General features: G+C 44.8%; 210 protein-coding genes and 5 tRNA genes (1 of these 215 running past the window's edge). 119 read left to right on the forward strand and 96 right to left on the reverse strand.

Translation table 11 applies throughout. The features are described from left to right. On the reverse strand, nucleotides 1-340 hold the 5' portion of the coding sequence (locus EHO57_RS09555; protein ID WP_135645314.1) for a glucose-6-phosphate isomerase. The gene continues 1,001 nt to the left of window position 1, outside the view; only the first 340 of its 1,341 coding nucleotides appear in the window; it begins with the start codon at nucleotides 338-340; its stop codon lies off the left edge, out of view. 135 nt (nucleotides 341-475) lie between these two features. Here EHO57_RS09555 and galK point away from each other — a divergent pair, with 135 nt between their 5' ends. The 3 genes from galK (at nucleotide 476) to EHO57_RS09570 (ending at nucleotide 2,794) form a co-directional block, all read left to right on the forward strand. Next, entirely contained in the window at nucleotides 476-1,639 is a 1,164-nt protein-coding gene (galK, locus tag EHO57_RS09560) for a galactokinase (protein ID WP_135645313.1), read from the forward strand. Nucleotides 1,640-1,737: 98 nt separating this feature from the next. Then, entirely contained in the window at nucleotides 1,738-2,157 is a 420-nt protein-coding gene (locus EHO57_RS09565; protein WP_135645311.1) for an STAS domain-containing protein, read from the forward strand. 10 nt (nucleotides 2,158-2,167) lie between these two features. Continuing rightward, entirely contained in the window at nucleotides 2,168-2,794 is a 627-nt protein-coding gene (locus EHO57_RS09570; RefSeq protein WP_135645309.1) for a uracil-DNA glycosylase family protein, read from the forward strand. Nucleotides 2,795-2,876: 82 nt separating this feature from the next. Here the strand turns inward: EHO57_RS09570 and EHO57_RS09575 are convergent, their stop codons facing one another. From EHO57_RS09575 to EHO57_RS09610, 8 genes are all read right to left on the reverse strand, one after another. Further along, the gene (locus EHO57_RS09575) at nucleotides 2,877-3,611 is read right to left on the reverse strand and encodes a helix-turn-helix domain-containing protein (RefSeq protein ID WP_135645307.1); all 735 of its coding nucleotides are present in this window, start codon (nucleotides 3,609-3,611) and stop codon (nucleotides 2,877-2,879) included. Between the two features lie 25 nt (nucleotides 3,612-3,636). Continuing rightward, nucleotides 3,637-3,918: a helix-hairpin-helix domain-containing protein gene (locus tag EHO57_RS09580; protein ID WP_135645496.1), complete on the reverse strand. Its 282-nt coding sequence runs from the start codon at nucleotides 3,916-3,918 to the stop codon at nucleotides 3,637-3,639. A gap of 63 nt (nucleotides 3,919-3,981) precedes the next feature. Next, entirely contained in the window at nucleotides 3,982-4,569 is a 588-nt protein-coding gene (locus EHO57_RS09585) for a hemerythrin domain-containing protein (RefSeq protein ID WP_135645305.1), read from the reverse strand. Nucleotides 4,570-4,644: 75 nt separating this feature from the next. Continuing rightward, nucleotides 4,645-5,160 carry a methyltransferase family protein gene (locus EHO57_RS09590; protein WP_135645303.1) on the reverse strand — a complete coding sequence of 172 codons (516 nt, stop codon included), beginning with the start codon at nucleotides 5,158-5,160 and terminating at the stop codon, nucleotides 4,645-4,647. 1 nt (nucleotide 5,161) lies between these two features. Further along, nucleotides 5,162-5,377 carry a putative signal transducing protein gene (locus tag EHO57_RS09595; RefSeq protein WP_135645301.1) on the reverse strand — a complete coding sequence of 72 codons (216 nt, stop codon included), beginning with the start codon at nucleotides 5,375-5,377 and terminating at the stop codon, nucleotides 5,162-5,164. A gap of 5 nt (nucleotides 5,378-5,382) precedes the next feature. Further along, complete coding sequence (locus EHO57_RS09600; protein ID WP_135645299.1) at nucleotides 5,383-7,296, reverse strand: B12-binding domain-containing radical SAM protein; 1,914 nt, start codon at nucleotides 7,294-7,296, stop codon at nucleotides 5,383-5,385. A gap of 44 nt (nucleotides 7,297-7,340) precedes the next feature. Then, nucleotides 7,341-7,745 (reverse strand): LipL41-expression chaperone Lep, encoded by a 405-nt coding sequence (gene lep / locus EHO57_RS09605; protein WP_135645297.1) that lies wholly within the window; start codon nucleotides 7,743-7,745, stop codon nucleotides 7,341-7,343. Then, the gene (locus EHO57_RS09610) at nucleotides 7,723-8,790 is read right to left on the reverse strand and encodes a lipoprotein LipL41 (protein ID WP_135645295.1); all 1,068 of its coding nucleotides are present in this window, start codon (nucleotides 8,788-8,790) and stop codon (nucleotides 7,723-7,725) included. The genes lep and EHO57_RS09610 overlap by 23 nt, the downstream gene beginning before the upstream one ends. Before the next feature lie 285 nt (nucleotides 8,791-9,075). Between EHO57_RS09610 and nadA the strand changes: the two genes are divergently transcribed. The 3 genes from nadA to EHO57_RS09625 are packed head-to-tail and all read left to right on the forward strand — an operon-like array spanning nucleotide 9,076 to nucleotide 10,989. Further along, nucleotides 9,076-10,047 carry a quinolinate synthase NadA gene (gene nadA, locus EHO57_RS09615; RefSeq protein ID WP_135645293.1) on the forward strand — a complete coding sequence of 324 codons (972 nt, stop codon included), beginning with the start codon at nucleotides 9,076-9,078 and terminating at the stop codon, nucleotides 10,045-10,047. A 4-nt stretch (nucleotides 10,048-10,051) separates the two neighbouring features. Beyond that, a complete protein-coding gene (ispF, locus tag EHO57_RS09620) occupies nucleotides 10,052-10,534 on the forward strand; it encodes a 2-C-methyl-D-erythritol 2,4-cyclodiphosphate synthase (RefSeq protein ID WP_135645291.1) in 483 nt (160 codons plus the stop codon). Next, a complete protein-coding gene (locus EHO57_RS09625; protein WP_135645289.1) occupies nucleotides 10,531-10,989 on the forward strand; it encodes a hypothetical protein in 459 nt (152 codons plus the stop codon). Before ispF ends, EHO57_RS09625 begins: the two co-directional genes overlap by 4 nt. Nucleotides 10,990-11,038: 49 nt before the next feature. Here the strand turns inward: EHO57_RS09625 and EHO57_RS09630 are convergent, their stop codons facing one another. Further along, a complete protein-coding gene (locus EHO57_RS09630; RefSeq protein ID WP_135645287.1) occupies nucleotides 11,039-11,476 on the reverse strand; it encodes a GNAT family N-acetyltransferase in 438 nt (145 codons plus the stop codon). Nucleotides 11,477-11,550: 74 nt separating this feature from the next. Between EHO57_RS09630 and EHO57_RS09635 the strand changes: the two genes are divergently transcribed. The 8 genes from EHO57_RS09635 (at nucleotide 11,551) to EHO57_RS09670 (ending at nucleotide 23,105) form a co-directional block, all read left to right on the forward strand. After that, nucleotides 11,551-11,904, forward strand: coding sequence for a DoxX family protein (locus EHO57_RS09635; protein WP_135645285.1), 354 nt, complete (start codon nucleotides 11,551-11,553; stop codon nucleotides 11,902-11,904). Nucleotides 11,905-12,059: 155 nt separating this feature from the next. Beyond that, the gene (locus EHO57_RS09640; protein ID WP_135645283.1) at nucleotides 12,060-12,923 is read left to right on the forward strand and encodes a tetratricopeptide repeat protein; all 864 of its coding nucleotides are present in this window, start codon (nucleotides 12,060-12,062) and stop codon (nucleotides 12,921-12,923) included. A gap of 19 nt (nucleotides 12,924-12,942) precedes the next feature. Then, the gene (locus EHO57_RS09645; RefSeq protein ID WP_135645281.1) at nucleotides 12,943-13,908 is read left to right on the forward strand and encodes a DNA-processing protein DprA; all 966 of its coding nucleotides are present in this window, start codon (nucleotides 12,943-12,945) and stop codon (nucleotides 13,906-13,908) included. 2 nt (nucleotides 13,909-13,910) lie between these two features. Beyond that, nucleotides 13,911-15,413 (forward strand): HTTM domain-containing protein, encoded by a 1,503-nt coding sequence (locus EHO57_RS09650; protein WP_135645279.1) that lies wholly within the window; start codon nucleotides 13,911-13,913, stop codon nucleotides 15,411-15,413. A 531-nt stretch (nucleotides 15,414-15,944) separates the two neighbouring features. After that, nucleotides 15,945-21,737, forward strand: a complete 5,793-nt coding sequence (locus EHO57_RS09655; RefSeq protein WP_135645277.1) for a beta strand repeat-containing protein — start codon at nucleotides 15,945-15,947, stop codon at nucleotides 21,735-21,737. Beyond that, nucleotides 21,737-22,165: a Bor/Iss family lipoprotein gene (locus tag EHO57_RS09660; protein ID WP_167882274.1), complete on the forward strand. Its 429-nt coding sequence runs from the start codon at nucleotides 21,737-21,739 to the stop codon at nucleotides 22,163-22,165. Before EHO57_RS09655 ends, EHO57_RS09660 begins: the two co-directional genes overlap by 1 nt. Continuing rightward, entirely contained in the window at nucleotides 22,153-22,467 is a 315-nt protein-coding gene (locus EHO57_RS09665; RefSeq protein WP_135645275.1) for an LIC_10461 domain-containing protein, read from the forward strand. Before EHO57_RS09660 ends, EHO57_RS09665 begins: the two co-directional genes overlap by 13 nt. Nucleotides 22,468-22,514: 47 nt before the next feature. Continuing rightward, on the forward strand, nucleotides 22,515-23,105 hold the full coding sequence (locus EHO57_RS09670; RefSeq protein ID WP_135645273.1) for a DUF2179 domain-containing protein: 591 nt from the start codon (nucleotides 22,515-22,517) through the stop codon (nucleotides 23,103-23,105). Between the two features lie 29 nt (nucleotides 23,106-23,134). Here the strand turns inward: EHO57_RS09670 and EHO57_RS09675 are convergent, their stop codons facing one another. Both EHO57_RS09675 and EHO57_RS09680 read right to left on the reverse strand, forming a co-directional pair. Then, nucleotides 23,135-23,665: an SET domain-containing protein gene (locus tag EHO57_RS09675; protein WP_135645271.1), complete on the reverse strand. Its 531-nt coding sequence runs from the start codon at nucleotides 23,663-23,665 to the stop codon at nucleotides 23,135-23,137. 292 nt (nucleotides 23,666-23,957) lie between these two features. Beyond that, nucleotides 23,958-24,533: a hypothetical protein gene (locus EHO57_RS09680; RefSeq protein ID WP_135645269.1), complete on the reverse strand. Its 576-nt coding sequence runs from the start codon at nucleotides 24,531-24,533 to the stop codon at nucleotides 23,958-23,960. 181 nt (nucleotides 24,534-24,714) lie between these two features. On the opposite strand from EHO57_RS09680, the gene EHO57_RS09685 reads away from it, so the two are divergent. Beyond that, nucleotides 24,715-25,122, forward strand: a complete 408-nt coding sequence (locus EHO57_RS09685; RefSeq protein ID WP_135645267.1) for a GreA/GreB family elongation factor — start codon at nucleotides 24,715-24,717, stop codon at nucleotides 25,120-25,122. 5 nt (nucleotides 25,123-25,127) lie between these two features. On the opposite strand, the gene EHO57_RS09690 is transcribed toward EHO57_RS09685, so the two are convergent. Next, nucleotides 25,128-27,356: a carbonic anhydrase gene (locus tag EHO57_RS09690; RefSeq protein WP_135645265.1), complete on the reverse strand. Its 2,229-nt coding sequence runs from the start codon at nucleotides 27,354-27,356 to the stop codon at nucleotides 25,128-25,130. 205 nt (nucleotides 27,357-27,561) lie between these two features. Between EHO57_RS09690 and msrA the strand changes: the two genes are divergently transcribed. After that, nucleotides 27,562-28,191: a peptide-methionine (S)-S-oxide reductase MsrA gene (gene msrA, locus EHO57_RS09695; RefSeq protein ID WP_135645263.1), complete on the forward strand. Its 630-nt coding sequence runs from the start codon at nucleotides 27,562-27,564 to the stop codon at nucleotides 28,189-28,191. A 52-nt stretch (nucleotides 28,192-28,243) separates the two neighbouring features. Here msrA and EHO57_RS09700 read toward each other — a convergent pair whose 3' ends face one another. Continuing rightward, nucleotides 28,244-29,914, reverse strand: a complete 1,671-nt coding sequence (locus tag EHO57_RS09700) for a helix-turn-helix domain-containing protein (protein WP_135645261.1) — start codon at nucleotides 29,912-29,914, stop codon at nucleotides 28,244-28,246. 648 nt (nucleotides 29,915-30,562) lie between these two features. Between EHO57_RS09700 and EHO57_RS09705 the strand changes: the two genes are divergently transcribed. Beyond that, complete coding sequence (locus EHO57_RS09705) at nucleotides 30,563-32,329, forward strand: hypothetical protein (RefSeq protein ID WP_135645259.1); 1,767 nt, start codon at nucleotides 30,563-30,565, stop codon at nucleotides 32,327-32,329. Between the two features lie 17 nt (nucleotides 32,330-32,346). Further along, nucleotides 32,347-32,790 carry an LA_3150 family lipoprotein gene (locus tag EHO57_RS09710; RefSeq protein ID WP_135645257.1) on the forward strand — a complete coding sequence of 148 codons (444 nt, stop codon included), beginning with the start codon at nucleotides 32,347-32,349 and terminating at the stop codon, nucleotides 32,788-32,790. A 90-nt stretch (nucleotides 32,791-32,880) separates the two neighbouring features. On the opposite strand, the gene EHO57_RS09715 is transcribed toward EHO57_RS09710, so the two are convergent. Then, on the reverse strand, nucleotides 32,881-33,888 hold the full coding sequence (locus EHO57_RS09715) for a PAS domain S-box protein (RefSeq protein WP_135645255.1): 1,008 nt from the start codon (nucleotides 33,886-33,888) through the stop codon (nucleotides 32,881-32,883). A 446-nt stretch (nucleotides 33,889-34,334) separates the two neighbouring features. Between EHO57_RS09715 and EHO57_RS09720 the strand changes: the two genes are divergently transcribed. The 3 genes from EHO57_RS09720 to EHO57_RS09730 all read left to right on the forward strand — a co-directional run bounded on the left by EHO57_RS09720 (nucleotide 34,335) and on the right by EHO57_RS09730 (nucleotide 37,132). Then, nucleotides 34,335-34,961 (forward strand): glutathione S-transferase family protein, encoded by a 627-nt coding sequence (locus EHO57_RS09720; RefSeq protein WP_135645253.1) that lies wholly within the window; start codon nucleotides 34,335-34,337, stop codon nucleotides 34,959-34,961. Nucleotides 34,962-35,056: 95 nt separating this feature from the next. Next, nucleotides 35,057-36,157 (forward strand): PA0069 family radical SAM protein, encoded by a 1,101-nt coding sequence (locus EHO57_RS09725; protein WP_135645251.1) that lies wholly within the window; start codon nucleotides 35,057-35,059, stop codon nucleotides 36,155-36,157. 108 nt (nucleotides 36,158-36,265) lie between these two features. Further along, nucleotides 36,266-37,132, forward strand: a complete 867-nt coding sequence (locus EHO57_RS09730) for an alpha/beta hydrolase (protein WP_135645249.1) — start codon at nucleotides 36,266-36,268, stop codon at nucleotides 37,130-37,132. Nucleotides 37,133-37,288: 156 nt separating this feature from the next. Here EHO57_RS09730 and EHO57_RS09735 read toward each other — a convergent pair whose 3' ends face one another. Further along, nucleotides 37,289-38,494 (reverse strand): hypothetical protein, encoded by a 1,206-nt coding sequence (locus EHO57_RS09735; RefSeq protein WP_135645247.1) that lies wholly within the window; start codon nucleotides 38,492-38,494, stop codon nucleotides 37,289-37,291. Between the two features lie 424 nt (nucleotides 38,495-38,918). Here EHO57_RS09735 and EHO57_RS09740 point away from each other — a divergent pair, with 424 nt between their 5' ends. Further along, nucleotides 38,919-39,737, forward strand: a complete 819-nt coding sequence (locus EHO57_RS09740) for a hypothetical protein (RefSeq protein ID WP_135645245.1) — start codon at nucleotides 38,919-38,921, stop codon at nucleotides 39,735-39,737. 211 nt (nucleotides 39,738-39,948) lie between these two features. After that, nucleotides 39,949-40,845, forward strand: coding sequence for a hypothetical protein (locus EHO57_RS09745; RefSeq protein WP_135645243.1), 897 nt, complete (start codon nucleotides 39,949-39,951; stop codon nucleotides 40,843-40,845). Nucleotides 40,846-40,848: 3 nt separating this feature from the next. On the opposite strand, the gene EHO57_RS09750 is transcribed toward EHO57_RS09745, so the two are convergent. Further along, a complete protein-coding gene (locus EHO57_RS09750) occupies nucleotides 40,849-41,505 on the reverse strand; it encodes a DedA family protein (RefSeq protein WP_135645241.1) in 657 nt (218 codons plus the stop codon). 51 nt (nucleotides 41,506-41,556) lie between these two features. Then, nucleotides 41,557-41,901, reverse strand: coding sequence for a hypothetical protein (locus EHO57_RS09755; protein ID WP_135645492.1), 345 nt, complete (start codon nucleotides 41,899-41,901; stop codon nucleotides 41,557-41,559). 134 nt (nucleotides 41,902-42,035) lie between these two features. Here EHO57_RS09755 and EHO57_RS09760 point away from each other — a divergent pair, with 134 nt between their 5' ends. The 3 genes from EHO57_RS09760 (at nucleotide 42,036) to EHO57_RS09770 (ending at nucleotide 44,829) form a co-directional block, all read left to right on the forward strand. Next, complete coding sequence (locus EHO57_RS09760) at nucleotides 42,036-42,941, forward strand: prohibitin family protein (RefSeq protein WP_135645239.1); 906 nt, start codon at nucleotides 42,036-42,038, stop codon at nucleotides 42,939-42,941. Nucleotides 42,942-43,151: 210 nt separating this feature from the next. Then, nucleotides 43,152-44,432, forward strand: a complete 1,281-nt coding sequence (locus EHO57_RS09765) for a DEAD/DEAH box helicase (RefSeq protein WP_135645490.1) — start codon at nucleotides 43,152-43,154, stop codon at nucleotides 44,430-44,432. 100 nt (nucleotides 44,433-44,532) lie between these two features. After that, nucleotides 44,533-44,829, forward strand: a complete 297-nt coding sequence (locus EHO57_RS09770) for a YciI family protein (RefSeq protein WP_135645237.1) — start codon at nucleotides 44,533-44,535, stop codon at nucleotides 44,827-44,829. 68 nt (nucleotides 44,830-44,897) lie between these two features. Here EHO57_RS09770 and EHO57_RS09775 read toward each other — a convergent pair whose 3' ends face one another. Together EHO57_RS09775 and EHO57_RS09780 are read right to left on the reverse strand one after the other, a co-directional pair. After that, nucleotides 44,898-45,749: a metal-dependent hydrolase gene (locus EHO57_RS09775; RefSeq protein ID WP_135645235.1), complete on the reverse strand. Its 852-nt coding sequence runs from the start codon at nucleotides 45,747-45,749 to the stop codon at nucleotides 44,898-44,900. 18 nt (nucleotides 45,750-45,767) lie between these two features. Beyond that, the gene (locus EHO57_RS09780; protein ID WP_135645233.1) at nucleotides 45,768-46,619 is read right to left on the reverse strand and encodes a metal-dependent hydrolase; all 852 of its coding nucleotides are present in this window, start codon (nucleotides 46,617-46,619) and stop codon (nucleotides 45,768-45,770) included. Between the two features lie 435 nt (nucleotides 46,620-47,054). Here EHO57_RS09780 and EHO57_RS09785 point away from each other — a divergent pair. Then, nucleotides 47,055-47,128: transfer RNA gene (locus EHO57_RS09785), tRNA-Val, on the forward strand. Between the two features lie 122 nt (nucleotides 47,129-47,250). Here EHO57_RS09785 and EHO57_RS09790 read toward each other — a convergent pair. Both EHO57_RS09790 and EHO57_RS09795 read right to left on the reverse strand, forming a co-directional pair. Next, nucleotides 47,251-48,123 (reverse strand): HEAT repeat domain-containing protein, encoded by an 873-nt coding sequence (locus tag EHO57_RS09790; protein ID WP_425460782.1) that lies wholly within the window; start codon nucleotides 48,121-48,123, stop codon nucleotides 47,251-47,253. A 72-nt stretch (nucleotides 48,124-48,195) separates the two neighbouring features. Further along, nucleotides 48,196-48,759, reverse strand: a complete 564-nt coding sequence (locus EHO57_RS09795; RefSeq protein ID WP_135585592.1) for a polyhydroxyalkanoate synthesis regulator DNA-binding domain-containing protein — start codon at nucleotides 48,757-48,759, stop codon at nucleotides 48,196-48,198. Between the two features lie 181 nt (nucleotides 48,760-48,940). On the opposite strand from EHO57_RS09795, the gene EHO57_RS09800 reads away from it, so the two are divergent. Further along, nucleotides 48,941-49,828, forward strand: a complete 888-nt coding sequence (locus EHO57_RS09800) for a hypothetical protein (RefSeq protein WP_135645229.1) — start codon at nucleotides 48,941-48,943, stop codon at nucleotides 49,826-49,828. Here EHO57_RS09800 and EHO57_RS09805 read toward each other — a convergent pair. The 4 genes from EHO57_RS09805 to EHO57_RS09820 all read right to left on the reverse strand — a co-directional run bounded on the left by EHO57_RS09805 (nucleotide 49,825) and on the right by EHO57_RS09820 (nucleotide 52,810). Next, nucleotides 49,825-50,478, reverse strand: coding sequence for a DsbA family oxidoreductase (locus EHO57_RS09805; protein WP_135645227.1), 654 nt, complete (start codon nucleotides 50,476-50,478; stop codon nucleotides 49,825-49,827). The two genes, EHO57_RS09800 and EHO57_RS09805, sit on opposite strands and share 4 nt — an antisense overlap. Nucleotides 50,479-50,533: 55 nt before the next feature. Continuing rightward, nucleotides 50,534-51,304 (reverse strand): hypothetical protein, encoded by a 771-nt coding sequence (locus tag EHO57_RS09810; RefSeq protein ID WP_135645225.1) that lies wholly within the window; start codon nucleotides 51,302-51,304, stop codon nucleotides 50,534-50,536. Nucleotides 51,305-51,375: 71 nt separating this feature from the next. Next, entirely contained in the window at nucleotides 51,376-51,891 is a 516-nt protein-coding gene (locus tag EHO57_RS09815; protein WP_135645223.1) for a TlpA family protein disulfide reductase, read from the reverse strand. Nucleotides 51,892-51,910: 19 nt separating this feature from the next. Continuing rightward, nucleotides 51,911-52,810, reverse strand: a complete 900-nt coding sequence (locus EHO57_RS09820; protein ID WP_135645488.1) for a decaprenyl-phosphate phosphoribosyltransferase — start codon at nucleotides 52,808-52,810, stop codon at nucleotides 51,911-51,913. 300 nt (nucleotides 52,811-53,110) lie between these two features. Here EHO57_RS09820 and EHO57_RS18780 point away from each other — a divergent pair, with 300 nt between their 5' ends. Further along, on the forward strand, nucleotides 53,111-53,275 hold the full coding sequence (locus tag EHO57_RS18780) for a hypothetical protein (RefSeq protein ID WP_167882253.1): 165 nt from the start codon (nucleotides 53,111-53,113) through the stop codon (nucleotides 53,273-53,275). A 36-nt stretch (nucleotides 53,276-53,311) separates the two neighbouring features. Here EHO57_RS18780 and EHO57_RS09825 read toward each other — a convergent pair whose 3' ends face one another. Further along, on the reverse strand, nucleotides 53,312-54,880 hold the full coding sequence (locus tag EHO57_RS09825) for a TrkH family potassium uptake protein (RefSeq protein ID WP_135645221.1): 1,569 nt from the start codon (nucleotides 54,878-54,880) through the stop codon (nucleotides 53,312-53,314). Nucleotides 54,881-55,176: 296 nt separating this feature from the next. Here EHO57_RS09825 and fusA point away from each other — a divergent pair, with 296 nt between their 5' ends. From fusA to prmC, 7 genes are all read left to right on the forward strand, one after another. Next, nucleotides 55,177-57,297 (forward strand): elongation factor G, encoded by a 2,121-nt coding sequence (gene fusA, locus EHO57_RS09830; protein WP_135645219.1) that lies wholly within the window; start codon nucleotides 55,177-55,179, stop codon nucleotides 57,295-57,297. Between the two features lie 91 nt (nucleotides 57,298-57,388). Beyond that, on the forward strand, nucleotides 57,389-58,045 hold the full coding sequence (locus EHO57_RS09835; RefSeq protein ID WP_135645217.1) for an LIC_10271 family cell wall hydrolase: 657 nt from the start codon (nucleotides 57,389-57,391) through the stop codon (nucleotides 58,043-58,045). A gap of 35 nt (nucleotides 58,046-58,080) precedes the next feature. Next, a complete protein-coding gene (locus EHO57_RS09840; RefSeq protein WP_135645215.1) occupies nucleotides 58,081-59,310 on the forward strand; it encodes an amidohydrolase family protein in 1,230 nt (409 codons plus the stop codon). A 24-nt stretch (nucleotides 59,311-59,334) separates the two neighbouring features. Continuing rightward, nucleotides 59,335-60,393 carry a tetratricopeptide repeat protein gene (locus tag EHO57_RS09845; RefSeq protein ID WP_135645213.1) on the forward strand — a complete coding sequence of 353 codons (1,059 nt, stop codon included), beginning with the start codon at nucleotides 59,335-59,337 and terminating at the stop codon, nucleotides 60,391-60,393. Then, nucleotides 60,393-61,034, forward strand: coding sequence for a Crp/Fnr family transcriptional regulator (locus tag EHO57_RS09850; protein ID WP_135585570.1), 642 nt, complete (start codon nucleotides 60,393-60,395; stop codon nucleotides 61,032-61,034). Before EHO57_RS09845 ends, EHO57_RS09850 begins: the two co-directional genes overlap by 1 nt. A gap of 26 nt (nucleotides 61,035-61,060) precedes the next feature. Beyond that, nucleotides 61,061-61,137 (forward strand) — tRNA-Arg (locus EHO57_RS09855). An 8-nt stretch (nucleotides 61,138-61,145) separates the two neighbouring features. Further along, complete coding sequence (gene prmC, locus EHO57_RS09860; RefSeq protein ID WP_135645211.1) at nucleotides 61,146-62,012, forward strand: peptide chain release factor N(5)-glutamine methyltransferase; 867 nt, start codon at nucleotides 61,146-61,148, stop codon at nucleotides 62,010-62,012. Nucleotides 62,013-62,144: 132 nt separating this feature from the next. Here prmC and EHO57_RS09865 read toward each other — a convergent pair whose 3' ends face one another. From EHO57_RS09865 to rpsT, 8 genes are all read right to left on the reverse strand, one after another. Continuing rightward, nucleotides 62,145-62,489, reverse strand: coding sequence for a P-II family nitrogen regulator (locus tag EHO57_RS09865; protein WP_008595143.1), 345 nt, complete (start codon nucleotides 62,487-62,489; stop codon nucleotides 62,145-62,147). Between the two features lie 38 nt (nucleotides 62,490-62,527). Continuing rightward, nucleotides 62,528-63,820 carry an ammonium transporter gene (locus tag EHO57_RS09870; protein ID WP_135645209.1) on the reverse strand — a complete coding sequence of 431 codons (1,293 nt, stop codon included), beginning with the start codon at nucleotides 63,818-63,820 and terminating at the stop codon, nucleotides 62,528-62,530. A gap of 321 nt (nucleotides 63,821-64,141) precedes the next feature. Beyond that, nucleotides 64,142-65,749 (reverse strand): carboxyl transferase domain-containing protein, encoded by a 1,608-nt coding sequence (locus tag EHO57_RS18935; RefSeq protein ID WP_135645207.1) that lies wholly within the window; start codon nucleotides 65,747-65,749, stop codon nucleotides 64,142-64,144. 18 nt (nucleotides 65,750-65,767) lie between these two features. Next, the gene (locus EHO57_RS18940) at nucleotides 65,768-66,811 is read right to left on the reverse strand and encodes a GlmU family protein (protein WP_135645205.1); all 1,044 of its coding nucleotides are present in this window, start codon (nucleotides 66,809-66,811) and stop codon (nucleotides 65,768-65,770) included. A 6-nt stretch (nucleotides 66,812-66,817) separates the two neighbouring features. Continuing rightward, nucleotides 66,818-68,650 carry a glutamine--fructose-6-phosphate transaminase (isomerizing) gene (gene glmS / locus EHO57_RS09880; protein WP_135645203.1) on the reverse strand — a complete coding sequence of 611 codons (1,833 nt, stop codon included), beginning with the start codon at nucleotides 68,648-68,650 and terminating at the stop codon, nucleotides 66,818-66,820. Nucleotides 68,651-68,653: 3 nt separating this feature from the next. Continuing rightward, nucleotides 68,654-70,045, reverse strand: coding sequence for a phosphoglucosamine mutase (gene glmM, locus EHO57_RS09885; RefSeq protein WP_135645201.1), 1,392 nt, complete (start codon nucleotides 70,043-70,045; stop codon nucleotides 68,654-68,656). A 37-nt stretch (nucleotides 70,046-70,082) separates the two neighbouring features. Further along, nucleotides 70,083-70,155: transfer RNA gene (locus tag EHO57_RS09890), tRNA-Val, on the reverse strand. A gap of 16 nt (nucleotides 70,156-70,171) precedes the next feature. After that, nucleotides 70,172-70,444, reverse strand: a complete 273-nt coding sequence (gene rpsT / locus EHO57_RS09895; RefSeq protein WP_135585556.1) for a 30S ribosomal protein S20 — start codon at nucleotides 70,442-70,444, stop codon at nucleotides 70,172-70,174. A 454-nt stretch (nucleotides 70,445-70,898) separates the two neighbouring features. Between rpsT and EHO57_RS09900 the strand changes: the two genes are divergently transcribed. From EHO57_RS09900 to bufA2, 5 genes are all read left to right on the forward strand, one after another. After that, on the forward strand, nucleotides 70,899-72,020 hold the full coding sequence (locus EHO57_RS09900) for an LIC_10450 family protein (protein ID WP_135645198.1): 1,122 nt from the start codon (nucleotides 70,899-70,901) through the stop codon (nucleotides 72,018-72,020). Nucleotides 72,021-72,030: 10 nt separating this feature from the next. After that, the gene (locus EHO57_RS09905) at nucleotides 72,031-72,825 is read left to right on the forward strand and encodes a hypothetical protein (protein ID WP_135645196.1); all 795 of its coding nucleotides are present in this window, start codon (nucleotides 72,031-72,033) and stop codon (nucleotides 72,823-72,825) included. Next, nucleotides 72,822-73,517 (forward strand): glycosyltransferase family 2 protein, encoded by a 696-nt coding sequence (locus EHO57_RS09910; protein WP_135645194.1) that lies wholly within the window; start codon nucleotides 72,822-72,824, stop codon nucleotides 73,515-73,517. The genes EHO57_RS09905 and EHO57_RS09910 overlap by 4 nt, the downstream gene beginning before the upstream one ends. A gap of 130 nt (nucleotides 73,518-73,647) precedes the next feature. Further along, nucleotides 73,648-74,238, forward strand: a complete 591-nt coding sequence (locus EHO57_RS09915; protein WP_135645192.1) for a YceI family protein — start codon at nucleotides 73,648-73,650, stop codon at nucleotides 74,236-74,238. A gap of 249 nt (nucleotides 74,239-74,487) precedes the next feature. Beyond that, entirely contained in the window at nucleotides 74,488-74,745 is a 258-nt protein-coding gene (gene bufA2 / locus EHO57_RS09920) for a BufA2 family periplasmic bufferin-type metallophore (RefSeq protein ID WP_135645190.1), read from the forward strand. On the opposite strand, the gene EHO57_RS09925 is transcribed toward bufA2, so the two are convergent. Continuing rightward, entirely contained in the window at nucleotides 74,732-75,547 is an 816-nt protein-coding gene (locus EHO57_RS09925) for an HvfC/BufC N-terminal domain-containing protein (protein ID WP_135645188.1), read from the reverse strand. The two genes, bufA2 and EHO57_RS09925, sit on opposite strands and share 14 nt — an antisense overlap. A gap of 67 nt (nucleotides 75,548-75,614) precedes the next feature. Further along, nucleotides 75,615-76,430: an MNIO family bufferin maturase gene (gene bufB, locus EHO57_RS09930; RefSeq protein ID WP_135645186.1), complete on the reverse strand. Its 816-nt coding sequence runs from the start codon at nucleotides 76,428-76,430 to the stop codon at nucleotides 75,615-75,617. 27 nt (nucleotides 76,431-76,457) lie between these two features. Here bufB and EHO57_RS09935 point away from each other — a divergent pair, with 27 nt between their 5' ends. Continuing rightward, nucleotides 76,458-76,943, forward strand: coding sequence for a YHS domain-containing (seleno)protein (locus tag EHO57_RS09935; RefSeq protein ID WP_246050631.1), 486 nt, complete (start codon nucleotides 76,458-76,460; stop codon nucleotides 76,941-76,943). On the opposite strand, the gene EHO57_RS09940 is transcribed toward EHO57_RS09935, so the two are convergent. Next, a complete protein-coding gene (locus tag EHO57_RS09940; RefSeq protein ID WP_135645182.1) occupies nucleotides 76,940-77,845 on the reverse strand; it encodes a DnaJ domain-containing protein in 906 nt (301 codons plus the stop codon). The genes EHO57_RS09935 and EHO57_RS09940 overlap by 4 nt on opposite strands. Nucleotides 77,846-77,955: 110 nt before the next feature. Between EHO57_RS09940 and EHO57_RS09945 the strand changes: the two genes are divergently transcribed. Genes EHO57_RS09945 through EHO57_RS09965 form a run of 5 tightly spaced genes read left to right on the forward strand, consistent with a single transcriptional unit; the run spans nucleotide 77,956 to nucleotide 83,329 of the window. Continuing rightward, complete coding sequence (locus EHO57_RS09945; RefSeq protein ID WP_135645180.1) at nucleotides 77,956-79,818, forward strand: carbon starvation CstA family protein; 1,863 nt, start codon at nucleotides 77,956-77,958, stop codon at nucleotides 79,816-79,818. Beyond that, entirely contained in the window at nucleotides 79,815-80,366 is a 552-nt protein-coding gene (locus EHO57_RS09950; protein WP_135645178.1) for an NUDIX hydrolase, read from the forward strand. Before EHO57_RS09945 ends, EHO57_RS09950 begins: the two co-directional genes overlap by 4 nt. 47 nt (nucleotides 80,367-80,413) lie before the next feature. Continuing rightward, on the forward strand, nucleotides 80,414-82,186 hold the full coding sequence (lsa66, locus tag EHO57_RS09955) for a fibronectin-binding adhesin Lsa66 (protein WP_135645176.1): 1,773 nt from the start codon (nucleotides 80,414-80,416) through the stop codon (nucleotides 82,184-82,186). A gap of 2 nt (nucleotides 82,187-82,188) precedes the next feature. Beyond that, the gene (locus EHO57_RS09960; RefSeq protein WP_135645174.1) at nucleotides 82,189-82,938 is read left to right on the forward strand and encodes an NRDE family protein; all 750 of its coding nucleotides are present in this window, start codon (nucleotides 82,189-82,191) and stop codon (nucleotides 82,936-82,938) included. 7 nt (nucleotides 82,939-82,945) lie between these two features. Then, the gene (locus tag EHO57_RS09965; protein ID WP_135645172.1) at nucleotides 82,946-83,329 is read left to right on the forward strand and encodes a PilZ domain-containing protein; all 384 of its coding nucleotides are present in this window, start codon (nucleotides 82,946-82,948) and stop codon (nucleotides 83,327-83,329) included. A gap of 22 nt (nucleotides 83,330-83,351) precedes the next feature. Here EHO57_RS09965 and EHO57_RS09970 read toward each other — a convergent pair whose 3' ends face one another. Beyond that, nucleotides 83,352-84,464: a hypothetical protein gene (locus EHO57_RS09970; RefSeq protein ID WP_135645170.1), complete on the reverse strand. Its 1,113-nt coding sequence runs from the start codon at nucleotides 84,462-84,464 to the stop codon at nucleotides 83,352-83,354. Between the two features lie 181 nt (nucleotides 84,465-84,645). Continuing rightward, on the reverse strand, nucleotides 84,646-85,035 hold the full coding sequence (gene cueR / locus EHO57_RS09975) for a Cu(I)-responsive transcriptional regulator (RefSeq protein ID WP_135645168.1): 390 nt from the start codon (nucleotides 85,033-85,035) through the stop codon (nucleotides 84,646-84,648). Nucleotides 85,036-85,176: 141 nt separating this feature from the next. Here cueR and EHO57_RS09980 point away from each other — a divergent pair, with 141 nt between their 5' ends. From EHO57_RS09980 to EHO57_RS10010, 7 genes are all read left to right on the forward strand, one after another. Then, the gene (locus EHO57_RS09980; protein ID WP_135645165.1) at nucleotides 85,177-85,383 is read left to right on the forward strand and encodes a heavy-metal-associated domain-containing protein; all 207 of its coding nucleotides are present in this window, start codon (nucleotides 85,177-85,179) and stop codon (nucleotides 85,381-85,383) included. An 86-nt stretch (nucleotides 85,384-85,469) separates the two neighbouring features. Further along, nucleotides 85,470-87,761: a heavy metal translocating P-type ATPase gene (locus EHO57_RS09985; protein WP_135645163.1), complete on the forward strand. Its 2,292-nt coding sequence runs from the start codon at nucleotides 85,470-85,472 to the stop codon at nucleotides 87,759-87,761. A gap of 76 nt (nucleotides 87,762-87,837) precedes the next feature. Further along, nucleotides 87,838-88,680 carry an adhesin OmpL37 family surface protein gene (locus tag EHO57_RS09990; RefSeq protein WP_135645161.1) on the forward strand — a complete coding sequence of 281 codons (843 nt, stop codon included), beginning with the start codon at nucleotides 87,838-87,840 and terminating at the stop codon, nucleotides 88,678-88,680. Between the two features lie 75 nt (nucleotides 88,681-88,755). Next, nucleotides 88,756-90,738, forward strand: coding sequence for a DUF4178 domain-containing protein (locus EHO57_RS09995; RefSeq protein WP_135645159.1), 1,983 nt, complete (start codon nucleotides 88,756-88,758; stop codon nucleotides 90,736-90,738). An 11-nt stretch (nucleotides 90,739-90,749) separates the two neighbouring features. After that, nucleotides 90,750-90,947: a hypothetical protein gene (locus tag EHO57_RS10000; protein WP_135645157.1), complete on the forward strand. Its 198-nt coding sequence runs from the start codon at nucleotides 90,750-90,752 to the stop codon at nucleotides 90,945-90,947. A 1-nt stretch (nucleotide 90,948) separates the two neighbouring features. Then, the gene (locus tag EHO57_RS10005) at nucleotides 90,949-92,448 is read left to right on the forward strand and encodes a polyamine aminopropyltransferase (protein WP_135645486.1); all 1,500 of its coding nucleotides are present in this window, start codon (nucleotides 90,949-90,951) and stop codon (nucleotides 92,446-92,448) included. Between the two features lie 297 nt (nucleotides 92,449-92,745). Continuing rightward, nucleotides 92,746-93,132, forward strand: a complete 387-nt coding sequence (locus EHO57_RS10010; protein ID WP_135645155.1) for a hypothetical protein — start codon at nucleotides 92,746-92,748, stop codon at nucleotides 93,130-93,132. On the opposite strand, the gene EHO57_RS10015 is transcribed toward EHO57_RS10010, so the two are convergent. The 10 genes from EHO57_RS10015 to EHO57_RS10060 all read right to left on the reverse strand — a co-directional run bounded on the left by EHO57_RS10015 (nucleotide 93,107) and on the right by EHO57_RS10060 (nucleotide 102,924). Then, on the reverse strand, nucleotides 93,107-95,017 hold the full coding sequence (locus tag EHO57_RS10015; RefSeq protein ID WP_246050632.1) for a SpoIIE family protein phosphatase: 1,911 nt from the start codon (nucleotides 95,015-95,017) through the stop codon (nucleotides 93,107-93,109). The two genes, EHO57_RS10010 and EHO57_RS10015, sit on opposite strands and share 26 nt — an antisense overlap. 125 nt (nucleotides 95,018-95,142) lie before the next feature. Then, nucleotides 95,143-95,622 carry an EVE domain-containing protein gene (locus tag EHO57_RS10020; protein WP_135645151.1) on the reverse strand — a complete coding sequence of 160 codons (480 nt, stop codon included), beginning with the start codon at nucleotides 95,620-95,622 and terminating at the stop codon, nucleotides 95,143-95,145. Further along, nucleotides 95,619-97,595 (reverse strand): ATP-dependent zinc metalloprotease FtsH, encoded by a 1,977-nt coding sequence (gene ftsH, locus EHO57_RS10025; RefSeq protein ID WP_135645149.1) that lies wholly within the window; start codon nucleotides 97,593-97,595, stop codon nucleotides 95,619-95,621. The genes EHO57_RS10020 and ftsH overlap by 4 nt, the downstream gene beginning before the upstream one ends. Nucleotides 97,596-97,886: 291 nt before the next feature. Then, nucleotides 97,887-98,450 carry an aminoacyl-tRNA hydrolase gene (gene pth / locus EHO57_RS10030; protein ID WP_135645147.1) on the reverse strand — a complete coding sequence of 188 codons (564 nt, stop codon included), beginning with the start codon at nucleotides 98,448-98,450 and terminating at the stop codon, nucleotides 97,887-97,889. Nucleotides 98,451-98,490: 40 nt separating this feature from the next. Next, a complete protein-coding gene (locus EHO57_RS10035) occupies nucleotides 98,491-99,114 on the reverse strand; it encodes a 50S ribosomal protein L25/general stress protein Ctc (protein WP_135645145.1) in 624 nt (207 codons plus the stop codon). A 17-nt stretch (nucleotides 99,115-99,131) separates the two neighbouring features. Then, nucleotides 99,132-100,070: a ribose-phosphate diphosphokinase gene (locus EHO57_RS10040; RefSeq protein ID WP_135645143.1), complete on the reverse strand. Its 939-nt coding sequence runs from the start codon at nucleotides 100,068-100,070 to the stop codon at nucleotides 99,132-99,134. After that, complete coding sequence (locus EHO57_RS10045) at nucleotides 100,067-100,825, reverse strand: sugar phosphate nucleotidyltransferase (RefSeq protein ID WP_135645141.1); 759 nt, start codon at nucleotides 100,823-100,825, stop codon at nucleotides 100,067-100,069. Before EHO57_RS10045 ends, EHO57_RS10040 begins: the two co-directional genes overlap by 4 nt. A gap of 22 nt (nucleotides 100,826-100,847) precedes the next feature. Further along, a tRNA-Gln gene (locus EHO57_RS10050) sits at nucleotides 100,848-100,923 on the reverse strand. A gap of 12 nt (nucleotides 100,924-100,935) precedes the next feature. Beyond that, complete coding sequence (locus tag EHO57_RS10055; protein ID WP_135645139.1) at nucleotides 100,936-101,829, reverse strand: 4-(cytidine 5'-diphospho)-2-C-methyl-D-erythritol kinase; 894 nt, start codon at nucleotides 101,827-101,829, stop codon at nucleotides 100,936-100,938. Nucleotides 101,830-101,973: 144 nt separating this feature from the next. Beyond that, nucleotides 101,974-102,924, reverse strand: a complete 951-nt coding sequence (locus EHO57_RS10060; RefSeq protein ID WP_135645484.1) for a helix-turn-helix transcriptional regulator — start codon at nucleotides 102,922-102,924, stop codon at nucleotides 101,974-101,976. A 181-nt stretch (nucleotides 102,925-103,105) separates the two neighbouring features. On the opposite strand from EHO57_RS10060, the gene EHO57_RS10065 reads away from it, so the two are divergent. Beyond that, nucleotides 103,106-103,411 carry a hypothetical protein gene (locus tag EHO57_RS10065; RefSeq protein WP_135645137.1) on the forward strand — a complete coding sequence of 102 codons (306 nt, stop codon included), beginning with the start codon at nucleotides 103,106-103,108 and terminating at the stop codon, nucleotides 103,409-103,411. A gap of 125 nt (nucleotides 103,412-103,536) precedes the next feature. Here EHO57_RS10065 and EHO57_RS10070 read toward each other — a convergent pair whose 3' ends face one another. After that, the gene (locus EHO57_RS10070; RefSeq protein WP_135645135.1) at nucleotides 103,537-105,117 is read right to left on the reverse strand and encodes an LA_3751/LA_3752 family putative glycosyltransferase; all 1,581 of its coding nucleotides are present in this window, start codon (nucleotides 105,115-105,117) and stop codon (nucleotides 103,537-103,539) included. 131 nt (nucleotides 105,118-105,248) lie between these two features. Between EHO57_RS10070 and EHO57_RS10075 the strand changes: the two genes are divergently transcribed. Further along, nucleotides 105,249-105,494, forward strand: a complete 246-nt coding sequence (locus EHO57_RS10075; protein ID WP_135645133.1) for a hypothetical protein — start codon at nucleotides 105,249-105,251, stop codon at nucleotides 105,492-105,494. 58 nt (nucleotides 105,495-105,552) lie between these two features. On the opposite strand, the gene EHO57_RS10080 is transcribed toward EHO57_RS10075, so the two are convergent. Next, nucleotides 105,553-105,888: an LIC10421/LIC12816 family protein gene (locus tag EHO57_RS10080; protein WP_135645131.1), complete on the reverse strand. Its 336-nt coding sequence runs from the start codon at nucleotides 105,886-105,888 to the stop codon at nucleotides 105,553-105,555. 565 nt (nucleotides 105,889-106,453) lie between these two features. Here EHO57_RS10080 and EHO57_RS10085 point away from each other — a divergent pair. Continuing rightward, nucleotides 106,454-106,876 carry a VOC family protein gene (locus EHO57_RS10085; protein WP_135645129.1) on the forward strand — a complete coding sequence of 141 codons (423 nt, stop codon included), beginning with the start codon at nucleotides 106,454-106,456 and terminating at the stop codon, nucleotides 106,874-106,876. Between the two features lie 16 nt (nucleotides 106,877-106,892). Here the strand turns inward: EHO57_RS10085 and EHO57_RS10090 are convergent, their stop codons facing one another. After that, nucleotides 106,893-108,020 carry a helix-turn-helix domain-containing protein gene (locus EHO57_RS10090; protein WP_135645127.1) on the reverse strand — a complete coding sequence of 376 codons (1,128 nt, stop codon included), beginning with the start codon at nucleotides 108,018-108,020 and terminating at the stop codon, nucleotides 106,893-106,895. Between the two features lie 118 nt (nucleotides 108,021-108,138). Between EHO57_RS10090 and EHO57_RS10095 the strand changes: the two genes are divergently transcribed. Further along, entirely contained in the window at nucleotides 108,139-109,314 is a 1,176-nt protein-coding gene (locus EHO57_RS10095) for a DJ-1/PfpI family protein (RefSeq protein WP_135645125.1), read from the forward strand. Between the two features lie 51 nt (nucleotides 109,315-109,365). On the opposite strand, the gene EHO57_RS10100 is transcribed toward EHO57_RS10095, so the two are convergent. Beyond that, nucleotides 109,366-110,601, reverse strand: a complete 1,236-nt coding sequence (locus EHO57_RS10100; RefSeq protein WP_135645123.1) for a M48 family metallopeptidase — start codon at nucleotides 110,599-110,601, stop codon at nucleotides 109,366-109,368. A 7-nt stretch (nucleotides 110,602-110,608) separates the two neighbouring features. Continuing rightward, nucleotides 110,609-111,637 (reverse strand): helix-turn-helix transcriptional regulator, encoded by a 1,029-nt coding sequence (locus EHO57_RS10105; protein WP_135645121.1) that lies wholly within the window; start codon nucleotides 111,635-111,637, stop codon nucleotides 110,609-110,611. A gap of 190 nt (nucleotides 111,638-111,827) precedes the next feature. Here EHO57_RS10105 and EHO57_RS10110 point away from each other — a divergent pair, with 190 nt between their 5' ends. The 3 genes from EHO57_RS10110 (at nucleotide 111,828) to EHO57_RS10120 (ending at nucleotide 116,894) form a co-directional block, all read left to right on the forward strand. After that, nucleotides 111,828-112,049, forward strand: coding sequence for a hypothetical protein (locus EHO57_RS10110; protein ID WP_135645119.1), 222 nt, complete (start codon nucleotides 111,828-111,830; stop codon nucleotides 112,047-112,049). A 174-nt stretch (nucleotides 112,050-112,223) separates the two neighbouring features. After that, nucleotides 112,224-113,324 carry a DegT/DnrJ/EryC1/StrS family aminotransferase gene (locus EHO57_RS10115; RefSeq protein ID WP_135645117.1) on the forward strand — a complete coding sequence of 367 codons (1,101 nt, stop codon included), beginning with the start codon at nucleotides 112,224-112,226 and terminating at the stop codon, nucleotides 113,322-113,324. A 204-nt stretch (nucleotides 113,325-113,528) separates the two neighbouring features. Next, entirely contained in the window at nucleotides 113,529-116,894 is a 3,366-nt protein-coding gene (locus tag EHO57_RS10120) for an efflux RND transporter permease subunit (RefSeq protein ID WP_135645482.1), read from the forward strand. 151 nt (nucleotides 116,895-117,045) lie between these two features. On the opposite strand, the gene EHO57_RS10125 is transcribed toward EHO57_RS10120, so the two are convergent. From EHO57_RS10125 to EHO57_RS10165, 9 genes are all read right to left on the reverse strand, one after another. Continuing rightward, on the reverse strand, nucleotides 117,046-118,077 hold the full coding sequence (locus tag EHO57_RS10125) for a DsbA family protein (RefSeq protein ID WP_135645115.1): 1,032 nt from the start codon (nucleotides 118,075-118,077) through the stop codon (nucleotides 117,046-117,048). 116 nt (nucleotides 118,078-118,193) lie between these two features. Then, nucleotides 118,194-119,288: a hypothetical protein gene (locus EHO57_RS10130; RefSeq protein ID WP_135645113.1), complete on the reverse strand. Its 1,095-nt coding sequence runs from the start codon at nucleotides 119,286-119,288 to the stop codon at nucleotides 118,194-118,196. 171 nt (nucleotides 119,289-119,459) lie between these two features. Further along, the gene (locus EHO57_RS10135) at nucleotides 119,460-120,245 is read right to left on the reverse strand and encodes a GNAT family N-acetyltransferase (RefSeq protein ID WP_135645111.1); all 786 of its coding nucleotides are present in this window, start codon (nucleotides 120,243-120,245) and stop codon (nucleotides 119,460-119,462) included. Between the two features lie 107 nt (nucleotides 120,246-120,352). Next, entirely contained in the window at nucleotides 120,353-120,709 is a 357-nt protein-coding gene (locus EHO57_RS10140; protein ID WP_135645109.1) for a PilZ domain-containing protein, read from the reverse strand. Between the two features lie 117 nt (nucleotides 120,710-120,826). Further along, nucleotides 120,827-121,651, reverse strand: a complete 825-nt coding sequence (locus tag EHO57_RS10145; RefSeq protein ID WP_135645107.1) for a histone deacetylase — start codon at nucleotides 121,649-121,651, stop codon at nucleotides 120,827-120,829. A 78-nt stretch (nucleotides 121,652-121,729) separates the two neighbouring features. Then, nucleotides 121,730-122,626 carry an alpha/beta fold hydrolase gene (locus EHO57_RS10150; RefSeq protein ID WP_135645105.1) on the reverse strand — a complete coding sequence of 299 codons (897 nt, stop codon included), beginning with the start codon at nucleotides 122,624-122,626 and terminating at the stop codon, nucleotides 121,730-121,732. A 75-nt stretch (nucleotides 122,627-122,701) separates the two neighbouring features. Further along, nucleotides 122,702-123,658: an aldo/keto reductase gene (locus EHO57_RS10155; RefSeq protein WP_135645103.1), complete on the reverse strand. Its 957-nt coding sequence runs from the start codon at nucleotides 123,656-123,658 to the stop codon at nucleotides 122,702-122,704. 93 nt (nucleotides 123,659-123,751) lie between these two features. Continuing rightward, entirely contained in the window at nucleotides 123,752-126,496 is a 2,745-nt protein-coding gene (polA, locus tag EHO57_RS10160) for a DNA polymerase I (RefSeq protein WP_135645101.1), read from the reverse strand. Beyond that, entirely contained in the window at nucleotides 126,493-127,614 is a 1,122-nt protein-coding gene (locus EHO57_RS10165) for a glycosyltransferase (RefSeq protein ID WP_135645099.1), read from the reverse strand. The genes polA and EHO57_RS10165 overlap by 4 nt, the downstream gene beginning before the upstream one ends. 126 nt (nucleotides 127,615-127,740) lie before the next feature. Here EHO57_RS10165 and EHO57_RS10170 point away from each other — a divergent pair, with 126 nt between their 5' ends. After that, a complete protein-coding gene (locus tag EHO57_RS10170) occupies nucleotides 127,741-128,511 on the forward strand; it encodes a class II glutamine amidotransferase (protein ID WP_135645097.1) in 771 nt (256 codons plus the stop codon). A 7-nt stretch (nucleotides 128,512-128,518) separates the two neighbouring features. Here the strand turns inward: EHO57_RS10170 and EHO57_RS10175 are convergent, their stop codons facing one another. Then, the gene (locus tag EHO57_RS10175; RefSeq protein WP_135645095.1) at nucleotides 128,519-129,103 is read right to left on the reverse strand and encodes a hypothetical protein; all 585 of its coding nucleotides are present in this window, start codon (nucleotides 129,101-129,103) and stop codon (nucleotides 128,519-128,521) included. A gap of 180 nt (nucleotides 129,104-129,283) precedes the next feature. Between EHO57_RS10175 and EHO57_RS10180 the strand changes: the two genes are divergently transcribed. The 3 genes from EHO57_RS10180 (at nucleotide 129,284) to EHO57_RS10190 (ending at nucleotide 132,277) form a co-directional block, all read left to right on the forward strand. Then, nucleotides 129,284-129,673: a DUF5329 family protein gene (locus EHO57_RS10180; protein ID WP_135645093.1), complete on the forward strand. Its 390-nt coding sequence runs from the start codon at nucleotides 129,284-129,286 to the stop codon at nucleotides 129,671-129,673. A gap of 205 nt (nucleotides 129,674-129,878) precedes the next feature. Further along, the gene (locus tag EHO57_RS10185) at nucleotides 129,879-130,952 is read left to right on the forward strand and encodes a hypothetical protein (protein WP_135645091.1); all 1,074 of its coding nucleotides are present in this window, start codon (nucleotides 129,879-129,881) and stop codon (nucleotides 130,950-130,952) included. A 146-nt stretch (nucleotides 130,953-131,098) separates the two neighbouring features. Continuing rightward, nucleotides 131,099-132,277, forward strand: coding sequence for a glycosyltransferase family 4 protein (locus EHO57_RS10190; RefSeq protein ID WP_476737814.1), 1,179 nt, complete (start codon nucleotides 131,099-131,101; stop codon nucleotides 132,275-132,277). A gap of 157 nt (nucleotides 132,278-132,434) precedes the next feature. Here EHO57_RS10190 and EHO57_RS10195 read toward each other — a convergent pair whose 3' ends face one another. Further along, nucleotides 132,435-132,977, reverse strand: a complete 543-nt coding sequence (locus EHO57_RS10195; RefSeq protein WP_135645087.1) for an SRPBCC family protein — start codon at nucleotides 132,975-132,977, stop codon at nucleotides 132,435-132,437. Nucleotides 132,978-133,318: 341 nt separating this feature from the next. Between EHO57_RS10195 and EHO57_RS10200 the strand changes: the two genes are divergently transcribed. The 13 genes from EHO57_RS10200 (at nucleotide 133,319) to EHO57_RS10260 (ending at nucleotide 154,570) form a co-directional block, all read left to right on the forward strand. After that, nucleotides 133,319-140,308, forward strand: a complete 6,990-nt coding sequence (locus tag EHO57_RS10200; RefSeq protein WP_210410028.1) for an RHS repeat-associated core domain-containing protein — start codon at nucleotides 133,319-133,321, stop codon at nucleotides 140,306-140,308. Then, nucleotides 140,305-141,006: a hypothetical protein gene (locus tag EHO57_RS10205; RefSeq protein ID WP_135645085.1), complete on the forward strand. Its 702-nt coding sequence runs from the start codon at nucleotides 140,305-140,307 to the stop codon at nucleotides 141,004-141,006. The genes EHO57_RS10200 and EHO57_RS10205 overlap by 4 nt, the downstream gene beginning before the upstream one ends. Before the next feature lie 157 nt (nucleotides 141,007-141,163). Next, nucleotides 141,164-143,800 carry an RHS repeat-associated core domain-containing protein gene (locus EHO57_RS10210; protein ID WP_135645083.1) on the forward strand — a complete coding sequence of 879 codons (2,637 nt, stop codon included), beginning with the start codon at nucleotides 141,164-141,166 and terminating at the stop codon, nucleotides 143,798-143,800. Nucleotides 143,801-143,828: 28 nt separating this feature from the next. Next, the gene (locus EHO57_RS10215; protein ID WP_135645081.1) at nucleotides 143,829-144,446 is read left to right on the forward strand and encodes a hypothetical protein; all 618 of its coding nucleotides are present in this window, start codon (nucleotides 143,829-143,831) and stop codon (nucleotides 144,444-144,446) included. A 313-nt stretch (nucleotides 144,447-144,759) separates the two neighbouring features. After that, the gene (locus tag EHO57_RS10220; RefSeq protein WP_476737815.1) at nucleotides 144,760-146,238 is read left to right on the forward strand and encodes an RHS repeat-associated core domain-containing protein; all 1,479 of its coding nucleotides are present in this window, start codon (nucleotides 144,760-144,762) and stop codon (nucleotides 146,236-146,238) included. Then, nucleotides 146,235-146,828, forward strand: a complete 594-nt coding sequence (locus EHO57_RS10225) for a hypothetical protein (RefSeq protein ID WP_135645077.1) — start codon at nucleotides 146,235-146,237, stop codon at nucleotides 146,826-146,828. Before EHO57_RS10220 ends, EHO57_RS10225 begins: the two co-directional genes overlap by 4 nt. A gap of 200 nt (nucleotides 146,829-147,028) precedes the next feature. After that, complete coding sequence (locus tag EHO57_RS10230; RefSeq protein WP_135645075.1) at nucleotides 147,029-147,490, forward strand: TIGR04452 family lipoprotein; 462 nt, start codon at nucleotides 147,029-147,031, stop codon at nucleotides 147,488-147,490. A gap of 101 nt (nucleotides 147,491-147,591) precedes the next feature. After that, the gene (locus EHO57_RS10235; RefSeq protein WP_135645073.1) at nucleotides 147,592-148,185 is read left to right on the forward strand and encodes a hypothetical protein; all 594 of its coding nucleotides are present in this window, start codon (nucleotides 147,592-147,594) and stop codon (nucleotides 148,183-148,185) included. Between the two features lie 278 nt (nucleotides 148,186-148,463). After that, nucleotides 148,464-149,078, forward strand: a complete 615-nt coding sequence (locus EHO57_RS10240) for a hypothetical protein (protein ID WP_135645071.1) — start codon at nucleotides 148,464-148,466, stop codon at nucleotides 149,076-149,078. A gap of 598 nt (nucleotides 149,079-149,676) precedes the next feature. Beyond that, entirely contained in the window at nucleotides 149,677-150,639 is a 963-nt protein-coding gene (locus EHO57_RS10245) for a phosphatidylinositol-specific phospholipase C domain-containing protein (RefSeq protein WP_135645067.1), read from the forward strand. 337 nt (nucleotides 150,640-150,976) lie between these two features. After that, nucleotides 150,977-151,342, forward strand: coding sequence for a DoxX family protein (locus EHO57_RS10250; RefSeq protein ID WP_135645065.1), 366 nt, complete (start codon nucleotides 150,977-150,979; stop codon nucleotides 151,340-151,342). Between the two features lie 59 nt (nucleotides 151,343-151,401). Continuing rightward, a complete protein-coding gene (locus EHO57_RS10255; protein WP_135645063.1) occupies nucleotides 151,402-153,237 on the forward strand; it encodes an OmpA family protein in 1,836 nt (611 codons plus the stop codon). An 88-nt stretch (nucleotides 153,238-153,325) separates the two neighbouring features. After that, nucleotides 153,326-154,570: an FAD-dependent oxidoreductase gene (locus tag EHO57_RS10260; RefSeq protein WP_135645061.1), complete on the forward strand. Its 1,245-nt coding sequence runs from the start codon at nucleotides 153,326-153,328 to the stop codon at nucleotides 154,568-154,570. On the opposite strand, the gene EHO57_RS10265 is transcribed toward EHO57_RS10260, so the two are convergent. Continuing rightward, entirely contained in the window at nucleotides 154,567-155,406 is an 840-nt protein-coding gene (locus EHO57_RS10265; protein WP_246050636.1) for a class I SAM-dependent methyltransferase, read from the reverse strand. The genes EHO57_RS10260 and EHO57_RS10265 overlap by 4 nt on opposite strands. Before the next feature lie 314 nt (nucleotides 155,407-155,720). Between EHO57_RS10265 and EHO57_RS10270 the strand changes: the two genes are divergently transcribed. Beyond that, nucleotides 155,721-158,108 carry a transglycosylase domain-containing protein gene (locus EHO57_RS10270; RefSeq protein ID WP_135645057.1) on the forward strand — a complete coding sequence of 796 codons (2,388 nt, stop codon included), beginning with the start codon at nucleotides 155,721-155,723 and terminating at the stop codon, nucleotides 158,106-158,108. Here EHO57_RS10270 and EHO57_RS10275 read toward each other — a convergent pair. After that, on the reverse strand, nucleotides 158,083-159,585 hold the full coding sequence (locus EHO57_RS10275) for an ABC transporter substrate-binding protein (RefSeq protein ID WP_135645055.1): 1,503 nt from the start codon (nucleotides 159,583-159,585) through the stop codon (nucleotides 158,083-158,085). The genes EHO57_RS10270 and EHO57_RS10275 overlap by 26 nt on opposite strands. Nucleotides 159,586-159,594: 9 nt before the next feature. Between EHO57_RS10275 and EHO57_RS10280 the strand changes: the two genes are divergently transcribed. The 5 genes from EHO57_RS10280 (at nucleotide 159,595) to EHO57_RS10300 (ending at nucleotide 167,055) form a co-directional block, all read left to right on the forward strand. Next, nucleotides 159,595-161,478 carry an ABC transporter ATP-binding protein gene (locus EHO57_RS10280; RefSeq protein ID WP_135645053.1) on the forward strand — a complete coding sequence of 628 codons (1,884 nt, stop codon included), beginning with the start codon at nucleotides 159,595-159,597 and terminating at the stop codon, nucleotides 161,476-161,478. 11 nt (nucleotides 161,479-161,489) lie between these two features. Continuing rightward, nucleotides 161,490-162,539 carry a tetraacyldisaccharide 4'-kinase gene (lpxK, locus tag EHO57_RS10285; protein WP_135645051.1) on the forward strand — a complete coding sequence of 350 codons (1,050 nt, stop codon included), beginning with the start codon at nucleotides 161,490-161,492 and terminating at the stop codon, nucleotides 162,537-162,539. A 55-nt stretch (nucleotides 162,540-162,594) separates the two neighbouring features. Next, the gene (locus tag EHO57_RS10290) at nucleotides 162,595-163,872 is read left to right on the forward strand and encodes an LA_0442/LA_0875 N-terminal domain-containing protein (protein ID WP_135645049.1); all 1,278 of its coding nucleotides are present in this window, start codon (nucleotides 162,595-162,597) and stop codon (nucleotides 163,870-163,872) included. A gap of 156 nt (nucleotides 163,873-164,028) precedes the next feature. Then, a complete protein-coding gene (locus EHO57_RS10295) occupies nucleotides 164,029-165,381 on the forward strand; it encodes an LA_0442/LA_0875 N-terminal domain-containing protein (RefSeq protein WP_135645047.1) in 1,353 nt (450 codons plus the stop codon). Between the two features lie 102 nt (nucleotides 165,382-165,483). Further along, nucleotides 165,484-167,055, forward strand: a complete 1,572-nt coding sequence (locus EHO57_RS10300; protein WP_135645045.1) for an LA_0442/LA_0875 N-terminal domain-containing protein — start codon at nucleotides 165,484-165,486, stop codon at nucleotides 167,053-167,055. Nucleotides 167,056-167,121: 66 nt separating this feature from the next. On the opposite strand, the gene EHO57_RS10305 is transcribed toward EHO57_RS10300, so the two are convergent. Continuing rightward, complete coding sequence (locus EHO57_RS10305) at nucleotides 167,122-167,595, reverse strand: HEAT repeat domain-containing protein (RefSeq protein WP_135645043.1); 474 nt, start codon at nucleotides 167,593-167,595, stop codon at nucleotides 167,122-167,124. Nucleotides 167,596-167,752: 157 nt separating this feature from the next. On the opposite strand from EHO57_RS10305, the gene EHO57_RS10310 reads away from it, so the two are divergent. Further along, nucleotides 167,753-168,910 (forward strand): LptF/LptG family permease, encoded by a 1,158-nt coding sequence (locus tag EHO57_RS10310; protein WP_135645041.1) that lies wholly within the window; start codon nucleotides 167,753-167,755, stop codon nucleotides 168,908-168,910. Between the two features lie 70 nt (nucleotides 168,911-168,980). On the opposite strand, the gene EHO57_RS10315 is transcribed toward EHO57_RS10310, so the two are convergent. Beyond that, nucleotides 168,981-169,508 carry a hypothetical protein gene (locus EHO57_RS10315; RefSeq protein WP_135645039.1) on the reverse strand — a complete coding sequence of 176 codons (528 nt, stop codon included), beginning with the start codon at nucleotides 169,506-169,508 and terminating at the stop codon, nucleotides 168,981-168,983. Nucleotides 169,509-169,734: 226 nt separating this feature from the next. Here EHO57_RS10315 and EHO57_RS10320 point away from each other — a divergent pair, with 226 nt between their 5' ends. The 7 genes from EHO57_RS10320 to EHO57_RS10350 all read left to right on the forward strand — a co-directional run bounded on the left by EHO57_RS10320 (nucleotide 169,735) and on the right by EHO57_RS10350 (nucleotide 176,626). Beyond that, on the forward strand, nucleotides 169,735-170,493 hold the full coding sequence (locus EHO57_RS10320; RefSeq protein WP_135645036.1) for an ABC transporter ATP-binding protein: 759 nt from the start codon (nucleotides 169,735-169,737) through the stop codon (nucleotides 170,491-170,493). Further along, a complete protein-coding gene (locus EHO57_RS10325) occupies nucleotides 170,487-172,829 on the forward strand; it encodes an ABC transporter permease (RefSeq protein ID WP_135645034.1) in 2,343 nt (780 codons plus the stop codon). The genes EHO57_RS10320 and EHO57_RS10325 overlap by 7 nt, the downstream gene beginning before the upstream one ends. Nucleotides 172,830-172,831: 2 nt before the next feature. Then, entirely contained in the window at nucleotides 172,832-173,704 is an 873-nt protein-coding gene (locus EHO57_RS10330) for an efflux RND transporter periplasmic adaptor subunit (protein WP_135645032.1), read from the forward strand. Between the two features lie 233 nt (nucleotides 173,705-173,937). After that, nucleotides 173,938-174,462, forward strand: a complete 525-nt coding sequence (locus EHO57_RS10335) for an LIC10415 family protein (RefSeq protein ID WP_135645030.1) — start codon at nucleotides 173,938-173,940, stop codon at nucleotides 174,460-174,462. Between the two features lie 122 nt (nucleotides 174,463-174,584). Beyond that, nucleotides 174,585-175,661: an SH3 domain-containing protein gene (locus EHO57_RS10340; RefSeq protein ID WP_135645028.1), complete on the forward strand. Its 1,077-nt coding sequence runs from the start codon at nucleotides 174,585-174,587 to the stop codon at nucleotides 175,659-175,661. 82 nt (nucleotides 175,662-175,743) lie between these two features. Further along, on the forward strand, nucleotides 175,744-176,259 hold the full coding sequence (locus tag EHO57_RS10345; RefSeq protein ID WP_135645026.1) for a Panacea domain-containing protein: 516 nt from the start codon (nucleotides 175,744-175,746) through the stop codon (nucleotides 176,257-176,259). Nucleotides 176,260-176,269: 10 nt separating this feature from the next. After that, a complete protein-coding gene (locus EHO57_RS10350; protein ID WP_135645024.1) occupies nucleotides 176,270-176,626 on the forward strand; it encodes a hypothetical protein in 357 nt (118 codons plus the stop codon). A 58-nt stretch (nucleotides 176,627-176,684) separates the two neighbouring features. On the opposite strand, the gene EHO57_RS10355 is transcribed toward EHO57_RS10350, so the two are convergent. Further along, nucleotides 176,685-177,788 (reverse strand): alkene reductase, encoded by a 1,104-nt coding sequence (locus EHO57_RS10355; RefSeq protein WP_135645022.1) that lies wholly within the window; start codon nucleotides 177,786-177,788, stop codon nucleotides 176,685-176,687. A gap of 976 nt (nucleotides 177,789-178,764) precedes the next feature. On the opposite strand from EHO57_RS10355, the gene EHO57_RS10360 reads away from it, so the two are divergent. Next, entirely contained in the window at nucleotides 178,765-179,193 is a 429-nt protein-coding gene (locus tag EHO57_RS10360) for a hypothetical protein (protein ID WP_135645020.1), read from the forward strand. A gap of 28 nt (nucleotides 179,194-179,221) precedes the next feature. Here the strand turns inward: EHO57_RS10360 and EHO57_RS10365 are convergent, their stop codons facing one another. The 3 genes from EHO57_RS10365 to EHO57_RS10375 all read right to left on the reverse strand — a co-directional run bounded on the left by EHO57_RS10365 (nucleotide 179,222) and on the right by EHO57_RS10375 (nucleotide 182,886). After that, nucleotides 179,222-180,361: a CapA family protein gene (locus tag EHO57_RS10365; protein ID WP_246050640.1), complete on the reverse strand. Its 1,140-nt coding sequence runs from the start codon at nucleotides 180,359-180,361 to the stop codon at nucleotides 179,222-179,224. A 98-nt stretch (nucleotides 180,362-180,459) separates the two neighbouring features. Continuing rightward, on the reverse strand, nucleotides 180,460-181,611 hold the full coding sequence (locus tag EHO57_RS10370; protein WP_476737816.1) for an LIC_10091 family lipoprotein: 1,152 nt from the start codon (nucleotides 181,609-181,611) through the stop codon (nucleotides 180,460-180,462). 87 nt (nucleotides 181,612-181,698) lie between these two features. Continuing rightward, nucleotides 181,699-182,886 carry an acyl-CoA dehydrogenase family protein gene (locus EHO57_RS10375; protein WP_135645018.1) on the reverse strand — a complete coding sequence of 396 codons (1,188 nt, stop codon included), beginning with the start codon at nucleotides 182,884-182,886 and terminating at the stop codon, nucleotides 181,699-181,701. 236 nt (nucleotides 182,887-183,122) lie between these two features. Between EHO57_RS10375 and EHO57_RS10380 the strand changes: the two genes are divergently transcribed. The 11 genes from EHO57_RS10380 (at nucleotide 183,123) to EHO57_RS10430 (ending at nucleotide 195,557) form a co-directional block, all read left to right on the forward strand. Next, nucleotides 183,123-185,555 carry a hypothetical protein gene (locus EHO57_RS10380; RefSeq protein WP_135645016.1) on the forward strand — a complete coding sequence of 811 codons (2,433 nt, stop codon included), beginning with the start codon at nucleotides 183,123-183,125 and terminating at the stop codon, nucleotides 185,553-185,555. A gap of 46 nt (nucleotides 185,556-185,601) precedes the next feature. Further along, entirely contained in the window at nucleotides 185,602-185,898 is a 297-nt protein-coding gene (locus EHO57_RS10385; RefSeq protein ID WP_135645014.1) for an LIC10362 family protein, read from the forward strand. Nucleotides 185,899-185,995: 97 nt separating this feature from the next. Beyond that, a complete protein-coding gene (locus tag EHO57_RS10390) occupies nucleotides 185,996-186,757 on the forward strand; it encodes an electron transfer flavoprotein subunit beta/FixA family protein (protein ID WP_135645012.1) in 762 nt (253 codons plus the stop codon). 11 nt (nucleotides 186,758-186,768) lie between these two features. Continuing rightward, a complete protein-coding gene (locus EHO57_RS10395; RefSeq protein ID WP_135645010.1) occupies nucleotides 186,769-187,728 on the forward strand; it encodes an electron transfer flavoprotein subunit alpha/FixB family protein in 960 nt (319 codons plus the stop codon). A 32-nt stretch (nucleotides 187,729-187,760) separates the two neighbouring features. Further along, nucleotides 187,761-188,351 (forward strand): LolA family protein, encoded by a 591-nt coding sequence (locus tag EHO57_RS10400; RefSeq protein WP_135645009.1) that lies wholly within the window; start codon nucleotides 187,761-187,763, stop codon nucleotides 188,349-188,351. A 3-nt stretch (nucleotides 188,352-188,354) separates the two neighbouring features. After that, nucleotides 188,355-190,193: a hypothetical protein gene (locus EHO57_RS10405; protein WP_135645007.1), complete on the forward strand. Its 1,839-nt coding sequence runs from the start codon at nucleotides 188,355-188,357 to the stop codon at nucleotides 190,191-190,193. Continuing rightward, nucleotides 190,190-191,164 carry a tryptophan--tRNA ligase gene (trpS, locus tag EHO57_RS10410; protein ID WP_135645006.1) on the forward strand — a complete coding sequence of 325 codons (975 nt, stop codon included), beginning with the start codon at nucleotides 190,190-190,192 and terminating at the stop codon, nucleotides 191,162-191,164. Before EHO57_RS10405 ends, trpS begins: the two co-directional genes overlap by 4 nt. A 70-nt stretch (nucleotides 191,165-191,234) precedes the next feature. Beyond that, nucleotides 191,235-193,223, forward strand: coding sequence for a ComEC/Rec2 family competence protein (locus tag EHO57_RS10415; RefSeq protein WP_135645004.1), 1,989 nt, complete (start codon nucleotides 191,235-191,237; stop codon nucleotides 193,221-193,223). After that, entirely contained in the window at nucleotides 193,195-194,073 is an 879-nt protein-coding gene (rsmA, locus tag EHO57_RS10420; protein ID WP_167882273.1) for a 16S rRNA (adenine(1518)-N(6)/adenine(1519)-N(6))-dimethyltransferase RsmA, read from the forward strand. The genes EHO57_RS10415 and rsmA overlap by 29 nt, the downstream gene beginning before the upstream one ends. Before the next feature lie 130 nt (nucleotides 194,074-194,203). After that, entirely contained in the window at nucleotides 194,204-194,788 is a 585-nt protein-coding gene (locus EHO57_RS10425) for a TetR/AcrR family transcriptional regulator (protein ID WP_281283385.1), read from the forward strand. 55 nt (nucleotides 194,789-194,843) lie between these two features. Next, the gene (locus EHO57_RS10430; protein WP_135645000.1) at nucleotides 194,844-195,557 is read left to right on the forward strand and encodes an alpha/beta fold hydrolase; all 714 of its coding nucleotides are present in this window, start codon (nucleotides 194,844-194,846) and stop codon (nucleotides 195,555-195,557) included. Nucleotides 195,558-195,664: 107 nt separating this feature from the next. On the opposite strand, the gene rsgA is transcribed toward EHO57_RS10430, so the two are convergent. Continuing rightward, complete coding sequence (rsgA, locus tag EHO57_RS10435; RefSeq protein ID WP_135644998.1) at nucleotides 195,665-196,786, reverse strand: ribosome small subunit-dependent GTPase A; 1,122 nt, start codon at nucleotides 196,784-196,786, stop codon at nucleotides 195,665-195,667. 262 nt (nucleotides 196,787-197,048) lie between these two features. Here rsgA and EHO57_RS10440 point away from each other — a divergent pair, with 262 nt between their 5' ends. Then, nucleotides 197,049-197,528 carry a MarR family winged helix-turn-helix transcriptional regulator gene (locus EHO57_RS10440; protein ID WP_135644996.1) on the forward strand — a complete coding sequence of 160 codons (480 nt, stop codon included), beginning with the start codon at nucleotides 197,049-197,051 and terminating at the stop codon, nucleotides 197,526-197,528. 105 nt (nucleotides 197,529-197,633) lie between these two features. Further along, nucleotides 197,634-198,182: a peroxiredoxin family protein gene (locus tag EHO57_RS10445; RefSeq protein WP_135644994.1), complete on the forward strand. Its 549-nt coding sequence runs from the start codon at nucleotides 197,634-197,636 to the stop codon at nucleotides 198,180-198,182. Between the two features lie 83 nt (nucleotides 198,183-198,265). On the opposite strand, the gene EHO57_RS10450 is transcribed toward EHO57_RS10445, so the two are convergent. The 3 genes from EHO57_RS10450 to EHO57_RS10460 all read right to left on the reverse strand — a co-directional run bounded on the left by EHO57_RS10450 (nucleotide 198,266) and on the right by EHO57_RS10460 (nucleotide 201,612). After that, nucleotides 198,266-199,786 carry an HDOD domain-containing protein gene (locus tag EHO57_RS10450; protein WP_135644992.1) on the reverse strand — a complete coding sequence of 507 codons (1,521 nt, stop codon included), beginning with the start codon at nucleotides 199,784-199,786 and terminating at the stop codon, nucleotides 198,266-198,268. Between the two features lie 84 nt (nucleotides 199,787-199,870). After that, nucleotides 199,871-200,680: an ABC transporter permease gene (locus tag EHO57_RS10455; protein WP_135644989.1), complete on the reverse strand. Its 810-nt coding sequence runs from the start codon at nucleotides 200,678-200,680 to the stop codon at nucleotides 199,871-199,873. Then, the gene (locus EHO57_RS10460) at nucleotides 200,677-201,612 is read right to left on the reverse strand and encodes an ABC transporter ATP-binding protein (protein WP_135644987.1); all 936 of its coding nucleotides are present in this window, start codon (nucleotides 201,610-201,612) and stop codon (nucleotides 200,677-200,679) included. The genes EHO57_RS10455 and EHO57_RS10460 overlap by 4 nt, the downstream gene beginning before the upstream one ends. Nucleotides 201,613-201,711: 99 nt before the next feature. Between EHO57_RS10460 and sixA the strand changes: the two genes are divergently transcribed. Then, nucleotides 201,712-202,194: a phosphohistidine phosphatase SixA gene (sixA, locus tag EHO57_RS10465; protein WP_135644986.1), complete on the forward strand. Its 483-nt coding sequence runs from the start codon at nucleotides 201,712-201,714 to the stop codon at nucleotides 202,192-202,194. Nucleotides 202,195-202,249: 55 nt separating this feature from the next. Beyond that, nucleotides 202,250-202,321: transfer RNA gene (locus EHO57_RS10470), tRNA-Pro, on the forward strand. A 31-nt stretch (nucleotides 202,322-202,352) separates the two neighbouring features. Here the strand turns inward: EHO57_RS10470 and EHO57_RS10475 are convergent. Beyond that, nucleotides 202,353-203,222 carry a penicillin-binding transpeptidase domain-containing protein gene (locus tag EHO57_RS10475; protein WP_342776475.1) on the reverse strand — a complete coding sequence of 290 codons (870 nt, stop codon included), beginning with the start codon at nucleotides 203,220-203,222 and terminating at the stop codon, nucleotides 202,353-202,355. Continuing rightward, the gene (locus EHO57_RS10480) at nucleotides 203,219-203,476 is read right to left on the reverse strand and encodes an LIMLP_16025 family protein (protein WP_135644982.1); all 258 of its coding nucleotides are present in this window, start codon (nucleotides 203,474-203,476) and stop codon (nucleotides 203,219-203,221) included. Before EHO57_RS10480 ends, EHO57_RS10475 begins: the two co-directional genes overlap by 4 nt. A gap of 120 nt (nucleotides 203,477-203,596) precedes the next feature. On the opposite strand from EHO57_RS10480, the gene EHO57_RS10485 reads away from it, so the two are divergent. Both EHO57_RS10485 and EHO57_RS10490 read left to right on the forward strand, forming a co-directional pair. Beyond that, nucleotides 203,597-204,637, forward strand: a complete 1,041-nt coding sequence (locus EHO57_RS10485; protein WP_135644980.1) for an SMP-30/gluconolactonase/LRE family protein — start codon at nucleotides 203,597-203,599, stop codon at nucleotides 204,635-204,637. A gap of 7 nt (nucleotides 204,638-204,644) precedes the next feature. Next, nucleotides 204,645-205,148, forward strand: a complete 504-nt coding sequence (locus EHO57_RS10490) for an acyl-CoA thioesterase (RefSeq protein WP_135644978.1) — start codon at nucleotides 204,645-204,647, stop codon at nucleotides 205,146-205,148. Here EHO57_RS10490 and EHO57_RS10495 read toward each other — a convergent pair. The 4 genes from EHO57_RS10495 to EHO57_RS10510 form a co-directional block, all read right to left on the reverse strand. Beyond that, entirely contained in the window at nucleotides 205,145-205,768 is a 624-nt protein-coding gene (locus EHO57_RS10495) for an SGNH/GDSL hydrolase family protein (protein WP_135644976.1), read from the reverse strand. The two genes, EHO57_RS10490 and EHO57_RS10495, sit on opposite strands and share 4 nt — an antisense overlap. A gap of 3 nt (nucleotides 205,769-205,771) precedes the next feature. Continuing rightward, complete coding sequence (locus EHO57_RS10500; RefSeq protein ID WP_135644974.1) at nucleotides 205,772-207,274, reverse strand: ArnT family glycosyltransferase; 1,503 nt, start codon at nucleotides 207,272-207,274, stop codon at nucleotides 205,772-205,774. A 22-nt stretch (nucleotides 207,275-207,296) separates the two neighbouring features. Continuing rightward, complete coding sequence (locus EHO57_RS10505; RefSeq protein WP_135645476.1) at nucleotides 207,297-207,632, reverse strand: STAS domain-containing protein; 336 nt, start codon at nucleotides 207,630-207,632, stop codon at nucleotides 207,297-207,299. A 168-nt stretch (nucleotides 207,633-207,800) separates the two neighbouring features. Beyond that, nucleotides 207,801-208,379: a tyrosine-type recombinase/integrase gene (locus EHO57_RS10510; protein WP_135644972.1), complete on the reverse strand. Its 579-nt coding sequence runs from the start codon at nucleotides 208,377-208,379 to the stop codon at nucleotides 207,801-207,803. Nucleotides 208,380-208,664: 285 nt separating this feature from the next. Here EHO57_RS10510 and EHO57_RS10515 point away from each other — a divergent pair, with 285 nt between their 5' ends. Continuing rightward, nucleotides 208,665-209,696: an alpha/beta fold hydrolase gene (locus EHO57_RS10515; RefSeq protein ID WP_135644970.1), complete on the forward strand. Its 1,032-nt coding sequence runs from the start codon at nucleotides 208,665-208,667 to the stop codon at nucleotides 209,694-209,696. On the opposite strand, the gene EHO57_RS10520 is transcribed toward EHO57_RS10515, so the two are convergent. Beyond that, a complete protein-coding gene (locus tag EHO57_RS10520) occupies nucleotides 209,668-211,791 on the reverse strand; it encodes an ATP-binding protein (protein ID WP_135644968.1) in 2,124 nt (707 codons plus the stop codon). The two genes, EHO57_RS10515 and EHO57_RS10520, sit on opposite strands and share 29 nt — an antisense overlap. Nucleotides 211,792-211,953: 162 nt before the next feature. Then, nucleotides 211,954-212,385, reverse strand: a complete 432-nt coding sequence (locus EHO57_RS10525) for an SET domain-containing protein-lysine N-methyltransferase (RefSeq protein WP_135644965.1) — start codon at nucleotides 212,383-212,385, stop codon at nucleotides 211,954-211,956. Between the two features lie 157 nt (nucleotides 212,386-212,542). On the opposite strand from EHO57_RS10525, the gene EHO57_RS10530 reads away from it, so the two are divergent. The 4 genes from EHO57_RS10530 to EHO57_RS10545 are packed head-to-tail and all read left to right on the forward strand — an operon-like array spanning nucleotide 212,543 to nucleotide 214,938. Continuing rightward, nucleotides 212,543-213,019 (forward strand): RNA pyrophosphohydrolase, encoded by a 477-nt coding sequence (locus EHO57_RS10530; RefSeq protein ID WP_135644963.1) that lies wholly within the window; start codon nucleotides 212,543-212,545, stop codon nucleotides 213,017-213,019. Nucleotides 213,020-213,022: 3 nt separating this feature from the next. Beyond that, nucleotides 213,023-213,454 (forward strand): globin domain-containing protein, encoded by a 432-nt coding sequence (locus tag EHO57_RS10535; protein ID WP_135644961.1) that lies wholly within the window; start codon nucleotides 213,023-213,025, stop codon nucleotides 213,452-213,454. 36 nt (nucleotides 213,455-213,490) lie between these two features. Next, complete coding sequence (locus EHO57_RS10540; RefSeq protein WP_135644959.1) at nucleotides 213,491-213,778, forward strand: acylphosphatase; 288 nt, start codon at nucleotides 213,491-213,493, stop codon at nucleotides 213,776-213,778. A 41-nt stretch (nucleotides 213,779-213,819) separates the two neighbouring features. Continuing rightward, complete coding sequence (locus tag EHO57_RS10545; RefSeq protein ID WP_135644957.1) at nucleotides 213,820-214,938, forward strand: TolB-like translocation protein; 1,119 nt, start codon at nucleotides 213,820-213,822, stop codon at nucleotides 214,936-214,938. A 27-nt stretch (nucleotides 214,939-214,965) separates the two neighbouring features. On the opposite strand, the gene EHO57_RS10550 is transcribed toward EHO57_RS10545, so the two are convergent. Beyond that, nucleotides 214,966-216,243 carry an MFS transporter gene (locus EHO57_RS10550; RefSeq protein ID WP_135644955.1) on the reverse strand — a complete coding sequence of 426 codons (1,278 nt, stop codon included), beginning with the start codon at nucleotides 216,241-216,243 and terminating at the stop codon, nucleotides 214,966-214,968. A 174-nt stretch (nucleotides 216,244-216,417) separates the two neighbouring features. On the opposite strand from EHO57_RS10550, the gene EHO57_RS10555 reads away from it, so the two are divergent. Further along, nucleotides 216,418-218,403, forward strand: a complete 1,986-nt coding sequence (locus EHO57_RS10555) for a gamma-glutamyltransferase family protein (protein WP_135644953.1) — start codon at nucleotides 216,418-216,420, stop codon at nucleotides 218,401-218,403. 112 nt (nucleotides 218,404-218,515) lie between these two features. Beyond that, entirely contained in the window at nucleotides 218,516-219,535 is a 1,020-nt protein-coding gene (locus EHO57_RS10560; protein WP_135644951.1) for an aldo/keto reductase, read from the forward strand. Nucleotides 219,536-219,592: 57 nt separating this feature from the next. Here EHO57_RS10560 and EHO57_RS10565 read toward each other — a convergent pair whose 3' ends face one another. Genes EHO57_RS10565 through EHO57_RS10585 form a run of 5 tightly spaced genes read right to left on the reverse strand, consistent with a single transcriptional unit; the run spans nucleotide 219,593 to nucleotide 224,944 of the window. Next, nucleotides 219,593-220,273 carry a DUF4136 domain-containing protein gene (locus EHO57_RS10565; RefSeq protein ID WP_135644949.1) on the reverse strand — a complete coding sequence of 227 codons (681 nt, stop codon included), beginning with the start codon at nucleotides 220,271-220,273 and terminating at the stop codon, nucleotides 219,593-219,595. Nucleotides 220,274-220,312: 39 nt separating this feature from the next. Beyond that, nucleotides 220,313-220,999: a potassium channel family protein gene (locus EHO57_RS10570; RefSeq protein WP_135644947.1), complete on the reverse strand. Its 687-nt coding sequence runs from the start codon at nucleotides 220,997-220,999 to the stop codon at nucleotides 220,313-220,315. 12 nt (nucleotides 221,000-221,011) lie between these two features. Next, nucleotides 221,012-222,817, reverse strand: a complete 1,806-nt coding sequence (locus EHO57_RS10575; RefSeq protein ID WP_135644945.1) for a TrkH family potassium uptake protein — start codon at nucleotides 222,815-222,817, stop codon at nucleotides 221,012-221,014. Between the two features lie 7 nt (nucleotides 222,818-222,824). Further along, nucleotides 222,825-223,586 carry a hypothetical protein gene (locus EHO57_RS10580; protein ID WP_246050647.1) on the reverse strand — a complete coding sequence of 254 codons (762 nt, stop codon included), beginning with the start codon at nucleotides 223,584-223,586 and terminating at the stop codon, nucleotides 222,825-222,827. Between the two features lie 14 nt (nucleotides 223,587-223,600). Further along, nucleotides 223,601-224,944, reverse strand: a complete 1,344-nt coding sequence (locus EHO57_RS10585) for an amidohydrolase family protein (protein ID WP_135644943.1) — start codon at nucleotides 224,942-224,944, stop codon at nucleotides 223,601-223,603. Nucleotides 224,945-225,042: 98 nt separating this feature from the next. Here EHO57_RS10585 and EHO57_RS10590 point away from each other — a divergent pair, with 98 nt between their 5' ends. Continuing rightward, nucleotides 225,043-226,407 (forward strand): MATE family efflux transporter, encoded by a 1,365-nt coding sequence (locus EHO57_RS10590; protein ID WP_425460779.1) that lies wholly within the window; start codon nucleotides 225,043-225,045, stop codon nucleotides 226,405-226,407. Nucleotides 226,408-226,458: 51 nt separating this feature from the next. Further along, the gene (gene gmd, locus EHO57_RS10595) at nucleotides 226,459-227,481 is read left to right on the forward strand and encodes a GDP-mannose 4,6-dehydratase (protein ID WP_135644941.1); all 1,023 of its coding nucleotides are present in this window, start codon (nucleotides 226,459-226,461) and stop codon (nucleotides 227,479-227,481) included. Between the two features lie 242 nt (nucleotides 227,482-227,723). Here the strand turns inward: gmd and EHO57_RS10600 are convergent, their stop codons facing one another. The 4 genes from EHO57_RS10600 to EHO57_RS10615 all read right to left on the reverse strand — a co-directional run bounded on the left by EHO57_RS10600 (nucleotide 227,724) and on the right by EHO57_RS10615 (nucleotide 230,591). Then, the gene (locus tag EHO57_RS10600; RefSeq protein ID WP_135644939.1) at nucleotides 227,724-228,344 is read right to left on the reverse strand and encodes a DNA-3-methyladenine glycosylase family protein; all 621 of its coding nucleotides are present in this window, start codon (nucleotides 228,342-228,344) and stop codon (nucleotides 227,724-227,726) included. 4 nt (nucleotides 228,345-228,348) lie between these two features. Further along, on the reverse strand, nucleotides 228,349-229,566 hold the full coding sequence (locus EHO57_RS10605; RefSeq protein WP_135644936.1) for a Crp/Fnr family transcriptional regulator: 1,218 nt from the start codon (nucleotides 229,564-229,566) through the stop codon (nucleotides 228,349-228,351). Nucleotides 229,567-229,663: 97 nt separating this feature from the next. Continuing rightward, nucleotides 229,664-230,248 carry a tetratricopeptide repeat protein gene (locus tag EHO57_RS10610; protein WP_246050648.1) on the reverse strand — a complete coding sequence of 195 codons (585 nt, stop codon included), beginning with the start codon at nucleotides 230,246-230,248 and terminating at the stop codon, nucleotides 229,664-229,666. A 58-nt stretch (nucleotides 230,249-230,306) separates the two neighbouring features. After that, complete coding sequence (locus EHO57_RS10615) at nucleotides 230,307-230,591, reverse strand: LIC10235 family protein (RefSeq protein WP_010513869.1); 285 nt, start codon at nucleotides 230,589-230,591, stop codon at nucleotides 230,307-230,309. Nucleotides 230,592-230,686 lie beyond the last annotated feature (95 nt).

Raw genomic sequence — 230,686 nt, forward strand, 5'->3', positions numbered from 1 at the left:
CCGCATAAATGATCTCGGGAGCGCCGAGTTTAGGACTGGAGAAATAAGATCTAGCCGAATCGATGACTGCTCTTGCGCCTAGATACGATCCTCCGATACCGACAACCACTACAGTTTCGGATTGGGCCCTGATCTTTGCCGCAACGGATTGGATCTTTTGGAGTTCTTCTTGCTTCTTGTTTTGGGGAAGACGGACCCATCCCAAAAATTCGGATCCTGGCGATGTTCCATTCAATAGTTTTTGCAAGGCAAGGGCGGACTCTTTTCCGACTGCCTCTTTTTGTTTCGGATCTATAAACTCAGCAGCAAATCGATCCTTTAATTCTAAAGCGAAGGCCATCGACTTTCTCCAATCCCGGACATCCGCGACAGATTACGGAGATTAGCCGGAATAGCAAGGAAAAACGTTGCTTTCAGAAAGTTACATTTTCCCAAAATCCTTGTAAGTTTGGATCGGAAGTTTTTATCTTCCAGAATGGTTCTGTCAGTGAAAGAGATCCTGGCTCAAAGTTTAAAAGCGGCCTTTCCCGATTTTTCCGATCCATTCCCTCTTCGTTTCTTTTCCGCACCCGGTAGGATCAATCTGATCGGGGAACATGTGGATTATGCAGGAGGAACAGTCTTTCCCGCTGCCATAGATTTCAGAGTGTTTCTGGCAGTACGAAAGAATGGAAGGGAGGATTTTAGGATCTATTCCCAAGACTTTCAATCGGAGCTGATCACGAACTCTCTAGCTTATTCGGAAACGAAGACCTGGGCCAATTATATATTGGGTGTGATCTCGGAAGCCCGTAAAAAGGGACTGTCCGTGCAAGGGTTCGATCTAGCGTTCACGGGAAATATTCCCCAGGGAGCGGGACTCTCTTCTTCTGCAGCGGTAGAAGTTGGGACCGCCTTCGCACTTTCTCAGATCTTCTCTTGGGGAATTTCGAGAGAAGAGATCGCTCTTCTTTCTCAATCCGCAGAAAATCATTTTGTCGGAGTCAATTGCGGCATCATGGACCAATTCGTGATCGCGACCGCTAAGCCTTCTTCCTGCATTTCCTTGGATACGGAAAGTCTGGAATATTCCTATCATTCTTTGGATCTGCCGGGCTTCGAATTTTATCTCATCGATTCCAAAGTGAAACATAATCTTAAAGAAAGTGAATATAACGATAGAAGAAGAGAAGTCGAGTCTGCCACGGAAAAATTACGGAAGTTCGATCCAGGATTGAAAAACTTAAACGAGGCGGATCCGGAAAACCTGAATTCAGTAGGACTGACCGAAACGGAAAAGAAAAGGGCCGAGCATATCCTGGGAGAAAGATCCAGGGTTCGTAACGTTATCCGCTATTTGAAAGAAAAAGACCCTGTAGGCTTAGGCAAGGAATTATATCTCTGCCACCAATCCTTAGCCGAAAAGTTCCAAGTTTCCTGTGAAGAAACCGATTTTATCGTAAACAATCTGCATGCAAGGAACGTTTTGGGAGCTAGGATGATCGGAGGCGGTTTCGGAGGTTGCATTCTAGTCTTGGATAAGGAAGGTAGATCCGAGTCGGTATTCTCCGAGCTACAAAAAGAATATTTAAGAACATTCGGTTTAGAAGCGAAGATCTATCGTTTTCGTATTTCGGAAGGTGTAAGAGAAGACACTTAAGAGATACAACAATCGAAGAAAAAACGGATAAAATCCTTGCATAAACCGGAAGACATTCGATAGTCTTCGCATTCGGTCCGAACCGATCCAATGAAACTATGTCTGAAAGTCCCTGGAATTTGGATAGCAATGAATTCGATCACGATGCTCCAGAACTAGGAGTCTTTTTAGATCAAGACAATATCCCCGATGGACTTCCTCAGGAAGCAGTCGTTGTCAAGATCACCGGAGAGATCAATTTATACTCCGCTCAGATCATGAAGGAACGATTCTTTCATCTACTGGACCGAGGCTTCATTTATTTATTAGTCAATATGGAGAATGTTAAGTACATAGACTCTTCCGGTTTGGGAGTGTTTATGGCGACCCACTCCAGATTGGTCAAAAGCGGCAAGGGAGGGATCGCGGTATTCTCTCCTTCTTCTCAAGTGAACAAGATCCTGGAACTTACCAAACTCAAAAGCCTGATCCGAGTCGGAACTACCTCCTTGGAAGCTTGGAGACTTTTGGCTCCTTGATCCGTTTGGGATGCGATCTAACAAAGAATTCTCACAACATCTAGATACACTGATCCATTGCAGGCTTTGCCCGAATATGAAAGGCAATCCTGTTCATGGCGGGATCCCCGGCGCAAAGATCATGAGTATAGGACAGGCTCCCGGTATTCACGAAGAAAGATTCGGAAGACCCTTCGCATATACTGCAGGCAAGACCTTATTCAAATGGTTTGCCTCCATAGGAATAGAAGAAGAACTTTATCGCTCCAAAGTAAATATGTCCGCGGTCTGTAGATGCTTTCCAGGCAAGGCAAAGAGCGGAGACAGAAAACCGGATGCAAGCGAAGTTGAGAATTGTTCTAGATATCTTCGCTTTGAAGTAAATTACAATCGTCCGGAGCTTTTGATCCCCATCGGTAAATTGGCGATCGACCAACTGATGGACAATAAGAAGTACAAACTAGACGAAGTGATCGGCAAGAAGTTCAAAAAAGAATATTACGGAGTGGAATTGGACTGGATCCCGCTCCCTCATCCTTCGGGTTTGAATGTTTGGAATCATACTACCGAAGGAAAGATCCTAATCGCTAAATCCCTGGATCTGATCCGCAAACATCCTGCGGTGAAGAGAGAACTTTTAGGTAAAAGTCTAAAATAGAATAACCGTATTTCCTATTCTCAGTAACTTAAAATTTAAGCTGAATCGGTTCTATCGGTTTTCTATTAACAATCGACTCTGTTTAAATATTTAAGGAATTCCATTTCTTAGGACTAGTGCCTGTTTTCTTCTTAAATTCTCTTATAAAGTGAGCCTGGTCATAATATCCGGATCCGTAAGCTAGCTCTGTGAGACTTTCTGTCTTTCCCAAGCCTTCCAATGCTTTTCTGAATCGAACGAGACTCGCAAATTCCTTCGGATTGATCCCTACTCTGGCCTTAAACCCTCGCTCCAATGTGCTCTGGCTGACTCCCAAGTCTTCTGCGAGTGAACGAATTCCTAACTCTCCGGCACTAGAACGGATCCTTTGCATTGCTTCGATTAGATAAGTATCACTGTCTTCTTTCAGTTCTTTGTTCTTCCAGAATTTCTGGAAAACAAGAGAGGCGTCCCAGCTGGATACGCTCACATTTTCGTTTGCTTCTTCACAATCCTCGAGTAGTTGGGAAACTTCCGATTTAGTAAAAAGATCTTCGAGAGAAAGGCTAGCATCCTTGATCTCGTTCATGGGTACGGAGATCCTTCTGGAAAGCAACAAGGGAGGGATTTGGATGAGCAGTGATTTTGTATTGGCTTGGGAATAAAAGGTTCGAGGACCTGTTAGCACTCCTGTAATTCCCGCGATTCGAAGCGCCTCCGTCCTTTCTCCTTCTACTCTGGAGATCCGGCCACGAACCTGAACCCCGATCACGCAGTTCTCCCCTGGAACAACAGTATACGTTTCGGATCTATCCCTTGCGTCCCAGAATATGTTCATAATATTTTTAGAATATAAGAAGGGTCTAAAATCGAAGCGGGTCCTTCCAAGACCACCATTTCATTTTTTCTGGATCCGGATCCTTGGTGCCTGAAACATAGATGGCACATCGGAACACATAAAGCATGCAACGATCCACCTTGCCTCCTTGGTAAACGCAGATCTGCTCGTATAATTTCTCGGGATCGAGGCCAGACAATTCTTCCTTACTTCTGATCCCCAAATTCCAAAGATCCTGAGAGATTGTTTTGCCTACCCCCGGCAGGGTTTGGAATTCTTTTAAGACTAAGGATTTGTCCCGACTCATGGACCTTAGAATACGAAAGTAAGCGGGAAAAAGCAAGCTCATCCCGCTTTTCGGTCCGGAATTTCAGGCAAAAGCGGCAAGCATTCCTTCGAACTGTTTTCTTCTTTCGGCCGGTAAATTTGGCAGAATGAATTTGGCCCAAAGACGGATATCTTCCTTCTCTAAAGAGGACATGATCTCTTTTTGATGAGCCTGCAACTCTTCGTCCGTAAAATATTCGTGGATCTTTGCCTGGGTCTCCATCTCTTCTTCTCTCATGTGAAGAAAATACCGTGCCTGAAAGTCAATTAGCTTTTCGTAAAATTCCTCTCCCATCCGGATCTCTTTTCCTTCACCTAGATGAGCGCTGGTCTTTATATTTGCTGCCAGGACGGAGAGCTCTTGCAGTTTCTTCTCCAATCTTATATGAGCTTCCTTATCCTTCAAAGAAGCATTCGGAAGTTTTAAATCCAAATGACGTAGACTGACTGCCTCTTCGTCCCTGGCGTGGATCTCCAAGATCCGAAATACTTCCAAACTGAGTCGAAAGAACTCGTCCACTTCGTTCCGATCCTTAAAGTCCGTATTTCCGGTTTCCTGTACCAATATAGAGAGCGCATAACGTATGGCCCTATGTGGGATATCATATACTTTCCAACGGTTCGTTTGCATGGTTCACCTCTGCTTTTTCAGAGAAGTGTAGAGGAAAAAAGAACGGAAAAATTGTATAAAATCGTCAGAAGGACTTTATTTCGAAAATCCGGGATACGGTTTCCAATTCGGGATCCATCTCGGAACATTTTCTTTATAGTGAGTGTATTCCTGTCCGAATCTCAAAACTAATCCGGGTTCTTCCCTGTAGATGAAATAGATCGTATTCGTGAGAAAGAAAATAACTGCCAACGCAAGAAGATGCGGAGAAAGCAAAAAGAAAGTCTCTCCGAGCAAAATGAAAAGGACGCCAGTGATCATAGGATTCCTGCAATAGCGATAGGGGCCTACAACGATCAATCTTTGGGTAGGTTCCCAAGGAGCGATGGTACCTTCTCCTTGTTTGCGAAAGAGAGAAACCGTTCTGTATAAAAGAGCGATCCCGAATATGGACAGAAGAACTCCAACGACTCGGATCGGTAGATCGTTGGAGAGGTAGATCGGGTACGGGCGATATATAAAATACGGCAAGATGACTGTAACCGTAAACGGTAGGACCAAAATATCCCGGATATGCGCAAGAGTAGAAATTGTTTTTGTAGGACGTACCATATCAAGGATCCGTCCTTAAATTTTGAATTAAGATCTCCGCTCCCTCATAATCCTCTTCTCCCACATAAAAAGCGATCAACGTATCATTGGGAGGAAGAACCCCTCTCAATACATTTGCTTCGTCTCCTTTCTTGATATAAGCGATCTCTTCCGAAGACAATAAGGATTCCATAAGTCCTGCTTCGATCGGGTCGTTGGTTTCAAATAACTTCTTCAATGGACTTACTTCTCGCTATAACCTAGCACTTCCCAACACCAGCGCTTTTCTAACTCTCTGTCTGCAAAGGTGACCGATTCCGGATCCGCATTCTCTTGCAGAATTTTCCAAGCGGCACGATTTTCATTTTTGGAAACAATCCTCGCTCCCGGAAAATCTCCGCCAAGTTCTTCCGATTTTTTGGAAGCTTCTTCCCAATCCATTTCTTGGAAAACAGGAATATATTCTCGGATCTCGGAAACCCATTCTAACGGAAACGAAACTCCCAGAGGAAGCACGAGCACGATCCTATGCATCATATTCTCGCCTCTATGGGCTAAGGTCCTAGAAAGATAGGAGGCCGGTACTTTTTCGAATTCATCCATAATCTCCGTGATTAGTTCCGGATCGAAAGGTGTTTGCGGATATAATACGAGATCCGTGACTGCAAAAGGGTCTCTGGAAAAACGGCTTCTCAGTTTCGTGAAGAAATCTTGTTTAGAATTTTCTAATGCTTCCCCTCTCCACCAAACGGAAACATGTCTGGCACCCGCTAAATGGAATTCTTGCGATCCGAATTGCTCCAATCGTCCCGGAGAGAAGGAGAAAACATCCAAGACTTTTGGATCGGGATCAGAGAGAAGACTACGTGGAGTTTCATCCAACCTTCTATCCAATCGATCCTCCGATCGGAATAAAGTGGAACTCAAACTCTCTGCGGTAAAATTAGGAGTACGGATCACTCTATAAGGAGGCTTAGGAAGATAGATCAAGCCCTCCGTATCTGCGTCCTTTCTCATCGCAGTCCCAGGCAATACGGAAAGTGGAAATACCTGCACCCATTCCCCCAAACCGTGTCCGTAAAAGAATTCGATCCCTTCCATCACGTCGTCAGGAGTATCTCCAGGCAATCCGATGATCAGGTCCAGAAGAAGTTCGATCCCTCTGTCGGCCAGCATTCTCGCGGCCTCGGCCACCTTTTCCGGACTCCCGAAACGTTTTACTCGCTTCAAGGTTTCCTTATTGATGGATTGCATTCCTAATTCGATCCGATTGAAGCCAGCTAACGCTAGCTTGTCGGCGATCTTTTCTGTGATCCCTTCGGATCTTAGTTCTCCGAACATGGTCATCGTTCTATCGCCATTCACACGGATAATCGCGTCCAGAAAATCCTCGAAGCCCGGTCTATGATTGAAGGTAGGGTCCAAGAAGACCAGCTCCTTTGCGCCCCTATTCTTTAGATCGGAAAGAAGACGAACTGTTTCAGGAATATCTAATGTTCTTAATACATTGCTGCTTTTAGGATAAAAACAGTACGTGCACTGAGACCTACAACCTCTCACTGTTTCCAAATAAGTAGAACGAGTAGGATCCACAGGCACAAACCCTTCCAAATAAGGAGAAGGATAATTCGTCAGAGGAAAGGAAGCGTTCTCTTCCGGAGAGAATGGTCCCATCTTTCCGTCAGCACCGCGGACCGCGAGATTCGGTAGTTTTCTTGGATCTTCTTTTTTAAGTAAGGTCTCGATCAGAGCGGCAAAGGTATGCTCCGCTTCTCCGGAGACTGCGATATCGTATCCTTCTTCCGAAAGAACGAATGGATTGTCCGGATTCACTTCCGGACCACCGATCAGTATTTTAGTATGAGGAGAGCGTTGTTTGACTTCCCTAGCAAGGTGAAGACTTCTTTCGGTATTCCAAAGATAGAGGGAAAAGCCCACGAACTCAGGTTCTTCCTTTGCGATCCGATCCGCGAGCTGGCTATCTCCTTCTCGGTCGGTGATATCCGGATCTAGAACTTCTAGATCCAGTCCCTTCTTCTCCAAACCGTTGACCCTTGCAGAAACAGCCAAGCATCCCGCCGCCAAGGGGACATTGCCTGTAGCCGCAAACGCGGTCGGAGGCGGAACAGGAAGCTGGACTAGTTTCAACTTAGCCATGGGATCTAGATCTACAAAACCTTAGACGTTTCAGGATACCATACTTATTTGGCTAAGGGTTGGCTCTTTTCCGCAGAAGTTTCTACAGGTTCCGGGATCCCAAGCTTCTTGCATTCCTGCAATTCGGAGAACTTCTGCTTGGAAAGCTCGCACTGCACTTGGAGTAAGGTCTTATTCTCCACACAACTGCGTATGATCGCCTCACTAGTTTCTGGTTTAAGTACGGATCTAAGCATCAAGGCCTGTACATGCTTGGACATAGATTCGTCGTTTGCGATCAGTTTGGAAATATGGATATGAGCGTCGGAACATTCTTCTAGGCTCGGCTTAGTCCGTTTGCAGTTCGAAACGAAGAATAAAGCACATAAAAGAAAAGCGGACGTCAGACGTCCGCTTCTCCTAATTCTAAAAGAATTTCCGAATCGCTTACTTGTCAGCGTTGTCGTCAACGGCAGCTACCGCTTCCGCACGCTTACGCAATTCTCTAACGTAGTTCTTGTCTACGCCGGAGATCTTCATAGCATCTTCGTAGTATTTGATCGCCTTATCGAAATCGCCTGCTTGGAAGTAGTAAGTTCCGATATTGGTTTTTGCTCCCCAAGATTTTCCGCCAGCTTTCTTGTCGGCTTTTTCCCAGTTCTCTTTCGCTTTTTTGAAGCTTGGAGTTTCACCGGTGATCTCTTGGTATCCGTCGTTCAGAAGGTCAGCGACATCCGGATCTTCGTCTTTAACGAATACACGGATCTTCTCAGTATTCACTTTTGGAGAAAGTCTGTCTTTGATATAAAGAGCTGCTTCGTCTAGAGCTTTTCCGAAAGAGTCAAGAACGGAAGGACATACGGAACCGCCCACTCCTCCATCGACTTTCGCAGGGTTAGAAACAACCGCTTTACGAACTTCTCCAGTCTCTACTTTGATCAAAGTAGCATCGAGAGGGATAAGCATATAACGTACTGCAGTTTGTTTAGAAACGGAACCGCCGCCAGTATTTACTTGTCTACCGGTTGCAACAGAAGCCAAAGCTCCTCCGATTTGCATAGCAGCCGCGCCGTAATCGGTCATCATCTCGCTTCCGCACTCGGTATAAGGTTTTTGGTATCCGATGTGAAGGATCGCTTCGGCTCCCAATTGATTTCCGAGTTTTACACGGCTTTTAGTGATACCGGTAAGAGTAAGAGTTGCTTCGTTCAGAGCGTCAGCTCTTTTGCTCAAGTCGATTAACTTATAGTATGTTTCTTTATCGAATGCTTCGAATACTTTAGAAGGCATTTGGTCGATGAAGCTGGATCCTGCGCCAAACACAGTTTCCCAGAGACTTTTTTGAGGTTTCTCAACGGCAAGACCTACAACACGAATGGTTCCGAGGAATTGCTTCAGTTGGCGACCTTCTTTCGATTTAGGGAAAACTGGATATTCTACGTCTACGGTTTCTCCGCAGTTGGAAACCGAGAAAGCCAGAGCCCCTGCGAAAAGCAGAGCAGCGATTTTTTTCATTGGGTTAATACCAATCCTTTATGGATGATTTTAAGAATAACTTCGTATTGATCCGAAGAATTCTTTTTCTGTCAATTTATTTTAAGATACGAAGGGTTTGGGAGGGATTCGCAAATTTCTTCGGAGTCCCTTCCCCGCCTTTTCGGGAAAGAAAAGGAATATAAACACTTGCAAAACCTAGTTTCTTACTGGGACTCTACAATTCTGTTCAAAATCGGTTTCTATTCCGCCAAGAATCGTCAAAATAGAAAGGGAATACCGCCAAAAACCGATTAGGGGGGCCTCATGAAAACCGTAGAAGAGATCCGAAAAGCCCTGGGATCCACCTATATGGAACACGAGATAGAGGAGAAACTTCCTCTGATCCAAGAGATCAACCGGCTGAAAAAAGAGAAGAATGCCGTTCTTTTGGGACATAATTACATGACTCCGGACGTTTTCCACGGAGTTTCCGATATTTTGGGGGATTCCCTCTATTTGAGTAAGGCCGCTGCGGAAACAAATGCGGATATTATCCTGTTCAACGGGGTGCATTTCATGGCCGAAACCGCCAAGCTCATGTCCCCCGAAAAAAAGGTATTGATCGCGGACCTAAAAGCAGGCTGCTCTCTGGCAGAAAGCATCACTCGGGAAGATGTGAAAAAACTGAAGGCCCAGTATCCCGGGGCTCCCGTGGTCACCTACGTGAATTGCACTGCGGATGTGAAGGCGGAGACTGATATTTGTTGTACTTCCGCCAATGCTGCTCAGATCGTAAACTCCCTGGAGAGCGACACCGTAATCTTCCTTCCGGATGAATATTTAGCGGGGAATGTGCAAAAACAGACCAGCAAGAAGATCATCTCTTTTCCAGGCAGATGCATGGTGCACGAGATGTATACCGCAGAAGACATTCATAACGTGAGAAGGCAATGGCCAGGGGTTACTGTCATTTCCCATCCGGAATGCAATACGGACGTGGTTGCTGCTTCCGATTTTGCGGGTTCCACTTCTCAGATGTCCAAATTCATCCGGGATTCAGGAGCTAAGGATGTATTCTTAGTTACCGAATGTTCCATGGGAGACAATCTCAGATCCGAATTCCCGGAGAGACAATTCGTCTCCTCCTGTCGGACCTGCCCTCACATGAAGAAGATCACATTAGAAAAAATTAAAGATGCTCTGTTGTACGAGCGCTACGAGATCCAGTTGGACCCGGAGATCATTGAAAAGGGAAGATTGGCAGTCCAAAGAATGTTGGATGTGAGTTACAGATAACTGAATGTACAGGATCGGACAAGGGTTAGATTTTCATAGATTAGAGATCAACCAGGATCGCCCTCTCATCTTAGGTGGAGCCTTGATCGATTCCGAATACGCTCTTGTAGGACATTCGGATGCGGATATCGTAATACACGCGTTAGCCGATGCGATCCTGGGAGCCATGGGCTTGGGGGATATAGGACAACATTTTCCGGATACGGATCCTTCTCTCAAGAATATGGACTCTCGTTTGATCCTAAAGAAAACCTTGGATCTTAGCAAAGAGAAGGGTTTTCATCTGGTAAATCTGGACTGCACTATTATGGGAGAAAGGCCCAAGATCGCTCCTCATAGGGCCAAGATACAATCCTCTCTCTCTTCGCTCTTGGATCTACCAGAAGATTGCGTCTCGATCAAAGCGACTACTACGGAGAAAATGGGAGCCCTAGGAAGAACGGAAGGATTGGGAGCAAGCTGCGTGGTCTTAATGGAGAAGAGATGAGCCGAGAAAGAATACTCGCTCTACAAACTGCCTCCTGCTTTCTGATCCTACTCTCTCTATTCTTCTTTTATATGAGAGATCCTTTCTTGGAAGAGTCCGCCTATTCGATCCGTCAATCCGTGTTGGAAGAAACTCCGATCCGCTCCTCCAAGTCCAGAGTAATGAGATACTTGAAATCCAAAGGGATCACCAGGATCTTCGAAGAAGATAAGCCTTATATTGCGGATCCTTCCTACGTAGCGGATATATTACTATTTAATAAAAAAGGAATTATCCAATCCAATCCGTATTTTATCTTCCGCCAGGACAATAATCATATAAGAGCGGAACTAGGATCTTATATCGATCTTACCGATTCCAGATTTTGGCTAAGGCCATATCCAGTTCGGGTCTTTTTATATTTTCAATTTTGGAATAACGAGCTAGTCCAAGTCAGAGCAATCAAAGCTTTCTGAAAGTTCCTTTTTGAAGAAGACATTTTGAGAGACTTGATCTGAAAGAATCTCAGTCCGTCTTTGCCCATTCCATAAGGATTGCGTCTTCGCCTGGACCATAGTACGATTTTCGAATTCCTAGTTCTTTGAATCCTAGTTTATGGTACAAATTCAAAGCCGGAGGATTTCTGCTTGAAACTTCCAATAGTACCTTCGAAGAAAATTCGCAAAGAGTCCTGAGGATCGTTTCTCCTTCTCCCGATTTTCTTTTCGAGGGAAGGATCCCTATCCTCAATAGCTCGAGCGAATCTCCCAAGTCTACGTAGAATAAATATCCGACTCCTTCTTTCAACCAAGCGAAGTGATGTTCTAGATGACTTTGTATGGAAAATCTTGCCCAAGCGGAGCGCTCGAATACGATCTTTTCCATTTCTTCCAAGAGACTGAGGTCTTGGATCTCGGCCAGTTTCCAACCGTTAGGAAGAATCTTTTTTTTTCCAAAATCCAATCCATTTTCTCCTTGCGCAGTTCCTAAAGATTCATACTAATTAACGGTCGCTTTGCGGAGGAGAAAAATTTTTTATGAAGAACATAGGGAAATATATCTATGCCCTTCCCATCCTGATCTCCGGAATTTTTCATTTATTGAAAGGACCGGATATGGCAGGAGTCGTTCCCAGCTATATCCCGTTCCCGGTTGTTTGGGTTTATGTAACCGGCGTCGCATTGATCGCTGCTGCCTTGAGCATTTACATTAACAAGAAAACCAAATTGGCCACTACATTACTCGCAGTGCTTTTGGGAATTTTTATCGTACTCGTTCACTTTCCAGGCGCAAGCGCAGGCAACCAGATGTCGATCGGCATGCTTCTGAAAGACCTTGGTCTTTTGGGTGGAGCCTTAGTCATCGCGGGTATTTCCAAAGACAATACCTGATCATTCTCAGGGAGGACTTTCGTCCTCCCTCTCACTTCTTAGTTTCCCTTCTTCCTTCTTCTAAAAAAAATCAAATTCCAGGGATTTTCCGTCGACCATACCTTCGGTTTTCCGACATGGTACTCATCATAGGCCAACCTTTGCAGAGGAACAAAATGGGAATTCGACTTCTCCTTTTTACGTTTTTATTATTCGCGATCTTAGATTGTAAGAATCTGAGCAAATTCTCTTCCAAGGCGGCAAAGCCTCCTACGGTGGAGGATTTGGATGCGTGGAAGCGTCGATTGAATATGGACGAATCCGAGATCGTAGAACTGGAAAAGAAGATCAGAGAAATGGCTTCTAAGACTAGATCCGCGGGAGCTCTTAGCTGGAAGATCGCCCAAGGTTACATGAAGATAGGCGATTACGACCTAGCATCAAAATATTATAATAAAGCAATCCAGGAAGAAGGTTCCGGCAAAAAGGCGGAAGTGATCGGCGCGGACGTTCACTTCTTTGAGTCTGCACTTCCCTATTTCGATCGGGCCCTTTTACAAATGCCTGTAGAGCAACAGTTGCTCTTTGAGACCGGACTTTCCTATGCAAATGCATCCAAGGATAGAGGATGGGAACCTAAACGGAGAGAGATCGCGATCGATATCTTCCAATCCTTGACGAGACAGGATCCCAGGGACTCCAGGTTTCCATATCAACTCGCCTTGATCTATTTCGATTCCTCCATGGCGGACTCTTCTTGGGAAGGAGTGAACGCGGGCTTTCACGATCAGGACAAGGCATTCGTTCTCTTGGATTCTGTCCTGAAGAAGGAGCCAAGGAATGTTCCTGTTCTATTCGCTAAGGCAAATTTCCTATTTAGATCCGGCAAGGCCGAAGAATCCAAAGAGATCTATTTGCACCTGAAATCCACGATAGAATCCCTCAAGAAAGACGGCTTCATTAAGGAAAAACTGGAAGAGAACGAATCTTATAAAAACGTAATGAACAATCTTAAGAAAATAGATGTAAAGGAAAACTAGGTTCGAATCTAGGAGACTCGTGGATTTTTTAGCTCTTACTTCTCCTAACATTTACAGGATACTGACTCGATCTAGGATACTTGCATCCTCTTCTTCTAAACAAGAAGTCTTAGAGAAGATCGGAGCTATCCTGCCCAAAGATCTGAAAGAAAGAGCCAATTTCGATTCCAAGACATACTCGGAGTCCGCTCGAACCTTGGGAGTCTCCATACTAGATTATTTCGATCCTCATTACCCCGCTCTTCTTAAGGAAATCTACGATCCTCCTCCCAATCTATTCTGCATCGGGAATCTCTCCGTTCTAGACAAGGCTTACGTGTCCGTGGTCGGAACAAGAAAGATCTCTGCGATCACATTCGCTTATTCTAAAGCCATCCCTTCTTTCATTCGTTCGTTGGGATGCGATGGTTTGGTTTCCGGCCTGGCCTTAGGAGTGGACGCGATCGCAATGCATCATGCGCTGGCACAAGGATTGTTCGTGATCGGGGTCATGGGAACAGGGCCTGAAACGGAATACCCTTATGCAAACAAAGATCTGTACAGAAAAATGAAACGCTCTGCGAACGCACTCATCCTAACGGAATGTCCTCCCGGATTCCAAGTGCGCAAGTATGCATTCCCGAAGCGGAACAGGATCATCACCGGGATATCCTCCTCTCTGTTGATCATGGAAGCTCCGAATAAAAGCGGAGCCTTGTCTTCTGCATCCAGCGCGATCTCTCAGAACAGAGAGATCTATGTATTCGATCATCCTTACCAATTCTCGAACGAAGGAGGAAGAAAATTAATTTCAGAAGGAGCGAATCGAGTCCTCTTTCCGGAAGACCAAGGAGAAGAGACCAAGATCTTTCATACCAATGAAATTATCCCGGATCGTTTCGAAGAAGTCCCGGGAATGCTTGCTCAATTGGGAAAACAAAGATTGAATGGTAATTGGATCGATCTTGGGAACGGATTCATACGATCCATCGGAAATGGGAATTGAGAATGGATTCTATCTTTGTTTTTTATAAAAATCTAAGATACAAATCTCATGCAAACTCCCCCGCCTGGTCTCTCGGAGCCTTCCGCTTCGGATTCGGCATCCTATTATTCGTAACTGCGACCCGGTATTTGTATTATGGCTGGGTAAGAAAATATTTTTTAGAACCTTCCTTTCATTTTAAGTATTACGGCTTCTCTTGGGTCCCTGTCTTACCCGCCTGGTTATTATATCCTATTTTTATTATATTATGTATTTCTGCCATAGGGATCTCTCTCGGAGTCCTATATCGCACTTGCATAGCGATCTATTTGATCGGATTTCTGTATTTTAATCTTTTAGACGTCTCGACATATCTAAATCACTATTACCTCATTACGCTTTTATTATTCCTTTTATTCTGGATCCCTGCGGATCGTTGTTTTTCCTTACAACATTTCTTGGACGCGTATCGAAACGGTAGGTGGTCGATCCCGAGAGTCCCGAATTGGTCTTTATGGATCTTGAAATTCCAAATAGGCTGCGTATATTTTTTCGGAGGACTGGCCAAACTAGTTCCGGATTGGCTTTTCCAAGCGCAGCCACTTCGCATTTGGCTAGTACGAAATACGGATTTTCCCGTACTTGGCGGATTCTTTACCTATCCGATCGCAGGATATGTATTCAGTTATGCGGGATTATTCTTCGACCTATTCGTTCCCTTCTTCCTATTAAAACCGAAGTTTCGTCCTTGGGCTTACGGAGCAGTACTGATCTTTCATTTACTGACCTGGAGATTATTCCCGATCGGAATGTTCCCTTGGATCATGATCTTTTCTGCCTTGCTTTTCTTTTCTCCGAGTTGGCCATTGCAAGCTCGAAGGTTCCTTAAGAAACGAGGACTCTTCCCTTACGGCGAATTTAGGAATTTACTCAAGACGATTTGGCTGAAATTTCCTGTCACACTTCGTTTCCTTTTGGCGGAATATTTTTTCAAACTGCTACATATATTAGAAAAGCCGAATGCGTGGGGAAGAAGATCCGAATCCGCGATCTCCGCCTTTACGTCCAAATTTGCGCTTAGGTTCGGAACTTGGGCATTGGGGATCTATGTCTTCCTTCAGATCTTTTTGCCTCTTCGTCATTTCTTGTATCCTGGAAATCATCTCTGGACGGAACAGGGATTTAGGTTCGCTTGGCATATCATGCTGATCCAAAAGAATGGGATCGCATCCTTTCGGGTCACCAACCTAAGGACAGGAGAGACCCAATATGTGTTGCCGGAGTCCTATTTGACCGAGCTACAGAAGACCATGATGAGTACCCAACCGGACTTGATCCTGCAATTTGCCCATTTCTTAGGGGAAAAGGAAAAGAGTCGCACCGGAGATGAAATATCGGTTAACGCCGACGTACGAGTCTCGTTGAACGGTAAAAAAAGCCGAGTATTCATCGACCCGAATCGCGACCTCATGAAAGTGAAAGACGATTTTTCCTACAAGGACTGGGTCCTTACCGATTCCAAATAAATCTTCTAATATACCAAAACCCTGATCCTGTATTGCGGACCCTAGCTCACCCAGTCTGAAAAACCAATTGGTACGACTAATAAGACATAAACGGAAATCCGGATCTATTAGTTATGTGTTAAAATGGGGTCATTTCCGACCTATAAATACCCTGGATCCGAAACATTGATGTTATAACGTTATTCGCCATTACCGGATTTCGAAATTCCTACTACATTATATTCGAATTTTCGAATATTTAGATTTTGTGGTGGGCTTTTTCCGATTTTAGGAGTAAACATTCTTAGGGATTGAAAATACAAATTCGCTTCACTTCCGGAATTCACCCACTCAAGTAATGATTTTTTAGGAAGAGAAGCCGTTTCAATCTCATCTTCCTCTCCGAAGATCCCTCTTCGAGCTAAGTAATCATATACTTACTCCACTAATCCTTTTTCTTTATTTTAATTTGAAATAGTGCGTAGTTTTTAGGCGTCCATTAGTTTAGGTCGATGCTAAAAAATTCGATCTATGATATACAGAAGTAGCGCAATGTCAGGAACCACGAACAAAAAGCGAATCTTGCTCGCATTTACACTTTTCTTTCTTCTTTTCCAAGGATGTATCGCTTGGCCGGCCCTCACAGGTGTAGTCGGTCTCGCCGCCGGAAAAAAAGGAGGAGGTCTATTCTTCCCTGGATTTGGTTCCAAAACAGAGCTTAGCAGTGTACAGATCAGTTCTCCTTATTCCAGTTTCGCAAAAACCACGAGCATGTCCCTGACCGCTACTGCTCTATATTCGAACGGAACTCATAACGATATCACTTCCGATGCGGTTTGGAGTTCTAGCGATTCTTCCATCATTCAGATGGGAGGCGGAGGACAGGCCACAGGAATGGCGGTAGGATCTGCAAGCATCAGCATTAGCTACCAAGGAATGACCGCTCAGATCTCTTTAGGTGTGACTTCCGCTCCTCTGTCTACGATCACGATCTCTTGTATCAATCAAAATGTTAGCTTACCAAAAGGAACTACTAGACAATGTAGTTTGACCGGTAATTTTGCGGACGGCTCCTCTCAAGATCTTACGAATGATCCGAACACTTCTTGGAATACGGGAAGCTCTTCCATTGCGAATATCGATGCGACAGGCTTAGTGACTGCAATCGCAGCAGGAAGCACTTCTATCCAAGCCAGTTATAAGGGAGTCAACGCAAGTAATTTAAATCTGACAGTAAGCACTGCTACTCTCGTTTCCATCGCAGTCACTCCTACGAACCAATCTTTGGCTCTAGGAAAGAAGCTACAATACACTGCGACAGGAACTTATACGGATAATTCTACCCAGGACATTACCAGTTCCGTTACCTGGACTTCTTCCGATACGAGCATTGCGATTATCGGAGATACTTCCGGATCCAAGGGATATCTCTCTACGGAAGCGCAAGGGACCGCGACAATCACCGCATCATCCGGTTCTATCAGCGATCATACCGATATTACCGTTACTGCCGCTATTCTAGAGAGTATTTCAATCACTCCTTCTAATCCAAGTACTCCGAAAGGAAGGACTACAAACTTAACTGCTACTGGAATTTTCTCCGATGGCACTTCTTCTGATATAACCGATCAAGTAACTTGGTCGAGCTCCGATCCGAATCTGGCAACCGTGGATAACGGTTCCGGACTAGAAGGTAGGGTCTCCGGAATCGCAGTGGGAAGCGTGGACATCAGCGCAGGAATTGGCGGAGTCAGCGAAACGATTACTTTCAATGTTACTGCGGCGGTTCTAGATAGCATCCAAGTCGTCGCTGACGATACCTCCATCGCAAGAGGAACAAGCACTTATGTTACCGCAACCGGTGTGTATTCGGACGGGACCTCTCAAAATATCAGCGCTAGTGTTTCTTGGAGCACTTCCAGTTCTTCTACTCTGCAACTGGGTTCCTTGAATAGCGTTCCTGAGAAGAATGTTCTCTCTCCGAATAGCGGCAATATCTCTTCTGCAAGGATCACCGCAACTTCAGGAAGCGTCAGCGGTTATGTGGATATCACCGTGACTGCCGCAAAATTGGTCTCGATCGCAGTTACTCCTACGAATCCAAGCGTAGCGAAGGGTCTTACGAAATCCTTTACCGCTACCGGAACCTATACGGATGCGACCACACAGGATCTGACCACTCAGGTGACCTGGACTTCTTCCGATACAAGCAAGGCTACGATCAGCAATGTAAGCGGAAGCGAAGGGATTGCGACGGGCGCTGCGGTGGGAACCTCGAATATCACAGCTACTCTGGGAACTATTTCTTCTGCTGCGAGCACTCTGACAGTGACCGCCGCGGTATTGCAATCTATCACGATCACTCCTTCTAGCCCAAGCGTCGCGAAAGGAAAAAGCCAGGACCTCACCGCTACCGGAACCTATTCGGATGCGAGCACCCAGGACCTGACCACCCAAGTAACTTGGAGTAGTTCCGATACAAATACTGTAGGTGTGAGTAACGCGTCTGGAACGCAAGGAAAAGCGAGTGGGGTGAATGTAGGGACTGCCAGCATCACTGCCACTCTGGGTTCCGTATCGAGCTCTATTACATTCACAGTAACTTCTGCGGTCTTGGTCTCAATCGAAGTACATATCCACGACTCTTCTATCGCCAAAGGAACCTCTACTTGGGCAGAAGCTACCGGAACGTATTCGGATAATTCCACTCAGGATATCAGCAACCAAGTGGTTTGGGGTAGTTCTCAAACCACTGTGATCCAATTAGGAGGACTAAACTCTTCCTCCAAAGAAATATTAAGCTCTCCTAATGGAGGAAGCCAAGGCACCTCCACTATTTCGGCGACATCGGGAAGCATAACCGGATCGGCTACTATAACCGTAGGCGCTCCGACCTTGGTTTCCATCCAAGTGGACCCTACGAATCCGAGTGTGGCAAAAGGCTTAACCAAAAGTTTTACCGCTACAGGAACATATACGGACGCAAGTACACAGGATCTGACCACTCAGGTCACCTGGACTTCTTCCAGTACGAGCACGGCAACCATCAGCAATGCCAGCGGAAGTAACGGTGTGGCAACTACCTTGCAAACCGGTACTACGAATATCAAGGCCCAGTTAGGAAGCATTGTTTCTCCTACTAGCACACTTACGATCACTGCGGCTACCTTGACTAGCATTACGATCGCACCTTCTCCTACCTTGAGTATCGCTAAGGGAAGGACCCAGAATTTCACGGCAACGGGTTTGTATACTGACAGTTCTACTCAGGATATCACCACTCAGGTGACCTGGAGTTCTTTTGATCAGACAAAAGCTACCGTCAGCAATGCAAGCGGCACCCAAGGAAAACTGACCGCTTTACAAGAAGGAAGCACACAGATCTCCGCCACCTTAAATTCGATCACGAGCACGGATACTGCAGTAACTGTTACTTCTGCGGTCTTGGATAGTATCTCGATCACCCCGACTAATTCTAGTTTAGCAAAAGGTTATACTACCAACTTCACTGCAAATGGAGTGTATTCGGATTCCACTACTCTGGATATTACCGCGCAAGTCACCTGGGCCTCTTCGAATACTGCATCTTCTACCATTAGCAATTCGAGCGGGAACCAAGGTCTCGCGACTGCGGTGGCCACTGGAGCGAGTACGATCTCCGCAACTCTAGGCTCCATCTCTAGCTCTACCAACTTTACGGTAACTGCTGCGGTCTTAGTCTCTATCTCCGTTTCTCCTACAAACACTACGGTTTATACGACTAAGACCAAGAATTATACTGCGACAGGAACCTATTCGGATTCAAGCACTCTGGATCTGACTAACACAGTCACCTGGGCTTCTTCCGATACGAGCATCGCTACGATCAGCAATGCAAGCGGTAGTAACGGGCTTGCGACAGGGGTAGCTGCCGGAACGATCACGATTTCCGCAACCAACGGCACTATCAGCGGAAATACGCAACTAACGGTACTGTATCTTGATACGACTCCTCCTACCGTTTCCAGTGTAGTTTCCTTAAGTGCCACCACGGTTCGGATCACCTTCTCCGAATCCGTGAATGCGACCCAAGCGACTACTGCATCCAATTACAAATTGGCTCTGACTTCTGCGGTAAGTGGGAGCTGTTCCGATAATAGCAATTTCTCCTCTTCTTCCTCTATCTCCGTGTCTTCTGTGAGCGGAAGCGGCTCCGTGTATACGGTTACCCTTTCTTCTTCACAGACTTCGGGAACAGGCTATACGCTGATCGTGAATAAGAACGGAATTCAGGATCTTTCGGGGATCCCGAACAATCTGGGTTGCGCGAACTATGGGGACTTTGTAGGACAAGAACAGCTGAAGGTAAGCTCCGCGACTTGCGCGAGCACAAGCACCATCATTATCAATTTCTCCAAGCCGATCAAATCGGGAAATAACGTAAGCGGTTCGGGGGAATGTAGCAGCACTTCCGAATGCGCAAATCGTTATGCCTTGTCCGGGCCTACGAGCTTAGGCAATATCACTTCGGCGAAGATCCTGGACGGAACAGTCTGCGGTGGAGCCTCTGCCGATTCTGCAAAAGTTTGCGTGACCCATAGCTCATTGCAGACAGGAGCTCAATTTACGATCATTGCCGCAAATAATGTGGATGGGGACGATTTCAATAACTCTTCTTGGGGATCTATCCGCAACTCCGGCGATACGGAGAATGTTCAGTCTTCTCCGAGAGATAGGGCTACCTTCTTAGGTTGCGGGACTTCTCCGATCAATTTCGGAGATGGACCGATCTCCATCGACCAGAACGGATCTACTTTTGGATATCTGGCGGACTTCAACAGCAAGATCTATACCGGTCCGAATAATCTAGGAAACGGCGCATTACGTTTTGCTTATGATGGTTCTTCTCCTGAGTCGGTTCAATTCTCTTTTGCTCAGGACACCACTGCACAGGCGAGTGATTCCACGAATGTAAGTTCGAATACCGCAACCAGCAGAGAGAATAGCATTGCAGTTCCTCCTTACGTGACTTTAGGACATACAGGCTGTACTGCAAACGATGCGACTCTTGCAAACGGTTGTGGACCGGACAATGAGAACGGAAGAGGGATCTTTACCACAGGATCCCTAACTAGCAATCCGTATATCTTCATCGCGGCAGCAAGGACTACTCCGGACGGCAGCGGAAATTATCTCTTCGATTATATTTATTATTCGAACGATACTTCCACCAACCTGAACTATAAGTACATAGATATGGGAACCATCACAGGAACGGTCACTGCAGGAACTTCGTCTATCACCGTTCTGAACGATCGGGTCTTCCCTGGATTCGCAAAACCGAGCAATAGTGGTGACTTAACGAAAGGATTGAACGCTCCTGACTTCGGTTATATTTCCTTCAACTCAGCGGATACAAGCATCGGGAATTGCACCGCAGGTTCCAACTGCGACGCCACCGATGGTACAAACGGAAGAAGGATCCGGATCGACTATATGCCGTACTTCGGCGGACCTTCCAATGGAGGGGCAAGCTCCGTAAATAGTAGTCCAAACTGGGCATACTATATCGGAGTGGATTCTTCCTTTGTGTTTAAGAATAGGATCTATGCAGCAAACGGAGGCTTGCATGCAGTAGGTCATAACGGTTCCATCATCCGCTCCAATTCGGCCAATCCTACGACTGCATGTTCCAACAAGAACAATTGCTCCGACTGGACAGAGATCGGCCCAAGATCCAATAGCAAATGGCATAAGAGCGATAACACTTGGTTCTCTCTGGAACTTTCTAAGTTCTACGATCTGATCCCTGCGGATAGAGCCTTTGCTCAGTTTGCAGAATTCAATAATAATCTCTATGTGACCCGTACGATCTGCGTCCAAAGCAGCCAGGCCTCCGGGCTTAGAAGTTCTGCAGGAACAGTGGCAGGATGTACCGACGGAACCGATACGAACCGTAGGGCACAGTTATGGAAATGCGATCCTACGAACGGAGGCTCCGATAGTACAAATCCTACTACCTGCGAATCGGGAGAATGGTCCGTTGTGGGAGACGATGGAACAGGGATCACAAACTTTGGGGATTCCACCAACAAGACCATCACCATGGTGGCCAAAAACGGATCGTATCTCTATGTAGGATTCGATAATTCTGCGGGGATCCGGATCTATCGTACCAACACCGCAAATCCAGGCTCTACTTCTAGCGTATGGACCCAAGTTGCGGGAGCAGGCTTGACCGATCCTACCAATGTGCAGCAGATCTTCTCTGCGGTATCCGTATCCGTGAACAGTACCAATTACTTGTATGTAAGCGTGGGTAAGAACGGAACACCGGTACGAGTATATAGACAGTGGAACAACTAATGATCGGAACGGAAAATCGATCCATCGACTCGATCCACAAAAGAACGATCCGGAAAGCCAGACTCATTTTGGCTTTCGGACTCTTCTTCTTAATATTTGTAGTAGGAGAGTCTTGTCGTCACGCGATGGTCCGTTATCCTCAGGCTCCTCCGGAGGCTTGCCGGATCTACCCTACTTCCAAGGAATGCAAGAAGGCAATGGAACAGAGAGCTGCCCACCAAGAGCAAGGGGGAGAAGTATATAAGGTGCACCAAACCTATTACCTCTTCGGGTTGTATCCTGGAAATCTGGTCTTGGACACTTCTACCTATTGCCCGGAAGGTCCTAGATCGGTGCATCAATACACTTCCTTCTGGAACGCTTTCTGGGAGCAGTTGACCTTCAGTATTTATTCGCCTCAAACAGTGGAGATAGAATGTTACAGATGATCCGGATCCTTCTTCCCCTCTTACTCATTTTAGGAATGAGCGCCTGTCATTCCACTACGGTGGTCCATAAGCTGAACGGCACTCCATACTCTCTTACGAGCGAGTCCCCTGCGCCGGACCAGAAATTCAAACAAGGAAGCATGGTATTCGGGATCTATCCAGTCTCTCATACTCCGGATGTGGTCTGCCCGAATTCCATTCCGGAAGTAAAACTGGTGACCAAGTTCACGGACCTTCTCATTCATTTCTTTATCGGACCCTTCTACACGACCAAGACTGTAGAGATCTATTGTAAGAAATAAACGTAAATTGCTGGCCAAGCTAGAACCTTCCCCCACAAACTAAGAGCATGCCTAGTTGGGCCTTTGATTATCTAGTTTTACCCTTAGGGATCTATCTTGCCAGAATGACGGACGTAAGCATAGGGACTCTGCGTATCATTCTGATCTCCAGAGAAAGAAAGATGATAGCAGCCATGCTTGGTTTCTTCGAGGTGCTTCTCTGGTTGATCGTGATCACTCAGATCATGAGAAATCTGAGCAACGCTCTCTGTTATATCGCCTATGCCGGAGGATTTGCCACTGGTACCTTTCTAGGCATGTTCATAGAAGAAAAGCTGGCCATAGGCCATTCCTTGATCCGGATCATCGTCCCTGAAAAGGGAGAAGAGATCTCCGAGAACCTGATCCAGGCAGGGTATAGAACCACCAGTTTGGAAGCCCAAGGAGCCAGGGGGCCGGTCAAGGTCATACTTTCGGTTTTGAGAAGAAGGGACATTCCGATCGTTCTAGGCATCCTAAAGCAGACCGCACCAGGTGCCTTCTATACCATCGAGAACGCTCGTAAGACCAGCGACCCGGAGCTTTGGAAAGGAGGAGAGGGAGAAGCGGAGAGTTTTGCCCGCATCCTCTGGAGAAGGCAATCCAGGATCAGGAAATAAGCCCGGGCGAACCCGGGCCAATAAAGATCTTAAGCTGGTACTTTGACCAGGATCTTTTTGATTTCCTTATGCATAAAGGTAGGGAAGTTCAGATTGTACTGAGGCAGTAGGAGTTTCCAGTCGTCCTTACGGATGAATTTACGGCAATTGGAAGATCCGCAAGCACACTCGAAGGTCTGGTCGAAGTTCACTACGAAGTTTCCGTAGTCGATATTGAGCTCCTCTCCCGCTTCGATGTCCCTCTTGGCTATTATATTGTCCAATTGATCATACCACATGTTCGGATCGCAGGAGTGGTTCATAAAATTGGAGCTATTAATAACATACTCAGGTCCGGAAGGTCCGGTTACGAGGCCGAAATCGACATCATATCCGTATTTCATGAAGATTTCCTTCTCCTCTTCCGGAAGTTCGTCGGCTTCGGACACGGAAAGTACCTTCCAGCCGAACTCCTCGTCCTCAATCCACTCGCTATAGCTGAATAGAAGCGTTCCTTTAGCGATTGGTTGAGAGGCGAAGATCCCGTTTTCCCCGAATTTGTTTATTCGTCTTTCGATCATGCAAGATCAACCTGCTCTTCCCCATTGGGGCAAAATTTTTATCAGTCAAGTCCGAGATCGAAAAAACTTCAATTAAAAATATGAAATACCCCCTAGCTTAGCCCCTAAAAAAGAATCGGGGGCCCAAACATGTTCTTGTGAGAGGGAAGAAAAAAATTTCCTTTAGATCGACCGTATCGACTTGGACCGAAGGGCGACTCGTCCTAGTTCCGTATTAAATTTTTTTTGAGAACCCTTTGGCTCCTAGAAGAAGGGTCACTTAACGGCGAGGCCTCGTCCTGAGAGTCCGGGCCTAGTTCTTTTCAGGCAAGAGGGTGTAGATCAAGTCCTCAGTCCAGTCTTCGGACAAGGAAGGACCCGGTTCTTCTTTCAGTCTCTTCCACATTCCCCCCTTTCTTTCGAGGACCAGAGAAGAAATTTGGAAGAGGCTAGTGCGGCCACTTGCCTCTCCGAGTCTGGAGCTATCTCTTCCGATCTCTAGGAAACAAGTCAGGGGGAATAAGCTTGTCCATTTTTCTCCCAAGCCTTGGATCATCTCTCCCAGGTCCCGGTCTTGCCTTGAGTCTTGCAAGTGAGTGACATCCAAAAAGACGGGCAGGTCTCTTCCGGAAGATCCCAATTTACCAGAGCCAAGTTCCGTGCAGAAACTCACTGCTTGCGTGAAGCTTTCCGCAAAAGTAAGGACCACCTGTGTCTCTTCGTTGGAGATCTTAGAGACCATTCTTCCTAGAGCTAAGCCGTCTTCCATGCTAACACTTGTTTTAGGTACGATGAGTATAGGCCGGATGCCTTTGCGGACCAAGCGATACAGATACTTTACTAATACGAAAGACTTACTTCGAGAAGGATGAAACAGAGTAAGATACATCTCTACTCGAGATATCGAACCAAACTAATCTTTCGTTTAGTATAATTTTCAGACTTCTATGTCACATAAAAGCATGCAAAGTTTGTAAAATGTATAATTCAGAAAAACGCTTGAGTACAATTCGCGTATATGTAAGTTTCGGAATTACTTTTTGGGCCCGATGCAAAGGAGGCATGATGTTATGAGTGGGAAACGTTTTCTTTCCAAGTATGATCACCTAGGAATTCTTTCCGCTCTACAAGGTTCCGCGAACTCAGAAGAAGTTCAACCTAGCATCCTTGAAACGATACGTAGGACTCTTTCCAAAGCAAAGAAACTGGATCCGGCCCAAGTCCCGCAAGATCTGATCACTATGAACTCTAAGTTCGTATTAAAAGACCTAGGAAATGCGGAAGCCTTCCAATTTACCTTGGTGTATCCGGAGGATTGCCCGGTTCCTTCTCAAGGAAAGCTTTCCGTTCTGTCTCATAGAGGTTCTGCAGTACTCGGAGCCAGAGTTGGTGAGGTGGTTCGCTGGGATGTCAATGGCAGCGAAAAATATCTAAGAGTGCAAGAGCTCTTATACCAACCTCAACCCGCTGCCATCTGATCTTCTTACTTGGAATATCCGTACAGACCACCTAGCTCTTTCGCCAGTCGGTCTTTGTAATCTACCTCACTGATCTGTCCCGTCCGGATATCGTACACCCAACCGTGGATCTCCGGAAATCCATATTTCGCCAATGCGTTCTGGATCATACCTGTCTTGTATAGATTTACGACCTGCTCGGCTACGTTGAGCTGGATCATCCTGTCTTCTCGTTTCTCTTCCGGAAGAGCGTCCAATTCTTCCCTGTGCTTCAGATACACATCCTTAATATGAGTGATCCAATTGTCGATGAGGCCTGTAGCCTGGCCTTTCAAGGCGGCCCTTACCCCACCACAGCCGGTATGTCCGCAAACGACGATATGCTTTACGTTCAAAACCTCGATCGCATATTGCACTACGCTGAATAGGGACATGTCATCCACAGAGACCACATTGGCAATATTTCGGGTCACGAAGATCTCTCCCGGATTCGTCTTGGTGATCACATTCACAGGGACCCGCGAATCACTACATCCAATGAACAGAACCTGAGGGGTCTGGCCTTCCGCATGTCTTGCAAAGAATTCCGGATCCACATCCGTCATCTCTTTTACCCAGGTCTCGTTATTGGAGAGAAGTTTCTGATAAGACTCGCTCATTTCCTTTTTCAAAGATTCTATATCGTTTTGCATATTCGGTATCCCTCCCAAGATAACCTTGATCCCCTTTCTATATGCGCTGTTCCGGAATTCATGGATGAGCTCTCTGATATCCAGGTCCAGATGCAAAGTCCTAGTACCATCGATCTCCAATGTGATCCCGCTAGGCTGACTTTCTAGAACACTCTTGATCTTGGCCTTATGAAAGAATCCTAGGTTCTCTCCTAAGACGATCCTTCTGAACTTTCCGTAGTTTTCTACCCGGACCACGGCAGTTCTATGATCCTCATAAAGCATAAAGACCAAAGAAGCCAATATCCCACAAAAAGTCCCGATCAGAACATTCGTGAAGATCGTAGTCAACACCGTCACCAGGAAGGGAAGAAAATGAGAATAGCCCTTATGCAACATCGTCTTGAATAAAGCAGGCTTGCAAAGCTTGAAGCCGGTCACGACGAGAATGGCAGCAAGAGAAGCTAAAGGAATAGTGTTCATAAATTTAGGAAAAAGTAATACACTTGTCCCGATCCAAACCCCATGCAACACTGCTGAAGTCTTAGATCTCGCTCCGGAGGCCGCATTCACGGAACCTCGAACAACCACGCTAGTGACAGGTATCCCTCCCAAGAGTCCGCAGGCCATATTCCCGAAACCCTGTGCCACCAACTCTCTGGACATGGGGGTCTTGCGATTCTCTCCATCCAATTTATCCACCACCTCTATGGACAGAAGAGATTCCAAAGAAGAAGCAAAGGCAATAGTCAAAGCCAGGGTCCAGACCCCGGCGAGATCCCAAGCGGAAAAGTTCGGGAAATCCAATTGCCCAAATAGATCGGAAGAATTCTGGAACACAGGAAGTGTCACCAAGTGATCCTGGCTCAAGGTTCCCCCCGGAAGAAGGTCTCCCAAGAATAAATTGGCCGAAGTCCCAACAGCGATCGCGATCAAGGATGCAGGTAAGAATTGGAACTTCTTCGCAAAGAATCTGTCCCAAACAAAGAACGAAACCAAGGAGAAGGCTCCGATCAAAAAAACATTCATCCTAAGATTCGGGATGGAATGTAGTAATACGGTGAATGAGTTGGTTTCCCTTCCTTCATGAGGATCATGATAGGTCTCATTGATATCCTCTCTCGTTAGATCGAATTCCTCGACACCAAATTCCTCGATATCGTAACCGATCAAGTGAGGCAATTGCTTGATGATCAGGATTAGACCGATTGCCACCGACATTCCCATTACGGTTGCCGAAGGAAGATATGCGGATAGGGCTCCTGCTTTCAAGATCCCAAGAAGGACTTGGACCATTCCCGCGATCAGTAGCGCAAGAAGGAAGATCTCGAAACTCCCCAGATCTCGGATACCGGAAAGTACGATCGCAGTCAAGCTCGCAGTAGGTCCCGAAACGCTCAAAGGAGACTTACTTAAGGCTCCTACTAGGATCCCTCCTATAAAACCGCCAATAATTCCGGAAAATAAAGGTGCTCCGGATGCGTGTGCAATTCCCAAACATAAAGGTATCGCTACCAAGAAGACGGAGATACTTGCAGGAAGATCGTATGTAAATTTCTCGCTTAGGTTTTTTATTTTTTTCATTTTAATACTCACTTAGTTCTATTTTTTTTTCGGTTCTCTCAATAAATCCCTCCCGAATAGCTATGGATCGTCCCGTAACTATTTCCAGACTCCTACGAAGATATTCATATACAATTGAATCGAATTCTTCTTTCGTTACCAGGACTTTTTTATGCAATTGCGAAGTCGATTTCGAAGAAGATCGAAGATACCAAGGACAGAAAAGATGATTAGCAGTAAGACCTTTGCAAAACGGTTTCGTTTCGCACTTTTGATTTTTATAATATCCTTTTATTCCAATTCTCATTTCGCAAAAGAAGCGAATAAGACCGAGACTGCAATATTTGCAGGAGGATGCTTCTGGTGTATGGAAGGCCCCTTCGAAAAACTTCCCGGAGTCATCTCCGCAGTTTCAGGCTATACCGGTGGAAAAGAAAAAAATCCCACGTATGAGGATGTTGGCTACGGAAGAACAGGACATAGAGAATCCGTAATGATCACATACGATCCCAAGAAGATCACCTACGAAGCATTATTGGATACATACTGGAGACAGATCGACCCTACCGATGCGGGAGGACAATTTGCAGACAGAGGAAATCAATATAGAACCGCGATCTATTATAAGAACGAGAGTCAAAGAAAATTGGCGCAAGAATATAAAGATAAGATAGGAGCCTCCAAAAAATTCTCCTCTCCTATCGTAGTAGAGATCCTTCCAGCAAGTGAATTCTATCCTGCGGAAGATTATCACCAAGACTATTATAAAAAGAATCCGGACCATTATCACAGCTATCGCAAAGGTTCCGGAAGAGAAGAATACGTAAATCGGGTCTGGGGAGTTCCTAAGAAATAAGAATCCAAAGACCGTTTCTCTAATTCAAAAAGAGAAGAGATTTTTGCGAGTCTTATTCGGTCGGTGCAAACGCTTCGCCCTGAGCATTGACGGGCGAGGTTTCCTTTCTTAAGAGTAGATCCTTTCGATACGCATTTGGATTTTGGCCGGTGATCTTCTTGAACTCCAAATGGAAAGCGGACTTGGAACTATAGCCCGCTCTCACTCGCACCTCGTTCGTAGTCATACTAGGAAATTCCAAAAGAAGCTTCTTAGCCTCTTCCACTCGATAGAGATTGATCAATCCTGGAAATGTATTCTTAAATTCGGTCTTTATGATCTCGGAGACCTGATGATTCCCGATCCCCAGATCCTTTGCTAGATGTTCCTCTTTCAACTCATGACGAAGATATACCTTATCCACTTCTAACAATTGCTTCATTTTGGAAACGGCACCTTCGACATCGATAGAGGCGACCTTGCTTTTGCGCACGATCGACTTGTTCTCGCCTTGCCCTTCCCAGATCCGCGCTTGTATCATCTTTCTTAAACAAGCGGTAACGATCACCGCATGAACCGGGAGATACGCAGGCGCCAGAAAGATCGCAATCCAATTGAATGGATTATAATCGAAATGATAAGTCGCCTTTAAGAAGAAGGCTCCTAGAAAAATACACCAGGATGCAAGATACGCCCTGGCATAGGGATCCGAACTTTTGAATAAGAAAGAATGAACATAATAGAAATACAGAACTAAAACGGACATTCCTCCCAGTAAAAGAAAGAATCTTTCCTCCGCCCAAGGGGTAAACAAGGGAACCAAAAGAAAGGAAAGTGCAAAGAAACAACCTAACACGAAGAACCAAACGGATCTGATCCTGATCTTAAAGAGTCCCGCTAAATGATATAAATGAGAATAGAAGAAAAAGTAAGAAGTGGTTAAGAACAAATAATAGAAATAATAGCCTAACTTGTTTTCCCAGCCGATCAGGGAATGTACAGTCCTGGAATGCAGTAAATAAAACCCGGAAAGTTGAACGAGTACCATTCCCGCAAAAGACAAAAATGCCGATTGCCTGAACCCGTACCAATAGACAAAGGAAAGTAGAACGCCTAGAACGGAAGACAGAATACAACCAATAATAAGCGAATTCCTAAGAACGGAAACACCTCCGAAAAAGGACTCGTCCATGAGATAGAGCGGAAAATTGATATAGGTAATCTCTTCATACGCATCTAAATGAATATAGTAAGTCTTGGTCGTATGAGCCGGGATCCGTATGATAAAGTTAGGATAAGGAGAAATTAAACCTCTCAGGCTCAGGGAAGAATGGTCCGAAAGCTCCATCTTTTCCAAGACACCTTTCGAATCATAAGAGCAGAGTTCCGCGTTCGGGACATTCACCGAAAGAAAAACGAGGCGTTTCGTCAAATCCAGACCTGAATCGTTACTTAAGGTAGATCGCAGCCAAGCACCTTTCGCGGTCTTTCTTACCCGTAAGACGTTTTCCATCGGGTTTAAATGCCACTCCCGGCTTTTCAGATCCTGCAAAGCCTCTTCCGAGCATAGACGAATCTCCTGATCCCTATGACGGTATTCGATATTGGTGCTTATATTTAAAGAAGGACCGGATCCTCCGATGGAGATCGGAGTCTCAGAGGAAAGAGGATAGACAGAAAGAAGGAACGCAAATGCTAAAAGCCCTTTCCACCCAGAGAACAGGAATGATAAACGGCATTTCATTCTTTTTCTAAGGAAAAGATAAGTTTTCAATCAGACACCCAAAAACCCTTTTTTGCAAATTTATTCCCACTAAACAGGTAAAACGTCAAACAAAATGCCGGAAATGAACCGGATATTTGGCTCAGATCGCGAATTCTAAACGGATCTTGAAGCCTCAAAAGGAACAAATGAAAAAGAATTTTCTTTCAAGCGTTCCGGTCTTTTTTTAAATCTCCGCCTTTCTCTCTTTTAGAAACTTTCTAAATAAGATTCCAAAATTTAAATCTTGGAATCTATAGAAAAATATTTAGGCAACACTCTCTCAACTCCCTCGACACAATCATTACTATATTCAAAATTCGGAATACTATTTTCGGCCGTTTTCTCCTCTTTCCAGGATTCTCATCGACCATTATCCCCCACACAGGGACCATGCCCAACAATAGGTCATCCAGAAACCAAAAATTTCCTCACAATCCTCACCTCAAGGCGTCCCTTTGTATATTTTTTAAAAAATATACCGACCTCCCATTGCTTTATATTTTTATAATATTATAAAAATATAATATTTAATAGTAACAATCCCGTAAAGAGATCGTAACATATCGATGAAATACTCCTGGGAACGCGGAGAAACTGCTTCGCGCAAGCATATTCCAGGAAAAAAGAATGAAAAAGTGGATTGGACGCGTTATGCTTATTGTGGCATTCGCATCTACAACAGGGAGCGTTTTTGCTCAGGATCTTTATATGGATCAAACGACCGGTCAGGTCTTCGCAGCTCCGGGACCGAATCGGGTTAAGTTAAAAGACGAAGATAACGGTAACGACAAGAAGGATAAACCTTCTGCTACAGATGCAAAAGGAAACACTGCAAATGGAGATAAGCATGAGAGCGGCCTTATCCAAGATCATAATTTCTTAAAAGGTTATGAATTTACCGATGTTCCTAATCAATCTGCACATAGACCCGCCGATCCGCAGAAAGAAAAACTTACTATCTATGGTCGCTTGCAATTCAGAGGTATCTCAGGATCCCAAGACACTAACTTTAGTAACGGCAATAGTGATTTCCAAGCGATAGACTGGAACGTTCGCCGACTCCGATTGGGAGCCATGTACGAAGGCGCCGACTGGTGGGGAGGCGTTATCAATATTCGTCTGGAGAACCTGGTCGCTCGTCCCGAACTTTCTCCCGCAAAGACCACAAACGTTTGTACGAATGCAGGTTGTACAACAACTGCGGCTGCAGTAACTACACCAAGCACACTTTCTAATAATAGAGGAGCGATCCAAGAGGCGGTGGGATGGCTACAGTCCAAATTTGCGAATACTCGTCTTACATTCGGACAGATCAATGTTCCCTTCAATAGGGAGTATATAGGATCTTCTCAAAACATGGTGAACGTAGAACGTTCCATGATCACCGCAGCACTTCCGCAGTTCGATATGGGGGTCATGTTAACCGTACACCCTTTAAAAGAGATCTTCGGACCTAAATATACTCAGTACTTAGCATTGAACGGTTACGTCGGAAACGGACGAGGCGCCGGTGGGGACTACGGTACTGGAAGAAAAACGGATCTTTACAATACTCGGAATGGTAACGCAACGAATGTTCTTACCTCACCTACTTATGTTTGGAGGGTAACATTCAACCCTCTCGGCGGTCTTGTAAACCAAGTCGGTAAAGAAGTCGGCTGGCATGAAGGAGAGGAGATCTTCCAAAAGGAAACTAAATGGTCCATCGGTGCTTCCGGATGGCAAACCGAGAATTTCGCTACGATCAATAACTCTACATTGAACAATATAGTAGACGCTTATCCTCGTGGAATGCCGAACATCGCAATGGTTACTCCTCAATCCACACCGGATGGAGGAACCTCCGCATTGTATGGGATCCCTTTCTCTTATCCTGGATCTTCCTCGACGAGCTTGGTACAAAACAATTCCACCACTCCCGGGACTCCAAGGTTCGGGCTCATCGCTCATAACTATGATACTACCTTTACATCAAACGGATTCTATCTGAACGGTGCATTCACCAAAATGAGCGGCCCTGCATCCAATAATACTACTGGATATCATGTAACTGTCGGATATAATATCCCGATCCTTTCGAAGTACTATATCATGCCTGTACTTCGTTATGATTATCTGCAAGGAGATTACAATCGGAACGGCAAGATCGATCCTCAAGATACGTTTAAGTCTTATTGGGCAGGTGTGAATATCTTCTTGGATAAACATCTAATGAAGATCCAAGTCTTTTATAATAACTTCCACACTATGTTAGGACAGGACGCTATTACGGGAGCTGCTAAGCCTTTGGACAATCAGGTAATCATCGTCCAGGCCCAGTTCAGCTTCCAAACAGGGGTCACCACAAAGGAAAAATACTACTCCGCAGCCGAAGGCCGCTATAGAGCGGAATAATGCGTAAGGGAAAGAACATGAAACATATCAGATCTATAACGATTTTCTTAAGTATCGCGATCTTCGCAGTATCCTGCGCGAAATCCAACGAAGTAGACAGCGGAGGACTCTTCGCATCCGTACTCGCCAATCCTGTAAACGACGGAACCCTTTCCGTTGTGAACATGAAAACAAACGATGGGATCTCGTACCAAGGAACTTGTTACGATAGCTTCAAGCAGATCTTTAGCGGCACCAGTGTTTCCGGGACGACATTCTATAATGCGACCCTAGGATTCCTACACATCGCTCCTCCTCTGGAAAGCGAGAAGTCTTCTAAAAGCACCTGTTCTTCTTTAGGATTTTCCGGATCGGGGATCTTGGAAAAGGACGCAAACGATAATTTCGAGTATAAGCTCTATTACTGTAACACAGACATAGGAGCTTGTTCGTACAAGGGGATCCAAGCCTCAGGGTTGTAAGCCAAATTTTTACAGAGTTACTGACTATGCGGGGGAGACCCCGCATTTTTTTTGCCTTAGGGCAACGCGATGAGGGAAGATCTTAAAGGATCATGCTCCCAATAAGCGGAATAAATAAATGGTAAGCCTTTGGAGTTTATCCCTTTCCGGACCGGGAATCTCCTTCTCCAGATCTATTGTCTTTCTATAGATGGATTTCAAGTGATTCTTCATGGTCCCAGGATGGATCCCTAGATCTTCACTGATCTTGCTCTTATCCCTTCCGGAAGCGATTCCTGCACAGATCTCGGTTTCCTTCTTAGTCAACTTTGTCTTTTCTCTTAGGGTCAGGATCAAAGCGTCTCTATCCATACCTTCTTGCTTTTTGATAGCGTCGGTAGAAAGTCTATTGAGATCGTTCGCAACGGAATTGCTTCTCGCTTCGGAAGAAGATTCCGAATTCGCGGAAATAGTGCTTAAAAAACTGGAAACCTCTCCGTTCTTATCTCGGATCGGGAATACATTCTGTTTCCAATCGGAGACTTTTACAAAACCGTTCTTCGAGTTGCCGATCACAACGGAGCCTTGTAGTACATTCTCCCAAAACTCATCGTAAAAAAGTTTGGCGGAGCTTCCTGACTGGAATGCTTTTGGGGTCTTGCCGATGAGTTCATTCTCTTTCAAACCGGAGATCGCTTCGAATTGTTTATTTACTGCGAGTATCACCCCTGCTCTGTCAGTAAGGAACATTCCGTTCTGGGATTGTTGAAAGGCCTTATAGAGTGCGTCTTTCTTCTCAGCTTCCGACTCTACTTCTTCCTTAAATACGAACAGGAAGGAAAGATCCTCTTTAGAATCCGGCATTAGATAAACATGTTGTTTCGTTGGAAGAAAGCTTCCATCTCTCTTTTTCAAGCGAAGAGCTCTTCCCGCAAAATCACCGGACTTAGATACATTAGGAATGATTACAGTCTCTAGATACTTGAGATCGGTTTCGGACAGAAAATCCGAAAAGCTCTTTGCAGAGTCCGCCGAGGCTATGCCAAGAATCTCTCTGCCATTTTCGTTTACATGAAGGATGCGCCCTTCCGAATTGCAAATGAACAAAATATCAGGCATACTTTCTTGCCTTTGGATTATTTCTTTAATATTTTCCAAAACTAAGATCCATCCGATTCTTACGAATCATAAGTTTCGATCCGCATCATCTTCATCAAAGAGAAATGGAAGCATCCAAAACTCTGAGAGACAAGGATCGATCTTATAGTTTTCTAAGACTTACATTTTCGAAAAAATCCCACAGCCCATAAGGAATTATAAAATAAGAGAAGAAGATAACGAAGATCGATCGAACATAAGGTACACACAGGCTTGACATACTTCTTTAAATACAAAAGACACAATTTCCCGCGAACGAATGCTCCAATCCTAAAGGATATCCTAAGATCATTTAGCAAGTTGCGTGATGTACAATAGACGTACATTTTATACAAACTCCTTCTTAGAAACTAAATACAAAGGATTAGTTTCTTGCTCTATAACGACCTTCTTAGAAATTCAAAGTTATGAGCGAGCTAACACTTGTAATAGGGAATAAAAACATCTCTTCTTGGTCCTTCCGACCTTGGATCCTTTTGAAACAATCCGGGATCTCTTTCCAAGAAATCCCGATGAAACTTTTCACAGCAGAATACGCTGCCTCCATAGATAAGCATTCTCCTTCCGGCAAGGTCCCGGTGTTAAACGACAACGGATTACAGATCTGGGACTCCTTAAGCATTTCTGAATATTTGGCAGAGAAGTTTCCGGAAAAGGAGCTTTGGCCCAAGGACACTGCCACAAGAGCACAAGCCAGATCGGTAGTAGCCGAAATGCATTCCGGCTTCTCCGCAATGAGAACTCATTTAGGTATGAATTTCTGCGGAAGAATAAGCAAGGACATCCCAGCAGACGCACTCAAGGACATTACGAGAGTGCAAGCTATCTGGAGTGAATGTCTGCAAACTTTCGGGGGTCCATTCCTATTCGGAAAGAAATTCGGGATCGCCGACGCATTCTACGCGCCTGTAGTAGCTCGTTTCCAGACCTACGGTGTGGAATTAAGTCCTAAGGCTTCCGAATATGCGAACACGATCTCAGGACTCCCAGCGTACCTGTCCTGGGGAGAAGGAGCTAAGGCAGAGCTCCAGTAAATCTCTTACCTAGGGCGAAGAAAAATCGACCTTGGGTATTTTTATCTAAATATATTTTTGCTTTACTTATGTTTAGTATTTGATCTCATCTATGTATGAGATCAAAGAAGCGAGGCACAGAAAAGCGCCCACCAAGTCGGTTCGATCCGATCCAAAGAGAGGCTTGGTGGGAGGATCGCAATGTGGATCCGGAGGAGGATCCTGCCCCTTCTACCCATTTCTATTGGGAAGATTCTAAAAGTATTCTGACCAAGAACAAATCCCCTGATATTCCGTTCGAGGCTAGCATCAATCCCTATCGCGGCTGCGAACACGGATGTATCTATTGTTTTGCGAGACCCAACCATTCTTACGTGGATCTTTCTCCGGGTTTGGATTTCGAGACTAAGATCTTCGTAAAAAAGAATCCTGCGGAGCTTCTCATCGAAGAACTTAGAAAAAAGAAAGGAGCCGTGAGCCCAATCACCATCGGGACTGCAACAGATCCTTACCAACCGGGAGAAAGAGTGTATAAAAACACTCGCAGCATACTCGAAGTGCTCTTGGAATTCAAACAACCGGCAGCAATCATTACTAAGTCTTCTTTGATCCAAAGAGATCTGGATCTACTTTCCAAACTCGGAACGCTCGGATTGATCAAGGTACTCTTCTCGATCACAACCTTGGACAAAGAACTTTGGTCCAAACTGGAACCGAGAGCCCCGGCTCCCGGAAAGAGAATGGAGACCGTAAAGGCGCTTACGGATGTAGGAGTTCCTACAGGAGTATTATTCGCACCGGTGATCCCATTCATCAACGACTCGGAGATGGAAACTGTTTTAGGGACAGCCGCACAATTAGGAGCAGAATCCGCAGGCATGGTGTTCTTACGATTGCCCTTAGAAGTGGCTCCCTTATTCGAAGACTGGCTTTCCCGCCACTACCCTCTTAAGAAAGAAAAGGTGTTACGGGTCATCTCCGAAGCCAGAGGAGGGAAACTCTATGATGCAAAATGGGGAGAAAGAATGAGAGGAACAGGCAGCTATGCGGATCTATTACAAAAACGGTTTTCTCTTTCCATCCGGAAATTTGGATTAAATCGAAGAAGCCAGCTCAGAACGGATCTTTTCACTATTCCCAATCAATATAAGAAAAAGAAGAAGGGACAAGAAGATCTGCTACCCGGTTTATTTACCGATGAGCAAAGTCCTACCTGATCTATTTCGCATCATAAAGGAATCATCACGTTCGTTCAAAATAGAGAAAGAATCGAATTAAAAAGAAATTTCCTTCCATAATTTTTAGATTTCCTAGATCCTTGCCCAATGACTTGGGAACAAAACTATCATCTAGAAGACGGAACCTTTGCTGGAGCCGGAGACGTATCCATCTATTACAGAGCGTATCGTGCAAAAGACGCATCCAATCCAAGGACCCTGGTTGTCCATCATGGGATCGGAGAACATGGAAAGAGATATGATAATCTAGTAGAAGCTCTCTCCGGAAAAGAATATAATATTTATCTAATAGATGCCAGAGGTCACGGGAAATCCGGAGGCAGTAGAGGAGTAGTCACACATTTCAACCAGTTCCTTGCGGATCTGGATCGATTGATCGGGATCGCCAAACAAAAAGAAAACGCAAAAAAAGTAACTCTCCTAGGCCATTCCATGGGGGCACTTATTTCTCTTTTCTATGCGGGAGAACCTTCTTACCAAGCAAATCTGGATCGTCTCGTACTAAGCGGCTTACCGATCGCAGTCAAAACGGATCTGGTAATGAACATAAAGAAAGGCGCAGGAAGTCTTTTAGCAGGAGCTTTCCCGACCTTAACGGTTCCTACCGGATTGGACGTAAACGCTCTTTCTCACGACAAAGAAGTAGTCAAAGCCTATAAAAAGGATCCTTTAGTCCACGGTTCCGTGGGCGCATACCTAGGAGACTTCTTATTGAATTCGAAAGAAAAGGCCTTAGAAAAAGCCGCGAAAATCCAGATACCAGTGTATATGTTCCATGGCAAAGAAGACGCTATCGCTCTTTCTGTCGGAACGGATGAGGCTTTTGAGGTAATTCCTGCCGCAGACAAGACCAAACGCGTTTACGAAGGATTGTATCATGAAACCATGAACGAGCTTCCGGCAGACAAAGCCAAAGTCTTGGGCGATCTAGTGAACTGGTTGCAAACCCACTAATCCCAATTTCACGAGTACCAAAAAAGTAAAAAGCCCGGTCTTATTACCGGGCTTTTCTTTTAGCTGTCGACTACTGATAAAGAAATGTAGAGGCGAATCGATCCTGAAATTTGGGACAAACCTGTCTCAGGCAGCTATCGCTCTTGAGCAAAAATCCTATTTTACCATATCCTGTAGCTGTTTGATCTTTTGGTCCTTTTCGGGAGCTTCCCAAGCCTTTAAGGAGAAACTATTCATACTGTATTCTTTGGTAGTGAATTTCTCCTTATATGGCGCTACCAATTCCTTGTCAGGCTCTGTCGTCTTAGCAGCCAGGATCTTCTTCATGCCATCTTCTCCCTGACCGAACCAATCCGGATCCACTGCAAGATTTACCCTATGACCTCTCAATTGTGTCAGTGCATACGGGCCTTCGTAATCACTTTCCCGTATTAGCTTTCCATAAAATAGAAAGTCCACTTCTTGTCGACCCGCAGCTAACTTTCCGTCGAAGGAAGCCCAAGCAATAGGTTCTCCATTTGCCGCGTTGACCAGATTTCCTTCCAAATGATACGTTCCCGCCTTGAATATATTCAGACCCGCCTTTACGTTTAGAGAGCCCTCTTTCGCATTATCCAAGAAATAGCCGCTCCACTCCGCAGGTTGATTCGGAGAAGAGAAGAAAGAGGTCATTAGTTTTCCCTGTTTCTTCTCCTTGCCATAGACAAATTCCACTTCTAAGTACATGTCCCCCCAATCCTTATAACTCGGTCTCCATTCGAAGGTGAACACATTATCCTTAGCTCGTACATCCCCGTCGATCCCATGATCGTTCCCATACGGAGGAAGCGCAGGATACTTGATCCCGTCGAATTCCTTCCAAAGCTTTACATTACGAACATCTAATGGAGCTCTTTCGTAAGTCGGACCGAAACATTCCAAAGTGATATGAAGAGGATCCTTGATCCCGATTGCCGCCCATTGCAATGGTTGCAATTTGCAAGAGTAACCATTCCCCTTTTTGTCTTGGGGATGATCCACCATAGGAATAGCCACGAGAGGAATGAAATAAGGATCTAATAAGTCCGAATTGTACTTTGTAAGAGGACGGGAGTTAGGCGGATATTCTGCCCATTCCAAATAATCCTTCAGCACTTTCTCAGGGGGAACGGCCTGGTCCAGTTTCTCCAGGTAGTTTGGATCGTCCGCCTCAGAAGAACCTCCGCCAGGAGGACCTCCCTTTGCCATCCATTCTGCTTTTGCTTTCTTCTCTTCTTCCGATAAGAACCAACCGTTCTCTTCGGCCTCATCCCTTAATAGATAAAAAACTAAGGCCACTACAAGAGCAAGTCCAAGGTAGATAAAAATTTTTTTTCGATTCATTCAGGCGATCTTTCTATTCCTATTCGGCTCACCTGTATATGAATATATGGAAGCTAGCTCAACCCTTATTTTATAGAAGGACCTCTTCTACCCCACCATAACCCTTTCGGTTTAGTTTTACTAGAACGTATTCATTTGCACACTGCGCAATGGTTTGTCGATTCAACGAGTTACACCGAAATTTCTATTCCCAACGGTTGTTTTAAAAAACTTATAACAAACAGAGTATGCTATTGTAGCGATCGCTATATATTATATTTTTCTTATATTATGTATTTCCTTTTTACATTTTTGTATTTGATCTGTTATGTTAAAAAGAACCCAATCCACTTGACTCTAAACCCCCTTTCACTCATACTTGTAGACCGGGAAAATCAAGTGACCTGGTTACTTGGCCTTCCCAAAAGATCGGAGAATAGAGAAGATGAAAAATTGGAAGAGTATGATATTGGGATGTGTTTTCGCATCATTGTTTGCTGGCTCGCTTTCCGCGCAAACCTACACGGTTTTCATTCACGGAAAATCTGACAGCAACCACAATGGAGTGGGAACTACGGACGTGAATAATTATTGGGGAACTGCACCGAATTCTGTTTCGGGAGCAAAGATCTTCGTCGGATACGATGGAACTTCTGACCCAAGAAATTATGGAACCGCTCGTGCTCAGACCAATATCACTACGGGCTTGAATACATATTGCAAAGGTTCCAACTCTTGCAAGATCGTATGTCATAGCGCGGGTTGCTATGCAATCGAGTACTGGCTCTCGAATTTAGGAGGAACCACTTCTAGCAAAGGCTATAACCTTACGAAAGTAACGGCATTGGCTTCCGCTTCCGGTGGATCCGAGCTTGCTTCCGCCCTGAACGGTATTACGTTCGGATTCGCTGGTAACGCTATGGATAAATCCTTGATCGTTGGCACCGCTCGCGGCGCATACAATCACAATACCACTAATGGTATTACAGTGTACCAAGTACCGGGAACCAAAGGTATGATCGGTGCTTCCTTGATTCTTCCTGGAGAAGACGATTACGCAGTCGCATTCCACTCTTCCTGCGCTTACAATAAAGCAGGCGGTTTGGATGTTTGCCAATCGTCAGTGACACAGTACGAAGGTATTTGGCCGTTCGGTTCGAACGTAACTTATACCCAATTCCAAGGTCATACAAGAGCTCCTTCCGTTGGATCAGCGGGACTGTATTTAAACCATAGTGAATTGAAAAACGAAGGCTGGAGATAATATCCGGCTCAAAGCGCGTCGATTCCGACGCGCTTTTGTTTTCTTCGCTTAAGCTACCCACCTTATTTTTTCCTTTTCAACTCGAATAAAACCCTTTTAAATAGGATCTTCCTATCCTTACGGATCGGCGAAGATATATTACAGGATCGATAGCAAGATGGATCGATTCATTACTCTATAAAGGTCATACTCTCCCGGTATATTAGAAATTATGAAACTTCTTTGGATCGCGCTCCCTATACTATTGATCTCCTGCTCTCAGATCCGTTGGAAACCCGCAAGCCTCGCTATAGAAAGAGGATGGTCCGAATCGGGAAAGAACATCGTACAGACGGAAGTATTGTATGAAGAGAAGGAACCATGGAATCCTTTGACCGGCACCACGATCAAAAAGAATTATCGTACTAAGTTCAGGATCTACGATCTGAACGAACCGCAAAAGATAGACGGTGATCCTCCTATCTATTCCTATGAGATCAATTCCTGGACCCTGCCAGGCTCCGTATACTTTCATTCCGAGACGAATCGCTTGTTCTGGATCCAAGGTTCGAATGACGAGTACGGAAGTGTCGATCGATTCCCCGCAGTCTGGTCTCCCAAAGGATTTCATTCTTTTGATCCGAAAGGTTTCTTAAAGGAGGGTCAGACCATTCTTCATTTCGTTCCTTCTCCTGACGGAGGAACTGCAGCATTGATCTTGGGTATATTGGATGCAAACCTGGAGATCCAATCCCCTACTCTAGTACTTGCGGATGTAAACGGGCAATCTTCTTCTTTGGACAGCTCTTATTCTGAATTCGTTTTAAAAGAATGGAATGAAACGCCGGAGTACAGGATACGTTGGTCGGAGGATTCTTCTGTTCTGTTTGTTCGAGTAAAAGATGCGGTCTTTAAAGCCAAGGAGAAGGCTAAGAAATTGGAGCAAGCAAAGGAGTTCCCGCGTTGTTTCTTTCCACCTTCCAATTTCGGACCGGTAGGGATCAGTCCGGCAGGAAGCGGAGGAGACTCGGACCGCAAGAGAGATATGGAATCCCCTCCGTTTAAACGTTATAAGGACAAACCCTTTGTGAGGAATATCTCACAGATCAGGGATTGCCCTTCTTCTTGATGATTAACTCTGTGAACGTCGTCTTGCTTTTCTGGATTCTCTGATGAATTCTATGACGGCAGGCATCACGGAGATCACGATGATCGCAAGGATCACGATCTTAAAGTTTCTCTGAACGAATTCTAGATTGCCGAACTTATATCCGCCTAGTGTGAATACGACGATCCAGAGGACTCCTCCTACAATATTATAAAGAATGAATTTAGTGTAGGTCATCTTTCCGATACCCGCTACGAAAGGAGCGAAGGTACGGATGATCGGAATGAATCTGGCAATGATGATCGTTTTTCCGCCATATTGCTCGTAGAATCTGTGGGCCTTTTCCAGATGCTTTTTGTTCAGGAAAGGGATCTTTTCTTTGGATAGGATTTGGTCTCCCGCCAGATTGCCGATGGAATAGTTCACTGTGTCGCCTAAAATGGCGGCGATGATGAGCAGCACCAGAACGGTTGCCAGATCCAGACTTCCCCTAGCGGCGAAGGCACCTAAGGCAAAGAGAAGACTATCACCGGGAAGGATAGGAGTCACCACTAGACCAGTTTCGCAGAAGATAATTAAGAATAAGATCAGATAGATCCAAGTGCCATAAGCCAGGATCAACGCATCCAGATGTTGCTCCAAATGCAGAAAAAAGTCCAAAACGAATTTGATGGTTTCCAAAATCTTGCCTCGAAGTCAGATTCGGGGGCCGTTCAAGGAAGTCAAACGTCTTCACGACTCCGGAAAGAGGCCTGTTTGATCACCCACATGCTTGTAGATCTTTGTAGGGTAATTTAATCGTATTTTTTCGGAGGAAACTCCTCTCTTATCGGGTCTTATTCTAGCATCGAATTCCACAGGATCTCCTTGCTTCAGTCTTTGCTTTCTGAATCTGGTGGAATAGTAGAACTCTTGGGCATAGATCACCTTACGTCCCGAAACAAGCAGTCTTATGTCCTTGATCAGTATCCTGGATCTCTCCTCGTTCCTATGGACAAGGATAGAATCTACAACCCCTTTGAATCTGGTCCTGATCTTAGGTAAACCCTTTTGATCTTCTTCCCTACCATCGCCCATGAGTACCAAATAAGAGAAAAAGAATAGATTCGTACAACCGTTTTTCTTACCGTTCATTCCGATTCCCTTTCTGAGGGAAACGTTCCGAACTATAACCCGGTCCAATAATAAGATAGGACTCTCCGGAGATTTTTATGAACAGGTTTCACTTCTTTTCCCTTAAATTCAGCTGTCTTGCAGTCCTCCTCCTGGGCTTCATTGCAAGCACAGGCTGCTATACCAATATCCGTCCCGGAGAGGCCGGACTCAGGTATCATCCTCTAACGAGTGGTTTACAAAGAGATCTATTGACTAACGCTCTTTATTTCTACGCTCCTTGGAACGATATCATTCTATATCCGACCCAATGGACTTCTTACAAAGAAAAAGTAGACGTTCTTACTAGAGACGATTTGACCATTAACGTTGTTGCAGCGGTCATCCTCAGGCCTGTTCCTAGCGAGATCTATAACCTGCAGATAGAGATCGGTCCGGATTATTATGACAAGGTGGTCCGCCCTCAGTTTCGAACCTCTGTGCGTAACGCATTATCCGCTTATAGCATGATCCGAATTTCCAAGGAAACTCCTAAGGTCTCTTCCGATATCAGACAAGCCTTGGGAGACAAGCTGAGAGGAAAGCACATAGAGATAGATGATGTGATCATAGACGATATCGAATATAGCCGTCCTATCTTGACTGCGATCGAAGGTAAACTCACCAAAGAACAAGAACAGGAGCAGATGAAATTCGAGATCAATATCGCGAAGAAGGATGCGGAGATTACTGTCATCCATGCGGAGGCTAAGGCAAAATCCACTGCAATCGAAGCGGAAGGTAACGCACAGGCAATCGTGATCGAGGCCCAAGCGAAGGCAAAGGCTCAGAAACTCATAGCCGCTCAGTTGACCAAACAATACTTGCAGTTGAAAGCGTTTGAGAACCCGAATACCAAACTATTACTCGTTCCTACAGGCAAGGACGCATTGCCTATGATCTTCAATATGCCTGATTCAGGAAGGATCCCTACCGCTCCCGTAGATACGACTCCTCAACCTTGATCCCATATCTCCTCCCGTCGTACGCGGGAGGAGATCCCATCGCTCTCTCCCTATTTTCACCTTCTCAAATCCGTTCTTACTAAGCGGAACTACAATCCCTCAGATCCTTTTTCAAGAAGAAGAGAATGAAAATTTCTTCGTATCTAAATGCGAATGATACCGGAACCAAAATTCCGCTCCCATTCTTTCTATCTGAGAACCGCTCTTTCCATGAAAGAACTTAAATTCAGTCCGGAACAAAGAGAAGTCATAGAAGATACATCTAGATTCCTGCAAGTGATCGCAGCAGCCGGTTCCGGAAAAACAAGCACACTCGTAGGAGTGATCCAAAAAGAGCTAGAAAGAAATACCTCGGGCGAAGAGATCCTTGTACTTACTTTTACACGAAAGGCGGCAGGTGAGATCCGAGAGAGGATCCATACGCAGACCGGGATCGAGTCAGTAAGAGTTCATACCTTTCATTCTTTTTGCTTAAGAGCCTTAACGAATTGGCATCCTCGTTTCAAAAAGGATCGACCTTCTATCCTTTTACCTGCGGAGAAGAATGCTTTCTTTAGAGAGTGGTTCCGAAAAGAATCGGACAGTATAGGAGGGATCCCTTTTGAGTTACTCAGCGGGGATATTCTACTACCGAAAGATTTCCCTCATTCCTGGAAAATTCCTTTATTAGAAGATTATAAAAAGTTTAAGTCTAAAGAGCATAAACTGGATCTGGACGATCTAGTCTGTCTATTTTTAGATTCTTTAGAAGGCGAAGAACCTTGGACAGAAATCCCTAAATCCGGCTTGAAGAGGATCTTAGTAGACGAGTTCCAAGACACCGACTCGCAACAATTGCGTTTCTTACGGCTTTTATCGGATCGATCCAGGATCACAGTTGTAGGAGACGACAGTCAGTCGATCTATGCATTCCGAGGTAGCGAACCCAGTATCTTCTTAAATTTTCCGGATCTATTCGTTCCTTGCTCTCGTAAATTCCTAAGTACGAATTACAGATCCTTACCCAAGATCGTAGAAGTTTCTTCGATCCCTATCGAAAAGAATGAGAATCGGATCCCGAAGACCGTTCTAGCTCACAGAGAAGGAAGGTCAAGGATCGGCAGATTGAAAATGGATAAGATCAGCGATCTATTTTCCTATCTTGGGGAATTTTACAAAGCCAGTGGCGGAGATCTAAGGATACTTTGCAGATCCAATCATAGGATCCGGGAATATTTAAGCGTAGGAGTTCCTTCGGAACTATTGCTTACCATCCATGCGTCCAAAGGTCTGGAGTTCCATACGGTCATTGTAGACCTGTCGGATGGTTGGAATATTCGAAAAGATTCTCCTAGCTCCGTCTGGGAGGAAGAAAGAAGAGTTCTCTACGTTGCATTGTCCAGAGCAAAAGACAATCTATTGATCTTGGGAAAGAAGAGCCATTCCAATCGGGAAACGGCAGAAGATATCTTCTTCTCTTATTTTAAAAGAGAAATACCTCAATTAAAATAGGAACCATTCTCTCTCGGACTATTTTTGAAGAAGGTTCCGAATTCCCGAATTCAATCGATTGCCAATCGAATTCAGGAGCTAAAATTTGGAAAACAAGCCTATGAAATTTTTTCTGATAGAATTAGAATACACCGTCCCTATGGAAAAGCTGAACGAGGTCACTCCGGCCCATAGAGAATTCCTACAAACCCAATACGATAAGGGAGTGCTACTCTTGTCCGGTCCTAGAGTTCCCAGAGACGGAGGAATGATCATCGGTAAATCTTCTTCTTTAGAGGAATTGCAGGAGATCATGAAGAACGATCCGTTCGTAAAAGAGAACTGTGCAAAATATATCTATAAGGAATTCGCTCCGGTGAAATATCAGCCTTTTCTAAAGGAATGGTTGGAGCTTTAAAAAGAAAAAAACCGCTTCCCGTTCTTTGAATCGAGCGGGAAGCGGGGAGCAAAGTGATTGGATGGGTGCTAAATAGTTATAAGAGCTTCGTTCGCAAGCTCATAACCGCCGGTCTGATCGGGATGAAAATCCTTCTTAAAATACAGAAGCGAAAGCTCTGCTAACCTTGGATATAATTTCCTTCCGAATTCACGAGAGTTGTTCAGATCTTGAAGATATTTACGAAAGCTAACCTTCTTATCGGCCAACAAGAACCAATGCTGAAAAGCGATAGAATATCCCCAGAACATGAACGACGCGATGATGAATCCTAAAATCCGTAGGGCATAGCTTTTAGAAACGGTTTGCAGTACATCGTAAGCAACTGACTTATGCTCGATCTCTTCGCAAGCGTGCCAAAGAAGAAGGTTTCTCATATCTCCATACGCATGTTCATGCAATTGATGACGAATGGATACCTCTGCCATGCTAGCGGTATAATGTTCCAGACCTGCAGTCACTGCAAGCTTCAGCTTTTTACCGAAAATCAATTCGAAGAGAGGAAGAAAGAAACTGAAAGCGGTCCATTTATAGATCTTCACCATGAGATCAATGGGTCTATGTTGACCCTTTAGGACTTCTAGGATCTTTTCATGTTCCTTTCCGTGCTGGACTTCCTGTCCGATAAACGCCTTCACACGATTCGAAAGACCTGGGTCTTTTACTTGATCAGCGAATGCTTTCACACTTTTGATAAAGAACCTCTCCCCTTCCGGAAAGAGAACATGGTAAGCGTTCACATTATGAGTAAGATACGAGTTATTGGCTATGTAATGATCCGGAAGATCCTCCAGTCCTTCGAAATTCATTTTGCGAACAGTGGGAGAATTCGCATCTATGGATTTTAGATTTCTTTTTTTAGTCTCAGTTGAAGCGTTCATTTAGATCCTCTTCTCTTTCTATATAGTTGCCAAAGCAGCGTTAGCAAGTTCGTATCCGCCGGTTTGGTTTGGATGGAAATCGGGTTTGAAATACAGCAAAGACATTTTCCCGACCTCGGTTACGATCAATTTTGCATAGGAACGAGCACTTCTTAGATCCGCAAAGTATCTACGAATCCCGATCTTAGGATCGGAGAAGATGAACAGATGCTGCAGTGTGAACGCATATCCCCAAAACATAACCGACGCCACGATGAACCCGAAGATCCTAAGCACATAGCTTTTAGAAATCGTCTGTAAAACATCATAAGCAACGGATTTGTGTTCGATCTCTTCACAAGCATGCCAGAGAAGAAGATTTCTCATCTCGCCTTCCGCCTGATCGTGCAGATTATATTTTAAGGAAACTTCTCCTAAAGAAGCCGTATAATGCTCCAGGCCGGCAGTCACTGCAAGCTTGAGCTTCTTACCAAAAATAAATTCTAGAACGGGCCAAAAGAATCCATAAGCGGTTTTCGTATAAAATTTTAATATTTTAGAAACAGGACGGCCTTGCTTCACTAGCATTTCTAGAGCCTTCTCATGCTCTTTTCCATGTTGGACTTCTTGCCCAATGAATCCCTTGATACGGCTCTGTAGATCCGGATCAGTCACTTGGTCCGCGAAAGCCTTCACGCTCTTAATAAAGAATCTTTCGCCTTCCGGAAAAATGACATGATACGCGTTTACCGTGTGAGTGATAAAAGAATTCCCCGCTACATAGTAATCGGACAATTGATCCAACCCTTCAAAGTCCATCTTGCGTACGCTCGGAGAGTTTCCGTCGATGGGCTTGATTTTACGTTCCTTTTTCTGAGTTTGCACTGGCATCTGTTTCTCCCCCGTTTTCATCGGGTTTTGTAGCACACACTATAACCGTATGGAAGGAGACTAGCGCGCCGATCTCGGAAAACCCTCGCCGATTTTGAAATCGACCAGGAAAAGCAGATAGAATCGGAGAAATTCTTCTTTTTTGATAAGTCGTTATGTAAAAAATATAACGCCCAGTTCCAAAAGAGAGGACCAAGAGTTCCTACACGCAGGGAACCCGGATCAGAAATGATTGCAGAAAAGACGATTTTGTGGTAGGCAAGGAGCGCTCCCACAAGCCACTCCCCCCACCCAAGATGCAGGGTGGGGGCGCCAAAAAAATCCCCATGTAGGAACTATTACAAGCCCACCAGGCAATTTCCCTACTGCTGCACTTCTGGCCCTGAGATCTAAAAGGCTTTACGGCTCGGTTTGCGACGAAATACTGACTGTACCGGGGGATTAGCTCAGCTGGTTAGAGCGCTACCTTGACATGGTAGAGGTCACTGGTTCGATCCCAGTATCTCCCAGGTTCCTTACCTTTTTCCCGTTACTTTCTATAGAGATCCGATTCACAATATTCCCGCACGGGATAGAAACAAAAAAGCCCCCGAACTCGGAGGCTTTTTCCTTCTACTAACCTTACCCAATCCTAGTCTTTAAAATAGAAAGGTGTGTTTGCCGGCATTTTAAATCCGGTAACATTCGCGAGGTCCTTCTTGATCTGCTCTCTTACGATCTGATCATGCTCAATGAGTAGAGCCTCTCTCAAAGAATACTCGCCAGCTTTCAGATCCACTTCTCCCACTGCCATGGAAGCTCTATAACGGACCATCGGAGACTCATCTTTTAAGAAGGCGCATAGATCATGGAATTTCTGGTTTGCGATCCGATTGATATAAACGATCGCATTCAAGATGGCGACCTTCGCAAACGGATTCTTCTCTTTATCGATTGCCGAATTCAATTGGCTCAGAGTGTCTTTTCGATTCAAATTCTTCAAACCGTCTGCTGCAGAAGCGCGAATATAGAAATTAGGATGACTTAAGCCTGCGATGATCGCGTCTTGATTCTCCTTAGTATAAGGAAGAAGTCCTACATTCCTTAACAATTCTCCCGTAGAGATCACGAGATTATAACCGTCAGGAGCGCTAAATGTAGGTTGGTCATTTTCCTGAACCAAAGCGGAAGCTCTCTTGATCTCTTCGACCATACCTGGTCCGGAGACATCGGATTCCATCGCTCCCAAGGCCTGAGCGATCACGAACTTCAATGAAGGAGAATTCTCATCCGATTTCGGAACGTTCGGATTTCCTTTGAGTGCCTTTAAAAGGGGACGGACTGCAAGTTTGCTAGTCACGAATTTTAAATAGTCGGCCGCCTGGATCCTTTCTTCCAAGCTTCCGCTTTCCAACTTCTTTACTTGGTCGTAAAAGAGTTGGTCCAGTTTTTCGTGGATCATCTCCTTTGCGGAGAGATTGAATGCAAAAAACGAAATGATTCCGAGGCTAAGGATTCTCAAAATAGACATGGGTTCCCCCTACAGAAAGTATCGGATCTAGGAAGCCCTGTCTTAACCCGTGAGGGCGAGAATCGGCTATAAGGATTCGGTTTCCTTGACCCTTTCCGCAATCCTGCGAATTTTCTCCGAGAGATCCTCGACCGCCAATTCCTTTTCTCCCCCTTCTTCCAGTTCCCGGCCGACTTTTTTCAGGTCCTCTTGGATCTGTTCGCTGTTTTCACTGGCTCTCTGGGCAAGGTGGGTCAAAAGATCCTCTCGATAGCTTTTCACTTCTTCGAGTCTAAGTTCCCCCAAGGCCACCATGCTTTGGAGGATCCTGTCCATTTTTTCTTTAGTAAGATATGCGAGTCCGATACCGCCAAGGACCAGGCGCCCGAATAAAGCACTGATATTCTTTCCAGTCTCCCGGATCAGAGCGGAAAGCATATAATTGGAGAATTCTTCGTTTCTTTGGCCGAGGCTGACTTTAAGGAAGGTCTGCCCTAAGATCTTAGGAGTGATGTCTTGCCCGCTCATATTATCGATCACCTTGATCTCTTCGCCTGAGATGATCATCTCAGCGACATCTTCCAAGGTGATGGTCTTGCTAGTTTCGGGGTCGTACAACCTTCTATTTGCGTATCTTTTTAGAACCTTCATTCTTTGTTTTGCTCGTGCCCGGCGCTTAGGAAGAATGTCCTAAAGCTATTTGTCTCAGTAGACAAACTGGTTTTTATTTGCGATTTCCCTTTCCTAGTTGCGAGTTTTTCGCAACGCACCAATTCTAGGATCGGACGAAAATCCCCAAGGTCAAGGAAAAAACCCGTCCTTACAAAAAGCGATGAACTTACTCTCCGACCTTTTACTTCTGCATCGACTAACTTCGGATGAGCTTGAGTTCCTCATTGCCTTATTAAAGTGGAAAGGAATAGAACAGACCGAATGGGTCACCTCCTCCGGATTTCCTTCCGCTCCCAAAGAAACGCTGATCTGGAAATCTTCGGTACTACCCGAAGACATTCGATCCGCACAGGATTGGTCCAGAGAAGTCTGCTTGATCGGACGCTTCGACCCGGAAGAAAAGAATTCCTTTCTCAGAGCCGGAGCCACTCGGGTCTACGACTTGAATCTTTTTCCTTTAGAAGAATTCCCTCTCTTTCGTTTTTCCAAACCTCTGCATCCGGAAATGGTTCTTCTTACTGAGAACTCGGATCTGTTCTCAAAATATAGGTCCTTGCTTCGGGCCTGCGGATCCAACGCTCATTGGTGCAAAGATATTTTAGGACTTCCTAATATGCTAAAGGAAACTAAACCGGGAGTACTTCTTCTGGACGCAGAATCCTTTGCTCCGAGGGACCTAAGCCCAAAGGTACGAAGTCTTTTAGGAACTCCTTACTTCCCTCTTAGCTTTTGCTTGATCGACTTCAACCGGGAAAATGTGTATCAAAACCTTGCCACAGGCCTTAAGGACGTAGCAAAAGCGTTCTTCGAATCACGGGACCTTCTTCTTTTCTTAAGGGACAGACTGGCTCTTTCTCCCTCTCCCAAGGAGTCCTTATTCCAAGCGATCGATTGGAACGGAAGTCCCAGAAATATCAGAGAATTCGAATTTCCGAATGTTCCGGACGGCGTATTAGAGAGAGCGGAAGCCTCCTACCTCTATCGGATCCGAAGGCTATTCTTATGGCTGGGAGAAGGGACCAGCAGAGGAACGGAAAGCTCCTCTTAGGCGCTCGCTTCCGATTCTAATCGTTCGAATACTTGCAGGAATAGATCCGGTCCCTGGGCGCCGGATACGGCATATTTATCGTTAAAGATATAGAACGGAACTCCGGTCACTCCCATGATCTTTCCTTCATTCTCTTCGTTCGCGATCTCAGCCAGAAGCTTGGTATCCTTGCGAACTTCTTCCAATTCGGTTTCCGGGATCCCTACTTGGGCCAATCCTTCCTGAATGACAGAATCGTCGGATAAATTCTTTGACTCTGAGAAGAATTTACTGAAGAAAATCTCTGCGAGCTCCGCTTCCTTATTATAATTCCTTGCCTTACGGATCAGTGCATGAAGAAGGAAAGTATTGGGCTGATGACCTTGCAGTATATTAGAGAACTGTAAACCGTCTTCTTTTGCGATATCGGTAACTCTTTGGGTCATCATCCTCACTCGGTCCAAGGAACCGAATTTCTTGACCATATGAGCTTCTCTATCCTCGCCGCCCTCCGGCAGATCAGGGTTCAATTGAAAAGGTTTCCAACTTACTTGGATCGTATCGTTCGGATGATTGGTCTTCCAGGACTCGATCGCCTGTTCCAATCTTTTCTTACCTATATAGCACCAAGGACAAACTACGTCCGAATAGATCGATACTGTTGCTTCCAAATCTCTACCCTGTAATCGTTAGACTTACAAGCCTTTGGAAATTAGCACTCTTTTTTTATTCTTCATCCAGAAGTTCGGCCGCTTCTAGATCTTCCAGACCTCTGTTCGGAAAAGCCTGTTCGTAAAAAAGCGCAGCAAACAGATCGAAGTCCTCGTCTGCCGGAAGATTTTTCTTCTCCCAGTATTCGTTCCTTCTCTTGATCAGAATGGAAATGGTCTCATCTTCTAAGGAGAATTCCTTTCCGCCCCGATTCAGTCTTCGGATCAGCCAATTCAGATTATGTAAGAAGAAGTTCCCGGTGAATTCCAAAGTGGAGAGAGAAGGCTCCTTCTTCATTAAAGTCTCTGTATGATAGAGAGGGATCCGAAGATAATGAGGGTCCTTTGTCTGTTGGTACTGTTTGTATCCGGAAGATATGGATTCGAAAAAAGGCATAGAAGACACATAAGAAGATTGAATGAGCTTTTCTTTTTCAGGATGAAGCCGAATGACCTCGATGAGATCTACAAAGGAATCCTTTTGGATGGCTTCTCTTAAGATAGGATCCAAAGGGGCAGGCCTCGGCTCGGAATCGATCAGCCGAACATAGAGATACTTTACTTCATAAGCGAATCTGGATTCTCTAGGGATATAATACTCGATCCAGATCGGTTCTTTATAATAATTTACTAATTCTTCTTCGGGAAGGTCGGGAGTGACGCTCAAAGACTTGAGCTTCTTCACATCGTCCGTTATGACCTTATTTCCCTGGACCCTGGTCCTGGATCGTTTGATCTGACGCAATTCGCTCTTGTTTAAAAGAGGTTTCGGTTTATAGGAGTCCATCGTATTCAGTATCGGAAAGCAGGACTCGAAAATTCAAGAACAGAGCTCCGTTTCCTATCTTCTAGGACGGACTAAGACCAGAAAATCCTAGTCCATACGAGTCGCAAAAACATCCCGAACGGGCTCATGATCCCCGATTCGGCGAAGCGAACTCTTCCTTCTCCATCTAAAATATAAAAACTAGGATAGCCCCTGATCCCCCAATCCCTAAGTAACATCGGATTACCTACGATCACCGGAAAATCTATACTTTGTTTTTCCAGATAATTCTTGAGAGCGACTTCGCTGTCCCCTTCTTCCACACTAATGAATGCGAAACGATTTTGATCCTTCAAAGAAGAAGCATACCATTTCACTAAAGGAAGATTCGTGTTGCAGACTCCGCACCAAGTCGCCCAAAAATAAACTACAGTGGTCTTGCCCTTGATGCTTGCCTTCTCTCCTATTGGAGTTCTGAATTCTTTTCCATCCAGACTCAAAACAGGTTCTGTGTCCAAGGCTCTAAACCAGGCCAAGAAAAAAGTAGCGGTCAATAGAAGAATGAATGCTCCTCCGTACTGTAACGCCGATCTCACCTTTTGATTCATGTCCTAGATTAGACCTGTGTTATAGATGAAAGGGAAGACTTTGTCCGGAACCCGAGTACATGATCCAAACAACCAGTAAAAGCCACAGAAATCCCGCCACAAGGACACCCCAATCCGTAAGGATCGCCTTAGTAGGATTGTGGCCCATGTTCTTGATATAGATAATGTACAAGGATCTAAAGATCGCGTAGACCACGATCGGAATGGTATAAACCATTTTGTCGGTTCCCAAATTCTCAATGGTATGCGGACTAGTAACATACATAACATAGGTAACCAATGTCATGGTTGCGACAATCCCCATCATCAGATCCAGGAAATTGACGGAGTATTCTTCTAGGATCTTGCGATGACCCTTGGCTCCTTCTTCCAAGATGATGAGCTCTCCCCTTCTCTTGCCGAAACCCCAATAGAGAGCCAGCATGAAAGTGCAAAGCAGAAGCCAAGAAGAGAAACTCACTCCTACTACGATGGAACCCGCAATGGCTCTCACTACGAAACCGAAGGAAATACTCATCACATCCAAGATGACCATGTGTTTTAAGAATCTACTATATACTATATTGAAGATCAGATATCCGGTCACCCAGTAGAAGAACTCAGGCTGTAACTTAAATGAGAAAATTAGAGTGAAGGAAAGAAGAATAGCAGTGAATAGGAGTGCGATCGTAGGAGAGATTGCCCCCGAAGCCAATGGCCTGTGTTTCTTTTCCGGATGCAAAGCGTCTTCTTTGCGATCCATGAAATCATTGATCACATATTGGCAGCTGGCAGTTAAGGAGAATAGAAAGAATGCATAAATGGCTCTCTCTACGGATTCCAGATCGCCTAGTTTTTTCCCGAAAATGATTCCCGCGAATAGGATTATATTCTTAACCCACTGATGTGGTCTTAAAAGTTTTATGTAAGAAAATAGCATTCTTTCTCCCGAAAATCGATTCGCCTGTAGAGGCCAGATTGCTCGTAAATCTAAGGCTTGCAAGGGAATTTTAAAGGCTTCCGGAGACCAGAATCCGTCTCTAACTCTCATTTTTTGGAGAATCAAGGATCTTTCCGCCAGGACGTGATCCTCTCTTTTGAAATAGGGAATATCTACACCTTAAGGATTATCCATCCCAGGACAAAATGGGCGCTAATTCATCCGCAAACATGAATTCAGATATTATAATATGATTTTAGGCTTTACACCTTTGTTTCGTTAGCTTATATCAATTGCACTATGCATAGAAAGATAACTTACAAGATCGTCGATACCCAAGAGCCATTGAATCAGGATGCTTTTGACGCATTAGGGGCTTTGGGATTCGAACTCATATCGGTGATCCACAATCAGAAGAACGATTACTTCATTTACCACTTCAAACAGGTGGAAGCGAATCATTAAGAAAAACGAATCCTCATCTCTTAAAGAAGAAGGGATCTAACCGACTTGGATCTTGACTCCGTCATCCTGGGCGCCCAAGGATCCCAGTCCGGAATGTCCCGTGAATGCGATCAATAGAGTGAATACTCCCACTCTGCCCACGTACATGATGCAAGGATACAAGAACTTCTCTATGCCTGTGATATAAGGAGTGAGTCCCTTAGATAGACCCACAGTTCCGAACGCGGACATCACCTCGAAGAAAATATCCTCTATCCCGTGTCTATGACCGTTGGCCAAAGTAATGACCAGCATAAAGAATACGATGGAGATCGTTGCTAAAAAGTAGATCCTTGTAGAGATCGCAACCGAGTTCTTGGAGACTTCTTCCCCCATGATGCTTACCCTAGCTTGCGGATTGATCACATTTCGCAGATACATCAATAGGATCACAAATGTGGTGATCTTGATCCCTCCGGCAGCTCCTTGAGGTCCACCTCCGACGAACATCAAAGAGCAGAGCAACACATAGGTAGGACTCCGAATCTCGGAGAGATCGAATGTATTGAAGCCCGCCGTTCTGGAAGATACAGAAAGGAAGAAGGAGTTAAATAACTTATCTATGAAGGAGAATTTTCCAATGGTTTCCGGATTATCCCATTCGGTGATCAGGATCCCTATCCCTCCCACATGAACCAATATTAAACTTCCATAAAGTAGAAGTTTCATCTGGATCCTGCTGGACTCCCCTTTCAATGCCTGGCGATACAGCGCTAATCTTTCCTCGGCCCAGAAAGACATTCGGATCAGAAGAAGATAGATCCAAGAAGGTTCCTTTCCTTCTTCCAATGCTCTGGACATGAGATAGGTTTCCATAGCGACTTCTATCCGATTCATTACATTGCGAAATGCTTCTAGAAGTGTTTTCTCAAAGAATAAGATAACAGGAAAACCTATCCCTCCCATCACTACTAGACTTTCTACAACGAGTAAGGCCAAAGGATCCTTGGATAAGAAGGAAAGATCGTCCACTATCGAGAAGCCTGCGTTATTGAATGCGGAGACTGCGGTGAACAAGCTCAAAAAAAGTCGATTCGGATCCCCTGGCAATCCGCTCAAGTCGTCCGGCATGCTGATATAAAGAAGACAGGCACCCAATAATTCGATAGAGAGAGAAATATTCAGAATGGAAAGTAGGATGCGCCGAACATAAGGAGCCTTTTTGGTCTGACCGTCATCGGATTCATGGGAGTCGATCGCCTCAAAGAAGAAGGCTGCGATCCTAGTACTTCTGGAAAGACCTCGAACAACGAGTATTCCCACCAAAACCGCAAAGGTAATAATTCCCAAGCCCCCGATCTGGAAGAGAAAGAGCATGATCACTTGAGAAGAGAATGCCAATTCACTGATCGGAACGGTAGTTAGGCCGGTCACACAGATCGCGGAAGCAGCCAGATAAAAAGAATCCGCGTAAGCGATCCTGCCTGCTTCTGAAGCATAGATCATAAAGGACCCAATAACGATGGCTCCTGCAAATCCCAGACAAAGGATCCGGGCCACGGAAAGCAGTAAAAAGGAGCGAGCGATCCTATTAACGTTGCGTTTTAGAAATTTGAATTGGCCCATGAGAAAGGGAGCACCCTTTCCAGGAACTATTTTGGCCCGGGCATACGGGGGCAATGACTTTATGGGCTTATGGTCAGAGGCAAAGATTAGATTCTAGATTACATTTCCGAATCAGGATCCTATAGCGTCTACGAGCAGGAAACGATCTTTACAAGCGCGGTTCTTTCAGAAATCTGGTAAGAATTAGGGTTCTTTTACCTAAGGAACCCAGTCAGATTAGTATCTACTAAGGATCTTATTCTTCTTTTCAGAAGGCAGAAGAGGATCTTTAGCATAGGCTTTTAAAGAGGACTCCAATGAGCACTGCAGTTGCGGACTTTAAACCAACCGAGAAACTCCTAAAGACTAGGAACATCGGTATTTCCGCCCATATCGACTCAGGAAAAACAACCCTGACCGAGAGGATTCTATTTTATACGAACCGTATTCACGCCATCCACGAAGTTCGTGGTAAAGACGGAGTCGGAGCGAAAATGGACAGTATGGAGTTGGAGAGAGAAAGAGGGATTACTATCCAATCCGCTGCTACTTACTGCCAGTGGAAGGGCCATACTATCAATATTATCGATACTCCGGGTCACGTTGACTTTACCGTAGAGGTTGAGCGCTCTTTGAGAGTTCTCGACTCCGCGATTCTCGTGCTTTGTGGGGTTTCCGGTGTGCAATCTCAGTCCATTACAGTGGACAGACAGATGCGCCGCTATAACGTTCCTCGCGTTGCTTTTATCAATAAACTGGACCGTACCGGTGCAAACCCTTTCCGCGTGATCGAGCAATTGCGTGAGAAATTGAAGCATAACGCGGTTCCTGTCCAAATCCCGATCGGTCTCGAAGGAGATCTAGTTGGGATCGTAGACTTGGTCATCATGAAAGCCGTTTATTTCGAAGGAAAAGACGGAATGGAGATCGTTGAGAAGGAAATTCCTGCAGAATTACAAGAACTCGCTCAGAAAAAACGCGAGGAACTCTTGGACGCTGCTTCTATGTTCTCGGACGAATTGACCGAGGCAATGTTAGAAGGAGAGCCTACTGTTGAGCAGATCAAGACTGCGATCCGTAACGGAGCGATCTCTCTCAAACTGACCCCAGTATTCATGGGTTCTGCTTTCAAGAACAAGGGAGTTCAAAAACTTCTGGATGGAGTTTTGGATTACCTGGCTTCTCCTGTGGACGTTGTAAACTCCGCTCTGGACATCAAAAACGAGTCCGAGAAAGTCGTATTACCTTCTGACAAGGACAAACCTCTCGTTTGCCTCGCATTCAAACTCGAGGACGGACGTTACGGCCAGTTGACCTATGTGCGTGTATACCAAGGACGTATCCAAAAGGGTATGACCATCTACAACATGTCTACCAACAAGAAACATAACGTTGGTCGTCTATGTCGTATGCACTCCGACGAAATGGAAGATATCGAATTCGCAGAAGCGGGAGATATCATTGCATTATTCGGTATCGATTGTGCTTCCGGGGATACTTTTACCGACGGAAAAATGAACGTTTCCATGGAATCCATGTTCGTTCCTGCTCCGGTAATCTCTCTTACAATCGAGGCCAAAGAATCCAAGCACCTGAACAACTTGGCAAAAGCCCTCAACCGCTTTACCAAGGAAGACCCTACGTTCCAAACTCACGTAGACCAAGAGTCAGGCCAAACCATCATCAAAGGGATGGGAGAGCTTCACTTAGAAGTTTATATCGAAAGGATGAAACGAGAGTACGGAGTAGAGCTGATCACTGGAGCTCCTCAGGTTGCGTATCGTGAGACCATCACTTCTCGCGCCGACTTTGACTATACCCACAAGAAACAAACGGGTGGTCAGGGACAGTTCGGTCGTGTGGCTGGATTTATCGAGCCGATCCCATTGGAAGAAGATAAGAATTACGAATTCGTAAACAGTGTCGTGGGAGGAGCAATCCCTCGCGAATTTATCTCCTCCGTTGATAAGGGATTCAGAAGCTGCTTAGATCGCGGAAGTATGATCGGATTCCCTATCATCGGGGTAAAACTGACCATCAACGACGGATCTTACCACGATGTGGACTCTTCCGATATGGCATTCCAGATCGCAGGACGCTATGCATTCCGCCAAGGATTCAGCAAAGCAAATCCTCAGATCCTGGAACCGATCATGAGAGTAGAAGTGGACGGACCTGCGGAATTCCAAGGTCCAATCCTAGCTTCCTTGAACCAAAGACGGGGGATGATCCTGAACACCACCGAGCAAGACGGATATTGCAAAGTGGAAGCGGAAGTACCTCTTTCCGATATGTTCGGATACTCTACCGTGATCCGTTCCTCTACCCAAGGAAAGGCCGAATTCTCCATGGAATTCTCTCGTTACGCTCCTGTTCCAAGAAACGTAGCGGAAGAATTGCAAAAGAAATACAAGCCGAACTCCAAAGACGAAGATTGATCCGGATCGGATCCTTCTTTTTGGAAAAAAGGGAGCCAACTCGGCTCCCTTTTCTTTTTTGAACGGGCCCAAAATTGCCGATAAATACTGCATGCGGGAGAAATATCCAAACCGATCCGTTTGCTTAGGGGTCCTTTTCGTAATCTTCTTCCCGCTTAGCCGATTCGCAGGAACTCCTACAAAGACCCATACCGTCCAGCCCAAGGAAACCGCCTTCTCCATCAGTCGAAAGTACGGCATGGATTGGAGGATCCTAATGGAATGGAATGGGAAGAAGGAGACGGAAGGATTGAAAGTCGGAGAAAGGCTCCACATTCCCCCGGATCCGAACCCTAAAAATCAGGAAGAGACGAATTCTTCCTCACATTCTTCCGTCTCTTATGAAAAAGGAAAGTTCCGTTCTCCTTTGAAGAAGCTTCCCCCTGTGGCATTACCTTATTCGAATCTCTCCTATTATCCGAACCGAGGAGTCTTATTCAAGGCGAGCCGCTTTAAAGAAGTGCATCCTGCTTCTTCCGGCAAAGTAGTTGTACTGGACCAAATGGACGGTTATAGGAAATATATTATTTTAGAGCATAAGGGCGGATATTCCAGCGTATATGCAAACCTTCGATCCGTTTCCGTGAAAGAAGGAGAGACTGTGAAGCCCGGCGAGACCATTGGCGAGTTGGAAGAAGGAAAAGGCCTGTATTTTCAACTCAATCAGGGGACTAAGGCGATCGATCCTATTCCTCTTTTAAGAAATTAACATAAAGTATTGATATATTAGGTTTTTTGCAAGGAATGGAATGGGAAATCGTAAATTCTAGAGCGGTAACTCCGAATGGAGTACTAGAGAACGCGACGATCCGTATCAAGGATGGTCGGATCGTATCCGTATCTTCCGGAACCCCTAAGGAATCCCTTTCTATCCGATTGAATCTGGGCGGATTATTCGTGTACCCGGGATTGATCAACGCTCACGACCATCTTCTTGGGACCTATCTTCCAAAAGTAGGGACGAATCGTCCTTATTTGAACTGGCTTCCTTGGGACAACGATCTCAAATCTTCCGTCGTGTATGCGGAAAGACAGCAATTGGAGCCGGAGCAGCTCTATCTATTGGGTTCCTACAAGAACCTGATCAGCGGAGTGACTTCCGTATTGGATCATATTCCCCATTTCGTCCAAACTCCTTTCTTGGAAAGATCTCCGGTCCGAATTCTGGATCATTTTACTCTGGCGCATAGCATCTGCTCTTATTCCTTAAACTGGGGAGACGGACCCGAAATAGAATACGCAAGGGCCAAGGAAGGAAACCTTCCCTTTATCACTCATATCAGCGAAGGATTCGACGAGGAATCCAGGAATGCGGTCCGATATCTGAAATCCATAGGTTGTCTCGGCGACAATACTGTACTCGTTCATGGGATCGCATTCGATTCAGAAGATATCCAGAGCCTAGCACAAGCGAAGGCTCACTTGGTTTGGTGTCCGGAATCCAATCTGTTCATGTTCGGCAAGACCACTTCCATCCAAGAAGTTTTAGAAGCGGGAGTCAACGTGAGTCTTGGAACGGATTCCCCCATGTCCGGATCCTTGAACATTTTGGATGAGATCCATTCCGCCCGAAATTTCTTTCAAAAGGAATACGGAAAGGAATTAGACCCGAAACTAGTTTTCAAAATGGTCACCGAGAATCCGGCCAAAGCTTTACGGATTTCGAATGACTTAGGCAGACTGGAAGCAGGCAAGATCGCGGATCTACTCGTGCTTTCTTCCGAAAAAGAAGACGCATACCAAGCACTTTGCTCGGCGGATCTTTCTTCCGTACGATTGGTAGTGCGAGATGGGAAGCCTTCTTATGGCGACCATTCTTTGAAAGAATTTTTCGACGAAACCGGCGTTGCTGGACGTGAAATTAAGATCGCGGGAACCGATAAATACCTTGCAGGAGACCCCCTAGGGTTGCTAGAATCGGTCACCCGGGCCCTTGGTTACAAAAAGGATTTGGCATTTTTTCCTGTCGGGTGAGATTAAGAGAAGAAGGTAACGGTCTTGGCTGGGCCCATAATCCGAACTTATAAAGGCGGCTCTATTATTTACTTCGAGAAAGATCGATCGGAGGATATCTATGTCCTTCGCCAAGGTCGAGTCGTACTCACATACACTGCCATAGACACAGGCTACGAAGTAAAAGAAGATGTGAGACTCGGAGAATTCTTCGGAGTAAAATCCGCACTCGGAAAATATCCTAGGGAAGAGACCGCTCAAGTAGTTGGCGGGGCCACCGTTCTAGTTTTCAAATTAAACGACTTTGAAGTGTTCGTTTCCGAAAAAACCCATCTCATCCTAAAGATGATGAAGGTTTTCTCCAGCCAGCTTCGCCAGGTTCACAAGAAATTGAGAGAGATTCTCGGCCAAGCAGAGGCCAGAAATCCAGCGTTCGAGTTAATGAACGTCGCAGAAGTATTCTACAAGAATAATAACTTCGAACACGCGGCATACGCATTCGGCAAATACTTGGACCATTATCCGACCGGACCGTATGCAGGACGGGCCACCGAGCTTCAGGATCTGGCGAGAAAAGGAACTCCGTACCCGATCAATATGCCTCCTTTGGTCTACGAGGCCGCTTCTACGAGTAGAATGACCCAAGAGAATCTGCAGAATATCATGAAGCCCGCTGCAGAGAAAACGAATATGGGAGCGGGAACGGACAATACCATCACCTCTCTCTATAATAGAGCTCATACCTTCCTAAATGTGGGCAAATTCGAAGAAGCGGCGGCCATCTTCAAAGACCTAATGGTTCGCAGTGATTTCAAATACGATAGTGAGAAGAAGTTGGTAGATAATGCTCTCTTCCAGATGGGAGTCTGCTTCTTAAAACTGAACAATTTGGAAACAGCAAGCAATACCTTCTCCGCTTATATCAAAAAGCATCCTTCGGGCGAATCCGTAAAAGAGTCCTTATTCCATCTGGCAGAGATCGCCGAACAACAAGGAGATCGCCAAAGGGCCGGGATGCTATTCGGCAAGGTAGCATTGCTTCCTCCGGAAAGAGACAGCCTATCTCAGAAAGCAAGGCAGAAAGCCAAGGAGCTGAGCGCTTAATGGATTTAATGCTCGAGTCCATGTTCTCCAAGTTCGGTAAAACCTACGAACCGAACCAGATCATCTTTTGCGAGAACGAGCCAGGAAACGATTTCTTTCTCATCCAGGCGGGAAAGGTGAAGATCACCAAAACAGTGGGAAATTCCATCAAAACCCTGGATATCCTGGAGCAAGGGGATATCTTCGGAGAGATGGCGATCCTAGAAGAACAGCCCCGAAGCGCTACCGCGATCGCCATTTCCGAAGTAAAGGTGCTCAATTTCAACCGGGCTAACTTCGAACTATTACTTACTAAGAACCCTACTCTGGCTCTTAAGATCCTGACCATCTTCTCCGTGCGGATTTACGATGCGAAACGAAGATTGCTTATCCTTCTTCTAGACGATATCATAGGCAAGGTTGCCGACGTGTTCCTTATGCTTTATGAGAAAATGCATACGCATACCGAATTCAAGGAAGTGGTGCTGAACGTTACCGTCGAGGATGTGGCGGATTGGTGTGCCCAGCCGGTGGGAGAGGTCCAGAAGGTCGTAAACCAATTTGCGAAAAGCGGTAAAATCGAGATCTACTCGGATAAAATCGTTATTCACAATATCAACGACTTCCAGAGAATAGTCTCCCAGAAGCGCAAGCCTGCTTAACAGGGACGCGTCTCTTAAACTGACAAGGTCCCGTAGCTCAGGTGGACAGAGCAGAAGTTTCCTAAACTTTTGGTCGGAGGTTCGAATCCTCTCGGGGCCACCAAGGTTCAGATGGCCGATTCCCAAGACAACGTTCTCAATCTACTCAAGAAGTCCGAAGAATTCTTAAAGAAGAAGAATATACCCTCAGCTCGCCTGGATGCAGAGATCCTTCTCGCAGATTTGCTTAAGATCCAGAGGGTCAAACTCTATATAGATTTCGAAAGACCTCTTTCCGTTTCGGAAAAAGACGAGTATAGAGAAAGGATCGTGCAAAGATCCAAGTTCCGGCCCACAGCATATATCATCGGAAAGAAAGCCTTCTTCGATTCCGAATTCCAAGTAAACGAATCAGTACTGATCCCAAGACCGGAAACGGAAGAATTAGTAGCCTGGATCTTAGAAGAATATTCCCAGAAAGACTCCTCTTTGAACGCATTGGATCTTTGCTCCGGAAGCGGCTGCATAGGGATCAGCCTCGCCAAGGCTCGCCGCAACTGGCAGGTTTCCTTTTCGGATCTTTCTACAGAAGCGATAGAGATGAACCGAAAGAATATTCAGGAAATCTTAAATTCAGAGGATCGTTTTCAATTATACCAGGGAGATCTCTTCTCTTCCCTTCCGGGGGAAAATCAATTCGATCTCATCGTTTCCAATCCCCCGTACATTCCTGAATCGGAAAAACCTTCTATCATGCCTGATGTGGCCGAATACGAACCTCATCTAGCTCTCTTTGTTCAGGATTTCGAGAATTTTCATAAGAGAATTCTAATAGAAGCTCTGCCTTTCTTGAAACCAAATGGGGTCCTCTATTTGGAAACCCATCCTAAATATGCGGGTTGGCTCAAGGAAACTGCTCTCTCTCTTGGTTATTCCGAAGCGATCTCCAAGAGAGATCTCTCCGGAAGGGACAGTTTCGTTAGATTGAAGCGGGCATAATCCTCAAAAGGATTTTCCCCTTTCAAGATCCCAATCCAGCAATATCGAACAAAATCTTCCTTTAGCCTCTAAACGAAAAAAGGGGCCGGCAATGCCGACCCCGAGCTAAGTTTCGACTCGTATGGGGAAGAATTAAATCGCTGAGCTTCCTCTTTCTCCGGTACGGATACGGATCACGTCTTCGAGAGGAAGGATAAGGATCTTTCCGTCTCCGATCTTTCCATCGCCGGTCTTGGCAGCTTTCAGAATAGCGTCAACGGTGGGCTTAACGAACTCGTCGTTTACCGCGATCTCTAATCTTACCTTTCTTAAAAGGTTCACTTGGTATTCATGTCCGCGGAATACTTCCGTTTTCCCTTTCTGCTGCCCGTAGCCTTGCACGTCGCTTACGGTAAGTCTGTAGATTTCATTCTTAGTAAGCTCGGCTTTTACCTCTTCCAGTTTATGTGGCTGGATAATTGCTACGATTAATTTCATATGCTCTCCTTTACTTAATGTATAAATTCAACAAAAGGTTACAGAATATAACCTTTCTCTCCGTGGATCTCGGAATCGAGACCTGCGATCTCTTTCTCTTCGGAAATCCTGAACCCGATTGTCTTCTCGATAATGAAAACAAGGGCCAAGGATACGATGAAGGAATATGCACCTGTAGCAACTACACTGATTAGCTGGACTACGATCTGGTCTCCGCGAGTAGCAACCCCGGCTCCCAAAGTCACAGTGAATACACCCGTAAGGATGGCGCCTATCGCACCGCCCACACCGTGAATACCGAATGCATCCAGAGAGTCGTCATATCCGAGTTTACCTTTCAAAAGAATTGCAAGGTAGCAGATCGGAGAAACGATCAGACCCATCAGGATCGCGCCTTTTGCGTCCACGAATCCGGCTGCCGGAGTGATCACGACCAATCCTGCAACGATACCGGAAGCAGCACCCAATGCGGTAGCTTTCTTAGTATGGAAGTATTCGATCAAAAGCCAAGCCACTCCTGCCGCTGCTGGAGCGATCAAAGTCACTGCGAAAGCTCTTGCTGCGAGTCCGTTAGTCGCCAGACCGGATCCAGCGTTGAACCCGAACCATCCGAACCAAAGGAACCCGGCACCGATCAAGGTGTAGGTCAGGTTGTTTGGAGCGATCAGAGCCGGTCCATCACCTTTACGTTTTCCTAATACGATCGCTGCTGCGAGTCCTGCAATACCGGAGATCAAGTGTACAACTGTTCCTCCCGCAAAGTCAAGAGCGCTTTTTTGGAATAACCAACCGTCGGAGTCCCAAACCCAGTGTGCGACTGGATCGTAAACCAGAGTAGACCATGCAAGGATGAATACGACGTAACCGGAGAGTTTCACTCTCTCAGCGATCGCACCCGAGATCAGGGCTGGGGTAATTAGAGCGAACATTCCTTGGAATAGGAAGTGAATGAATTTAGGGATAGTTCCTTCCAAGGTATCGATATCGATTCCGTTCAGGAAAAGAAGTCCGAAGTCGCCATAGAAAGGGTTACTTCCGTCGAATGCAAAGCTGTATCCGAAAATGGTCCACTGAAGAGTGAGAACCAAGATTGCGATGAAGCTATGCATCATGGTAGAGAGAACGTTCTTAGATCTTACAATCCCGCCGTAGAACAGCGCAAGACCGGGGATCATGAAGAACACGAGTGTGGAAGCGACGATCATCCAAGCCGTGTCCCCTTTGTCCAAAGTCGGAGCAGGAGCAGGCGGAGGTGTGGTTGCGTCCTGACCCCAAAGAAGTGCAGGGACCACTAAGATCAGAAGCGCGATTAGTTTATGGGCCAATTTCATTTTCTCAAATCTCATCTCGAAATATGTTTTAACCCTTTACTGCAAGAAGAGTACCTGAGCCCAAAAAAGGTTTAAAAAATATTTAAAAAATCGAATGGCCTATGCCAAAGGCGGCAAACCGACTTTCCCCCAAGGGTACTTGGCCCTTTTTAGATAGGAAATTAAGACTGCACTCGATTCGGGGAGATCCCTGCCGAGTTCGACCCGGCAGTTTGCGTACTTTATAGGCAGATTTTTTCAACTTGCTGGAAAATTAGAGTACTAACCTGAATTCTGCAGCGGTGCGTGCAAAATTCAGGTCTAAAATCCCTGCCAAAAAGATCACATGCGGAAGATCGCGTAGGAAGGATCCGGTTTTTTTCCGGAAAGATCCGAATACAGAGCGAGCCCTAGGGCCTCTCTGGTCCGGGCCGGATCTAGGATCCCATCGTCCCAAAGCCTTGCTGTGGAATAGATGCAGGAGGAACGTCTCTCATAATCCTCTAAAATGGGCCTTCTAAATTCGGCCTGCTCGGCTTCTGAGAGCGCTTTACCTTCCTTCTCCAGTTGCTCCATTTTAACTGTAAGAAGAACATTCGAAGCCTGCTCCCCGCCCATTACGGAAATCCTTGCATTTGGCCACATCCAAAGGAAGCGAGGTCCAAAGGCTCTACCGCACATTCCGTAATTCCCCGCTCCGTACGAACCACCGATCACCACTGTATATTTAGGAACCACTGAAGTAGAAACTGCGTTCACCATCTTGGCCCCGTCCTTAGCGATCCCGGAGTTCTCGTACTTCTTTCCTACCATGAAACCTGTGATATTTTGTAGGAAGATAAGCGGGATCTCTCTTTGGTTGCAAAGCTGGATGAAATGAGCCGCTTTCAAAGAACTTTCCGAGAACAGAACTCCGTTATTCGCAATAATCCCTACCATCTTTCCGTAAATATTTGCGAAACCGGTCACGATGGTGGTCCCATAATATTTTTTGAATTCTTGGAAGCGAGATCCGTCCACTACTCTGGCGATTACTTCTCTCACGTCATAGGGTTTGCGAATGTCTTTTTGGATAATGCCATAGATCTCGTCCGCAGGATAGAGAGGTTCTTCGTAGGAGATGGATTCCTGGATTGCCCTAGCCGAACTTCCTAGGCTTCCTACAATATGCCTTGCAATCTCCAACGCATGCTGATCATTCTCCGCATAATGATCCGTAACACCGGAGATCCTACAATGCACATCCGCACCGCCTAATTCTTCCGGAGTGACTATCTCTCCTGTAGCAGCCTTCACGAGAGGAGGTCCGCCTAAGAAGATGGTACCATTTCCTTTAACGATGACAGACTCGTCCGACATCGCAGGAATATACGCTCCCCCCGCAGTACAACTTCCCATCACGATCGAGATCTGAGGAATTCCTTCTCTAGAGAGATTGGCTTGGTTATAAAAGATCCTTCCGAAATGCTCCTTGTCGGGAAACACCTCGTCTTGCATCGGAAGAAAGGCTCCTCCCGAATCCACTAGATAAATACAAGGAAGTCGGTTCTCTCTTGCGATCTCTTGTGCACGTATATGCTTCTTCACTGTGAGAGGATAATAGGTCCCACCCTTTACTGTAGCATCGTTTGCGATAATCACGCAAGGTTTACCGCCCACCTTTCCGATACCGGTTACGATCCCTGCAGAAGGAACCTCGTCCGCATAGACCTTCTCTCCTGCAAGAGAAGAGAATTCCAGGAATGTGGTGTTCGAATCGATCAGAGTATGGATCCTTTCTCTTGCAGTGAGTTTTCCTCTACTCTTGTGCCTTTGGATCGCCTTCTCTCCTCCGCCTTGGTACGCTTTTTGGAGAAGTTTTCGAGTATCTTCTACCTTAGCGGATAGATCGGAATAGTTCTCCTTATACTCTGGAGAAGAGGTGCTGATGCGGGATTCCAGTACTTCCATGGAGCCTCTTAGAAGGTTTTATTTGTGAACTTTAGTTTCGTACAGAATGCGGATAAGTTCCGACTCGGAATGAGAGAGTTCTCTGTTCCTTCTCGCCATGATCTTGCGAGAGTCTCTTAAGAAAGAGTCCAGGATATAAGGTTGGCCATCCGCCCAAACGAAAGGATGAAGATAACCGCTTACCCTAGGAGATACTACATTGCATCCGAAGTCAATGACGGTACCTGTATTCAGCATGACTCCGATCCCGATCTTAGAGAAATCCCCTATGACCGAACCGAATTTAATGGAGCCTGTGTTTACTTCGGTCCCTTCTTCTCTGATCTTGACTACACCGTAATTGTTCTTGAGATCGGAGGTGGTAGAGAGGGCTCCCAAATTGACCCAGCTCCCTACCACGGAATGTCCAAGAAATCCTTCGTGATGTTTATTCGTAAAATCTAATATAATACTGTCTCCGACTTCTCCCCCGATCCGACAAACATTGCCTATCGTGGTCCCGCCGGTGATCCTTGCATTGTCTATATGGGTCCCCTGCCCTATGTACAAGGGGCCTTCTAAAAAGGAGAAGGAGGTGACCTTAACGTCCTTGTCTATGATGACAGGCCCCGAGGTTACATCGATCACTACTCCGGGATAGATCTTTGCGGAAGGATGGATATGAGCGTGTTTGGATTTTCCGACGATATGGAAATCGCCGGATTTCACCTTAAGCTTACGGACCCATTTTCTGAGGTCCTTATTGGATTCGAGATCGATGTCTATATTCTTGCCGACTGCCTGGATGGATTTCCATGGAAGGAATTCCTCCGGCTTAATGATCAGATCTACTTCTCTCTCATCATATTCTGCGATCTTAGGATTTCTTTCAAAGAAGGTCTTTTGGAAGGCTGGATTGGAATGGGAATACAGTATCTTGGCGTCCTGATACTGATCCTTTAGCCTTTGGAGCGGGGTCAAAACCCCGTCGCGGATCTCGGAGAATGATCGGATCCGGGTCAATGCCCCCAAACCGGCTGGGGTTTCCCTCTCGTCGATCCATATTCTCTGAACTCTGCCCACGAAGTATTACTCCACTGTGACGGACTTTGCGAGGTTCCGCGGTTGGTCCGGAGGACAACCCCTCGCCACGGCAGAATAATAGGCCAGAAGTTGGAGAGGAAGAACATTCAAAATCGGGCTTAAAATTTCCGGACAATCCGGTACTTCGAAGCAATAATCCGACAGTTCCCTAGCCTCTTTGTCACCTTCTGTAACAATCGAGATGATAATTCCATTCCGGGCCTTGATTTCCTGGATATTGGAAAGCATTTTGCTGTAAATTTCCGACTTGGTGGCAATACAAACCACAGGAACTTCGTTGGTAATGAGAGCGATCGGACCGTGTTTAAACTCTCCGCCCGCATATCCGGAAGCGTGGATGTAAGAAACCTCTTTTAATTTCAGAGCGCCTTCTAGAGCGACAGGGTGATTGTACGTCCGACCGAGGAATACAAAGTCCTTGGTCTTCGTAAAATCGGCGGCCCAATTTTCCAAAATAGAAGCCTGAGCCAAGATCCTTTCCATCTTTCCAGGAAGAAGACGGATCTCTTCGATCAGGGTCTTGAGTTCTTCGTCGGAAACGATCCATTTTAGTCTAGCAACATACAGGGAGAAAAGAAGAAGGTTGATCACCTGAGCGGTAAACGCCTTGGTACTCGCCACGCCTATTTCCGGTCCCGCATCCGTACGAATGAAGGAATCCGATTCTCTTGCAATGGTAGAATTCACATTATTCACCAAGGACAATACCTTGATGAACTTTGCCTTAGCTTCTAAGAGAGACGCCAAAGTATCCGCAGTTTCTCCTGACTGAGAGATCCCTACGATCAGAGTATCTCCCTCGACCACTGGGTTTCTATAACGGAATTCCGAAGAAGTCTCCGTATCCGTTTGTATCTTGGCGAAATTTTCCAGGTAATGTTTGCCTAACATTCCTGCATAATAACTGGTCCCAGCCGCTTGGATGATGATCCGGTTTACTTTAGACATCATCTCTCTGGAGATCGTACTCTCCGGGAATTCTATCTCTCCGCTTTCACCGATCCTGGATTGGATGATCCGACGGAAGATCCCAGGTTGTTCATGGATCTCCTTGATCATGAAATGAGGATAGCCGCCCTTGTCCACATCCTCGAATTTGATATCCTGCTTCTTGAACTCCGGCTCTTTCTCTGTTCCGTCAAAACCGAAGATGCTACATTCGGTTTTCGTAAAGTAACCCCATTCTTTGGAGTTAATATAATAGACTTCTCTACAGTTCCTGGTTAAAGGAGAGATATCGGAAGCAAGATAATATTCTTCCTTTCCTCTTCCCAGAAGAAGGGGCGCACCGTCCTGAGCGAAATACACTCTGTCCGGCTCGTTATCAAAGACAACCGCAACCGCCCACTTTCCTTCGACTCTATCAAATAATTCTAAAAAAGCTTCCTTATTGGACTTTCCGCGTCTTCTACTTTCTGCAAGAAGGTTCGGAAGCACTTCGGTATCGGTCATGCTATGGAACACGAAACCCTTATGCTTCAGTTCCTGACGAAGTTCGCCATAGTTCTCTATGATCCCATTGTGAACGACTGCTACGGTGGATTTTGCGTCGGTATGAGGGTGAGCGTTGATCTGATTCGGTTCTCCGTGAGTGGCCCAACGAGTATGCCCGATCCCTACATTCCCGCGAACAGGATGTTCTTTTAGGAAATTCTCCAGATCCTTGATCTTTCCTTTTTGCTTGCGAACTTGGATCTCGCCCCTGTCCAGAACTGCGATCCCTGCGGAATCATATCCCCGGTATTCCAAACCGATCAGTCCTACGATCAGTACAGACTCTACGTTTTTTTCTCCCGCGTATCCTACGATTCCACACATATATTATGAATTCTCCATGATCCTTCCGGCCTTATTTAATAGAGCTTCCAGATCCTTTTTAGTTCTGGCCTCTCCTATCAACCGGAGGATCGGCTCGGTATTCGAAGGTCGAATATGTATCCAAGAATCTTCGTTTGCTAAGCGAAGTCCGTCTCTTGCATCTTCTTTATAGTCGGAAAACACACTGCGAAACCGAGAATAAATCTCGTCTGTCTTTTGGCCCGCAATTTTATACGCGATTTTTCGCATATGAACTGCAGGGAGATTACCGAGCACAGTATCAGTATCTTCCCCCTTCAGGGCAAGCAGATTCAGGATATGAGCCACACCAGAAAGAGAGTCCCTTCCAAAGGAAGGAATGGCAGGATCTATGACCCCTCCGTTCCCTTCTCCGCCGAACACGGATTTGCGGTGTATCATTTCTGCCACAACATTCGCCTCTCCCACCTTAGAACGATACGTTGGGATCCCGACACTGTCCGCCACCCAATCGTTCACAAAACTAGTGGAGAGGTTCACTGTGATCGAAGCCTTCTTCGAAAGAGAGTTAGAAGCCAAGTAAGACATAAAACTTAAGGGAAGAGTCAGTTCTTCGGAAACTGCTCCCTTCTTAGGAGAAAGGACCACGAGTCGATCCGCATCCGGATCCAATGCAAAACCGATATGGGCCTTGGATTGCTTGATCAGCCTAGACGATTGCTTTAAGGCTTCCGGAGTCGGCTCAGGCGGCCTAGGAAAGGTCCCGTCCGGTTTGCAATGCTGAGCGATCACTTTGCAGTTCAATTGCTTTAGCAATTCGGGTAAGACAAAACTTCCCCCGCCGTTTACCGCGTCTAGGAAGACTGTGAATTTTTTTCGTTTGATTGCGGCAACATTCACTCTGGCCAAAACGGAATCGATATGGGCTTGGATCCGGTCCCTGCCGTCTTCGACAGTTGCGTTGGGTTTGAACTGAAACGGTTTGTAGTCCTCAGTTCGAACAAAATTCAGGAGTTCTTCGAGATCCTTTGCGTTTGTGAAGAAGCCTCCCGGCCCAATGAACTTAAATGCATTCCAGATCACAGGATTATGAGAGGCGGAGATCATGATCCCGCCAGAGGCTCCGGACTGATTGACCACGGCTTTTACGGTAGGTGTAGGCACGATCCCGAGTTGGATCACCTTTTTGCCCATTCCGAGCATGACCCCGATGGCAATACTCTCTATATAAGCCCCGCTCGGACGGGAATCCCGGCCGATCACAACGGTATTGCCCTTGAGCCAGGAACCGAAAGCACGTAGAGAGTGGTAGATTACGTCGGAGCTAAGTCCTGTAGGAATGATCCCCCGGATCCCAGACACGGAAACCATCAAATCCGGGTGTTGGAAAACCGGTTTTTGAGGATTCAGGGCCATAGTTCCGGGGTTTGTTTTATGATTGGGAAAAAGAACATGGGCGATGACAGGATCGAACTGCCGACATCCTCCTTGTAAGGGAGGCGCTCTCCCAGCTGAGCTAATCGCCCGTTATGATAACGGTTCTTACGCGTTTGCAGCCTGGCTATTGATGCGTAATGCCATCCGACTCTTTTTGCGGTCTGCATTTTTAGAGTGGATGAGGTTGGTTTTGGCAGCCTTGTCCAAAAGAGAGGAATACTCATTAAAAAGAGTCTTGAGGGAATCCTTCTCTCCTTCGTTTAGCGCTTTTAGGATCTTTTTTGCTTGGGTCCTAAGGCGGTTCCGGTTTTGAGAATTTGCCGCATTCCTGCGTTTCGTTCTACGGATATCTTTTTCTGAAGATTTAATGTTCGCCAAGGATTTACTTCCTATGAAGGGATAGACCCAGGTTTTCGTACCTCACCTGCCTGTCAACGTGGTTTTGCCCCTAAGGTCCTAAATCATTCTCTTTTTCCAGATCCCCGCTATTCGAGACAATCCGGTAAAAATCGAAGAATTCGGATCCTTGCCGGTACTTCGGCGGATAAGTGCCTGGCCCTTCGTTTAGATGCATCCAGGACCCTTGGCCCTGAGGGAATGCGCCTTGGATCCGGAATCGTGCGACCCCATCCAGATCCAGAGAATACGTTACTCGCCTTTGGCACTCAAGAGGCTCCGATCTCTCCGACTAGAACGGGGGATATTCTCAAGAGAGAAGTGTTTGGAAATATTTTTTTGCTTTCCATTAGGCGAAATTGCTCCGATTTTTTGAAATCGAGTAGTTCCGAAAATCTATTTTTCGTCACATAAAGGAACTACGGAAGCGGATCTTATGTTATCGAGACAAACCCAGGACTATATCATAGTTAACTCGATCGATGAAATCGATCCGAATAAACTCTCTCTTTCCCAACTAGGTACGAAATACTTAGATCGAAACGGGAACAGATACGCAGTGCGTTTCAATAAGGAAACTAGAAAGGCCGAGATCATCCGAATTACACTGCAAAAAGCTTCGGATGCTGCTTCTTCCAAACCGAGAACGGGCAAACTGAATTCCAAATCGTATCCCTTGGATCTCCAAAAGCTTTCTACCCTATTAAAAAATACAAAACATCCTAGTGCGGAATGGATTGAGAATCTTGCTGAGAAGAGTAAATCCTCTCCAAGTATTCGACCTTCCGGCCCTTCTATAAGTCCGGAAAGACAATCTTACCCTGCCAACCAAGAATCGGAGACGATCGCACCTTCTTCCGACACTGCGGATCTGATGGCGAGAGTTGCAGCTGCGCATAACGATCAATTCGATCTTTCTAGAGTGGACTTGAATATTTCGGATGCCGGTCTTTCCGAAACTAGCAAAGAAGATACTCCCGTTTTTGTGGAAGCGATAGAAGCAGGTTCCTCTAGAGAATCCAAGTATATCGATGATTCGGTCCAACAATTCCAAAAGATCAAGGAAAGGATCGAGTCCGTTCTGAATAATATCCGTAATTCCAAGATCTTCGAAGCAACCGGTGATCCTTCCGACAATAAGAATATTGTAGGGAATCTAACCAGAGAGTTCGATATTGAATTCTTCCAGAAGCTGGATAAGATACTCAACTATCATAAAGAGCTGACTTCTTATCCTAGATCCATCACGTATTATACGGCTAAGTATGAATCCCATAGAAAGCAGGCGTTGCAATCCAGAAGCTCGGATCAGGAAAAATTGAAATTGGTGATCCGCTGGGAAATGCAGGAAATGCTCTTAAGTTTGGCGAGAAAACTTAAGAAAATGGTCCTGAACGCGCTGAACGTTCTCAATACTAAGAACGAAAACCATCTCAAGCAGGTCGCTTACAACCAGCAGCAGATGTACAAAGATGCCCGAAGCGCCCTTTTATATTGTTCGGAAGATATAGGTGCACTACTTATCTCCTTGCAAAAATGGGCCGATAGCGAAGGGTAGAATCCTTTGCATGGCCCTGAACGACCAAGAAATTAAATCCCTAGTAGAAAAGATCCGCTCCGAGTACCGGGAAGGCGCGAAACAAAGTCCGAAGATCTTCGACGGAAAAGGTTTCGAAGATCGTTATATCCAAACTCTAAAGCATAGAGGGAACCTGGACTTATTTCTTAAGGACGAGGTCAGCTTTCTAGAAAAGATCAAAGAAAAACATAGAGAGTTGACCGAAAGAAGGAATGCGTCCAAAGGGGAGACCATCAACCGAATCCTAGACGAGCAAGAAGAGAAACTCTCCAAATACCAAAAAGTGGATTTTCACCCTCTAGCTCGCCCGGAAATGCGCTATTTTTATGGAGCCATGACCAATTTTGCGGAAACGGATCTTCCGGTTCTCATCCATATTTTCAGAGGAACTCCCGAATATTCTTCCTTCCAAGACAGTATTGCCATGATCGAAAGAGTGGGAGTGACCAAACGAGGATTGCCTTCTCTCAGGATCTCAGAGCATATCAAGGCCTTATTAGATGCGAATGGGAACCAATCCGCAATGGAAAGGGATAGTCAAAATATCCTGAAAGAAGTCTGCATCGCTTTGGCAGCCCTTCGTAAAACAATGCTGGAATGCGTGGAAAAGAATCGGGTCAGCGATAGAATGACGGTCCAGATCAACGAGAGGGACTTTCCTAAAGCTGCCGAGGCCTATAAGAATTTGCTTTTCGGTATCGCATTGGAAAAAATAATTGTTAGGACTGAAAACATCATTCGGGATTTCCGAATGAGCGATTTAGTCGGCCTAGACCCTAAATGAAACTTTCCATCGTAATCCCCTGCTATAACGAAAAACACACCATCAAGAATATCTTAGAGACCGTTAAAAAGGTCCCTTATAAAGATAAAGAGATCATCCTCGTAGATGATTTCTCCACGGATGGAACTAGAGAATTATTACAAACGGCTCCTTTCAGGAAATTGGTGGACCAACTTCATTTTCATGAAGTGAACCAAGGAAAGGGAGCAGCTCTTCGCACCGGATTCAAGGCTGCCAAGGGTGATATAGTCATCGTCCAGGATGCGGATCTGGAATACGATCCGTTCGAGATCCCGGATGTGATCGATCCCATCCATAAAGGAAAGGCGGATGTGGTTTTCGGTAGTCGCTTCATGGGCGGAAGAGCTCATAGAGTCGTCTATTTCTGGCATCGTCTGGGGAATCTTTTCCTCACCACTCTTTCGAATATGCTGACCAATATCAATCTCACGGATATGGAAACCTGTTATAAGGCCTTCCGTAGAGAAGTGATCCAAGGAATTGAGATCCAAGAGAATCGATTCGGATTCGAGCCGGAGATCACTGCCAAGATCGCAAAGATCCCAAATATTCGTATCTACGAAGTAGGAATTTCCTATTACGGGCGTACATATGCGGAAGGCAAAAAGATCGGTTGGAAAGACGGATTTCGCGCTATCTACTGTATTCTTCGCTACAATCTATTTTCTTAATTCTTAGTTCGAAGTTTTGTACAAACGTTACAAATTTCCGCTCGAACGAAGATATTTTTACTTGTAATCGGAAATATTACACCATTTACTTTGTCTAAGTTCCATAAAACTCTTAAGGAGAACTTTACTAGTGAAAAGGAAACTTTTATTATTTCCTACCCTTCTTCTCGCAGTTCTTGCCCTAACCGGCTTGCAAGCGGGAAACTTCAAAGTGGATAACGCCCACACTTCCGTTGGTTTCAAAATCAAACACCTTGCTATCGCCAACGTTGCGGGTACTTTCAAAGATTACAGCGGCAAACTAGGTTACGACGAAGCTACCGGTGCATTGACTGCGTTAGACGTAAGCATCAAGTCCTCTTCTATTTCCACAGGAGACGAAAAGAGAGACGAGCACCTGAAAAGCCCGGATTTCTTCGACGCAAGCAAACATCCTACGATCACTTTCAAGGCGGCAAAAGCTACCGTTAAGAAAGGTGGAGTTTCCAAGATCCCAGGCGAATTGACCATCAAAGGGATCACTAAACCGGTTACTCTGGAAGTAAAATTCGCAGGTTCTGCAAAAGACCCATGGGGAAACACTCACCTAGGTTTCGAAGCAGAAGCTAAAGTCAAGAGAGGCGACTTCGGTATCCTTTGGAACAAGACCTTGGAAAAAGGCGGAGTTCTGGTAGGCGAAGAAGCTACGATCCGTATCGAAGGCGAGATCGTTCCAGAATAATTCTCTTTTTAGAAAGTCGGGGCGGCCTGCCTCGACTTTTATTTCCTCTTTTTTATATTTCATTCCCTTCGGATATTCGGATCGCTGGAAATATCTTCCTAACGAATGATTCGAAATACTTACAGTAATCTTCTCTCAAAAAATTCTTGGTTTTCTTTGTAACTAGGATCTATTTCAGGCGAATCCATTAGCGATCGAAGCGACTTACTTTAAAAGTCTTGCTTCTAAAATACATTCTACGAGGGACCAATGAACGATCTCACTAAAAGCATGATCATAGGCGCAGCTCTAACAGGACTATTGTCAACTGGAGCGGTAGCAGAACAAAAAGCTGCAAAAGAAGAAGCAAAAGGAGAATGTCACGGGATCAATTCCTGCAAAGGCACAGGGGATTGCGGAGGCAAAGGACATTCTTGTGCAGGGAAGAATTCCTGCAAAGGGCAAGGCTGGATGTCTTTAACTAAGAAAGACTGCGAAGCTAAGAAAGGAAAATTCAAAGACGCATAATCTCTGAAATGAATCTCGCCTGAGACAATCCGGAAAGGAATTCCGATATGGATCCAGATCCTTTAGGTGCCTTTCCGGAATGTTCCACAGCCTCCAATAGGGTTTTCCCTACCGACAGATTTTTCCCAAACTGAAATTCCCAGAAATCGATTTCCTGGATCCAAAGATTTTCGCCTCTTTTTCCAATCATCAAATACTGATCCTGTTTTGCAGGAAGTTCGGGAGTAAAATCCTCGTCCTGGTCTTTCCAAAGCTCGTACACAGGATGGGTATAATGCAGATACATTAGAGATTCATGAAATATAAATTTTAGATCGTTGAACTCCCCCGACAAAGGAAGGTTTTTCAGTTCTTCGTTCCAGTTCGGGGGAAGATGGAATATTTTGGAAATATTCAGTTCGAGATCGGCGACTTCTCGGATAAACGGATGCTCCGGAAAATTCTCCCCGATGAATTCCGGAAAACTTTCCCCGTAATCGGATAGATTATAAGAAAGTGAAGGAACAGAAGAAATATACCTTTTAGCCAACTCGAAGAAATCCTCATCCCCTAGGATCTTCCAGACAGTTTCGAATCTATCTCCTAACGCCTCCGTGAATCTTGCCTGGTATGCTTCTCTATAGACTTTTAAGGAAGAATGGAGATCTAATTTTCCTCCCGGCAAAATTTGTGCGATGAAAGAAGCTCCTTTTGTCCCTGCATCTTCTACTTCGGAGAGAATGTCCGAAGAGACAAACGAAGATTCTTGGTCTTCGGAGCGAATGAATTGAGAGAACAAATCCCTAAATTCTTCCGGTTTCATAAAAACTCCCTTCCGGAAGACCCGATTGCGGATCCTCGGTAAGATCTAGGATCCGATATACTTTTATTCATAGAGCGGCCGCCTTGGAAAGGATTGCCTCAGCCTTAAGTGCTTCTTCTTCCACTTCTTGGAAGCTAGGGATATCATCATCCCATTCTAAAAGGATAGGAAGATCTTTTATTTTAGAGGAGAATCGAGAGAACAAGTCCCAAACCTCTTGGGCCACAGGACGAGAATGAGTATCGAATAAGAACTCTCCCGTATCCGTATGTCCTGCTATATGTATCTGGCCTACACGATCCCAAGGAACGGACCTGAGATATTCTTCCGCAGAAAATCCGTGGTTCATAGAGTTCACATATACATTATTAATATCTAATAAAAGTCCGCAGCCGCTGCGAAGTGCAAGTTCTCGGATAAATTCCCATTCCTGCATTTCGCTTTGTTCGAATCGTAGATATGTGGAAACATTCTCGAGAAGGATCTTTCTTCCCAGGATCTCTTGTACTCGATCCACTCTTTCTACGGCAAAATCCAAAAACTCTTTGGTAAAAGGAAAGGGTAAAAGATCATGAAGGTAATTTCCTCCTTCTTCGGTCCAACAAAGATGATCCGAAACTAAGAAAGGTTGGATCCGATCGATGAGTTCTCTCCAACGCTCGAAATATTTTGGATTGGGAAAGGTTCCGCCAAGGATCGAAAGGGAAACTCCATGCAGTGCAACCGGAAAATTCTCGCGTACCTTCTCCAGCATAGCTAAAGGTTTTCCCTTGCTATCCATATAGTTTTCCGTGATCGCTTCGAACCAGGAGACTCGTACCGGCGCTTCCTGCTTGAGATACGGATAATGTTCTTTTCTTAAACCAATCCCGATATGACCCATTTTAATCCGTCTATGTAACCTGATTCGATGAGAACCGAATTAGGATACATGAACAAGTTGTATTTTTTGATCGGTTTGATTTTACTCTCGGTGGGCTGCGCCGGAAGACAGGTCTCAGATCCTGTGTTTACAGCGGACGGAAAGATTGCGATCCGCGGTTACGATCCTGTGGCCTATTTTACGGAATCCAAACCGAAAGAAGGCGACTCCAAATTCAGCCTAAACTGGAAAGGAGCCGAGTGGAAATTCTCTTCAAAGAAGAATATGGAGATCTTTAGCAAGAATCCGGAAAACTACGCTCCTCAGTATGGCGGTTATTGCGCGTATGCGATGAGGGATGGAGAAACATACGAGATAGATCCTAAGGCTTGGAAGATCGTATCCGGTAAACTATATCTGAACTATAACGAAAAAGTGAACGGTTTCTGGGAGAGAGATATACCGGGCAATATTGCCAAGGCCGACGCCCAATGGAAGGTCCTTCCTAAAAAGGAAACGAATACTCGTCCTTAACGAGCGTCTTTCATAATTAGGAAATTGTACGAAGCGATGATCTTCTGTGTCATCTCTAGGCCGTCCTTGTTTACGTCCGGATGATATTTTTTGATCATCTCTTTGTATTTATTCTTTAATTCGGATTTGCTATAGTCTTCGGATAGACCCAGAAATTCGCGATGCTCTCTGGTTTCCGCATCTTCATAGAAGGTTCCCGATCCGAACCTTCGACCATGATGGTGTTTCTTTCTCTTCTTTTCCTTTTCTTCCTTCCTGAACCTTCCGAAGATCTCGTAATACGCCCTGTCCCGATATTCGGAAGTGATCTGTCGAATCGGGAATAATTTGGTGTTCAGTACCTGAAAGAAATAGGATCTCAGGAATACGTCCGCGCCATAGTCCGAGGAAAAAGACTTAATTTCCAAAAATTCCGCGATCCCGTTATCCACCAATCTTTGAAGATCGAATTTATCGTCGAAATAGGAATCGAACGCGTCCTCAAATCGTTTGGTAGAAGAAATCAGAAGGAGAAGCAACTCCTTGTCGAGCTCATGTCTGTCCAGTTTGGAAAGAACGATCTCTTTTAAGAAGGTGCGGAACTCATCCAAGTACACATCGTCGAAATAGACCCCTGCTCTCGCAAATTCCAAGGCAAGACCCTCGATCTTCAATACCTTCTCCAATAAAAGGATCAGCATATCTGCCTGGCTTTGATTGAATCCCTGAGAACCTCTAGAAGAATATTCTCTTTCGGAGCGAAGAGTATAGAGCAGCTTGAAATAATCCTCTCTTCGGATCTCCAAGATCTCGATCAGTTTGTCGGACGAAATAAACCACTCGCAATCCGTACTAGAAGATTGTAGCTCAAAAAGTATGTCTTCTAATGAAGACCTGACTTGATCGAAACTGCGGGTAGTCAAAAGAAAGATCCTATACTACTTTAGACCCTGGGCACTAAACCGAGTTTGTCCACCTATTTTCCCAATAAAAAAGATTTGATGGGGACTGGCTTAAACGAGATTCTTCCCACATGTTACCCCTGATCACTGTTCTCGGTTGTTTCCTTCTCTATTTCCTAGGTTACAAGTTTTACTCGGGATATTTATCCAAATCCATCTTCCAACTGAAAGACACGAGAGGGGATACTCCGGCTCATAAATTCAACGACGGTGTGGATTATCTTCCTACAAAACCCGCCGTTCTATTCGGTCACCATTATGCGTCCATTGCGGGACTCGCTCCCATCCTTGGGCCTGCGGTTGCGGTGATTTGGGGCTGGCTGCCTGCTATGCTTTGGGTGGTCCTTGGCGGGATTTTCGTAGGTTGTGTGCACGACTTCGGGGCCATCGTGGTTTCCATTCGCAACCAAGGAAAATCCATCGGGCAAGTGGCTCAGGATCTCCTCGGACCAAGAGCGAGAAGTCTCTTCCATGCGATCATTTTCTTTTTAGTGGCGCTAGCCATGGGAGTATTCGTCATCGTTCTTGCGGAAATGTTTTCTGCGGACCCAAAGGCAAAATTGGCTCCGGTCCCTTCTCCTACTAAGATAGAACAAACGGAAGCGAAACTTCCGAGTATTCAGGAACATACTCATCCTACGGAAGTGAGAGTGGAGACTTCTTCTTCTCCTATTGAGCTCAGAAGTCACTTTCCGGAAGCAGTGATCCCTACAGCAGGGATCATGATCTTTGCTCTATTGGTGGGTTGGCTTCATTATAAAAAAGGAATGAATCTTGGACCTCTGACATTCGTGTCCGTGGCGCTTACTCTTGTGGTCATGATCTTGGGAATGAACGATTCCATTCTCTCTTGGACCGGTCTGAACGATACTGCCAGGTCTCCCGGAGTCCCACTCTGGAAGATCATCTTGCTTGCATACGCATTCCTGGCTTCTGTCACTCCGGTTTGGCTTCTTTTACAGAGCAGGGACTATATTAACTCTTTCTTATTGTATTTGGGGATCATCGCCATCTATCTAGGTTTCTTTAAGGGAAGCTTGTTCGGAGAATTCTCTTCCTTTAACGCGGAAGCGATCCGCGCAGAAAAGGTGGATATGGATATTATTCCGTTCGTGTTCATCACGATCGCATGCGGTGCGGTTTCGGGTTTCCATGCCTTGGTCAGTTCCGGGACCACCGCTAAGCAATTGGACAGAGAGATCGATGCGAGAGCCATCGGTTACGGAGCCATGATCGGCGAATCCCTATTAGGCCTGACTTCCGTTGTAGCCTGTACCATCGGATTCGCTTCCGCTGCAGAATGGTCTTCCTTCTATAAATCCTGGTCCGGAATTCAGGGACTAGCTCCTTCCGTTGGAGCCTATATCTACGGAACGGGAAGATTTATCTCCCAATTGGGTTTTGACCAAGGTTTTGCGCAAGGATTCATTGCATTAGTTGTTGTAAGCTTTGCCTTGACTTCTTTGGATTCTGCGACAAGATTATTAAGATATAATATAGAAGAGATCGCGGACAGCATTAACTCGGAATTCATAAAGAAGGTCTTGGGAAATCGATATGTTTCCAGTATCCTGGCCTGCGTAGCGATCGGGTTCTTCGCCTTCTTGCAAATCGACCAAGGAGGAAAGAAGACCACGGCAGGATTGGCTCTTTGGAAACTTTTCGGGACCACAAACCAACTCTTGGCGGGACTCTCTCTCTTGGTAGTCACGATCTATCTTCTCTATTCTAAAAGAAAGACTTGGACTAGTTTCTTACCTATGATATTCGTACTTACCGCAACTCTATGGGCCATGGTAGTCAACTTTTACGATTTCTTATTTTCCAAATCGCCTAGCTATTTATTGGCAGGAGTCGGAGGAGTCTTGATCTTCTTAGCGATTTGGCTCTTGGTAGAAGCGGTTCTCGCCTGGAGAAGGTTTTCTAAGGCATGAAATTCTGTAGCGTTTGCGGCTTCGAAGTAGTTCAGAAAATTCCGGAAGGGGACAGTCTTACTCGATACGTTTGTGAGAACTGCGGCACCATACATTACCAGAACCCTAAGGTGATCGTAGGAACCATCCCCGTTTGGGAAGGAAAGATACTTCTCTGCAAACGCGCCATCGAGCCTCGCAAGGGATATTGGACTCTTCCGGCCGGTTTCTTAGAAAATAGAGAAACGGTCGAAGAAGGAGCCTCCAGAGAAACGGAAGAAGAAGCAAACGCGAAGATAAACATAGTTCGATTGCATTCCGTCTATAGCATTCCTCATATCAGCCAAGTGTACATGTTCTTCTTGGCAAATTTGGTGGACGGAACCTTCTCCGTAAGCTCCGAGTCGGAAGAAGTAAAATTATTTCTACCGGAAGAGATCCCTTGGGATGAACTCGCTTTTGCTTCCGTGACCTATGCCTTAAAACGATTCACTGAAAGATCGGACATTCCGGAAACAGGGATCCATCTAGGCTCTATCCGAAATCGAAAAATGGAAGGCAAACCCTAAGAAAGAAAATGCGGTGCATTTTTTTCGCGAAGGAATTTTCTGGGAGCATGCTCGGAAAACTTTTGCCGTATCTCTTACTCTTAGGGATCTTTTTCTCTCAATCCCTGGCGGCAAATTCCTTGATCACTACGGAATCCGGAACCTTCTCCCCGAATTGGGATGGAAACTCGGACTTCATGAAATTCAAGATCCAAACTTCTTCCTTGCCTAAATTGCAAGATTGGGAACTGACCATACGAAGTGCTTCCGGCGAGACCGTTCGTAAATTCGAAGCAGGCAAGCTCAGAAAGAAAGGATTCACTCTTTTTTCTGACGAGAATGAGTTCGCTCCGGAGGATATCTATCTTCCTTCTTCATTGGAATGGAACGGAGAGAATGAAACGGGCGATCCTGTTGCAGACGGATATTATACATACCAACTTCTTCTTCTGACAGCAAACAAAGAAAAGATCCTATCCGAAGAAGCGACCTTCTATTTGGATGCGAAAGCTCCCAAGGTAGAAGCGAATTGTAAGACCAAACTACTGCTCGCCGATGACAGGAATCTCGCAAAGATCTTCATCCAACAAAAAGCTGCCGGTGAATCCACGGATATGTTCGTAGGAGAATTCCTGGATGCCGAAGGAAGATCCATTAAGTCCTATTCTTGGAGAACCAAAGACCTTCCCTTCCAACTCGTATGGGATGGGACGGATTCAAACGGAAAAATGGTCTCTCCCGGATTGTATTCTTATAAACTCACAGGAAGGGATGCCGCCGGGAATGAATCCTCGGATAAGGTGGAAAATCTTACCGTCAAGAACGAATCTATCGGAGTGGATCTGAACACGGACGGAGAGCTTTTTCCTGCGAACCCTTCCAATCCCTTGAATCATATTAAATTTTCTGCATTTACTTCTTCCAAGCTCAAATCGGATTCCTATGAATGGGAGATCTTTAAGAATAAACCGGACGAGGAGAATTTGGTATATTCCCAAAAAGGTCTAGGGGAACCCTCTGGAGAATGGATTTGGGAACCCAAGAATAAGGAAGGCAAAAGCCTGGATGCGGGAACGTACTACTACCGACTGACAGTGTTTAGCCGCTACGATAAGTATCTTAGCTTCCCGAAAAAGTTCGTTCTCTCCGAAGAAGTCCCGAAATTCTCCTATGACGTATTTCCGAATGGACTTACCCCGGACGGAGATTGGCAAAAAGACATATTAGAGATCCATTTTAGATCCAAAAATCTCCCTCTTTCCTCCTGGAAGATCAGCATCCTCGAATCCTTTGGAGAAGAGGACAATAAGGAAGAAAGAACCGTTCGTTCCTGGTCCGGACAAGGCAACGGGCCCGAGAAATTGATCTGGTACGGTCTGGACGAGCAAGGCAGAAGGATCGGCTCCCTCGCGCCGATCCGAGTCATCCTCTCTTACAAAGATATATTTGGCGAAGAAGGAGACGTAACCTTAGGCAGTCTCCAAACGGATATATTGATAGTGAAGGAAAAAGAAGGATTCAGATGTTCCATCCCCAATCGGATCTACGAGGATAGATGGTGGACCCTTCCTTCTAGAATGAAATCCGTTCTTTCCAAATTCCCAGGTTACAAAGTAGAACTACAGTATCATACTTCTCATAGAGGGGACGACGAATACAATCTGAGATTCTCCGAGGAGAAGGTAAGAAAGATCTTCCGTTCCTTGTTCGGGAAAGATTATGAATTCGGTCGCTACAGATTCAGAGGATATGGAGAGACTCTTCCTCTTGTCCCAGGAAACGGATCGTACGAAGTGGATCGGAACGAGAGGATCGATTTCTTCCTGAGCATAGGAAAATAATCATGTGCACTGCCATAATTTACCGGGACCCAAGTAGAGAGATTATAGGGGTCGGATTTAATCGGGACGAATCCTTTAAAAGAGCGCCTGCACTTTTCCCTCGCCTCATCGAGTCACCAAACAATGGTAAGGCGATCGCTCCCATTGACGGAGAAGCGGGAGGCACATGGATAGGAGTCTCTCAAAGCGGGGAAATTATCTGCTTATTGAATTACTATGAGGCCACTCTCAAACTTCTTCGCAATCCGGTAAGCAGAGGATTGCTTGTTCGCTCCGTTCTGCTAGGAGAAAGAACTCCGGAATCCTATATGGACCAAGAGTTAGAAAAATATTATCCGTTTAAACTCTTCCGGATCAGCAAAGAAAGAACCATGATCTATATCTGGGACGGCAAAACCTACGAGATCGAAGAAGACCACGAAAGCTACGCAGTGTTCGGAAGCTCCTTCACCCAAGGGCCCAAGGCTCAGGTCTCTCGCAGAGAAGTATTCGATAAGAATTTTCGACCGAAAGAAATGCCGGACGTGCAAGGATTCGTGAAACTGGCCAAGGAATTCCTGATCTCCCACCTACCGGAGCAAGGTGCTCTGTCGCCCTGCATGCACAGAAGGGACGCGCACTCCGTTTCCAGGACGGTGATCTCGGTAAACAAAGGCTCAGTGTACTTCTCATACAAGAACTCCCAGCCTTGCGAAGAGGGGACAGAAGAAGATTACAATTTCACTTTGACTGAATTTCGAACTTCTGCATGATTGCCTTATGGCGGGCACCAATTCCCTTTTCGACGATAAATACGAATACCGGGATCCTTCTCAGCAGAAAAGGAAGAATGCTCGTGTCAAGATCACTATCGACGGGGATTTCGTAGTCAAAGGAAAGACCCAAAGATTCCCAGTCTTCATCGTGGACATAGGAACCGGAGGAGCCGGGATAGAGACCCGCACTTCCGTATTCGAAGGAGACAGGATCCTACTCTACGGGATCGTCAACGGAAAGAACATGGAACTCGAGTCCGAAGTCATCCGTGTCTCCGGTAAAAAAGCAAACGTGATCTTTATTAATCTGTCGGACGAGGACAGAGATTTGATCCAAGACCTCATCCATAAAAAATTCTTCGATAAGGACAAGAAGCCTCTAGGCTGAGGCAAGAATTGCCCTCGCATTTCTAAGGTGCCGTTACTGTAAACGGGATCTGCGTGCAGCTTTGTTCCTCACCCGGTACACCGGATTCTCTTGGCACATAGTCCGCCAAACAAGAAATAACCATATAATTTCCTTCCGGGAGAGAAGAGACACTTACACTCAATTCACCAGGAGAAAAATTGAGCTGGCTTGCCACTTCTTCGAATTGGTTATTCGCCAACTCCCGCAAAACCACCCAATTATAAAGACGTAAAGACTCTCCTTCCGGATCCGTACTTGCTGACGCATCAAATCGTATAGCCTGAGTGCTATTCGGAGAATTCGGAACAATATTAAGATTTATGGAAGGAGCACCGTTTCCATTGATCCGTACGTCGAAAATGGGAGTTAGATAACTATTGGTTGCCTCATCGGTAAAACGTAACGGATTCTCAAATCCATCTAAAGCATGTACTTGCAAGGCATAATGACCTGGAACATCCGGAACAAAATTTTGGATAGAAGCTCCAGTATTCGGAGGAGGAACAGTCGATCCTTCAGGCGCAGCCAATACACTCCATTTAAAACTCATAACGTCATTTTCGGGATCTGTACTTCCGCTCATATCCAAGGACACGGAGGCACCTAAAAATACCGGATTAGAAATATTCGCGATGACCGCATGCGGGGCTTGGTTCATAGTTCCTTGCACGATAATAAATCCGCGAGCAACACAGCTATGCCCTCCATTCTTCTCGGTACAAAGTTTTATATAATGAACTCCAGGAAAATAGGGAGAAAAGGAATAACATTCATCTGCAGTCTGAAATCCTTTCACATATCTCTCAAACGAGACACCTGGATAAGAATCACCTGCAAAGAAATCCCAATCAGGAAGTATTAAATTCGGGCGGGTAGATCGATCCAAAATAATGGATTGGCCCAACTGCAAAACCTGTATGTCGGATTCGGGAGGCAAGGGATCAGTGAATAACTTTAAAGTAGTTCCCGTACAAGAACTAGGTGCGATCGCATTCTCTCTATTATTCTCAATTCCCAAAATAGCCAATAAGGAAGAGGAATCGTTTGATTGTCCGGAACAAGACAAGAACAATAGCGCTAAAGATGCGCCAAATAGGGTTTTCTTTTTTACCAAGATTCTCAAGGAAGAAAAGTGCAACATTAGTTCGAAATATATCTTCATTCACTTTCATAAACAGTTTTCGAATGTCTTCTTTTCCAATTCGCAAAAAAATATATATAAGTTTGCTAAACTAACAAACGTTATCTGCCTTGTTTGATTTAGTTTGCAAGAGAAAGTAAATTTTATTCTATGTTCAGCCCTTCTCCAACTCTTCCAAGATAGGACATTCCGGTCTATGATCCCCATGACAATGCTTTACTAAATGCAGTAGAGTATTTCTCATTGCTTGTAATTCAGAGATCTTCATTTCTAACTCTTTCACGTGAGAAGAAGCTAAGGACTTCACTTGTGCGCTTGCTCTGGATCTGTTTCTCCAAAGACCGACTAACTGCTTGATTTCCGGCAAGGAAAATCCGAGATTTCTTGCTCTCTTGATGAACTTCAGAGTATGAGCATCGTTCTCGGAATATACTCTGTATCCGGATCCACTCCTTCCTGCCTTAGGGATCAATCCTATGGATTCATAATGCCTGACTAATTTCGCGTTCACTCCGGATAATTTAGCGATCTCCCCTATATTCATGTTTTTATAACCTTCTAATTATTGGAATGTTTGAGGATATTTACTCATTTTTTGATAAATGTCTAATATTTTTTAGGATTAGGCGCTTGACCTTCCTATTATTGGAAGGTTTAGAATAGAAATATAGAAAGGAGATCCAAAATGTACGAGATGAAACTATCCGGAATGACCTGCGATCATTGCGTAAAAACAGTCACCAAAGCGATCCAGTCTATCGCACCGGAGAGCAAACCGATCGTGGATTTACATTCACAAACCGCTCGCTTCGAAACCGAAAAAGATATTTCTTCTCTTCCTGAGATCATCAAGGAAGAAGGTTACGAAGTCCTTTCGATCAACAAAGCATGAGTTAGAATGACAAAAGCATTCTTTCCCAACTCTCAGAGAATCTTTTGTTATAAAGTAATATCCGCGAATGTGCAAGCGAGGACGAAATGATCACAGATACAAATCAAAGCCAACCGATTCCTTCTTCGGAAAAACCATCGGAGATCACATTGGATCTATTCGGCATGACCTGCACCAATTGTGCGAGAAGAATTGAGACCGGCCTCGGGAAAGTCCCGGGAGTAGAAGAGGCCAGGGTTAATTTCGCAAGGGAAACCGCTTTTGTTCGATTCAAACACGATCTAGATCCAAAGTCGCTGATCTCTCGGGTGGAATCCTTGGGTTATACTGCGGCAGAACATTCCCAAACGAACTCTAAGCAAGCCAATTCACTTCATGAAGAAGAAAGAAGGAAACTTAGGTTCAGGTTCTTTGCCTCCTTGGTTTTTTCTTTGCCGCTGCTTTATACGATGGTTTCCCATTTTGAATTTCTTAGCTTCTTACCGAATTCTAAATTCCTAATGCATCCTTGGGTGCAATTCCTGCTTGCAACTCCGGTACAGTTTTGGATCGGTTTTCCTTTCTACAAGAGTGCGTTTCGTGCCTTAAAGAATGGAGCCGCGAATATGGATGTATTGGTGGCGCTCGGGACCAGCGCCGCATACGGATACAGTCTTGCGATGAGTATTGTATTCGGAATGAAAAACGGGGATCTTCTCTTTTCTTCAGCTTGGGAACATTCGGCTCATTCCGCCTTACCACCGTTATACTATGAGACTTCTGCAGTACTATTAAGCTTTTTACTTCTGGGAAAATGGATGGAGTCTTTAGCAAAAGGAAAAAGTTCTTCCGCAATCCAAGCATTGCTTTCCTTAAAACCGGAAACCGCTTGGGTGAAGAAGGATGAGAATTGGACAGAACTTCCTTCCGAATACGTTCGAAAAGGAGACATGCTTCAGATCAAACCGGGAGAAAGAGTCCCCGTGGACGGGATCGTTACCGAGGGATTTAGCTCTGTCAACGAGTCCATGCTTACCGGAGAGAGCATGCCGGTCGATAAGAAGTCGGATGATACCGTTTTAGGCGGAACAGTCAACGGAAACGGAGTACTGATCGTTCGCGCAACTTCGGTAGGTTCCGATACAGTCTTATCTTCTATCATCAAAACGGTAGAAGACGCGCAAGCCTCCAGGGCTCCCATCCAAAAGATTGCGGATCGGATCTCTGCTTTCTTTGTACCCGCAGTGATCGGGATCTCCTTCTTCAATTTTCTACTCTGGTTTATATTCTTGGAGCCAGGCATCATAGGCTCGGCATTGGAGAAGTCGATCGCTATCTTAGTGATCGCTTGTCCTTGCGCCTTGGGTCTCGCTACTCCGATCTCTATCTTAGTAGGAACAGGGAGAGCTGCGAGTCACGGAATTCTGTTTAGGAACGCGGAGGCATTAGAATCTTCTTCTAATCTGGATGTGATCGCATTCGATAAGACTGGCACGATCACAGAGGGAAACCCGTACGTTACCGCCTATCAAACATTAGGCGAAGAAAAAACCGTACTCGTCGCGGCAGCTTCGGTAGAAGCTTCTTCTTCTCATCCATTAGCAAAGGCAATCGTTCAATTCGTAAAAGAAAAGGGCCACTCCCTACAATCAGTGCAAGATCTCAATACGGAGCCCGGACAAGGAGTGATCGCAAAAGTAAACGGCTCCTCTCTCATGATCGGAAAAGAAGAATATATAGCTTCTAAATCCGCCTTGCCGGAGCAGCTGGTCTCTCGTTCTTCTTCTTGGAAAGAAACAGGAAAGACTATTGTTTGGGCCAAACTGGATCAGGGATCCAACCCTAGTTGGATCATCTTTGCGATCGAGGATAAGATCAAAGAGAATGCGAAGTCTTCTCTAGAAAAACTAAAAGATCTAGGACTAAAGACCATTCTCCTAACAGGAGATAACGCGTTAGTCGCTAAGTCTGTCTCTTCTCAAGTGGGAATAGACGCGTATCATTCTTCTCTTCTTCCAAAAGATAAGGCGGATATCATTTCCTCCATGCAAGCAAGCGGTAAAAAGGTGGGAATGGTAGGTGACGGGTTAAACGACTCCCCCGCCCTTGCAAAAGCAGACGTGGGTTTTGGGATGGGAACCGGAACAGACGTCGCGATGGAGACTTCTGGAGTCATTCTGATGAAAGGTGACTTGGAAAAGATCTACGATTCTCTCCGGATCGCAAAGGCTACGACCAGAAATATTCGCCAAAACTTCTTCTGGGCTCTTGCTTATAATACGATCGGGATCCCGATCGCTGCTGCAGGCCTTCTAGCCCCTTGGATTGCAGGCGCAATGATGGCCTTCAGCTCCGTGTCTGTGGTGCTAAATGCCCTTCGTCTGAAAAAGCCGACATAAGAACGCAAAAGGTTAAGCTTCTTTTATCTTATAATGGGGTTCAATTTGGACCCCTAGTATTTCCGAAAATTCTAATATGAGAAGTTCGGTACGGATCTATTTTTTTGCTGCGATCCTTTTAGTCTTTTTCGTATCCCCGACCGGGATCGTAAAGGCGGACTTGGACAGTAACCGTGCCACCGCTCTCATCCGTGTGGAAAGAGGACTTAAGCAGAACGAATTCCATCTCAAAGCGATCAATAGTACGATCTCTAATTACGGAAGCGAAGAAGACAGGGCACTCTATCGCAGATGTTTGCAGCATCACATAGAGACTTTCACTTTGTATCTTCAATTCGATCTAGCTCATTCTTATGATGAGATGAGACAGACCCAAAGACTACTCGTGGTTTTATATTCCAGAGTCGTCGAATCTTCCGCTATGGTGGTCCGCAGAGAGCTGGATTACCTTGCCAAATACGCGCTTAGGACCCAAGACGCGGAGGCAAGACATCATTTGGAAATGGGTTATCGAGAATTCGGCGCATCAAACCAAAAAAAGGTCATCGCATTGAATCATCGCCCAAATCTTCCCGGCATCAAGACGCAATATCTTTACGAGTCTCTGAAATTGCTCAAACAATCCAGAGAATACGTTACCCTTCTTTCATTGAAGTTCCTCTCCGATTTCGAACCCGATCTGCGAAGCTCCGAGTTCGAAGAGATCTATAACGAGATTAACAGGGCAATGTTCACAAAATCGGATCATTATGCAAAAATCCACTTTGACAATCATTTCGTTATCTATAACGCGGAGAATCTCTACGAATCGACTTGGCAGAATCCGGGGTTACAGGAATTGGAAAAGGCCCTTGGAGATATCGATCCTGCATCGGATCGAGCAAGAAGAATGGCCAAGAGATCCATGACCTCTCCGTAGATTTTAGGAAATTTCTTTTTATACGAACAAAACCCGGATTGACAGAGTTCGGGAGCGAATATATCCCCTTTCTTTGTGCCGGAACTAAGTTGCCCTAACTGCGGAGCCCCCGTACCCATCCAAAACAAAGCGTCCGTGTACGCCGTTTGTTCCAGTTGTAAGACCATCTCCGTAAAGAAAGACGCGAATCTGGAAAAGATGGGATTGGCGGGAGAACTCGCAGACGACCATTCTATCGTTCAGATCGGGACAGAAGGAAATTACAAAGGAAAACACTTCCGAGTTTTAGGTAGGATCCAGCTCAAATTCGAATTGGGGTTCTGGAACGAGTGGCATGTAGCAGAAGGAGACGGATCTTCCGCTTGGTTAGGAGAGGCCCAGGGCAGTTATTATTATACAAAATTGCAAACCGATATTCCCCGAGAGCAGATCCCTCAGCTCGAGACCGGCGACTCGGGTGAGATCGACGTCTACAGCGTAACTAAGGAAGGCAATCGAAGGGAAAGACTTCGCCCTGGAGACGATTTCAGCCTAGGCAAAGAAGAATGGACCTTAAAGGAGATCATGACCGCCACTTGCGTGAGCGGAGAAGGTGAACTTCCCGTAAGTTTCGAGACGGGTTACACCGCTCCTCTCTTAGATCTTGCAAACGGTGAGGGCTTGTTTGGGACCTTGGATTATTCGGAGAGCCCGGCGTTACTATTCTCCGGAAGCTTTGCGAGCTTAGAAGAATTACATTTAACGAATATACGGCAAGAAGAAGTCGCCTACAACCAAACTCCCGTCCCCGCCAGATCCATACAATGTATGGGATGCGGAGCCTCTCTCAGCCAATTGAGCCCCGGTTTCTCCAAGTCCATTGCCTGCGAATATTGCGGAACCGTAATGGATTCGGAAAGAGAAGAACTGAAGATCATAGGAAAGTTCGAAGAAGTTTCCAAGAAGGATATTCGCCTTCCTTTGGGAACAAAGGTAACGCTTCCAAAACTCCCCGAGTCCCAGGTAATCGGTATATTAAAGAAATCTACCGAGATAGACGGAGAGACCTATACTTGGACGGATTATCTACTTAGATACCAAGGTGGATATTCTTGGCTGAACGAGAACGGGGATAACTGGACTTATTTCGAGCCCTTACCTGGAATTCCAAAGTGGTCTGCCGGGCTAAAGCGAGTCTTCGATAAGAAAGCATACAAATGGTTTAGCACTTCCGATTCCAAAACGGATCTCGCACTCGGCGAATTCTATTGGAAAGTAAGTGCGGGAGAAAAGGCGGAGATTGAGGATTATATCGCTCCTCCGAATATGATCTCTTCCGAAAAGACGAACCAAGAGATCTTCTGGTCCAAGGGAACCTTCATCCCTTTCAATGTGATGAGGAAATCACTGCCCTTGGACGTGGCCTCTACATTACAAAAACCGGAAATAGTTGGGGTCTGCGAACCGAATCCGTTCAAGATCCGTTTTAAACGGAATTTCTGGGTGGCTCTCGTCTTGACGATCGTGTTCCTCGGTTTCCAGATCAACGGATGTGCTAAGGCAAAAAACCTGACGGTATTTAAGGGAAGTTTCAAATATACGCAAACTTCCACACAAAATACGGATATCGGATCTCCCAATTTTCACGACAATTCCTTTGTAACGGATGTATTCGAGATCCCCGGAGATCCTTCCGATAACGTGGAGATCCAGATCGAGGCTCCTAACCTGGACAATCGATATTTATATTTTTCCACCGCTTTGATCAACGTGGATACGGACACCGCCTACGATATTGGAATGGAAACCAGTTATTATCACGGAGTCGACGACGGAGAATCCTGGTCAGAAGGGTCAAAATCGGACTCTAAAGCGTTAGCCGAAATTCCTCCCGGTAAATACTATCTCCGCTTAGAGAGCCAGTCGGATTACCTTCCCGGGACCGGATCGGAATATAAGGTGACTGTGCTCAGGGATGTGATGAGTGTCGCTCCTTTCTTTCTGTTCTCTATCTTCCTTTGGCTTCCCTTGATCTATACGTATTTCAGAAGCTATCTATTCGAATCTAGGCGAGAATAAAGAGGTATCAAATGGATTTTTTAAAGGGATTGGTCTATCCGATTTTCGCCGCGAGCATGGCTTTCGGTTTCTTTGCGAATTATAGACTCGGAGGAGCCTCGGACGATTTCGAAGAGATCAATCAAGTACCGAAAACGGTCCGACAGAACCCGGGCATCTATCGCTCTCACTACTCTTGGTTCACTCGAAATTTTCCGGGAGGAAAATAAACTGCAGAGAGCCTTACTCGTATCCGTCTTAATTCTTTCCTCTTGCGGTTTAGTGTATGAGTTACTCGCAGGAACCGTCGCAAGCTATCTACTAGGAGAAACAGTTACACAATTCTCTCTCGTGATCGGGGTCTATTTATTCTCTATGGGAATAGGAAGTTGGCTTTCCCGTTACCTATTAGAGGACCTGATCCCCAAATTCCTGGATGTGGAACTCGCCTTAGGGTTACTAGGCGGATTTAGCGCAACTATCCTATTCTTAAGTTTCGGGCAGACCAGGATCTTTCAGATCCCCTTATTTACGATCGTGGTGGCGGTAGGCACTCTGGTAGGAATGGAGATTCCGCTTCTGCTTCGTATCCTGAAGAATAAATTAGGATTTCGTGATATGGTTTCCAAGGTACTCAGCTTGGACTATGCCGGAGCCTTATTGGCCTCACTCGCTTTTCCTATCTTCTTCGCGCCCAAATTGGGAATGGTACGAACCTCCCTATTCTTCGGACTCTTGAATGCGGGCACAGCACTTTGGGGGACATTTGTTCTTCCTTTAGCCGACCGCCAGAAAAATCTCCTGAGAGCAAAGTCCGCCATAGTGTTGACCCTTCTCGGATTAGGTTTCGCTTTCTCCGAAATGATCACATTCTATAGCGAAGAGAATCTATTCTCCGATGAGATCATTTACTCTAAACAAACCAATTTCCAGAAGATCGTAGTCACAAAGTATAAGAGCGAGCTTAGATTATTCTTAAACGGCCATTTGCAATTCAGTTCCAGGGACGAATATAGATATCATGAGACCTTGGTGCATCCGGCCCTTCTCTCGCATCCGAACCCGAAACGAATATTAGTATTGGGCGGAGGCGACGGATTAGCTGTCCGGGAGATTCTCAAACATCCAGGTATAGAAAGTATCACCCTGGTCGATCTAGATCCTGAAATGACCCGTATCTTTACAGAGCAGCCGATCCTCAGTCAGATCAACGGATCAAGTTTGAAAGACCCTAAGGTAAGAGTGCAGAATGCGGACGCATTTCTCTGGTTGGATGAATCGGACTCCGTATACGACGTAGTGCTCATCGACTTTCCTGACCCCAGCAATTTTTCCATAGGTAAACTGTACAGCACCGCTTTCTACAGAAACTTAAAGAGAAGGTTAAACAGATTCTCTGTTGTAGAGATCCAATCCACTTCTCCTTTATTTGCCAGAATGTCCTTTTGGTGTGTAGAGGCCACTTTGAGAGAGGCAGGCTTTACCACCAAAGCATTGCATGTGTACGTACCTTCCTTCGGAGAATGGGGATTTATCATGGGAGGATTGGAGAAACTTCCTTCTTATCGGAAGGCTCTTCCAGTAGGATTAAAATTCCTGAATGAAACCGAACTCAAATCCCTCTCCGAATTCCCGGAAGATATGTCCAAGGTCCCTGTAGAACCGAATCGATTGGATAACCAAAGCTTAGTTCGCTACTACGACCAAGAATGGAACAGACTTCTGGATTGATGCGACGCTTATGCGCTTTCCTTCTGCAAATAATGACTAAGCCAAAAGTGAAAATTATACTTTCCGATCAAAAAATAAATGTGAGAAAAATGAATAATGTATCGTTCATTCAATCTCTATAGTAAATTATATTTTGTGAATATGAAATCAGCCTTTCGAACGCTTCCATAAGAATAAGTTCCCGAAAATTAGATACTGAGATTATTTTTCAATCTCGATTCCCTTACAGAAATTCCGAGAAAGAACTTTTCATCTCTTCGAAAGGGCCAAGAATGGGGAAAAAGAGGTCTTTAATAAATGAACCGTGCCTTAGGATATATTCTAACGAGTCTCGTTCTTCTCACAAGCTTTGGAGTTTCTTTCGCACAAACTGCGACAACCGAAACCACTCTCCACGATTTTATGGAAGATTATACCGACCCCATCGCAAAAAAGGCAAAGAAAGGGGACAAGGCAGCTCAGGCGGCCTTAGAAAGGATCCTAAAAGAAGTTCCTAATTACGCTCTAGATGATCAAAAGGCAAGATGGAAAGAGATCGGCGAAACTGCTATTGCTAAAGGAGATCTTCAGTCTTCTTGCAAAAGCTGTCACAAGGAATATAAGAGAGAATACAAGAAGAGCTACAGAAAACGCCCGATCCAAGTCTCAAACGAGCTGATCAGTTTCTTGAAAGGTTCGAAGTAACTTCTATTTTTCCTTTGTCCTCGGGGACCGGAAGATAATCCAAGATGAGTAAGGTTATATCGTCTTCGAAATGTTTTCGGTTCCCCGCAAAGGTTCTCACAGTGGAGAATAGCATCTCCGCCAATTCTTCTCCCGAAGTCCCTATATGCTCGCCGAGTAATTTATAGAATCGTTGAAAACCGAAGATCTCTCCCGAAGGACTTCTGGCTTCCGTGATCCCGTCCGTATATATGATCAGCCTATCCCCGGGCTTCATCTCGAAGTTTACCACTGAGTTCTTCAAATTAGGATCCATTCCCATGATCCATCCAGGCAGATAGATCTCTTTCGTTTCTCCGGAATTTCTAGAAATTGCCACGATTGGCGGATGACCCGCATTCGAATACGAAACATTGCCGGTTTCCAGATCCACGAGCAGATAAGCTGCGGTGATGAAATGTTTTCCGTACTTCCCGCTTAAGGATCGATTGATACTACGAAGTACTTCAGCAGGATCCTCGTTCTTTCTGGATTCGATCGAGAATGCAAGCTTCACCATGGAAGAAATGATCGCAGCAGGAACGCCGTGTCCGGAAACATCTGAAAGAAAGATCCCGAGCTTTCCGGTTTCCAAATATTGGAAATCGTAGAAGTCTCCTCCTACTGAACTTGCAAACTCGCTTCGGACGGAAAGCTTCAAGTTCTTAACTTCGGGAACTCGGTCCGGAAGAATGGACTCTTGCAACTCTCTTGCGATCTTCAACTCTTGTTCAATTTCGGTTAACTTGAGAAGGTTTTCATAATTCTCCAATCTTGCCTGGAGGGAATCCTTCTCTAAAGTCTTGATTCGATCCGCCAATGCGAAGGAAAGAAGGGTCATCTCCACCAAGGAACCGAATTGAGCCGACCAATGAGTCACATAGGTATCCGGGATCCAGGAAAGGTTCCTCAGAGAAGTGATCAGAACGGAAACGATAAGCACGGACCATGCCAAAAGAAAGTATCTGGCAGGACGATATCCTTTTTTCAATCGAAGGGCGGCAGCATACACTACCAATAAGGCGGCCAAGAACGGATACCAAGATACAGCACGGATCATGATCCCGTAGATACCCATGAACAAGGAAGCAAAGAATCCTAAGAATGCAAACGCGGCCAATATTAGAAAAGCTGAATTCTTCCAACCTGTTTCCCTTTCCATATGAAGAAAGGACCTAGTAAATAAAAGGGAAAACGCAACGGACAAGAACGCAAATCCAGTCAGATAATCGTTCCAAGAAGTTGCACTCGTATGCACCAGATATTGAGAACCGATCCCCGTAACCGAAAGCTGCCAAAGGGCATAGAATAACAGATAGAAAACGTAGAAGAAATAACTGGAATCCTTCACCACGAAAGCGAGAAAGATATTGTAGACCAGCATGATCCCGATCGCACCGAAGAACACTCCTAATAGAAGGTTCTCCATCTGGATATGAGCCGCGAATTCTTTGGGAGCCCAGGCCTGGAAATTGAAGACCACGGATCTTCTGCTCGATGCGGAAACCAAAAATTCCTCTTCGCGATTGGGTGGAGTCTCAATCAGGAAGGCCTGCTGGATATAGGACATTCTCAGATCTCGCGAAAGCTCGGCCCAGACGATACCTTCGGCCCTGTACGTCTTCTTGTATACGGTGAGATTTTCCATTCCTGGATTATTCAGAACGAAGTACCACGAGATGGTCCCTTCTTTCGGCGGGGACTGCACCTTAAACCGAACGAAGAATTCGTTATCGGTGAAGCTGAGAGAAAGACTGTCCTTAGGGATCCTGTCCCAAGTACCTTCTTGCAAGTCTCCCAACGTTTTCTTTTCTCCAGGTTGGACGGTACGGAGAAGCATGTACTTGTTCAGAGGAACTCCAAACATGCTACCGGTGATCGGGAATACAGGGAGGCTCTCTTCTGAGAATAACGAACCCAATGGAAGGGCTAGTAGCAGAAGAAAGGATATTGAATTCCGAATTTTCCGGAAAGAATCCACCGAAAATCTCCCTAACCGGGAAGTATCTTGGCCCCGGCTAATTCGCAGATATATTTGAAATGTTTTTCGCTCACGGGCTGGATGGAAAGACGACCCCCGGGTTGCAAAAGCACCATTCCTTCTAGTTGCCCGTGGGATCTTAATTCTTCTAGTGAAATTGGGCGAGAAAATTTTTCCTTAAATTTCACATCCACCATGAACCAGGTCGGTTTTTCCGGCTTACTCTTCGGATCGAAATACTTATGTTTCTTATCGAAGGCAAAATGATCCGGATAGCCTTCCTTTGCTATTACCGCAATCCCCGCCAAATGAGGAGGTTTACAGCTACTATGGTAGAATAAAACGAGGTCGTTTTTCTTGACCTCGTCTCTTAAATAATTTCTTGCCTGATAATTCCGAACTCCTTCCCAGGGAGCAGTCTTCCCCGGGGAGGCTTTCAAGGTATCTATGGAGAAAACGTCGGGCTCTGTTTTAAAAAGCCAGTATCTCATTCCACTCCGGTAGAATAGGCGGGCTTGCCTGGAATTTCTCCGCCTTTTTCTTTCTTAGTAGATCTCTCAGTCTTCTTCTTAGGCTCCTCGTTTGCGGGATGAACAATCGCCATCAGTTCATCATGAGAAACTGTTTCCTTAGCGAGTAGAGCCTTGGCCAAGTTCTCGAACTTAGTAGAGTTCTTACGGACCAGTTCTCTTCCCTTATTCAGGCAGGTTTGAACGATGTCTCGGATCTCCTTGTCGATCATGGCTGCGAATTCTTCGCTATATGCCTTATTGCTTTGGCCCATATCCCTTCCAAGGAAAGGACTCTCGTGGCCGCTTCCATAATTGATGGTGCCTAGCTTTTCGGACATTCCCCAATCACAAACCATTCGTCTGGCGATATTAGTGGCTTGCTGGATATCGTTGCTAGAGCCGGTAGAAGTCATCTTGAACTTAAACTCTTCGGCAATGAATCCACCCATGCAGACCACGATCTGATCCAACCAATACGCTTTGGTATGAATATGTTTGTCTTCAGTAGGAAGGGACTGGGTCAATCCAAGCGCTCTTCCTCTAGGAATGATGGTTACCTTATGCACTGGCTCGGTATAAGCAAGCAAGGTTCCTAAGATAGCATGACCTGCTTCGTGAAATGCGATGACCTCTTTTTCCTTTTCGGAAATGAAGAAGGATCTACGCTCCGGTCCCATCATGACCTTGTCGCGAGCCTCTTCTAATTCTTCTTGAGTGACCCGTTTCTTATTCTTACGAGCCGCAAGTAGAGCCGCTTCATTGATCAGGTTGGAAAGATCCGCGCCTGTAAATCCAGGGGTTCCTCTCGCAATGGAGTTCAAAGAAATATCGCTGGTTAAAGGAACTTTTCTGGAGTGGACCTTCAGGATCTGCTCTCTTCCGTTCAAGTCAGGAAGATCTACGATCACTTGTCGGTCAAAACGTCCCGGTCTGAGAAGAGCTGGATCCAAAACGTCTGCGCGGTTTGTCGCAGCCATTACGATCACTCCTTCATTCTTCTCGAATCCGTCCATCTCAACGAGCATTTGGTTTAGTGTCTGCTCTCTCTCGTCATGACCACCGCCCCATCCGGCGCCTCTCAATCTTCCTACAGCGTCGATCTCGTCGATGAAGATGATACAAGGAGAATTCTTCTTACCTTGTTCGAACAGATCTCGAACACGAGAAGCTCCCACACCCACGAACATTTCTACGAAGTCGGAACCGGAGATACTGAAGAATGGTACTCCTGCCTCGCCTGCTACCGCTCTCGCAAGAAGGGTCTTACCGGTTCCCGGAGGACCTACTAATAGAACTCCGGTTGGGATCCTTGCTCCCATTGCTTGGAATTTCTTAGGATCTTTTAAGAATTCGATGATCTCTACGAGCTCGGTCTTAGCTTCTTCGCAGCCTGCAACGTCCGCGAAACTGACCTTGACCTTAGGATCCACAGTCATTTTTGCTTTGGACTTACCGAAAGAGAAAGCCTTATTGCCGGTAGACTGAACCTGACGCATAATGAAAAAGTAAAATATGAAAATGCCGATCACACCTACGAGAAGGAAGGAACTCAGCATTCCGAATCCGTGACCGTTCTCTACGGAAACCACTTCGAAATCTATATTCGTTCTTCTTAATGAAGAAAGGAAATCCTTGTCGATAGGAGCCACTTTGGTCTCGAAGCGAACAGGGATCTTGACCTCTCCTTCGAACGGCTCGTAGCAACCTTTGATCAGATCTCCTTCCATCACTAGCTTATCGCAGCCTGGGAACTTGGAGTCCTTGATCTTGATGAGCTTGCCTTTTGGCTTGGAGGCACCGTCGGGTTCCAGCATACTCATGAATTGGGAGAACGGAATGACTTCCGGATTTCTTCCCCAAATGTCCTTTATTTGGGTGGAAAAGAACGATACGCCCAAGATCACCAAAATGAAAAGGATCAGTAATCTCAGACCTTTATTATTGTTATTCATATATTACTCCCAAGCTCCGCATCTCTTTCGGAGCCGCTTTCTTCCCATAACTTAGACTCGGAAGGCACTGAAAACTTTCCGCATCCACCGGAATCGATATAGCTTTGGAAACCGATTTTGGTAAAAAAGTTCCCCATATTCAGAGTCCCTTTTTTTCCCGAAAAGTAAAGGAGTTTTCGTTCAGGGAAGGAATACAAAAGAAGATAGAAGATAAGCTGGTCTAGATAGAAATAGGATGGGTTAAAAAAAATACTGCCGCGAACTTTAAAGTATCACGGCCTATTTTTGGGACTATAGTCTGTATTTTTCGATCACATCTTCGATATCTCCAAGGCTGATCGAGCGGATTGCAGCCTCGGCATCGTTGATGATCTGTATCAGACTCAGGTTTTCCAAAGGCTGGAAATCCTCTTTTAAGAAACTATCCAGATTGGATCCGTCAAAATTTTCGTTACCGATCCCGATCCGGATCCGAACGAAATTCGGCGAACGCAAGGATTGCACGACGGATTTCACTCCGGGGTTCTCGTTTCCATTCGCTCCCTTATCCACTACGATCTTTCCCAAGGGCAAGGTCCAATCTTCGTGGATCACTAGAATATCTTGTACCTGAATTTTCAGGAAGGAAGCAATGTACAATACGGACTCTCCGGAGAGGTCGCTGAAAGTTTGAGGTTTGAGTAATACAACCTCTTCGCCTTCGAAGTCTCCTCTGCCGATCAGAGATTTTTTCTTCTTCGTTTTGATCTCTACGTTAATGTTATTCGCAATAACGTCGAGGATCTTGAAGCCGATATTAGATCGGTTGTTATTGTATTTGTCTCCGGGATTTCCCAGTCCGACAATTAACTTCATACAATACCGTATTCCAAGTTTAGATCACGAGAAGGAGAAATTATTTCCCCTTTTTACCGCCCTTTTTATCGCCAGCAGCTTCCTTAGCATCCGCTCTCTCTTGAGCAAGTAGAGCTTTCGTTTTCAGGACCGCAGCCACAATCGGATCTCCGTTTACTAGGATCTCCCAGCTTGCAGGAACTTTCAGGTTGCTTATCTTGATGAAATCACCTACATCCAGATCGCTAACATCCAGAACCAAGCTCTCGATCAGATCCTCAGGAACTGTCTTAACTCGGATCTCGTGGATCAGATGGTCGAACTGACCTCCGACCTTGGAACCTTTTGCGATCCCCTCGGTGCGAATTCCAATCTTAGTGATGATCTTCTTGCCAGTCTCAACTTTATAAAAATCTACGTGACGGATCCTATCGATCTCCGGGAATCTTTGGATCTCTTTTACGAAAGCCTTTTGTACTCCTGCTCCCTCGACTTCTAGGTCGATCAGAGTGGACTGACGAATTCCGGAATGGACAATCTTCTCTAATTCTTTCTCGTTAACGGAACCGGAAGCAGCAACACCGCCTCCGATAATATTGATCGGGACTTGGCCAGACGCGCGCAAACGATTGTTTTCGTTTTTGCCGGTTTCGGTCCTCTTCTTAACAGCAATTTTGTGACTCATTGTTTTACCCTTGTATCTTATATAAATAGGTCGCTGACCGATTGATTGGTCGATATTCTCTGGATCGCAGCCGCAAATAATGGCGCCACGGACAGAGTCTTTAATTTAGAGATCCTTTTGGATTCAGGGATCTCTATCGTATTTGATAATACCACTTCTACGAACGGGGTCGCGTTCAAACGATCGATCGCTTCTCCGGAAAGAACTCCGTGAGTGGCTGCGCAATACACAGACTTGGCTCCGTTTTTCAATAGAGCGTCTGCGGCCTTGCAGATCGTTCCTGCAGTGTCGATCATATCATCCAGAAGAATGCAATTCTTTCCTTCGATATCCCCGATCACGTTCATAACTTCGGAAACATTCGCTTTCGGTCTTCGCTTATCGATGATAGCTAACGTAGCGTTTACTTTCTTTCCGAAGGATCTGGCTCTTTCCGCTCCGCCTGAATCCGGAGAAACAATCACTAGATCTTCGAATTTCTTGCTTAGTACATATTCTACTAGTACAGGACTAAAATGGAGATTATCCACTGGAACCTTGAAGAATCCCTGGATCTGATCTGCATGTAGGTCCATTACGATCACTCTAGTCGGCCCTAAGACCTCTACCAGATCTGCAACCACTCTTGCAGAAATAGGAACCCTTGGCTCCGCCTTTCTGTCCTGTCTTCCATATCCATAATAAGGCATCACAACAGAAATGCTTTTTGCGGAAGCTCTTCTAAGAGCGTCCATGATCAGAAGCAATTCCATAAGGTTATCGTTTGCAGGAGCAGAAGTGGATTGGATCAGGAACACGTCCCTTCCCCGCACATTCTCTTCTATCTTAACTGCGATTTCTCCATCGGAGAATTTACGAAGGTTGATCTTGCCCGGTTCAATTCCGAGAGCCTGGCAAATCTCGTTTGCGATGGTGCGATTCGAAGATCCTGAAAAAACGGCTATATTGCTGCTCATTTCGCCGCTACCTCGCTTTTCAGGATTGCAGTTAGATTTTCCAAATCCGCAGGAGAATTGACTCCCTGACTTTCGCCGCTATTTTTGAGAACCACCGCGCCCAATTTCTTTCCTTCTTTTTTATATAACTCTACTAGATCAGGAAGATAGTATTCTCCCTGTGCGTTGCTATTTCCAATTTTCTTGAGAGAGTCGAACAAACCTTCGGAACTAAATACATAAGTCCCTGTGTTGATCTCATCTATCTTCTTCTGCTCAGGACTTGCGTCCTTTTCTTCTACGATTGCGATCACTTCTCCACTTGCGTTACGTACGATCCGTCCGTAACCGGTTGGATTCTCCACCTTTGCAGAAAGCAGGGTAGCGGAGAAACCGTTTTGGATATGAGTGGAAACTAAGGATTCAAAGGTCTCGCCAGTGATCATGGGAACATCCCCACAAGCGACTAGGATTGGACCAGTATGGTCTTTGACCAAGGATTCGGAACATAAGACAGCATGAGCCGTGCCGAGCTGCTCGTTTTGTTCCGCAAAACGAACTCCGGGAATATCGGAGCATAAAGCTTGGACCTCTTCTTTCTTATAGCCTACAACCACGACTATATTAGAGATCCCTCCCTTTTGGAGATGATCGATGACATGATTCAAGAGAGGCTTTCCATTTAAGGAAACAGCCACCTTGGGGAGCTCCGTCTTCATGCGGGTTCCCTTTCCCGCAGCTAATACTACGGCAACTGCTTCCTTTTTGGCGTCCATTTAGTAATCCGGTGAAATACAGTGGCTGGGCCGATAGGATTCGAACCTATGAAATGGCGGTACCAAAAACCGCTGCCTTACCACTTGGCGACGGCCCAGTTTCAATCTCTTTAATAGTTAAAGCTAACAAACGTAAGGTCGGGAAATTCTGTCTGCATTTTGGCCAACAGCTCTTCCCGTATCTCCAACCCTTGCACGAGTCCGTAGATACAAGATCCGGAACCGGTTAGGGAAGAATAACTAGCTCCATTTGCCAAAAGGCTTTCTTTCAATTTCCCTAATTCCGGAAACTTTTGAAAGGCCAGAGGCTCGAAGTCGTTTACGAGCTTTCCTCTCAAAGCCGCCCAATTTCCTTCTTTTAAAGCAAATTCGACGTCTTCGCGTAGAGAAATCCATTTTTTCGAGGGTGGGTCCGCTTGTAAAGGCTTTTTGAGACCTGCGTACATCTCCGCAGTAGACAGCACCTGCGGAGTAAGAGCGAGTATCCCTTGTCCGGAATGGACCTCTATTTCTCTCATGATCTCTCCCTTCCCGGAAACGAATGCATTTCCTTCCGATAAGAAGAAGGGAACGTCTGCCCCAATTTCTGCCGCAAGCCGGAGCAATTCATCCGAGTGAAATTCAGGACCTAATCCAAAATAAAAAGAAAGAAGAGATGCAGCGTTGGTGGAACCTCCTCCTAGTCCCGCAGCAGGAGGGATTTTCTTAGTGAGATGGATCCTCACTCCGGGAAGTTCTCTGTAATGAGTACGGACCTTAGTGAAAGTCTTGAAAAGAATATTCTTAGAAAGATCCCCTTTCTCGGAAACCTCATCATACAAACGCCTTTTCTCCAAGATGATCTGATTCTCAGAGACTAGCTCAAAGCGTCCCGGATCGATCGGCTCGATCCCGATATCGTCTCCCCAATTCAATCGTAGAAACACGCTTCGGATCTCGTGAAATCCGTCAGGCCTCTTGTATGGGATCTCTAGTCCTAGATTGATTTTAGCGGGAGAGAGCAAGGTATTTTCTTCATCAAGCAGGAAGGCTAACCGGTCAATCTTTAAGCGAACTCTTTCGGTTTACAAAAAGTGCGAACAAGCAATCCCGATCGTCGCTTTTCCTTTTGCCAAAGTATGAATTTCAGTAGAGTCCCAATATGAACTTCATCTTTCCAAAAGAGATTGAGCTTCCCAGTACAGTCTCATTCTTTCCTGTAAATTTTCCGGACTGCGTATGATCACATTCGGCCCGAATCCTTTCAGAGTGGAGAGAAACCATTCTTCGTTCCGGATCTTGGTCTTGGATAGATAGTACCAAACTCCTTTGAGTTGGATCTTATCTTTCGTTCTTTCTAAGGGAAGTCTGGAATGAAGATTAAAATATACTTCGGCAGTATGATAGATCTCTGCAACTTCGGAATCCGCTTCCGTTTGGCTTAGGAATTTCTTTAATTTCAGGATGGCTTCTTTTCTTTCTTCGTCAGGGACTTGGACCGAGTCTTGGTCCGTGAGAGAAAGTTGGATAATGGAATCCAAGCGAAATGTCCTAGGTGCCTTTCTCACATGGCAATAACCGATCAGATATTCTTCTCGAAAACTCAAAAGGGCCCATGGATCGACTCGTCTTATCTCCGCCTGGGCTTCTCCGTTTGCTTGGTATTGCATCTCCAGAGATTTGCCGGATTGGATCGCATCATGAATTCTTTTCTTAAGATCGTTCTCACTCGGAACCCCGGCAGAAGGCAGGATTGCATGAATTTTTTCTAATATAGATTGGAGAATCTTCTTTCGAGAAGGGCTGATCTCCTTTTCGTCTTCTTCTAAGAAAAGACTTCGGATGGCAGCCCATTCTCTTACGCTAAGCACCAACCCCTGCTCCAGATCCACAGGCATGCGGATCCCGATAGTGTCTCCGTCGTAATCCAGTTCTATGAATTGGTCCGGAGTGTACGGATAGGATCCGACCATGTAGAGTTTTCCGAGTTCTTTCTTGAGATCCTTGATATCCTCAATGCCGGAATACTTAGAAAGATCCTCAAGGCTCATTCGTTTGTTTTCCTGCAAGAGTCGGATCACTGCCAACTTGGTCTGGATCTTTTTAGTACTCGGATTCATCCCGGACATTCTTTCCTTCCTAAAAGCCTGGAGCAATCTCAAAAAACGGATCCGACCTTATTCTCTGGTCGAAATCCATTCCGAACAACCGGATTTTTCTTTTTACGAAATCGTAACCTCGGACACGGGAATTTAAAACCTACGATACATACTCCGAGGGTCTTACGGATATAATATGCATATGAGCGCCGCAGTATTCGTTCGCAAATCCAGTCCGAAGATCCCAAAGTTCTATGTGGAATTGTTCGATTCGGAATCCGTCTTCTTAGCGTCCGCCCAACTCATAGGAAAAAGAGTATTACGCTTTATCGTGGACTCCAAGGTTTCTTATAAGAAGGGAGATGGGATCCACGGAAGACTGTACGGATTAAGATCCAAACTCTTTCTTCCATTTGTAGGGATCGTAAGAGAAAGAAGGGAATTACAATCCAAGTTCTATACCAAGCTGTGTGAGTTGGTCCTAGAATCGGAGGAAGACTTCGAGTAAAAACACTACTAAAACAGAGAACTCGGCTGCTTTCGATTGTTTCTCTTCTTGATCTTTGCCGTGAAACGTTTGCCATATTGGCCTGGCTTAGATAAATTCAACTTTTCTAATATATTCCGCTTTGCTTAGTTCTTTCTCTTCATCGAGAAGATCAATACATCCTCCCGATTCTCCACAAAATCCCTTTCGAAGCCCGGCCCTAAATTCTCTTTTGCAGCCTTGTAATACGAATTCTTTTCAAACAAATCCTCCGGTTTAGGATTCGGAGGAAAGGACGCCTTAGATTGTACAAATAGTATCTTCGAGAATTGGTTCGGATCGTTTTCGGAAAAGAAAAGTTGGACCCATGCCTCTTTCACCAACCAAACCGAAGGCGTTTGAAAGAAGTATTTCCCCAGGATCTGCGCGTGAGTTCTTACCTGAACGACCACTAAGTCCGGCTTTTGGTCCAAATAAACTTGGTTCATCTTGGTAGATTTTCTTCCGAACCTGCCAAGGATCTGAGTATAAGAAAAAGTCATGTATGCAGAAAAGAGAAGAAGAAGGATCCCGAATGCCTTCCCGATCTTTCCGGACGTTTTTGAAGGGAACTTTTTAGAAATGGAATCGGAAAGGGTCAAAAGCATCCCCACAAAACTAGGAAGACTTAAATGCAAATACCTAGAACCGAAATCTATGATCCCATCATTCGGCGCAGAAAGCACCAAAAGCACAAACGCTGCCAATCCCGAGATCACAAAGATATTTCTTTTGGATAGTGGCTCTTCTTCTTTCCTCCGGAAGAAATTCGTTTGAAAGAATAGAAAGTAAACGGAGAACAAAAGAACAATAACAAAGAGCGGAGTGTATCCGAAAAAGCCGATCCGATTCGGGTTTGCGATGAGTAGTCCTAAATAGATCTCCCCCTTTCTAAGAGGAGAAATAAACATAGTGGGCTGATTGAAAGAGAAACGAGGACCCATAGGATGATGGTAGAGAAGATATTGTGTCCCCAAAAGTAGAAATGCGCCGACTAAGAATCCCAAGAGATAGAGTAAGATCCCTTTTCTTTCTTCTCTCGCTCTAAATCGGAACCAAAACAAGAAGAATAGAAAAGAAGCAGGAAACACTAATGCCTCTATTCTAAACCAACCGGCAAACGCAGATAAGAATCCGGAGACCAAGAAGGAAAATGCAGCGGTATTCCCATCCGCACGCAGAAACAGAAAACTCCCCAATACAAATAAGAAAGCTCCGATCCCAACATCCGGAAAGAAGTAACCGTTCACCACAAAGGGAGTGCATATCGCAAGGATGCTTAAGAATGCCAGGCTTTTCTCCCATAAAAGGGAAAGAAGAAGGAGAGAAGCCAAAACAAAGAGTGAGGTTACGATATACACTCCTTCTATTCCTCCCCAAGGCAGAATCAGAGCGTAGAAATAACCTAGAGTCGCCGGAAAGGGACTGATGACTTCCTCGTCTATACGGATACATTCCGTAGGACAAAACCTGGATTGTTTATCTAATTCACGAGAAGGAAGAGCCAGGTCCCCGGATCGGAAATGATTCCGTAAGACCGATTCGCCCAATACGAATTTGCCTAGATGATCCGAATACAACTGTTCGCTGGGTTTCAAAAGGATCGGATACAGAAGGGGCAATGCCAATAGAAGATAAAATAAAAACTGTTTGGTTTTTGGGACCGAGGATCCTGGGGCTGAACTCACCAGGGCAAAATAGGAGAAAAACAGCCCTTCACAATCATTTTTCCTAAGATCAAATACCTATTCAAATCGATTGACTGGACTGGGAAACCTGCAAGGCTCTGCAAACGAACCGCAACACCGGAGCTGAAACAATGAAAAAAACAATACTCCTAACTCTCTGCTTAACTTTGGGAGGAGCGGCTTCTATCCTAGCCCAGGACAATACGCAAAATGTTAACGCTAAGGAAAAGATGGCCTGTGAAAGGATCGAATTGGATATCAAGAACGTTACGTATAACGACGCTCTTCGATGTGAAACCAAGGATGCGATCTGCTATATGATAGAAGGCTTTTCTATGAGCTGCATTCCTAAAGACAGGAATCCATCGAACAAATAAAAAAAGGCGCCAAATGGCGCCCTGCAGTCGATGGATTTAAGAAAATTTTGACTACGAATTAAAGATTGCTCAGGAAATCTTGAGTTCTTTGAGCTTCTGCTTCCAGAGCTCTTGCTTGTTTCAAGAATTTCTCAGACTGAGCGTTGCTAGCGAGGAATTTTCCACCAGTAGAACGTTTAGCCAATGCTCTTAACTCTTCAGCTCTTTCGGTTTTTTGTTGAGCAATCGCTTTCAGATAAGTTGCAACAGCAACTTTTTGCTCTTTAGTAACCGCAGCGGAAACCAAAGCCTGCTCTAACAGACGATCCTCAGTGTCTTGAGAAACTGCAAAAGCAGAAGATCCTACTAAGAAACCTAATACGAGAAGAAGTGAAGTGATTTTGTTAACTTTCATGGAACTGAAACCTCAATGTTTATTCTTTATGTTTTCTATTCTTGTTTTTGCTTACATCCATAAGACCTATCGGCATGCGCAAAGGGAACAAAAAAAAATTTTATAAGATGAAAAAAATAATTTTTCTTGTTAAGCGAACTCGTTCTTTCCTTCCATAAGATTTCTATTAATTAGAAATGCTTAATTTTCAAAAACCTAATCCGATCGAGCTCTTATTTATTCAGATTGAACAAAAAAGAAGCGTTATCTAAGTTCCGAAAGAATCTTTGCCTCTTATTAATGCAATTATCGATATGTAAGACTGCTTTTTCAATTATTATTCTAATTCGAAATTCAAAAAATGCTTATTTTTTGAGCACAATATTTAAGCAATCTGCCCTCCTGGTATGCAAAAAAGGGCCAAAAATCGGGTTTTTTGAGGATTTTCCGAGAATTCCAAGATAGCGGAAATTTCAAAAGTCTGCTTCTTTTCTCGTTCTATCTTTAGCTTATCACTCGGGAACGGAGGGAATTTGCTTTCTAAGGTTCCTTCTTCTTATAGGAATTACGTACAAAGGATTAAGAAATGAGATACCTACACGCAATGATCCGAGTAAAAGATTTGGATCAAGCCTTGGATTTTTTCTGCAGTAAGCTAGGTTTACTAGAAACAAGAAGACATGATCATCCGGAAGGAAGATATACTCTCGTGTTTCTATCGGAAGGAAAGGAGAATGCTCCGGAAATAGAGCTTACTTACAATTGGGACCAAGAAGGAGCTTATACCGGCGGTAGGAACTTCGGACATTTGGCTTTCGAAGTGGATAATATCTACGATACTTGTGCAAACCTTCAGGCAAAGGGCGTGATCATCAATCGTCCACCTAGAGATGGAAGGATGGCATTCGTTCGTTCTCCCGATCTGATCTCTGTAGAGCTTCTGCAAAAAGGAAAACCTCTAGAGATAGCGGAACCTTGGAAGAGCATGTCCAATACGGGAGAATGGTAATTCTCCCAAACTCTCCTTACTTTGTTGGAGAAGACCGAAAGGAAGTAGGAGAAGTCCCATACTTCTCCTGAAATAATTTGTGAAATGCGGATTTGGATTTAAAGCCTGCCGCATATGCCGCAGAGAGTACGGAGCGTTGCGGCTCTTCCCGTAAGATCCTCGCGGCTTCTTCTAATCTAAAACCGGCTATATATTCCCTGAATCCGATCTGCAAACGGGAATTTAATATCTCAGAGAGTTGATGCGTGCTTAAACCCAGTTCTTGAGAGAGATTTCCCAGGCTCAAGTCCTCGTCTAGATACAGTTTCTTTTCTCGCATCAATTCTTCTAACCTAAGAAGCAGCGCTTCCACATCCAAGCCTGAGATGCGGCTTTCCTGATAACGTGCTTCTCTGGAATTTTTGCGAAAGGAATCCATCAGATCCGGATTCGATGCTCGGATGAGAAAAATGCAGGAGATGATCACAGTGAGTCCGCTTGCAGCGACCAAGAACAAGGGCATATAGAAGATCTGAGCGATCACAAAAAGAAGAAGTACGAACAACGTAGCCGAGAATAAGGCCAAGATAGGTGAAAATGATTTGCGTTGTTCTTCCTCAGCCTTGGACCTCCAACGCCATACCGTTCTGAATAATGCGCCAGGATAGGCCAGATTCAATATGGTCGCGAGCGCTAATAAAAGAAGGATAATCAGCGAGTATGGATCGCTTGTTCCTTCATTCTGCAGAAAGCGAAGCTTCTCCTCCGTACTACGTACAAAGAAAGGAAGAAGGACCAGAAATGCGAATATTGCCGGAAGAAAATGGGATCCACCCAGCCTTGTGGTCTTTGCCCCAGTGAGTTTCTGGAAATACAAATACGTAAGTGGCCCGATCAAGAATAGAATAGGAATATGCGCTTCTGCAAACCAAGGAAAATCCGAAATCTGCTCAGACAATTCCAGATACAGATGCATTTGTACAATGGAAACGCAGAAGAATAAGGTCGGGACAGTGAGTCTTTCCGGCTTGGAAAGAATGCTTTGCACTTCGGAACCGGATCTTACCTCTCTTTCTTTCTGAGATCTCTTTCCGTAAAAGGAAAGTAGATCCGCAAGGCCGAGTAGAAAGGCCAATCCGGACCCGAAAACAAGAAAGGCGTACATGGGAAGTAAAGAGCCTTTCTAAAAGCCAGTGTCCAGATTTTTTTAGAGAAGAGTATTTTTTCGGTCCTTCCGGATACGGACGGACGACGAAGTCCGAAAAGTATCGCAGAATGCATGCATGGAACAAAACATTTTCAGCCTTCTCAAAATCAGATCGATCTCAAACAAACAAGCTTGGGCCTTCTTTCTTTTCCTAGGCTTTGCCGGTTTCGGTTTCTTTCTTTTCGAAAATTGCCTGGCGGTGTCCTCCCCTTCTCATAGTCCTGAGAGTATTCCGGAAGAAGTTTCCGCGTCGATTCCCAGTTACCAGGCTCGCTTCGGACGAAAGCGTCCTGTGATCGCAGTTGTGGGAGACAACGAGTATACGGAGCTGACCGATTTTGTGGTCCCATACGGAACTCTAAAGGAAGCGAATCTTGCGGATGTATATGCTCTCGGAACCCAGATCGGAAGCATGAGGATGTTTCCCGCTCTTTCTATCCAGATCCAAAACACGATGAAGAGTTTCGACTCACAATATCCAGAGGGTGCGGACTATGTGATCGTTCCCGCAATGCATAATTCTAAGAATGCTGAGATCCTTCTCTGGCTGAAGGCTCAGAAAGAAAAAGGCGCGACCATTGTTGGGGTTTGTGACGGGGTTTGGGTACTTGCCAATGCAGGTCTATTGCAAGATCATAAGGCGACTGGACACTGGTTTTCTCTTTCTAAATTGGAGAAGGAATTTCCGGAAACAAAATGGATCCGAAATAGAAGGTACATTTCAGATCGCAAGATCATTACTACTACGGGAGTCACTGCTTCTATTCCGGTTTCCCTTGCCTTAATAGAAGCGATCTCAGGAACGGAACGAGCCGCAAAAGTTGCCTCTTCCTTAGGAGCGAAGGATTGGAAGCCTACTCATAGAAGTGCAGATTTTTATTTAGGTTCTTCTCATATCTATACTGCCGCCAAGAATCTTCTGTCATTTTGGTCTCAGGACGAGATCGGAGTGCCCATCTCGGAAGGAATAGATGAGATCAGCCTGGCTCTCGTTGCAGATTCCTATTCCAGGACTTACAAGAGCGAAGCGGTTTCTATTTCGGATTCGGATCGAATTATTCGAAGTAAAAGAGGTCTTCTTTTCCTTCCGGATAGAAAAGAGAAGAAGGCGGATCGTATATCAGAAAATTGGGATAAAGATCTGCCTGTCTACGCTCTGAACAGAACTCTTTCAGAGATCTCGGATCTTTATGGGACTAAAACGGCAGCCTTTGTGGCCTTGCAGATCGAATATCCTTGGGGAAATCCATAACTACTTAGAAAGAAGTATGGACCTCCCTCTTGGATCGGGTAGGCAATCCAATCAGTATTTTTCGGCCATTTCTATTCTCTCGAGCGCGGTCGGATGAGAATGTTCATAGATCACTTCGAATTTATGCGGGTTCAATCTGGATTTATTGTCTTTAGCCAATTTGATCTCCGTACTAATAAAGGACTTCTTATCATGAGTAAGATTTAAAGCCTCCCGATCCGCTTCCACCTCGAAGATCCTAGAGATCGTACTCGAAATAGGTTGGGTAAACGATCCGATAATGGAGAGTACCATAAACAAGAAAGGCAAAGAAGACGGAGAATAAAACTCCTTTAAAGGAAGCAGCCCTTCTTCTTTTGCTTTTTGGAATAAGAAGCCGATCGCGAAGCATAAGAGTAGTACCTCGAAGGTGCTAATCGCAATATCGATGAGTTGGTGATTGTGTATCCAATGACCAATCTCATGTCCGAGTACGCTCACTACTTCTTCTTCGGTATGGTTTTTGATCAAAGTATCATAGAGGAAGATCTTCTTGTTCTCTCCCCAACCGGTAAAGTAGGCGTTCGTATGTCCGGAATATCGGCTCTCGTCTATGACGTAGATATTCTCTACCTTGATCTGGGCATGATCGCAGAGGGCCAGGATCTTCGTCTTCAGACTTCCCTCTTCGATGGGATGGTAATCGTAAAAGATAGGCGTGATGAGGATCGGGAACAATACGGAGGCAAGAAGCCCGAATCCTAGAGAAATGGCTGGGACCATCCATTTCCATAATCTTGGAAAATTCTTCAGTACGAATGTGATGACTAAGATCCCAATTGCCCCGAAGGCCAATCCTAAACCGAAGGATTTGCTTTTCAAGACGACCCAATCCATGAGAGTCATATTAGAGAATTGGAATTTATGTTCTAGTACGTATCCGAAATAATAACTGAAAGGAAGAGAGACTAAGAATTCCACCAGATAGAACACCAAAAAGAAAGAAAGTACTACGAGATAGAATCTCTCCTTGGTCTTCCTTTGTAGATAATTCTCCAATCTTTCCGAGATAGGAGTGAATACGAAGATCCCCGCTAAAGCAAAATCGAGTAGGGAAGAAAGCACCGAGACCCAGAATCCCCTTCTATCGTATTCGGTTCCCGCTTGGATGTCCTCTTCGGTGAAATACTTTAGAATTCTTTCATGTAGCTCTGGGGATGTATCTCCTTCGTAGGAGAAATATTTCATGATCAGTGTGAACCCGATCTGGGCCAAAAATAAAAAGAAGAGTATATGTTTTAGTTTCATTCTAGGATTATTTACCTTTTATCGAATCGTACAATTCCCCGATCTCTTTTAGGGACTCTTGCAAGACCGTTCTTAATTCTACCGGTTCCAAGGATTCCAATGCGTCGGGCCATCTCCAAAGAAAAGGAAGAAGTCCTTCTAGGTTCGTGGATCGGAAACGCAACGTATTTTCCTTTTCCTCATAGGGCAAGCCTGTCAGGAATAATTTCGCTTTTACGAGACCTTCTTCTCTGCAAACCCATTCCACTAGTTTGGCCTCGTGGACAGGAAATAATGCCGCGTGCACGATCCTGTCCTCTTCGGTTTCCTTTTTAGCTCCTCTGGCTTGATAGAGAAGATCTCCCTGCAATACTTCTACGGTGAGTATCTTAGGAAGGATGAATCTTTTCTTGGACTTTTCTTCTCTATCGTACGCGAGAAGATAATGATCCTGGCCGCCTTTTCGGATCAAACGGATAGGATCCGCTTCCTTCCAATAGGCATCTTCCGGAAAGGTTTTATAATATCGGATCCGGATCGGGCTCTTGTTCTTAAGAGCGTCCAGGATCTGAAAGGCCGCCTCTCCGGCTTCTTCTTTCGGATCTTCCGGACTTTCTTTTAGCTCGGGGAAATATTCCAGATCTCTTGCGAAGATCTTTCTGGAAGCGGTGTATAATTCGTACTTTGGAGTTTCAGAATAACCCTTGAGCAAGAGAGCAGAGATCTCTCTCAATTCTTCTTCGCTGAATTTTAAGGTACGGACCAAAGGATCCTTGGTAAGAACGTATACGTAATCCTTTCCGTTCTTTTGGGGATAGTATTTGATCGGAAAGCCCAGAGCGCCTAGCTCCTCGATATCCCTGGATAATTTTCTACGATCCGAGTCCTTATTCTCGTTATCGTAAAATCCTTCCATGATCTTTCTGAGAGAAGTCAGAGTGAGGCCGTCCGGAAATCGGAAGAAATTAAAGAGCAAGGTCAAAAGACGATACTCTGTCGGGTTCATCTCCCTTGGCTCTATCTCTTCTTCTAAATCTTTGTCTAGTTCTTCTCTCATAGGTACGACTATGGACTTTGTTTTCCTGTCGGAGTTAGGCAATCAGAAAAGCGGAGATCATTCCGATTACTCTGCAAAAAGCTCCCGAGTAAAACGATTCTCAGGAAAGTTTGGAAAAACAACTTGAAGAGTACAATCGCAATTCGATAATTCGAATGCTTTTCAAATCCTAAAGAGAGGAAATTCTTTCATGGGCAAAATTCTAGGCTTCCTGTTCCCCAATTTTATCGGGCTCCTATTGATCCTTTTAGGTTGGTGGACCACAATCATCAACGTGGCCACTCTCCGATTCGCGGGAGAATCCTATTTCAATAAATGGACCTACACCGGTTTGATCCTGATCATCGTAGGAGCTTATTTACCGGAGATTTGGATCGGCATTCGCAACAAACTCTTTGGAGACCGTACGTAAGGTCCGATTTTTTTCTTGTACGAAATTGTCTAGACAATTCCGCTGGTAATCTAGATATTTCCATTTGGGAATCTGTATCACCTAGCCTTCTTGGATTTTGAAAAAAATCTTTACGAGCTAGGTACACAGGTTACAATGCGACATAATAAAATTATTAGAACCTGAGAAGGGAAAATGAGCGCGGAAACCGAAGTTTTAGAAAAACCAAGTCGGAAGAAAACGGATATCGAGTTCCATAAGCCTACCCTTTCCCGGGAAGATCTAAAGACCGTCTTGGAAGCATTGGTAGAAGATCATCTCGCCTCCGGTTCGGTAACCCATAAATTCGAGAAGGCATTCTCTTCTACCTTTCGCACTAAGCAAGTAATCTCTGCTAACAGCCTGACCGCAGCATATCATTTGGCTCTCTTGGCCCTAGAGATCCAACCGGGAGATAAGGTTGCAATTTCGACCTTCGCGCCTCTTGCAGCACTAGATGCAATTTTCTTAATACAGGCCCAGCCACAAGTGATCGATATGGAGAAGCATTCCTTCCATATCTGCCCTCAATCCCTCGCTTCCGCTTTGGAAGATGAGAGCATCAAGGCAGTGATCGTAGACCATACTTTTGGTTCTCTCGCAGACTTCTCCAAATACAATTTCAAATCGCGTCCGGTGATCGAAGACTTCTCCGAAGCCGTAGGAGCGAGAACCGAGACCTTTACTCCAGGAAAGCAGGGAAAAATTTCCATCTGCGGTCTTTCCATCGAATACCTGATCACCACCGGGAACGGCGCCTTGATCTGCACAGACGACGATTCTATCGCTAAGAAGATCCGCGCCAGAAAAGAAGGAAGAGATCCGTATCCTCGTAAAGAAGGCCAACCTAGATTGGATTACGATATGATCGATTACCAAGCGGCTCTTGGGATCGAACAACTTTCCAACCTGGGTGTGATCCTAGAGAGAAAAAGAAAGATCGCTCAAGTTTATCTGCAAGCGATCCAAGGCTCTCAAGTAAGTTCTCATTTCAACGACCCTAATACGGACACCTTCAATCGTTTTGTGATCCTCGCTCCTGGAAATTACGAACAAGTAGAGAGATATTTCCGCTCTCTGCAGATCGGAACTCGCAGGACCGTTCAGGAACCGATCCATCATATTTTGGATCTGCCAAATTCCGATTTCCCTAACGGCGAAAGACTGTACCAAAGAGGACATTGCATTCCTATTTATCCGAACCTTACTAAGGATAATGTTCAGAGAATTTCTCAGGCGATCCGCAGAATTTACTGAATTTTGTCTCTTGGAGCCTTTGGATCTTTCTAAAAGGCGAATTACTTTCTCTTCGTTTATAGTCTTGGAATAAAACAAATTCTTTCCAATTTTCCGATCCCGGATTGCGAATTTGTTTTCTAAATTTCAGGAATGGGACCGAATGGACCTCTGGGCAACTCATCGGATCGATCTTAGTTCCGAATGAAAATCGCCGGAGGCAACTTGAATATCGCACTCCTTTCCATTAAACGTCCTATCCTGATAACAAGCTTAGTGATCCTAATGTTGATCACAGGGGTCTTCTCCTTAGGCCAAATGGGCGTGGATCTATTTCCGGATGTAAACATTCCGGTGGTGTCCGTGACCACGATCTATCCAGGAGCTGGACCGGAAGAGATCGAGGAATTGATCTCAAAGCCGTTAGAAGAAGAACTCTCTTCTATCGCAGGATTGAAGAAGATCACTTCCAGAAACCAAGAAGGGGTTTCTGTGGTCGCGGGAGAATTTACTCTCTCTACAGATATCAAATACGCCGAGCAGCAATTCCGAGATAAGACTGCATTAGTAAGACCTAAACTTCCGGACGGGATCAAGGAACCTAAGGTGGTTCGTTTCGATCCGGCAGACCAACCGATTATCCGTTTGGCAGTGTTTGCGGATCTTGGTCAGGCAAAGTTATACGACCTCGCAAAGGAAACCGTAAAGGCTAAACTAGAACAGATCGCCGGTGTGGGCTCCGTGAAATTAGTCGGAGGAACCAGAAGAGAGATCCAGATCGAATTGGATCGGAACAAATTGATTTCCTATCAAATGCCAATGGTCGTGATCGCAAATCGACTCAAGACCGCAGGCCTGAACGTCCCAGTAGGAAAATTCGATTCTGGCGCTAAGGAAACTTCTTACAGAACATTAGGAAGATATGAATCTCTTTCTCAGATCGAGAACACGATCGTTTCCTTCGGAGGAGACGTAGGTAATTCCGTACTGATCAAACAACTCGGGACTGTACGAGACGGGACCGAGGACGAAGAAACCCTGGGATATCTATGGGCTTCTAAAAGCGACGCGGTAGAAGAAGAGGAAGCCGGACTTCTCACTCACCCTTTCATCTGGATACGCCAATTTCCCGGAAGAATCGGAAGAATGATCAATCGCATCCGTGGAGCGAAAGAAGAAGCTCCTCCGGAGAAGGAACTAAAACCTGCCCTATTCATTGACGTATACAAACAATCGGGTGCGAACACCGTAGCAGTGGCGGACGAGGTCCTCAAACGGATCGATAAGTTGAATGCGGATATCCAACCTTTGGAAGGCAAACCGAAGATCCGATTGATACGGGACGGTTCCAGATGGATCCGCTACAACGTAGAGGACGTAACCGAAGCAATCGTCTTAGGGATACTTCTCGCGGTGATCACAGTTTACTTTTTCTTGGGGAACTTAAGATCAACGATCATCACAGGACTCGCCTTGCCTAACTCACTTTTAGGCGCATTCATCATCATGTGGGTGATGGGATTCACCATTAACGTTATGACTCTATTGGCCCTCTCTCTTGCCGTGGGTCTACTCGTGGACGACGCGATCGTGGTCCGAGAGAATATTTTCCGGAAATTAGAAGAAGGTGCGAACGTCCTAGAAGCCTCCGAAAAAGGAACCATGGAAGTGGCACTCGCCGTCATCGGGACCTCTTTGACAGTGATCGCAGTATTCTTTCCGGTAGGGTTCTTGTCGGGGATCGTAGGCCAGTTCTTCAAGCAGTTCGGACTGACTGTGGTATTCGCCATGATCATTTCTCTCTTCGACGGATTGTTCGTGGCTCCAATGCTTTCGGCTTATTTCGCAGGAAAACTGAGTCATGATAAGAAGAACGCCGCCGTCGAGGCTTTCGATCGATTCCAAACCTGGCTGGAAAAGATCTATGGGATCATCATGCGCTATGCGTTGGCTCACCCAGGAAAGATCATTCTTCTCACAGTATTTATCTTTATCGCCTCCTTCTTCGTAAATGCTAAGTTCGTGAAGAAGACATTCCTTCCTCCAAACGACCAAGGAGAATTCTTGGTGACTCTTGATCTTCCTCCGGGCACGAGCTTGCAAGGAACGAAAGAAGTATCCGATAAGGTCTTAACAGAACTTCAAAAATTCCCGGAGATGGATAAGATCGCGATCACAATCGGAAAACCGGATGGAGGAGAACCGAATACTGCGGTACTAGCGATCGCATTAGTCTCTTCCAAGAAAAGAAGCAGGGATACGACTGCTGTCAAAGAGGATATTCGTAAGATGCTCAAAGCATTCGAATATGCAAGACCTGCCGTTTCCGATTATTCTGCCGTTGGTGGCGGGGTTCAATATCCGTTCCAGCTAGTCCTCAAAGGGAATAATCTGGATGAAGTGGAAGCATATTCTAAAAAAGTAATAGATCGTTTGAAAAACGTGAAGGACTTGGCGGATATCGATACGGACTTCAGAGGCGGTAAACCGGAATACCAGATCTTATTGGATAATCTCAGAATGCAATTGGTCGGGGTCCTTCCTGGTGTTGCCGGTTCCGAATTGAGATACCAGATCGCAGGGGACCAAGTAAGTAAGTTCTACGATAAGGGGATCGAGTATGAGGTCCGGATGAGATTGAAGCCGGAGCAAAGGAACCTGAGAGCGGCTTATGGCCAAACCAAGGTCCCGAACATCGCAAACAGGCTCATCCCTTTGAATGCAATCAGTACTGGTAAGGAAAACCTAGGACCCTCTCGGATCAACCGTATCGATAGAGCAAGAGCCATTGTAGTAAATGCGAACCTGGCTCCAGGCGGCGCCATCGGAACCGCTATGGAAGAAGTGAACAAGATCCTTTCTACCGATCTAAAGCCTCCTCCAGGAGTTCGTTATAATTTCCAAGGGCAATCCGAGGATTTGAAAGAATTGTTCTTAAACATCATCATCGCTTTCGGTTTGGCTTTGATCTTCATTTACTTGGTTCTTTCTTCTTTGTACGAATCCTTTATCACACCGGTTACGATCCTATTCGCGATCCCTCCTGCGATTTCGGGAGCATTCTTCGCGTTATTCATCACCGGAGAAATGCTGAACATCTTCTCTATGATCGGATTGATCCTTCTCATGGGATTGGTGGCAAAGAACTCCATCCTTCTTGTGGACTATGCAATGCAAGCCATCCGAGAAAGAGGGATCACTCGGAACGAAGCCATCTTCGAAGCGGGAGTCGTTCGTTTGCGTCCGATCTTGATGACTTCCATCGCGATGATCATGGGAACCGTTCCGATCGCTTTAGGTTTGGGAGAAGCGGCCAAGTCCAGAACTGCGATGGGGATCGCGATCATCGGCGGTTTGATCCTTTCTACTCTGGTGACCTTGATCGTGGTTCCTTCTATCTTTGGTGGGATCGACCGATTCCGTGAATGGATCGAAGGTAAATTCCGTCCTGATATGAGTGCTACGATCGATTCTCATAGCGGGGCCGCTCATGAGAGCATCGCAAAAGATTCTTCCTTAGAAGTTTGGGCGAAAGAAGTAGAGTCTAAATCAAAATCTAAGAAAACAACAGGGACGAAGAAGAAGGGTTAAAAGAGAAACTCCTCTGCAAGAGTTCCCACAAAGAGGAGCTCTTAAATTTCGACTTGCAGAAGAGGGATTTTTCTGATAGGCATATGCTTTCGCCGGCGTAGCGCGGGTACCACCACACCGGCCCCCACCCTAAATGAGGGCGGGGCCACCCTCATTCCGAGTCGAAATAACTCTCGAATACTTCGGCAGGCTGCGCTCCTTCCAACATTCTTCCGTTAATGATGAAGGTAGGAGTTCCCTTGATCCCCAATCTAGCAGCTTCTGTAATATCTCCTTCGATCTCTTTTTGGACCGACTCGTCCTTCAGACAGGCCTTGTAGGCGGGCATATCTAACTTTAAGTCCTTCGCCTTCTGCTCCAACCAGGCAGGGGTTAATATTTCCTGAGGCCTCACTTCCGCAAAAAGCATATCGAAATAACTCCAATATTTTTCAGGACTTTGGCGGAACACACAATTTGCGGCGATATGGGCTCCCATTGCCTTGGAATGAAAACTCAAAGGAAAATCCTTAAAGACCCATTTGATCTTGTCCCCGTACTTCTTTCGGATCTCTCGGTTGACTTCCTGGGATTTCAGGCAAAAAGGACATTCGAAATCGGAGAATTCTACGATCGTGATCTTTGCGTTCTTTCCTCCCCGAGTGGGTTCTCCTTGTATATCCGCTTCCTTTAGGATATTGGGGCGCTTGGCGACGTATTTGTATTTCTTCTTGAGACGATTGATCTCATCTCTCATTACGTTTTCTTGATTTACTGTAACGAGATAGTCCAGCAGTTGCGGACGGGCTTTTTCGAAGGTATCCGAGATCTGCCCGTCATCCTTCAATTGCTGGTATAGATCCTTGAGCTCACTCTCGGAAGGGATCTTTGCAGAACTATGGATCTGATTGGAATATTCCTGTAAGGTAAGCTGTTTTTCCTTTGCTTCCAGGATCAACATCTTGCGAACTCCCAAGGTCTCGAGTAACTGGAAAATGCGATCGTTCGTTTCCTGAACAAAATCGGAGTATTCTTGGCTCATCTCCTTCTCTACATCCAGGATGGTGAATGTTTTGCCGTTCACTTGAACGAAAAGATTGGGGGAGTCTTCTTGCTTTTTAGGAGGATTTTCGGCGATATTCTGCCCAAGGGATATAACCAATAATACGGAACTGACTATGATTGCTCTTTTAGGAAATTTCATTTTAGGCCTATTAAGTTCCAATCAGACCTCTTCCATTCAAAGCGGAACTCAAAAAAACACGATATGTGTCTTTTTTTCTCAATCGAAGATCGGCAAAAACTTTTTAAGGGACCAGACTACTTGAAAAGCCTGGGGAAAAAAGAGGTCTTTTCCGGATACACTTGAGATGCCAATAAAAAGATGAATATACTGATCGCAATTCCCATGGAAGCGAGGAGCACGTCCTTTCCTACTTTACGGAATGTCTCCAAATAAGGCGCATCCCTATACGTCAGAAAATTCAGTACAATCTCCCTTCCCGCCAACATTCCTAAGAAAACCCAAGTAGTGGACATAGGCATATCGCTGATCGCTTGGAAAAATATTAGAATACTTGCATATACAATATCTACGATAGTTGCCGCTTTGGACCATTGGATATCCGATTTCTCGGTCACGATCTCCTGTATCGTTCCGCCATTCGTATACAAAATGATCCCGAGAGCTGCGATCAGGATCAGAATAGCGGCCGCTAGTTCCAGGATATGCAATTGCCTAGGCAGATAGACCACAATATTCGCAGCATCCTGCGCCAGCCATGCACCCCAGAGAAATAGAGTGGAGAACCATTGTAAGATCGCCCATTTCCTCTCCGTTCTAGGATCGGGCATATGGTCATCATAGTATTCTTTGGGATCTATTTTGACCAGGATCCCCCAAACCACCAAGGCAGTTAGGAAAGCGACTAGATATCCGAGAAAAGACTTGGTCAGCATTTTCTCAATATTCTGGCCGCCGAATAATCCGAGGATAAGGAAGGTAGTAGAGATCGGAGATCTCATCCGAGTGATGATCACCAGTATCAAGGGGGCGATCAGTTGCAGAAAATTGAATTGAGTGGCGGGAGCGAAATGATCCAATCTATGGAAATGGACTTCTCCATTCCCACTGTACCAAGCGTAGACCAGTATCGCAACGAGTAAGCCACCCAAAGCAGCCAGCTTGGGGAACCAATGTACGACCTTCTTACTTTCGATGAATGTCCCCACTGTTTGCACTCCATCGTTTGCAGCGACGGAAAATGCGGAGATGCAAAATGCAAACCAGCCCAGAACGTAAGAAGAGATCCCCAAATAATAACCAAGGGTCATAAGCAGGAACGCTGCTAGAACAAATAGATAAAAGCGGATTTGGTCTTTGAAACTAGGATGTTGAAAGTCGATCTGATTCATGAGCCGGCCCAAACTTCGGGAAATCCGGGTTTGAGATGGAGTTTGGTCTAGTTAAATAAGGAAACTCCAGGCGGTCAAGGTCTATCACCTCTAAACGACAGGAAATAAAAGGTGAGCGTACATAAAATGGACCTCGAAAGAGGCCCATTTTACCATGAGGAAACGACTATCTTAGTTAGACTCGAGATAGTGTTTGCTGTATCTTGCTTCGATGTCTTTGATATCGAATAAGATAAAGAAGTCGGTAGTTTTGAAAACCGTATCCAAAGCTGGAGTTCCACAGATCAAGGATCCTGCACGGATATATCCTTTGATCAAAGCTGGAATTCTTTTGGAAACTTCCTTAATATCCGCAGGAGCGTAGGCAGGATCGAAACCTTCCATTTCGTATCCAGGTAGAGGCTTCACATTGAAAGCTTCTCCTGCTAAAGCACTTTTACTTTTCAAGAAAGCATAAGCATCGTTAGCAGCCTGCGCATCGGTACTGTGAACGGATCCACAACCGAACAGATATCCAATATTGTTCTTTTTCATGTATTGAGCGAGTCCCGCCCAAAGAAGAGAAATTACCGATCCGTCTCTGTATTCAGGGTGAACGCAGCTACGTCCGATCTCAGCTGGTTCTCTTTCCAGCTCGTAGATTTTAGTGATATCGAACTCGTTATCGGAGTAGAATCCGATATTTGCCTTAGCAACGCTGCGGCGTAGAATTCGATATGTTCCGACGATCATATCATTTCGGTTTGCGTCCACAACGATAAGATGGTCGCAAAATAGATCGTACTCGTCTCTATCCTTGCGAGTAGCAGCCGATTGAGGCAAGCCTTCTCCCAATTCAAGATTGAACACATCATAACGTAAAGCTAAGGTTCTCTCGATCTCGAGTTGGTTCTCTGCGATCCTTACTTCCAGTTTACGCTCTAGTTTTTGCTTGTTTTGGACTATTCCTGATCCCATTGTCGTCCTTCTTTTCCTTGTTAGGATGATTCTATCTATCCTATTGGATCGTTACATTCGGATTACGCAGGAAAGAAATTCCGGTGACTGGGCTTCCGAAAGACCGATTATCCTGCCATTCTGCGGAGGGAAGCCAGCTTTCGCACGTAATTCAAGAGAGATTCCTTCCCTTTTATGTCCATTTGCAGGAATTGAAGTCCGAAAAAGCCTTCGGCTTCGCGAGAAGCACTGAGGTGTTTGATCTTGCCTTTTGCCTTAAAGGGTTTGTATCCGGGAAGAGAGACCACCATCTCTACGGAAGAATGAATATCATAACCGTCGAATTTGTGAGGGACTTTGACCGCCATTCCCCCTTCGCTCACGTCTTGCGCGAGAAGGATCTCCAAGAAGCCGTTTCCCATCAATTGCAACTGAACGGGTTGTTTTGGAAAGGGAACAACGCGAATCTGTTTTCTCTTATCCATCCGATCTTCCTCCGGACCCTGGAAATTGGCCAAGCATAACTTATGAGTAAATGAGACGGGAGAATAAAACCAGTTTCTTACTAAAAATAATTTCCGTAACGACTGTTCAAAATACTACTAAGGGTCTAGTCCTAGTTCCTTCTCCGCACCTTCCACAAGACTCAGTTTGTAAGTGCTCAATGTCTTCGAGACCTTCTTCTCGAACTTGCGATCGAATACGAAGAAGTTCAATGTCTTCTCCAGGAAGAAGATCATCTCTACCGGCTTCCATTGGATGACCCCTCTCTTAGCGTCTAGAACCTTGCCGTTTTGGATCAGAGTAGAGAGGGCTCGGATCGAAAGCTTGGGAAAGGTTTTTTTGAGAGCAACATAGAGTGCCTTGGATTCAGGTTCCAAAAAATGGAATTTTCGGGAGAAGAGTACTGCGTCATGAAAATATTCCGGACGGATCACCGCACCGTTCAGTCGGAGAGAGATGATCAAGAATCCGATCATGTCCGACATCTCGGGAAAGATCCCGAGCCCGGGGACGTCTTGTCCAGGATACAAACGAGAAGAATCCCTGCTCGCCTGTTTCGGATGACGTGTTTGCAACCAATTGACGACTAAATATTTTTCTTTGAAGAAGTAATCGTTCAGTCGGATCCTATATTCTTGGATGCTCAATCTCACATGTACTAGGATCTCGTTTTGCCAAGTAAGAGTTAGCCTTTGGTAGGAATCGTCGCTTCCGGAAAGATCCAGTTGAAGAGGATCGTATCCTCTCTTTTTCAGTTCGGAAAGAACGCCTGTGATCTCGAAAAGCTCTAATACGCTTTCTTTTGTGAGTGAATGGAATAAGACTCCCGATTGGGAATCGAGTGAGTCAACTGCTGCACAGAGAAAGTCGTCGTATACGAAATCAAAGAAACGAGGATTATTGTACGCTATTCGACGACCCATGCTTATTTCGCTTTCTTACAGTTTGTCAGGTTTCCCCCTTTTTTCAAGGAATTATTACGAGCAGTGACTGGAAGAAAACTAAACGATCGTTCGAAAGTTAAGATAAGATTTGAGTACCTGATCCGGAGCTTCTGTTTGAGGATAATGTCCTATATTCTGAAATTCGTAAACAGTCGCATTGGGTCGAAGCTCCTTCAATCTTTCTACCACATGTTTTCCACTCACCGGATCGACGAGCCCGTCGGCGAATGCAAATGGTACCGGAGAATCCAAGATAGAGCCCACCCATCTTTCTCGGAAGCTCTTGCGTTCTCTCATGTAACGAATGAGTTTATGATAGATCGCCTTTCCTCCGCCGTTACTCACACATTCCCAAAAACCGTCTAGCTCTTCCTTGTTAGGTTTCGTAGTCGGCCCGAAGATCTCCGAAAAACTTTTTTGGAAAGAAGTCTTATTTACCAAACGGGAGAATAAAAATCCGAGAGGTCCGTTCAATAATTTCTGCACGGCTCTAGGTCTATGAGTTTCCGGAAAGATCCCGCCATTTAAGAAGAATACACTTTTGATCTCGGGACCTCCGATCCTTTGCCCCGATAATTTCTCTCTGTATCTCGCGAGTAATTCCTGAGCGACAGTATCGCCCAGATCGTGAGCCAAGAGATGCACCGACTTCACGCCTTGCTCTTGTAAAAAATACTCCGCCTGGTCTGCGTATTCGAAGATAGAGTAATGTCCTTCTTTCGGTTTTTCTGAAAATCCGAATCCCAGATAATCGAATGTGAACAATTTGTATTTTTTAGATAAGCCTTCCCAGACATCCTTCCAATCCCAGGAAGATGTGGGAAATCCATGTAGGAGAAGAATTGCTTCTCCTTCGCCTGAGATCTTATAGAATAATTTCTTTTTTTTCCATTCGAAGAAGGAGCCGGATGCCTTCCAAGCCAAGGGATGAGTTCTCCAAAGGTGTTCCGACATACAGCCTCCTAAAAGTGGGTCGTATTTTATCCCTCGCAGAAAGAATGAAAAGTGGAAAATCGTAAAAAAAGGAAATTAGTCCAAGGCTTCCAGTAAGTTGGAAAGAAAAACTTTTCTTTCCTTGGCATCCGGAAATCTGCCCAATCCTGCCTGCATATTGTCCTTTAAATGAGAAACTTTAGAAGTCGCTGGAATCACTGCAGTTACCCCAGGATGAGAGAGTAAATATTTCAAGAAAGCCTGTGCGAAAGAATTGCAATCCCACTCCTTAAAGTAGTCCGGTAAGGTCTTTCCTTTTGCCTTACGAAAGAGTCCGCCTTCTTCGAAAGGGCGATTGACGAGAACTGCGATCCCATTTTCCAAAGCAAAAGGCAAAATCCTTTGCTCGGCTTCGCGGGTAATTACGGAATAAGGTATCTGAAGGAAATCCGGTTTTTCTTTGATAGAGATCTTTTCCATTTCGGGAAATGCGGAAGAAGTAAAATGGGTCAGGCCAATGTAACGGATCTTTGCCCTATCTTTCAGATCCCTCAATGTTTTTAGATGAGTTTGTGTATCGAGTAAATTATGGATTTGGAATAGATCGATCTTGTCCGCTTTCATCTTGCGAAAGGAGGCTTCGATCTGAGCCTTTCCGGCAGCTTCTCCTCTGGTCCAAACCTTAGTTGCCAGAAAGAATTTTCTTTTCTCCTTTTCAGGAATGTCTTTGGATAAGATCCCAAATATCTCTTCGGAACGGCCATACATAGGAGAAGAGTCGACTATTCCTCCACCTGTATTTAGAAACTCGGACAAGACTTCTTTTAAAGGAGCAAGAGAAGAAGGGTCCGGATCCACATCCAATGTCTGCCAAGTACCGAGTCCGATTGCAGGGATCTCTTCTCCAGTTTTTGGGATCCTTCTCTTTAACATCCTTGCAACTCCCGTTGTTTGTGTGAAGAGAGGACGATAGAATGAGTCGACCATGGCCGTTCCAACGAAAGAAGCAGCCAATCGATTTAAGAAATCTTTTCTCGTATATTTGGATCCCATCGTCCTACCAAGCAGCCGAATTCTAATACATGGCAGAAAGCCAACTCAACCAAAAAACGCGGATCGATTGAATAAGAAGAAGAGAGGACCTTTTTAGTGTGCCTCGTCCCAATTCTGCCCAAATTTACCTTCTACCTTGATCGGAATATTGAGCGGAAGAGCGTTCTCCATCAAGGACTTGCTTAACTTATAGAACTCTTCCTTTTCCGATTTATGGACTTCGAAAACCAATTCGTCATGCACTTGCAGAAGAAGTTTGGACTTCCATTTTCTTTTTTCGATCTCATCCTGGATCTGCATCATCGCGATCTTGATCATATCGGCGCAGGTCCCCTGGATAGGAGTATTGATCGCGACCCTCTTGGCCCCTTCTTTCGCTTGCCTATGAGTGGAATTGATATCAGGGACCGGTCTTCTTCTTCCTTTTAAGGTTTCCACATATCCTTTCTCCTCACAGAAAGCGATGGTATCGTCCATATACTTTTGAACGCCAGGATATTGAGTAAGATATCTATCGATGAAATTCTTGGCTTCTTCTCTAGAAATACGAAGATTTCGACTCAGTCCGTAGGGAGTCACTCCGTATATTACGGAAAAGTTAACTACCTTGGCCTTGTCCCTCATTTCCGGAGTGACCAGATCTTCCGAGACTCCATAGATGGCCGCTGCAGTCCTTTTGTGGATATCTATCCCCTTCTTATAAGCGTCCGTCATAGCTGGATCTCCCGAGATATGCGCCATGATCCTAAGTTCTATCTGGGAATAGTCCAAACTCAGGATCTCGAAATCCTTATGACCGGAAATGAAACCCTTTCGGATGAGTCGCCCTTCCTTTTCTCGGATCGGAATGTTTTGCAGGTTCGGATCCGTAGAGGATAGCCTTCCTGTAGCAGCGATGGTCATATTATAACTTGTATGTATCCTTCCATCCTTGCTGGAAACCATTGTAGGAAGAGTGTCCACATACGTAGAGATGAGCTTGGTATACTTTCTATAATCCAAAAGTTTTTCGATGATAGGATGTTCTCCCAACAATTCCTCTAGAACCTCATGGTCTGTGGAATATCCTGTCTGGGTCTTTTTCACGACTCTCAGCTTCAATTCATCAAATAGGATCTTTTGCAATTCCTTGGTAGAAGCGATATTGAATTCCCTTCCTGCTGCCCGATAGATCCCTCTTTCCAGATCCTTGACCTCTCTCTGAAAATCCTTAGAAAGTTCTGCGAAATACTTGGCATCCACTGCAATACCTGCAGTTTCCATTTCGGCCAATACATGGATCAGAGGAAGATCGATCTCCTTAAAGAGAGTTTCCAATCCGGACTGTTTCAAGGACTTGCGAAGAACATTATATAAGCGAAGTGTAATGTCTGCATCTTCGGCGGCGTATTCGCTTACTTTGTCGAGGTCTACTTCCCAGAGATTCTTCTTATTCTTTCCTGTTCCCACCAGATCGGTATACTGGATCGTCTTATAGTTCAGAAGATCCTCCGCCATGTCGTCCATATTGAAACGACGACTTTCCGGCTGGAGAATATAAGCTACAATCATGGTATCGAAGACTATATTCGTAACTTGGAATCCATGATTTTCTAGAACGATCAAGTCGTACTTAATATTCTGTCCGACTTTCGGGATAGAAGGCTCCGCCAAAACAGGTCCGAGAATCTCCCTCACCTGATCTAAAGGAAGCAACTGATCGCTGAATAATCCTTGGGAATGAGTGACCGGGATATAAAAGCCCGTTCCTTCTTGGTTGCAAAGTGAGATCCCGAGCAATTCCGCATCGAACGGATATTGAGAAGTGGTTTCCGTATCCACTGCCAGGATCGGGGACTTCTTCCAAGCTCGAGCGAGTTTGGTTAATTCTTCTATGCTCTCTACTCGTTTATAAATTCCTTTTTTGGCTTCGGGACCTTTGGATCCTTCCGCTTCCGGTTCGTCCTTAGGAGGTTCTTTTCCTACGGATTTTGCCAAGTCTCTGGAAAGAACATTGTAACCCTGGTTCTTTAGATAACGGATCCCTTCGTCTGAGGCGTAGTCCGGGATTTTCAGATCGTCTTCGGTAATTCCCAGATCTACTGCCCGATCGATCGTTGCCAATTGTCTGGATAAGAAGGCGCTCTCCTTGTGCTCTATCAATTTGGCCTTCATGCCTGGATTCTTGATCTTCTCGATATTCTTATAAATGCCTTCTAGGTTCTTGTATTCCTGGATCAGCTTACTTGCACCCTTTTCGCCAATCCCCTTTACACCCGGAATATTGTCCGAGGTATCTCCTACGATCCCCATATAGTCCGGGATCTGTTTCACATCTACTCCGATCTCTTCTTTGACCCAAGAGGAATCTATCTCTACGAATTCTGTGACTCCCTTCTTTCCTCGGAGCATCTTTACATTCTTTTTTTCTAATACTTGGTATAAGTCCTTATCCCCGGAAAAGATCAGGATCTCTTTTGCCTTGCCCTTGTATGTTTCCGCCAGAGTTCCTATAATATCGTCCGCTTCTTGTTTTTCTATTCGGAGGATCCTAAAACCCAATACCTTCAAAGTGTCCATGATCTCATGCAATTGAGGTCTCAAATCCTCAGGCATCGGCTTTCGATTTGCCTTATAGTTCTTATATAGCTCTCCTCTGTGCAAAGGCCCTCCGGGGTCGAAGGTCATTGCGACGTGAGTAGGAGAATAATCCTCGAAGAGTTTGAATAGCATTCTAAAGAATCCGAACACGGCGCCGCTTGGCTGGCCGGTCTTTGAATTTTTCAGATTGGAAGCGGCAAACGCATAGTACGCCCGAAATGCAAACGCATGTCCGTCAACGATCAATAATTTCTTCATGCCGCTTCTCCCGATTTTCCTTTCGAATAGATCTCTTCGCCTAAAAGACTGTAGTATGCGAGTTCCGTTTTCTTGATCGTGTTCTTTACGGAGAACCGTTTCACGGCTTCCTTATTGAAGGCTCCCATGGACTTTCTTAGTTTAGGATCTTCTAATAGACTTTTGTAAGCCTGAGCAAGCGAGCTCGCATCTCCTACTTCTTTTACGAACGCTCCTTCACCCTCTGTAAGCATTTCGGCAATTCCTCCCCCATTCGTGGCCACGATAGGGAGTCCTGAGGCCATCGCATCCAATACGGAAGTCCCGAGTCCTTCTTCTTTAGAAGTAAGTGTGAATATGTCGAATACGGACAATAGCTCGGGGATATCGTTCCGGAAACCAGTAAAGATCACCTTGTCCAGGATCTTCTTCTCAGAAGCGAGACTTTCCAATTCTTTCTTAAGTTCCCCTTCTCCAACGATCAATACCTTGAATTTCTTATCGGTTTCTATTAGAGAAATTGCATGTAATAGGGTCTTCTGATCCTTATGATCCACTAGAGCGGCAATATTCCCGATGATCAGATCGTCCTTGTCCAGGTGGAATTCCTTTCTTAAGTAAGCAGGGTTACCTGCCTTCTTAGATGTGCTTAGATCGATCCCACTATATACGGTGACTACCTTTGCCGGATCGATCCCGTCCATCACGAGTATCTCTCGGATCCGATTCGATACACTCAGGAATAGATCCACTCGATCTGAAATATATTTCCTTTTACTGAACCAATTCTTTCGGATCCTAAAATCCACTCTGCGAGAGACTACAAGCTTCACATTCGGAAGCTTTGCCTTCGCCATCCAGGCGATCGAATGAGCCTTGGCAGTATGCGCGTGGATCAACTTGATCCCTTTGGAGAGAATAAGCTCTCGCAACGCCTTTACGGAAGCCAGGTCCCATTCTCCCTTCAATGGGAGAGTAACGATAGGAAGCCCAATTTCCGAAGCCCTGGTTTCCAAGGCGGAACCGGGTCTGCATAGAATGAGCTGAGGGATCTTGTGTTTTTTTAAACCTTCTGCCAGAAGAAAGAGCTGTCTCTCTCCTCCTCTCCAGCCGGTTTCCGTATCTATATGAAGAATCACCCGATCAAATTGGGCTTTCCGCTTGAATTCTGCAAGGAGTAACGTTTTTTCCTTTTTAGAAAAAATCCTGGACAAATCAAATTCGCTTTAATGACACTATATTCATTATAGCAGAGGAATGGCCCCATGTGCGAGCTCTTAGGAATGAGCGCGAATGTTCCCACAGATATATGCTTTAGCTTCACTGGCCTGGTGCAGAGAGGTGGAAAGACCGGCCCTCATAAGGACGGATGGGGGATCGTATTTTATGAGGGCAAGGGTTGTCGCATATTTCACGATCCGAAGCCGAGTGTGGATTCCCATCTGGCGGAATTAGTCCGCACTTATCCGATCAAAAGCAATATTATCATTTCCCATATCCGCAAGGCAAACAGAGGAAAGGTGGATCTGATGAACACCCATCCTTTCGTTCGGGAACTTTGGGGCCAGTATTGGACCTTTGCCCATAACGGTCAGTTGAAGGGGATCAAGAAGGAAGTTCTAAAGGATTTCTTTCCTGTGGGAACTACAGATAGCGAGCACGGGTTCTGCTGGCTTCTTTCCCAACTCAAAAAGAAATTCAAGGAAAGGCCTAAGAACGAGACCTTGCTTGCGAAAGAGATCCGCAAGCTCTTAAGTAAGTTAGGAAGTATGGGAGTCTCCAATCTTCTGGTCTCCGATTCCAAATATCTATATGCCTATTGCTCTACCAAATTGGTTTATATTACGAGACATTCTCCTTTTGGAGAAGCACAGCTCATAGACGCGGATCTGAGCATAGATTTCAGAAAGCATACAGGTCCGAAAGATGTGGTTACCGTTCTCGCAACCGCTCCCCTTACCCAGAACGAAGCATGGACCTCTTTGCAGCCGGGAGAATTCCAGGTTTGGAGGGAAGGAAATCTAGTTAAAATATAATATTTTTCTAAAATACGAAAGTATATCCTAAAGCCGCTTTGTAGGAAGTCCAACCTAACCCTGCCCTTTCCCAATTCCCGGAAGCATCTGGAGCCAGATCCATTTTAAGTCCGGAGCGGAGATCTTCCTTCTCCCATTGGATCCCATACCAATACGTATAAGCCAATTGCAGACAGTATTTCAAGGTCAGAAGCCCAAGTTTCAGATTGTTTTGCTGTTTTGTATCTTCATAGGAGTGATGCCTGTTCTCTTGGATCATGCTAAGTCCGAGCAAGGTCTGAGGATCCGCTTGCGGGGAAGAAGCCAAGTAAGCGAAAGACAATGTCTTTGCATCTTCCCAATCTTCTTTCTTCATTTCCGCTTTATGGTGAGCTCGATATTCGATCCCCACGAGTGCAGAAGTTACCGCTAAGGTGATAAATCCCTTACGATATGCCTTGGCATGTATCAGCCCCCAACCGGGGAGGACTGCACTTCTCCAAACTAGATCCCAACGAGATCTAGATTCTTGCTCTAATGTAGGAGAGACCGGCTCCGCATAAGAAGAAAGAATTGGAGCGAAACAAAGAAGGGCTAGGATAATTCTCCGCACGTACAACCCCCGGGTCGATTTTGAAGAAGAGTTAGCTTCTTTTGTATATTATGAAAATACGGAATAAGAAGGTCGCACAAAAAGTATCTAGAATGCAAAAAATAATCGAACTCTGGGCTTAAGGTCCTGTTCTAATAGTCTCTTGCAATCGAATCAGATCCGTTTTCTATAGAAGGTCCTATGAAAAAAACCGTTTCTTCAGTATTCTGCATCCTAGTCCTCAGTACGGCGTCCTTTCTTTTTGCAGTAGAACCGGATACGGAGATCCGCTCCTTGGTCGCAAGCCTCGACTCCTGCAAAGGATGCGTATTTATCCGAAACGGTTCCGAACATAAACTTGACGAGGCAAAAGCACACCTACTTCGCAAATACGATTCTGCTAAGAGTCAGATCAAAACTACGGAAGATTTCATCAGGGGGATCGCAAGTAAATCCTCTATCACAGGAACACCTTACAAGATCAGAATGGCGGATGGGAAAGAGATCGAATCGGAGAAATGGCTCTTTGAAAAATTAAACGAGCTTCGCAATCCGAACGCGAGTAAACAAACTCCGAAGAAATCCAAGTAAACAATTCGCTAAGGACGAACTTTCATCCTTTTGCGAAAAATATTTCCAAAAGGATTTCGTTTTAAGCTTTCCATTCTCTTGCTATCGGATTACGTTTTTGATCAGACCCTATGGCCGACAAGGAAGATCGTTCCGATTGCGGATCCGGATCTCTTTTTTCGTCCTATTTCTTATGAGATTTCTTTCAAATGGAAAGATCCAACCTATGAGACATCATTCGATTTTAGTCCTAATTCTTTTCTATTCTCTATTGGGATGCGCCAAACCTCCCGAAACTTCTAACGGCTTAGCAGATATTTTATTCGCTTTGGATCATGTGCAAGTCCCAGCGGTCTTCACCGTAGTAGACGCAAGTAAACAAGTCCAACTAGATGCGGTAGAAACCACGGCGACCACAAATATCAGCTGTACGAAACTTGGCGCATTCTATTGGGAGATAGGGGACGGGACTGGCGCCTTGGGTTATTCTTCTGTGAACGGATCCGTAAACCAGACATCCACTCTACTGATCGCTTCCGCCTCTAAATGGATCTGGGGAGCCTATGTTTTGGAGAAGGTAGGCACTCCCGGAGTGAACGAACAATTCTATCTTCGTATGCAGTCCGGTTACGATAACGTGGCAGATAACAAATGCAATGTGACCACGGTCACTAGTTGTTTTACGAACGGTCCGGGAAGGGACGGCACGAACAACAATAACTACCAATACGTAAGTGATGAGAATAAGTTCTATTATAATGGGGGACATTTCCAAGCATATGCTGCCTTGAATCCGAGCAGCTTGAGCCCGGCACTTACTTCTTATGATCGTACCCAGCTTACAAGTGAGATCGCTACCGTAGTACTCGGCGGTACGAATCCGGACTTCTTCTATGCAACCCCTCAATTGGCAGGAGGAGTCCAAACCACGGCTCAGGTCTATGCCATCTTCTTAAGAAGGATCTTGAATTCGAATCTAGTGATGCGCTCTTATCTAGGTGCGGATACGGTGCCCACTCTTCCCGCATTGCATCCATCCCAAGCTCTTTACTCTCCTTTTACGACCGGGATCAATAAGGAAGATGTACATTATTCTTACGCTCACTGGTTAGAAGATTCTCCGCAGAGCGACGGCGCGTTCAGTAGCCCTGGCAAGTTCGGATTCTATCCTTGGATCGATTCCGGCGTTACGACCTATGGGATTATAGCTAGATACTCCACTTCTGCCTTGGCCTATGCGGAATCCGTCTACTGTGGAAGACTTTTACGTACGGCATACGCTACCGGAGTCGCTCAATAAACCGTACAGCGGTCTAATCGACTGTAACAAAAAAGTAATCTTCCCTTCACGGATTAGATACAAGGATCCGGCAAAATCGTAAGTCGATGATCGCATCGGCCTTACCAAAATCCGCACCCACCGCGGGTCCTTTCCGAATTTTAGTCGTGACTGAGACCTTTCCTCCGGAAATCAACGGAGTCGCAAAAACATTGCATAGAATGTTGGGCGATCTTTTACAAAGAGGCCATGAGATCACTCTCGTGCGTCCCAAGCAAGGCCCTACTGATTATGCGACTGCCAACGGAAATTATCGAGAAGTCCTGGTCAGAGGCGCAAAGATCCCTCTCTATGAGGATCTACGCTTCGGCTTTCCGGAAAAGTATCTTCTTCGCAGATTGATCCAATTAGAAAAACCTGATATAGTTCACGTAGTTACGGAAGGTCCTCTGGGCTGGTCCGCAGTAAGAGCGGCAAGACATGTTGGGATCCCTGTAGTCAGCGATTTCAGAACGAATTTCCATGCCTACGCGAAATACTATAAGTTCGGGTTCATGGGGAAGATCGTGCATAATTACCTTAGAGGCCTTCACAATCGCACCCAAACCACTTTGGTCCCGACCGCTCAGATCGCAGGACAGCTCCAGTCCACCGGTTATTCGAATGTGCAAGTGGTATCCAGAGGGATCGATTCCGACTTATTCCATCCAGCGAGAAGGAACACTAGCCTTAGAGAAGAATGGGGACTAAAACCCGCTGATACAGCCATTCTTTATGTAGGAAGACTAGCTCCCGAAAAGAATCTGGATCTACTCGTACGATCCTTCCGCAAGATCCAAAGCAAGGTGCCTAACGCAAAACTCGTATTAGTCGGTGATGGTCCTTCTAAAGAGAAATTGATAACGGAGAACCCGGATTTTATTTTCAGGGGAATGAGAAAAGGCCAGGATCTCGCGGAACATTATGCAACCGGAGATCTATTCTTATTCCCGAGCCTAACAGAAACCTTCGGGAACGTGGTAGTAGAAGCCATGGCTTCGGGACTTCCTATCGTAGCTTATGATTATGCGGCAGCCAACCAACATCTAAAGCACGGAAAGTCTGCACTACTTTGCGGCTTCGACAAAGAAGAAGAATTCATAGAACAATCCTGCTTACTCGCGGAGAATAAGAAACTCGCCCAGAAATTAGGAGGCCAAGCCAGAAAGACCGCCTCCGAATGTACTTGGGAAGATGTGACCGATTCTCTGGAATCCATCTACGCAGGAGTTGCTTATCCGAAGAGAAAGACTTCCAAATCCCGCTCTCGCAAAGCGATGAAATTGAAAGTGTCGATCGCTAGATAAGTTCGATCGAGGCGATAAAGCGCCCAGTTGTCCTCAGTTTTTGCTTCTGAGAGTTGGGGATCTGTGATATGAGGTTTGCTTTCGCCAGCCCACGAACCGCTCCCCCCACCCGGCCCCGGGCGGGGGCCGTTTTAGATTTCAAGATACACTCATACTTCTATTTTTCTAATTCTGTTTTCAGTCCCGCGAGGGTTGCATCAAAGTCTTTGATGATCTTTGTCTTATTATCAAAGCAAACATTCATGATAAAACCCAGGATATTGATCGGAAAAGGCATCTCATCGTGCATTCCCAAAGTCACCTTGGTCTGATTCGCACTTACCGACTCGGTGGTCAAATAACTGGAAAATGCAGCCTCAAACGGTACCTTGAATCGGATCTCAGTTTCCAATCTTTCTCCTGCAACGATCTTCTTGATCTCTTGTTCGCCGACTCCCAGTTCTTCGTTCTTGCTTTCCCAGCGAGACGTAAAACCTACAGTACCATCCGTTCCCACGAATTCTTTTTTCATGTTCGGATCCTTCTTGGACCAGGCGCTCCATTTATCATGATTTCTTAATAGTTTCAACTCATCGAACACAAGGCCTTTCGGCTTGTTGATTGTGATATCTCTTTGCAAACTGAATTCTTTGGGCGCAAAGATGCCGATCAATCCGAGCACGAGTACGATCCCAAGTAATATTCTTAAGAATATTTTCATTTGTTTTCTCCTAACTTATCCAATAGCAATTATACATCGTTATTCCTTCTTCGATCTTTCGATCAAGCAAGGTTCGCTTATCACTCAAGTAATTTCTCGTAACGGAAGAAGGTTCAGAAATTGTAGAGCTCTGCCAATTTGCCGAAAAACGTATAACGCTCGCTAAAATATCTCAATCGATTTGAATTTCCAACCAAATTTCATTTTTTCCGCGCTATTCCTTCTTTTGACATAATGGTGACGAAAATTTCTGGGTCCAGGGCTGGGTCCTAGAAAGCATGGCGTAGAGAGCTTTTTAACCAAAGCACTCAAATGCGAAAAAAGATATAAGGAAACCGCCTATGCTAAATCTATATAGAACCCGAATATTATCTTTTTCTGTTATTCTTCTTTCTTCCTTTCTTCTCATCGCCTGGAATCCTCTCAAGCCGATCCTGAACTACTTTGCTGCCGCCTTTACGGGAGGAGAGACGAGTATCCCTCTTCCTTTGCCGAATGTCCAGGTGGGCATTACGGGTAAGCCTGCATTTTCTTTGAATATCCAGCCTCCTCCGGGAGCAGGCGATATGGTTCCTTCCATTACGATCGATTATATTTCCGGAGGCAGTCAGTCCATCTTGGGAAGAGGCTGGAACCTCAGTGGTTTTCCGAAAGTGCTTAAGAATCCGAGTCTCGGGGTTCACTTCGGTACATCTGACGGTTATAGTCATGAACTCTTAGGAGATCTGATCTCTACTGGGAGTAGCGGAGTATATAGAACTAAGATCGAGTCATTTTACAAGGCTACGTTCGACGGAACCGCTTGGACGCTGAGAGATACTTCCGCAGTAACGTATGAATATGGTAGGAATAGTGCCAACGGTTCGAATTCTATCGTGCAAGGGGATAGTGGTCCAGTTGCCTTTTACTTGGATAAGGTACGAGATGTTTTTGGGAATGGGTATGATATCACCTACACTGCGGATACTCTGAATTCGGATGAGCCTCTTCCCCAAGAGATCAAATATGCAAGAGGGAATGCGAGGATCGAGTTCACATACTCGAATCGTCCTAGCGGATGGAAAGAACAGATCTTCTTTCTTACGAATACAGGAACTCGCAAAAAGATCCTAAGTAAGATCCAAGTCTACGCGAATGATGCCAGTGGTTCCGAACAAATAACGGACACTTACGATTTCAATTATGATTCCTCCAGTGAAGTTGGGCCTCTTCTCACTTCTTTTGAAAGAGAGAATTATAAGCCTTTAGTATTCAATTATACGGAGAGAACGAATCAGGCAAATATCTTAAGCTCAAGTAGTAAGAATTTCGATCTTTCTTATAAAGCGCAAGATTCGGACGCACAATCCAATTGTGCGGGAACTCAGACCGCTTGTTTGTGCTCTGCAAGTGCTGCCTGTATGCTTGCAACCGGCGGCGCCGCTGGATATATCTGTACAGTGGGTGTTGCAAATTACCAGGATATTTGCACGAACGGAGTAACAACTTCCTTTGTAACCCCAGCGGACACAAATGGGGACGGTGTTCCGGAGATCGTTCGAGTCAACGGAACGATGACCAATCAGAAATTCTCGGTGACCCCGCTTTCAGATTGGGAGAATGCAAGTGGGAATTCTCTGACCGCTTCGAATACATTAATAGGAAGTCATATTGGTATTACTCGCAAGGGAAGGATCTTGCCTGGGGATTACAATGGAGATGGAAAAACCGATTTCTTAATCCTAACAGACAACGGAGATCCATTAAAAGTCTATTATGGACCGGATTTTAGTTCTGCTACGTATTCTTCTGTTACTGTTGCAGGCTTGAGCACGAGCGGTACTGTTACCAAGCAGTTTGTTGCAGACGTAAATGGTGACGGAAAGACGGACTATATCCAGGCGAATTCGAGCAATAATCTAGTAGTTTATACCTCAACCGGATCCGGTTTCCAGTTATTGCAGACTTTGGCTGTCACGACTTTTGGAACAGAGTTCCAGCAGATGATCGATTTCGATAGAAATGGGGTTCCCGATTTTGTCCGGATCAACGGAACGACCTCGAAAGATTTCATTATAACCTTTTTAGATTTTCAGAATGGAGCTTTGCAAGTTCTGGAGACTACGAAAGTATCTCGTACGGATTTCGGAAAATCAGGTGATCAGTTTATCACTGATATGAATGGAGACGGGTATCCTGACTTTGCTTTCTATTCTACGTCGGGTAGCCAAGGAACCGTTTCGTATTATCCGTTTACTGGAAGAAGTTTCGTTACTAGCGGAGCGAGTCCCTTGCAAACGATCAATGTGAACAAGGCGTATGCGAGAGAAGTTTCCGGGGCCGCAACTACTACATATGTAAATGTGGATCTCTCCGGCGACGGGATCAAGGACCAAGTATCCTATGATAACTCGAATGTTTCGAGTCCATTCTTTAAGGTTCAAATTTACGATGCCGCACAAGCAAAATATCTCGCTGTAGTTCAGGTGCCTTGGAACCAGAACGTTTCTTCTGATCTGAATGAAGATGGGATTGCGGATACGATCCGTGCCGATTCGAGTGTCGTGCAAGGAACGGATGCAAACGGGAATGCAACTACAGATACAGTAACCAAATTCGAGGTTACGATCACAAACGGCTCTTACTTTGAAGTTCCTATTGATCCGAATTCATACATCGCTACGACTACAGCCTCCAGCGATTCTTCTACAATGGGTTATTTCAATTGGAGGAATCCGAAAGACTTCGTAGATGTGAACATGGACGGGAAGGCTGACTTTGTTCGGTATGATGCCTCTTCTTCTACTTTGTATGTTTCCTATGCTAAGTTAGATTCGAACGGATATATTACATATTCAGCAAGCGGAGACGATTCCTGGTCCACCGGTGGATACCTATTGTCTTTGGATGCAAATGGGGATGGAAAACCTGAGATACTGGGAATGAACGCGAACCAAGTGAACTTTATCACTACTACGCAAAGCAGCATTCCAACCGTCCGAACCAATGTGGTACGAACCTTTCCTTACGAATCTAGCGTGCAGCTCCACTATATTCGTTTTAATCAAGACTTACCGAGTGGGCTGATCACTTCGATCCAGAATGGAGCGACTTCTTCTTCTGGAGATCTGACTCTCGGGATCGAATACCAATTGGCCAAGAATCATACAGGAGCGATCCAGCCAAGTCTCTACGATTCTTCTAAGCCTCAATTTGTTCCATTTACTGGAGCTGATTATCTGGCAACTAGGCTCACTCAGAAAGCGGGTAGCTCTACCTTAGGTTCGGATAGCTATAAGTATTCGTATGCGAGATTCTATCTAAACGGGTTTAGAAATTCATCTTATATCGGGTTTCAACAAATCACGAACTTGGATGAGATCTCGAATGAGTCTTTAGTAACGAATTACGATCCTACTTTTATAGAAATGGTGGGAACTCCTACGTCCCAGACCAAATCCAAGAACGGGATCAAACTGAGCGAGTCGACGAGTTCCTTTGCGAAGACGACTTCTGCTTTAAGTGGGATCTTGGTGCAACAATCTTCCGACACACAGACGAAATACCAAGCGGGACAGGCTTTATTTACGACTTCTACTTCTCATTCCTATGATAGCTATGGAAACGAGACTTCAAAGACAATCAACCTGAATGGAGACACAGTCGTTCAATCGACTACGTATCAAAATGATTGGAATTCAGGATTTATCGGTCTTCCTACCGAATTACAGATCACGAATAACGGACAGTTGGTAGTCGATAAGAAGATCTTATATTCAAATTTCCAAGTCTCGGAAGAAAGAGATCTGGTTTCGAATGGCGTATGGAAGAGCTCCCAACTGCAATCCTACGATTCTTATGGTAACATTACCTCCACAAAGGATGCCAACGGAAATATAAACACGATCGAGTACGATCCTATTGTTCATAGATTTCCGACTAAGATCACGAATTCTCTCGGTCATGTAACGCAAAGATCCAATGATTATACAACGGGACTTCTTTTGACTTCAACAAATCCGAATGGCGGGGTTTTTAAAACCGACTATGACAAATTCGGAAGACCGACCGCCAGTTATTTGCCGGGAGAAACAGATTGGTCCGAACAGATAGACTATGAGAATACCGGAAATTTAGAAAGCCAACTCATCCGAAAAACATTCAGAAGAACGAATGGAGAATCCTGGCAAGAAGAGACTTCGAACGCACTCACTAAGATCTCAAAGAAGAGAAGCAGCCTCGTAGACAATACAGTTTTAGTAGAAGAGAGTTACCAAAACCAAGAAGGACAGACGATTAAGAAAGTAGATCCGTATATAGAAGGATCGAATCCATTCACTTGGAATACGTACACGTATGACCAAGAAGGCAACCTAACCACTTCACAAAGAAATGATGGGACTTCTACCCAGATCGCATTAAATCAGCTCACAACAACGATCACCACTTCTAAGAACGGAAACCAAATCGATCAGTTAGTCGAAGTAATGAACGCGCTCGGAAAAGTAATCGCCAGAACGAGACAAGGAAAGACAATCCAGTTCCAATACGGAGCGAATGGAAAAGCGTCGCAGATCATAGACCCAGAAAACGGAGTTACTACAATCGTAACAGACCTAGCGGGAAGACAAACGAGCGTAACCAATCCGAATTCAGGAACAATTACAACCGTATACGATCCGATCACAGGAAACCCGTCGTTGCAAACATACGCGAACGGATCAAAAGCGCAATACAGCTATGATGTGCTCGGAAGACCAACACTTGTACAAGGAATCGGATCCCAAGGAGAAACGATCACACATACATACGAGTACGATGGAGCTAGTGCAATCGGAAGGCTCACAAGAGTCACAGATCAACTCGGAACCACAGACTTCGGATATGATGTAAGAGGAAATATAACTTCATTACAAAAACGTTTAACCGATGAGAATCTAACCTTCTTGATCCAAAAGAAATACAACCTACAGAACCAGATAGAAGAGATCACGTATCCAGATGGAAGCGTAGCAAAGAATATCTACTCACAAGCAGGATATCTATCAGGAATCACACTCACGCCAGCAGATGGAAGTGGATCGGATTTTCCAGTCGTTCAATACAAAGCAAACTTAGAAAATGGAAACCTGCAGATCCAAAGATTACTCGGAAACGGAGTCTTGACGAATATCAGCTACGATCCAGTACAAAGAAGAACAGTCAGTTTACAAACGACGAAGGACTCCTCTATCTACGAATCCAAAGCATACGGATACGACGACAAAGGAAACTATAGCCAAATCCAAGATTTGGTGAACCCAATCCGGAATCAGGCTTTTACATACGATGATCTAAACAGACTCACGTCTGCTACTGGGGTCTACGGCACAGAAGCATACCAATATTCAGATTCAGGGAAACTACTGAAGAAAGGAAATCTAAACTATACTTACGGCGATTCATTACATACCAACGCAGTCACGCAAGTAAGTGGAAATAGTACGAACTATACCTACTCCTATGATGCATCTGGGAATGTAATTAACAGAAATGGATTAACCTTAGCATACAATCCATTCCAAAAGCTAAAGAGTATCCAGACCGAAAGTGGGGATACAGTAGCCTTCGACTACGACTTTACAGGAACGAGAATCAGAAAAACATCACTCAACGATGGAACGAAAACAATCTCACTTGGCGGATTGTATGAAGTAGTGCTCGTTCCAGGAAAAGATCCACAGCATACATTATACTTCAGAGGAAGTGATGAGGATTTAGTCGGGCAATGGAGTAGACCAAACGCAACGCTGATCACTAGTGCAGCAACTCCACCCTCGTTCTTAACAACAAGCCAAGTAGCGCTGAACACACTGGTTTGGAATCTAGAAGATACATCCATCCGAGGACTGAAGTTTCTATTCTTATCACCTAAGTCAGGCTTGGTGATCTTAACAGGACTCCTAATAGTAGGATTAGGATTTGCATTCTTGTCCTACCAAGAGGGAATCTGGAGAGCGACGATCAAGTTTGCGACACCTGCACTGATACTCTCCTTAGCGAACTGCGACTTTGTACTCCCAGGAGGAAACGGAACACCACCTTGGGAAGATGCGATCCCATTCATCGACAATACAGCAGGAGCAGGCATCCCAGTGACAGGATTCATATTCTTGCACCAAGACCATCTTGGCTCAATCTCAATGGCAACAGATGGAAATGGAAACCGCATCACTGGAGGCGATCAGGCCGGAGCCTCTCATGTTTCTTATACGCCGTACGGGCAAATTGATCAAGATGATACATTTGGACCGGATGTATTCCGATATAAGTATACGGGACAGGAATCTGATTCTGAGACAGGGCTGTACTACTACAAAGCGAGATACTACGATCCGGCAATCGGAAGGTTCTTACAGGCTGACAATCAGTTAGATGCAGGATCTCCTGAAGGTATGGACGTTTACATGTATACCGGGGGAAATCCTACTAGTAGTATTGACCCGAGTGGCCATAGCTGGGTGAGTAGTTTCTTTAAAAGAAATGGGTTGGGGTTCTTGAATTTTAAGATCGCTATTAGCGGTTTTATGCAGAGAGCTTTTTATCTGAGCAGTCAGAGGCTTAGCAGTTTTGGTCTTGGAATAGTCCAGTTTGCTAATGCAAGCATTGAATTGAGAGGCAGCTTATTAGAAAAAAGTGGAAAATGGCTGGATAGACAGGTCGTAGATCCGATACAACACATGACACTTGGAGAAATGATAACCGGTATTTTGAGTTTTACAGTTCAATTTGTCCTGGCTGCCATAGCAGGCGTTATTGGTGCTGTAGTTGGTGTTTTAGTTGGAGCAGCCGTAGGTGGTGGAATTCCTGGAGCCATTGCAGGTTTCTTTGCCGGATTTGCTGCAGGCTTTGCCGCTGGTTGGGCATTAGAAACAGCAGGAGCCGGAATTAATAAGGCGCTATCTCGAACCTTAGGCGGTTATCGAAAGGCTAACATTCACCAAGCAGGTTGGGACCGAGAAGGAGCGGATCGGTATGAACATATTGCGGAGTATTCCGGTGAGTTTGGTGGCATGGTTGGAGGTCTTTTCGGAGCATTATTAGGCTCAAGCTCAGAATTTTGGACTGAGAAAGGTTTGGATAGTGTTGAATTTAATAGTAAGGAATTAGAAAATCCAGATGTCACTGATTCATCTAAAAATGCAGCCCGAAGATTTATAGAAAGGGATTCAAATCCAATGACATGGATTAAGCAAGGCTGGAGTTCCATGCAATCTGACATCGGATATCGATATATATTAAATAATAATGTGTATATAATTGGAACAGGCGATTGGCTACTTGACGAATTGTTTAAAAAGGCGACCAAATGAAAGGATCATTGAAAATGAAGCTTGGTTTTATAAATATTAAATACTTTTTTTTAATTTGTTTAGTAACTTATTTTGGCTGTACTTACACAAGAGTAGAAGGTGAAAAGAGACTTGAGAATGCGATTTGCATTGAATCTAATAAGGATCGTCCGACTATATTTATAGATGTGTATGATAAAGCCGGGCTAAATACTGCAGATTATTTTAGTTTAAGTTATTTCTCTCGAATTGCTTTTAAGGAATCAAACTGCTTTTCCTTAGTATCAGTAAATCATGTTCCTTCGAAGAAGTTGGACTTTCAAGCTAAACTGTCCTTTTATAAAGAACGAACCTGCGGTTATACTTTTTTTGATATTTTAGAAGTGCTAACTTTTGGCATTATACCGACTTACAATTGCTTTGAAATTAAGATGAAATCGGAAGTTATAGATAAAAATGGAAATCAAGTTCTTTCCAATCCTCTTGAAAAGTTAGAGGCAAAAAATTTCTCTCATATTTTAGCAGGCCTGATCCCTTCAAATTTTTTCCATTTTCAATACAGCAGACCCCCATGGGATTCAAATTCTGAAATAGCCTATTATCTAAGTTTAAGACTGATCAACGATCTTAAAAATAAAGGTCTATTAGATATACCGAATGCGAGTAATGAAGTGCCGCAGGAAAAAAATAAAGATCTCAACATTGAGAATCTTCACTAAGACTAACCCCAGCTGCACCGGCGGTGCAGAAGGCGATAGGAAAAGTTTTTCGCCCACAACCCGCCAGAGATGCGCAGGGCGCGAAAGCGTCCCAAAGGGATGAGCGGCAGCGAACCCGAAGCAGCTCGGTCCCGCAGAGCGGGAGGCGGCCAGAAACTTGATCCTGAAAAATTTCAACTTAAGAAACCCAACCTCACAAACATACGCAAACGGATCGAAAGCACAATACAGTTACGACGTACTCGGAAGACCAACACTTGTGCAAGGAATCGGATCCCAAGGGGAAACAATCACACATACATACGAGTACGATGGAGCTAGTGCAATCGGAAGGCTCACAAGAGCCACAGATCAACTAGGCACAACAGATTTCGGATATGATGTGCGAGGAAATATCACCACACTCCAAAAACATTTGACCGATGAAGATCTAACCTTCCTCATCCAAAAGAAATACAACCTACAGAACCAGATAGAAGAGATCACGTATCCAGATGGAAGCATAGCGAAGAACGTTTACTCCGAAGCAGGATATCTATCAGGAATCACGCTAACACCAGCCGACGGAAGTGGATCAGATTTTCCGATCGTCCAATACAAAGCGAACTTAGAGAATGGAAACCTACAGATTCAAAGATTGTTAGGGAACGGAGTGCTCACGAATATAAGCTACGACCCCGTACAGAGAAGAACAGTCAGTTTACAGACAACAAAAGACTCATCGATCTACGAATCCAAAGCATACGGATATGATGATAAAGGAAACTATAACCAGATTCAAGATTTAGTAAATCCAGTACGAAACCAAACATTCACATATGATACTCTAAACAGGCTCACCTCAGCAACAGGAGTCTATGGAACCGAGGCGTACCAGTATTCGGATTCAGGGAAGTTGCTGAAGAAAGGAAATCTAAACTATACATACGGTGATTCATCCCACACCAACGCTGTAACACAAGTAAGTGGAAATAGTATGAACTATACCTATTCTTACGATGCCTCTGGAAACGTTATTAACAGAAATGGACTAAGCTTAGCATACAATCCGTTCCAAAAGCTAAAGAGTATCCAGACCGACAGTGGGGATACAGTAGCCTTCGATTACGACTTCACAGGAACGAGAATTAGAAAGACTTCTTTAAACGACGGGACAAAGACAATCTCGCTCGGCGGATTGTATGAAGTAATACTCGCTCCAGGAAAAGATCCACAGCATACATTGTATTTCCGAGGAAGTGATGAGGATCTGGTTGGACAATGGAGTAGACCAAACGCAACGCTGATCACTAGTGCAGCAACTCCATCCTCGTTCTTAACAACAAGCCAAGTAGCATTGAACACACTGGTTTGGAATCTAGAAGATACATCCATCCGAGGACTGAAGTTTCTATTCTTATCACCTAAGTCAGGACTAGTGATCTTGACAGGGCTATTGATCGTAGGGTTAGGATTCGCATTCTTGTCCTATCAAGAGGGAATCTGGAAAGCGACGATCAAATTTGCAACTCCGGCTTTAATATTATCACTAGCAAATTGCGATTTCACACTCCCAGGAGGAAACGGAACCCCACCATGGGAAGATGCGCTACCTCTAATCGAAAATGGATCGGGAGCTGGAGTCCCAGTAACCGGGTTTATCTTCTTACACCAAGACCATCTTGGTTCGACCACAATGGCAACAGATGGAAATGGAAACCGCATCACTGGAGGAGATCAGGCCGGAGCCTCTCATGTTTCCTATACGCCTTATGGTTCTATCGATCAAGACGATACATTTGGGCCGGATGTGTTCCGATACAAGTATACGGGGCAGGAGTCGGACTCAGAGACTGGGCTGTATTACTACAAAGCAAGATACTATGATCCAGCAATCGGAAGGTTCTTACAGGCGGACGATCTAATGGATGGCAACAATCCTAATGGTATGGATGTATATATGTATACCGAAGGAAATCCGACTAGTAGCATAGATCCGAGTGGTCATAGCTGGGTGAGTAGTTTCTTTAAAAGAAACGGCTTGGGGTTCTTGAATTTTAAGATCGCTGTGAGCGGTTTTATGCAGAGGGCTTTTTATCTCAGCAGCCAGAGACTTAGTAGCTTTGGGCTCAGTATAAATCAGTATGCTCTTACTAGTCTTGGCCAAAAGGGAAGCGCATGGGATAGAAGTGGCCAATGGTTAGATAGACAAGTGATTGATCCAATGCAGCACATGACAACACAGGAGTTGATTGTAGCTGGTATCGTATTTGTGGCAGCGGCCGTTGCCGCGTATTTTATCGGGCCGGAAGCATTTACGGAAATTGAAGTGTATGGAAATGCAATTGTTCCTGGCCTTGGGTATATCGCCTCTACAATTGGATCAATAGGCCTGGGGATCCTTTTTGAACAGGCAGGGATGGCTTTTGCTGAAACTCTGGGTGGAACATCAAAATCATCGTTTAATAATATTCATTACGATCATAAAGCCGGAGTAGCAATGAAAGAAATGGGAGGAAATGCAGCTACTTTTGGTGCGCTTTTAGGATCGGCTTATGGCGAATTCGAAAGTGGAGAGCCACTTTTAAAAGCCGGTGTTGAATCAAAAGAAGTTACAGTATTTCAAATTGATATTAATTTGGAAGAGAATTTTTTAACTAGAATTTTATCTCCTCTGAATTCACTCATTCGATTAGAAGTCAGAACTATTCTTTATTATCCTGTCATGTCAGGAGTGCTACCAGGGGAAATTAAAGAAACAATTGCAGAATGCCTATTATTTTCGAAAGACAAAGATAAGCAGTGCCATTTATAATTAATTTTTAACTATTTAGGAAATCGAAATGTTTATATCTTCTCTCAATAAAAAATCATTATTTATCCTCGTTCTTTGCCTTTACAATTGCATATATAATGTGCAACAAAAATACCCTGACCTACAAATGCTGAAAGAGAGTTCTCGCATAGAGCCTATCAAAATCGATTTGCACGTAGACTCATTAACAATTGTAAATAGCAAACATTCGCCGTCAGCGAATGCGACAAAGTATTTAAATCAAAGATATGAGAGTAAAATGAAAGAGGAGTTAGAAGGGAGTGGTTTCTTTTTATGCGTTAACAATACTGCCGAGGCTTTTTATCGAATCGACCTCAAAGTAATAAAATCTATAGAGCAAAATACGTTTCTTTGGCTTTTGTCCGGGTTTACGTTACTTATAATACCACAATATTCTGATAGCGATTTGTCTTTTCAACTTAGCGTTATCGACTCTTCAGGCACCAAAGTCGCATTTATTGAAACAAACGAACATAGCTCATATGTGGCCGAATTGTTTCTGCTGTTTTATATGCCCTTTGACTATCCATGGATAATAGGAAAAGCAAAAATGCAGGAAGAACGCCTCATTCGTAATGCAATTCAAGATATTATTCTTCAAATAAAAAAGAATAAGCAAGTTTAGCGAATATATGAAAAAGGTCTTTCTGTTCAGCCAAATTCGAATACTAATTAAAAGGCAACAATACCCCAACTGCACAATTGTGCAGAGACGAAAGATTAACGCTCACAACCCGCCAGAGATGCGCAGGGCGCGAAGCGTCCTAAAAGGATGAGCTGTAGCGAACCCGAAGTAGCTCGGTCCCGCAAAGCGGGAGGCGGCCAAGAGAAATAACGTAGGTTTAGGCTTTGCATTCTTGTCTTACCAAGAGGGACTTTGGAAAGCGACTCTTAAGTTTACGACACCGATCCTACTATTAGCTTTTGCAAACTGTTCCGTGCTATTACCGGGAGGAAATGGAACCCCACCATGGACGCTCTTACCGTTGATTGACTCAGGAACCCCAGGAGTAGGTGATCCGGGATCCGGAGCTGGAATACCAATCTCAGGATTTCTTTTTTTACATCCAGACCATCTAGGATCCGTCGTGATGGCAACAGACGGAAATGGGAATAAAGTAACTGGTGGAAAGCAGGCGGGAGCATCGTTTGTATCATACAAACCATATGGAGAAATACTCCGAACAGATTCAGCAGGACCGGATGTATTTAGATATAAATACACAGGGCAGGAAGAAGACAAAGAAACAGGATTATATTATTATAAAGCAAGATATTACGATCCAATATTAGGAAGATTTCTCCAGGCAGACAACCAAATCGATGGGTCATCTCCTATGGGAAATGATGTGTACATGTATACAGAAGGCAATCCGATCAAGTATACAGATCCAACTGGACATAGCGTATTCAGTTCATGGCTATCTAAGAACGGATTAGGATTTCTTAATTTCAATATCGCAGTGAGCGCAGCAATGCAGAGAGCATTCTATGTAAGTAGTGCAAGATGGAATTCGATAGGAGCAATTGCTGCTATACTGAATCCTGTTGGGCTCATTGCAAATGCGATAGGTGGCGCGGTACTCGGAGGAGCTGGAGCAACGCTTGCAGGACCGACTATGTTGGGAATAGCGGCTGGCGCAGCAATACTAGGATCAGCGAGTGTATCCCTGGGACCGTCAGCAGTGTTCATCGCTAATATGGCAGGACTTGCAATAGGATCCATTGGTGCTGTTGTCGTAGGAAGTGCAGGAAGTTTACTATCTGCCCTAGGAAATATTGCAGCATTGAATGGAGTTCCAGTTGCGGTCCTTGCTTACAGTATAGGCATGATAGCTGGTGCAACTGCGCTTGTAGCGGGACTGATTGCATTAGGTGTAGCATCGTTTTTGGTGATGGCGACGTTGGCGACAGCGTTGGCTACTGTTGTAGTTGCAATTGGCTGCATGCCGATATTATTAGCGTCAGCAATTGTCATTGGCATCGGAGCTCTCGGATCTGTGTTATCCTTTTGGACTTTGCAAGCGTATATAATTGGTGGGCTTTCTAAATCGAAATTTAATAATATAAATTGGAGTGATAAGGACGCTAAGGTTGCAGCATGCTATACTGCTGCAGTTCAGTTTGGCGGTCTAATTGCAGGAACGGCACTTCTCGGTGCAGATGGATTTGCTGTCGCCTTAGGATTTGATAGCTATAATGTCATGATGGACAGAGACTTCGCTTCTTTGTTCGGAATTCCTGTGGATGGCAATTTACTCTTTGGTATTTACTCTGTGGGAAATGCTGGTTACTACGTTAGTAAACGACAATACGTAAAGGCTGCCGCAAGCATTGCCGATATATACTTTCCAGCCTCTATGATGCTTAAGTATGGAGAAGGCACTCGAAGAACGTGCGGAGGAAGTTTAAAGTGAAGCTAATTAATAATATTTACATCCTTTCAACAATATTACTCTTTATTGTTAATTGTCGAATGAGGCCCTACTGGCATGAAGTTCCTTCTCCAGTAAAAGACTCAGAGAATAATTTCTTATATTTATATTTACCTTCCGAGTTTGAAGACGGGGTTGAAAAAATTCAGATAAATGAATATATTATATCAATACTTCAGGAAGAGACTAATTCATTCCTCAAAAGAAGAATCTTGATCAATCCCAGCAGGGAATTAAATACTTTTACTCTTTGGCTAGGTGATCTGCACAAAAGATTTCCAACGGGTTGCGAAATAGTTATTCCTGTATCGAAGGGTAAACACTTGTATCAAATAAATGTATCAACCTATAGTTTTGTATTTAAGACAGCTTTGGTTGCTGATGTAGATCTAGATGTAAGTAAATCCATTTGGATGGATTTTTATAGTTCCGAGAAGGTTGCAAATCCGACCAATGATCCAAGATACGGGGATGGAAACTTGCTAAAAAATAGAATTAAGCTTAGATATTCGATTGAGAATAGCTTTAAAGAAAGTAGGCATCTAAAATGCGATCTTCGACAGTCGTATTGATTTTTGAAATGATTCGTTGGAGCATTTTGTTCACAACTCCCACCAGGGATGTGCTGGGTCGCAGATTTGATTTCAAAGTCGAGCAGAATCGCAATAACGATATTGAGCCAAAATGCGAGATAGATAAATCTTAATTCTATCCCATCAGGCATTTGAAAAATTATGAAACGCTTTACTATTTTAGAAAGCAGGAGAAATAAATGAAAAGAATTTCCACTATAACAATCTTGCTATTAATGAATATAGCGATAAATTGCCTTATTGTAGATGCCACAGGGCTTACGAATACTTATAAGGGAGATGAAGCAAAGAGAAGGATTATAAATGCCGCAAAATCCGGAGATTATCTAACTGCACATGCTGCTTTTGCAGCTCAAGGATACACCGGATCTGATCTAGAACTGATGACTCTAGTGGATATCCTGTTGGCTTCCGCAATCGATGGTGCCGTTATTAATATCGATAGTTCCCGCTATTACAAGAAGGGAGATGTGCATGCGTGCGAGGTGCAAATAGCTCTACTAGGAGTTCAATTGGATACCGATTCATTCTCTACGTATTTATTCAGTCCTGCTTGTGAATTGCACCCAGATGGTGAGATTATCGATGAGAACATGGGCGGCTCTAATAGTCGATATAAGAAAAAGAAAGAATACCTATAAAGTCTTCACAACCCGCCAGAGATGCGCAGGGCGCGAAGCGTCCTGAAAGGATGAGCGGCAGCGAACCCGAAGCCGGAAATGAATGCGGGGGACGCCTTTAAATGAAACTATCTAATCATCTTTTCATACTTATCGCTTTCCTTCTACTTCTATCAAATTGCCATATAGAAGTCTTGCCGTGGAAATATATTCCGCATCAGGTTACTGACTCGCAAAATAATTTCTTAAGAATGTATTTGCCCCAAAATTTTGAGGATGGCGAACAAAAGCTGAATATAGATGCCTATATGATTTCCTTTTTACTAGAGGAAAAAGATTCAGTTATGAAACGGTTTGTGCTCATTAATCCCGATAAGAATTTGAATATAGCTGAATTACGCTGGGGTGTAGACCAATTTAAATTCCAAGCCGGATGTGAGTTGGCTTTTCCGATTCCTAATGGGAAGAATAGGTATGAAATAAAATTGGGTAGATTTTTCGGCGGCTTCATTGTAGATCAAATTTTCGATGTAGAACTACAACCGAATCAGTCGCTTAGAGTTAAAGTCATATATAAAGGCTTTCCAATTCCTGGAGCAATAAGCTGGGAAGATCGGCAAAAAAACGCCGCACACAAATTACTGCGTTTAGAGACAACGATCGAGGAATCTTCTGTTACAGGAGCGTATGAACGTTGCAAAGTAGAACAGGTTTAGTTATTCCTAATTATTGGAAAATAATCAGTTTAGATTTGGAGAATTTAATGAATAGAATCTTGCCCATAATGGTCATAACAATAATTTATTTATTTCACAATTGCCTGTTAGTCGATGCAGTTGGCCTTACGAATACTCACAAGGCTAATGAAAAGATATTGATAGAGCGTTTAGCTTACGTATTTTATACCTGAGGAAAATAACGTTAGCAAAAATCCTTCTGACTCGCTAAAGAATTAGGATAAACTTTGCAACAGACTAGTTTTGGAAATTTATACATGAAAAAGGTTATTTTATTAAGTATCATATTTATACTTCAAAAATGCATAGCGGTGACTTCCCTGGAAGTTGGTGATCTCAATCGATTGAATATAAAGAATTTTGATCCCGTGAGTAAGAGGACAATACTTTTGGAAAGCGATTGGGACTATACCAATAACGGGCAACGACTTTCCGAGGATGGAATTGCTGAGTATAAAGAAAAAGGAACCGCAAGTTTGAAGACTGAATTGAATAAATATAATTTATTTAATGTCGTAACCGAAGGAAACGAGTTTAACTATAAGCTAAAAACAAAGTATATGGTAGCTCGGCATTCAAGCTTTGCGTGGGATTTCTTTTCAGCTATCACTTTGCTTATTGTTCCCACTTCAACTCGAAGCATTTATAAAATGTTTGTAGAATTATCAGATGCAAATGGGACCCGTATCGCAAAATTCACCTACTACGGAAATCAAGAGCTATTTTTTGAGTTGTTCTTAATACTTGTCGCCCCGTTTAATTGGTTCCTTTCTGATGAAAATAATGTGTATAAATTATTTGCTCGATCAGCAATTTATGAAGTATATGATAAAGTACGACAATATGAAAATCAAAATAAATCTAAACCTTAATGAGGCTATTCGGTAAAGAAGAAAGAATTCGCCGAGATATGCCTGAATCAGTAATTAGAGATTTACTACTGAATTAGAATTAAAGTTATAAAAGAAATATTATGGAAACCAACCTCCGCCAGAGATGAGCGGTAGCGAACCCGAAGCAGCTCGGTCCCGCGAAGCGGGAGGCGGCAAAGAGAAATGACGTAGGCTTAGGATTCGCATTCTTGTCCTACCAAGAGGGAATCTGGAGAGCTACAATCAAGTTTGCAACGCCAGCTTTAATACTCTCACTCGCAAACTGCGACTTCGAACTTCCCGGAGGAAATGGAACCCCACCTTGGGTAGATGCAATCCCGTTCATCGATAATACAGCAGGAGCTGGGATCCCAGTGACAGGATACATTTTCTTGCGCCAAGATCATCGTGGCTCGATTATGATGGCCACGGACCAGAACAATCCAGACAGTAGTTTCCAGATTTCTCCGTAGTAGTACGGATTGACCGTTTAATACTATTTCGCAGAGATTGAATTCAGGAATACGAAATAAATAATTTATTCTTTCAGCATATACTTTTATATCATAATATTACCTTTTGAGAATGGAGGTTTGTTATGACATTTAACTATGCATCCTGGATGGGCGATCACGTTTATAGGAAAAGCTTATTAGGCAATATTCCAATTCTTGGAACGCATAATTCTGGCGTTTACAATGGACAAAATACCATTATGGTCAAGTGCCAGGAGAAAAATATACTGGAGCAGCTTTTTCTAGGTATTCGATGTTTCGACATTCGAGTTCGTGTATCAAACAATTGGTATGTGATGCATCATAACGATCATTGCCCTCCAATTGGAAATGAAATTGAACGCCAGCAATACGAAGCCGCTTTGAATTCGATAAAAACTTTCCTTACTATGAAATTACCGCATTATTCGACAGAGAATGAGATAATTTTAATTTTTCTTTCAGGTTCAGATAATGGAAATCTAACGCCCGAACAGGAATATTATGTTCTTCAGAAAGTGCAAGATGTCTTTGGAGAACTCTTATTTGATAAAACGCTAACCCCAAACATAACATATGAGCAACTTTTGGAATCGAATCAGCGAGTTTTACTTTTTACAAAGTCACTCAATAAGTTATCAGCAAACGGCGGCAGGCCCGATTGGGCTCTGGATTGGAATCAATTTGTTCAAGGGACCTGGGTTTCAGAACAATCTCAGTTTGGTGACCCACTTGATTCTATGAGATTGGCAATAGTTGAGAAGAATGTAACGGATGCTGTTTCAAAAAGAGCAAACGATCTTTTAAATAGCCCGAATGCCTGGCCTTCCACTCAAAAAATCTTTCTATCCTGCGATTTTAATATTTGGACAACAAATGTGGGAGGTTTAGCCGAAAGTCAAGTAAACCCAATGGCTACTCGCGTTATAAGAAAATTATCTAGCGATCCTATCTTAAAAAGTGGAACAAATATCATGAGTGTCGACTTTTTCAATCTCCCGAATACCGATTTGATGGATTCGATAATTCAAGCAAACGATATCATTCGCATGGTTGCAAAGGGATGAGCGGGCGAACCCGGAGCAGCTCGGTCCTGCAAAGCGGGAAGCTGTTAGAAACTTGATCCAAAAAAATTTCTCCTCGTTTTTTTTCGCTTGTACTTTCTTTGCACTCCCTATAATGACTGGCAAATTCTACGGCAAGGAGTCACAGGCCTATGCTGAAATTTCCCGGCAACCGCGCGGACCAACGAGAGAGGAATCGTCCCTTCCCTACTCGTGAGAAATACCTTACCTCCCTTAAGATTACTAACAAATCCTCCTTCTCCAGACAGAAACGGTTTCGTAATAAAAACAGAGAAAAAAGGCAGACCTCTTCGCCCTAGTCGTCTTATCATGGCTTTCCATGGAAAGCATTGACGGTAAAACTATCAGCCTCTGGATCATGGCGACTATCTATACGATCGCCGGCATCCTTCACTTCGTGATCCCTAAGTTCTATATGAGGATCATGCCACCTTGGATCCCTTATCATAAACTCATGGTACAAATCAGCGGTGTCGCAGAGATCGCCTTAGGTCTTGGGCTCTTCTTTCCTCAGACAAAAGTATTGGCTGCTTGGGGAGTCGTACTTCTTCTGATCGCTGTCTTCCCGGCGAACATTTATCATTTCCAATCCAGGACTCGCAAGGATCCTCCCACTTGGGCCTTGATCCTTCGCTTGCCAATGCAGTTGGTTTTGATCTATTGGGCCTATACCTTTACGTATTGATTTCGTAAATTTTTCTTTTCGATGCTTCGGCTTGGAGTAAAATCCTCCGAAGATAATCTATGCGCCTTCGCTTCCTCTTTCCGCTTCTATTCATATCTCTTTTTTCTCCTTCTCTACTGGGAGAAGAAAGAGTTGTAGAAGGCAAACTCATGCAGTTCGGAAGAATGATCCATGCAGGAGAGGAATTTATCCAGGTCTTATCCAATGACCTTAGTCCCGAACTTTCCAAGCTCCACAACCAGACCGTTCGTATTCTCTGTGAGATGAAAGGCGCAAACTGCGAGCCTATACGTTATGATATCTTTCCCTTTCCCGAGACCAAGGGTCTTACGGATTGGGTCTTGAAAAAGATCCCGAGTTATGTGAATCGGAACCAGTTCGCATTCAACCCGACCGTTACTCCTGACGGCAAATCCATTTTCTGGACCGTGAACGCAAAGAAAGGTTCTTATGGAGTGCAAAGGATCTGGTCCTCCGAAAAAGACGAGAAAGGCTTTTGGAAGGATGGAAAGGAAATGCCTTCTCCTCTCAATAACGATCTTCATTCCGCAGTGATCTCCGTTCTTCCCAGCAATAATGAACTATTCGTCTTCGGTTCCTTCGGAGATCAGGATTTGCTCAAAGCAATCGATGAGGAGTATAGCGAGAAGGAAAGAGAGCTCGCGAGAACCGTCCGGGACGATCGGGAATTTCTCTCGAAAGTTGAAGACTTAAAGCATGAATTGCTAAAAAAGAAAAGTGTAATACAGAATCGAGTCCCTCTGTATAGGAGCTATAAGGAGAACGGCTCTTGGTCCAATCCTTCGATCATTAATTTTCCGGATTTCAACAATCTGTATCGAAAGAAAGGTGCCTCTATTTTCGGTGGATCCACTCTTTCTTCTTCCGGAAGGATACTCATTTATTCAGTGCAACAGCCCGATTCCTTCGGCAAATTAGATCTCTACGTGAGCGTTCAAAAAGACGATGGTTCCTTTCCTGTGGGAACAAATTTGGGAGACATCATCAATACCGGAGAAGAAGAGAAGGCACCCTTTCTAGCCGGAGACGATCGAACTCTTTATTTCTGCAGCGACGGTCATAAGGGACTTTCCGTCTATGTTACCAAAAGGATCGGGGATGGTTGGGACCAGTGGACCACACCTGTGGAAGTTTCCGCCAATTTGAAGGGTGTGAATTTCTTCTCCATTCCCGTGAACAGTCATTGGGCGTTCGTGAGCAAGGAAGGTCAATTGTACATGGCCTATCTTCCCAAAGCCTTTCGCCCGAATCCTGTCGTATTCGTAAGCGGCAAGGTTTTGGATGAGGACGGTAAACCCTTGGATGCGGAAATACATTACGAATCCTTAACGCGTTTGGAAAAAAGAGGAAGCGCTAAAAGCGATTCTAAAACAGGTTCCTTTAGCCTGGTTCTTCCTTACGGCGAGAAATACGGTTTCTACGCACAGAAAGAAGGCCATCTTCCCGTTTCCAAAAATGTGGATCTGACCGAATCCAAGGAAGAAGATCTAAAGATGGAAGTGGAGTTTCGTCTTCCGGTACTTGCGGTAGGTCGGCAAATTCTTCTGAACAATATTTTCTTCGATACGAAAAGAGTAGAGATCTCCAAAGAATCCGAGCCTGAATTGGACCGTCTTGCAGGGATCTTAAAATTGAATCCCAAACTCAAGATCCTGATCGAAGGTCATACGGATAATGTGGGCAAGAAGAAGGACAACCAAGAACTTTCCGAGAATCGTGCCAAGGCAGTCGCCGAATACCTGATGTCTAAACATAATATCGCCGAGGATCGGGTTCGAGTTGTTGGCTACGGAGATTCCCAACCCATCTCTTCTAACGATTCTCCGGAAGAAAGACAGAAGAACAGAAGAGTAGTTTTACAAATTACTGACTAATGTCGTTCAGTTCGTTTTTTGTAGTCTTCCCTCCGGAAAGAACGCTTTTCCCTTGAACTTTTCCTTTGCAAAGTCATTCTAATCACGAATGAAAATCGCTGTGATCGGAAGCGGGATCGCGGGCCTAAGCGCTTGCTGGTATCTCGGCAAAGAACATGAAGTCACTCTAATCGAAAAACATGCATTAGTGGGAATGGACGCACACGGAACGGATCTCAAGTCCAACGGAAATTTTATCCGGATCGATGTGCCATTCAGAGCCTTCAAAAGAAATTATTATCCCTGTCTATTAGATCTGTACGGAGAGGCAGGTATCGAAGTCCGTCCGGTAGACTACGCATTCTCTCTGAATTATAATGATGGGTCCACCTATTTTGGATTCTCTACTTTGGGAATAGGAGGGCAGTTCTTTCCTCTTCCCTACTTAGTATGTTTTACGAATCGCAAATCCAGAAAGATCCTTTCGGATGCGATGCGCTTCTATGAAGAATCCGAAAAGGAATTCCTAAGCCTTGGCAATGAACAGCTTACCATTTCCGAATTCCTAAGGAGGTTCGGTTATTCCCAAGAGTTCGAGGATCTGTATCTGATCCCTATGTTCTCAACCATCAACACATGTACTTCCGAAAGTGCTAAGAATTATCCTGCGGAAGCTGTGATCGGTTATCATTCCAGTGGATTGCAGTTCCTAAGATTCTTGACCCCTCTGAAAGGAACAAGAGACGTTACAGAAAGACTTTCCACGAGAGCAAGCTCTGTACGTTTGAATACCGGGCCTAAGAAAATCGTTTTAGAAAAAGATAAAGTAAAATTGGTCTTCGATAAAGGAGACGAATTATTCGATCGGGTCGTGGTTGCGGCTCCCGCAAACCAAGCAATTCCGATCCTCCCTGATGAATATTCCAAGGAGAAGGAACTACTTTCCAAACTCAAATACGAGGCTTCGGAAGTAGTGACCCATGCCGATCCTAAATTCATGCCCAAGAGCAAAAGACATTGGGCTCCCATGTGTTTCTCTCTTTCCGAAGATAGATCAGTAGCTACTGCTACGATCTATCTGAACAAGGTTCTTCCTTCTATGAACGGGAACCCTGTTTTCCAAACATGGAATCCTTTGAGAGAACCGGAAAACGTATTAGGAAGAGCCAGATTCGAAAGACCGGTCATCGATCTAGAATGCAGAAGGACCTTAGCGGATCTGAAGAACCTGCAAGACATTCCAGGAAAGAAGGTATGGCTCTGCGGATCGTACGCAAGATACGGGATCCCTCTCTTGGAAGCAGGGGTTTCGACTTCCCTAGACGTTAAGAGCTGGGTCGATCGTTCCCGCTAATTCTTTTCGTGTAAAGGATCCGACTCCGGTTTTCGGACCTTATATATCCAATATTCGAAATGCTTCTTGATCGTTTCCGACGCGAAATACTCAGCAAGCATTTCGTACCGGCTCTTTAAGTTCTGCGGGATCTTGGATAATGGGTCCCGTATATGAGAAAAAATAAAATTAGAAAAACCTGAAAAAACAAAGGGATCGATCCTCTCTATCGTTTCCAAACGGAATCCCTTGCTGGAATATAGAGAAAGAAGTCCCTCTGCATTACTTAGATCCGTAGACATAGAAGCCAATCTAAGGATCAAGGATCGCTTCAAGATCTCGAAAAAAGTATTCTTTCGATCCGCGAGCAGGATCTCTGCGGAAGCAAAGACACCGCCTGGCTTTAAGATACGATACACTTCTTCGCTCCAGGACCTGCGCCCCGGAATGAAATACAAACTGTCCAAACCCAGAACAGAATCGAAAAAGTTCTCCGGAAATTCGCGGAGAGCTTTTACACTTCCCAGGATAAGATTAGGAGAAGGTTCCGAATTCTTATAACGGGATCTTGCAAACTCGTACTGGGATTTTGAAATATTGATCCCGTAAATATTCCGGAGAGAAACCCCGAAATCCTTTTCCCAGACCCGGAACTGATCTCCGCAACCGAAACCCAGATCCAAGACCTTAGATCCCGGGCCGAGCTCGCCTAGAGTTCCAAGAATGCGAGCCAATTGTTCACAGGCTTTTCCGTATCTGACTTCTTCCTTCCAGTAGCCTAGGTTTGCCCAGGATTCTCCTTCTTCGTTTAAGTACAGATGAGAAAGGTCCGTAGGAGTTCCTTCCTTAGAACGCAAAAGTGTTTTCATCCGGCCGAAGAAAGAAGGCTTAGGAGAACGAGCCGGACTAGAAAACGAAAAATCTGAAATTTCTCTTTTTAAGGGACGATCTTCCATATTTTTCCAAAGAGATCTTCTCTATCGAAACAGAATATTGCACATAGATCTGCGGAACTGTCTACAATAATCGAGCCTCTTCTTGGCCGCATTTCGAGGTCTGTAGATATCCTTTTTAGCCGGATGTAGGAGCTCCTACAAAAGATCTATGTCTAAACGGCAAAAAAATCCTTTTCATTCCCTCAGATTCGAAGGAAAACCTACCGACGGACACCATGAATAAAGATCGCATATTGGCCATTCTCTCCTCCTTATTTGAGTATAGTAAGAAGAACTGGAAATTCTTACTCAAATACTCGATCATAGCTGGCTCCATCATAATGGCATTCTTAGTAGGCGGCTCTTATGTTGTTTGGCTAACCAAGCAAGAAGATGTGATCCGAAATCTGGAAACCTTCCAAAGAGAAGTTTCCGACGCCTACGATCCGAATGCGATCAAACCCATCCGCATCTTGGACAAGAACGGAAAATTGATCGGAGAATTCTCCCGTAGGAAATTCAGACCGATCCGTACCGATAATCTCGCTAGTCATGGAAATCTGATCTGGGCTTTACTCAGTTCCGAAGACCGGGAATTCTACCAACACAACGGAGTGAATTTCACAGCACTTGCCCGCGCGATCCTGGTGAACCTTACCACCTTTCGAAAGCAAGGCGGTTCCACCCTCACACAACAATTAGCAAAACTCACTCTGGATCTAGGAGCTAGGAACGTATTCAATAAGCTCACAGAATTTTACTGCACATTCTATTTAGAAAGCAGATTCGATAAGAGCACAATACTCGCCATGTATCTGAACCGCATCTTCTTGGGAGAAGGGAACACGGGAGTAGAAGAAGCTTCCAGATACTACTTTAATAAACCTGCATATGAATTGACTCCCGCAGAAGCGGCCCTTTTGATCGGGACCATTCCCGCACCTTCTAATTATAATGCGGTCCGAAATCCCGTCATTGCCCTGAAGCGACAAAAGATGGTCATGACCTCCATGGGCCAGAACAAGGATCTACATCCGAATCCAAAATCCATCGAAAAGGATTTCGAGAAGAAGGTAGATACGAATATCCGAAAGTTCAGGGCCGCTTACTCGGTAGAGGAAACTAAAGAAGAAGGGGATAAGATCAGTATTGTTTCCGATATAGGCAAGTACGGTTTCGATAAGGACTTCACCGTAAATCTTGCGCCGGACTTCAATTTCGGGATCCGCCAATTTGTGATCGAGAATTTCTCCGAAGTGGATCTAGAAAGCAGAGGAATGAACGTATACACCACTCTGGACTACGATAAACAGGAAGCGGCAGAACGCTCCTTGAGAGAAGGGATCGAATCCGTACGCAAGAAACTCACCGAAGAAAAACTCGCCTACTTGAAAGCGGGCAAAACGGACGAGGTCTCTATCGAAAATAAGATCATAGAGAATATGAACGGAAGCCTGATCTCCATCAATCCTTCGAACGGATATGTGGAAGCGATGGTGGGTAGTTACAAAATTTCTAATATATTCAGACTGAATCGCGCCATCTCCGCAGTCCGCCAACCCGGTTCCGCGATCAAAGGTCTTATCTATTTGCTTGCATTCGAGAAGAGACTGGCCACCCCCACTTCTATCGTAGTGGATGAACCTGTACAGATCCGAGGATATGCGCCCAAGAACTGGTACAAAGGCTATAGAGGACAAATGCAGGTCCGGGTGGCATTCGCACAATCCGTGAACACAGTCGCAGTCCGATTCATGGATGAGATCGGAGTGGGAGATTTTATTTCGACCCTCGGAAAGATCCTAGATTTAGATCGCTCCGAATTGAACAGAAGGTTCCAACCCAATCTGACATTGGCTTTGGGCTCCGGAGAAGTCTCTCCCAAAGAACTTGCAACTATCTACGCTACCATTGCAAACCTAGGAAAGAAAGTAAAACCCATAGAAATATTAAGAATTACTGATTTTGAAGGCTCCGAATTATTCTCCGTTCCTCCTTTTGATCCGAAAGAAGCGGAACAGATCCTGGATCCTGTGGCCTGTGCGATGACATTGAACTTGTTAGAAGCGGTCGTCTCCGAAGAAGGAACCTTAAAAGTCGCCTTGAAAGAAGGAGATAAATTCCCTTTAGGAGGAAAAACAGGAACAGTCCAATCTCCTAAAGAAGCACAGCAACGCTGGGGAAAAAGAAAAGGGGTCCGTGATGTTTGGTTCGCAGGTGTGAATCCGAATCTAGTCACTTCCGTCTGGGTTGGAAACGATGTGGGCGCTCCATTTCCAGGCTCCGGTTCCGCGAACAGCGGTTCTATCTGGTTTAGATATGTATCTCATGTGGCAAGGACGATAGGCTTTGGAGAAAGTCTTATTCCCCCGTTTAACGGGGATTATGTGAAAGTGGATATCTGCGCGGAGACAGGAGGATTGTTATCCAACGAAGCCGATTGCAAGCATCCTCTATATGGACAGTACTATTATATAGGCGACCAACCCACTTCGAATACGAGCACAAGTACGGTAAATCAAACGGAACCGACTGCAAGCCCCGGGAATGAAGAAGCATTATCAGGCGAAGATGCAGTCGAGTTAGAACTTCCGGAAACTAGAGAAAATTCGAGCGAAGAGTAGGATCCCCTTCGATTCTATCTCCAACTAGATAGAGTTCAAAAGGAGACCAAAGAAAGATCCAAGGCGCTTCTTCCGAAAGAATAGAAAGCGCCTTTTCCGTTTGCGGTCTAAGGTCGGTTCGATCCGTGGATCTTACTTCTTGAAAGATCTTCTCCAAATAAGGATGAGAGAAGAAGGCCCTATTTCCTCCGTTCCCAAAACGATCTCCCGCAAAAAGAGGATCCAAGAAACCCCAAGGCCCGGGAATATCCGCAAACCAAAATAGAAGGGTCAGATCCCCCTTCCCTTCTCCATTCTCTTTATATAATACTGCTTTTTCCATAGGAAGGATCTTGATCTTCAATCCGAGTTCTTTCAGGTCTTGAACGATGGCAGCACCATTTGCTTGGTTCTCCTCATCCCCTCGCATCCTAAATTCCAATTCTCTGTCTAAGATCTTAGGATAACAGGAAGACTTGGACAGATATTGCTTTGCCAAGGCTGGATCGTACGGATAAGGCTCTTCCGATCTTGTCCAAGTATTCGCAACGGACTGAGGGAATGGTCCAACGGAAACTTCGGCCTTACCTTCCAACAGGACCTTCATGATACGTCTTTTGTCTACGGAATAATTTAACGCTTTTCTAAAGTTCTTATCGAAGCAAGGGTCCTTAGCATTGATCGCAACATATTGGACCCCCGCTCCTTTTCGGATGGAAATATGGTCCTCTCGTATCATCGAATTACGAACTAAGAAGATAGGAAGCTTCATCAGATCCAATTCGTCTTTCATGTACAAGTATAGACCGGTACTTGCCTGAGGAAGGATGCGGAACAATATCTCCGAGATCGGAGCATTCTTCTCATTGGAAACCAATCGGATATAATTGTTTCTCTTCCATTCGGAAAGCTTAAAGTCTCCGCAGCTATTCTCCGGAGATCCGCAATCGATCCATGCTTGCGGAAGGGAAAGTTTTTCCAAAACCTCTCTTAGTCCGCCTTCGAAATAGATCTCTAGTACGGAATCAGAGAGTATCTTTCCGCCTTTTAAGAAAGAGTATACACTTCTTCTTGGGCCCGGAGTATTTCTTAATTTCTCCAAAGAGGCTAGCACGATACTCGCGTTGATCCGACTTGGCTCCTTCTCCCCTTTTCGTAATTCTAAGACCAATCCTCTAGTCTTAGGATCGATCCCGGAGGATAACTTGTATGACTTGACTAGAGAAGGGACCGCCACTCCTTCTGCGTTCATCTCGAATAATTTTGGAGAGATGTACTTTAGAATAATTCGAGAAGAAAGATCCGTAGATCGGATCGGCTCCAAGGAAATTGGATCGGAAGGGAGTGAAAACACTAGTTTTCCGGGCATTCTCTCCGCTTTTCCGCAATGACAAAAAAGAAGGGACAAAAGAAGGAAAGCCAGGGACAAGGTAAGAGTCGGTTTTCTTTTTACCCGGAACGGGTTTGGGACCGCATCTAGAAAGCTAGGATAAAACATTCCGGACCTATGAACGTCTATAGACGCCTCTTGGGGTATTCCTTCAAGTATAAATACAGACTGATCACCGGGGTCGTACTATCCTTTCTCGTCTCCATACTCAACGGAGCCTCTTTAACTAGTATCATTCCTATCTTCGACGCGATCGGCAAAGGCGGCAAGGCCGACTTCCAAATCACTCTGACTAAAAAAGACAGAACCGTCTTAGATGTGCAAAACTCCGGCAAAGAAGTAGAAGGTTTGCAGAGGTTAGAGCTGATCCTCGCCGAAGCAAAAGTGAGTGCGAACGGATACTTATCTTCTCTTCCGAAAGACCAACTCGTACTTCTTTTCTGTTTGTTTATCTTTCCTATCTATTTGGCCAAGCTTCTCTTCTTGGCAGGAGCGGTGTACTGTATCAACTCGGGAGGTTATCTCGCTGTACGAGACTTGAGATTGGAATTGTATTCTAAGGCTCAGGAACTTCCTCTCAATCAGTTCGTGCAGGAAAAGACAGGGATCTTCATGAGTAGGATCATCAACGATGTAGAGGTCTTAGCAAAGTTGATCAGCTCGGATCTGAAAGATGCCATCGTAGACTTCTTTTATATCATCACTCACCTTCTCATTCTTCTTATTATTAGCTGGGAAATGTTCGTTGCAGTCCTTGTAATCGTACCTCTGATCATGGGACCAGTGACTTCTTTCGCGGATCGAATTCGAAAAGCTACACGTAACCAACAAGAAAGATTATCCTCATTGAACGGTCACTTGCAGGAAGTCATCTCCGGCATCCGGGTCATCCGAGCCTTCTCCATGGAAAAGACCGAAGCAGCTAGGTTTTGGGAGATCAATAACGATCTTTCCGACAAAACATTCAAGGGGCATTTCTATCATCAGATCGGTCCTTCCTTAGTAGAACTTTCCAGTTCCATTGTTGCGGTCATCTTCTTAGGCTTCGGCGCTTATTTGATGGAACTCAGACAATTCTCGCTGGGAGATTTCATGGTCTTCTTTTTGACCTTGGTATTCCTTACCAGACCTTTCAAACAAATGGGAATGTTATCTAACTCGATCCAGAGTGCAGTGGCGGCAGGGAACCGAGTCTTCGAGATGTTGGATAGCGAGACGGATATAAAGCAACCGGCCAATCCTGTTTACCCGAAACGTCTTTCAAAAGAATTGAGATTCGATTCCGTAGGATACACCTATCCAGGAGCAAAGACCCCCGCTCTCTCCGATCTAAATCTCTCCATACAGAAAGGTGCCACTGTTGCGTTAGTCGGCGCTTCCGGAGCAGGAAAGTCCACGGTCGTCGATCTAATTCCGAGACTGATCGATCCAACGGAAGGATCCATTTCCTGGGACGGAACGGATCTTAGAAATCTGGATCTTGCCTCTTTACGTAAAAAAGTCTCCATCGTAAACCAACAAGTCTTCTTATTCAACGGCACGGTCAGAGAGAATATCTGCTACGGGACCGAAAACGTTTCCGAAGATAAAATGAGAGAAGCGGCGGAGATGGCCTTCGCAACGGAATTCATTCTCTCCTTCGAAGATGGGTTCGACACGATCGTGGGCGAAAGAGGGGTCATGTTATCCGGAGGACAGAGACAAAGACTCTCTATCGCGAGAGCCTTATTGAATAATCCGGAAATATTGATCTTGGACGAGGCCACTTCCGCATTGGATACCGAATCGGAAAGAGTGGTACAGCAAGCCCTTGAATCCTTGTACAAGAATCGGACCGTTCTGATCATCGCTCATAGACTTTCCACAGTACAGATCGCAGATACCATCTTTGCCATGGAAGCCGGAAAAGTAGTGGAATACGGATCTCATTCCGAACTGATCCGACTAGATGGAAAATACAAAAAATTATACGAAATGCAATTCGCCGAGTCACCGGCATAAACGGAAAGTTGATGCTTTCTCTTCTTAGGATCCTATTCTTTCCCATTCTTTATCCTCTCAGTCTAGTTTACAAAATCCTATTTTACTTGGATAGGAGCCTGAAAAAGAAAAGGACCCTACCGAATGCATTTACCATCAGCGTAGGAAATTTCAGCGTAGGAGGGACCGGAAAGACCCCTTTCACCATCCATCTGGCAAACCTACTTCATTCCGAATTCCCAAAGATCCCTATCCTGATCCTGACCAGAGGCTATGGTTCTTCCGGAACTGGGATCCGAAGAGTGGACCTAAATTCGGAACCTTCTCAAGTAGGGGACGAACCGTATCTATTAAAGAAGAATCTTTCGTTTGCGAACGTGTATGTGGGAAGCAATCGATACGAATCCTATTTGCAGTATCGTAAGGACGAGAAACTCAAAGAGAACGATATCGTCTTTGTTCTGTTAGATGACGGATTCCAGCACCACGCACTTACGAGAGATCTGGATCTGGTGCTTTTGGATTGTACCCGAATTTCTCATTCGGATTTTACACTTCCGTTAGGGTTACTCCGGGAATCATATTCTTCCGTTTCTAGGGCAGATGTTTTGGTCGCATCCAAGTACGAGGATCGATTCGAAAAAGAACTTTCGAGTTGGATCTCTAAGTACAGACCAAAGCAAACCCTGAAATTCCGGTTCGGATCCAAGGAACTAGTTCCTTTGTCGCCTTCTTCTAAATTGAAAGTAACACAACTAGCGGGGAAGTCCGTATATGCGATCGCGGGACTCGGGAACCCTTCCGCTTTTTGGAAATCGTTAAGCGAATTGGGTCCATCCCAACTGAAGACCAAGGCCTTTCCGGACCACCATTCTTATACCAAAGAGGATATACAAATCATCTCTACGAATGCAGAAGGAGCCGATCTGATCCTATGCACTGAAAAGGATGCAGTAAAAATTTCCCGCATCCTAGATCCTTCTAAAACTAGTTCTAAATGGTTTTACTTGGGCCTTCAAACTTCCCTCATCCAGGAAAAAGTCCTGATAGAACTAGTAAAAAAGAAATTTCCAAATAGATAAAAACGCTTTTCTTTACCTTAAAACTCTTTAAGATTTTCTATCCTACTTGGTGCCAATGAGAAAGAAGCTCGCATTTCTAGTTTTTCTATTCCTTCTTCCGTACGTAATATTCTCGGAACCCCAAACCATTTATCTTCGTAACGGCAAAACGATCAAGGGAGAGATCCTAGACCAAACCGCAACCTATATTGAACTGGAACTGCCGAACAAAGAAGTGCAAAGGATACAAAAGACCACTATCCTGAGGATCGCATACAAGGATGGGACAACAGTTCCTGTTGAAAAAAAACCGGAGCCGATCCCGGAAAAGCCGCCTGAACCGGAAGTAGTTCCTCCTCCGGTGATTGTCCCTCCTCCTGTCGCAAAGGTTTATAAGAGAGTGACCAGAAATCCTTTAGAGAGACATTTTCTGGATCTCTATGCGGGCGGAGGAGCTGGAACGAACGACTCTCATGCGGTGAATTTTTATTATAAGTACCAGAATATCTTTAGTACGGTCACAAACGGGACCCCTTTCGTTTTAAGCAAGGGTCCGCACCAGACTCCGAACGGTGCAAGCTCTGCGGGGCTCATTTATAAATTTAAGAAGTTTTCCGTGGAAGCAGGAGGACTCAGTACTCATTCTTCTTCTACCTCTCAAAACATCGGACCGGAAGCGCAACTCATCCTGGTCACTGGAACCTATCCTCAGGATCTAAAGATGGGAACATTCAAGACTTCTTACTCTCTTTTAGCCAGAAAGAATTTCGAACTCTATCCTAGCATTGGTTATACTAGGATATGGAATAAGACCACCGACGACCAATCCACAGTCGTCCAACCGAGTAACGTGACCGGGTATTCCGTGTTCCATTCTTCCGAGCAGTTGAAAGGAGGCTCCTTCGGTCTGGGTTTCGCTTATCTACTCGGATCCAAATGGGAAGCAAGACTAGAACTAGAGAGAATGCAATTGAAAGGAAGCCAATCCCTTCATCAGCAGTACACGGTTGCTACTTTCTCTCTTCCTACGCAAATCATCCTACTTCCTTCGGATTACACGTTTAGTTGGAAGGCGACAGGAAATCACGTCTCCTTAAAGCTAAGTTATTTCTGGAGAATGGGACTAGGATTCTGGCTGAGATATGATAATTATCAATGGAACTATGCGTTCCAAGATGGAACCTTCCCTTCTGTGATCAAGACGGGAGATCCGGCTCCTTCTATCATGCAAGCCGTGCAATTGCATTTGCAGAACAACGCGATGGCCGGATCCGTAGGAAGTGTTTCTAAGGCGACTTCTCTCCAGATCGGGATCTCTAAGGCTTTGAATTTCGGCCCAGAAGAAGATTTCTAGGATCCTTCCTTCTTCTTTTGTTATTAAGCGAACAGAAAAAATTTCTGTAGCGTCTACTATATTCGCCTCAAGCATCTAAGATCCAGTCAATTTATTGCTTGAACATCGCTTTTTAAAGAACAGATTGGCTTTCCAACTAATTGGATCGGAATTCGAATGCGAGATATAAAAAAGAAAATCCGGAGCCTGTTCTGCATCGGATTTGTAATATTTTCCGTAAGCCCTTTATTTTCCAACGATCAGGTCATCTATCTGAAGAACGGACAAGTAATCACAGGTGAGATCACGAATCAAACTGCGACTAAGCTCACGGTGAAATTGCCCGACGGGACCATAAAAGAGTTCGCCAAAGTTGAAGTGAGAAGAGTGGCTTTCAAAGAAACTGGAAAGCCTATAGACACCAAGGACAAGACCCCGGCGACTCCGCCACCGCTTACCCCGGAGCAGATCGCTCAACAGAAGCAAGAAGAACTCAAGAAACAGGAAGAAGATGCTAAGAAGCAGGCCGTAAGCGATGAGAAGGCAGACAAAAGAAAGAAAGAGATTGAAGAAGCAAAACGCCATAAATTGGAATTCTTTTTGGGTTCCGGTGCCGGAACTGTAAATTACCAATCTCCTTATTTCTACCAACAAGCAGTAGCTACTGCGCAAGAGCTTGGGGGAAGTAACGGCCAATTCAGTGCACCTATGGCTCCCAGCAACTCAACGGGAAAAGCAAACAACGCAGAGATCAGATATTCTTACAATAGGTTCGTAGCGGAGGTAGGAGGATCTACAATTACGTCTAGTGTAAAACAGAACACTTTTGGCACGAACAATATCAACTCGGTTACCGTCCCCGCCATGGAATCCGGTTCTTATCAAAATTCGATGAAGCATGTATACGGGAATGTTTCTTATTCCGTATATCCCAAGCCGAAGTACGATCTGAGACCGGTGGTAGGAATCCATCAATTCTGGTTCAAGGGAGAAGACAATTCTAGGATCACTTTTTCTCCGGGATCTTCTACCGGGACAGAGCAATATTATGGTTTAGTCCCTCTCCCGGTAAGTGAGATGCTCAAAGGATATTCTCTAGGACTACAATTCGATGCAAAGCTTCCTGCAAACTTCGAATTAAGAACAGGAATACAATCCATGCATCTGAGAGGGGACGGTCATTTCCAACAATCCACGTATCTAGTCGCTCCTATCCTTGGCCAATTCAGTGCCGATTCATTCGGAATTTATAATAAATGGAACGTAAATGGGACCAGCGTAAACCTGAAACTACTGTACAATTGGAAGTACGGAGTGAATTTTTGGGTAGGGGTCCAATCAATCGATCTAAAATATAAGATCAACGATGCGAACCTGTATTTCCAAGGAAGCGGAAATAATCCGGCGCCGAGCGATCTCATCCTGATCAAGTCCTTATTCGATTCCTTTCTCGGACCTACATATGCCAAGGAAACTAAGGCGACCACGATCCTACTCGGCGCATCTTATTCCCTGGATTTTAGCAAATAAGAAATTTAATCTTTCCGTTAGAGTTCTCTTTTGAAAAAAGAGAACTCTATTTTCTTTACTTGGCGGACCCAATTTTAAATCCTTCGTCTAATAAGCTCGCACATGGGTCGGATCTCTAGTCTTTTATTACTTCTACTATTTCTTGCAAGGAGTGCGTTTGCCGAAGACCAATCCGTGTACATGAAGAACGGCAAGATCATCCATGCCGAAGTTGTACAGCAAAACTCCACAAAGATCTTTCTGAGATTCCAGGACGGAACTATCCGAGAGATCAATAAATCCGATATCAAAAAGATCCGCTTTAAGGTAACAAAGCCCGAGAAGGTTGCAAAGCCCAAAGAAAAAGAAAAGAAGCCTATTCCCGTTCTGAAAAAAAAACCAGAGCGACCTCCTGTAAAAGAAATTGCGAAGCCGAGCCCCGCGCCAGAGGAACAGGCAGTAACTTCCCCTATTCCGGAAGAAAATACCAAACAGACTCCCGTTCCGGAAGAAGTTCCAAAGCAAGTCATCTCTACTCCTACACCAAGTCCGGCACCAGAAGAAACCCCGAAACCAACGCCTACACCGCTGGTAGAAGCAACTCCAAAACCTTCTCCTCAATCAGAAGCGGCTACGCCGATCATATCACCGGCGACCAATGAGGCTCCTAAATCGACGATTCCGGAACAAAAAGAGAAGAAGGAAGAGACCCGTAATCTGATTTCCGAAAGACATGGACTCGAAATTTCCTTCGGACTAGGTAGGAGTTCCTACCAAAGCCAAGTTGCAAATTTTCAGAGAGGAGTAGAACAATATGCTACCTCTCTCGGAAATACTGGTGGCTTTCTATATTCTTCTCCTCAGTACCAAAGTTCTCTAGCGAAGACGATTAACCTTAGATATTCTTGGAAGCGGTTCGTTGCAGATCTAGGCGGGAACGACTTCCAATCTAAAGAAGCTGCACAAAATTTCGGTTATATTGTATATCCGGTTTCGGGAACTTCTATCTTTCAAAATGCATTCAGTTTAGGAGCGCCATATCATTCCCTCTATTATAAACAGGCATACGCACAAGCTTCTTATACAGCTTACTCTAATCGACTCTTCGAACTAAGACCGATCCTAGGTTACCAAAGGATCTGGCAGAAAGGAATAGACAACTCTACGATAGAGGCCTCGCCCAAGGATCCTTCCAATCCATCCGCATTCGATTGGGCGATCCGCAATGGGACGAGCTTCAGCGACTTCCTACAAGGATACTCTATTGGAATAGCGGCGGATTCTCATTGGAATGAGAAATGGGAAACTAGATTCGAGATCCAAAAACAATTCCTGCATGGGGATTCCACATTTACCAGAGATCAGATCGCAACGGTCCTAGGATTGGGCTTCGAGGCGAGAAGCACCCTGACCAACCAATGGAAGGCAAACGGATTAACACTTTCAGGAAAGCTAATATACCATTGGAAGGAAGATATCTTCTTCTGGACCGGGTTCCAGTATACCAAGATCCATTATTCTTTACAGAATTTCGGAGGGGACTTGACGCTAAGCGGAGGACCTGTCGGAGCTTATGTGGGACAACAATTGATAGAGAATCTTACGAAAGGATTAGCGGGAAATTCGGTAGCTACCGGATTGTTTATCGGGGCGGGATATAATTTCGATCTAAAACGGCCGAGTTCCTCTCAGTGAGTTGAGACCGTTCCGGATCTTAGGATAGGAATGCGGGGAATTTTGACCCCCGCATTGAATGGAAAATTAACCTTTCAGTTTCTTGTTCAGAACATTCAGGAAGTCGGCTACGAACTCGTCGGATCTACGGTTCTTATCCGCAAACTCAACGGCCTCTCTAGTAGCATCTTCGACACTTTCGCTTTTGATCACGATATTCAGAAGAGCGGCTAACGCGGTATATACGATATCGCCGTTATCGGAGCTGATGATCTTATTTTTAAGAGCGATTGTGGAATCTCCAGGCTCTGCGATCAAACCTAAGGCGATCTCCGCAGGGACCGCAACTTTCGGGTCATTGGAACGGTTCAGTAAATTGATGAGTTCCGGGATAGCGGACTTTTCTTTTTTAGATCCAAGATAATTGGCAGCCTCGATCTTGTCCTGGTCGGATCCGCTGGACAGGGACTTGATATAGTCCTCTGTACTTTTTTCAGCTGCAACCGAAGATGCGAGAATAAAGGTAGTGAAGATAACGAGCGAAAGAATGCTTTTTTTCATGGTCTCCTCCTGTAACCGAGGAATCTTCTCGCCTCGGTTCTTGCAGTCAACCGAAATAAACAGGCTCTTCTTTCTATTTCCGGAAAGGGACGTAAACCCGATCCCCTAAAATAGATCGAAGGAATCCGAACCGCTCCTAAAATTGGACAAAGGGATTATGCAATTCAAGCTGGAGCAAATTCGCCCCAAAGAACTCCTGCAAAGGATCAAAGAGGAATTCTTTCCGCCTCGGATCTTGGACAGATACCTATTTTCTGAATTCGTAAAGACCTTTATCGGGACCTTTATCGCCATCACCTTTTTGGCCCTGATGATGAAGTTCAACGATATCAGCAACGATCTCAAGGCCACCAAGGCGCCAAAATTCCATGCCTGGCTCTACATCCTCTACTCCATCCCGGACATAGCGGTAAATTACTCCGTCAACCTTTCCACCTTATTTGCTGTTTCTTTCACTCTGGGACAATTCTCCGCGAACAAAGAGATCGTGGCCATGATGTCCGCGGGAGTTTCTTTTCGGAGAATAGTGGCTCCTATCATCGCATTCAGTTGCATGCTCTGGGTCGGAGTCTTCTTCTTTACCCAAATAGCTGTCGCGCCTATGAACGCAATGGCAAACGAAGAACATAAGCTTTTGAAAGAAGGTAGCGGAGTGAATCTCTCCGGAGTCGTTTACCAATTCCACTTCAAGGGAAAAGAAGGTTTTTATTATATATATTATTATGATCCCAAGGACGAGGAGATCAAGGGAGGATTCAATTATATCAAATTGAATCCGGACCAAACTCCCGATTTTCTCTTAGTTTCCCAAAAGGCAAAGTACGATCCTGCCAGGGACATATGGATCCTGAAGAACGTAGAAGAAACAAAGATAGACGATCTGAATCTAACCTACGTAAAGAAGTATGCGGAGAAGGAATACTATCTTCCCGAAAAGCCGGAGTATTTCAAAAAGCCAAAGGGTTCCGTAGAGGAAATGAATCTATTCGAACTTATGGAAGAAAAGGAGAGCAGGCTTAAAAAAGGCCTTTCGTTCGGAGACGTAGATATTGCGAAACATTCCCTCTTTGCGAATCCTTTCTTTATTGTCGTAGTGACCCTGGTGGGTTGCGTGAGCGGTTATTTTACTAAGAGAATGGCGGTCGTCGCCTCCTTGGGTGTGAGTATTCTAGTGGCCCTGGTCTATCTGATCATGAACCCTTCTTTCAAATCCATAGGAGAAAACGGCTTGATCCCGGCCTGGCTTGCGACCTGGATCACACCTGCAATTTTCCTTTCCGTTCTTTATATTGTATATAAGAGAATGAAACTTTAACTTTTTAGAATATAAAAAAGGCCCTCGATCGAAGGCCTTTTACTAACAAGATTGGAAATAAGAGAGGATCTTATTTTGCGCCTTTAGGAGTAACGGTAGCTTTCGGGAGAATGACCCGAACATTGCTCAACTGGATCTTGTAACCGCCGGAAACAGTGATCACTCCCTTAAAGAGATCCGAAAGGTCTGTGACCCTAGCCATAAACCAGCTTCCTGTTCTCGCCTCATCTTTGGTTTCTGGGGCCCGGTATCCGTCTTCGGTCCCCATATCGAACATGATCACGTTCATTCCCAGTTTAAGATCCTTTTCGGTAGCGATACGGGTCATATAGAAATATTTGGTCCAAAACTTCTTACCGTTCGTAACTTGTAGAAACTCACCTTCTCCCTTAGTCTTAGTTGCAGAAGCGGCAGTGATCTCTTTAGCCAAATACACGTTAATGTACGTTTGATCCGTAAAATCCTCTCTAGTAACAAAGAAATCGTCCGGCTGGATAAATTGAGCATCCTCTTCCGCAAAGATAGCTACTGAGAACGATCCCAAATAAAGAGCTAAGATCGCCAAAAATCTAAAACAATAAAGGGTTCCTTTTTTCATGTTCAACTCCGTGAAACCAATCCACAAACCTCTCCGAAACGGGAGGGAAATGGTAATAATTTATTGCAAAGTAGAGAGAACCCGGTTTTCGTCAAGGATTTGCCAGTATGCGAAGATTTCGGTCCGAAATAGCCGCCGAATCGCATCCAGAGGGTAAAATCACTACATTTCCGAATTGCGAACAATTCGATATTTCTTAATTTCATTCGCAACAACGCTCCGACAGATGAATCGCAGATCCAAACATCCAACAATCAGATCGAAAGGGAAAGGTTCTCTTCCCGAATCCGTTTTCGAAACCAAAAACATAGAAAAAATATATGATATGGGGCAGATCAAAGTCCCTGCATTAACGAATATAAATGTTCGTTTTTATAAGTCCCAGTTCACGATCCTCTTAGGACCTAGTGGAAGCGGTAAATCCACCCTATTGAATATATTAGGAGGTTTGGATTCGCCGAGCTCCGGTGAAATTTATTTCAATGGTTCATCCTTACACGCCGGCCCAGAAGACGATCTAACGGAATTCAGAAGGAGATACGTAGGATTCGTATTTCAATTTTATAATCTGATCCCGAGTCTTACTGCAGAAGAGAACGTAAAGCTCGTCACGGATATTTCGGAGAACCCGATGTCGCCCTTAGAGGCATTAGAGATGGTGGGTCTGAAGGAAAGAAAGGATCATTTTCCCTCTCAACTTTCCGGAGGAGAACAACAGAGGGTTGCGATCGCTAGAGCGATTGCCAAAAGACCGGAGATACTACTTTGCGATGAACCTACCGGTGCTCTCGATTTTAAAACAGGTAAGATCGTTTTAGACGCGCTCTCTAAGATCAATCAGGAATTAGGGACTACCACCATCATCATAACTCACAATGTCGGAATAGCCGCAATTGCGGATCGCGTCATCGAAATGAAGGACGGACAGATCGTTTCCGATCGATCAAATCAGAAAAAGAAAACGACAGAGAATATTCACTGGTGAGAACACTAGATAAAAAAGCGATTCGGGAGTTTCTTGCCTGGAAATCGCAGGCGATCACGATCACTTTAGTGATCGCCTCAGGTATTTCTGTATTCATTGTTTCATTGAGCGCCTATAATTCCCTCCTTTCCTCTAGAAATGCCTTTTATTCCAAATACTCCTTTGCGCAAGGATTCGTTTCCTTGAATAAGGCCCCACAATCCGAAGTATTAGAGATTTCTAAAATTCCCGGCGTCTCTTTTGCGGAAGGTAGGATCGTAAAGGAAGTCGTGGTGGATTTCGAATCGGAATCTGTCCCCAGCGGTGCAAAGATCGTAACCTTGACAGAAGGATTAAATCGTCTCGCGGTATTGAAGGGAAAACTGCCCTCCCAAAACGACGAGACGGTTGTTAGCGAAGCATTTGCTTCCGCGAACCACTTGGAACCTGGATCTAGGATATCGGCAGTGTTAGAAGGTAAAAAGAAACTTCTGACCGTTACCGGAGTCGCATTGTCTCCCGAGTTCGTCTATATATTCCGTCCGGGAAGTTTTCTACCCGACGATAAACATTATGGGATCCTATGGATGAGAAAAGTCTCTGTCGAAGAGATTTTCGATATGTCCGGAGCCGTAAACGATATCGTATTCGATTTTGCTCCCGGATCGGACAAGAACTTCACCCTAAATGAAATCGATCTCAGACTTTCGCCTTATGGGGGGCTGGGTTCTTACGATAGGGATAAACTTCCCTCTCATTCTTTCCTGAGAGACGAGTTCAAGCAATTGAAAACGACGGCCTTTTTCATCCCTATTATCTTTCTAGGCGTAGCGGCTTTTCTTTTACATATAGTCACCTCTAGAACGATCGCAAAGCAAAGGGAACAAATTGCGACCCTAAAGGCCTTGGGATACGACAATAAAAGCATAACACTACATTATCTAAAAATAATATGGATCGTATGTATAGCCGGTTCCTTTTTAGGGATAATATTCGGATATTATTTAGGAACGAAAATGGTGCTTCTCTATGGAGAATACTATAAGTTTCCTGATCTGAAATTCACTTTCGATCCGATGCTTGCGGTTTATTCGATCCTGATCGGAATGATCTCGGGGACGCTGGGTTCTTCGCTTTCTATAAAAAAGGTGGCCTCCCTTCAACCTGCGCAAGCGATGAGGCCTCCCGCTCCGGAAAACTTCTCCAAAAGTTCATTAGAGAAATATTGGAAGGATCTGTCCGTAGTATATAGGATTGCGATCCGAAATTTGACCCGCAGACCCGGGCGGAGTCTATTGTTCATTATGGGAATTTCCAGCTCGGTAATGATCATGGTCTTAGGACTTTTTTCCCGGGACATGATGGACTCTATTCTCAGGATCCAATTCGAAGAGATGCAGAAGGAAAACGTTTCCTTAATCTTTCAAAATGCGGTTTCTTCGCAGTCCGTTCTAGAACTTTCGAAAAAGGACGAAATCCTATTGATCGAAGGATTTAGGTCCGTGCCCGTTCGCCTCCGCAACCGAAATGTAAGTAAAGAATTGGTCCTGACCGGAATACCCAGAGATTCCGGTCTCAGGAGATTGATCAACGAACAAGGACAAGAAGTAGTCGCTCCTAGCGAAGGGATTTTATTGAATGCAGTCGTTGCGGAGAAACTAGGCATAAAAAGAGGAGATACGGTTCAAATCGAAATTCTAGAAGGGCAAAGGTTAAAGACCAAGATCGAGATCTTTGGCACGATCAATGAGATCCTGGGGCAAGGCGCCTATATGGAAAAAGAGTCCGTTAACCGGCTATTGCAAGAAGGCGACTTGATCAATATTGCTGCGTTGTGGACAGATTCCTCCAAGGAAGAAAGCCTACTAAAGGAATTGAAGTCCTATCCGAAGATCTCAGGAGTCTCGACCCGGAACCGGACCTTGAAGATATTCTACGAAATGATGTCCAGAAGCGTTCTTACTACCTCTTTGATCATCATGATATTTTCATGCATTATTTCCGTTGGAGTCGTATACAATACCGCGTTGATATCACTTTCGGAAAGAGCCTTCGAATTAGGTAGCCTTCGTATCCTTGGATTTACCAAAGAGGAAGTTTTCAGAATATTGGTCACTGAGCTTGTGATCGTTATCTTATTCTCGCTACCTATCGGCTGTCTTTTCGGTTATTTTTCAGGCTACGGGGTGTTGAATACCGTGGAAACGGAAGGCTTTAAGATCCCACTTTTTATTTCCGTGCGAACGTATCTGTTTGCGATCGGATTAGTCTTGATCACTTCGGCCATCAGCTTTTGGATCCTTTATATAAAAGTGCAATCTATGGATTTGATATCGGTGTTAAAAATTAGGGAATAATTATGAACTTAAAGGAAATCTTTTCTAAACTTTATTCGAACAAGATCTCGCGGAGCGTTCTAGGCGTTTTGATCGGTGCTGCTCTTCTTTGGTGGATCTTTCAACCTAAGCCCGTTCAAGTCAGCATAGGAAAAGTAGAAAGAGGAACTTACGAACATATCGTGGAAGAAGAAGGGACCACGCGGGTAAAGGAAAAATTCGCTATCCTATCTCCTGTAAACGGTGTCCTCCAAAGAGTGAGCAAACATGTGGGCGACAAGGTCCATAAAGGGGAAACTGTGGCCGTCGTTCATTGGGATTACGATCGGATTGTTAAATCTCCCATATCGGGGAGCATCCTTTCCGTGCAAAGAGAGAGCGAAGGTCCGATTTCCATGGGGGGACAAATCCTGGAAATAGGAGATACTACTTCTCTGGAGATCGTTTGCGATGTTCTCACCCAGGAGAGTACCCATATTCGTCCCGGAAATCAAGTTTGGATCGAAGGTTGGGGCGGAAATCCGATCGAAGGAAAAGTGAGGCTGGTAGAGCCAGCGGCCTTTACTAAGATCTCCTCTCTCGGGGTCGAGGAACAAAGAGTGAGGACCATAATCGACTTTAATTCGCCTTCGGAAATGGGAGACTCGTATCGGATCCAGGCACAGATTATTTCATTCAAAAAAGATAATGTGCTCATACTACCTACAGCCGCCCTTTTTCGGGAAGGAGACCATTGGTCCGTCTTCCAGGTTGTCAAAGGCAAAGTCCATAAGACAAATGTGGTGATCGAAGCAAGAAGCGGAAAATCGTCTTTAGTCACATCGGGATTGGGTGAAGGCGAGGAAGTCGTGCTTTATCCCACCGAAGAAATTCAGGAAGGCAAAAAGGTAAGATAAGGGCAACGGCGCCCCCTATTCCTAATCTTCCAATTTTCGGAATTTTTTTTACAAAAACCGAGGCTCCGTGAAAAAAATTCATTGGTCCTCGAGAGTTTGTCCGATACTAAGTACAGATATACCTGTAGAGTAACCGCTAAGATGCGACATAAACGCTGTAGAAAAAGAAGAATCGGGCTTATCTACCGATTTTCCCAGCAGTCGCCGGATACACTAAAAGGAGGGTAAAGAACATGGACGTTCAACTAACGAATCTAGTCTCATCAGCTGAGAAACTTCTCCGCGACAAGAGATCTTCCGTTCCAGGAAGAACGGGAGTGCCCTCAGAAGCCCAAAATGCGACCGACAAAACCGAGTTTTCCAGTGGTTTGACCTCTAGATACCTCAAAGTACAAGAGACTTTGGCGAATCTCCAGGAAGAGCTTTCCAAGGAGCAAATGAAACTCGGAGTCCTGAGCGAAGGAAACGTACCCAAAGAGGATCTGATCAATATTCTCTTCGGAGAAACTCCTCTGTTTCGCGAATTAGCAGAAAATCCGAAACTAGACTTAGAACAAGTGCGCGAACAGGTCCAAGTTAAGAAGGACCAGATCATGGATTCCATTCGTAAATTCGAAGTTGAATCCGAAAACGTGCTATCTGTCGGGATGCTGAAGAGTCCGGAAAACTTCCGGAAATCCATCGAAGATCTTTCTACCAAAGATATTCGTATGAAGCAGCTGTCTGAGAAAACTATAGAAAGACTGATCCAAGACTGATCGGGGACTTACATTCCACATTTCTAAAGCTCCCCGCTTGCCAGGGCTTAAGAGTCCTATAATCTTTTCGCTTATTAAAAAAGCTTGCGAGCCGAAACTCGAACACGATTCTTTGGCAAGCAATGCTTTCTAAACTTAGGCTGCTCGCATTACTCGCTTTCATCTCTCTTTATGGTTCGGCCCAAGGTCAATCCTCGGACCCGTATCACTATGTGCTGATCACCTCCGGAGTCCTGAATGTTCGAGAAACACCGGAAACAGGAAAAGTGATCTTTACCCTAAATAGGGGAAATCGGGTCCGGATCCTCGCGGATAACACAAGTAATACGAATGATTGGACCAAGATCAAGACGGAGGACGGCAAAGTAGGCTTCGTTTCCAGAAAGTATTTGGGACTCACTCCGCCGGACACCTTGGACGAATACAAACTTATAGGCTTTGTATGGTCCGGATACGATCCGAAGGATCTTCCCATCTTCGTGCCTCTTGCATTCTTCAGTAAGAACGGATGGCAGGAAGCGAAAGACGAATACGAATTCGATTATAAGTTCAGAAGCGGGGTCAATTCTTCCCTACCCTCCGTCGCATTGTTAGAAGGAGAAAAAGGACCTTCTTTCACTGCGGCTGCTTCTACCACATATGGTTGCCAGGAATTTCCGGCATTGAAGGTAAAGCCTTCTACTCCGATCACTGCAAAGAAGGATTGGCTGGTATATTCTCCGGATCTCTCTTTGCAATCCCTTCATCTGCAAGAACTGGCAAAGACGGATAACGATTACACCCTCTTTAAGAATCTAGCCGAAACGATCTGGAAAGCCAAGGGGTATCCCGAAACGGAGTGGCTACATTCCACTATAGAGGAAGTATATCTCTTCAAGACTCCCAAAAAAGAGACCTTTATCTCGGGAAGGATCGCCTTTCACTCGAAAGGCGCCGAAAGAAGATATCTCTACCTACTAGGTAGAAAATCAGGTGCAGACAGGATCCTAGTCTCGTATGAAAAATCCGAAAAGCTAACCGAAGAACTAGGATTTTATGGTGGCTCTTATCATTTGATCGGTGTCATCTTCAGAGAAGAAGATCCGGTCCCTATTCTGTTATTCACAGATATAGGATACGATTCCTCCATACATTCTCTCTATGAACTCAGAAACGGGACTTTGCAATTACTCCTTCGCGGAGCTGGGGACGCCTGTTAGAGGAATTCTCATTCTTTATTAAAAATCACTCGACATTAGTATAGTCTTTGCTACGTTCAAATCGTCTAAGTGATAGGATAGTATGGAACTGAAAGAAGCCTGCAAATACGCTTTGTACAAAGCACTATTATCCGGGAATGAGTTAGCTAAATCAACTTTAACCAAAGTGATTTTTTTAGCCGAATACTGGATGGCAAAGAAGACAGGAAAGACTTGTTTCAATTTACCTTGGTATTACGATGAGTATGGTCCATATCTAAAGATAGTTACGGATTCTATCCATAATGAGCCAGATATTAAAATATCAGCCCGACTTCGTGGGTTCGGTCAGGATACGATTTCTAAATTCTATACGATCGAACCTATTTCGGAGACAGATTATTCTTTAGACAATAAAATATTCGAAAACTTTATAGATGAGATTATAGAATCTTATAAGATTTTAGGTTATAAAGAATTTATTAACTTCGTATATGATTCCTATCCTATTAGAAAATCAGAACGTTTTTCCAATTTAGATTTAGAAGCGTTAGCAGAATTAGAAAGGCAACAAGAGTTAGAATCCATTAAATCCGTTCATAGGATATTGAACGTATAAAATTAATGGAATGTTAGGACTTACGTTTGTTGCAGGAGAACCGATCCCTCATTTGTTTTTTGTAATCTCAAAGGCAAGTCCGGAGGGTCGTGTCCTTGTAGTAAATATAACCGATATAAAAAATCGAATTGGATGCGAATCCTGTATTCTAAAAAAAGGAGACCATCCCTTTATTATTAAACCGTCAAAAGCGCTATATTCACATGCAATCGCTCCATTTCTTTCCGACGTTAAAGCAAAAATAGAAGAAGGTATTTTCGATAAAAGACAGAATGCTAACTACGATATCATTTTGAGCTTGCAAGCAGGGGCTAAAATAAGTCCAGAGCTTGACGAAAAGTTTCAATATTACTTCAATTATTTTTAATGAACTTTCCTGATCCTTGCCGAAGTGAATGGACTTCGGCAAGGATCCAAAATCGACCTTAAACTTCCGAAAGAGAAGCAACCGGATAGTCTGTATATCCTTTCGCTCCTGGAGTATAAAAGGTAGTATCGTCAGGTTGCGCTAGAGGCAGGCCTTTTTCCAATCTAGTGACTAGATCCGGATTGGAAATGAAACTTCTTCCGAAGCCGATCAGATCCGCATTGCCAGAACTGAGATCCTTATGCGCTCTATCAGGATCGTATCCGCCGGAAAGAATAAAGGTGCCGTTTGCATTCCCCGCCTTATACGTTTTACGAATAGAATCAATGGTATCCGCCTCAGGCTTAGGAGCCCCCATCGAAGAATGATCCACGATATGAATATAGACCAGACCTAATTTTCCTAAAGAAGAGGCAAGTTCGGTGTATTGTTCTTTGATCTCATTAAAGATCTCTAAACCGTTGAACACGCCGTAAGGAGAAATACGGATCCCTACCTTGTCTGCGCCGATTGCTTCTACCACAGCCTTAGCGACTTCTAGAGCGAACCTGTTCCGATTGCTTGGACTTCCGCCGTATTCGTCTGTTCTTTGGTTGGAAGAAGGATTGATGAATTGATCGATGAGATAGCCGTTCGCTCCATGCAATTCAACACCGTCGAAACCGGCTTCGATAGCAAGTTTTGCCGAGTTCGCGTATTCTTGGACCGTCTTCTTGATATCTTCCTTGGACATTTCTCTAGGAACAGTATGAGGCTGGCTTCCTTGCTCGTCCGTCCAGATCGTTCCAGGCAAGGCAATCGCAGAAGGACCTAAAACCTCTGCGCCCTTCGGAAGATTGATGGTGGTTCCCACACGACCCGTGTGCATGATCTGCACGAAGATACGACCGCCATTCTTGTGAACTGCGTCAGTCACCTTCTTCCAGCCTTGGACTTGCTCTTGGGAAAAAACTCCAGGAATGCGCGCATAACCCAATCCATTAGGCGAAGGAGAAGTTCCTTCCGTAACGATCAGACCTGCACCGGCCCTCTGCCCGTAATACTCCGCCATAAGATCATTCGGAATATTCCCGATGGCTCTCGATCTCGTCATCGGACTCATCACGACTCGATTTTTTAGCCAATTCTTTCCAAGTAAATGTTTCGTATATAACTGATTCATAAGCTCCTCGACACTTAGACAGAAAATACTTTGAAAGTGAACTATTTAATGGCGAACAGAAAGAAAAATTTGGGCGACTCCCGCTTCGCGGGACCGGGCTACTTCGGGTTCGCTCGCGCTCATCCCTTCGCCGACTTCTGTCTAAAACGAATCGAATCCGACGTGTAGGCTCGGGACAAGCCCTACGTATCCCTGTCGCTTTTGTATAGAAGAATCCATCCATTCTCTTGGATTGCTTTAAACATCTATTTCAAGCGGAACCAATATTCCTTAGTTCTAATAATAAATGAATAGATTTATGCATTATACGAAATGTATTCGTGAAGAAGTTCAAAAACTAAGGAGTAGTAATACGTTAAATGTCGCGTAAAGGAACTCGCTCGAATTTACAACCGCTCAGAACAGAGGCAGAGTTAAGAGTTCAAGAAAATGTGAATAGAATTGCAATTCAGTCGGAGGCATTCTCTAAGAATCTTAGTACGATATGCAAATGGGGATCCATTTTAGGAATATTCTTTTTCTTATCCAATGCGGCGAAAGAAATCGCAGGAACTACTACTAATTTTGAAGTAAGCCTAAAGGCAATAGCGGATCTAAAAGCAAGCGAATGGTTTGCTTATATTTTTGGAGGCGCTGGAGTTTGCTATGGCATATTTGAACGTAATTTAAGAAAAAAGAACGTACGCAGAAGTGGGACTCGAATTTCCCATCTAGAAAGAGAAATAAATCCAAACAGAAGTTCAAGTTATCTAACCGACACGGGAGATACACGAGAGGAGGATCAGTAAGAACGATGAATGAGGCTTTTTTTTCAATATTGAACCTGTTGCTATTTTGGCTGATGTGGTTTTACCTATGGAGACCTTATAGATTGGATTCTTTGCGTGAGGATCTATTCTCAATTCGAGATACCCTATTTGATCAAGCTTTGAACAAGAAAATATCCTTTGAAGATCCTCTTTATAAAGAAATTGCAATGCTCTTCAACGGAACAATCCGTTATGCCCACCGCATTAGCTTTACCAGTTCCGTGCTTTTTAGGCTACGCGTAGCAGAGAAATATCCTAAGCTGAAGGTCGAAAGTCGTCTGTACGTCAGCATCCGAGATAAAATTACGAACCTGCAAGATAGTAAACTAAGGGCAATTTTTAAGGAGATGCTTCGGGACTATGAGGTCAGTGTAGTGAGATATATGATCTCTACTTCCTCGAGTCTGATCATTTTCTCTATCATATCGGTTGGATATTACTTTCTACTTTTCGTCGTGCAAAAAGGCGTCCGTCAATTAAAAGAAGGATTTCAAGTTGCAAAGAACCATACTCGCCGCCTATTAAGAGAACAAGTGAAAGACGCCGAATACCAAGTATATATCGGCATACAAGACAAACCTAGAACAGTTTGCTGAAATAAACGATCAGGAAAGACTTTAAATATTAACGAGGAGTCCCAAGGACTTCTATAGTATCTTTATAGAACTGTTTCATTCTTTGGAAAGCGGCCTCGGGGAGCTTTCTCTCCTGGTCGTTATTCAGGTACTTTTTCACAGGAAGAAGTCGAAATTTGGATCTGGTCCCAGTTCGATCTATATAGACCCAAAGAGGTTCATAACCTATATCAGAAATATTTAATTTATCTCCGTCCTTGGAAAGAGAAAATCTCAGGATAATCCCTCCGTCCACATATCTTCTGTCCTGGCCGGAAATGAAATTCCCCAGAGAATAGATAAAAAATCTCTCTTTCTCTATCCCGAATTTGTCTTTTAAAGTCTTTTTTCCGAATCTTTGGAGAGTATGAGGATGTCCTCCCAAAACGATATCTGCTCCCGATTGGAAGGCAAAGTCCACCATCTCCACTTGGAAAGGGTCCGGTTCGTGCAAATATTCCGTACCATAATGATACATGACTATAATAGCGTCCGGTTTGGACTTCTTCGCAAGCGCGATATCAGAAGCGATCAGATCCTTATCGATGAGATTGATCACCGTTCCTGCTGGGATTTCCAAACCGTTCGTTCCGTAGGTATAATCCAAGAAAACCAAGGACAGATCTCCTACAGAAACCTTTAATATTCTATTTTTTGTATATTCCTCTTGGTCCTTGTACGTTCCCAAATGTCTCAAGCCGAGTTGATCCAAAACGGAAAGAGTGCGAACCACTCCGATCTTTCCCTTATCGCAGGAATGATTGTTTGCGGTAGATAGAACATCGAAACCGATATCCTTTATCGCTTTAGCCAAAGAATCCGGGGCTCCGAACTGAGGATAGCCGGAATACATCTTAGGATCCCCAGGAAGGGTTGTTTCCAAATTCCCAACGGCAAGGTCCGCTTCCGAGATCATAGGAGCGACTTCATCGAACACTCCGGAAAAATCCCAACAATCGCATCCCTTATCGTACGCGGAATCGATCTGTGTCTGGTGGGACATGATATCCCCCACGGCAACGATCCTCACAGGCTCACTGGGAGAGCCAAATCGGACATTCTGAGGAGAACAAGGAACGGAAAGCAGAAGCATCCCGAAACAGAGGATCGTCTTTTGGAATTTTATATTTTTATAAAATAGATCTCTCATTTCGGGTCTAGGTTCTCTCCATTTATGATTTCGCCGGCTTTCGGCGCAGCAAATCGGCCGATTTAAACAGTCGCCTTAGGCGCTAGCTAAGTAACTATTTACTTAGCCGGCTTTTGATTCGCTGCAGTTGCCTCGGTTTGCTTATTCGCATTGCCCGTCTCATTTTGCTTATTTGTTTCTGCAGGAAGCGCCTCGATCGTAGAGAATCCTTTCACCCCAGGAGTACGAGCTCTCAGGATCAGGGTCGTATACACCGGATTCAACTTAGTCAACCATACTTTAAAATTATCTAATGATTGCACATTATAATGAAACGGATATTCTTTCGGGAACATCTCTCCATCAGGGAATCCATAGATCTTCGCTCCCTTAGTAAGTGTCCTCACTACGATACTCTTGGAATCTCCGTACAAATTCAGGAAATTGCTCTTCATTCCGTCAGGATATCTGAAATATTCTTCCGCATTGGAAGTGTAAAGAATTCGGACCGGGATCCCTAACTCCTTCGCTTTTTCGGAAACGGAATGTAGAGTCTTGTCTCCGAGTAGATTCCCATCCACGGCTAGAATTCTACCTTCTAAGACCATATTTCTCAAAAACTCATAGTCTTTCGGATCGTTATGGAAGGAGGTAAAGTTCGGGTATACCTTGGAGATCTTAGGCAAGTCTCCCAATCTTTGAGCCACTCCTCCCTTACGAAGAGAGATCTCATAGGATTTCAAGATGACTTGGTATTCAGGATCTGTAGAGAACCTCTTTTCCAAGAGAGCGAGAGTTTCTTTTTTATTCTTCGGATCCCAGAGTTTTGCGAACTCCGCATAATTCGGAGCCAATTCCAGAAAATATAAATGAATTCGGTTAATAGAAACCGTTACTGGATCGAAATCGGAAAGATATGCATAATCGCTCTTTGCCCATGCGACCAATGTCAGATTCTGGTCTGTACCTACCCCGACATAGCCTCCACCTAAGCCTTCTACCCTGGATTTGAATAGATCCAACCTTCTCTCATTGGATGCAGGATAATGTTCCGCGTGAAGATGACGGTCCGCAGGAGGAGGATCCGTTTGTTTTAGGATCAGATCCTCAGCATCGATGGATCCTCTCCTTCTAGAAGAACCATCCGCGCTGGGCAAACTGGAACAGGATTGTAAATAAAGTACCGAGCCTAATAATAAGATAGCAATCCGGAAAACCGTTCTTTCTTTTCGAATCTTTTGTAAAGCGACCACTCTGTTCTTTCTTCTTATATGGATTTCCCGTGTATCTCTTAAGTGCTTCCGGGAAAAAGCCCTTGGAAACAGAACTTACAGAGTGGGCCTTATACGGGAAGAACTTTACGGGGTAGAACTTGCGTAGATTTTCTTTAAGTCAGCCGCTATATTCTTCTGCATCGCCTCGTTGGTCCCGCCTCCGATCGATAGAAGAATAGCATCTCTATGCAATCTTTCTACCGGATACTCTCTGCAATAACCATAGCCGCCTAATACTTGTATTGCGTTTCTAGAAACTCTCTCCGCCATCTGGGTCGCTACCAACTTAGCGGAAGCAGCACCCAAGGAGTTTCGATTCTCCGGATGGATCTGAGAAGCCACATCATATACGAGAGCTCTAGCTGCTTGGTAATCCGCATAGGATTCTGCGAGAAGTCTTTGGACCTGGCCGAATTCGATCAACTTCTTATCGAATGCCTCTCTATGTAGAATAGAGTATTCACACATAACGTCGATGCAACGCTTTGCAATCCCTAAAGATTGAGCGGCCAAAGTCACTCTTTCTATCTCCAGGTTTCGCATCATGTGAGTAAGAGCTCCGTCTTCTTTTCCGATAAGGTTCTCCGCTGGGATCTCTACGTTCTCGAATATAAGTTGCGTTGTAGGAGAAGAGCGCATTCCCATCTTCTCTTCTTTTTTACCGAAGCTGAAACCGGGATAACTGCTCTCTACGATAAAGGAAGTGGTCCTTCTGGAATCCTTATGGGTCTTTGCATATATCAGAAAGACCTGTCCAACGATCCCGTTGGTGATGAATTGCTTGCGACCGTTCAGTACATACTTATCGCCTTTGCGGACGGCTACACTTCCCATTCCAAGTACATCCGTGCCCGCGCCTGGCTCAGTCATTCCCATTCCTCCGATCCATTCACCTGATAAGACTTTGGGCAAATACTGGGCTCTTTGAGAAGGATTTCCACTGTGGTAGAAATTGTTTACGAATAGGACTTCGTGAGCTAGATACGAAAGAGTGAATCCGGGATCGTACGCGGAAAATTCCTCGTGAATGATCACACTTGCAACCGGATCCAGTCCCATTCCTCCGTTTTCCTGGGGAACAGTGACTCCAAAGATGCCTAGTTCGGCTCCCAAACGACGGAATAATTCTCTGTTAAACGTTTCTTCATCGTCGTGGTCCTTGGCCTGTAAGTCCAAGTTTTCCTTTGCAAACGCACTCACGTTCTCTCTTAACGCGAGATGATCCTCTGTAGGATTGTATAAATCGATCTTTCTCTCTTGGATTCCCTTCATTCTAAGCCTCTACTAGATAACAACTTAAGTGTTTTTAAATGAGTCGAAAAAAGCAACCAGTTACCGGGTCCTATTTTACATCGTTTTCATTCTGAGATCTTTCTTTTTTATATTCTTCTCGTAACAAACCATGTTCGCCGCATTCGTTCTTTAATTCTTGACCGGATCCGATCCATACCCGAACTTTCTTTTGAGCCTGGGATCCGAATTCGTTTCATATTGCAGAAGGAATCGACTTGGTAATTTTTTTCTTTGTATCCGCTCTTATCCTTACCTACCTGATCTCCGTCTTTCTCTTTCACAAAGGACACGTCTTTTCCCTGGAGAGAAACAGTATTGCAATCTCTCTTGCAGTCCTGATCCATGGGGTCCTAGCCTTTCTCTTGGTCCTTTTAGGGATCTATAAACTCGCCTATGTAATTTATATTATTCTAATATTTTCCGGAGCGATCTTCGCTTACCTGTTGATCGCTCGAAAAAACCCTCTTCTTTTTCCTTTAGAGGGGAAGGATCCGAAATCCAAACCGATCTATAGAATCCTATTTTGGATCTTAATTCTGTGTGGCTTCGTATTGTATTTCTTCTTTCCTACGGAATACATCAAGGGGGACAGGGACCAAGGAGTGTATCTGGTATTCGCGAGCCAGATCCAAAAAACAGGAGGCCTGGAATTTTCGGACCCGCACTTTTTAGAGCTCTCTTCTATCTTGGGAGAAGCGATCGTATTCGGATACCCTGCCATCGAAGCGGACCAATCTGCACCAAAGACGGAGATAAATCTTTCTCCTAGGTTCTTCGCACTCTATCCCTCTTTTCTAGCGATCGCTTTGGATCTCTTCGGAGTGGAAGGAGCCTTTCGGGTAAATGGGATCTTCGGGATCTTGTTCCTATTTTTTGTTTTTCTTCATACTAAGAGGATTATAGGAGCAAGAGGAGCCATCGTAGCGGTCTTCTTTGGTTCCTTAAATGCCGCCCAGATCTGGAACCTGAGGACCACACTCTCCGAACCACTGGGGCAGTTTCTTCTTATCTTCTCCCTATATCTCGCGCAGTCTAATTTTGAAAGAAAGAATGTACTCAGAATGCTATTTGCAGGAGCCATCCTGGGGCTTAGCAGTTTCAATCGGATCGACAGTCTCATCTATTTACCTGCGATCTCTTTCTTAGTCTGCTATTTACTATTGATCCACCGAAAGTACGCTATCTCCGGGATCGCATTTCTACTTGGATTTTCCCTTATGGCCGTCTTAGGGATCCTATACGGATACTTTTATTCAAAGCCATATCTGATCGATCTCTGGGAAAGAGGCCCTCTTTTAAAGCTCAGCCTTCTCTGCATTCTTTCTTTGGTATCGACAGGGATCGTATACGTATTCTCTCATTCTTCCGTCGGAAAAAAGATCCTGCACTTATTCAGGACATTTTTACAAGCGCAAAGGGGTCCATTGCGAATCCTTCTGGCAATCTCCCTATTTGCTTGGATCGGTTTTGCTTATTTCCTGAGACCAAGATTAGGGATCACAGAAACTCTATCTGAGGGGCTCCTATTCCAAAAGAATTCCTTTCTATGCTTCTTGTTTTACGTTCCTGTGATCTTGGTACTGTTTGCAGTGCAAGGATTCGATACTCTGCTCTTTCGCAGAAGGAATTTGAGTTCTATTTTCTTTCTGTTTATCGGTTTCTTTTTATTGATCGTGTACTTGTACGAACCGAGTATTCATCCGGATCATTTCTGGGCGTCTAGAAGATGGATGCTATTCCCGATACCATTTGCGATCCTCATGGGGATCATAGGGCTCAATACATTCCCCGTATCCAAACCGATCTGGAAGAACGCACTTATATTCACTGTGATCTCCAGTAATATCTACAGTCTCTATATTCACGACTCTTTGTTCATTTCAGAGAGGATGCTTTCCGGATATGCAAAAGAATATGAGCGACTGGGCTCTTCCTTACCCCAAAAAAACGCATTATATTTTACTAAAAGACAGGATCTTGCTAGTCCACTTCGTTATTTGGAAGAAAAAGATACCTATCTGATCTCTAATACGAATGGATTTCTCCCCAAGGTCCTTCCACTCTTGGAAACTGGAAAAGAGATCTATCTCATCGATGAAGATCCGCAACTAGAGAGCCCGGGCCTTTCCTTGCAGAAGGTGGATCATATTCTTCTCTCCGGTAATTTTCCGATAGAGAGCATCAATCGTTATCCGGATATGTTGTTAGAGAGAACCTCTCTGCTACAAGTATATCGGATCACGAAGAATACGTCCCCTTCTTCTCGATATTCTAAAGAACATACGGTTCGGATATCCGGCCTGGACCGTTCCTATTCGATCCGGATCACTAAATCGACTAGTACAGGTCGTTTTTCCGGCTGGGAAGAAGTGATCGGTTATGATAAACATCTCCCCGCAAATCCGAAAGGAAGATATAGGCTAGAGTTTTCCGGCGAATTTCTCTCCGAGTCTGCCTTCAGTTTGGTGGCAGGAGATAAGGGCAGTCAGGTCCTTCTACCCGAAACCCAGGGAGAAGGTGACAATGAGAACCGGAAGGTTGAGTTTTTTCTGGAGAACGATGGGACAGACCAGATCCAGATCCGTTTTCATAGAAAGAAGCAAAGTAGATCCAATGTAAAGTTTGTAACTCTGTCTAAAATCCTCTGAAAGGAATCCGGCTGGACAGATCCCAAAGGCCTAGCAATCTTCTATCATGCTGTATTCTGTCGTATTAACTTTGATTTGCCTCGTAAGTTTAGTATTAGGGCTCCGAGGTTTGGGGAATTCCTCTAAAAACCTGGATGCGATCCGGGGAGCAATCGAAGGATCGATCTCTTCTCCCTTGCTCAAAACCTCTTGGATCTGGTTTGTTTTTCTAGTTTCTTTCTTTCTCTTACCGTTTTTTTGGGGGCTTACCCTATTCATAAAAACGGATGCGAATGTGGTAGTGATCATTTTCGGAATCGTTTGGATCTATTTCTGGAGTAGAACACTCATTCTGTTCCGATAAGGTAGATTTCCCGAAATACCGCCAAAAAAGTAGTTTGCATTCAAGCTTTTCAGAAATTTCGTGTTTATAGCCCTATTTATTTGGAGAACGAAAGTTCATGAAGATCATCGTTTTAGTGAAACAAGTACCTGACACCGAAACGAATATCAAAGTCGGGGACAAGTCCATCAACGAAACCGGAATTAAATGGATTATCTCTCCGTACGACGAATTCGCAATTGAAGAAGGACTTAGATTACGCGAGAAAAACGGAGGAGAGGTGATTGCTGTATCTCTCGGACCGGACCGCGTGCAAGAGTCTTTACGCCAAGCTTATGCTATGGGAGCAGACCGTGCCGTTCAGATCAAAGTGGACAATTACGTTCCATTCGATACGACTCTGACCTCGGAACTGATCGCTAACTTCGCAAAATCAGAAAACGCAGACGTTATTATCGGCGGACGCCAATCCATCGACAGCGACAGCTCACAAGTAGTTGTTCAAGTTGCTGAGGCTCTTGGTATCGCTCATATCGCTTTCGCAGTAAGTTTAGAAATCAGCGGAACCGCAGTGAAATCCACTAAAGAAGTGGAAGGTGGAACTCAAGTTGTTGAGACCAGCCTGCCTGTCGCTATCACAGCTCAAAAAGGATTAAACGAACCTCGTTATCCGAACCTGAAAGGTTTGATGGCTGCTAAGAAGAAGCCGATCGAAACCAAAACTCCTGCCGACCTAGGCAACCCTACTAGCAAGATCGAAGTCGTTGGACTGGAGCCACCTCCACCACGTATTCCTGGTCGTAAGCTGGAAGCGGCTGACGCAAAAGGTTTCGCAGAGCAACTCGTTAAAGCTCTTCGCGAAGAAGCTAAGGTTATCTAAGGAGAACACCCGTGAGCAACGTATTAATCGTAGGCGAACTCAAAAACGGAGAACTCAAAAAGATCTCCAAAGAAATCACTTCCGCGGGCCGCAAGATCGCAGACGCTCTCGGAGGAAAAGTTACCGCTCTTTTGATCGGATCCGGAGTTGAAAAATTCGCAGGAGACCTGGGAGCAGTAGGCGCAGACAGCGTAGTAACCGTTAACGCAGGCGACTTCAATGCTGAGACTTGGGCAAATCTGGTTGCAGGAGTGATCAAGGACAAGAATCCATCTGTGGTTCTTCTTCCTCACACTTCTCAAGGAAAAGATTATTCCCCAAGAGTGGCAGTGAAAGCTGGCGCAGGGATCGTAGCCGACGTAGTCGGTCTTTCCGTAGACGGAGGAAAAGTCGTAGCTAAGAAGCCGATCTACTCCGGAAAAGCATACGGTAATTTCAAAGTTACTAGCCCAGTCGCTATCTTCACCGTTCGTCCGAACTCTCAAGAAGTAGTTCAGAAAGCGGGAGGAGGCGCAGTAGAAGCTGCAAGCCCAGCAGCAGGCGACGCAAAAGTTAAGATCGTATCTTCCGACCTAAGCGGTGGGAACAAGGTCCAATTGGCAGAAGCTTCTATCATCGTGTCCGGCGGACGCGGTATCAAAGGACCAGAAAACTGGCCAGTTCTCCAAGGATTGGCAGATGTTCTTGGCGCAGCTTTGGGAGCTTCTCGTGCAGCAGTCGATGCTGGCTGGATCCCTCATAGCCACCAAGTTGGTCAGACTGGAAAAACCGTTTCCCCGAACTGCTATATCGCATGCGGAATCTCCGGAGCGATCCAGCACTTGGCCGGAATGGGCTCTTCTAAGTACATCGTAGCTATAAACAAGGACGGAGACGCTCCGATCTTCAAAGTTGCTACCTACGGAGTCGTGGGAGATCTTTTCGAAGTCGTGCCAGCTCTTACCGACGAGTTTAAAAAAGTACTTGGATAATTTCGTCTAATGAAGCCATAGTAGGAACGATTATGGCTTCATCCAAGGGTATCTTATCCTTTATGGGTGCCGCAGTTCTATTGGTCTGCGGCACTTCTATTTTATCCGATCCAGGTAGGGATCGACTCAATTCAGTCATCGGAAAGATGAATGAGATCAGTAGTTTTCGGGCCAGCATTACCATTAATAACGAGCTGACCGGAACCCTTTCTTATAAAAAACCCAATCAGATCCATGTAAAATTCTCCGACGGAAGAGTGATTGCTTCCAACGGACGATATCTCTGGTTTTATTCCCCTTCCAGAGGGATTGTAGGTAAGCAGGACGTAAAAGGACTGACTGGTGGAATGGCCGGACTATTATCCGGTTACGAAGAAGTGACGCCAGTCGGCGGTTCTATCCGTCTAAAATCCAATAACCGGACGTACGAGGAAATCGTGGTCACATTGGGACCCGATAATACTCCCAGGACTCTTAGAATGAAAAATAAGGGAAGCGGCGAATATACCTCCGTAAGCTTTTCCGGCGTGCAAACGAATGTTGGTCTTTCTGCATCACTCTTCAATTTCGGAGCTCCTTCGAACGCACAAATTGTGGAGAACCCTCTGAACGAAAGGGAGTAAGTCTTGTCAAATTCACGTACAGACGCCCATAAGACCTTCGCAGATCTCTATCGCAAATCCCGTTCTGCGGAACACCAACAGAAGATAGACGAAGTCATACAAAAATCCAACGACATCTTTATCAGGATCGATCTGATGAAGAAGGTCGACGAGGAATTCGAGCAGAAGAAAAGAGAAGAGAACAATAACAAGAAACCGGAAGAAGAAGACAAATCTTCCAGAACTTCTGCAGGCTCTTCTTCCGCAAAGACCCCACCTAAGCCAGTCAAGAGACAAACGACGGATGCCGGACCTGGACTCGGATTCTTGGCAAACCTCTTCGGTGGAAATGCGAATATCACCAAATTCGCAAAAGAAACCGGAACCGTCGAAGTAGGATTCTTAGGAAGGAATTCCAAGATCGCCCCCTCGGTCGAAAGGATCTTTAAGGCCCTAAAAGAGGATCAGATCATCTCCACTCTGCAGGCGCTTCGTTTAGCGGAAAGCCAAGGCTGGCGACACTGGAGACCTTTAGTATATAATGTTGTTCTAAATTTTAATAAGTTTTTCAATAATTTCATTTCTCTGGACTCCTTATTCATCGACGAGATCTCCCCGGAGATCTTCCTCAATCGTTCCTTGAAGATGCAGATGTACTATGCTCGTCATCTCTCCCGTAGCGATGCCAGAGAGATCATTCTAGGCAATGTCCCAGAGCTTGTAAAGAAGGACGAGAAACTCTCCGTGAAACTTCCCTCTATCATTTCGGGCCTAAATTACGGACTGAACCTGGAGAACGGAAGACCGAAATTGACGGATGCTATTCGAGCCTTCTACGTAGTTTCCAATAAGAAAGTGATCACCTGGGATGAGATCCTAGATTCCCTGAATGTCCCTCCGATCAACGAGACCAAGTTCCAGGGTGCTCCGGATATCACGAAGGAAGTGGATACAACTCTCATCAAATTATCGGACGATATCCAAACGAGGACGAACAAGAAGGAAGAGCTTCATGGGCTCAGACAACGTTACTTTAAAATAGATGAGAACGGAAAGATCTCTTTCGATTTCTTGAACGGCGTGGTGGACGATTATTTCGCTCATCATATGCCGGAGAATATGAACTCGGCCGCATTCAAGTCTTCTTACAAGGGAATGCCTCATAAACTGATCCATATTCTTCTTCGGGACTTTCAATCCTGCTATACTCCTATTTTAGAAGGAACGGTCAAGATCGGGACCAAGAACCATAATAGGGACGTTCTCGTGATCCAACCCGGTCTATTCAAAACGGAGATCGAGGAGATCAATAATCTACTTCGCCAATTGGATGCGTTCAACAAGAAGTATCCGAGCTTTCAGTATACATTCACGAACTTCAACCAGAACACAAGCGGCGGGAACACAGTAGAAGACCAGATCACTGTCAACCTGCTTCGACTTCTCTCAGAGGCTTCCGCATTCATGGGCAAATTCGCCGAGAAGATCAACGTTCTCGTGGAAAACCATCTTCTTGCAAAGGATTATGAAGCCAAAGGTCAATTGAACGAGAGAGTGCTGGCTTCTAAAGAGAAGGTCATCGAAGAAGTGAAGGTGCTCCACAGGTTCCTTCCTTATTACGATTCTTCCATGGTTTCCGGCAATCGTCTGAACGGAAAAACACTCGAATACGTTTTTGTGGACATGGCCCAGTTATTATTCAATTACGCGGTGATCTATAAGGATAAATTTACCGTGAACAAACTTACCGCGCACAGAAAACTAGACGCGGAACTCACTGCACTCAAAGCGGAGTATGAACGTCTATCCGGTAAGACTTTTGACGATCCGCAAAGCAAAATGAACTCCTCGGAGGTACAATGAGGATATTAACCGGGGTACAACCCTCTGGTAAATTGCATTTAGGCAATTATTTCTCCGTCATACGTAAGTTAGTCGAATACCAAAATAATGTGGATCTATTCTGTTTCGTGGCGGATATGCACGCGTTGACCACATTCACTTCTGCAAAGAACCAAACCGAGAACACATACGACGCTGTCTGCGATTTCCTAGCGCTGGGGATCGATCCGGACAAATGCACCTTTTGGATCCAATCCGAAGTTCCCGAAGTTACAGAGCTAACCTGGTACTTAAGCATGTCCATTACTGTTCCTAAACTGGAACTGGCTCATTCTTATAAGGATAAGGTTGCAAAAGGGATTACACCTAGCGGCGGACTTTTCTTTTATCCGGTGTTAATGGCTGCGGATATTTTGGCCTTCGATAGCGATCGGGTTCCTGTTGGAAAGGACCAAAAGCAACATTTGGAATATACCAGGGATATCGCAGAACGTTTCAACGCTCAGTACGGCGATACATTCAAACTCCCCGAGCCTGAGATAGACGAGGAGACCGCTATCGTCCCAGGTGTCGACGGAGCGAAGATGTCTAAGTCTTACGGAAACACGATCAATTTCTTTGACGACGAAAAGAAGCTGAAGAAATCCGTGATGGGGATCGTAACCGATTCCGCCGGAGTGGATGAAGCAAAGGATTATGAGAAAAGTGTAATATATGCCATCCATTCTCTCTTCTTAGATGCGCAAGGGAAGAAGGATCTACAATCCAGATTTTCTACGCCGGGAACCGGATATGGGGATCTAAAAAAAGCTCTCTTGGAGAATATCCTAGATTACTTCGGCCCATATCGCAAAGAAAGGGAAAAGATTGCCGCCGATCCAGCATTTGTTCGTTCCGTAATGAAGAAGGGTTCGGAAAAAGCGAGATCTACATCTTCCCAGATACTAGATCGGGTCCGTGGAAAATTGGGGATCGGCCTCTCTCGGATCTAAACCCTCCATTTTTTAATCCGCGGAATTAAAATTCCGCGAGCAATCCTTTCTATTCCCGACAAGCCCAGATATGGGCCTGTCCTTAGAAAAGCATTATAGAGAATGGATCCCCGCTTCCTTATTTTCTTATTTTCTGGCCGGGATCCTATCCGGTTGTTTTTTAGAGAATTTTTATCCGGATCTTACTCTGGTCTGGATCTCCGTACATGCAATTATTATAATATTTCTTTCTCTCCGAGAGAGAAAAAGCAAAAAGATCCTCTTCCTTTCCTGGGGGACGATCTTTTTCCTATTCTTAGCCGTTTGCGGATATACGAAACGATCTGCACCCTTCTTGTCCGAATCCCAAATCTGGAAGAAGGGTTTTCAATCCAAGATCGAAACGCTTTTGGATGAGGCAAATATCCAGAACGAGGCGAGAGAAATTTCCTTAGGACTGGTTCTAGGAGATGCGAAAAACCTCAGCAAGGACTTCAAGAAAAAGGCTAAAGAAGGAGGGATCTTACATTTATTCGCAGCATCCGGTCTTCATCTAGGAATATTGATTGGCTGTTTGTTCTCCCTCTTCAAACGAATGCCATTCTTAGGATATTCCCTACCTAGAATATTGCCAGTTCTATTAGGATTTCTTTATTTAGCTATGTTAGGGTTTCCGATCTCCCTAGCCAGAGCCTGGGTCTTTTCTACTTGGATCTTATTACAATCCTTGCTGTTTAGAAGATCCAGACCCACGGATCTTTTGCTCATTTCGGCGGGGATATTGTATCTCTGGGATCCGGATCGATCCTTCGGAGTTTCTTTCCTACTTTCCTTCGGAGCAGTCGCGGGCATCCTACTCTTACTTCCTAGTCTGAAGCATTGTTTACCGAAAATCCCGGAAGAGAAAACGATCTTAAGCAGATTTTTAGGATTCTGGAGAGAAAATCTAGCTGTCTCCACAGCGGCAGGTTTGGGGACCCTACCTAGTCTCATCTACTATTTCGGATCTTACAGCTTTGGTTCCTTGGGTCTAAATCTGATCTTGGTCCCGGTTTGCGGGATCTTATTACCTCTATTATATTTTTCTTTATTACTCCAAGCTTGTTCCCTTTCTATTCTTGCAAAGCCGATCTGGCAGATCGTTGTATCTCTTCTGGAATTCTTAGAGAGGACCACCCTATTCTGGAGTGAGCTGGATTTGAGCCTGGTCCACTATTACCGAGGAAAAACGAAATTCTTTGCCTTAGGGATCTGGACGCTATTCTTACTCTTCTTGTTCTTGTGGAAATGGATCGGAGCACCCCAGGAAGAAGAAGATGTCGAATTAGATCTAACCCTATCCGAAACAGATCCTTTCGTAAAGCGACGCGGAGCCGCAAGTCTTAGTAAAAATCGAATTCAGGACCGGACGATCCCTAAGTTCAATAGAGTCTGTCTTTCTCACTCCTCATTTCCAGCAGTTCTTCGAAAAAGGATTTGGATCCTTGGATTTGCATTTTGCTTCTTCTTCCAAGTAACGCTCGCCAGATCTTCCTATTGGATCGAGATCCCTCCAGTGTTCTTCGGAGACAAATTCAGTTTTGTACTACAAGAAGAAAGAAAGCTCTCTCTGATCGGTAAATGCAAGTATAGCTCCAAAATATTCTACAGGTCCTTTGGAAGAGATCCTGAATTGTTCTGCGGAGACCATTTAAATACAAGAGAGATCTATATAGAGCACGAATCCTGTCTCCAATGGATCTCGGAATGCGTACGCAGAAGAAAGGATCTCAGCCTCAAATACGGAGGAAAAGATAAACCGAAGATAGCGGGTTTTGAAAATTGGATCCGCGTACCCAAAGCGAAGGAGTTCTCCTTGCCCACCCCCGCAAAAAAAATGATCCGATTCGAAGTAGGAAAGGACTCCTTGATCGAATTGGGTAAAAGTACCAAAGCAGGCTCCGGGATCATCCTACTCCTACCCAGATTCAATATCCCGGAAGATCCGAGGCAATGGAACCGAGTGAGAAAACAGCTTGGAATCGGCCCCGGCTGGAAGTTTATTGGAAGCGATGAGCTCCCCGGAATACCCGTTTTATAAACCAACCGCTATCCGGGAATTCCTCTCTCAAAGATCCTCCGCTCCTCTCAAGAAATGGGGCCAAAATTTTCTGATCGATCCGAATGCTATCCGCACATTATTCCAAAGTGCAGATGAGAAGGCCTTGTCCAATTCGGAACTTGTGATCGAGATCGGTCCAGGCCTGGGAGCCCTTTCCCATCTTTTAGCCGGATTAAATAAAAAGCTCAGATTGTACGAGATCGATCCCGTATATTACGAATGGTTGAAGGAGTTCCTCCCGGAGACAGAGATCATTTTAGGGGACGCGAGAGAGACCCTTCCCCGATCGGAAACCCGGACCTGCTTTTTATTCGGAAATCTTCCTTACTATATCACTTCAGAACTCATACTACTCTCTTTGGAAAGATTGGAACGATTACAGGGAGCAGTCTTCTTGGTGCAAAAAGAATTCGCACAAAGGATCACGCAAGAAATCTCTTCTCTCTCTATCTATGCCGGTGCCTACGGAGTTTTTCAAAGTAAGAAGACGATCAAGGCAGGATGTTTTTACCCTCCGCCAAATGTGGATTCGAGTATCCTTACCTATTCTTCTAATAAACGTTTTCAGAAGAAGGAATCCTTTCTCGTTTTAGAGCTACTTTGTCGTACCGTTTTTTGGGGTAAGAGAAAGAAGATCGGTTCTTCCTTAAAGGAAGCTCCATTACATTCTTTCTATCCTCAAGGGCTTCCCTTTTCCCTTTCTGAAGAAGTCTTAAGACAAAAATTGAAACTCTCTTTAGAGTCCACCGGGCTTTCCTTCGACAAACGACCGGAAGAATTATTAGCCGAAGACTTTTACAAGATAGCAGACCAATTCCAACTTCCGTAATATGTAAAATGATCCGCACTTAAAAATGAGGAATGTAATCTACCCGATTATGGATCAATACACTTCTTTTTTTCTTTAGAAAATTAAAAATGAGTTGATTATTGGACCATTCGGTCCAATAATCAGGCCGGTGAGCACTGGTCGACCCATTGAATATGATAGAGAACATTCTCTTCAAAAAGCCTTAGAATTGTTTTGGCGTAATGGATACAAGGGTACTAATCTCAAAGATCTTTGCGATGAAACCGGACTTTCCAAGAGTAGTCTTTATTCTGTTTTCGGGGACAAGCATCAAATCTTCTTACTTAGTATTCAGACTTATAGTGACGGTCTTTTAGACGAACTTCTACTAGAATATGGAAGTAGCAAATCTCCTTTGCGATTCATTGAGAAAGTACTTCTCGATCTTGCCGAAGAAGCAAGCCCAGGAAAAGACCGAAAAGGCTGCCTCGTCATGAATTCGGCGACTGAATTTGCGCAAACCGATCCTCAAGTTGCCAAAATCGTAGGAAATACCCTCCGAAAAATGACCTCTATATTCGAGGATGCTGTGAAATCGGGACAAGAAAGTTCAGATATAAATAAGAACGTCGAACCGCATCCGACAGCTCTCTTTCTCGTGAATTCAATCGCAGGAATGAAAACGATGGTAAAGGCAGGTCATCCAAAAAAAGAATTACTCGAAATAGCGAAATCCGTTATGAAGCATTTGTAATTTTTTACGCAATTATGGACCGATTGGTCCATAATAAATTAAGAAAGGAATTCCAATGAAAACTTACTTATTAGTTCATGGGGCTTGGCATGGTGCTTGGGCATGGGAAGAAACGAAACAAATCTTAGAAGCACATGGGCATAAAGTTTTTACGATCGATTTGCCCGGGCATGGACAAGATAATACGCCGATTCCGAAAATTACTTTTCGCGGGTATGTCGACTCAGTACGATCTAAGCTAGCGGGAATCGCAAATAAAACGATTTTAGTCGGACATAGTTTAGCTGGAGCGATTATATCTCAAGTCGCCGAAGAAGAATCAGACAAAATAGAAAGCCTAGTGTTTGTCGCCGCTTTTATATTAAATCAAAATGAAAGCGTGCTCGATATCATGAAATCAGATGATGAAGGCAGTCTATTACCCGCTTTAATTTTTTCGGCAGATCAAACTTCTGCGACAATCTCCGAAGAAACGTTGAAATCGATCGTATACAACGGTGGGACCAAAGACCAGATCGAAGCTGCAGCTCCGAAATTAAAAGCTCAAGCGACAGAACCTTTCTTTGCCAACACCAATACAACGGATGCCAATTTTGGGCGGATCCCGAAATTGTATATCGAATGTACTTTGGATAAAATTCTATCGTTAAACATGCAACGTACGATAGAACGAAAGTTTCATTGTAAGACATTAGCAACTCTTTCCACCGGACACGTTCCGCTAATTACTGCTCCGAATCAACTAGCTGAGGCTCTCTTAATGGCCTAAATATAATGTTACTTGCGGATAGGTAGATATTATGCTTATCTCAGATATGTTCGAAATGAATAGCTTAGCTAATAAAAAACATTAGCTAAGCTATGTTCCGAATTTGTTTACCGGTATCTCTCCCGATCTCTTTGTTTCTTCATTCTCTTCTGCTCCTTATGGATGGATTTCCATTTCGCTTTTTCCGCAAGTTGCTGAGAAGAATTCGGATTGCTCAAATTTACGATCCTTTGCATTTCCCTCTGCAATTTCTGAAAGCTCCGGAATCTTTCGTAGGAGATCTTGCCTTCTTCCAACGCTTCCTGAACCGCGCATCCTGGCTCGGAAGAATGAGAACAATCCTGAAATTTACAAAGGCCTGCCGATTCAAAGATCTCGGGAAAGGTTTCCTCTAGTCCGGAACCGTCTGACCAGAGTTGGATCTCTCTCATTCCCGGAGTGTCCAGGATCCAAAGTCCCGATCTCAATTCAAACATCCAACGATTCGTGGTAGTGTGCTTTCCCTTTGAATCGGAAACCCTTACCTCTTGCACGGATCGGATCTCCTTTCCTAATAAGGAATTCAGAAGAGAAGATTTCCCTACTCCAGAGGATCCGATAAAAGCAAAAACTCCATCTTCCTCCCAATAGGGTAACAGCTCTTGCAATCCTTCTCCGTTAAATGTGGAGATCGCATGGACGGGAACGCCCGGACAGGACTCTCGAACCAAACGGATCTTTTCATCTAGCTCTAGTTGATTTTCTGAATATAGATCACTCTTCGTTAAGATGATACACGGAGAAGCTCCGCTTTCCCAAAGCTGAACCAAGGTCCTTTCCAAACGCCTTGGTTGAAAGTCCCCATCCAATCCCTGTAAAAGAAAGATCCTGTCCATATTCGCAGCGATTGGATCCGGTCTTTGGATCTCTCCTTTTGATTTACGGACGAGCAAGCTTCTGCGGGGAAGTATCTGATGTATCAGAAATTCGTTTTCATCTAACTGAGTGATCAGTACCCAGTCACCTGCTACGGGAATGTCCAAACTGGAAAGCGCTCCGTACCTCAAGCTTCCGGTTAAGATCCCGCTTCCTTCTTTTAAATCCTGCCTAAGCCAAAATTCTCGGCCTTGTTCGCCGATGACTCTAGCAGCTAACGCATTCGAGATCCCGGATCTGGAAACGATCCCTCGAAATTCTTTTTCTCTATCCGCATCCCAGGCGGATAGAGGCTCATTTTGTTTTTGATTCATTGATCTTGCCTGCCCTGTCTCAGGGCATTCGTATTCAAGACACGTATGTCTTTAACCTCTCTGGGAGGCGCCTTTTAGGAAAAGGTTTTAGGCGTTCAGGCAATCATAGACGGCGTTTCTTCTAAACTAGAAGAAAGAAAATCAAATGTAAAGTCCTTTTAGGGTTTTCAGCCCCTTTTCTCTTCTCAAAATGTTCCGTAACAAACGCAACTTCTGCGGATCTCCCTTTTGCAGACTTGAAGAAAAGGAAACTGATCATACTATGCCTTCCGATCCTAAAAAAGTGAATAGCCTGATAGATACCGCATACGCCTATTATTTTCATCGCACAAATCGACTTCTGCATCTGCATTTCACCAAGCTAATGGCGGACCATACGACGGATCTCACCGTAGAGCAATGGTTTCTATTAAATCGCTTATCGAACGGGAAATCAGTCTCTCAAACGGATCTGGTAGATAAGACTTTTAAGGATAGGCCGAATATTACCAGGCTTCTGGACGGATTAGAGAAGAAGAGCTTAGTCTCTCGGAAAGACGACCCGAACGATCGGCGAAAATTCACTGTAAGCATTACGAAGGCAGGCAAGTCCCTTTTGGACAAGACCATTCCAATCATGTTAGAAGCTAGAAAGGCAGTTTACAAAGGCCTAAACCAGGAAGACCTGGAATCCCTAAAGGCAATCTCCGAAAAGATCGAATCGAATATCCTACAGGGCTGGGATTGGCCCGAATCTACCTAAAATAAACCCTTCCGAAAACGGGATCTTAGAAGGTAGGATCTCGTTTTTTTTGTTGCATAGGCAATAATTGCCTATATAATAAAATCTCCAAGGAGCGAATAGAAAATGATTCATTCAGGCGAACCTGCTAGGGATTTTGAATATAAAGATTTGGATGGGAACTCCCATAGACTTTCGGAACTAAAGGGGAAGAAGATACTCCTCTCTTTTCTGCGAAACGGAGCCTGTGCCCTCTGCAATCTAAGAGTTCATTCCATGATCAAAAACTATCCGGAACTGAATGGTCTGGATATTCTTGCGATCTTCGAATCCAAGAAGGAAGATATGCTTCCCTACGTTGGCCAACAAAAGCCTCCGTTCGCACTGATCCCCGATCCGGAGGCCGGTATCTATTCCCTATATGATGTCGAAGTTTCTCAGGAGAAGGTACAGAGTTCGATGGATTCTGCCGTCGTACATGGAAGGGTACAGGAAGCGAGCGCAGTCGGGTTTTCTTTAACCCCCCAAGAAGGATCGAATTTCTTCAGAATGCCTGCGGATTTTCTGATCGATGAGGACTTTAAGATCCACAAGGCGTTTTACAGCTCCCTAATAGGGGATCATATTGATCTGGAAGAGATTAAGGATTGGTCCAAAACCGTTCGAGTAGTCTAAACCTACAATAGAGGCAGTTCGACTTTTAATACCAAACAGAGGGCAATTCGATATTCAGCATTATAAAATCATAATGCTGAATATTAGCCCTGTCTTTGAAATGCTTTGTATTCCTGGATGACTTGTTTTCCGAAATCCATCCATTCCTCGTCCTTTTTAAAACCGAAATGTTGGAGCACTTCCCAGTGGATTGCGGCAGGATCCGCTTTCCCGTCATGGCAATCTATGATCCAGTCGGATAAATAGACTGCGAATACTACGTCCCTGGATTCTTTCTTAGCCATCAGTGGTCTATGATGGTATTCTGCGGCGACTCGGATCGTATCGGAGAAATTCCATTTCTCACAGATCATTCCACCGAGAGAAGTATGAGTGATCCCTAAAGCCGCCTCCTCAAGACCAAGAGAAGAAGGAAGCAGTTTCTTTCCGGTAAGATCGGTCAACTTGGCAATTGTGTCTCCCTCTAAAGAAAGTAGAAGCACCAGCCCAATATTATGCAATAATGCGGCGCATACAAGATTCGTAAGGAAGGTCTTCTTCCAGCCCATTCTTTCCCCGAGCCTGCGACAGATATAAGCGGAAAGACTGGACGTTTCCCAGATCTGCTCAAACTCCTTATACCTTTCTTCGAGTATCTTCTTCGTTCCGAGGCTAAGAAGAATATTATTTAATTCTGATAGACCGATCAGCTTGATCGCATCTTCCAATGTTTCGACTTTTCTCCCTTGAGCAAAGGAAGCCGAATTAGCCAGCTTTAAGATATTAGTGGATAAGGAAACATCCTTTGTGACCGACTCTGTGATCTGCTGGATAGATGAATCGGGTTTATTGATCAGACTCATGATCTGATTCAAGTTCTCCGGAAAAGTAGGAAGCCTGTCTATCTCAGCGATGATCTCCACAGTTTTCTGGTAGGAAACGTTGCGATGTTTGAAGTCCAGAGGGATCTTGATATAGGCTGAGGTCACTCCCTCTTCTGCGAGTAGCTTATAGCAGTCTGCGTCTATTCCTTCGTTCTTGAGCATCAGAAGGGACATGGCAAGACCGAGTCCGGCTCCTTCGGAATCGTCCGCGTGATCTGCAAAAACCTCCCCTAAGTCGTTGTATTCCTTACTCTTTCCGATCCGGTTCTCCACACGTTTCAACTCTTCCGGAATAATAGGAGCGTTATTAGAGACCCTCATTAGAAAACTATTACGATTGAATGCCAAGGTGATCAGACAATGGAAATTGACCTTTTCCAATAGGGCCGCGTATCTCTCTTTGTCCTTGATCATTTCTTTTTTGAAATTCTCCATCCCTCGAACATAATCGTCCGGGTTCGAGATATTCAGGTTATTCTCGGCGAAGAAGATCCTCTTTGAGTTTGCCTTAACGGCGTTCATTGCGCTTTCTCTCAGGATAGAAAAAACGGATTCTTTCAGGGAAATCGCATCCAGATAAACCAGGTACCTGTCTAACAAAACGTTTAATAGTTTATCAACATTCTTGTTTAAGGTGGTGAAACGGATATAGAGAGGATTTAGCTTTTCAATGCGTTCATTTATGTTACGAACGCTCAGATAGTATCCTTCCTTTTCGAAATGGTACCAGTTTATATTCATCTTGGTTCGGCGGAAGGGCCAGCTATATCCTACTCTTGAGGAGGTTTTGTCAACCCTAGATTAAAATCGGCCTGCCCTAGATTCTTAAATCTCCTGTCTTCGAGTAGTCACCCAAAGACTCGCCTTTAAGATAAGAAGCCAAGCGCTCACCTGGAAGAAGGAATAAAATCCGTATGGCACAGGACCATCTCCCTTCCCCTCCAAAAGATTACTGGAGTGGTGATAGATTGTCCCAATTTGTGGGAGAACCCAGTAGAACATCTTTACGATCATCTTCTGGGTCTCGTTCAACATGGGAGTCTCATCCAGGTATCCTTGGTAAACGATCTGATCCAAAATGGAAGTCACCAAAAGCAATCCGAAAGAAAGTAGAATGGAAAGAGTTTGATTAGAGGTTAACGTGATCTGGAACGCAAAGCTCAGGAAGAATATGTAAGTGAGCATCATCGCTCCCTGGTAGATCAAAAAATCCCAAGGAACTTCCAAGGCGTACCAACTCTGTACTGCGAAAATAGAGAGAATAAATAAGACCACCAAAAGAAGAAGTGCGATCCCCTTTCCGCCCAAGTACACTCCCGGGTCCAAAGGGCGGCTCAGCCAAAGAGTATGGATCTGGGAATCTATGTCCTGGCGTAAAAGATCCGAGCTAATAATGATCAAGAAGATAGTCACCCAAAGAGAGGTCAGAATAAAATAGACGCTCATCGGAATTCCCTTGGTGACTTCTTGCCCTACTGTCGTAGTGCAGGTCCATTCCCCTACGAAAAAGAAAAGCAATAAGGAGAATAAGAAGAAGATCGCTCTACGTCTGAATACTTGGATGAGAGTAAGCTTCACCAAAACCGGGATCTGGCGTATATATGCCTGAAAGAAAAAACGAATGGATCCGCTCAAGCTTCTTCTCCTGTATGTGAGTTTTGTCCCGAGTCGGGACCTTGGGTCAGTCGGAAGAATACATCCTCCAAAGACTCTGTCCTTCTTTCATATAACAGTAGATCCGCTCCTCTCTCTACTAATTCGGCAGGAAGTCTGCGCAGATCCGTTTCCGGCTTAGGTCGGATCTCCCATTCCTTTCCGTCATGCTTCGCTTCTAAAGAGATATCATTCAGATAAGTCCCAATATCTCCTTCAAATCGGATGCGGATTCTATCCTTGCCTTGTCGAAGCTCGTCTAGTTTCCCCTGGGCCATCATCTTGCCCTTATGCAGGATCCCAACTTCCGTACAGATCTGTTCTACTTCCAATAGTCGATGAGAGTTGATCAAGATAGTGACCCCTCTCTTTTGGTTCTCTTCCAGAATGAATTCCCGGAATTCTTTGTAACCTGCAGGATCCAATCCTGTTCCGGGTTCATCCAAAAGAAGAAGGTCAGGCTCTGCGCCTAACGCGTTCGCCAGTCCAAGTCTTTGTAACATTCCCTTGGAATAAGTGGAGACCTTTCTGTCGGCTGCGTCTGCAAGACCTAGCTTTTCTAAAAGCTTCTTGCTCTTTTGCTTTGCCTCGAAAGAAGAAAGAAGCGCTAATCTTAAACTGGCCTCTAAAAATTCTCTCCCCGATAAATAGGTAGGCACAGCCATTCTTTCCGGAAGATATCCGATCTTTGCGCGCGCATAAGGAGAAGGTTTCTTGCCCAGAACAGTGCAGAAGCCATCCGTCGGTTTGGAAAATCCCAAGAGGATGCGAACCAGAGTTGTCTTGCCCGCTCCGTTCTGTCCGAGGAGTCCGAAGACCCCTCCCTGTGGAACTTGCAAGCTGATTCCTTTTAGAGCTTGTACTCTCGGATAATTTTTACGTAGGTGTTCTATTTCAATTGCAAATTGAGGCATTCGAAAATTCCTTAGACCCAAGTGCCGAAAAAAATAGTTCCATTGCCCTAGGAGGCAATCCTTTTTAAGAAAAACGGCGACTCATTCTTCTTTTATTCCATGAAGATCATCATTGCCAGACATGGAGAAGCGGATCCCAATTCCGTCGACGGTCAAGATTCGTCCAGAATTCTGACTCCGAAAGGCCAATCGGATATTGAAAAGATGGCTCGGTTCTTTCAGACCGGGTTCAAGATCAAAAAGATCTATCATAGCCCGTATTTCCGGACCAAGGCAAGCGCAGAGATCTACTCTCGCATTTTAAAACCGGAACAAGAAACGGAGTCCATGGAATATCTTCTTCCGGGTGAGGACTACCTTAGGATCTGCCCACTTCTAAAAGATTATTCTAACTCGGACGCGATCCTTCTTGTGGGTCATAGTCCTGACGTAAGCATCTTTGCAGAAAATCTTTTAGGTATCTCCGGCGTCGGACAATCTTTTTTATTCACTCCCGGCTCTGCGCTTGCAGTCAATATTCCAAGAGAGAAGTTCAAAGGAGGACAGATCATTTGGTTTGTTTCTCCCGATTTCCTTTGCTAAGAAAAACCGATTTACACTCGCAAGCTTTCCCAGAAATCATACTTATCAAGAGAACCGGGGTGTAGCGCAGTGGTAGCGCACTTCTCTGGGGGGGAAGGGGTCGCTGGTTCAAGTCCAGTCACTCCGAAGTTCTCTTCTTTTCAATCCATCTATTGCGATCATTCCAAACTAGGAACAGTGCATCCCACTAACTCATAAAATCTTTGTATAGTTCTCGTCCTAGAGGCGGCGGGGTCCCGATCTAAAACGGTGTATATGACATAATCGTTTTCGCCTTGGACCAAGGCGCCTTGGAACCAAAAACTTTTCTCCCAAGAGCCGGTCTTACCATATACGTTAGCCGCTCTTTCTTTACATTCCGACCAGAACAGGCTTTTCTTCCAATCGGAAACGATTTCTTTCGGGTACGAATATCCGTCCCCAAAGATCCTCACCCAATGGGAATGTATCTCGTCGGGCTTAAGGCGGATCCTTCCTCCATGTTTTAGTCCATCCAGATCGATCCACCAAGGCTCCGCCTTTCCTTTTTTGGTCTTTGGAATATAACCGATCCGTAACAAGGTACGATCTAGCTTCTCCTTACCCAATTCAGAAAAGACCTTCTCAAAGTATTCATTAGAAGAATAGAATAAAGCCTCTCTCAAATCCAAGTCCCTAGGAGAATTCGGAATATGTTTATCCGCACATTTCTGTTTCTCATCCAGAGATACAATATGATTCTCCAATAGGGACAGTGTGAGGTAGATCTTGAACGTGGAAGCGGGCGAAAACGTTTGCTTTCTAAATTCCAGGCTGCCGATTGCGAGAGTTTCCGGCTCCTTCTTCTCCTGTTTGGAAAATCGAGTGATCAGTATCAGCTCGTTTGGGCGAGAAGGAATTGTTTCTGTAAAAATTGGATCCGGATCCAGGATGAGGAACGCGAATGTAAATAGGAAGGAAAGAAGAGAGGAGAATTTCTCCCGGCTGATCTTATGTTTTTGGAAGAAGAGGTTATATCTTCGTAAGCTCAGAGGAGAAATTCCCTTTATTTCTTTATAAACTGTTTTAAGATATTCTCCCGAATCTCTTCAAATTTAACGATTCCCCATGCCAGAGGAACTTTGAATTTCAACGCGCTCTCGCTCAGGTCTTTTTCACCCTGTGCTTTTAGCTCGTCGAATCTCTGTTCCACCTTCTCCTTGCCTTCGTTCAGGTCGATAAGAAGCTTATCGAAAATTTCTTTCGAAGTTTGGACGGCTCCAATACCAGCATTGATCAAATCGTTCAGCTTTTGGTTGTCCATACTGTTCAATTCCTTTTTACCACAATTTTTGTGCGGTGCATAAAAAATGCAAGAATAAAATTCCATCCCGGAAGCCGAATCTGGTTGCAGTGCCGGATTTAGGGCAGAGTCTATTGTCCCATGCGATCCTACCCATTTTCCCTGATTTTCATCCTTTTAGGCCTGGCCCTTTCCGCTTGCTCCGGCGATCTGAAAGAGATCCCTCTTAAAAACTGCTCCCAGATCTCCGGCCTGCCTGGACCGGAAGATATAGCCGTAGATAGAACCGCGGGTTTACTCTATATTTCCTCTCATGAAAGAAGGATCTCCGACCAAGAAGGCAAACTATATTATATGGATCTAAACTCCGATAAGCCGGAGCCCAAACTTTTAGAAACGAATTATCCGAAGTCCTTCCGTCCTCATGGTATAAGCCTTCTCGTCCAAGGAGGAAAGCAGAAGCTTTACGTAATTTCTCATATCACTCCTTATAAAGAGCATTCTATAGAAGTGTTCGAAAGGACCGAGGCTCCTAAAGGAAATTCGAAAGTCGGAAAATGGACCCATATCCAGACTCTGAAAGATCCTACGATCACAAGTCCCAATGATCTATTCGTAGCCTCCGAAAATGAGATCTATGTTTCGAATGATCATGGAAGCGGCGGATACATGACCTATCTCTTCAATGATATCTTCCGAATGAAACGTGCGGAGATCGCTTACTTCGACGGAAAGACTTGGACAAGTCTAGGCAATCCTCTCTATTTCGGGAACGGTATCATTCTTGTAAAACGGGAAGATGGAAAGGAATTCCTGTACAGATCTGATATAGGAACGAATTCCGTTCTAAAATTCCCTCTGACCAGACAGGCCGGAAAAATCGTATTAGGAGAACCTAAATCGATTTTCCTGGATTCTGCTCCCGACAATCTAGAGATCGATGAGAAAGGAACCATCTATGTGGCCGCCCACAAGTTTCTCTTCCAATTTTTGAAACATGCAAGGAATAAGGACACCCCTTCTCCTACCCAGGTTTTTACGATCTTCCCGGATGATACCATCCAGGAAGTGTATGCAAACTCGGGAGCGCAGATCCCTGCGGCAAGTACTGCTTTGACATATAAGCAAAAGATCCTGATCTCTCAGGTGTTCAACGATTTCATCCTGGAATGCAACCTCTAGCTTGCAGATGTCAGATAACGAGATTGTAAAAACGCCCAGAGAATCCGCGGCGGAGACCAGGCATATCGTAATGCCGGATCATACCAACCATTACGGCACTCTTTTCGGAGGAACTCTCATGGCTTGGATCGACCTGATCGCGGTTATGGTGGCCCAAAGACATTGTGAAAGAGAAGCAGTCACCGCTAGTGTGGATAAATTGAATTTTCTAGAACCGGTATCGATCGGAGATCATGTTGTCTTAAAGGCATCTGTCAATTATGTGGGCCGCTCTTCTTTGGAAATAGGAGTCCAGGTCTCCAAGGAGAATCCATATACAGGCATCGTGGTTAGAGCCACGACTGCCTATCTTACTTTCGTCGCACTAGATGAGAATAAGAAGCCTTGCGCGATCCCTAAATTAAGACCGGAAACGGAAGACGAAAAAAGAAGATATGAGAACGCTCTTCTCCGACAGGAAGCAGGTCGGAATCTGATCAAGAGGATCCGAGAGAATAAGACTTCTTCTTAAAACCCGAATAATTTCCCGACTTCGGACATATATACAGTTTTCATAATGGAATATCCTGCGGGATCCGGGTGGATCGGATCATCCGTAGGATATAGTTCTATCTTGGATTCTGTCTGTAAGAAAGGGGTCTCCATATCCGCGATCGGATAAGAAGAACCCAAGCTCTTTAAGAAAACGTTCATTTGCAGCACATCGGCCCGGTACGAGGCATTCGTAGGTGGAAGCACGGTTACCATAATAAGAGCACTGGATTTACTCTGTAGATCCGAAAGCATCGTATTATAATTTCCTGAAAAAGACTGATCGGAATGATAGAGTAGATCATTTAGTCCCAATTCTATGACGATCAGCTTGGGAGTATTCACCAAGGCCAGATCTAATTGAGGCAACCAATCGGCCACTCCTCTCATGGAGACGCAAGCCTCCGTAAGTTCGAAATTGGAGCCCAATCCTTCTCTCAACCCGAAGGCCTGGGACCTTTCGCAGAGAGAATCCCCGAGCACAGTCACCGGAATGGGATCCATATTCGGCAAAAGAGAAGAGATGGAATTCGTGTCCTTCTGAGAGTAACATTGGGCAAAGAAGAAGAGAATAGGGATCAGGAAATAAGATCGGGACATTTCTTATCTCCTGCGATAGATTTCCGCTTCCACATTGGCAACCTTCCTTACGGTAGAAGGCTCCACACTGATCCTACTCTTTCTGAATTTGGAAGAATTCTCGTCTAAATAAGCCTGTACATGCTCATTCCTTTTCTGGCGATCCGAGAATACGAATGTGTCTATGGAATCCAGGGTTTGGATAAAATCTTCTTTCGGGATGGGTAGTTCCCCCGGGATAAACTCCAATATCTTTAGGTCCGGTCTGTCCTTTTTGATCTGGAAGTAAGGATCCGGGATCGCCTGCAGATATATCTTCTTGGAACTTTTTAGTTCCTGACCTAAGGATGAATAGAATCTTTCTCTCAGATCGAAATCGGAATTCGCAAAACCGATCCGTTTATAGGCATTCACCAAGATAGCAATATTCGAAAAAACTAAAATAGCTGCGATAAACTGTACTCTTCTGCTCTTGATCCTTTCGAAAAAGAAACCTCCTAAGGCAGACAAGGGAACGCAAAGATACATTACATAATAGTATTCTGTGGAAAGGACGAGGAAGAACAGAATGGATACCGTCCAAGCCGAGAAGAAAAAGGTGGTCCTGAATTTTTCTAGGATCTCTTTTCGGAATACCCAAAGCCCCAATCCCAAAGCGATATAAAAGAAAAGTCTGAGCCCGGGAGATTCGTATCCGCCTAACAATACTTTGATCTTTGTGACAGGAGAGAAGGATTGGAATAGATCCTTCTTCCTCCCGAATTGGGCCCCGAACTGGTACAGAAAAATGTCCCAATGAGGATGGATCCAAATTCCCCAAGCAAGGATGGGAAGCATTCCCCCCAACCAAAACATCCAGGCCTTCCAAGCTTTTGCTTGGTGGATCAGGATAAGAGCCGGAACTCCGAAGATTGCGCCGAATGGATGTGATAAGAAGGAAATCCCTAAGAAGACTCCGGAAAGAAAGGCTTCCCATTGTTGTAGAGGTCTTGTATTTTCCGGTCTTGCTCTTCTTGCGAGAATGTACAAAGAGCATAAGGCCCAAAAGAGACAGAGAGCCTCCATTCTCGCAGTCCAACCCACTCTCAAAAAAAGAAGGTCCGAGATCAAAAGGAGGCAAGCTCCAAGTCTAGCCCCTGGAGAAAAATCAAATGTCTTTAAGAAGAACCAAAAGATCCAAACACTGAGCAAGGACAGGACTGCTGCAAAGAGTCTAAGTATTTCTAATCCTTCTCCAAAGAATCTAAGTATCCAACCGTTAGAGAGGAAGAATATGGGAGGCATCCAAAGAGTTTGCACTTCCATTCCCTTGACGAGACCTTCTAATACGTCCGTTCTAAACGTTCCGTTCTTTGCAAAGTCCAAGGAAGGTGAGTAGAATAAAACCTCGTCCGGCCATACAGGTGGGAACTCTAAACCGGATGTCCTAAATAAAAGAAGATAGAGTAAGGAAAGGACCCCAAGGCATACAAGGCCCTGTAATTCCGAAAATTGAATATAACGAACGGATTTTGAAGGGGACCCCATATTCGATAGTTCCCCTAAGGATTTATTTCAAGGTAGCTAGTGCGTCTTGTTCGGTTTCGTAGACTTCGAATAGATCCAAGAGTTCTACTACGTCGAAAACCTTTTTCACGTTAGGCGTGATATTGCAGAGTTTCAATTTTCGATTCTGCTTCTCTAATTCGCGGACCATTCCAACGAAGATGCGAATTCCGGAAGAAGAAATATAGGAAATATTCTGCAAGTTAATAACGATATCACCTTGGCCGGCTTGAACGTCGTCTAGAAGCTTTGCCTCTACCTCGTCCGAGTGGGTAATATCCAGCCTGCCGTCCAATTGAACTAGGGTATGTTTACCCACTTTTTTAGTTTTGATTTCCAAGCTAGGCTCCGAGCGACGATCCATAGGATCAAATTCCGACAAAGAAAATTTCCTTTTTCAAATGCAAAAGGGGAACGGAAAGTTCGCCGTAGACTAAAATAGTGAGGAAATGGGGTTTTACAAGAATTTTTTCCCATCTCCTCGCCTCTGTTACATCTTTGTAGTAACTTATGCCGCAGAACCTTGGATCTCTTCCAAAGGAAATATCTTGCAGGATTGGGTTTCCGGTTTTTCCCCCATCAGGTCTCGTAAAGATTTTCGGGAAGAAAGTCCTAGCTGCTCCCGGATGCTTTCTTGGTCCCAACCCGCATCCAATAAATGAGAAGCGAGAGACCTCCTAAGGCGAATTACGCTCACCGGGACGCCTGTCATCTCGCCCAATTTACCGAACATTTTCTGGACCGTTCTAGGATGCACCCTACCGGATCTTCCGGAGCAAAGAAAGTCCTCGTACTGCTTTCCCTGAGAAGCGAACCAAAGATCCCGTCGCAAAGAGACCGGGATCAAGGGATTCCTTGTATTCAGTTTTTGGGAACGATGGATATAGACTCGATGATTTTCCCAATCCACATCCCCCACTCTCAAGGACACAAGTTCCGCGACCTGCAATCCGAAGGAGTACAACATTCTGAACCAAAGATAATGATTTTCGTGAGTCTTAGAGGCATTCAGTAAGGTTCTGATCTCATCCTTGCTCAAAGCGCTAGACTTGGCCCTAAGACTCTTGGTCTTTTTCTCTATTTTCATTCAAGTACCCAAATGTGATTTTTTTCGGAGAATTGATATTTTATAAAACGGGCAAAGAAGAATTCGCGAGTTCGAAAGGGAGATGTCCGGAAAACTCATTACCGGAAATTTAGGATCGGCCCTTGCAGGAGCTGGTGCAAATTCTGCCGGAATACGGAATCCAGATTCCGCTACCTTTGCCTAAAAGAATGGATTGCAGACCCAGTAATGGAACTTTTGCACAGGACCGTAAATCGTCACAGGAATGTTATCGGATCTTAACCCGGTACGGGATGTAATACGAATATGAAATATTTATGGAAGGCAGCGAAATTCGCTCTCCATTGCCAATTACCCACACCTCCAAAAGTATCGGAGACTGAAATACAGATCCAGGTCAAAGGCGGAACCATTCCCGCTATCCTTTATACTCCTAAAGGAAAGTCCTGTGGGACTATTCTCGCAGTGAACGGATTGGCTTATTTAGGGAATAAGGATCCAAGATTCGCAATCGTTTGCCAATCGGCGGCGGCTATCGGTTATACAGTCATCTCTCCTTTATTGGTAGAAGTCACCCAGTTCAGGATCGTAAAAGAAACAGTAGAGAGGATCAAAGAGATGATCCTTTGGCTTTCTTCTCATCCGGAATATTGTCCTAGCCAAAAGATCTCCTACTTAGCTCCTTCTTTTTCCGGAAGCATGGGCCTGATCGCTGCTTCCGACCCTGAAGTTGGAAAGAAGATCGCATCCATCCTAACCATCGGGGCTTATTGCGACGTTCAGACGACCCTTGATTACGTGATGACCTCCGACGATGGAGATGAATACGGAAGAATGATCTTACTTTATAATTTCATAAAGTTTGCTCTCCAGACAGAGAACTCCGAATTGGAAAAAGCTCTCAAGGCCTGCGTGTTGGACGGAAGCTTCTCCAGAGAGACTCTGGAATTGCCAACCGTCTTAGAAAGCATCAAGCCGGAAAACAGAGAAGTATTCACAAGACTGAGAGAAGACAAGGCTTTCCGTGAAGGCATCTGGAAACAGATCGTGGCAAACGCGGGAACCGATAGTTCCTTCTTAACCGAACTGCAGGTAAAAGATAAACTGCATCTTCTTGAATGTCCAGTTTCTATCGTGCATGGTCTTGGGGACAATGTTGTTCCTTCTCAAGAAGCACGTATCATGAAGGACCATCTAAAGAAGAAGGCTAAATTGGTGCTTACTCCTTTGATCTCTCACGGGGATGTGGGGATCTCTATTTCCCAAGTTCCTGCTATCTATCAACTGATCGAGGGATTTGCATTCTTCTTCAAGAATGCGCGAGCGAAAGCGGCTTAAGAGGAAAGAATAAACGGATACTCGTACCCTTTCCCGGTTCGGAGCTGACCTGGATCATTCCTTCGTGGGTTTGCATGATCCCATAGACCATGGACATTCCTAACCCACTTCCTTGGGCCTTGTTTTTCGTGGTGAAGAATGGCTCGAAGATCCTCTTCTTGGTCTCTTCGCTCATTCCTTCTCCGTTATCCGAAACCTCTAAGCAAATGTATTCGTTCGGCCCCGACAAAGGAAAGGATTCTCGGATCATCGTTCCTTTTACGGCAAAGCTCCGTACTCGGATCTCTCCTCCGTCCGGCATCGCGTCTTTTGCGTTCAGGCAAAGATTGATCAATACCTGTTCTAACTGAGAAGAATCTCCCCAGATCAGGACGGACTCTTCTCCCAATTCCTTTTGAAATCGAATGGTTTCTGAGAATGTAGGAAGAAGAAGTTCTACAGTGTCGTTCACAAGTTGATTGATATCTATGGTCCTAAAACTTCCCCCTCCTTTACGCGCTAAGGAAAGAAGTCTCCGGACTATGATTGCACCCCTACTTGCCGCAGCATTTATCGATCTGGACGCATCCAAAAGAGAAGAATCCTGAATGGTTCCCAATTCCATTCGAGTCGCATAACCGGAAATGATCTGAAGAATATTGTTAAAATCATGAGCGATCCCTCCTGCCAGAGTCCCTATTGTTTCCAGTTTCTTGGATTCGATCAATTGGTTCTCCAATTTCCTACGAAGAGTGTCGTCTAGCAAATAGCCGCGGATGGTATCGACTCCTCCCGACTTATTAAGGCTCGCAAAGTAATTTCCCGTAGTATGGACCGGGATCCCGTTCTTATTTAAAAAGAATTCTTCGTGGGACTCTAATTGGGAACCGATCTGGATCTTTTGTAAGAACAAGGAGTAATCATCATAAGAAGGAAACAGATCCGCAAGTCCTTTGGAGATGGCTTCGGCCTGCGTCTCGAACCCGAACATCCTCAAAAAGGAACTATTGGCTCCTAATAAATTCCCCGTGCCGTCCGCAATGAAATTCGCGGAAAGATTCTCTTCAAAGAATTTTCTATATTGCTCTCGACTCGCGATCAGTCTGGCCTCAATTCTTCGCCTTTTTCGTAATTCTTTTTTGGTATCACTCGTAGCTCTTCCTGTGATCAAAGCTACAACGCAAAGGATCGCCAGATCAACTAATAGTACAAGATCATGTCCGCCCTTCGATCCCTTAAAGCTTTCGATCTCTCCCAACAAGAAGGGTATGATCAACGTAATGATCTGCACCCAGATATTTGCGATCAAGGCAAGTGTGATCCCGAATCGTAAGGAAGCCCAGAGAACGAACAAACCGAATACAAACCAGTATTCTATAGAAGGGATCAGTCTTCCGAAGATCCCGCAGAATAAGAATACGCCTACGACCTCTAGGATCCTTTTCTTCTTTAGATTAACGAAACGATTTCGATCCCAGCTTGTTTCTCTCTCTTCCCAGGCGCCGTTCGTTTTACTCCAGCCCTTTGATTCCATCCAAGGAGTGAACCAAAGCAATGCAGGAACAGAAAAACTTAATGTATCGTATAGGGTCGCAACCACTCCTTGCAAACTAGAGACCAGGAAATGATCCCAAGCGAGATCCCCAAAGAACACGAGCCCCCAAGCGACTAGAAACCCATTGCATAAGGAGGCAGGGAATGCAACCCAAAGTACGAAGCGTACAGTCTCTTTCAGATCGGGCAACCAAGGCTTTCCTTTTCTCCATTCCACGAAGAAGAGCCAGGAGATCCCTACCGCTAAGACTTCCCAAAGAGAATAGATCGGATATTCGGAAACGTCATGTAGTCCCCAAAGACTAGCCGAGAAGAGTGCGTTAGCATACATTGCAGGAAGTACTCTCGCAGGTCCCCACCAAAAACAGAGTACGATGCCTAGAGGAATGGGAAGATAAGAGATGGATACTCCGGTATCCACCTGAAATGCCAAGGATAGCCGAGTCGCAAGATGAAATAGAAGTAAAGGAAGGATCCAGGTCCAATAAGGCAACGCCTTATGAAGCACATAAGTAGATCTTCTCCGATCTTTTATGTCGTTTGCTGAACCAGAACCGGTCATCGATTCCAATATTCTTTTTGGTTTTTGAAGAATCCACTATTTGCCCAAAATGAGGCTTAAAATCAGCAGATGCAAATGGCAAAAAGTTGCTTTCGATCCTCTAAAAACCGGAGGAAAGCGTTAATAATCTAGGATTATTTGCGTCAGGACTAGCCCTAAGGCTTAGTTACGTTCTAAAGGGGAGACGTCCAAGTGGATCCAGTACTCGTCTCCATAATCGAAGAACAATTCCTCTCCCGCCTTGATCTTGCGCATTGCTTCGAATCTTGCGGTCTTCCAGCGTGTGGAAACCACGAGACGGACATTTGGCTTAGTACTATGATTGATATAGCGGGTATAGTTGGACTCTTTTCCTTCTCCGTAGATCCAGTGGTCTTTGCAGATCCAAAGTAAGTATTTGGATTCGCAATATTTTGCAGAGTTGGCTAATCTATCGTCCAGGATCCTGCCGGTATAGAATCCTACCGTATCGCCTTTGATCAAAGTTTCTTTTGGGAATAATCCCATTCCGATCCCGGGTATATTAGATTCTCTGATTACAAAATCCTCTTCTGTTAGTATTTGGGGGCGACGAACTCTAAATCTGACCGACATCGTTAGAAACTCATTCTCCTAAGAGCGTATGAATATTAATCCAAAGAATCTTTTGCCTTATCTTTGTCCATCCTCAATTCGTAGATCAAGTTTTTATACTAGTGTTGTCTTAGAATCGGCTTGTAAGCTCGCGTCCCGGTCCCAAATCTCTACCTAGATGGATAAGCCTTATAGAAAGAACGTAGGAATGGTGGTCTTTAACTCCAAAGGAGAGGTCTTGGTAGGAGAGCGCTTGAATTTCAAAGGCTCCTGGCAATTTCCTCAAGGCGGGATCGACGAAGGAGAAGAACCAAAGGCCGCAGCTGAAAGAGAATTGTTCGAAGAGGTAGGCATTCGAACTGCGGAGATTGTCCATGAGTATCCGACTTGGATCGAGTATGACTTCCCTGAGACCTTAAAGTTAAGCTCCAATTTAAAGAAATACAAGGGCCAAACCCAAAAATGGTACTTAATGTATTGGGATGGAAGAGCGGAAGACTGCGATCTGGAAGTACATGAAAGGGAATTCGAAAAAGTTCGCTTCATTCCATTCCAAGATTGCCTCTCGACCGTGGTACCTTTCAAAAGAGATGTGTATGAAAAGCTCTTAATTGAATTCGAACCTAGGATCAAAACGTACTTGGCGAGTCGATAAACAATGGATCAACCGAATTTCTATGTTCCTCCAGTAGGACCTCCTGCATCGAATCCTAAACTTCATACCTTGTTTGCCATCTTAGGCGAGGCTAAGATCCGAGAGTTAGTCTCTTTGTTCTATGCAAAGATCCCGTCTAGCGATATTGCCTTTATGTTTCCCCAAGATCTAGAAGAAAGCATCGTGAAATCCGCAGACTTTTTGATCCAAGTCTTGGGAGGACCTTCTTACTATGTGCAAAAGTACGGACCACCCAGAATGAGAGCGAGGCATCTTCCCTTCCCCATAGACGAGAAGGCAAGAAGGACCTGGTTGTCTTGCTACAGAAAGGCGATCAAGGAATGGGACGCGGGAGAAGAAGAGAAAGAAATTCTTTGGAAGTTTTTGGAGGATTTCTCCGCATGGATGGTAAATAAGGCTTCTTCAAACGACTAATAGCGTATATTTTAGTCTGAGGAGTTCCAATACCGAATGGCCGCAAAAAACGATACCAGGGCAAAAATCCGCATCCGAGGAACCGTACAAGGGGTCGGGTTTCGTTACTTCGTACTACAAAGAGCCCAAGAATGTCGCTTGAAAGGATACACAATGAACCTTCCTACCGGAGAAGTAGAAGTTGTGGTCGAAGGGGACAAGGTGTTTATCGAAGACCTGTACAAGGCGGTACAAAGAGGACCTTCTAAAGCAAAGGTTACGGAAGCCACCATTCAATGGGAAGAACCCAAGGGTTCCTTTAGAACATTCGAAATTAAACGTTAATTTTACTGACGAAAGACTGAATTCGCGGGAGATTGGATCGTATGAAAGCGAAGTCGAATAGAAAGAAGTTTTTTCTCTCTTCCTTCGCCTTCTATCTGGTAAGGCTCCCTTTCTTCCTCCTCTTCTTAAACCAAACTCCCATCTATTCCGTAAATCCGATCCCGGCTTCTCTCATGAATCCGGTGCTTGCGATCCAAGAAGATAAAGGAATTCTCAGACTCATCTCCATCACACCAGGAAACGGAAGAACAGGGCTCATCTATACGAGTACCCAAGACAAGGGCATCCCCGTATTCAGAAAACAAAATCTGATCCTATTCCGCACTTCTAAGGAACTCAGTCTTTTAAATCTGAATAATTCCAAGAGCAAGACCATTAAAGGAAGTGCGGACGCTTACCCTGGCAACAGCGGCTTCCTAAGAGATAAGTCTACTCTTCTATTCTCTCGTAAGAATGGAGATCGATGGGAAACCGTACTGTACGACTACGATAAGGAGAAGGAACTAAAGTCCCTTCCCGGTTATCAGCCTTTCGTTTCCCCGGATCAAAAGAGCATCCTTCTCGTTGGCAATGAGGTCCGTTATTCGGAACATGGGGAAGATTCCATGAGAGTTCCCATCCATAAGTATTCTTTGGAAAGCGGAGAACTGAAGACTCTCGCATGGATCGAAACAGATAAGGAAAAATTGCAGATCACGGATGTGTATTCGATCGCAGACGATCAGATACTCGTAAAGGTCGCGACAGAAAAAGAAAATCGTCTATACAAACTTCCTTCTTTAAGTGGTGAACTCGTAAAACTTGCTATTCCCTTTTACGCTCCTTTGCCTATCACGGAGCAAAAAGAACAGGTCAATATCAGTGTGAGCTCCGACGGTAAGTTACTTACCTTTACGGAGAGATCCGACGGTAAATTGGGAAACATCGTCATCATAGATACGAAGACCAGACAAAGATACGATTCCTCATTCGTAGGATGTTTTCCGGTTATCAAGAACGGTTCCGTGTATTTTCTCGGCGATCCTGAGTTCGTCAAATTCTCTAAGGACAGGGATTATCGCCCGTACAATAATTTCACGTTATACGAGCTTGATTTCAAAAAAGATAAGATCCGAGCGATCACTCCTATTTCCGGCAAAGTAGAACTACTTTCGGAATAACTCGCGGCAGATCAGGGCCACATTCGATCAGGTAGCAAGTTCCGCATTTTCGGGGATCGCAATTTCCTTCTTCGTAGAGATCGCAAAGATGGAGACTGCAGTGATCACACATAAAGCCCCGGCTAGCATAAACGCATTATCATAATGTCCTTGGGTTGTCCTAAGATAACCTGCTCCGTACGCTGCAGTTGCGGAACCGACCTGGTGGAATGCGACCACCCATCCAAACATCATTCCCACTTTTTCTCGTCCGAACGTTTTCGCAGTTAAGGCTACTGTAGGAGGAACTGTGGCGATCCAATCCAATCCGTAAAACACTGCAAACAGAGAAAGTTTATCCGATTCAGGATCAAATGCCTGGGGAAGAAGAAGCAAAGAAAATCCTCTCAAACCATAATATGCGAATAATAGGATCTTATTATTTACTCTATCGGATAACCAACCTGAGCCGACAGTTCCTACAAGATCGCAAAGACCCATGAGCGCCAAAAGACTTGCTGCTCTTACTTCAGGGATCCCATGATCCGAACAAGCAGGCACCATATGGGTTCCCACGAGTCCGTTCGTGCTCGCACCACAGATAAAGAAACTCCCGGCTAAAAGCCAGAAATTCTTGGATCTCATTCCTTCTCTCAATGCGTTGATCGCTTCTAAGAAAGGATTTCCTCCGGGAGGAGAAGGGATCGCATCTCCTTCTTTCGCACCGTATGGCAGAAGATCCATCTGCTTCGGAGAGTCCTTCATTAAGATCAACACCGTAGGCAATAAGATCCCAAGAACGATTGCGACAGTATACACTGCGTTTCTCCATCCTTCTTTTTCTGTTAAAGATGCAAGCAAAGGAAGAAATACGATCTGTCCTGTAGCAGTGCTCGCAGTCAGAATTCCCATCAAGAGTCCTCTATGGGTTACGAACCAACGATTGACTACGGTAGCTCCCAATACTAAGGCCGCCATCCCGGAGCCGAAACCCACCATAATTCCCCAAAGAACGACCAATTCCCAGTTGGTTCGCATAATCGTTGTTAGCAGAATTCCAGTGATCAGCAAAACTAATCCTAGGATCATGATCCGTTTTAATCCAAAACGATTCATGAGACCTGCGGCAAATGGTCCGACCAATCCGTAGAGCAACAAGTTTACCGAAACTGCAAACGATATGGCGGACCTATCCCAACCAAATTCCTTTTCTAGAGGAAGAATAAGAATGCCTGGCATGGAGCGAACTCCTGCGGCGACGATTAACGTAAAGAAGGTTACGATCAGTACAATCCACCCATAGTGGAAAGGAAGGCGTCTAGTCAAGTTGATCCCCTGTTCTATATATAGAAGGTCTAGAGAGACCTCTTATATATTTTGACTTTTCATAGGGGCAAAAGTTTCTGCAAGTCCCTAATCCCATTTGTTTCCACTTTGATACAAAAACATCTTGCTAGAAGAAGATTTTAAAATAGAAAGTGCCTCCCGAAGGAGAGGATCATGAAAAAGAAAATCCTAAATTACTTTTTAGTCGGAACTGTTTTACTCGTTCTTCTGCTTACCGCGCTTTACTATTTCTCTTCTCGTCCGACTGACATTATGACCTTCGACGATCCGCACCATACGGATCGTCCCACTGCAAAAGGTTCCAAGCTTATGGTTGCGAGCGGACATCCACTCGCAACCCAGGCGGCTTTAGATATCTTAGAGTCCGGAGGGAACGCGGCAGATGCAGGAATGGCGGCATTACTCGTGTTGAACGTCACCCAAGGAGAAGAAGCTTCCTTTCCCGGAGTGGCGCCCCTGTTATACTACGATCAAGCAAGCAAGAAGGTCAGTAGTTATATTGGCACAGGCACTGCTCCGGCAAAAGCAACCATCCAGTATTTCAAGGAAAGAGGATACGATACCATTCCGATGTTAAAGTATTCTTCGCAGTTAGTCCCCGCCTCTCCCGATGTATTGATAGCCATGCTTAAAAAATACGGGACCAAATCCTTTTCCGAGATCAGCAAACCTGCGATCCGGATCGCAGAAGAAGGTTTTCCAGTTCACAAGATCTTGATGCGAAACCTGAACATGAATATATTCAAGAGACTTGGATTTCGTTTCCTTCTACCATACAACGCAGAAATATACTTGGAGGGAAAATGGTGGAAGCCACTATATCATAAGGAAAGATTCAAGAGGCCCGCACTTGCCGCCACCTTACAGGAATTGGCCAACCAAGAAACACAATCCTTGTCCAAAGGAAGTTCCAGAGACGAAGCATTAGAAGCGGTACGAAATTATTTTTATAAGGGACCGATCGCCGATAAGATCGCCAAGGCCCATGAACAACATGACGGCACTATCGTAAAATCGGATCTAGAAAGATATACCGGGGATTGGGAAACACCACTTACTGGAAATTTCGGACCATATACCATCTTCGCAAATCGGACCTGGAACCAAGGAGCAGTGGTTCCTATGGTGCTGCAGATCTTAGAAGGTACGGATCTCAAGTCTATGGGCCATAACTCGAAAGAGTATATTCATACAGTGATCCAAGCTATAGAGTTAGTCATGGCGGATCGTGAAAAATATTTCGGAGACCCTGCCTATGTCGCCGTTCCGGAAAAAGGTCTATTAAATAAAGATTATGCAGAAGAAAGAAGAAAGCTCCTACAAGAAAAGGCATTCGGAAAGCTTCCTCCTTTCGGGGATCCCTTCCTTTTCGAGAGCTCTAAGAATGAGAAAAGGGCCGCTTCTTTACAGAAAACTACTTCTTTTGATGAAAAGAGAACAGCTTCGTCTAAAAGAATCATATCTTCTTCTGAAAATAATCCTACATTCGCTCTCAACCAAGGATCCGATCTCAAATACAGTCCTTCTTTCTGGGAGAGAACGGATAGTGGAAAAGTGGGAAGAGACACGACCTACTTGAGTATTATCGACGCCCAAGGAAATTCCCTCTCCTTAACTCCGAGCGATTTTCCCCAATCGCCTATGATCGAGGGAGACATCACTCTTGGGATCCGAATGACGCAATTCCGATTGGATCCGGATCATCCTTCTTCTTTGGTACCTGGAAAAAGACCTACAATAACGCCTAACGCGTCCATGGTATTCAAGGACGGAAAATTCTGGATGGCATTCGGAACCCCTGGCGGAGACATGCAAACCCAAGCAGTGGTCCAGGTATTTTTGAATCTGGTAGTGTTCGGCATGGATCCGCAACAAGCTGTGAGCGCTCCTCGATTTCGATCCTTGAACTGGCCGGATTCCTTCTCACCTCATAAATACTACCCTGGCAGAATAGAACTAGAAGAGGAAATCTATAAGTCCCAAGGAAAGGCCTTGGAGCAATTGGGTTATGAAGTTCTAGAAAGAGAAAAATGGGAGTACGATTTCGGAGCTCCATGTATCTCTCTCAAAGATCCGAAGACCGGAATTCTATACGGAGGAGCGGATCCTAGAAAAGAATCCTGGGCCCAAGGAAAATAATTCGTCTTTTTGAAATTCCATTTGGATATTCCCAGGGAAATCGATCTTGCCCTGGGAGCTTCTTCTTGTAATTTGATAACGTATATCATACTTCCTAGTCCAGGAGCTTCGCATGAAAAAAAGAAGAATAGGCAAAACCGCTTTATCCGTATCCGAAATTTGTATGGGGACCATGACCTTTGGTTCCACCTGCGACGAAAAAGAGGCGCATAAGATCCTAGATCGCGCGTATGATGCCGACATTGATTTCTTCGATACTGCGGAAATCTATCCTGTTCCTCCCGATGCAAAGTATGTACATGAAACGGAGAAGATCTTCGGGAAATGGCTCAAGAACAAGAATAGGGATTCGATCATAATCGCGACCAAGGTCTGCGGTTCCGGAACCACTTGGTTTTCTCCACCCGTAAGAGAAGGAAGGACCGCTCTCGATCGCAGGAATATCAAAGTGGCCATCGAAGGAAGTCTGAAACGACTCGGCACGGACTATGTGGACTTATACCAAACTCATTGGCCGGATCACGATTTCGGCTTCGAAGAAACCCTAGAGGCTCTTACAGAACTCATAGACGAAGGAAAGGTAAGATTCATTGGATCCAGCAATGAGACTGCTTGGGGAACCATGAAGAGTCTTGCAGTCTCTCAAGAGAATCGACTCGCACGATACGAATCCATTCAGAACAATTTCAGTATTTTGAACAGAAGGTTTGAAGACGCTCTTTCCGATATTTGCAGAAGAGAACAGATCAGTCTTCTTCCTTATTCTCCCTTGGCAGGTGGAGTTCTAACAGGAAAGTATAATGTTCCTACCCCTCCCGAAAATGCTAGGTTCAGTCGTTATGCTAAACTTCCTACGGAAAGACAAAGAAGAATGGCAAATCGCTTCTTGAACGAAGGAACTCTCACATCTACCAAAGAACTGATGAGCATAGCGCAAGAAGCAGGAATGAGTGTGACCACGCTTGCGGTTGCCTGGTCCAAGCAGCATGACTATGTGGCTTCTACCATTATAGGCGCGAATACTGTAGAGCAGTTAGAGGAAAGTCTTAAGGCAGCGGACCTGATCTTAACCGAGGATATTTTGAAAAAGATAGACGAGGTTTCTAAAAAGATCCCGTATCCGATGGGCTGATCCGGAACTCCGGATCTTACATTTCCTGATTTGGATCCATCTATTTGTTACGATCCATTAGCGATGCCAGACTTCTTCTTCTGAGATCGTTTCCGGTTTTTCTCCGGCGAATTCCGGAAACGACTTGAAGAAGCCCGTAATCAAATAAGGGATCACATCAAACATCGGACCGGACCGACCTTCTCCCTCTACATTCGCTTTTAATAATACGCTTGTGGGGATCCCTCTGTATGTTCTTCCATCGTAGATCACTATCTTAAAGACCACATCGTAGAAGTTCTCATAGTATGGGGTTGAGCCACTGGCTCTATAAATTCCTGAGTACCCGCCAAAAAGTCCCAAGCCACCGAAAGTAGGAGAAGTTCCTACCCTGCCGGACACTCCACCGTAGGAATGATAGAGCATTCCTCTTCTGCTAGTCCATCCCCCGAAGGCACCCAATGCGATCTTGGAGCTGATCAAACTTCCCCGAGGTACAATTAGAACATCATAAGATATTAATAGATCCGCCTTATTGGATTCTACTTCCTGGTATCCTTTCTGAGAAAGTTTTTCTCGGATCAGATCTGCGTGTTCCAGGATCACCACCTTAGGCGCATCTCCTACAAAAGGCAGGAACGCGTACGTCTTATCGTGAAAGACCAGTGTCCTAGATTTCTCCACTTCCAAATGCGACTTCACTTGTAGAGGAGAACAAGCGATGAATTTCAGCAGAAGCAAGGGGACAAGGATTCTCATGGTCGTCTTTTATATTTAGACCGAATTATAGTCCCATTTTCAGTGTTTGCCCACTAACTTTTCCAGATCCTCATTCTTGCCAAAGAGAACCAGAATATCCCCTTCTGCAAAGACTAGATGAGGAGAAGGGATGCCTAGTATATCTTCGGGTGTATTTGTTTTGCGTCTGGACTTTTTAGGTCGCTTAACTGTGATCAGATTTAAATTCCAATCTTCTCTCAGATTTATCCCGGACACGGTTTTTCCCCAGAAATGTTTCGGAGCCAAGGCTTCCAGGATCCTATACTCCGCTCCAAGTAAGGTCACTCCTTTTACGCTGCTATGCGCAAGAAGCTCCGCCATGGAATGAGCTGCCTGTTCTTCCGGATTGAATAAGTTTTCGATCCCAAGCATCTGCAAGACCCTTTTGTTCAGATCGGATTGATAGCGCGCATAAATATTCGAGACCCCTATCTTTTTCAATGCGTCGGCGGTCACGATCAAATTCTCAAAATTATCGCCGATGGCCACAACAACGGAATCCATTTCATCCAGGCCATGTTCCTTCAACTCCGACTCATCTGTGGAATCGATCGCCACGCAATAGGTGCAATATTCTTGGATACGATCTATCTTATTCTTATCCTGATCTACTGCTGTAACTTCCTGGCCGTCCTCGTGAAGTCTCTTCACAAGTTCGATCCCAAAGTCGCCTAACCCAATCACTGCGATCTTCTTCTTTCTCATATGAATCTTCCTTTAGCCGACAACCACGTATTCTTCCGGATACCAATATCTTCTGGGCTTGCGTTTAGGGACGAAAGCCAATAATACCGTAAGGACCCCTACCCTTCCCACAAACATAACGAAGCAAAGAAGAAGTTTCCCCGGGGTCCCAAGTTCCCCAGTAATTCCCCGAGAAAGGCCTGTAGTCCCGTAAGCGGAAACTACTTCGTAGCAGATGTCCAGAAAAGGCAAAGGCTTTTCAAAACAGACCAAGAAGAATACACCGGTAAATATTATAAAAAACGAAAGTATGATCGCGACTGAGGCGCGGGACAGGGAACTTTCCGCAACCGTCCTTCCAAAAACGTCCACCCTCTCTTTTCCGGTAAAGAATTGATAGAACTGAAGCCCGGACAAAGCCAGAGTCGAGGTTTTGATCCCTCCTCCCGTCGAATTCGGAGAGGCTCCGACCCACATAAGAAAAAGGCTCACGAACACCATCGGGACCCCCATGGATTGCATATTCAAAGTATTGAATCCTGCCGTTCGAGTGGTAATGGAATAGAACAAAGAATGAAAGGAAGCATCTATCCAGGTAAGTCCCTGCAAACTATATTTCCTTTCCAAGATCCAGTAGGAGATCCAACCGAATACGATCAAGAACAAGGTAGTGATCAGGATGAGCTTTGAGCCCAAGGAAAATCTATACTTTGACCCTTCCCAAACCTTAGATTTCTTAAGGAGCTGATTCACCGTAGGAAAGCCAAGCCCTCCGAATACGATCAGGATCATAATGGAAGAAAGGAAAAAATAAGATTCTTTCAAGTATGGTTCTGCCAATCCTTTCGGGAATAAGGCGAATCCAGCATTACAAAAAGCTGTTATAGAATGGAACAAACTATAAAAGATACGCTCATTTTCCGGGATCCCGGAATCTTTCGGAAAACTAAGATACAATAGAACAAAACCGATCCCTTCGATCGCAAAAGTTTGGTACGCCACTTGTTTCAGGATAGACCCTGCTCTTCCTATAGTCTCTTGGGAGAATAGGTCCTTCACGATCAACTTCTCGGTTACGGAAACCTGACCTTCCAAAACCAAAGCGAAGAAAACGGTCAAGGTCATCAACCCAAGACCGCCTAACTGCACCAAGACCATCAAGACCACTTGTCCCGTTCCTGTGAGATCTTTTGCTACGTCTATGGTACTCAAACCGGTCACGCAGACTGCACTCACGGCAGTAAAGAAAAGATCTACGAGATGAATAGGTTTTGCTTCCGCTCTAGGCAAACAAAGTGCTGCCGTCCCGAGCAAGATCAAAAGAGCAAAGCTCCCAGTCATCACGAGAGAAGGAGAAACTTTTCCGAAGGACATTCTGGCCCTTCTCAAAAAATGGGCAAAGCCTCCGAATGCCAATGTGATCTGACTGATAGATAAAAACAAAAGCACCGCTTCTTCGGTCCTTCTCTGAGAGGAAGTGATCCAAGATTCAATACTATCCTCGAACAGTAGTTGAAGGATCACCACTAGGACAACGGCGATCTCTACCTTATGCTCTCTTAAATAAGAAGCGTACGAATCTAAGGTAAAAATAAAACTCAGGATCTCATAAAGGACCAAGGACCAAACGATGCAGACAGTGAGCAAACGAAGAGGATGAACGAGCTCGCTAGAATAATAAAAGCCGTATAAGAAAATCAGGATAAATAAGGAAAGGATCCCGAACAAACCGAAGACAACTCGAAGAGTCGGTCGGATATAACTATCAAAGAAAAAGGAAACTTCTCTCCATCTCAAAATCCAGGAAGCGAAAGACCCGTTTTTTTCGGAGAAAGACATGAGAGGTTCAGAAACTTACGCTGAAAATTTCCAGGTCCATTCTATACTCAAGACTTCTAGAATAGATACCGTATCCAGGCATTGCCTTAGGGTGGATCGCCTCGGAGAGCTTGTCCGGAACAGTAGGATTCGGAGTGGGACTCTCCGGTTGGTTTTCCCGCTTCATTCTATCATAATCACGCAGGTCCAACCAGGCATTCGCAAGAGCCAATGTAGTTGCGATCCCGGCAACCAACCATCCTCCGTCAAAACTCTTTTGGTATCCGGGATTCGCCGCGCTCACGGAAGCATAGCTCAATCCGGCGGCCAAAGGAAGAGTCATAAAGAAGATAATAGAAAATCTCCGAAGCCTAGTCTCCGTATAAGGTTCATGGTCCTTTCCGAAATCCTCTAGTTTCTTCTTTCTATTTTTTGATTCCTCTTGTTGTCTTTGCAAAGCTTCCACATTTACTTCGCCGGTAACAGGATTGAATAATCCGTCGTCCTGTCTGTTCTGATTCGGATTTATGGTACGTCTGGTCCCTTGGCTTCCTGCGCCAGTAGGCAAACCGCTTTGAAAAGGCACCTGCACGTTACGCGGGTTCACCAAGGGAGGCTTGTCCATCTTTGGAGGAATGGTATATTCCCTAAATCCGTCGGGAGATCTATCGTCCCTGAAATTTCGGAGATTATAATCGTACGGATCCGAGAAATCACTTTGCTGTGCGTAATTCGGAACGGAGCATAGAAGAAGCAGTCCGATCAAAATATTCCGAAAACCTCGGTCCAAAAAAGAAGATCCTCTCATCCGGAATAAGCCTCGTCATTCACTGGGATCCTTCCGGAGAGGATTTCCGAAGTATATAAGAAAGAATCTCTTCTCACCTTCTCCAATTGGTCCTGGCTTAAACCTAAGGATTCCGCCTTGCGGTATTCTTCCCTGATATCCGTTCCGAATATTCCAGGATCATCCGTGGAGATCGTAAATTTCAAACCGTGACGTGCAAAACGGATCAAAGGATGATGCGCCCTATCTCGAACCATTCCAATGTATTCGTTGGAACTCGGACAGGACTCTATGATTGCGTGAGTATTTCGAATACGATCCATACAATATTCTTGAAATGCCTTTGTTTCCGATACCTGGGTTTCCGTAATCGAAATTTCCATCTTTTCCTTATGTCGGATAGAATCCAATTCGGAGCTCAGTCTCTCTCTTGAGGAGATCTCTCCGTATTTAGAGACTTCTTCCCAATGATCCAAAAGGTATAGCAGAGTATCCTTTCTTTCGGAAGAAGTTTCCGTCACGGTCTTACCTGCATACGCGTTCGGATCCATTCCTAGAGCGATCGCATGACCCAACCGATGTGCTCCCCATTCTGCGGATTCCAAGACCCAACGAGACGCAGAAAGAAGGGTCTTGTCTTGAAAGGATTCTCCCACATGATAGAGGACAGTCAGCGCAGTGGAAGTTTCGGCCCGATTGTCCTTCTGGACTTGGCCGAGGAATTCCTTTTTGTCCTTCGGGGGAAATCCTTCTTCTATATAACAAAAATCTAATCCAACTGTATACTTTCGGATCAAGGAATTCTTTTCCATCATCTCCTTGACCATATCGTATTCGCGGAACACATCCCCATCCCTATGCAAGGAGATCACTAAACGAGAAGAAGCCTTGTCACCGAGTTCGGCCTCTGCTTCTGCAAATCCCTCACAAGCAGCCAATGTTTTAGAATAGATCCCTTCGTACGTATCATTCGGAGCATACATGATCCTGTATTCCCCGAAAGTAACACCTTCTTCGAATTGATCTTTGGTTACTCGCTTGGAAACGGATCGGATCTCTTCCGGATTGAATTTGGAAAGAGCTATGATCAGATTGAACTTAGCTTGGAACTCAGGAAAGGGTCCTTGGTGGTTGAAAAGATAGATCTTTTCGAAATCTTCTTTCGCTTTATAGTCTTCGAAGAAAGTCTCAGTGTGGATCCTCTTTCCGTAAAGTTCTTGGAAGGGTTTCGTAAAGATTTCCCAACGAGGAGAAGGATTTTCCAATCCCATCTTCCAAAGTAGCTCAGGCCTCAAGCTACCATATAAATGATTATGAAGGTCCGCAAAGCCAAGCCCCGAACCGAATTCTTTTGTACTCATCGGCTTTCTGCCATTTTAGTTCGCCAAGCAGGCTAATAAACATTTTTTCCGGGAAAAAATGTTGTTCGCGCATCCATGCCCCCCAAGTTGGAAGCAGTTTGGGTCCTATATATAAAAAAATACGCCGATCTTACAGAGCTAGTAGATTAAACGTTAAAATTCTTTCCTTAGCCTTGCCGGTCGTCTTTGGAATGCTAAGCCAATCCCTGGTCTGGATCACCGATACGATCATGATCGGTTATCTAGGACAGAACGCCATCGCAGCCGTTGGGATCGCAGGCACAAGTTATTACACATTGATCGCCTTTCTGATCGGATTCTCCATGGGAGTACAGATCATCGTAGCTCGCAGATTTGGAGAAGGAAGAAAAGACCAGATCGGAAAGGTAGGAGTGACCACCGCGTATTTCTCCATCTTCTTAGGATGTATGCTCTCCTTCTCCGGCCCTATTATAGCTCAGCCTTTAATGAACCTGATCGGCCCGGATCCTACGGTAAGCACTCTTGCAACGGAGTATCTATCCTTCCGGGTCTTAGGAAGCGGATTCTATTTTCTAGGATTTTGCTTCCGAGGATTTTTAGACGGACTAGGATTCACAAAGGCCGGCTTCGTATCCATGGCAGTTACCACCTTGGCGAATATATTCTTCAATTGGGTCTTTATCTACGGAAATCTAGGGGCACCTTCCATGGGGATCGCCGGTGCCGGACTGGCTTCTTCTATCGCTGGGCTCGCAGGATTACTTGTATTCCCTATATTCTTTTTTCATTATAGAGTAAACGAATACTTTCAAAGAATTAGCCTACTCCCAAGTTGGGAACATCTAAAAGAGATTGTAAAAGTAGGATTGCCTCCCGGCTTCGAAGAAGGATTCGTAAATGTGGCCTTCGTATTGTTCGCCAAGATCCAAGGAATGATCTCAGTCATCGCGATCGCGGCATCCAATGTCCTATTCTCGACCTTGAGCTTCGCCTTCCTTCCCGGATACGCATTCGGCGTGGCGGCCACTACGATCTTGGGGCAGGCAATGGGTGCCAAGAAATACAAACTCGCATATCATTCCGCATTCCGCTCTGCATTCATCTCGGCCCATGTTATGGGGATCATAGGCCTTTGCTTTATCTTTTACGGAAAAGAGATCATAAAACTGATCACCCACGATCCGGCACTGATCGAAGAATGCTATCCTGTGCTCATTCTCATCGGGGTCATACAGATCGGAGACGCATATCATATGGTCCTAGGCGCGGCACTCAGAGGAGCAGGAATGCAAACCTACGTATTCCGAATCTACATCTTACTAACGTATGCCCTTATGTTACCTTGCGCCTATCTTTTTGGGATCATATGGAAAGGAGGAACTTTCGGGATCTGGGCAGGAATATTCGTATGGATCGCGAGCCTTTCCCTTGTATTTATATACGAATTCAGAAAGAAGAATTGGGTGAAGGGAACGGTTTAACTATCTCATTCTTCTTGCCTCAATAGCAAAACCGAGGTTTTTGGTCCCAGAATGAAAAAGGCGCTTATCACAGGGATCACCGGCCAAGACGGATCCTATCTTACAGAGTTACTCTTGGAGAAAAATTACGAGGTGCACGGGATTGTCCGTAGAACTAGCTCTTTGAATAGAGATAGGATCGAGCATCTAAGAGGGAATTCTAACCTTTCCTTGCATTATGGTGATTTAACCGATTCCAGTAACTTGAACCGGATCCTGGAGAAGGTACAGCCGGACGAAATTTATAATCTAGCCGCTCAGTCTCACGTAGGAGTTTCCTTCGAAGTCCCGGAATACACTGCAGAAGTGGATGCTGTAGGAACTCTGAGGATCCTAGACGCAATCAAACAAACCGGGGTGAAATCCAGATTCTACCAAGCTTCCACTTCCGAGCTATACGGAAAAGTGCAGGCAATTCCCCAAGACGAAAAGACTCCCTTCTATCCTAGATCTCCGTATGCAGTCGCAAAATTATACGCATACTGGGCAGTCGTAAACTATAGAGAGGCATTCGGATTGCATGCCTCTAACGGAGTCCTATTCAATCACGAATCCCCAAGGCGCGGAGAAGGTTTCGTAACCCGCAAGATCACTCTCGGAGTCGCAGGGATCGTTTCCGGAAAAAGCGGAGCCATTCGATTGGGAAATCTAGACTCTAAGAGAGACTGGGGATATGCACCCGATTATGTAAACATGATGTGGATGATGTTGCAACAAGATCAACCGGACGATTACGTAGTCGCGACCAACGAAACTCACACCGTCCGCGAATTCATCGAAGAATCTTTCCGACATCTGGACATCCAAGTCGACTGGAAAGGAAGCGGAGACCAAGAAAAAGGATACGATAAGAAGAGCGGAAAACTCTTAATCGAAGTAGATCCTTCTTTCTACAGACCTACGGAAGTGGATCTACTGATCGGAAATCCTGCTAAGGCAAAAGCCAAGTTAGGCTGGGAACCGAAAGTGAAATTCAAGGAACTCGTAGAGATCATGATCAAAGCGGATTGCAAAGCGGTAGGCATCCATATCTAAGAGTTGTTCCTCCAAAATTGCTGAAATAGTTCCTACACGAAAAAGTTCATCAAAATTGCAGGTTGCGAAATTAAGAAGATTCTGATATAGGGAACAAGGGTCCTCCCACTGGGACCCACCTCCCCACCCGAGGAGGGTGGGGGCCACTCGAATCGCCGTTCCTCCAAAATTTGCTTCACTTCGTTCAGCAACCCTCTGGGAATCTTGCTCCCTATGGGTCGCAAGATTGGGTGGGGGCCACCTCAGATCCCGGCCGCGTGGTCCCTCCATAAATACCAACATACAATTGTCCTATATGGAGAAAAGCCCGCAGTGAACTCCAGAATTTCCTTCTTGGAGTTCTCATCGATCCCATAATTTCTTTGGATACCTTTTCGCAAGATCAGATCGTTCAAGGAAAAATGGTCCCATCGATCTAGAGAAAACATCAGCACCATTTCTGCGGTCCAAGGTCCGATCCCTTTTATGCCGCAGAGAAGGTCCAGGACTTCTTGGTCTTGGAGTTTGGAAAGTTTTCGATCGGAAATGGACCCATCTAAGTATGCATTCGCGATTCTTCTTAATGTTTCGCTCTTTGCGACGGAAAGACCTGCCTTGCGTAGCTTGACGACAGATAAGCCCGCCAGGGTCTTTGCATCCGGGAAGTTCTTTCCATTTCCATAATATTCTTTGACACGATCCATCATGGTGGCCGCGGCCTTATTGGAAAGCTGTTGGCTAATGACTGCTCTCAACAGAACAGGATAAGGCCTTCCCATCATCGTTAAGGTGCATGGACCGACCCGTTCTATGATACGTTTAAGTTTTGGATCCTTCTTCTTGAGCCAGAGTACCGCTTTGCGTAATCTCGCGTCCCGATCCATGAGGCTAAGCCCGTTTTTTGATCTTGGCGTCTATCTGAGATTTTTTGCGGAATGCTTGGACCAATTTCTCCAACTCTACTAAGTCGGTGCAGGAGATCTTTCCTTGGTCTAATTTGATGAACTTGTTTTTAGAAATAAGATCGAGTACAAGGTTCTCATCCTTAGGATAAGTCAAACCTACCATCTTGATCAAGTCCTTGGTACCAATCTCGAAATTATAATTGGATTTAGGGACCACTTTCACTCTATTCTTCTCTACAAGAGTCATTAGAGTATCCGCAATCCTTCCTTGCGGATCGGTGATCAACAAGTTAGCAAGCTGCTTATATGCAGTCCAAATCCTTTCGGAAAGAAGAGTGATCAGTCTAGTTGCAAGTTGAGGCTGAGCCTTGACCATTCCCTCGAAGTTGGCCTTATTGATCGCGAGAAGTTGTACTTCTCCCCAAGCGATCGCAGAAGCGGAGCGAGGTTTATTATCCAAAAGAGCCATCTCACCGAAAATGTCCCCGCTTTGTAGAACTGCTAATAGCACTTCATTCGAGTCCACGATCTTAGTGATCTTTACCCTACCGTGCTGGATAATGTATAACTCTCTACCGGGTTCATGCTCGCAGAAGATCATCTCATTATCGCCGTATGCACGATTGAATTTAGTATAATCGATAGGAGGCGGAGCTACTGGTTGATTAACAGTCTGTAATTTCAGTTTCGCCTGAGTAGCAAACTGACCATTGGGAAGATATTGCAGATATTTTTGGAATGCGTAAGCCGCATGAAGAGTATTCTTCTGATTAAAGTAATACTCGCCGATCGCAAATAATTGGTTCGGATCCTCTTCGACCGCAGAACGGAACGTCAGACGAGTGATCGTCGAGTCGAACTGTCTCAATTTCATAGAGAAGTAGCGAATGATCTTCATCGCTACCGGAGTATTTTTCTGGATCAGGGTACCGAACTGATCGTAACTGACTTGAATTAGAGAAACATCTGTGAGCGCGATCGCGGATTCGATCTGAGCGTGCTGGCTCATCGCAGCTACTACTCCGAAGAAGTCCCCAGGGCCTAAAAGTTGATTCGGATCCTCGCCCACCACTTGGTTCTCTCGAGCGACCCGAACCTTGCCCTGTCTGATTATGAAGAAATTATGGGCTTCTTTCTTGCCTTCGACGATGACATAGGACCCCTTAGGGTAATTCACGATTTGAAAGAAGCCGTTGGACATACTTTACCAGAGATTAAAAATTCCCGCCGCGGGAGTTCAACTACAAACTAGTATCGGCTCGTAATAGGGGAATTCGGACTGAAAACCTAGCCTTTCCTTATTTTTCGCGGCAAGATTCCCCTTCGGGAGAAGGCTCGTCCCTTTCGGAAAGCAAATCAATTCCCGAAAACTCAAGTGCTGCTTTTTCTGCCACAGCTCTGGAGTAGGATTGCCTGCAAATCGAAGAGAAAATCTGCTTCGCTTGGTCAATTTCTCCCATCCTGGCTAATAGCCGTCCGGCTTCCAAGTAGGATTCTAGACCCGATTCTCCCGTAGGTTCCATTTTGTAGAGGTCCAGACTCACTTCTAATGCTTTCTCAGGGCGATCCAATTTCAGAAAACAATCCCGGAGAAGGGAGAGAACTCTGGTTTTCTTCGAATTCCCGGGGTAAAGTACCAGAAAATTCCGAAGACTTTCGATGGATTGAAAGAAGCGACGATCCTTATATGCTTCTTCCGCAACTCGAAAGAGTATATCCGGATCGGAAGGGCCTTGTTTAGAAGGAGTTTCCCCTTGTGAGAAGATCGACAAAGGAAGAAGTAAGAGCAATAGGAAGAAGGCGATCAGAGAAAGGCGAGACGCCGATGAATTGGAAGAAGTTGGGAAGGATTTCCCTTCGTTGAAATAAAATCCGGAAAACAAGGCAACCTACCAGAGAGATCTCTGTATAGATTATCAGTCGTTTTCCGGATTTTATGAATTACTTTTTTTTATCTATTTTCTTCCGGTGGAATTCGCAGAGGCGATATAACCTTCCAGTAGACGGGTTTTTCTTACCCACCTTGGTTCCGCAGACGATACAAAGACCTTCTTTTCTTCTCCTTTGGTAAAGGAGCTGAACCCTCTCCGCCCCTGACAGGTTATATTTACTAACCTGTATGCGAAATCCTTTGTAGAGGTAATTCCCAATAGCTTCCACTGCTTGAGTCTTAACCCCGGCGATGATCTTTTCCAAATCATCGTTAGTGACTTTCTTTGGTTTCATAAATGTTAACTGACGTAACAAGAGTTATATTCTTACAAAAGTAGTAAAGTGTTTTTAATTTTCCGCATAACACAACGTTAAATTTTTTGACAAAA

The organism is Leptospira langatensis (assembly GCF_004770615.1).
In the GTDB taxonomy this organism is placed as follows: Bacteria; Spirochaetota; Leptospiria; order Leptospirales; family Leptospiraceae; genus Leptospira_B; species Leptospira_B langatensis.

Bases quoted from the DNA above. Each gene is read 5' to 3' on its own strand.
- galK (WP_135645313.1), top strand. From the start codon at position 476: ATGGTTCTGTCAGTGAAAGAGATCCTGGCTCAAAGTTTAAAAGCGGCC.
- EHO57_RS09565 (WP_135645311.1), top strand. From the start codon at position 1,738: ATGTCTGAAAGTCCCTGGAATTTGGATAGCAATGAATTCGATCACGAT.
- EHO57_RS09570 (WP_135645309.1), top strand. From the start codon at position 2,168: ATGCGATCTAACAAAGAATTCTCACAACATCTAGATACACTGATCCAT.
- EHO57_RS09575 (WP_135645307.1), bottom strand. From the start codon at position 3,611: ATGAACATATTCTGGGACGCAAGGGATAGATCCGAAACGTATACTGTT.
- EHO57_RS09580 (WP_135645496.1), bottom strand. From the start codon at position 3,918: ATGAGTCGGGACAAATCCTTAGTCTTAAAAGAATTCCAAACCCTGCCG.
- EHO57_RS09585 (WP_135645305.1), bottom strand. From the start codon at position 4,569: ATGCAAACGAACCGTTGGAAAGTATATGATATCCCACATAGGGCCATA.
- EHO57_RS09590 (WP_135645303.1), bottom strand. From the start codon at position 5,160: ATGGTACGTCCTACAAAAACAATTTCTACTCTTGCGCATATCCGGGAT.
- EHO57_RS09600 (WP_135645299.1), bottom strand. From the start codon at position 7,296: ATGGCTAAGTTGAAACTAGTCCAGCTTCCTGTTCCGCCTCCGACCGCG.
- EHO57_RS09610 (WP_135645295.1), bottom strand. From the start codon at position 8,790: ATGAAAAAAATCGCTGCTCTGCTTTTCGCAGGGGCTCTGGCTTTCTCG.
- nadA (WP_135645293.1), top strand. From the start codon at position 9,076: ATGAAAACCGTAGAAGAGATCCGAAAAGCCCTGGGATCCACCTATATG.
- ispF (WP_135645291.1), top strand. From the start codon at position 10,052: ATGTACAGGATCGGACAAGGGTTAGATTTTCATAGATTAGAGATCAAC.
- EHO57_RS09625 (WP_135645289.1), top strand. From the start codon at position 10,531: ATGAGCCGAGAAAGAATACTCGCTCTACAAACTGCCTCCTGCTTTCTG.
- EHO57_RS09635 (WP_135645285.1), top strand. From the start codon at position 11,551: ATGAAGAACATAGGGAAATATATCTATGCCCTTCCCATCCTGATCTCC.
- EHO57_RS09640 (WP_135645283.1), top strand. From the start codon at position 12,060: ATGGGAATTCGACTTCTCCTTTTTACGTTTTTATTATTCGCGATCTTA.
- EHO57_RS09650 (WP_135645279.1), top strand. From the start codon at position 13,911: ATGGATTCTATCTTTGTTTTTTATAAAAATCTAAGATACAAATCTCAT.
- EHO57_RS09655 (WP_135645277.1), top strand. From the start codon at position 15,945: ATGTCAGGAACCACGAACAAAAAGCGAATCTTGCTCGCATTTACACTT.
- EHO57_RS09660 (WP_167882274.1), top strand. From the start codon at position 21,737: ATGATCGGAACGGAAAATCGATCCATCGACTCGATCCACAAAAGAACG.
- EHO57_RS09665 (WP_135645275.1), top strand. From the start codon at position 22,153: ATGTTACAGATGATCCGGATCCTTCTTCCCCTCTTACTCATTTTAGGA.
- EHO57_RS09670 (WP_135645273.1), top strand. From the start codon at position 22,515: ATGCCTAGTTGGGCCTTTGATTATCTAGTTTTACCCTTAGGGATCTAT.
- EHO57_RS09675 (WP_135645271.1), bottom strand. From the start codon at position 23,665: ATGATCGAAAGACGAATAAACAAATTCGGGGAAAACGGGATCTTCGCC.
- EHO57_RS09680 (WP_135645269.1), bottom strand. From the start codon at position 24,533: ATGTATCTTACTCTGTTTCATCCTTCTCGAAGTAAGTCTTTCGTATTA.
- EHO57_RS09685 (WP_135645267.1), top strand. From the start codon at position 24,715: ATGAGTGGGAAACGTTTTCTTTCCAAGTATGATCACCTAGGAATTCTT.
- EHO57_RS09690 (WP_135645265.1), bottom strand. From the start codon at position 27,356: ATGAAAAAAATAAAAAACCTAAGCGAGAAATTTACATACGATCTTCCT.
- msrA (WP_135645263.1), top strand. From the start codon at position 27,562: ATGATTAGCAGTAAGACCTTTGCAAAACGGTTTCGTTTCGCACTTTTG.
- EHO57_RS09700 (WP_135645261.1), bottom strand. From the start codon at position 29,914: ATGAAATGCCGTTTATCATTCCTGTTCTCTGGGTGGAAAGGGCTTTTA.
- EHO57_RS09705 (WP_135645259.1), top strand. From the start codon at position 30,563: ATGAAAAAGTGGATTGGACGCGTTATGCTTATTGTGGCATTCGCATCT.
- EHO57_RS09710 (WP_135645257.1), top strand. From the start codon at position 32,347: ATGAAACATATCAGATCTATAACGATTTTCTTAAGTATCGCGATCTTC.
- EHO57_RS09715 (WP_135645255.1), bottom strand. From the start codon at position 33,888: ATGCCTGATATTTTGTTCATTTGCAATTCGGAAGGGCGCATCCTTCAT.
- EHO57_RS09720 (WP_135645253.1), top strand. From the start codon at position 34,335: ATGAGCGAGCTAACACTTGTAATAGGGAATAAAAACATCTCTTCTTGG.
- EHO57_RS09725 (WP_135645251.1), top strand. From the start codon at position 35,057: ATGAGATCAAAGAAGCGAGGCACAGAAAAGCGCCCACCAAGTCGGTTC.
- EHO57_RS09730 (WP_135645249.1), top strand. From the start codon at position 36,266: ATGACTTGGGAACAAAACTATCATCTAGAAGACGGAACCTTTGCTGGA.
- EHO57_RS09735 (WP_135645247.1), bottom strand. From the start codon at position 38,494: ATGAATCGAAAAAAAATTTTTATCTACCTTGGACTTGCTCTTGTAGTG.
- EHO57_RS09740 (WP_135645245.1), top strand. From the start codon at position 38,919: ATGAAAAATTGGAAGAGTATGATATTGGGATGTGTTTTCGCATCATTG.
- EHO57_RS09745 (WP_135645243.1), top strand. From the start codon at position 39,949: ATGAAACTTCTTTGGATCGCGCTCCCTATACTATTGATCTCCTGCTCT.
- EHO57_RS09755 (WP_135645492.1), bottom strand. From the start codon at position 41,901: ATGGGCGATGGTAGGGAAGAAGATCAAAAGGGTTTACCTAAGATCAGG.
- EHO57_RS09760 (WP_135645239.1), top strand. From the start codon at position 42,036: ATGAACAGGTTTCACTTCTTTTCCCTTAAATTCAGCTGTCTTGCAGTC.
- EHO57_RS09765 (WP_135645490.1), top strand. From the start codon at position 43,152: ATGAAAGAACTTAAATTCAGTCCGGAACAAAGAGAAGTCATAGAAGAT.
- EHO57_RS09770 (WP_135645237.1), top strand. From the start codon at position 44,533: ATGAAATTTTTTCTGATAGAATTAGAATACACCGTCCCTATGGAAAAG.
- EHO57_RS09775 (WP_135645235.1), bottom strand. From the start codon at position 45,749: ATGAACGCTTCAACTGAGACTAAAAAAAGAAATCTAAAATCCATAGAT.
- EHO57_RS09780 (WP_135645233.1), bottom strand. From the start codon at position 46,619: ATGCCAGTGCAAACTCAGAAAAAGGAACGTAAAATCAAGCCCATCGAC.
- EHO57_RS09795 (WP_135585592.1), bottom strand. From the start codon at position 48,759: ATGAAGGTTCTAAAAAGATACGCAAATAGAAGGTTGTACGACCCCGAA.
- EHO57_RS09800 (WP_135645229.1), top strand. From the start codon at position 48,941: ATGAACTTACTCTCCGACCTTTTACTTCTGCATCGACTAACTTCGGAT.
- EHO57_RS09810 (WP_135645225.1), bottom strand. From the start codon at position 51,304: ATGGACTCCTATAAACCGAAACCTCTTTTAAACAAGAGCGAATTGCGT.
- EHO57_RS09815 (WP_135645223.1), bottom strand. From the start codon at position 51,891: ATGAATCAAAAGGTGAGATCGGCGTTACAGTACGGAGGAGCATTCATT.
- EHO57_RS09820 (WP_135645488.1), bottom strand. From the start codon at position 52,810: ATGCTATTTTCTTACATAAAACTTTTAAGACCACATCAGTGGGTTAAG.
- EHO57_RS18780 (WP_167882253.1), top strand. From the start codon at position 53,111: ATGCATAGAAAGATAACTTACAAGATCGTCGATACCCAAGAGCCATTG.
- EHO57_RS09825 (WP_135645221.1), bottom strand. From the start codon at position 54,880: ATGGGCCAATTCAAATTTCTAAAACGCAACGTTAATAGGATCGCTCGC.
- fusA (WP_135645219.1), top strand. From the start codon at position 55,177: ATGAGCACTGCAGTTGCGGACTTTAAACCAACCGAGAAACTCCTAAAG.
- EHO57_RS09835 (WP_135645217.1), top strand. From the start codon at position 57,389: ATGCGGGAGAAATATCCAAACCGATCCGTTTGCTTAGGGGTCCTTTTC.
- EHO57_RS09840 (WP_135645215.1), top strand. From the start codon at position 58,081: ATGGAATGGGAAATCGTAAATTCTAGAGCGGTAACTCCGAATGGAGTA.
- EHO57_RS09850 (WP_135585570.1), top strand. From the start codon at position 60,393: ATGGATTTAATGCTCGAGTCCATGTTCTCCAAGTTCGGTAAAACCTAC.
- prmC (WP_135645211.1), top strand. From the start codon at position 61,146: ATGGCCGATTCCCAAGACAACGTTCTCAATCTACTCAAGAAGTCCGAA.
- EHO57_RS09865 (WP_008595143.1), bottom strand. From the start codon at position 62,489: ATGAAATTAATCGTAGCAATTATCCAGCCACATAAACTGGAAGAGGTA.
- EHO57_RS09870 (WP_135645209.1), bottom strand. From the start codon at position 63,820: ATGAAATTGGCCCATAAACTAATCGCGCTTCTGATCTTAGTGGTCCCT.
- EHO57_RS18935 (WP_135645207.1), bottom strand. From the start codon at position 65,749: ATGGAAGTACTGGAATCCCGCATCAGCACCTCTTCTCCAGAGTATAAG.
- glmS (WP_135645203.1), bottom strand. From the start codon at position 68,650: ATGTGTGGAATCGTAGGATACGCGGGAGAAAAAAACGTAGAGTCTGTA.
- glmM (WP_135645201.1), bottom strand. From the start codon at position 70,045: ATGGCCCTGAATCCTCAAAAACCGGTTTTCCAACACCCGGATTTGATG.
- EHO57_RS09900 (WP_135645198.1), top strand. From the start codon at position 70,899: ATGTTATCGAGACAAACCCAGGACTATATCATAGTTAACTCGATCGAT.
- EHO57_RS09905 (WP_135645196.1), top strand. From the start codon at position 72,031: ATGGCCCTGAACGACCAAGAAATTAAATCCCTAGTAGAAAAGATCCGC.
- EHO57_RS09910 (WP_135645194.1), top strand. From the start codon at position 72,822: ATGAAACTTTCCATCGTAATCCCCTGCTATAACGAAAAACACACCATC.
- bufA2 (WP_135645190.1), top strand. From the start codon at position 74,488: ATGAACGATCTCACTAAAAGCATGATCATAGGCGCAGCTCTAACAGGA.
- EHO57_RS09925 (WP_135645188.1), bottom strand. From the start codon at position 75,547: ATGAAACCGGAAGAATTTAGGGATTTGTTCTCTCAATTCATTCGCTCC.
- bufB (WP_135645186.1), bottom strand. From the start codon at position 76,430: ATGGGTCATATCGGGATTGGTTTAAGAAAAGAACATTATCCGTATCTC.
- EHO57_RS09935 (WP_246050631.1), top strand. From the start codon at position 76,458: ATGAGAACCGAATTAGGATACATGAACAAGTTGTATTTTTTGATCGGT.
- EHO57_RS09945 (WP_135645180.1), top strand. From the start codon at position 77,956: ATGTTACCCCTGATCACTGTTCTCGGTTGTTTCCTTCTCTATTTCCTA.
- EHO57_RS09950 (WP_135645178.1), top strand. From the start codon at position 79,815: ATGAAATTCTGTAGCGTTTGCGGCTTCGAAGTAGTTCAGAAAATTCCG.
- lsa66 (WP_135645176.1), top strand. From the start codon at position 80,414: ATGCTCGGAAAACTTTTGCCGTATCTCTTACTCTTAGGGATCTTTTTC.
- EHO57_RS09960 (WP_135645174.1), top strand. From the start codon at position 82,189: ATGTGCACTGCCATAATTTACCGGGACCCAAGTAGAGAGATTATAGGG.
- EHO57_RS09965 (WP_135645172.1), top strand. From the start codon at position 82,946: ATGGCGGGCACCAATTCCCTTTTCGACGATAAATACGAATACCGGGAT.
- cueR (WP_135645168.1), bottom strand. From the start codon at position 85,035: ATGAATATAGGGGAGATCGCTAAATTATCCGGAGTGAACGCGAAATTA.
- EHO57_RS09980 (WP_135645165.1), top strand. From the start codon at position 85,177: ATGTACGAGATGAAACTATCCGGAATGACCTGCGATCATTGCGTAAAA.
- EHO57_RS09985 (WP_135645163.1), top strand. From the start codon at position 85,470: ATGATCACAGATACAAATCAAAGCCAACCGATTCCTTCTTCGGAAAAA.
- EHO57_RS09990 (WP_135645161.1), top strand. From the start codon at position 87,838: ATGAGAAGTTCGGTACGGATCTATTTTTTTGCTGCGATCCTTTTAGTC.
- EHO57_RS10000 (WP_135645157.1), top strand. From the start codon at position 90,750: ATGGATTTTTTAAAGGGATTGGTCTATCCGATTTTCGCCGCGAGCATG.
- EHO57_RS10010 (WP_135645155.1), top strand. From the start codon at position 92,746: ATGAACCGTGCCTTAGGATATATTCTAACGAGTCTCGTTCTTCTCACA.
- EHO57_RS10015 (WP_246050632.1), bottom strand. From the start codon at position 95,017: ATGTTTGGAGTTCCTCTGAACAAGTACATGCTTCTCCGTACCGTCCAA.
- EHO57_RS10020 (WP_135645151.1), bottom strand. From the start codon at position 95,622: ATGAGATACTGGCTTTTTAAAACAGAGCCCGACGTTTTCTCCATAGAT.
- ftsH (WP_135645149.1), bottom strand. From the start codon at position 97,595: ATGAATAACAATAATAAAGGTCTGAGATTACTGATCCTTTTCATTTTG.
- pth (WP_135645147.1), bottom strand. From the start codon at position 98,450: ATGAAGTTAATTGTCGGACTGGGAAATCCCGGAGACAAATACAATAAC.
- EHO57_RS10035 (WP_135645145.1), bottom strand. From the start codon at position 99,114: ATGAGTCACAAAATTGCTGTTAAGAAGAGGACCGAAACCGGCAAAAAC.
- EHO57_RS10040 (WP_135645143.1), bottom strand. From the start codon at position 100,070: ATGAGCAGCAATATAGCCGTTTTTTCAGGATCTTCGAATCGCACCATC.
- EHO57_RS10045 (WP_135645141.1), bottom strand. From the start codon at position 100,825: ATGGACGCCAAAAAGGAAGCAGTTGCCGTAGTATTAGCTGCGGGAAAG.
- EHO57_RS10060 (WP_135645484.1), bottom strand. From the start codon at position 102,924: ATGAATCCGAGTACTAAAAAGATCCAGACCAAGTTGGCAGTGATCCGA.
- EHO57_RS10065 (WP_135645137.1), top strand. From the start codon at position 103,106: ATGAGCGCCGCAGTATTCGTTCGCAAATCCAGTCCGAAGATCCCAAAG.
- EHO57_RS10075 (WP_135645133.1), top strand. From the start codon at position 105,249: ATGAAAAAAACAATACTCCTAACTCTCTGCTTAACTTTGGGAGGAGCG.
- EHO57_RS10080 (WP_135645131.1), bottom strand. From the start codon at position 105,888: ATGAAAGTTAACAAAATCACTTCACTTCTTCTCGTATTAGGTTTCTTA.
- EHO57_RS10085 (WP_135645129.1), top strand. From the start codon at position 106,454: ATGAGATACCTACACGCAATGATCCGAGTAAAAGATTTGGATCAAGCC.
- EHO57_RS10090 (WP_135645127.1), bottom strand. From the start codon at position 108,020: ATGTACGCCTTTCTTGTTTTCGGGTCCGGATTGGCCTTTCTACTCGGC.
- EHO57_RS10095 (WP_135645125.1), top strand. From the start codon at position 108,139: ATGGAACAAAACATTTTCAGCCTTCTCAAAATCAGATCGATCTCAAAC.
- EHO57_RS10100 (WP_135645123.1), bottom strand. From the start codon at position 110,601: ATGAAACTAAAACATATACTCTTCTTTTTATTTTTGGCCCAGATCGGG.
- EHO57_RS10105 (WP_135645121.1), bottom strand. From the start codon at position 111,637: ATGAGAGAAGAACTAGACAAAGATTTAGAAGAAGAGATAGAGCCAAGG.
- EHO57_RS10110 (WP_135645119.1), top strand. From the start codon at position 111,828: ATGGGCAAAATTCTAGGCTTCCTGTTCCCCAATTTTATCGGGCTCCTA.
- EHO57_RS10115 (WP_135645117.1), top strand. From the start codon at position 112,224: ATGAGCGCGGAAACCGAAGTTTTAGAAAAACCAAGTCGGAAGAAAACG.
- EHO57_RS10125 (WP_135645115.1), bottom strand. From the start codon at position 118,077: ATGAAATTTCCTAAAAGAGCAATCATAGTCAGTTCCGTATTATTGGTT.
- EHO57_RS10130 (WP_135645113.1), bottom strand. From the start codon at position 119,288: ATGAATCAGATCGACTTTCAACATCCTAGTTTCAAAGACCAAATCCGC.
- EHO57_RS10135 (WP_135645111.1), bottom strand. From the start codon at position 120,245: ATGGGATCAGGAATAGTCCAAAACAAGCAAAAACTAGAGCGTAAACTG.
- EHO57_RS10140 (WP_135645109.1), bottom strand. From the start codon at position 120,709: ATGGATAAGAGAAAACAGATTCGCGTTGTTCCCTTTCCAAAACAACCC.
- EHO57_RS10145 (WP_135645107.1), bottom strand. From the start codon at position 121,651: ATGGGTCGTCGAATAGCGTACAATAATCCTCGTTTCTTTGATTTCGTA.
- EHO57_RS10150 (WP_135645105.1), bottom strand. From the start codon at position 122,626: ATGTCGGAACACCTTTGGAGAACTCATCCCTTGGCTTGGAAGGCATCC.
- EHO57_RS10155 (WP_135645103.1), bottom strand. From the start codon at position 123,658: ATGGGATCCAAATATACGAGAAAAGATTTCTTAAATCGATTGGCTGCT.
- polA (WP_135645101.1), bottom strand. From the start codon at position 126,496: ATGAAGAAATTATTGATCGTTGACGGACATGCGTTTGCATTTCGGGCG.
- EHO57_RS10170 (WP_135645097.1), top strand. From the start codon at position 127,741: ATGTGCGAGCTCTTAGGAATGAGCGCGAATGTTCCCACAGATATATGC.
- EHO57_RS10180 (WP_135645093.1), top strand. From the start codon at position 129,284: ATGAAAAAAACCGTTTCTTCAGTATTCTGCATCCTAGTCCTCAGTACG.
- EHO57_RS10185 (WP_135645091.1), top strand. From the start codon at position 129,879: ATGAGACATCATTCGATTTTAGTCCTAATTCTTTTCTATTCTCTATTG.
- EHO57_RS10195 (WP_135645087.1), bottom strand. From the start codon at position 132,977: ATGAAAATATTCTTAAGAATATTACTTGGGATCGTACTCGTGCTCGGA.
- EHO57_RS10200 (WP_210410028.1), top strand. From the start codon at position 133,319: ATGCTAAATCTATATAGAACCCGAATATTATCTTTTTCTGTTATTCTT.
- EHO57_RS10205 (WP_135645085.1), top strand. From the start codon at position 140,305: ATGAAAGGATCATTGAAAATGAAGCTTGGTTTTATAAATATTAAATAC.
- EHO57_RS10215 (WP_135645081.1), top strand. From the start codon at position 143,829: ATGTTTATATCTTCTCTCAATAAAAAATCATTATTTATCCTCGTTCTT.
- EHO57_RS10230 (WP_135645075.1), top strand. From the start codon at position 147,029: ATGAAAAGAATTTCCACTATAACAATCTTGCTATTAATGAATATAGCG.
- EHO57_RS10235 (WP_135645073.1), top strand. From the start codon at position 147,592: ATGAAACTATCTAATCATCTTTTCATACTTATCGCTTTCCTTCTACTT.
- EHO57_RS10240 (WP_135645071.1), top strand. From the start codon at position 148,464: ATGAAAAAGGTTATTTTATTAAGTATCATATTTATACTTCAAAAATGC.
- EHO57_RS10245 (WP_135645067.1), top strand. From the start codon at position 149,677: ATGACATTTAACTATGCATCCTGGATGGGCGATCACGTTTATAGGAAA.
- EHO57_RS10250 (WP_135645065.1), top strand. From the start codon at position 150,977: ATGGAAAGCATTGACGGTAAAACTATCAGCCTCTGGATCATGGCGACT.
- EHO57_RS10255 (WP_135645063.1), top strand. From the start codon at position 151,402: ATGCGCCTTCGCTTCCTCTTTCCGCTTCTATTCATATCTCTTTTTTCT.
- EHO57_RS10260 (WP_135645061.1), top strand. From the start codon at position 153,326: ATGAAAATCGCTGTGATCGGAAGCGGGATCGCGGGCCTAAGCGCTTGC.
- EHO57_RS10270 (WP_135645057.1), top strand. From the start codon at position 155,721: ATGAATAAAGATCGCATATTGGCCATTCTCTCCTCCTTATTTGAGTAT.
- EHO57_RS10275 (WP_135645055.1), bottom strand. From the start codon at position 159,585: ATGTTTTATCCTAGCTTTCTAGATGCGGTCCCAAACCCGTTCCGGGTA.
- EHO57_RS10280 (WP_135645053.1), top strand. From the start codon at position 159,595: ATGAACGTCTATAGACGCCTCTTGGGGTATTCCTTCAAGTATAAATAC.
- lpxK (WP_135645051.1), top strand. From the start codon at position 161,490: ATGCTTTCTCTTCTTAGGATCCTATTCTTTCCCATTCTTTATCCTCTC.
- EHO57_RS10290 (WP_135645049.1), top strand. From the start codon at position 162,595: ATGAGAAAGAAGCTCGCATTTCTAGTTTTTCTATTCCTTCTTCCGTAC.
- EHO57_RS10295 (WP_135645047.1), top strand. From the start codon at position 164,029: ATGCGAGATATAAAAAAGAAAATCCGGAGCCTGTTCTGCATCGGATTT.
- EHO57_RS10300 (WP_135645045.1), top strand. From the start codon at position 165,484: ATGGGTCGGATCTCTAGTCTTTTATTACTTCTACTATTTCTTGCAAGG.
- EHO57_RS10305 (WP_135645043.1), bottom strand. From the start codon at position 167,595: ATGAAAAAAAGCATTCTTTCGCTCGTTATCTTCACTACCTTTATTCTC.
- EHO57_RS10310 (WP_135645041.1), top strand. From the start codon at position 167,753: ATGCAATTCAAGCTGGAGCAAATTCGCCCCAAAGAACTCCTGCAAAGG.
- EHO57_RS10315 (WP_135645039.1), bottom strand. From the start codon at position 169,508: ATGAAAAAAGGAACCCTTTATTGTTTTAGATTTTTGGCGATCTTAGCT.
- EHO57_RS10320 (WP_135645036.1), top strand. From the start codon at position 169,735: ATGAATCGCAGATCCAAACATCCAACAATCAGATCGAAAGGGAAAGGT.
- EHO57_RS10330 (WP_135645032.1), top strand. From the start codon at position 172,832: ATGAACTTAAAGGAAATCTTTTCTAAACTTTATTCGAACAAGATCTCG.
- EHO57_RS10335 (WP_135645030.1), top strand. From the start codon at position 173,938: ATGGACGTTCAACTAACGAATCTAGTCTCATCAGCTGAGAAACTTCTC.
- EHO57_RS10340 (WP_135645028.1), top strand. From the start codon at position 174,585: ATGCTTTCTAAACTTAGGCTGCTCGCATTACTCGCTTTCATCTCTCTT.
- EHO57_RS10345 (WP_135645026.1), top strand. From the start codon at position 175,744: ATGGAACTGAAAGAAGCCTGCAAATACGCTTTGTACAAAGCACTATTA.
- EHO57_RS10350 (WP_135645024.1), top strand. From the start codon at position 176,270: ATGTTAGGACTTACGTTTGTTGCAGGAGAACCGATCCCTCATTTGTTT.
- EHO57_RS10355 (WP_135645022.1), bottom strand. From the start codon at position 177,788: ATGAATCAGTTATATACGAAACATTTACTTGGAAAGAATTGGCTAAAA.
- EHO57_RS10360 (WP_135645020.1), top strand. From the start codon at position 178,765: ATGCTCTTCAACGGAACAATCCGTTATGCCCACCGCATTAGCTTTACC.
- EHO57_RS10365 (WP_246050640.1), bottom strand. From the start codon at position 180,361: ATGAGAGATCTATTTTATAAAAATATAAAATTCCAAAAGACGATCCTC.
- EHO57_RS10375 (WP_135645018.1), bottom strand. From the start codon at position 182,886: ATGAAGGGAATCCAAGAGAGAAAGATCGATTTATACAATCCTACAGAG.
- EHO57_RS10385 (WP_135645014.1), top strand. From the start codon at position 185,602: ATGCTGTATTCTGTCGTATTAACTTTGATTTGCCTCGTAAGTTTAGTA.
- EHO57_RS10390 (WP_135645012.1), top strand. From the start codon at position 185,996: ATGAAGATCATCGTTTTAGTGAAACAAGTACCTGACACCGAAACGAAT.
- EHO57_RS10400 (WP_135645009.1), top strand. From the start codon at position 187,761: ATGGCTTCATCCAAGGGTATCTTATCCTTTATGGGTGCCGCAGTTCTA.
- trpS (WP_135645006.1), top strand. From the start codon at position 190,190: ATGAGGATATTAACCGGGGTACAACCCTCTGGTAAATTGCATTTAGGC.
- EHO57_RS10415 (WP_135645004.1), top strand. From the start codon at position 191,235: ATGGGCCTGTCCTTAGAAAAGCATTATAGAGAATGGATCCCCGCTTCC.
- rsmA (WP_167882273.1), top strand. From the start codon at position 193,195: ATGAGCTCCCCGGAATACCCGTTTTATAAACCAACCGCTATCCGGGAA.
- EHO57_RS10430 (WP_135645000.1), top strand. From the start codon at position 194,844: ATGAAAACTTACTTATTAGTTCATGGGGCTTGGCATGGTGCTTGGGCA.
- rsgA (WP_135644998.1), bottom strand. From the start codon at position 196,786: ATGAATCAAAAACAAAATGAGCCTCTATCCGCCTGGGATGCGGATAGA.
- EHO57_RS10440 (WP_135644996.1), top strand. From the start codon at position 197,049: ATGCCTTCCGATCCTAAAAAAGTGAATAGCCTGATAGATACCGCATAC.
- EHO57_RS10445 (WP_135644994.1), top strand. From the start codon at position 197,634: ATGATTCATTCAGGCGAACCTGCTAGGGATTTTGAATATAAAGATTTG.
- EHO57_RS10450 (WP_135644992.1), bottom strand. From the start codon at position 199,786: ATGAATATAAACTGGTACCATTTCGAAAAGGAAGGATACTATCTGAGC.
- EHO57_RS10460 (WP_135644987.1), bottom strand. From the start codon at position 201,612: ATGCCTCAATTTGCAATTGAAATAGAACACCTACGTAAAAATTATCCG.
- sixA (WP_135644986.1), top strand. From the start codon at position 201,712: ATGAAGATCATCATTGCCAGACATGGAGAAGCGGATCCCAATTCCGTC.
- EHO57_RS10480 (WP_135644982.1), bottom strand. From the start codon at position 203,476: ATGGACAACCAAAAGCTGAACGATTTGATCAATGCTGGTATTGGAGCC.
- EHO57_RS10485 (WP_135644980.1), top strand. From the start codon at position 203,597: ATGCGATCCTACCCATTTTCCCTGATTTTCATCCTTTTAGGCCTGGCC.
- EHO57_RS10490 (WP_135644978.1), top strand. From the start codon at position 204,645: ATGTCAGATAACGAGATTGTAAAAACGCCCAGAGAATCCGCGGCGGAG.
- EHO57_RS10495 (WP_135644976.1), bottom strand. From the start codon at position 205,768: ATGTCCCGATCTTATTTCCTGATCCCTATTCTCTTCTTCTTTGCCCAA.
- EHO57_RS10500 (WP_135644974.1), bottom strand. From the start codon at position 207,274: ATGGGGTCCCCTTCAAAATCCGTTCGTTATATTCAATTTTCGGAATTA.
- EHO57_RS10510 (WP_135644972.1), bottom strand. From the start codon at position 208,379: ATGAAAATAGAGAAAAAGACCAAGAGTCTTAGGGCCAAGTCTAGCGCT.
- EHO57_RS10515 (WP_135644970.1), top strand. From the start codon at position 208,665: ATGAAATATTTATGGAAGGCAGCGAAATTCGCTCTCCATTGCCAATTA.
- EHO57_RS10520 (WP_135644968.1), bottom strand. From the start codon at position 211,791: ATGACCGGTTCTGGTTCAGCAAACGACATAAAAGATCGGAGAAGATCT.
- EHO57_RS10525 (WP_135644965.1), bottom strand. From the start codon at position 212,385: ATGTCGGTCAGATTTAGAGTTCGTCGCCCCCAAATACTAACAGAAGAG.
- EHO57_RS10530 (WP_135644963.1), top strand. From the start codon at position 212,543: ATGGATAAGCCTTATAGAAAGAACGTAGGAATGGTGGTCTTTAACTCC.
- EHO57_RS10535 (WP_135644961.1), top strand. From the start codon at position 213,023: ATGGATCAACCGAATTTCTATGTTCCTCCAGTAGGACCTCCTGCATCG.
- EHO57_RS10540 (WP_135644959.1), top strand. From the start codon at position 213,491: ATGGCCGCAAAAAACGATACCAGGGCAAAAATCCGCATCCGAGGAACC.
- EHO57_RS10545 (WP_135644957.1), top strand. From the start codon at position 213,820: ATGAAAGCGAAGTCGAATAGAAAGAAGTTTTTTCTCTCTTCCTTCGCC.
- EHO57_RS10555 (WP_135644953.1), top strand. From the start codon at position 216,418: ATGAAAAAGAAAATCCTAAATTACTTTTTAGTCGGAACTGTTTTACTC.
- EHO57_RS10560 (WP_135644951.1), top strand. From the start codon at position 218,516: ATGAAAAAAAGAAGAATAGGCAAAACCGCTTTATCCGTATCCGAAATT.
- EHO57_RS10565 (WP_135644949.1), bottom strand. From the start codon at position 220,273: ATGAGAATCCTTGTCCCCTTGCTTCTGCTGAAATTCATCGCTTGTTCT.
- EHO57_RS10570 (WP_135644947.1), bottom strand. From the start codon at position 220,999: ATGAGAAAGAAGAAGATCGCAGTGATTGGGTTAGGCGACTTTGGGATC.
- EHO57_RS10575 (WP_135644945.1), bottom strand. From the start codon at position 222,817: ATGTCTTTCTCCGAAAAAAACGGGTCTTTCGCTTCCTGGATTTTGAGA.
- EHO57_RS10585 (WP_135644943.1), bottom strand. From the start codon at position 224,944: ATGAGTACAAAAGAATTCGGTTCGGGGCTTGGCTTTGCGGACCTTCAT.
- gmd (WP_135644941.1), top strand. From the start codon at position 226,459: ATGAAAAAGGCGCTTATCACAGGGATCACCGGCCAAGACGGATCCTAT.
- EHO57_RS10600 (WP_135644939.1), bottom strand. From the start codon at position 228,344: ATGGATCGGGACGCGAGATTACGCAAAGCGGTACTCTGGCTCAAGAAG.
- EHO57_RS10605 (WP_135644936.1), bottom strand. From the start codon at position 229,566: ATGTCCAACGGCTTCTTTCAAATCGTGAATTACCCTAAGGGGTCCTAT.
- EHO57_RS10615 (WP_010513869.1), bottom strand. From the start codon at position 230,591: ATGAAACCAAAGAAAGTCACTAACGATGATTTGGAAAAGATCATCGCC.